Below are 206,838 nucleotides of genomic sequence, written 5' to 3' on the forward strand. Positions count from 1 at the left end.
ACTGACGGTCTACCTCTTACGCGACGAACTCAAGAGACTGTGGTTCCAGCGCAGCCCCGAGCGGACGTACCAGGCGTGGCGGCAATGGGTGCAGCAAGCGCACGAGAGTGGAATCCAGGCCCTGCAGCGCTTCGCACGCCTGCTGGAGCCCTACCTACCCGGCATCGTCTCGCGCTGCCGCCACCGGCTGAACACCAGCGTCGTCGAGGGCATTAACAACACGATCAAGGTCATCAAGCGTCGGGCCTATGGCTACCGCGACCAGGAATACTTCTTCCTCAAAATCCGCGCAGCCTTCCCCGGTAATGCTCGATGAACCCTTTTTTTTTGTGGTGTTGGGATCACACACCGGTAGCGCCTTGGCCGCCGGGCGCTTGTCCCGGCGGCTGATGTCAGGCGAGGCGGGGGTCGCGCTGACGGGGTTCTTCTGTGTCCGGGCGCGGGATGATGCAATGGTTGATGCGCAGGAGTTCGCGTTCGGCCCAGGTCTGCACCTGTGGGTCGGTGGCGAATCGGGCGTAATCGAGCAGGGCCTGGCGTTCGATATTGGGATTGCCCTGTTCGTGGGCGATGCTGCGCGCGCTTTCCAGGTCCTGCCAGCCGTCGTCGGCTTTCCCTTTGCTGCGGGCGAGCAGGGCGACGGCGCGCAACCGGCGGATGGCCGGTTCGAAGGCGAGATCGCCGCGCTTGCGGCAGCCTGTCAACGCCTCGTCGGCGATTGCCAGGCGCTGTTCGGCCGCGATGTCGCTGGCCTCCAGGGCGTCCAGCAGGATGAGCTGGAAGATGGTGTTGACGCCATCCATGATGTGGCGCATCGCCTCGACCTGCTGTTCGATGGCCTGGTAGGCATCGGCCTGGCCCTTCCGGGCCAGGGCCCAACTCTCGAGGGTGATGCCGGCGGCGCGCCACAGTGGGTAGTCGTACTCGCGGGCGATGGAGAGCGCGTGGCGCGCTGCAGGCAGCGCGGATTCCGGGTCGCTGGAGAAAAAGCCGAGTACCGAGCGGAAGGCATATACGAAGGCCTCGGTAGGCCGATGGCCGAGTTGGTCTGCCTGTTGGCACGCGGCATCCATTTCGGTCCAGGCGCGCGCGTGATTTCCCAGATGGAGCAACGTCCAGGCCATGAAGCCCCGGGCGCTGATGGCCGGGTTTTCGGTATGGCGCGCCACCAGGGTTGCGTGGTCGGCGTCGCGATAGAGCTTGACCGCCCGCGTCTGGTGTTCCAGCGCCTCGCCGAAGCGGCCGGTCCAGAAATGGGTGTTGCCCTGGACATAATGGGCCGCGATGCGCAGCAGGCGGTCGCCGGAGCGCTCGGCCAGTTGCTCCATCTCCGCGGCGAGGCGATGAGCCTCCTGGAATCCATGCCAGGAGCCGGCGCCGTGCCACAGGCCCCAGAGGACGCGGAAGTACTGTACCGGGTCCTGTTCCGGGGCGGTGAGGCGCATGGCGCGTTCGAAGATATCGTTGACCGTGCGCGACCCGTAGCCCAGCAGGGCCAGGTTGGAGGCCCCCAGGCCACCCAGGGCGCGCAGGGTGTCACGTTCGTGGGTCGCCAGATCGCCGCTCGCGTGGGCCTCTGGGTGACGCTCCAGGCAGTCCAGGGCGTCTTCGAAGTAGTGCGAGGCCTCGGGCAGGATGCCGCGGGCGAAGGCGGCTTCACCGGCCTGCAGCCAGGCGTTTACGGCCTCCGGATAGCGACCGGCGTGGTAAAGGTGGTTGGCGATGCGACCCCAGTCGGCGGTCTGCATGCCATGCTCGCCGTCTTCCTGCATCAAATCGGCCAGCTGGCCGTGCAGACGGGTGCGGTCGCTCAGCAGCATCGATTCGTAGGCCGCCTGGCGGAACAGGACGTGGCGGAAGCGATAGCGCACACCATCCACCATGCCGGCGGGTTCGATGAAGCCCTTCCCGGTCAGGCGCGTCAGCTGGCGGCGGATGGTATCGGCGGGCTGGCCGCGCAGGCGGCTGAGGATCCGGGTGTCGAAGTCGCGCCCGATGACTGCGGCGGAATGCGCCAGTTCGCGGGCACTGCCGAGCTGTTCCAGACGCGCGACCAGGAGATTGGAGAGTCCTGGCGGCAGGGTTTCGGGCAGCTGGCCGGTGCGGGCGGCTTCGAGGGCATAGCGCGTGAGCTCCTCGAGAAACAGCGGGACGCCCTCGCCACGCTCGACCAGTTGGTTGCGCAGGCCGCTGGAAAGGCGGCCATTCGGGTCCAGACGGTCCACCAGGCCGTGTGCGGCGGCATCGTCCAGGCCGTGGAGGCGGATGTGCTCCAGCGACAGGTCGCGCCAGGAGGAGCGAAAGCTCATGCGGGCCGTCAGGATGGCCATGATCGGTCGGTGATGCAGGCGCTGGTACAGGCGTCGCAGGAACTCCGAGGTACCGGAGTCCATCCAGTGCAGGTCGTCGCAGATGAGCAGGGTCGGTCCATGGGCCGACCGTCGGTGGACCAGTTCGACCAGGGTGTCGATGATGCGGTCACGGTCCAGCCCCTCGTGAGCCAGGCTCTCGGGGCCGTCGGCCTCCGGGTGGGTCAGCCAATGGGCGAGGCGTGGTGCGAGTTTGGGAGGTGTGCCCGCCATCTTGAGGGCGCCTTCGAGGCGCCGCTGGCGGGCTTCGCGCAGGCTATCCTGACCCATCCAGGTGGCAAAGGCCTGACGTACAGGCGCCAGGAGCTGCCGAGTGCGGTCCTCGCGGCACTTGAGCAGGTAGCGTGAGCGAGCCTGCCCGCGGACTTGCTGGTCGAGCCCCCGGGCAAGCCGGCTCTTGCCCAGCCCGGCCTCACCCTGGACCAGCACGAAGCGGACCTCGCTACTTTCCAGGACCTGATCCCAGTGCCCCCGAAGCTGTTGCAGTTCCTTGCTGCGCCCGGTAAGGGGCGTGAGGTCGCGCAGGCTCTGCGCATCCACCCGGTCCAGCGGGCCGGGGTCGCCGGTGACACGGTAGGTACCGGTACCGTCCTCGGTCGCGCGGAAGCTGAAGTACCCCGAGACACGGGCGTAGGTCGGTGCGCTGACGCGCAGGGTGCCGGGATCGGCGTGCTGCGCGCAGTCGTGGACACGGGCGGTGAGCTGGCCGGTCGGATCGGGCAGGTCGGGGTCGGCACCGGTGACGATCAGATCGCTATCCACGGCCAGACGCAGCTTGCAGTCGGCGGGGGCGGTCTCCAGCGCTTGCCAGGCGGCGTGTACGGCGTCGACGGTGGCCTCTTCGCGACCGGCCGGGTAGCCGAAATAAGCCAGCAGGCCGTGTCCCGGGGAGGGAACCACATGGCCGTGATGGCTCAGCAGGACGAAGTCGACGTGCTCCAGGGCGCGGTTCACCTGCTGCTGCTGGATCTCGATGTCGGCTTCCGCGTCGGGCTGGACATGGCAGGCCACGACGGTGACCCGCCGACGTTCCGGGCGCAGGATGGCCGGTTCGGCCTCCTCGGTCTTGACACGCTGGCTAGTGGCCTCGGCACGCTCGGCGCCAAGGATTTCCTCGCGCGTGCGCGCCAGCAGTTCGCCGGGCGCCTTGCCGGCCTCTGCCTCGAGATGGGCATAGTGATCGAGCGCGCGCTTCGGGTGGCCGCTGGCTGCGAGGGCCTTCATCAGGAGGTGGTGCAGGGTCTCGTCGTGTGGCTCCATCGCCAGCAGGCGGTGGAGCTCGGCGAGCAGGGGTTCGCCCTCGTTGGGCTTGGCCAGTGCGACGAGGTTGTGGGTGATGAAGACGAGCAGATTTTGCCAGTGATGGTCACGCTGGGCCTGGGCCCAGGCGGACAGCTCCGGAAGATCCTGCAGGGCGCGCAGTCCCTCGAGGAAGTGCCCGCGGTAGTCGCAGACGATTGCGAGGTTCGGATGTGTGGCTGTGGCTGCGCGGCTTTCGGCAGTGCGGCGCTCGGCGCGGGCACGCTCGGCAGACGCGGCGGTCGTCTCGCGGCTCTCGGCAGTGCGGCGCTCGGCGCGCGCGCGATTCAGGGTGAGGAAGTCGATGCGCGATTCCGGTTGGGGCTGGAAACGCACGTAGCGGGGTGTAGTGTCGAGCAGGGTGGGGTCGCCGGCAGGGAGTTGGCGCCGTAGCTGAAACAGCCCCTGACGCAGGTTGACCCGGGCGCTGTCGGCGTCCAGATCCGGCCAGAACAGGCGGGCCAGTTCCTCGCGCGGGATGCGCCGAGGGCTCTCGGCTGCCACATAGGTGAGGAGCAGCCCGAGCTTCGTCCCGGACAGAGCGGGTATGTCACGGTCCTCCACGCGTACACCAACGGTGCCGAAGGTCGTGATTTCCATATGCGCCAAAGAGGCCTCCCCTTGTCTTTCTCGGCAGTCTTTCGCTGCCATTTGTGACCCGGTCAAATGACCCGGTGACCGTGCCTTTGGCGCGGTCCCGGGGCCGACCGAATGTCCGCCCGACTCGATTGTAGCGGCATTCCGCGGTCGGGGTTAGTCGATGCGTATGGTTGCGTAGCCCTGGTGCTCGTAGCCCATGATCGACAGGAAGGTATTGCCCACCATCTGGATGCCGGGCAATAGATCGTCTTGTTCGAGTTCGAAGCGCCGCGTGGCGATGTTGCAGGCTTCCATGTGGATGCCGTCCAGCTCCAGCAGACCCTCCAGGCGCTCATGGATATGGCGCACTGCGGAGACGTCCTCGAGATCCAGGTGATCGGTGGAGCGGGCGATCAGGCCGGCCGCCCCGCCACGGAAGGCGAAGACCATCTCCGGCTCCAGGCCCTGGCGCTGCATGTCGTCATAGGTCTCGCGGATCACGCTGAGGCGGGCAATCAGGCGTTCCGGTTCGGCAATGGTGATGTCCCAGAGGATGCGTCCGGTGTCCATGCCGGCGATGGCACGCTGGTCGCCGGGCTTGTCAGCAAGTGCCAGGCCGGGGACCAGCAGGGTGCACATCAGGAAGGAGGCGAGAAGGCGTTGCATGGCGTTCGTCCCTTTTACGGATGTCCTGTCTCAAGGGTAGCAGGCCAGGGGAGCACTGATGAATGACACGCAGATGAATGACATGCATCGGTGTTTGCCCCGGTTCTGCGATGCAGGGTTCCGGGTGCGAACGTCAGGGGGGTAATGGAAGGCCGGATCGGGAAAGCGGTCCGGCCTTTACATGCTGCTCAGTGGCCGTGGTGGCCCTTGTGCAGGTATTCCACGCCGTCGAGGCTCTGGATCTCGATTTCGCGGACCGGGGTAAAGCGCGAGGCGCCCGGGCCCGTGATTTCCTCGGTGACACGGATGCGGAAGGGGGCCACGCAGTTCAGCAACTGGCCAACAAAGCGCTTGCCGTCGTGGGTTACACGCACGGGACTGGTCTCGTCGTAGCGGCTGAAGTTGTAGCTGACATTCTTCGGGTAGTACAGATTCTGTTCGGAAAAGGTCATGGTTGGGCCTGTCTGGGTCAGTGGTTTTTTACGGCCTCGAAGGCCTCGAGTGCGGCCTGGCGGCTGGCTTTCAGGTCCACGATCGGGGCCGGATAGCCGCGCGCACCGCCGGCGCCTGGCGCGTGAATATACCGCATTTCGACATCCTTGAGCACGGGCACGAAGCGGCGCACGAAGGTGCCGTCGGGATCGTGCCGTTCCCCCTGGGTTTGCGGGTTGAAGATGCGGAAGTAGGGTGCGGCATCGGCACCGCAGCCGCCGGCCCATTGCCAGCCCAGGGTGTTCGCGGCGAGATCGGCATCCACCAGGGTGTCCCAGAACCAGTGTGCCCCGTGCTGCCAGTGCAGGCGCAGGTTCTTGGTCAGGAAGGACGCGACCACCATGCGCAGGCGGTTGTGCATCCAGCCGGTCTCCCACAACTGCTGCATCGCGGCGTCGATGATCGGAATCCCGGTCTCGCCGCGCTGCCAGGCCCGCAGATCGCGATCGGCTTGGCGCCAGGGGAAGGCCTCGAAGCGTGGGTTGAGCGGTCGCTCCGGGGTGTGCGGGAAGTGGTAGAGCACGTGATGGGCGAAGTCGCGCCAGCCGAGTTCGCGCACGAAGGCCTCGGGGCCGCCGCTGTCCGGGTGCAGGCCGGCCTGGCGCAAGGCGCGCAGGATCTGGCGCGGCGAGATCTCGCCGAAGTGCAGATGCGCCGACAGGCGCGAGGTGCCGTCCTGATCCGGGCGGTCGCGGCCCTCGGCGTAGGCGCGCACGGCGTTGTCGAGGAATGCTTCCAGGCGCTCCCGGGCCGTGGCCTCGCCCGGGGTCCAGGTGGCGCGCAGGCCGCCGGCCCAGTCGATCGCGGGCAGGAGCCCCAGCTGTTCGGGATTGAGCGAGTCGGGCCAGGCCTCGGGTCGCGGGAGCTCGGCGGGTGCGGGCAGCGGGTCGCGGTCGATACCGCGTTGCAGGCAGGCCTTCCAGAACGGGCTGAAGACCTTGTAGGGGCGGCCCTGGCCGGTCGCGACCTCCCAGGGCTCGATCAGCAGGTGGGCATTGAAGCTGTGTACTTCGATGCCGTCGGCGCGCAGCCCGGCCTTGATGTCCGGATCGCGCAGGACGGTGGCGGGATCGTACAGCCGGTTCCAGTAGACGGCGGTGGCGCCGGTCTCGCGCACCAGGGCCCGCAGGGTGTCGAGGCTGGGACCGGCGCGCAGGATCAGGCGCGAGCCCTGCGCACGCAGGTCGTGGTCCAGCGCGTTGATGCTGTGGTGCAGCCACCAGTTGGATGCGGCCCCCGGTTGCCAAGGGGCCTCTTCCTCCGGGGCATGGATGAACACCGGGATCACCGGGCCGCCGCGTTCGCAGGCGGCCTGCAGTGCGGGCTGGTCGGCCAGGCGCAGGTCGCGGCGCAGCCAGACGAGGGTGGGGCCGGGGCTTTGCATCAGATGCGGTCTCCCTGGGCGAGCGTCTTGCGGAGTTCTCCGGCCCGGTCGCGGATGGCTTGCAGGCGGTCGGGGTCCATCTTTTCGACGTGTTTCCACTGCAGCGCGGTGCGCGGGTGGCGGGCGAAGCGGTCGCGGTGGCGATCGAGGAAATCCCAGTACAGCGTGGTGAACGGACAGGCCTTGTCGCCCAAGGCCTCGGACGGGTCGAACGGGCAGTGCGCGCAGTAGTTGCTCATGCGCTGGATGTAGCGCCCGGTTGCCACGTAGGGCTTGGAGGCCATGCGGCCATCGTCTGCATATTGCGACATGCCGATCACGTTGGGGAGCTCCACCCATTCCACGGCATCGACGTAGACGCCCAGGTACCAGGCATGGATCGCGGCAGGCCGCACGCCAAGCAGCTGGGCGAACAAGCCGGTGACCATCAGTCGCTGGATGTGGTGGGCGTAGCCCAGTTGCAGGGTCTGGCCGACGGCCTGGTGCAGGCACTGCATGGAGGTGTCGGCGTCCCAGTAGAGGGCGGGGAGCGGCTGGTCGGCCTCCAGCGCGTTCCACTCGTGCCAGGCCTCGCCAAAATGGAAGTACAGCCCGCGCACGTACTCGCGCCAGCCGAGAATCTGGCGGATGAAGCCCTCGACCGCGGCCAGCGGGGCATGGCCATCGCGCCAGGCCTGTTCCGCGGCGTCGATCACGGTGCGCGGATGGATCAGGTGCAGGTTGAGGGCGGTGGACAGGCGGGCGTGGTAGAGCCAGGGCTGGTCAGTCCACATCGCGTCCTGATAGGTGCCGAAGGCGGGCAGGCGGTGCTGGATGAAGTCGTCCAGCGCCTGTTGTGCCTGCTGCGCGGTGACTGGCCAGTCGAAGCCGTCGGCCTGTCCTGGCAGGTCCGGGAGATGCCGGGCGATGTCGTTCAGGCACTCGCGGGTGAGCGCGTCCGGCGGAAAGGACCGGGGTGGTGGCAGCAGGCCGGGGCCGTCACGCCCGAAATGCCCGCGGTTGTCGGCGTCGAAATTCCACTGTCCACCGGCGGGCTCGTCGCCGTTCATCAGCACGCCCAGGGCTGTGCGCTGCTCGCGGTAGAAGTACTCCATGCGCAATTGCTTGCGGCCCTTGGCCCATTGGTGAAAAGCGTCCAGCGGGACCAGGAAGTGCGGATCGTCCAGGACCTCGAGCGGGATTGCCTGGTCGGCGCAGGCGGCTTGCAGCTGGCGCAGCACGCGGTGTTCGCCCGGCTGCAACACGCGCACGTTTTGCGGTTGGAGGTGTTCGAGGTCGGCGCGCAGGGCGTCGTTCAGGGCCTGCTCGGGGCGTTCCCCGAGGTGGCGGTAGTGGACGGAAAAGCCGTCATCCCGGCGTTCCTTGGCGAAGTGGCGCATCGCCGACAGGAACAGCGCGGTCCGCGCGATATGCGACAGGGCATGTCGGGATTCTTCGGCCACCTCGGCCATCCAGAGCCGGTCCTGCGTCGGGTCCAGTCCCTGCAGACCCGGGTGGTCCGGGGCCAGCTGGTCGCCGAGCACGACCAGAAGGCTGCGCACGGCCACAGGCGAGGCGGAATCGGGCACGGGGCCGGCGCGGGTGGAGCGGGGTTATTCGGGCAGGTGGCGCGAGAGGCGAGCGGCGGCCTCCAGCGGAGGTCCGGGCAGGACCTCGATCTCGCGACCGTGTTCCATCTGCGATAGCTCGAGGGCGGCCGAGCCGGCGAGATAGCAGGGCGGGCCGGCCTGATTGAGGATCGCCTCCACCCGCGGAAGTTCGGGGCTGCGCATCAGCTGCGAGGAGCCATGGATGATCATTGCCGGCGCGCGCAGGCGACGGATCAGCGTATCGAGGCCCTCGGGGCTGGTGGCATCGAACAGGGGCAGGGTCTTCATGCCGCGGCGTGCGCAGGCGAGCTGCAGCAGCATGCCGCCAACCTGCTGGTGGCCGCCGCCCAGCACCAGGCAGGGGTAGGACGGCTCGTCGCAGGCCCGTGTGGCCGAGCGCAACTGATCGGCGAAGGCTGCGGTGGCCCAGGCGGCGAAGATGGCCAGGCGAACCTCGCCCTCGGGACTGTGGCGGGATTCCTCGCGCAGGCGGCGATAAACCTCGAGAAAGGCGCTTTCATGTACGCCGTCCCAGCCGTGCCGCATGACCAGCCGGGTGTAGATTCGATCCAGCTCGTCGGCATCCAGGTTGGCCACCGAGGCATACAGAGCCTCGGCGATCGGATCCATGGTGTGGGGGGCGATCCCGGGGCCGGGGCTGGCGCGGCGTTCACCGGCGGCCTGGGGCCGGGTGCCATCGGCTTCGGGTGATTCGGTCCTGGCGGCGCCATGTGCGGACTCGTCATTCAGCACGCGATGGACTTGCGAGACCGGGATGCCCTGTTCGAGCAGTTCCATGATCCGTTTGATGCGGGCGATGTCACTCAAGCTGTAGAGCCTGTGACCCTTGGGGGTGCGCATCGGCCGGATCAGCCCGTAGCGGCGCTCCCAGGCTCTCAGGGTGACGTCGTTGATCCCCGTCTCCGCGCACACGTGGCGGATCGGGTACAACCCTTCTTCGTCTTGAAGTTCGATGTGCGTCGCGCTCGCCATGGAATAATTGTACGACATTTGTACATCGCATGTACAAGGGGTGTTGCACGATGCGATCCGCGTAATTCCGGGAAAGGGAATGAACCTTCCCTGTCTGCGCGTCCCAAAAGGGTAGCAACCTTTTCTAGATGCTGCTGGAGACTCGCATGTATGCAACCGTCGGAAACCGCTGGATCGGGATGCATGTCCCGTTGTTGCTTGTGGCACTGGCTGCACCCGGTGCGGTTCAAGCCAACCCGGAGATGGCCGACAGTGTGTCACCGTACCTGCGTCTGCATGTGGACGACCCGGTTCAGTGGCGCGCCTGGGATCCGGCGTTGCTGGAAAAGGCCCGGGAAGAACAACGCCCGCTGTTGATCTCCAGTGGCTACTACTCCTGCTTCTACTGTCACGTGATGCAGGAGGAGAGCTTCAAGGACGACGGTATTGCCGAACGGATGAATGCGAACTTTATTCCGGTGAAGGTGGATCGCGAGGTCAATGGGGCGCTGGACAGCTATCTGCTCGAGTTCCAGCGTGCAACGGCCGGTAGTGCAGGTTGGCCGCTCAATGTGGTGGTGACCCCCGACGGTCATGCCCTGACGGGCGTGGTGTATGCCCCGCGTGACCAGTTCGCCGAGTTCCTCGATGGCATCACCCAGCGCCTGGAGTCGGATTACGACCGGCTGGTGGATCTCGCCCGGCGTGGGAGCGAGGAGCTCACCCAGCAACTGCGCAAGGGCGAGGAACCGCTTTCCGAGGGCCGCGCGGGCCGACTGCCGCAGGTCCTGTGGAGCCGCCTGGAGCGTGAGGCCGACGATCTTCAGGGTGGTTTCGGTAGTTCCACCAAGTTCCCCCATTCGCCCTATCTGCACGCGATGCTGGAGGCCGAGCAGGCCGGCACGGCCCCAGGCTGGGTTGCGGAGTTTCTCGAGATCACTCTGGACGAGATGGCCCACTCCGGTCTGCGTGACGTGCTGGGGGGCGGCTTCTTCCGCTACTCCGAATCACCGGACTGGAACGAGCCTCACTTCGAGGTAATGCTGGAGGATCAGGCACAGCTCGCGCTGGTTTATCTGCGTGCCGGTGAGCATTTCGGCCGCGAGGACTGGGTGGATCTGGGGCTCGAGAACCTCGATTTCGTCAAGCGGGACATGGCCCTGCGCGAGGACGAGACGGGTGCGCAGGCGGAGGCTGCGGAGGGCGGTTTCCGCGGGTTCGCCTCCAGCCTGTCGGCCGTGGACGATCAGGGCCGCGAGGGCGGGGCCTACCTGTGGCCGGAAGAAGATATGGAAGCGGCACTCGCGGACCACGACCACCCGGAGCTGGTGCGCGCCTGGTTCGGCATGGAGGGCAGCTCGGTCTTTGATCTTGGCTACCTGCCGCGCAGTGGCGCGGGGATCGAGCAGCTTGCGGAGCGTTTCGACCTGGCAGGGGACGAGGTTCGCGAGCAGGTGGAGTCCGGCCGCGAGGCGCTCATCCAGGCGCGCGAGGCGCGCGGCCTGCCGCGTGACGAGAAGGTGCTGACCGGGGCGCACGGGCTGTTGCTGTCCGCCCTGGCGGAGGCGTCGGTGCACGATGCGCGCTTCCTTGACGCGGGCGCGGCGGTTCAAGCCTGGCTGCTGGAGGTCGCCGCCGCCCCGGCGGAGCTGCCGGCCCTGATGGGTCTGCCCGCCGAGCAGGCGGGCACCGCTACGCTCAACGATTACGCCTACGTCGCGCGCGGCCTGCGCGACTGGGAAGCGGCAACCGGCGAGGGTGAGCATGGCCCGGCCCTGGCACTGCTGGAGGCGGCCTGGGAGCGCTTCCGCGATGGTGATGGCTTCCGTTCGGAGCCGGAGCCGCCGCTGCCGGGGATGATCTCCCAGCGTTTCCACCCGGCGGTGCACCGGCCGTCCCCGACGACCCTGATCTTCCGTCTCAGCGAGGAATGGGCCGAGGACAGCGAGACGGTGGATGCCGCCTTCGCCGACTACGACCTGCGTCCGGGCCGCGCCATCGATGCCGACCCGGAGCAGCACGCCCGCCTGATCCTTTGGCTGCAGGAGCGCGACTAACGGGTGCCGTCTGAATCGGGGTTGTTCGCGTTGCCGCCGCCGGTGTGCGCGAACTACGCTGGGCTCCCCAGGGCCATCCTGGTCGTGCAGGCCGACAGGCTGCGGGCGGCTCGCCCGGCGAGAGGAGTGCTCCGCCCTTCGTGGTGACTGCAATCGAGGTGTCCACCAACATTAGACCAGCACATCGGGCGCTCTAAAGTGAAGTGGATCGGTGCGGCGTCTGGGCCAGCACGCTGTCCTTGCCGTCCATATCCACTTCCGTCAGCGTGGCCTGCCCGGGCTTCTGGAAGCCGTCTTCAGGTTGAATCCGCGATGAAAGAGAGTCCGTCCCTGCCCCCGAGTCACCCCTTGCGGGAGTCGATTCACGACGAAGTCCATGCGCGTTTCTACGAACCGCTGGACGCCCCAGCGACTGCCTCGTGGCTGGCGCTTTTGTCGCCGCGCGACTCTACCGAGCGCGAACGCGAACTGGTGGCGGAGCTCTGCCGTCGTTTCGGCGTGAACGAGCCGGTCCCGCAGAAGAACTTCGTCGCCTGCGATCTGGGGCCGTTTCGCTTGCGCTGGGAACGCCACAACGAGTTCTCCACCTGGTCATTCTTCGTGACCGGAGAAGCCTTCAGCGACCCGTTCGCCAACCCGGCGATCAACCGCGTGCCGGCCGACTGGCTGAGCGAGCTGCCAGGGAGCACCATCGCCGCGATCCATCTGGCGCTGGAGTCGCGTGACATGCCGGAGCGGTCCTTCGAGCAGCTGGAAGCCGTATTTGCTCCGCACCCCATCGTCGGCAACGGCGTTGCTGGCGGGGATGGCCTGGTGTGGACCGATTTTCGGGTCCACGACGACGGTTTCTCCCGCTTCCTGGTGCGCGATGTCGATCTCACCCGGCGTGAGGCCGGGCGTATCGTCCAACGCCTGTTCGAGCTGGAGACCTACCGGTTGCTGGCCCTGCTGGCGCTCCCTCTGGTCCGCGAGTTGATGCCGGAACTGGACGAACTCGAGGGCCGGCTGAACGACATTAACGGCGAGATGGCGGGGATCACCGAGCAGTTCGCCGCATCCGACCGCGAGCAGCAGTTGCTGGCGGTGCTCTCCGACCTTGCCTCCGACGTCGAGCGCCTGAGCAGCTATGCCGGCAGCCGTTTCCACGCATCCCGCGCCTATGCTTCGCTGGTGAGCCGAGGCGCTGAGGAACTGAGAACCAAGCGCATGCCGGGGCTGCAGACCCTGTGCGAATACCTGGGCTGGCGCATGGATCCGGCCATGGGTACCTGCGCGTCGCAGGCGGAGCGGCTGGAGGTGCTGTCCACACGCATCCACCGCACCGGATCGCTGTTGCGCACCCGGGTGGACGTGGCGCTGGAACGGCAGAACCGTGACCTGCTGAGTTCGATGAACCGGCGCGCCGACCTGCAGTTGCGCCTGCAGCGGACAGTGGAGGGGCTTTCGGTGGTGGTGATCAGCTACTACCTGACCAGCCTGGTGGCCTACCTGTTACGTGGGCTGGACGAGGTCGTTGCGTTGCAGTTACCGGTGAATATGGCCATCGGGATGGCGGTGCCGGTCGTGGTCGCGGGGGTGTGGTTCTCGCTGCGGTTGATGCGCACGCGCATCGAGCGCAAGGTCAGGCGCGGCGGGGGCTGACACTCGGTGCCCGGGGTGGGCGCGAGGCCTGCATTAGTCGGTGCGGGAGGTGGCTTCCTTTTCGGCCTTGTGCAGGCGCTGGAGCATGGCCTTGAGGACCTTCGGGTTGCCCGCGACGACGTCGCCGCGGCGCATCACGTCCGGGTTGCCCTGCCAGTCGCTGACCACGCCGCCGGCTTCCTGCACGAGGAGCAGGCCGGCGGCCATGTCCCACGGCTGCAGGCCCATCTCCCAGAAGCCGTCGAAACGACCGCAGGCGACCCAGGCCAGATCCAGTGCGGCGGACCCGGGCCGGCGCACGCCGGCAGTGCCCGGGACCAGGTGGCGCAGGCTGCTCAGGTAGCGCTCCAGGTCCTGGCCCTCGCGGAACGGGATGCCGGTGCCCAGCAATGCGCCGTTGAGGTCCTTGCGTTCGGAGACGCGGATACGGCGGCTGTTGAGGAAGGCCCCGGCGCCGCGCGTGGCGGTGAACAGCTCTTCCTTCAGCGGGTCGTAGACCACCGCCTGTTCCAGTCGGCCCTTGTGCTTCAGGGCGATGGAGATGCCGTACTGCGGGATCTCGCGCAGGTAGTTGGTGGTGCCATCCAGCGGATCGATGATCCACACGAAGTCAGCGTCGCTGCCGCTTTGCTCGCCGCCTTCCTCGGCCATGATCGAGTGGTCGGGATAGGCACGGCGCAGGGTGCTTACGATGGCCTGTTCGGCGGACAGGTCGACATCCGACACCCAGTCGTTACGGGCCTTTTCGCGGGTGTTCATGCGATCCGGCCGGCCCCAGGCGCGGGTGGTGATGCGTCCGGCCTCGCGGGCCGCCGATACCGCCGTGTTCAGCATGGGGTGCATGGGGTGTCTCCTGGTGTTCTTCGGGGTGTCCGGCGGACGCGCGCACGCGCCGCGGGAAGGCCGCGAACAATACACAAGCCGCTCTTTTTTGGGAAGTCGAGAGCCCCCCTGTGTACAATCCGCGGGCTTTGCAACGGAGACTCCACGAATGGAAGAACGCCTGGACCGGGTGCGGGTTGTGCTGGTCGGTACGACCCATCCGGGCAACATTGGCTCCGCCGCACGCGCGATGAAGGCCATGGGGGTAACGGATCTGGTGCTGGTGGCGCCGGAGCGGTTTCCCCATGCCGATGCCACGGCGCTGGCGTCCGGGGCCGATGACCTGCTGGCGCGGGCGCGCGTGGTGGATGACGTGGCCGCCGCGGTCTCCGACTGCGTGTGGGTGGTGGGCACCAGTGCCCGGCTGCGCACCCACTCGGTACCGGTACTGGGCCCGGACGTGGCGGCCGGGCAGGCGCTGGCGAACGCCGCCGAGGGACCCGTGGCGCTCGTCTTCGGACGTGAACACAGTGGTCTGACGAACACCGAGCTGGATTACTGCAACGCGTTTGTGCAGATCCCGACCGTGCCGGATTTCAGCTCCCTGAACCTGGCCGGCAGCGTGCAGGTAATGACCTACGCGCTCCGCATGGCGGCCCTGACCGGAATGGATCCCGGGCAGGCGGGTACGGCTGGGGAGGCACGCGACCCGCTCGCGACCCAGGCGGAGATGGAGGGTTTGTTCCGTCATTTCGAGCAGGCCCTGACGACCATCGAGGTGCTCGACCCGGACAATCCGCGCAATCTGATGCGGCGCTTGCGGCACCTCTATATGCGCGCCGGACTGACCGGCAGCGAGGTGCGCATGCTGCGCGGTATATTGACGCACACGGAAAAGGGCCGCTGAGGGCGCCGGAAACCGGCGTGATAACCTAGCGGATGACTCGGGATTTGAGGCCGGCCCATGTTTGACAGGATGCGCGAGGACATTCGCTGCGTGTTTGACCGCGATCCGGCGGCACGCAACGCCTTCGAGGTGCTGACCGCATACCCCGGCCTGCATGCGCTGTGGTATCACCGCCTCGCGCACTGGCTGTGGAACCATCGGATGCGCTGGCTGGGGCGCGTGATCGCGAACTTCAGCCGCTGGGTGACCGGCATCGAGATCCATCCGGGGGCGACCCTCGGCCGACGGTTCTTTATCGACCATGGCATGGGGGTGGTGATCGGCGAGACCGCCGAGGTCGGCGACGACTGCACGATCTACCACCAGGTGACCCTGGGCGGCACCACCTGGGAAGGCGGCAAGCGCCACCCGACGCTCGGCAACGAGGTGGTGATCGGTGCGGGTGCCAAATTGCTGGGCCCGATCCACGTGGGCGACCACGCGCGCATTGGCTCCAACGCAGTGGTGCTGAAGGATGTTCCGGCGGAGGCGACCGCGGTCGGCATCCCCGCCCGGGTGCTGGGCCCGCGGCCCGAGCCCGATCCGCGCTTCCAGCAGATGGCGGACCGCATGGGCTTCGATGCCTACGGCCTGTCGCGGGACATGCCGGATCCGGTGGCCAACGCGATCCATCGCATCGTGCAGCGCGTACACGACCTGGACGAGCGCATGGAACGGGCCTGCCAGGCGCTCAAGCGCGCCGGTATCGATCCGGGCGAGGCCCTGGGCGAGGACGATTCGGGCCCGCTGGAGGCCTGTGATCTGGAAGGTCTGGAGCCGGACGAGTGCGAGGTTCCGCCGAACTTGGCGACCCAACAAGAACGTAAACAGCAAGGGAATACTTGATCGTTTTGCTCGGGTATTGCTAAGCTTGCCGGCAAATGACTGACAAGTGCACTCAACCATGAAACTGACGACCAAAGGCCGGTACGCCGTCACCGCCATGCTCGATGTGGCGATGCACACCCGCAACGGGCCGGTATCCCTGGCCGAAGTGGCGCGGCGGCAGAAGCTTTCGTTGTCCTATCTGGAGCAGCTTTTTTCCAGGCTGCGTCGCAAGGGGCTGGTGAACAGCAGTCGCGGGCCGGGCGGGGGCTATGCCCTCAGCCGTGAACCGGAAGGGATCAGCGTGGCCGACATCGTGGTCGCCGTGGACGAGCCGGTCGATATGACCCGCTGCGGTGGCAAGGCCAACTGCAACAAGGATTCGCGCTGCCTGACGCACGATCTGTGGACCGATTTGAGTCAGCAGGTCTACGACTTCCTCAGCACCCGTTCGCTGGGCGACGTACTGCAGCGCCATCGAGAACAAATGGAAAAAGACGGTGTGCAGGAGGTCGTGATGCACGGCGCCTCTCTGCAAGCCTCGACCGGAAAAAGCCATGCGACCGCCAAAGCGGCCGCGGAAAGGAGCTAACGCGCAATGAGTGACCTGAAACTGCCGATCTACCTCGATTATTCCTCGACCACGCCGGTTGACGAGCGCGTGGCCGAAAAGATGGCCGGCTGCCTGACCAAGGACGGCCTGTTCGGCAATCCCGCTTCGCGCAGTCACAGCTTTGGCTGGAGCGCGGAGAAGGCCGTGGAGAACGCTCGCGGCCAGGTCGCCGAGCTGGTGGGCGCCGATCCCAAGGAAATCATCTGGACCTCCGGTGCGACCGAGGCCGATAACCTGGCGATCAAGGGTGCCGCGCACTTCTACCAGCGCAAGGGCAAGCACATCATCACCGTGAAGACCGAGCATAAGGCTGTGCTCGACACCACGCGTCAGCTGGAGCGCGAGGGCTTCGAGGTCACTTATCTGGGTGTGAAGGAAAACGGCCTGATCGACCTCCAGGAGCTGCAAGACGCGATGCGTGACGACACCATCGTAGTCTCGGTGATGCACGTGAACAACGAGATCGGCGTCATCCAGGACATCGAGGCGATCGGCAACCTTTGCCGTGAGCGCGGGATCGTGTTCCATGTGGATGCGGCCCAGTCGACCGGGAAGGTCGCAGTCGACCTGTCCAGCCTGCCGGTGGACCTGATGAGCTTCTCTGCGCACAAGACCTACGGCCCGAAGGGCATCGGCGCGCTGTTCGTGCGCCGCAAGCCGCGTGTGCGGATCGAGGCGCAGATGCACGGCGGCGGCCACGAGCGTGGCATGCGCTCCGGCACGCTGGCACCGCACCAGATTGTCGGCATGGGTGAGGCCTTTGCGCTCGCCGGTGCCGAGATGGGCCCCGAGCTGGAGCGCATCCGCATGCTGCGCGACCGTCTGTGGACGGGTCTCGACGGCATGGAAGAGGTCTATCTGAACGGCGATCAGGAACAGCGCGTGGCGCACAACCTGAACGTGTCCTTCAACTTCGTCGAGGGCGAGAGCCTGATCATGGCGCTGCGCGACATCGCCGTGTCCTCCGGCTCGGCCTGTACCTCGGCGAGTCTGGAACCGTCCTACGTCCTGCGTGCCCTGGGCCGCAACGACGAGCTGGCCCACAGCTCCATCCGCTTCTCCATCGGTCGCTATACGACGGTGGAAGAGGTCGACCACACGGTCAAGATTGTGCGCGCCGCGGTCGCCAAGCTGCGCGAACTCTCGCCACTGTGGGAGATGTACCAGGACGGCGTCGATCTGAGCACCGTCGAGTGGGCGGCCCACTAGGGGTCCGCTCGACACCACTAACGCAACGCGTACACACGCAACAGGAGAACGGTCATGGCTTACAGTGACAAGGTTCTGGACCACTACGAAAATCCGCGCAATGTCGGCAGCTTCGACAAGAACGACGACACGGTCGGCACCGGCATGGTCGGTGCCCCGGCCTGCGGCGACGTGATGAAGCTGCAGATCAAGGTCAACGACGACGGCATCATCGAGGACGCCAAGTTCAAGACCTACGGTTGCGGTTCGGCGATCGCTTCCAGCTCGCTGCTCACCGAGTGGGTGCGGGGCAAGACCCTGGAAGAAGCGAGCCAGATCAAGAACACCCAGATCGCCGAGGAACTGGCGCTGCCGCCGGTGAAGATCCACTGCTCGGTGCTGGCCGAGGACGCAATCAAGGCGGCCGTGTCCAACTACCAGGAGCGCCACGGCGAGGCCGCGGAAGCCGAGAAGAAGTCTGCCTGAGGGTGCTATGTCGATTACAGTGACCGAACCCGCAGCCGAAAGGATCCACAACTTCCTCGACAAGAGAGGCAAGGGCGTGGGCGTGCGGCTGGCTGTCAGGACGACCGGCTGCTCCGGCATGGCCTACGTGGTGGAGTTTGCCGACGATATCGAGGACACCGATACGGTGTTCGAGGATCGCGGCGTGAAGCTGGTGGTGAATCCGAAGTCCCTCGTGTACCTCGATGGCACCGAGCTGGATTTCGGCAAGGAAGGCCTGAACGAAGGGTTCAAGTTCAATAATCCGAACGAGAAGGCCCGATGTGGCTGTGGTGAAAGCTTCAGTATCTGACTGACGATCGCATCCGGGGTGGTGCATGGCGGCCGATTGCTGGTCGTCGTCCCACCCCTTTTCTTTTGTCAGTGCGTCACCAGTGCTTCTTGAGGCCGAGGTTTGATGAACGACCCATTCGAGCAGTTTGATCTGCCGGTCGCCTTCGAGGTGGACCGGCAACAGCTGGACGAGCGCTTTCGCCGCCTGCAGGCAGAGTTGCATCCGGATCGCTTTGTGCGCCAGGGCGACCAGGCCCGGCGCATGGCGGCGGCGGTGGCGGCCGACGTGAACGAGGCCTACGCGATCCTCGGGGATGACTACCGCCGTGCGCTGCACCTGCTGGAGCGCACCGGCGTGGCGTTCGACCCGGAACGCGATACCAGCCAGAACATCGAGTTCATCGAGGCGCAGATCGAGTGGCGCGAACGCATGGAAGAGGCCGCGGCGGCCAGGGATGGTGCCGCGCTGGAGGCCGCCGGCAAAGAGCTGGAGCAGGCCCGCGCCGAGGCACGGGCAAAGGTCGCGGATGCCCTGGAGGATCCAGTGGCCCCGGCGCCCGAGGCCAAGGACCGAGTGCTGGAATTGCGCTTTTTCGACCGCTTGCTGGACGAATTGAAACGAACCCGACAGAACCTGGCGCGCGGTTGATCCGTGGCCATGTGAAGGAGCCGAACACCCGATGGCGTTATTGCAGATCACCGAACCCGGAGCCGAGTCCGCGCCGCATCAGCGCCACCTCGCGGCCGGGATCGACCTCGGCACGACCCATTCGCTGGTCGCCACGGTGCGTAGTGGCGAGGCGGATACCCTGCCGGACGAGCAGGGCCGGCATATCCTGCCGTCGGTGGTCCACTACGCCGCGGATGCGGTGAGCGTGGGGTATGCGGCCGCGGAGCACGCGGCGGATGATCCGCACAACACCATCGCCTCGGTTAAGCGCCTGATCGGGCGCGGCGCGGCGGATGTCGCGCGCCTGTCCGGCGAGCTGCCGTTCCGCCTCAAGACCGGCGAGTCCAGCGTGCCGCGGATCGAGACGGCCGCTGGTGACAAGACCGCCGTCGAGGTGTCCGCCGATATCCTTCACACCCTGCGCCAGCGGGCCGAGGCGACCCTGGGCGACGAACTCGAGGGCGTGGTGATTACCGTGCCCGCGTACTTTGATGATGCCCAGCGCCAGGCCACGCGCGATGCCGCGCAATTGGCGGGGCTGAACGTTTTTCGCCTGATCAGCGAACCGACGGCCGCAGCGGTGGCTTACGGGCTGGATCAGGGCGAGGAGAGCACCATCGCGGTTTACGACCTGGGCGGTGGGACCTTCGATATCTCCATACTGCAGTTGCGCCGCGGGGTGTTCGAGGTGCTGGCGACCGGCGGCGACTCGGCCCTGGGCGGCGATGACATCGACCGCACCATCGCCGACTGGCTACTGAACCAGGCCGGGATGGGCGGCGAGAACGACCCGCAGCGCCTGCGTCGGGTGTTGCTGGCCGCGCGCCAGGCGAAGGAGGCCCTGACCGATGCCGCGAGTACTGTCGTCGAGGTTGTACGCGCGGACGGCTCCATCTGGTCCGGCCAGCTGGATCGGGAAACCCTCGTGGGGCTGGCGCGTCCATTGCTGGATCGCACCATGAAGGCCTGCCAGCAGGTCCTCGCGGATGCCGGCCTGGAGACGGGTGCGATTGGCGAGGTCGTGCTGGTGGGTGGCTCCACCCGTATGCCTGCGGTGCGCGAGGCGGTGGAAGGGTTTTTCGGTCGGGTACCGCATGCCGGGATCGATCCGGACCGCGTGGTGGCGATTGGCGCCGCGCAGCAGGCCGACATCCTGGCCGGCAACAAGCCGGATACGGAACTGCTGCTGCTGGACGTGATCCCGCTGTCCCTGGGCCTGGAAACGATGGGTGGCCTGGTCGAGTTCATTGTCCCGCGCAACACCACCATCCCGGTCTCGCGGGCCCAGGAGTTCACCACCTTTAAGGATGGTCAGACGGCGATGTCCCTGCATGTGGTACAGGGCGAGCGCGACGTGGTGGACGCCAACCGCTCGCTGGCCCAGTTCACCCTGTCCGGCATTCCGCCGATGGTCGCCGGCGCGGCGCGCATCCGGGTGACCTTCCAGGTCGATGCCGATGGGTTGTTGAACGTGACCGCGCGCGAACAGACCCAGGGCGTGGAGGCGCATATCGAGGTCAAGCCGAGCTATGGGCTGACCGATTCCGAGATCGAGCAGATGCTGCGCGACTCGGCATCGTCGGCGCGCGAGGATATGGAGGCCCGCCGCCTGCGCGAAGAACAGGTGGAGGCCGACCGCGTGCTGGAGGCGATCGACGCCGCGCTGCAGACCGATGGTGATCGCTACCTGGAGCCGGAGGAGCGCCAGACGATCGAACAGGCGCGCGATGCCCTGCGCGCCGAACGCGAGAAGGGCGACGACCCGGACACGATCGAGGCCGCGCGCAAGCGCGTCGAGCAGGCCTCCGAGGCCTTCGTCGCGCGGCGCATGAATGACAGCATCCGGCGGGCACTCGCCGGTCACAACGTTAGCGAATACGACGCAGGGAACTGAGAACATGCCCCAGGTAATCTTTCTACCCCACGAGGAAATCTGCCCTGAAGGCGCCTCCCTCGAGGCCCCTTCGGGCATCAGCATCTGTGATCTTGCACTGCAAAACGGTATCGAGATCGAGCACGCCTGCGAGAAGTCCTGCGCCTGCACGACCTGTCATGTCTATGTGCGTGAAGGCCTCGACAGCCTGGGTGAGGCCACCGAGGACGAAGAAGACATGCTCGACAAGGCCTGGGGGCTGGAGCCGGACTCGCGCCTTTCCTGTCAGGCCATTGTGGCCGACAGTGATCTCGTGGTGGAACTGCCGAAGTACACCATTAACCAGGTCTCCGAGAACCACTGATCAAGGACCAAGCGATGAAGTGGACCGATACCCAGGAAATTGCGATGCAGCTGACCGACGAACACCCGGACGTCGATCCGCGCCATATCAACTTCGTGGATCTGCGCCAGTGGGTGATGAACCTGCCGGAGTTCGACGACGACCCCGAGCGCTCGGGAGAGCGCGTCCTCGAGGCGATCCAGCTTGCCTGGATGGACGAGGCCGACGTCGACGACTGACGGGTTTTTGGATCGACCACGAAGCACACGAAGAAGGGCAAGACCCTTTTTAACAACAGATGGCACAGCGTTCGCGGAGAAGACCCAACGAAGAAGGGTAGGATGTGATGAGCGCAGCGAATCGCATCATGTCGCGGTCCGGAGCTTCCCGGTTCCCGAGTTGATGCGTTTCGCTACGCTCAACTGCATCCTAATTGCTTAATTTCCTTGGTTGCCTCTGTGTCCTCCCTGCTCTCTGTGGTGAAAAGCCCTTGACCTTCTTCGTGCCTTCGTGAGCTTCGTGGTGAAATCGGGTCTTTGGCCGTCGATTGCTGTGAAGGCGTCAGGTCGCTAGACTACGCGCCGCACGTTGCGTCCGCGTCTTTCTTGCGTTGGGAACCCGCCGTTCGGCGGGTTCTCGCGTTTGCAGCCGGGCCCAGCGACCGATATTCAATCCAAGTACCAGGAGAGCCGCCCCATGGCCGTTGAACGCACCCTTTCCATCATCAAGCCTGACGCCGTTGCCAAGAATGCCATCGGCGACATCATCAGCCGTTTCGAAAAGGCCGGCCTGAAGGTCGTTGGCGCGCGCATGATGCACCTGAGCCGCGAGCAGGCCGAAGGCTTCTACGACGTGCACAAGGAACGCCCGTTCTTCAACGATCTGGTCGAGTTCATGATCTCCGGCCCGGCGCTGGTGCAGGTCCTGGAAGGCGAGGACGCCATTGCCAAGAACCGCGACATCATGGGTGCGACCAACCCGAAGGAAGCGGCCCCGGGCACCATCCGTGCCGACTTCGCCGTGTCCATCGACGAGAACGCCGTACACGGCTCTGACGCCCCGGAGACCGCCGAGCGGGAGATCGCTTTCTTCTTTGGCGACGACGGCGTCTGCCCGCGTACCCGATAAACGGGCCCGCATGCGCTACGGGGCCCGGTTGTACCGCATACCGGGCCCCGTAGGCAGGCATCCCTTCGGCACAGTACACTAGGGGACTTGAGCCAACCGGTCCCTGTTATGGCACACGCATCCTCCACCCCCCTGAATCTCCTGGGCTACAGCCACCAACAGCTCGTCGAGCTGCTGGCGCAGTGGGGTGAACCGCGTTTTCGTGCCACCCAGCTGATCAAGTGGATCCATCAGCGCGGGGTCACCGACTTCGGACAGATGACCGACGTGTCGCGCAAGCTGCGCGATCGCCTGGTACGCGAGACCGAGATCCGCGTGCCCGAGATCGGTCTGGAAAAGGCTTCCTCCGACGGCACCGTCAAGTGGGTGCTGCGGCTCCCCGACGGCAATGCCATCGAGACCGTCTTCATCCCCGAGGGCGGGCGCGGGACGCTGTGCATCTCCTCCCAAGTCGGCTGTGCGCTCGACTGCACCTTCTGCTCCACGGCCCAGCAGGGCTTCAACCGCAATCTCACCAGTGCCGAGATCATCGGCCAGGTGTGGCTGGCCATGCAGCGGCTCCCGGCGCCGGACGGCCGCAAGCGCGCGGTCAGCAATGTGGTCCTGATGGGTATGGGCGAACCGTTGGCCAATTTCGATGCGGTGGTCCCGTCCTGTCAGTTGATGACCGACGACAATGCCTACGGTCTCAGCCGCCGCCGCGTGACCCTTTCGACCTCCGGCCTGGTTCCAGCCCTCGATCGCCTGAGCGCACATACCGATGTCGCTTTGGCCGTCAGCCTGCATGCGCCCAATGACGCGTTGCGCGACCGTCTGGTGCCGATCAACCGCAAGTACCCGCTCGCCGAGCTACTGGACAGTTGCCGCCGCTACGTGGAGGCAACCGACGCCCACAGTGGCGTGACGTTCGAATACGTCCTGCTGGCCGGCGTCAACGACCAGCCCGAACACGCCAACGAGCTCGCCGGGCTGTTGCGGGGTATTCCCGGCAAGATCAACCTGATCCCGTTCAACCCGTTCCCGGGGGCTCCGTTCGAACGTCCGTCGGAGGCCACCGTTCTGGCCTTTGAGCGACGCCTGCAGAAGGCCGGCTACGTAACCACCGTCCGGCGCACCCGGGGCGACGACATCGATGCCGCCTGCGGGCAGTTGGTGGGGCAGGTCGAGGATCGAACCAATCGTGGCATGCGCATGTTCCGCCTGCATGCCGAGTTGCCACAGACGGATCGGAGGGCTTCATGACTGGACGCGCGGGTTTGCGCATCGCCGGGGTTCTGACCCTGGCGCTGCTGCTGGGTGGCTGTGCCGCCACGGCCGACCGACCGGTCTCCGGCGAACGCGAGGATGCCGCCGAGGTGCATGCCGAACTGGGTATCGGCTATCTGCGCGAGGGCGAGTTCGAGCAGGCCGAGCGCAACCTGCGGCGGGCGCTGGACTATGACCCCGGCTATGTCCTCGCCAATATCGGTATGGCAGCGATCTACGAGCGCAAGGACCAGCTGGACCGTGCCGAGGAACACTATCGCCGGGCCCTGCGGCGCGACGAGGACAACCCCTTTGCGCAGACCAACCTGGGCGCGTTGCTTTGCGCCCGCGAGGACTTCGACGAGGCTCAGGCGTTGTTCGCCAAGGCGATTAAGAATCCGGATTACGATCGCCGCGACATCGCCCACATGAACTCCGGCGTCTGTCACGCGGACGCGGGTGATGCCGAGGAGGCCGAGCGGCAGTTGCGCCGGGCGCTGGAACTCAATCCGCAGTATCCCCGCGCGCTTCTGGAAATGGCGCGGCTGACTTATCAGGACGGCCGGCCGATGCAGACGCGGGCCTTCCTGCAGCGATTGGACAGCCAGGGGGTCGAGAATGCCGAGACTCTGCTGCTGTGCTATCAGGCCGAAAGCGCGCTGGGCAACAGCCGCGCGGCCAACGCGTGTGCCGAGCGCCTGAGTCGCCATCACCCGGACAGCGACGAGATGGCCGAGCTGCGCCGGCTGGAGCGTGAAGGGTGAGCGATCCACGCGACAAGGAACCGGGCCTCGGGCGAGTCGAGGATGTCGATGATTCAACGAACAACGTCGCCTCCCTGCGCACCGAGGGTTCGGACCCCGATCCGGAACCGTCCTTCTCCGCCGCGCATGGTCTGACCACCCGGGACCACCCCGAGGCATCCGGACCGGAGGCGCCCCGGGGTGAGGACGAGCCCGGCGCCAGTCTGCGGCGGGCGCGTGAGGCGGCCGGTATGGACACCGCGACCCTGGCCAGCCGCATCCACCTCGGGCGCGGCACCCTGGAAGACCTGGAGGCCAATCGCTTTCATCACATGCCACCGGCGTACGTGCGCGGCTATCTGCGCTCCTGCGCACGCGAGCTGGGCGTGGCCGCGGATCCGTGGATTCAGTCCTTCGAGAGCCACGGGATGGTCGACCCCGAACTCCGGGCCGTCGCAACTCCTTCCGCGCGCGGCCGTCAGCGTCGGCGTGGCCGCGGTATCTACTGGTTCGCCTTGCTGCTGGCCGTGATCCTGCTTGGACTTGGGGTCTATGCCTGGAGCGAGCGCACGGATACGCCCGGGTGGCCGTCACTGAACCTGGGCGAGGCGCGGGATGCCGTCCCGAGCCTCGCCGATTTCCAGACCCCGGACGCCGAAAGGCCCAGCCCGTCGACTGCCGGGAGCACCGATCCGGAGCCCGCTACGCCCGCGCCGGAGGCCCTCCCGGAGGGCACCCAGCCGGAGCCGGTGGGTGCCGAGGGATCGGCCGGTGCCCCGGAAGCATCCTCGGAATCCACTGTGCTGGCTGAGGCCCTGACCGAACGCCTGGCCGTGCCGGAAGAGCCGGTCACGCCAGAGCCCCCCGTGCGGGCCGAAAGCGCAGCCCCACTGGATGCTTCCCCCGTAATCGAGACTTCCGGTGAAGGTCCGGTGGCGGGTGAGGGCGCGCAACTGGTGCTGGAATTCGGCGAGACCTCCTGGGTGGAGATCCGCGATGCCGCCGACGAGGTGGTTTTGACCGGCGTGCTCAGCTCGGGTGACCGCGAGGAAATTCGCCTGGATCTGCCTGGCCGGGTGATCCTGGGCAACGCGTCCGGGGTCTCGCTGACGCTGGATGGCGAGCCGGTGGACGTCGAGACGCATATCCGGAGCGACCGCACCGCGCGCTTCGATCTGGAAGGCTGAACCCGGGTCTTTCCGGCAGGCCATCACGTACAAACAAAAAGACACCATGAAAGCGATCAAGTCGATCCGCGGGATGCATGACATCCTGCCCGAGTCCATTCATGTCTGGCAGCATCTGGAAGCCACCCTGCGCGAGGTTGTGGAGGGCTACGGCTACCACGAGATCCGCATGCCGATCGTGGAGGCGACCGAGCTGTTCAAGCGCTCCATCGGCGACGTCACGGATATCGTCGAGAAGGAGATGTACACCTTCGAGGACCGCAATGGCGACAGCCTGAGCCTGCGCCCGGAAGGCACCGCGAGTTGCGTGCGCGCGGGGATCCAGCACGGGCTGCTGCACAACCAGGTGCAGCGACTGTGGTACCTGGGGCCGATGTTCCGCCACGAGCGCCCGCAGAAGGGGCGCTATCGCCAGTTCCACCAGGTTGGGGTCGAGGTGTTCGGGCTGTCGGGGCCGGATGTCGACGCCGAGATGCTGGCGATGACCGCGCGGCTGTGGCGCATGCTCGGGCTCTCGAATGTGCGCCTGGAGCTGAACACGCTGGGGACCCCGGAAAGCCGGCAGCGTTATCGCGACCACCTGATCGCCTATTTCGAGCAGCATCGTGACGCCCTGGACGAGGAGGCGCAGCGCCGGCTCTATGACAACCCGATGCGCATCCTCGACAGCAAGCATCCCGATACCCGCGAGGTGGTCGCGCAGGCCCCCAGCCTGATGGACGATCTGGACGCCGAGTCGCGCGCCCATTTCGACGCCCTGTGCGCGCATCTGGACGCGCTGGGCATTGCGTACGAGCACAACCCGCGCCTGGTGCGTGGGCTCGATTACTATACGCATACGGTATTCGAGTGGATCACCGAGGATCTCGGTGCCCAGGGTACGGTCTGCGCCGGCGGGCGCTATGACGGCCTGGTCGAACAGCTCGGTGGCCGTGGCACCCCGGCGATCGGGATGGCGATGGGCCTGGAGCGGCTGGTTGCGCTGCTGGAGGCGCGCGAAGACGCCCCGGCAGCGCCGGGTCCGGATGCCTACCTGATCGTCGGCGGCGATGAACTGGTCGGCCCGGCACTGCAACTGGCGGACCAGCTGCGTGGCGAATTGCCGGGGCTGCGACTGGTCCAGCACTGTGGTGGCGGCAGCTTCAAGTCGCAGATGAAACGTGCCGATCGTCTGGGGGCGCATTATGCCCTGGTGCTCGGTAGCGACGAGCATGCCGCAGGCACCGTCACGGTGAAGCCGTTAAGATCGCAGGGCGGCGAGCAGGTGGCCGTCGACCGTGCAGCCCTCGCCGACCATCTGCGCACGGCTCTGCAAGAGCGCTCGTAGTCAACGCAAGGATAGAGAACACGATGAGTTATCTCACCGACGAAGAAAAAGCCGAACGCATCAAGCAGTGGTGGGCGAACAACGGCATGGCGATTGTGGCAGGCCTGGTTCTCGGGGTCGGCGGCCTGTTCGGCTGGAACTGGTGGAGCGATCGCGAGGAATCGCGCGCCCAGGTGTCCTCCGAGATGTATCAGGCCCTGCAGGTCGCCGGTCAGACCGGCCAGACCGATCGCGCGCTGGAACTGGCCGACGCGGTGATCGAACAGGGACGGGGTACGCCCTACCGCGCGCTTGCCTGGGTCTACCGGGCCGATGTGGCGATCGCTCAGGATGACACCGACACCGCGATCGACGCGCTGCAGGCTGCGCGCGACGCGGCCCCCGATCGCGGCTATCGCGAGGTGCTGACGCTGCGCCTTGCGCGTCAGATGATCCTGGCCGAGCGCCTGGATGACGCCGAGGCGACCCTGGCGGACGTTCGCAGTGATGCCTTCACGGGGCTGAAGCGCGAGCTCGAAGGGGATCTGGCCCGCGCCCGTGGCGATCGCGAGCGGGCCCGCGAGCATTACGAGGCTGCACTGGACGCGGGGCACAGCCCCGAGTACCTGCGTCTGAAATACGAAGAACTTTCCGTCTAGAGGACCCGTCGCCTGATGTCTGTGCCTTCCCTTGCGAGTCCGGTCGTGCGCCTGCTGATTGCCAGCGCGCTGATCCTGTCCCTGAGCGCCTGCGGTCTGTGGTCGCGCGATACCACCGAGCCGCCGGCGGACCTGCCGGAGTTCGAGGCCGAAGCGCAGCCGGAGCGGCTGTGGTCGCGCTCGGTGGGCAGTGGTGGAGAGCGTTTCCTGTGGCAGGTCTATCCTGGAATCACCGACGACCTGGTCGTGATGAGCGACGCCGCCGGGCGGGTCTCCGGTCTGAATCCCGACGGTGGCGGCCAGCGCTGGCAGGTGCGCCTGGATGATGCCCGGGTCTCCGCGGGGGTCGGCGTCGGTGACGGCCTTGCCGTGGTCGGCACGCTGGACGGCTACGCCATCGGCGTCGATCTGGACGGCGATGGCGAACGCTGGCGTGCGGCGCTCTCCAGCGAGGTGCTGGCAGTCTCGGACGTGTCCGGCGGGCTGGTCATCGTGCGTACCAACGACGGCCGTATCCATGCCCTGGACGCCGACTCCGGCGCCACCCAGTGGACCGCGCTGCGCACCACGCCCTCGCTGAGCCTGCGCGGGGCCCAGCGCCCGCAGATCACCTCCGGCCGTGTGCTGGCCGGGTTCGACAACGGCCGCCTGCTGATGCTGGGGCTCAACCGCGGCAACGTGCTGTGGGAGACCACCCTGGGGGTCCCCACCGGGCGCACGGAGGTCGAGCGCATGGTCGATCTGGACGGGCATATCCCGATGTATCGCGGCGCTGCCATTGCGGCCACCTACCAGGGCAGGCTCGCGGCGCTGGATCTCAACTCCGGCGAGATCTTCTGGGTCCGTGATTTTTCTTCCTATCAAGGCGGGGATGTGGATACGCGTTCCGATGTCCTGGTCGTGACCGATGCCGAGAGCCACCTGTGGGGCCTGGAACCCCGCAGTGGTGGTGATCTGTGGCAGATGGATGGCCTGCGCCTGCGCGGTGTGACCGCGCCGGTGGTGGTGGGCCAGCACGCCATCGTCGGTGACTATGAGGGCTACCTGCACTGGATCGACGTCGAGGACGGGCGCATTGTCGCCCGGCTGCGCGCCAGTTCCGGTTCCGTGGTTACGCGTCCCACCCTGGTGAACGGCACGCTGTATGTCGTCACCGACAACGGGCAGCTGACGGCCGTGAATCCCTCAATCCGGGGTGACGAGTGAGCCACAAGGTTCCAGGGCACCGGGTTCTCCGCGCAGGGCGCAGCCGCAGATGATTCCGGTTATCGCCCTGATCGGTCGGCCGAATGTCGGCAAGTCCACATTGTTCAATCAGCTCACGCGCTCGCGCGATGCCCTGGTGGCGGACGTCGCCGGACTGACGCGTGATCGCCAGTACGGCATTGGCAAGGTCGGCGACTTTCCCTATCTGGTCGTGGACACCGGCGGGCTTTCGGGCGAGGGCGCGCAGATGGACCGGGCCATGGCCGAGCAGACCCAGCGCGCGGTGGCCGAAGCCGATCATGTGTTGTTCCTGGTGGATGCCCGTGACGGCCTGACGCCGCAGGACCAGGCGATTGCCGATCAGCTGCGCGGCGCCGGTGTAAAGGCGCGTGTAGTGGTGAACAAGACCGATGGTCTGGATGCTGATTCCGTCAGTGCGGAGTTCTATGCGCTCGGGCTGGGGCAGGTGACGTCCATTGCCGCGGCACACGGGCGTGGCGTGCAGGGCCTGATGCAGGCGGTGCGCAAGGACGTGGCGGCCGCACGCCGTGCAGCCAGTGAAGATGCCGAAGACGACGACGCAGCCAGTGACGGTCTCGACGAGGCGTCACAACAGGCGGCGCTGGATGACTGGCCGGGCATTCGCGTGGCGATCGTCGGGCGCCCCAACGTTGGCAAGTCGACTCTGGTGAATCGTATCCTGGGCGACGAGCGCGTGGTGGCCACGGAAGTGGCCGGTACGACCCGCGACAGCATCTTTGTCCCGTTCGAGCGCGACGGTCAGGAGTACACCCTGATCGATACCGCCGGGGTACGCCGCCGTGGCCGGGTCCACGAGGTGATCGAGAAATTCAGCGTCATCAAGACGCTGCAGGCGATCGAGTCCGCCCACGTGGTGGTCCTGGTGGTGGACGCCCATGCCGGGCTGTCGGATCAGGATTCCCACCTGCTGGGGATGGTGATCGAGGCCGGGCGCTCGCTGGTGCTGGCCGTGAACAAGTGGGACGGCCTGGACGACCACGCGCGCGAGCGTATCCGCGACGAACTGGACCGGCGCCTGGGGTTTGTCGATTTTGCCCGCATGCGCCTGATCTCGGCCTTGCACGGCACCAATGTCGGGCATCTGCTGGACGACGTCTGCGAGGCCCACGCCAGTGCCTTCCGCAAGATCTCCACGCCGGAGCTCACGCGCCTGCTGGAGGCCGCGGTGGCGGAACACGCGCCACCGATGATCAGCGGACGGCGCATCAAGCTGCGCTACGCGCACCAGGGTGGTCAGAACCCGCCGGTGATCGTGATCCATGGCAATCAGACCGATGCGCTGGCCGGGAGCTACAAGCGTTACCTGGAAAACTTCTTCCGCAAGCAGCTCAAGCTGGTCGGGACACCGTTGCGGCTCGAATTCCGTTCCGGGCGCAACCCCTACGCGGGCCGGCGCAACAAGCTCACGCCGAGACAGCAGTACAAGCGCAAGCGCCTGATGCGGCACGTGCGCCGCTGATCATCGGCGTGTCCTCGCAGTCCCCCGCCAATTCGACCGGTGCCCCGGCGCTGTCGGCGTTCGCGGAGGTCGTCGAACCGTTTCGCGTGATGGATATCCTGGCCCGGGCCCAGGCGGCCGAGCGCTCCGGGCGCGATATTATTCACCTGGAAGTGGGGGAGCCGGACTTTCCGACACCGCCCCCGGTGATCGCGGCTGGGCGCGCCGCGCTGGCAGACGGGGATACCCGCTACACCCCCGCACACGGGACCCAGGCCCTGCGGGAGGCGCTGTCCGCAGACTACCGGCGACGCCATGGCGCCGAGGTGGATCCTGAACGGATCGTGATTACCGCCGGGGCCTCCGCGGCCATCCTGCTGGCGCTGGCGGCGGGCGTGAATCCGGGCGAGGAGGTCCTGCTGCCGGACCCGGGCTATGCCTGCAACCGCCAGTTCGTCACCGCGCGCGGGGCGACGCCGGTGGGGCTGCCGGTGCAGGCCGAACATGCGTTCCAGCCGACCGCCGAGTCCATCGCCGCTGCCTGGGGTGCGAATACTCGGGCGGTCCTGCTGGGCTCGCCGGCGAATCCGACCGGGACCTGCCTGTCGCGCGATCGGCTGGCCGCGATCGTCGAGGTGGTGCGTGAGCGCGGCGGGCTGGTGATCATGGACGAGATCTATGCCCAGATCGTGTTCGAGTCGCCGGAGCCCAGTGCGGCCGCGGGCTTTCCCGATGTGGTGGTGATCAACTCGTTCTCCAAGTACTTCGCGATGACCGGGTGGCGCCTGGGCTGGATGGTGGTACCCGAACCCTGGGTGGACCCGGTGCGGCGTCTGGCACAGAACCTCTTCGTGGCGCCGGGTAGTGTCGCCCAGACCGCCGCGCATGCGGCGTTTACGCCGGAAACCGAGGCCCTGCTGCAGTCCCAGGTCCAGGAACTGAAGGCGCGCCGGGATGTGTTGCTCGCGGCGTTGCCCGGTCTCGGCCTGGAAGTGCAGGCACGGCCGGAAGGTGCGTTCTATATCTGGACCGACTGCCGCGCGCATGGGGCCGACTCCGAGGCCCTCTGTGCCCGCATCCTGGACGAGACGGGGGTGGCCCTGACCCCGGGCACGGACTTCAGCCCGACCCGGGGGCGCGATTACCTGCGGATCGCCTACACCCAGTCCGAGCCCCGCCTGCGCGAGGCGATCCAGCGCCTGAGCAGCTTCCTGGGCTGATACGCGTTTCGCGTCGTCACGGGCGTTCCCCGAACGAACGTCGTCGCCTGGGTCGACGGGGCATTGCCTATCGGTGCGTTTCCGTTGCCGCCGGGTATTCCCCCGCGAGGCCGCTGCCCACCCAAAGAGCATCGTTTCTACCCAGGGCGTCGAGCGCGATGACCGCTCGGGCGCGGGTGGTTCGAGCATGAATGGGCACGTGGTGATCTACGCGCTGGCGGCGGCGGTCCCGGCGGCCTCGTAGCGCGTGCCCTCCGGAGAGGCCAGCAGCAGGGAATAGCGGCGCAGCAGCCAGACCCCGCGCTCGAACAAGCTGGTGGCGCCGAACACCGCGTCGCGGGTGCTGCCGACCAGCTCGCCGCTGCTCAGCAGGCGGCGCCGGATCGAGTCCATCAGCTCCGAGCGGTCGTGGGTCAGCGATTGCAGCAGTTGGATGTCGTCGGCATCCCCGGTGCGTGCTGCATCGTTCAGGGTCAGCAGCATCATGTGGAGGGTCTCGACCAGGCCATGGGTCAGCGCGCGCGCCTCGGCAGAGTCCTCGCCGGTGCGCGCGCGTTCGACTTCGATGACCAGGTCGTTGAGGGTCTCCTGCAGCGACGCGATCAATTCGTTCCGGCTCTTCAATACGATCGCATGGTCCAGGGTGTCACCGCTAAGGGCGCCGGACAGGATCTCGTCCAGGAATTGGGCGGTCGCGTCCGCGACCTGGGTCCCGCCGCGCTGCAGGCTCACGCGGTCGTGGTGGGGCTGCGTGATCTCGTCGCGCACGCCGTCGAGATATTCCGGCAGATGACGCAGCAGGCGCAGTTGCTCCTGTTCGGCCAGCACCAGGGCGCTGCCCGCGTCGTTCTGGGCTCCGGCGTAGAGAAACTTCGGCTTGCCCAGGGCTTCCTCCGCAGTGGGTGGCGCCTTGCGTTCCAGATAGTCGGCGACGCGGTGGTGGAACGGGTGCATGACCGCGTCGCAGGCAATCTGGTAGAGCACATAGGACAACGCGATCTGGAAGCCGACCCCGACCGGGAGTGCAGCCAGCAGGGCCGCGACCAGCGGGATGCCGCCGTAGAACTCGATCCAGAACAGGGGCAGCAGCAAGGCCAACCCCATGGCCTTGAGGATGAACTGGTAGAGCGCCAGCTGACGCCCGAGCCCTTTGTGCGAGGCGGCCAGCACCAGGGTGCTGATGCCGGTACCGAAGCCGGCGCCGTAGACCACCATCAACCCGTACTCCAGATCGATCACACCACTGGCGGCGAGCGCCATGGTCACGATGGTGATGCTGGAGGCGGAGTGGGCAATGACCGCGAACACCAGGCCGGTTACGAATGCGATCAGCAGGGATTGCGCCGACAGGGACATCAGCTCGGTCATCCAGGGGAGGTCGGCCAGTGGCTTGGCGCCCTCCTTGATGAAGATCAGACCCAGAAACAGCAGCCCGATGCCGAGCAGGGCGCGGATCAGATGGCGCAGGCGGGCAGACTGGTCGCGGTCGAAATAGAACAACAGGCCGGTTACGCCGACCAGCATGAACACCATCAGGGTCAGGTCCAGCGCGGCGATCAGTACCAGCAGCGACGTCCCGAGATTGGCGAAGTTGATGACCGGCTGGGCGCGGCGTGCATCCAGCACACCGGCCTTCACCAGCGAGATCAGCACGAAGATTACGGCATGGATGCTCTGGCTGATGGCCCCGCCCACCAGCCCCAGCGCGGCAGCCGAACGATCGCTTCCGGTCGCCCGTCCGACCAGGGTGCGCAGGCGCCGATCCGCCAGCTGACGCAGATGTTCGCTGATCAGGCGGATGCCGACGAAGAAGAGTCCGAGTCCCGCGAACAGGGTGGCGGCGATCTCCAGGGTGATGATCCATTCATCATTCATTGGCGTATTCTAACGATGCCTGGAGCCGCAACGTGCAGCGGAGATCAGGCTAGCGGTAGATGACCTCCCAGATCCGACAGCTGCCAGAACAGTCCGAGCAGGGCCACGGGCGCGAGATAACGCATGATGACGCGCCACAGGGGGTAGGCGGTTCGGTTCGGTCCCATCTCCATCGTGGCGATGTGGCGGGGGATCACCCAGCCCGCGAACAGGGCGATCAGCAAGCCGCTCAGGGGCAGCAGGATATTGATGGAGGCATGCTCCATCAGGTGGTAGAGCGTGGGCAGTTCACGGCCCAGGAGAGTCAGTTCGATCTGCGCCCACTCGGCACCGGTAAACGAGGCAATGGTGACCAGGCTCAGCCCCCAGATCGCGAGCCCGGAGACCATCGCCGCCCCCGCCGGATGCATCCCGAACCGCTCCCGTAGCAGGTGCACGAAGACCTGCACATTGGCCAGCATGGTGCTGAAGACCCCGATGCTCAGGACCGCGAAGAACACGGTGGCGAGCAGCACGCCGGCCGGGATCGCCGACAGTGCCAGGGGCAGCGCCTCGAACATCAGGCCTGGGCCGGCAGCGGGATCCAGGCCGTAGGCGAACACAATCGGAAAGATTGCGAGCCCCGCGAACAGCGCGATCGCGGTATCGGCGATTGCGACGCCGATGGCGGTGCCCGCGATGGAGGTCTCCTGCGGCAGATAGGCGCCGAACATCATCAGGACCCCGGAGGCGAGGGTCATGGTGAAGAACGCGTGACCGACCGCGATCAGGATGCTGTGACTGTCCAGGGCCGCGAAGTCCGGGAAAAACATGAACTCCAGGGCCCGCGACACATCGCCGATCAGCATCGCGCTGCCCATCGCAACCAGGAGCAGCACGAACAGGAGCGGCATTAGCCAGCCGGCCCAGCGTTCCAGCCCGTTCCGCAGTCCCAGTGCCACCACCGCGCAGGTGCCGAGGATGACGAGCGTGGTCCAGAACAGCATTCCCGGACCCGATGTGGTGATCGCCTGGAAGGTGACGCTGACCTCGCCCGGGCTGGCACCTGCGAAGGCTCCGCTGGCGGCCTGAGGTACATAGGCGAAGACCCATCCGGCGACCACGACGTAAAAGGTCATGATGAGGAACAAGGCCAGGATGCCGATCCAGCCGACGATGGCCCAGGTATCGTGGGCACGGCTTTCGCGGGCCACGGCCAGGGCGGCATATCCAGGCGAGCGGCGGCCGCGGCGGCCGATCATGACTTCGGCCATCATCACCGGTATCCCGATCAGGGCGATGCAGCCGAGATAGATCAGCAGGAATGCGCCGCCGCCGTTCTGGCCGAGGATGTAGGGAAACTTCCAGATATTGCCGAGCCCCACCGCCGAGGCGGTGGCGGCGAGCACGAACGCATAGCCGTGCGTCCAGCGTTGCCGGGTGGCAATGACGTCCATGGGACCGGCACGCGCAACCGATCAGGTTACGACGTCGGGTCCTTGGCGTCTCGTCAGGCCGGGGATGTCGCCCAGGCGCGATGCGGCGGCAATAAGCGGTCCCAGCAGTTCCTGGGGGTCGGCATCGAGGTGTTCGGGATGGGTCTCGTGCTGCTCGATATACAGGCGCAGGGTGGCGCCCTCGGTGCCGGTGCCGGACAGGCGGAAGACGATGCGGGCACCGCTCTCGAACAGTACCCGCAGGCCCTGGTGCTCGGTCAGGCTGTTGTCCACCGGATCGCGATAGGCGAAGTCGTCCGCCTGGGCGACGCGCATGCCGGCCAGGGACTGGCCCGGCAGCACGGATAGCTGCTCGCGGATGCGCGCCATCACCTGTTCGGCCCGCACGCTCTCCACCGCTTCGTAGTCGTGGCGCGTGTAGTAGTGGCGGCCGTACTGGCGCCAGTGATCACGCACGATTTCCTCGACCGACTGGCGGCGTACGGCCAGCAGGTTCAGCCAGAACAGCACGGCCCACAGGCCGTCTTTCTCGCGTACGTGATCGGAACTGGTGCCAAAGCTCTCTTCACCGCACAGGCGGATGCGCCCGTCGTCCAGCAGGTTGCCGAAGAATTTCCAGCCGGTGGGGGTCTCGAAGCAGGGGAGGGCCAGCTTCTCGGCGACCACGTCCACCGCCTGGCTGGTGGGCATGCTGCGGGCCACGCCCTTCAGGCCGTCGGCGAACGCCGGGATGTGATGGGCGTTGGCGGCCATGATGGCGAGGCTGTCCGACGGCGTGACGAAAAACCGGCGCCCGAGGATCATGTTGCGGTCGCCGTCGCCGTCCGACGCGGCCCCGAAATCCGGGGCGTCCCGGCCGAACAGGGCCTCGCTCAGCTCACGCGCATGGGACAGATTCGGGTCCGGGTGACGGCCACCAAAGTCGGCCAGCGGTTCCGCGCGCAGGATGGTGTCGGCCGGGGCGCCGAGGCGGTTGACCAGGATCTCTTCGGCGTACGGGCCGGTAACTGCGTGCATGGAATCGAAGCGCATGCGGAAATGGTCGGATCGCAGCAGTTCGCCGATGCGGTCAAAGTCGAACAGCGTGGCCATGTAGTCGGCGTAGGTGCCCACGGGGTCGACGACCTCGATGTCCATGTCGCCCATCTGTACTGCGTGTAGATGATCGATGTCGACATGCTCTGCGCCGTTGGCGATGCGGTAATGGCTGATGCGGGTGCTCTGTTCGAAGATCGCGTCGGTCACCGCGTGCGGGGCCGGGCCACCGTTGGCGGTGTTGAGCTTGATGCCGAAATCCCCCTCCGGCCCGCCCGGGTTGTGGGAGGCGGACAGGATCAGGGCGCCGGTGGCCCCACGAGACCGGATCAGGTGCGAAGCGGCCGGTGTGGACAGCAGTCCGCCATGCCCGATGGCGACCTTCTGCACCCCGTTGGCTGCGGCCATGCGCAGGATGACCTGGATCGCCTCGCGATTGTGGAAGCGCCCGTCGCCGCCGACCAGCAGTTCCCCGTTCTTCAGATCCGGGCAGGCATCGAAGACGCTTTGGATGTAATTCTCCAGATAGTGCGGCTGGCGGAATTGCCGGACGCGCTTGCGCAGACCGGAGGTGCCGGGTTTCTGATCGGGAAAGGGCTGGGTCGTGACGACACTTATGTCCATGGGGCGCTCATCCTTGTTGTCCAGGGAGACGCTGAGCAATGCGGACGCTCGCGCTCGAGTCGATTCTGTGGCCTGACAGGGCGTGGTGACTGGCGTGCAGTCGCTCGGCACAAGGGAGCCGTCTTGCGGGCAACGGGTCCGTGTTCATCCAGCACGGGCGGCCGAGCCCCGTTTTTCGATGGCCTGTGAGGTTGCGGCCCCGTGTTCCGCAGTCCTGTGTTGCGCCTTGATGAGGACAAGAACGGGCCGGTAGCACCTGCGTGCTGGGTCGGGTCTCGGAGAACATAGACACCAACGCGTGCGAGTACAACATTGCTCGGCACCTCCCCTGCCGACGTTACCAAAAAGCCCTGGGGGTGTCCTGCTCTGGATGCAGACAATCGGTGTCCCGCGCAACGGTGCTGTTAGACTGCGCGACATGTTGCTGGAGCGTAAGACCCCGTCCCATCTGGAGCCCAGGCCCGAGAGCTTTGCGGCGCTGATGGAGATGTACGAGGAGAACTACCTCGCACTGCGGCGTTTGTGCCCCGAGCTCGAGCGCCAGCCGTTGCGGTCAGTCTCGCGGGTGGAGGGTGCGCTGGATCTGTACCTGGAGGTGCTGGAGCGCACCCGCTACACGACCACGCTGCACCTGACCTACCAGTTCGACCACCAGGGCGAGCGGCGGCAACAGCCGGACATGCGCGTACGCATGTTCCATGATGCGCGGCAGGCGGAGGTGCTGGAACTGCACTGCCGCACGATGGGCGACGGCCGCGCGCCGGAGATGCTGACCGGGCACCCGGGCCTGGTCTGCCGCTGGAGGCATAACCGGTTCCTGTACAAGTGGCTGCGCTACTGCCTGCGCCAGGGACACCGCTTCCTGGCCGATGCGGCGCCTGAGGTGGTCGCGGCCGATTCCTAGGGAAACACTGATCAATGAACGCGTTCGCGCTCGAGTCGCTTTTGCGTGCGAACAAGGCGCGGTGACTGCCGTGCAGTCATTCTGCACAAGGGAGCCGCAAGGCTGTGCGCGCGCCCGTTTTCGTCAACAACGGGCGGCCGATCCCCTGCTTTCAATAACGTGCGGGGTTGGCACCCCAGGTTCCCCGATCCTGCGTTGCGCCGCTTACAGGTAGAACCACTACCTGTTGCACGACGCGCCTTGTCTCGGAAAACCTGGGGTACCAACGCGAACGCGTTCATTGATCAGTGTTTCCCTAGGGACACGCAATGGAGTCGCAGCGTCTCCCGGGTTGCCGGAGAGGCTACTGGCAGGTAGTGGGTGCGGCGAAAAGTGCCTCGTTTTCCAGCAGGGTATGCAGTGGTGCCGGCTGGCCGAACAGGAAGCCCTGAACCATCGGGCATTCCAGGTCGCGCAGATAGTCGCGGTGGGCCTCGGTCTCAACCCCCTCGGCCACGATGTTCATGTGCAACCCGCGGGCCATGGAGATGATCGCGTTGACGATGCAGGCCTCGTCCTCGCGGCAGATCGTATGGGTAAAGCTGCGGTCGATCTTGAGCGTGTGAATCGGCAGCTTCTGCAGGTAGCTTAGTGACGAATAGCCGGTGCCGAAGTCATCCACCGCGATCTGCACGCCGGCGGCCCCGAGACGGTTCAGCTTGTGCACCGTGTCCGGGGTGTCGCTCATCAGCAGGTTCTCGGTGATCTCGACCTCCAGAAGGTCGGGCGGGAAGCCCGTCTCGCCCAGGATGCCGAGGAAGTCCTCGACGAAGTCGTCACGCTCGACCAGCACGGGCGACAGGTTCACCGCCAGGCGCAGTTCCGGGTAGCCGGCGCGGCTGTGGCGCTGCATTTCGCGGATGGCGGTGCGCAGGGTCAGACGGTCGAGATCCACAATCAGGCGGGTCTCCTCGGCGACCGGGATGAACTCGGCCGGGCCCAGCAGGCCGAGCGTGGGGTGATCCCAGCGGATCAGGGCCTCGACGCCCACCATATGCCCGGTTTCCGTATCCACCTGCGGCTGGTAGAGGATATGAAACTCGTCGCGCTCGAGTGCGCGGCGCATGTCCTGTTCCAGTTGCAGTCGCCGCGGCGGATGGCCGCCCATGTCCGGGCTGTACACGCGCACACCCGTCTTGCCGCTGCTCTTCTCGCGATACATTGCGATATCCGCATTCTTGATCAGGGCCTCGAGGTTGTCGCCGGCATCCGGGTAGATCGCGATGCCGATGCTGGCCCCGACGAACAGCTCCTGGTCGCCGATCTTGAAAGGGGCCTGCAGGCTTTCCAGGATCTTGTCGGCTACCTGAATGGCGGCCTCGTTGCTGGCCAGTCCCGGGATCAGCAGCGTGAACTCGTCGCCACCGAAGCGTGACAGCGTGTCGACCTTGCGGATGCAGGCTTGCAGCCGTTGGGCGACCTCCTGCAGCAGGCGGTCGCCCACGGTGTGACCGAGGGAATCGTTGATCACCTTGAAGCGGTTCAGGTCGATGAACAGCACCGCCAGTTGGGTGCCCGAGCGGTGCGCATGCGAGATGGCTACATCCACCCGGTCGCGGAACAGGGCCCGGTTGGGCAGTCGGGTCAGGAGGTCGTGATAGGCCTGGAAGTTGATGAAGGCCTCGGATTCCTTGCGGTCGGTGATATCCCGTGCCGTGCCGTAGATCAGCGTTTCGCCGTTGTCCGCGTCGTCGCTGTTGCTGGACGGCCACACCGCGAGCTCGAAGAAGCGGCGGCTGCGCGAAGGCGTGCCGGGCTTCAGGGCCAGTTCCACCGAGCGGATGTGGGGGTGCGGGCTGGCGGCCTGTTCGAAGAAGTATTCCGCCTTGTCGCGGTCGTCGGGTTCGACGAGGTCGAACACCGAGCTGTCGATCAGATCGCGGCGGGCATAGCCCAGTAGCTCGTGTACACGTGAATTGACGAAACGGAAGCGATGGTCGGCGCCGAGAACGAAGACAATATCCGGGGAGTTATTGACGATCACCCGGTGCAGGCGCTCGGACTTCTCCAGGCGGGTCCGCATGGTCCGATTGGCGTCCTCCAGCGCCTTGTGGTGCAGGGCATTGCGGACGGTGGCCAGTAACTCGGCGGGTTCGTAGGGCTTTTTCAGGTAGTCGTGGGCGCCCTCGCGCAGCGCGCCGGCGACATCCTCCACCGTGCTGTTGCCACTGACGACCACGGTGAGGGTCTCGAGCCCGGCGGCTTGCATGAAGCGCAGCACGTCCAGTCCGTTGAGTTCCGGCATGGTGAGGTCGAGCAGCAGCAGGTCGTAGTGCTTTTCGCGCAGGGCCTCGATGGCCGCGCCACCCCCCGCGGCCGTCCGCACGGGGTAGCCCTGAATGGTCAGGAGTCCGCGCAGGCTCTCGAGCAGGCCGGGATCATCATCGGCAATGAGGATTCTGACGGATTGCGGGTCGATCGGCGCGTCGCGTTCGGGCATCGGGGTCTCGTGGTCAGTAGCGAATCATTGTCGCGTCGTCCCTGATGCGCTCGCTAACCCCCGTGATGCGTGGGGCAGTGCGATTTCGAAGCGCGTCCCTGCGCTCCCGCTGGTGAATGAGAGTCCCGCACCGATCTCCTCGGTCAGGCGTTTGACGATGCTGAGTCCAAGCCCGGCATGGCCTGTACCCTTGGTCGATGTCACAGGCGCGAATGCCGCGGCCTGGACCTCGGCAGGGAGCCCGGGCCCCTTGTCCTCTACCGACAGGGGCACAACCCTGCGGCCGTTTACGGTGGTTGGGGCACGGGTGGCGATGTTGATCTCCCCGCCGGATGCCTGGGCCTCGGCCGCGTTCTTCAGAAGATTGATGAGGATCTGCCGCAGGTGATCCGCGGGGGCCGACAGCGGTGGATCGGCGGGAGTCAGATCCAGGTGCAGGCGGACGCCGCGTGTGCGACAGAGTGAGCCGTCCACGATATCGGCGACCTGGCGGACCAGTGCATTCAGCGAGGCCGGTCCGGTCTCCTCGTTCCCGGCAGCCTGCGGATCGCGCAGGCGCAGCAGGATGCGCCCGACCCGGTCGATTTCCTCCTTGATCAGGCCCAGCTCGTGGTGCGCTTCGTGTTCTTCGCCGAGCTTGTGGTTCAGCACGCTCAGGTAGTTCTGGATGATGCTGAGCGGGTTTCCGGCCTCGTGCACGGTGTCGCGGATGCGCTGCTCGGTGGCGCCGTCCGGGGCATCCGCCGGCTCGGGTGTGGCGACCAGCGCCCGGGCGATCTCGCGTGCGAGGGAGCCGATAAAGTCCGAGCGGGCCTCCAGGGCCTGCGCCTGACTGCGGGCAAGGCCCAGGATCAGCACCCCCGCGGGTTCCTGGTCGTCGGCGAGCAGCGGAAAGCTCCACAGGATTTCGGCTTCGCAGAGCCGGAACAGTTGCTGGTCGATCACGGGCAAGCCGGCGGCGTTCTCTTCCTCGTGGAGCTGAATCTCGCGATCCAGCAGCGTATCGGTCACCAGGCTGCGCCCGGGTAACAGCGGCAGGGTGAAATCGGGGGTCTCGTCGTCCTCCACCCAGGCGGCGATGGACTGGTGATCCGGGTCGATCAGAAACAGCAGGCTGTGGTCTATGCCCAGCGTCAGGTACAGGGTGCGGCGTGCCGCGGTGCAACGCTCCTGCAGGTCGGCCGCCCTGGCCAGTTCGCCATTCATGCGTTCCAGCTCGGTCAGATCACGGACCCGGGCGGCCAGAGCGCGCTCCGCCGCGTGATCGGTCTCCTCCGGCTTTTGATCCGCCGTGGTCCGGGTCGCGCCCAGATCGATTTCCAGTGATCCAGCAATTCGCCGCACGTCCTCGGCCACGCGCCCGCGCAATTCGCGGGTCAATCCCTCGTTGAGGCCGAAAAGGGTATCCGCCGCGGCCAGGGCGGTCTCGTTGCACCCGGCCGCGGAATCCTGTGTGCCGGAGCCTGGCAGACAGCCCATTGCATGCGACAGGTTGACCAGCTTGACCAGGTGATGGGCGTCGCGCACGCGCTCGGCCGGTTCCAGGTGGTAGCGCACGGCGTCGGCCAAGAACGGGCCCAGCCCCCAGGCCTCGAGGCATGCCCCGCCCAGTTCCCCGTAGTGTTCACTGTAGGTTGTGCGCTCGGTCTCGATCAGGTGGGGGTCGTCTTCGGCGGACTGGAGGATGGGCCAGTAATGACCCTCGTCACCGACCAGACGGACCAGGCGCCCGATGTCGATCAGCAATCCGGCGAGGTAGGCCTCCTCGGGCCGCGGGTAGCGGGTGAGGGTTGCGAGGACCTGTGCCAGGTTGGCGGTGGTCAGCGCCCGTTGCCAGATGGTGCGCAGGTAGCCGCGATGGCGGGGTCCGAACTCGCCGAACAACTGCTGGATCGACGCGGTCAGGGCCAGGCTGCGCACGGTATCCAGGCCCAGGCTGAACAGGGCGCGGTCGATAGTGCGGCAGGTGGAGCCGCGATAGTAGAAGGGCGAGTTGGCGGCCTGCAGCAGGCGGCTGGACATGCCCGCGTCCTGCATGATCGCCCGGGCCAGGGACTGGAAATCGGCCTCATGGGCCTGGGTGGCGTCCAGCACCGGGATGAGCGCCTGGGGCAGGCTCGGTAGACCGTCCGTTGCCGTATTGACGCTCGTCATGCTGCTCCCCGGTCGCGTGCAGTCGGCCTGCCGCGCCTTTTGCCCTGTGTGCGTGTCCGGAACCGAACCTTTGGTGCAGTCTGTCGGATCACCGCTGGTTCCTGACTATACTGAGTGGTATTGCCCCGCGCCACCGAATGGGGTAGACCGACCGTAAGTTCGCCATCATTCTTTCCCAATGCCGATGAGTGCCATGCAGGAAGCCGCGATGTCCCGTCACAGCGCCTTGACGGATACCCGTTCCGGGGTCGCCGCGCGCCCGCGGGTTCTTGTCGTGGCCAGCGGCAAGGGCGGGGTGGGCAAGTCCAGCATCGCGGTGAACCTGGGGATCACGCTGGCGCGGCGCGGGCGGCGGGTCGGCATTCTGGATGGCGATACCGGCCTCGCCAATGTGAACATACTGCTGGGGTTGCGCCCGGAACAGGGCCTGGCGGAGGTCCTGGCGGGCGAATGTGGAATCCGCGATATCCTGCTGGAAGGGCCGCACGGCCTGAAGATCATCCCCGGCGCCAGTGGCATCCGCGAATACGCGGAGCTCTCCGGGGCGCATCAGCAGCGGCTGGTGGAGGAACTGGCGAACATCGAGGCGGATTTCGACGACCTCCTGCTGGATACCGCCGCGGGCATCGGGGATACCACGCTCGATTTCCTCGCGGCCGGCCACCAGGTCCTGCTGGTGCTGACGCCGGAACCGACCTCGCTGACCGATGCGTTCTCCCTGCTCAAGCTGGCGTTGCGGCGTCAGGCCCTGGATGTCCGCGTGATCGTGAACATGGTGGCGGATGTCGCCGAGGCCCGCAGCGTCTTCCAGCGGTTCGCCAATGCCGTCGAGAAATACCTGCATACCCGAGTCGAATTTCTCGGCTTCGTCCAGCGCGACGAAAGCCTCCGCTCGGCCGTCACACTGCAGCACCCGGTCGCCCTGTTCGCCGAGAATGACCCCTCGGCGCGTCCGTTCCAGCGTCTGGCGAATGCCCTGGAGGACAGCCTTCCGCATGAAGACGCGCCCGCATTCAGCTTTTTCTGGCGGCGTCGTCTGCAGCAGGATGATCCGGCTGCGCATACGTCGTTGGGGGACCCCCGTCCACAAGCCCAGGCGCTCGCTGCGGAGCCGCCCCCGGTCGACCATGCCTCGGAAGCCTCGGACGGCTCGGACGGCTCGGACGGCTCGGAAGCCTCGGACGGCTTGGGCAGCGAAGAGGGTGTGCTCGGGCGCTTGCGCGCGGCGTTCGACGCGGCTCTGGAGGCTTCCGAGCCCGAGGCGCTGGCGGTGGAATTGGACGCCATGCACGAGCAGTACCGGTCGCGAACAGGCCGCCCTGCGATCGATCTGATGGCACTGGTGGACGCGCTACAGGCGGATCCGGAGGGCCATGCCGGGTTGCTGGGCCGTTTGCGTGCGCGGCTTGCGCCCGCGAGGGACGCACCCCAAGACGTAGCGGCGCCGGCGACCATGCAAGCCGAGGAGGGTCGACGCCCCGGGGCTGACCGTCCACCGCCCGATTTCGGCTGGAAGGGTCGGGACGAGTCGGCCGCCAGGCCCGCTCGGGCGGGCTCCGCGTCTCGTGTGCAGGCAACCGCCTATGACGTAGCCCGTTTTGGTCCCCAGGAGGCGCTACTCGAGCGACTGCGTCAGGGGGGCGAAGACGCGCCGACCCTTGCGGAGTTCCTGCGCCGGATGTGAGCGCCCGGTGCCTGGGTTGGGCCTACTTGGGTCCGAGCAACAGCCAGGCGATCAGACCGACCAGGGGTAGAAACAGCAGGATCAGGATCCACAGTACTTTCACTACGGGGGTCGCGGGGCTTTGTGCGGTCCGCACGATCGCCCAGATCACGATCAGCAGCCAGATCAGGCCCAGAATGCCGGTGACTTCAATGCCCATGTAATGCTCCTTGCGAGGCTTGGCCGGAAGGGCCAAGCATGTTGGTTGACGTCTCCCAAGCAGATAGCACGTGTACCGCCCCGGCGCCAATCCGAACGGTGGGGAAATGTGCCGGGCGCCGCAAACGACTACCCTGCACCCCGATCATCAGCGAGCTTTCGGGAAGGAGCACCATGAAGATCTGGGTCGACGCGGATGCCTGCCCCGCGGTCATCAAGGAGATTCTGTTTCGTGCGGCGAAGCGGACGGGGGTTCCGGTCACGCTGGTGGCCAATCAGCCGATGCGCACGCCGCCGTCGAAGCTGATCGACTCGATCCAGGTCGGCGCCGGGTTCGACGTGGCCGACAACGAGATTGTCCGGCGTCTTGGCACCGGGGACCTGGTCATCACCGCGGACATCCCGCTCGCCGCGGATGTGATCGAGAACGGCGGGCAGGCGTTGAATCCCCGGGGCGAGCTCTATACTCCCGACAACATCCGCGAGCGCCTCAGCATGCGCGACTTCATGGACACGCTGCGCTCCAGTGGGGTCGAGACCGGCGGCCCGGCGGCGCTGGGCCCGCGCGACCGCCAGGCCTTCGGCAATGCCCTGGATCGCTGGCTTGCTCAGAACGTGAAATAGCGTCCTCGGTCTCCCTAGGGAAACACTGATCAATGTACGCACTCGCGCTCGAGTCGCTTTTGCGCGCGAACAAGGCGCGGCGACTGCCGCGCAGTCACTCTGCACAAGGGAGCAGCAACGCAGTGCGCGCGCCCGTTTTCGTCAACAACGGGCGGTCGAGCCCCTGTGGGGTTGGTGCCCCCTGTTCCCCGATCCGGCGTTGCGCCGCTTGGCCGTAGAATGGCTACGGCGCTGCGCGACGCGCCTTGTCTCGGAAAACAGGGGGCACCAACGCGAGTGCGTACATTGATCAGTGTTTCCCTAGATGCGTAGCTGGCGGATCAGTTTCAGGGTTTCGTTGGCGAGCTGTACCCAGTCATCATCCTGCGCGGTACTCCGGGATTCCTGCGCAACGGTGATGGAATGGTCCCGGCCGGGGCTGACTGTCCCTTGTCGGTATTCCTTCGGCGAGGAGGGGGTGTTGTTCCAGGTCTGCGGGGCCTGGTGATGGTGGCGTGAAGAGTTCACTGGTGGGGCCGTCCTTGATCGCGGGTGCGTGTGCGATTGACCTGTCCAGGGTAACGGCGGTGATGCCGTCAGCTTGAGCCTGCACCTCCGAGCGATAGCGCTCGTGAAGTTCGACGGGGCCGACGTCGCGCGAATGGATCCGGGTTTTCTTAGGCCCGTCATTCAGGGGTGAATGGGCGTGACATGGCGCAGCTTCGGTAGGCTGGAGCCGGATAAGCGTCGGCAGTCGCCGCGAGTACAACTGGGAGAGAAAATAGTGCTGAAAGGAATCAATGCCATGTGGCTGGGGCTGGCGATGACCGCCCTGCTGGTGGCTTGCGGGGGCGAGCGCGTATCGCCGGTGACCCTGGAACAGCTGGCTGCATCCGCGCCGGCCTTCAATGGCGAACTGGTGGAAACCGAGGGTGTCGTGAATCGTTTTGATGATCCGGAGCACTACTGGCTGGAAGACGACGCCATCAACCGCGTGGCGGTCAAGCCTGGGTCGGCGGTGCGCGATCACCTGGGCGAGAACCTGCGGGTGGTGGGGCGCTTCTCCTACCACCCGGAAGAGGGCCGGCGGATCGAGATCGATGCGGCCGCGACCGCGGCCCTGCGGGCGTCTCCCTGAGCTGCCAACGCAGGGGGGGCGATACCGGGAGTTTTCAGAAGCAAAGGAGTCGTGATGACGGAATGGATTGACGTGGCCCCGGTGGGGACCATCCAGGATGGCGATCATCGTCTGGTGGAGACAGCGGATACCGAGGTGGCGATCTTTAACCTGGGTGGTGAATATTTTGCCGTGGAGAACCTCTGTACTCACGAGGATGTGCCCATCGCGGATGGTGAGATCGGCGCCGATGACTGCATCACGTGTCCGATGCACGAAGCCCAGTTCTGCCTGCGAACCGGCGAGGTGATGGCCGCGCCTGCCGAGGAACCACTGACCCGGTTCCCCGTGCGTGTCGAGGGCGAAATGGTTCAGGTGGGAACGCAGCCGCTGGACCTTTAGGGAACGTCTCAGCGAGGGGCTCCCTGTCCGGTGCGAAACTTGCGCTGGATGCCCCGCTTTGATCGCGCCTGTACACTGTGGACGGGCTCACGCTGAACTAACGCGAGCCACCACGCAGCAATACGAGGACACCTCATCGATGGCAGGCAGGGAGCATACAGACAGGGAAGCACGGGCCGCGGACCCGGCCGCGGTCTGGTCGGGTCTGTCCGGTTTGTCGGATGCCCAGCGCCAGCAACTGGTGCGCGGGATCGTCCCGCGGGTGACCGATCACCTTGAGCACTGCCTGGAATCCGTCGCGCAGGAGTGGTGCGCTGGCGGTGACGAGGCCGACAGCGCGGAGTGGGCGAACCAGCTCCAAGGTTATCAATATGTGCTGCGTCGCCAGTTCGAGGAGGCCCTGGAGCGTGACTTTGTCGCCACAACCTACCCACCCGAGTATGAATTTTCCGGTTCCAGCTACGCCGATGACAACTCCGGCCTGCAAATCCTGGACGATTACCAGTCCACCCGCCGTTCCCTGCGTCACAAGCTCGAAGGGCTGGTCCGCGAGCAGAATCGTTACTCCTGGTTCGTGTTCCTCCAGGCCGCGCGCGAGGATCACCGCTTCGAGCACCCCGGCTGGGCGCCGTGGTCGCCGCTGAACTGGTACGAGCGCCTGATCGAGTCGGCCGAGGAACAGTTCGGCCGGACGGATATGACGCTGGGCCTGATGCGAGCCTACGTGCGTTGTCTGGGCCGGACGGCCGCACCGACCCTGGCCTTCGTGGTCGAGACAGTCGAGGCCTGCGGGCTGGTCAGAGAGCCGGTGTCCGAGGTCCCGGAGGGCGACTTGCCCGGAGCGTTACCGCGTGCGAGCTGGACCCATGCCACCCGGGAAGGGGGCCCCGCCACGGCGTCGGAATCGGCTGCGCTGGAGAGCGCCGCACCTGCGGTTGGCGGAGCAGGGAGCCTTGCGGTCGCTGGTGCTGTGATGCCCGGCCCGGATGCTGGTGCGGCTGACTGGCTGCAGTGGGCCGCGGCGGCTGGCTGGCTGCCATCCGGCCATGGAGTTGCGGCAGGCGGCGACGGTGGCCCCGCGACCGCCGCCGTGGCGGGCGAAGCCACGGCGGAACCACGGATCGAGAGCGTCATCGAAAGTGTTCTGGCCGGTGTGTTCGCCGAGGTATCGCGTCACCTCGATTGCCATGCAGCGTTTCGCGCGATGATGCTGGAGCTGCAGCCGCTACTGGTGCGTGCGGTTAGCCATGATCTCGAATTTTTCCACGACCCCGGGCACCCCTTGCGCGAATGGGTTGGTAGCCTGATCAATACGGGCGTACGGATCAGCCCCGAGGTCAGCGCGGAGGACTCGGAGACGGTCCGCCGTTACCTGGAAGCCATGCGCCGGAGTATCGAACACCTGGGGCGTGCGATCGATGATCTGGATCGACCTGCGGCGCAGGCGCTGGCAGACGACTGGGCCGCCGCCGTGGCCGCGGAACACGAACACTGGCAGGCGCAGGCGGCCGAGTTCACGGGGCCGATGTGTCAGAGGGAACGCGCGGCCCGCGCCCGGCGCACCCTGACGGTCTGCGTACTGGAGACCGGGGCCGAGCTCCCGGAGTGTTCCGCCGAGCAGATCGTCGAGGCCTGGGAGGACCTGCTGGCAGTGGACGAGGCGGCTGTGCAGGTGCTGGATGGCCAGGTGCAGGAGCTCGTGCGGGCCATCTGCAACCAGGCGACCCCACAGGAAGCGAATCCGCTGGTGCAGCGCATCGTGGCCACCGCACGTGAGCATGGCGCCGACGAGGCGCGCGTCAAGGCGGTCGTGCAGCACCTGGGGCAGGCCCATCTGCAACGGATCCGGGCCTCCGCCGACGAGCCGCGCTTCGATCCGCAGGCGCGCATCGAAGCGCGGCGGGCCGTGCGCCTTGAGGATGACGACCCCGACTTGTTGACCGATCTTGACGATCCCTGGGTTTTCGATGCCAGCCGGATCCGCACCGGCGAATGGTTCGAGGTGGTCGACAAGGCAACCGGGCAGTTTCACCGCATGGGCCTGGTCTGGCGCGGTGAGGCGACCCGCGGCTACCTGTTCCTGTCGCTGGATCTGGGCGCCAGCCGGCGCCACTCCCTGCAGGGTGTGGCCCAGGAACTGCGCGAGGGCCGCATGCGCCCGCTCCCCGACGACAACCCACTGGACGCGCTACTGGGCTAATCAGCGCCTGTGTCCTGAAGGTCGAGGGCATATTCACCACGAAGCTCACGAAGGCACGAAGAAGGTCCAGGGCGGTTACACCACAGAGGGCACAGAGGACGCGGAGTAGATACGGCTAATAGCGGTAGGATGTGACGAGCGCAGCGAATCGCATCGTGTCGCGGCCCAGGAGCCAGAGATTCCGGATTGATGCGTTTCGCCGCACCCAACGCATCCTGGTCGCTCGTCACCTTCCCCCACCAATGTCACCCCGGAACCGCGCCAACACCTCATGTCATCCCGGAAACGGCGAAGCCGTTATCCGGGATCTCCTCGGGCTGGCATCGCGTCCGGGGCGAGCCCCGGAGATCCCGGCTCTCCGCTCCGCTGCGGCCGGGATGACGAGGGGGTGCTTGCGGCCGGGATGACTGAGTCGCGGCCCAGAGCCTCCGTGTTGTTGGATTGATGCGTTTCGCTGTGCTCAAGGCATCCTACGTGGCGTTCTTGGGTCGTCAGGCCAGAGGGTTGGATTGGCATTTCATGTCACCATCCAGGCGACCCCACATCGCGTTCTTCCCTTCGTCGATTCTTCCTGTTGAAGGCTTTTGATCTTCTCCGTGCACTCTGTGTGCGCTGTGGTTAGACGGGACCTCAGGCGCTGTCCCGGCGTTCGCGAGCGAGTGAATGCTGGGGCAGGCGCACGCGCAGGTGGGTCGCGCCGATCACGGCGGCTGGTACCAGGAGCAGGTTCACCACGGGCACCATGGCCAGCAGCGTGGTGCCGGCGCCGAAGCTCAGGGCTTGCAGGCGGTGGGCGCGCAGCGTCTGCCGGACTTCGGAGAAGGTCAGGCCGTCGTTGGCCAGTGGCGCCTCCATGAATTCCACGGCCAGCACCCAACTGCCGAAGATGAACCAGGCGAGGGCGGCGAGCAGGTTTAGGCCCGGAATGACGATGATCAGCAGGACCGGTATGAACAGCAGGGCGTAGTAGCCGGTTTTGCGCAATGCGGTCCCTGTGGCATGTCCCATCTCGCCGAGAAAGGAGCGCGCCGGCTGGCGGGGCTCGTGGCCCAGCCCACGCGCGGTGCGGTAGGCCAGTGGTCCGGAGAATGGGCTGGCGATGATCGCCGCCAGTGCGACGGCGGTGACCCCAAAGGCCACCAGCAGTGCCAGTGCGAAAAGGGGCCACAGTAGCCAGGCGAGCCAGTCCCAGCCGCCGGGCAGCCAGGCCGCGAGAAGGGCCTCGAAGCCGAGCCCGGCGGCCGTCGCAAGCCCGATCACGACCAGGATGTTGATGATCAACGGGCCGATCACCAGACCGCGCAGGCCCGGCTCGAATACGCGCGCGAGCCCGCGAAACGGCGCGAGGAAGGCGAGCAGCGGCGTCAGGCGGAGGGTGCCGGCGGGCACGGATGTGCCCTTAGCGGCGCACCCCAAAGATCGCGAGTACGAGGCCCACGACGGACATGATCCCGCCGGCGATCAGGTACATGCGCGTGTCGTCCGTATAGCGCCCCATGAACTCCTGGTGCAGTTCCTCGCCCAGGCTTTCCGTGGCGTTATAGCCCATCACCAGCAGGATGATGCCGCCCACCAGCAGTGCAATGCCGAGAATTCGCGTCCAGTGCATGTCGTATCCCCTTGTTGTTGGGTGCCTCCCCCGAATGTAGCACCGATCCGCACCCTCGGCGTCATAGCAGTGCACATCGTGGGACGGGTTTCGTGGGAACGGCCTTGGCCGCGAAGCCCACGGCAAAGCCGGACTCGTACAACAAGCGTAGGATGCGATGAGCGCAGCGAATCGCATCATTGCTCAGCCCCCCCCCCGGTGATTAATGCGATTCGCTGCGCTCGTCGCATCCTACGGCGCTGTTAGCCAGAACAAGGCGCGGGCAGGGGCTTCGCCGACAAGGCCGTTCCCACAAGATCCCCCTCATGGAAATGGTGGCCCCCACCCGGCATCGCGGTCGGCTTGCAGGCGAAGCCCCGGCCAAAGCGGACGATTGCCGAGCCTCTCGGCCTGGCCGGTTAACCCGTGAAACCCGGCTCCAGCCCCACGCCGATGCGCGCGAGCCGCGCGGCGCCGCTGGCGGCATCGTCGTCCTCGGCCGTGGTCACCGGCAATCCCAGGATCCGGCTGCGGATGCGCGTCCAGACGGGGTTCTGGGCGCCGCCACCCAGGGACACGACACGCTCAACGCGCGGGGCGCCCAGCGCGGACAGGCGCTCATAGCCGTCGCGCTCCACTCGGGCAATCCCCTCGAACAGTCCCTGTAGGAAACGCGCGTCGTCCTCGGGTCGGGGGGTGAGGCGGGGTTGCAGCTCGGGGTCGTTGAGCGGGAAGCGTTCGCCGCGGCGGGGCAGGGGGAGATAGTCGAGCCCGCTGTCGGTCTCGGGGTCGATCGCGGCACTCAGCCGCTCCAGAGCCGCATCATCGAAGTGCTGGCGCAGCACCGCGCCGCCGCTGTTGGAGGCCCCGCCCACCAGCCAGCGCCCCAGCAGCCGGTGGCTGTAGATCCCGAGTTCCGGGGCGTAGATCGGTTCCGGGGCCAGTTGCTTGATCACCAGCGTCGAGCCCAGGCTGGTCACGCCGGTGGTGTCGTCGTCCACACCGGAGGCGAGGAACCCGGCGATGCTGTCGGTGGTGCCGGCGACCACCCGGCAGGCCGGGTTCAGATGCAGCGATTCCGCCATTTCCGGGTCCAGCGGGCCCAGCACGGTGCCGGCCGGGACCACCTCCGGCAGTAGCGATGCGTCACTGCCCAGGGTCTCCTGCAGCCAGTTCGGCCAGCCGCCCCACAGCGCGTCGTAGCCGAGCTTGAGCGCGTTGTTCTCGTCCATGCGGTCGAAGCGCCCGCGCAGGCGCCCGGTAACCCAGTCGGCCTGGTGCAGGACGCGGCGCACGCCGGAGAGCCCCTCGTGGCGACGCAGCCACAACAGTTTGGCCGCCGACGAGCTGGGGCTGTGCACGGCGGAGTCCGCCGGCGCGACCCCGGCCAGCACCGACAGCATGTCGGTGGCCCGGGCATCGTTGTACATCAACGCCGGATGGGTCGGGCGTCCGTCGGCATCCAGGCGCAGCAGGGTGGCCGAGGTGCCGTCCACCGCGATGGCGGCGGGCTCGCCGTGCAGGTGCGAGGCCGCTTCACGCAGCAGCTCGCGCACGATGGCCCACCACAGCGCGGGGTTCTGTTCCGCCCGCTGTTCGTCACCCCCGACGGACGCGGGTAGGGCCCGGTGTGCGGTGTGAATGCGCGTACCTTCCGGATCCAGCAAGGCGAGCCGGATGCCGGAGGTGCCAAGGTCGATGCCGATGGCGTGCATCGCGCGTTCGGTCAGCCGTTCATGTCCAGCGGGCTGCGGGTCGGCGCTGGCAGTTGCACCGGCTCCGGCGGGGTCCAGCCGGGCTTGCGGTGCTCGGCGACCACGGTGGTGTAGACCCCGCCACGTACGTTGAAATACGAGGTCAGGCGCATGTAGCGCGGGTTGGTCGCCGCCACCAGATCCGCCAGGATGCGGTTGGTGACCGCCTCGTGGAATGCGCCCTCATCGCGGTAGGACCACATGTAGTTCTTCAGCGACTTCAGCTCCACGCACTTGCCGTCGGCAACGTACTGGATATGGATCTCGGCGAAGTCCGGCTGCCCGGTGGCGGGGCACAGGCAGGTGAACTCCGGGACGCGGATATAGATCGCGAAATCGTTCTCCGGGGCCGGGTTGTCGAAGGTTTCCAGGGTCTTGCTCGGCTGGCTGGGCATGGTTCGGGTTCTCGTGCTGAAAATGGATCGACTGCTCAACCCCGGCCCTGTAGGAGCCTGCTTGCAGGCGAACCCTCGCTACGATCAGGCGTGGGCAGGAGCTTCGCCTGCAAGCAGGCTCCTACAGGCTTGGGGATCGCGCAGCGCGAGTGTTGGCGGGATAGGGTCACGTTACAGTTTTTAGCGTGTACCATTCTAACCCCGAGTTTCCTGACCGCGGATAGCGCCGAACGTGCGACTCGCCCGAATCAAACTGGCCGGCTTCAAGTCGTTCGTGGACCCGACCACCCTCGTCCTCCCGGGCAACCGGGTGGGCGTGGTCGGGCCGAACGGCTGTGGCAAGTCCAACACCATCGATGCGGTGCGCTGGGTAATGGGCGAGTCTTCCGCCAAACACCTGCGTGGGGATTCCAGCGAGGACGTGATCTTCAACGGCTCGTCCACCCGCAAGCCGGTCGGCCAGGCCTCCATCGAGCTGGTCTTCGACAACTCCGACGGCCGCCTGGGCGGCGAGTACAGCGGCTACGGCGAGATCGCGGTCAAGCGCGCGCTGACCCGCGACGGCCAGTCCAAGTACTTCCTGAATGGCCAGCGCGCGCGCAAGCGCGACGTGGTCGACCTGTTCCTTGGCACCGGTCTGGGCCCGCGCAGCTACGCGATCATCGAGCAGGGCATGATTGCGCGGCTGATCGAGGCGCGCCCCGAAGAGCTGCGCGTCTATCTGGAAGAGGCGGCCGGCATCTCCAAGTACAAGGAGCGCCGGCGCGAGACCGAGAACCGCGTGCGTCATACCCGCGAGAATCTCGAACGCCTGGACGACGTCCGCGACGAGGTGTCCAAGCAGGCCGAGCGCCTCAACCGCCAGGCCGCCACCGCCGAGCGCTACCAGGCGCTGGCGGCCGAGCGCCGGCGCAAGCGCGCCGAGGCCATCCTGCTGCGCCTGCAGGCCCAGGAGCAGGAGACGGAGGCCAGCCGCGCCCGCCTGAACGACGCCGAGACGGCGTTGGCTGCGAGCCAGGCCGAGGCCCAAAAGGCGCAGACCGGCACCGAGCAGGCACGCCAAGAGCGGGTCGAGCTGGAGGCGGCCACCACCCAGGCGCAAAGCGCCTATTACGACCGCGCCGCCGAGGTCTCGCGCCTGGAGCAGTCCATCCGCCATGCCGAGGACGAACTGGCGCGCGAACAGGCCGAACTGCGCCAGCTGGAAAGCCGCATCGAGGCCGCTGCCAGCGAACACCAGGCGGTGGAGGCGCGCATTGCCCAGGCGGAACAGGAGAGCACGCAGCGCCAGGAGGCCGCCACGACCGCCGAGGCCGAGCGCGAACGCCTGGAGGCCGCCGCCGAAGGTGCCGAAACCGAATACCAGACCGCCCGCGAGGCGCTCACCGAATGGGAGCGCTCGCTCGCCGAGCCGCGCCAGAACGCCCAGCTCGCGCGCTCGCGCATGGACAATGCCGAGCATCTGCTCAAGCGCGTCGCCCAGCGCCGGGAACGTGTGGAGGCCGAACGCGCGGCGCTGCCGCAGACCCACCCGGGCACCGAGGCGGATCGCCTGGACGCGGAACTCACCGGACTGCGCGAGCGCTTGCAGGGGCTGCAGGGCGAACGCGACCAGCAGCAGGCCGCGCTGGCCGATCTCGAACAGGCCCAGCGCGAGGAGCAGGACACCCTGCATGCCACCGAACGCGAGGCGCGCGAGGTCGCCGGGCGCCTGGCGGGACTGGAGCACTTCGCCGGCGAGGACGACCCGCAGGAGACCCGCGCCCGCCGCGAGGCCTGGGCGCGCGAGCACGGGCTGGACCTGTCGCGCCCGCTGGTGCAGCAGTTGGAGGTGGCCGAGGGCTGGGATACCGCGGTGGAGATGGTGCTGGGCAGCTGGCTGGAGGCCGCCGTCACCGATCTACCGGAGACCGCGTCGGATCTCCCCGAGGCGATGCTGCGCCTGGTCGGCACGGGCCTGTCGCACACGCCGCAGGTGCCGACGGGGCGTCTGGCCGGGCAGGTGCAGGGCTCCCCGGTCGTCACCGCCTGGCTCGCCTTGGTGCATTGCGCGGAGGACGCCGACGCGGCGCGGGCGCGGGTGCCCACGCTGGGGCCGGGCGAGAGCGTCATCACCCCGGATGGCACCTGGCTGGGGCCGGGTTGGGTCGCCCATCGCACGCTGGAGGGTGGCGCCAGCGGCGCGGTGGCGCGGGTCCGCCTCGCGCGTGAGCTGCAGGAACGCCAGGAGGAACTGAACACCCAGGTGAGCCGGCTGCAGGCCGGGCTGGAAGAGCGTAACGAGACCATCGCGGCCACCCGCGCACGGCGCGAGGCACTGGACGGGCAGATCCGCGAACAGAAGGCGCAGATCGACGACCGCGAGCGCCGTGTGCAGCGCCTGCGCGACCAGGCGCGGCAGCTGGAACAGCAGCAGGAACGCATCGACCGCGAGGCGGGCGAGTTGGACGAGGAGGCCGCCCGTGCTCGCGAGCAGTTCGCCGCCGCGGAGGCCGAGCGCAACGAGGCGCTGACCCGCATCGAGACCCTGGAGGCCGACCGCGCCGATCTGGAGGCACGGCTCGAGGCCGCGCGCACGGCCCAGACCGGAGCCCGCGACGCGGTGCGCGCGGCGCGCGACGCGGCCAACCAGGCGCGCATGGCCGAACAGGAGGCGCGCCATCGCCTGGAACGCGAACAGAACGAACGCGGGCGCCTGGAGCGCCAGCGCGAGGACGACGCACAGCGCCGCGAGCGTCTGGCGCAGGGGCTCAGCGACCGTCAGGGCCCGCTGGAGCAATGGCGCGCGGACCTGCAAACTGCTGCAGAACAGCGCCAGGCCGCCGAGGTCCGCCTGACCCAGGCGCGGGCGGACCTGGAGGCCTGCGACGCGCGGCTGCGCGAGCTGGCGAGCACCAGCACCGAACTGGGCAACCGGGTCGAGGCGCAGCGTTCCACCTGCGAGGAGCTGCGCCTGGACCTGCGCGAACGCTCGGTGCAGATCGAACAGCTCAAGGCCCAGTTCCAGGAATCCGGCTTTGCCGCGGAGGCCCTCGCACCCGAACTACCGGAGGACGCGACCGTCCCGGCCTGGGAACAGGCAATCGGTGAACTGGATCGCAAGATCGAGAAGCTCGGGCCGATCAACCTGGCGGCGATCGACGAGGCGCGCAGCCTGGAAGAGCGCTCGCGCTACCTGGAGGAGCAGCACGCCGACCTGATCGAGGCGCTGGAAACCCTGGAACAGGCGATGCACCGCATCGATCGCGAGACCCGTGCCCTGTTCAAGCAGACCTTCGATCAGGTGAATGCCGGGCTCGGACACAAGTTCCAGCGCCTGTTCGGCGGCGGCGAGGCGCGCCTGGAGATGACCGGCGATGATCTCCTGGATACCGGCGTCACCATCATGGCGCGCCCGCCCGGCAAGCGCCTGTCGACCATCCATTTGATGTCCGGCGGTGAGAAGGCGCTCACGGCTTCGGCGCTGGTGTTCGCGATCTTCGAGCTAAATCCGGCGCCCTTCTGCATGCTGGACGAGGTGGACGCACCGCTGGACGAGGCCAACGTTGGGCGGTTCTGTGACCTGCTGCGCGAGATGTCGGAGCAGATCCAGTTCATCTTCATCACTCACAACAAGGCAACGATGGCCATGGCGGAACAGCTGATCGGCGTTACCATGCACGAGCCAGGCGTGTCGCGCCTGGTTAGCGTGGATATCGACGAGGCTGTGGAACTGGCCGAGGCCTGACCGTCGGTACCGGGATCAACGAGGTTTTTTGTGGATTGGATGCGTATCAGCCTGGTCATTTTGGGGATTGTCCTGATCGCGGGGATCTGGGCCGCCCATCGTCTGCGCGCGCGGGCGCAGCAGCGCGATATGGACGACGATGCCGCGGACTGGGGCGACGAGGCCGTACATATCCGTGCCAGTGACGAGGCGGGCGACAAGCGCTGGTACGAGCCGGCCGACCCCGGGGACTCCGCTGAACCGGAGGCCGGTTGGGGCGATCCGCTGGATACCGGCCGCAGCGTCCGCACCGGCGGCGCGCGCGAACCCGCGTTCGACGAGCCGCGTATCCCCGGTGCGGCGCGCGAGGAGCGCCACGAGCCGCACCTCGGCGTGACCGCCAACGACGACGAGCCGGTCCTGGAACCCGACTACGGCCGGCGGGGCGAGCGCGCCCAGGACATCTACGGCGTGCTGGACAGCGACGACGAGCCCACGCCGCCCCCGCCGCACGGGGCGTTCGAACCGTCGCCCGAGGATCGCCCGGCCCGTGCCCGGCGCAAGGGTTCGGGCAGCGCCCCGGTCGAGCGGGCCCGCGAGGCGTTCGGGGGGCTGGGTGCACGTCTGCGCTCCGGTATGGATCGCCTGCGTCCGGGCAAGCTCAAGCCAACGCGCGCCGATGACACGCTAGGTGCGCATCTGGATCCGGACCACGAGATGAACCCGGATCTGATCGAGCAACCGGCGCCGGATATGGAGACGCTGGGTGAATACGTGTCCGAGCCGCGCGTGGTGGGGCGTAATCCGAGGGCCGACCGCCACCCGGCGGAGGAGAAGATCCTGGTGCTGCATGTGGTCGCGCCGCGCAACAAGCCGTTTACCGGCGTCGCCCTGGGTGCGGCGATGCAGCGCGCCGGCATGACCCCGGGCGAGATGGATATCTACCATTTTCATGAGCCGGAGACGGATGCCCGCGTGCCGCTGTTCTCGGCCGCCAACATGGTCCCGCCCGGCACCCTGCGCGAGGAAGACCTGGCGGACATGATGACGCCGGGCGTCACGCTGTTTACCCAGGTGCATCGCAGCGCCGAGCCGCAGCGTGCCTTCGAGGCGCTGCTGGAGCATGCCCACGTACTGGCGCGCGATCTCGGTGGCAGCATTCTGGATGCCCAGCAGTCCACCGCGACCAATCAGACGCTGGCCTACATGCGCGAGGACCTGAGCGACTGGCTGCGCCGTCACCGCCCCGACGTGCTGCGCCGGCAGAGTACGCGGTGAGCCGTTCGGGTTCGCCTGCCTCGCAGGCTGGCTCGACGGATTCTCCGAAGGCGCGCATCGACGCGCTGCGTCGCCAGATCGAGCATCACAACTACCGCTACTACGTGCTCGACGACCCCGAGGTATCGGACGCCGAGTTCGATGCCCTGATGCGCGAGCTGGAGCAACTGGAGGTGGACCACCCGGAGCTTGTCACCCCCGATTCGCCGACCCAGCGCGTGGGCGCCACCCCGGCCGAGGGCTTTGCCACGGTTCGGCATCGCCTGCCCATGCTGTCGCTGGCCAACGGCTTCGAGGCGGACGCGATCCGCGACTTCGACCGTCGCGTGCGCGAACGCCTGGCGAAACAGACTGGTGACCCGGCGCGCGGCGAGGGCGCCGTCACCTACATGGCCGAGCCCAAGCTGGACGGCCTGGCCATCAGCCTGATCTACGAGGACGGGCGCCTGGTACAGGCCGCCACTCGCGGCGACGGCGAGACCGGCGAGGACGTGACCGCGAACGTGCGCACCGTGCGTCCGATCCCGCTGCATTTGGGCGACCGCTTCACCGACGATGCCCCGCGGGTGCTGGAGGTGCGTGGCGAGGTCTTCATGCGCCGCGCCGATTTCGAGCGCCTGAACGCCGGGCTGGAGGCCGAAGGCCTGCGTGGCTTCATGAACCCGCGCAATGCCGCTGCCGGCAGCCTGCGCCAGCTGGACTCGAAGGTGACCGCGCGCCGCCCACTCAGCTTCTTTGCCTACTCGGTGGGCTTCGTCGAAGGCGGGACCCTGCCGGACACCCAGTCCGGCACGCTGGACTGGCTGCAGCGCCTGGGCTTCCCGGCCTGCCCGGAGCGCGAGGTGCTGGAGGGCGTCGAGGCCTGCCTCGACTACTACGAGCGCCTGGCCGCCCGCCGCGCGGGGCTGGACTACGAGATCGACGGCATCGTCTACAAGGTGGATGCCCTGGCCGATCAGCAGCAGCTGGGCTTCGTGTCGCGCGCACCGCGCTGGGCCATAGCGCACAAGTTCCCGGCGGAGGAGCGCACCACCACCCTGCGCAATGTCGAGTTCCGCGTCGGCCGCACCGGCGCGCTCACCCCGGTGGCGCGCCTGGAGCCGGTGCTGGTCGGGGGCGTGATGGTCAGCAATGCCACGCTGCACAACATGGACGAGATCGCGCGCAAGGACGTGCGCATCGGCGATCGCGTGATCGTGCGCCGCGCCGGCGACGTGATCCCCGAGGTGGTCGGCCGTGCCGGGGGCGAGCGCCCCGCGGACACGCGCGCCATCGAGATGCCCGCGGCCTGCCCCGAGTGCGACTCGCATATCGAGCGCACCGAGGGCGAGGTCGTGGCCCGCTGCACCGGCGGGCTGGTATGCCCGGCGCAGCGGCGCGAGGCCCTCAAGCACTTCGTCTCGCGCCGCGCGATGGATATCGAGGGCTTCGGCGAGAAGATCATCGAGCAACTGGCCGACGGCGGCATCGTGCAAAGCCCGGCCGACCTCTTCGCGCTGGACGCCGAGCGCCTGGAGGCGCTGGAACGGGTCGGGCCCAAGCTCGCCGAGAACCTGGTCAACGCCCTGGAACAGGCGCGCGAGACCACGCTGGCGCGCTTCATCTTCGCCCTGGGCATCCGCGAGGTGGGGGAGGTGACTGCCCGCAACCTGGCCGAATACTACGGCGACCTCGACACGCTGATGCAGGCCGATGCCGAGGCCCTGCAGGAAGTCCCCGATGTCGGCCCCATCGTCGCCGAGCACATCGCCAACTTCTTCGCCGAACCACACAACCTCGACGTCATCCGCGCCCTGCGCGAGGCCGGCGTGCACTGGCCGGATCCGCCCCGGCGAGAGGCCGCGGAAACCGGCGACGACGCCCCGCTGGCGGGACGCACCTACGTCCTCACCGGCAGCTTCGACGCCATGACCCGCGAAGAAGCCAAGGCCGAACTCGAGGCCCGCGGCGCCAAGATCACCGGCTCCGTCTCCAAAAAGACCACAGCCGTCATCGCCGGCGCCGACCCGGGCTCCAAGGTCACCAAGGCTGAATCCCTCGACATCCCCATCCTCGGCCCCGACGACCTCGCCGAACTCCTAGCCTGATGAACCCCGCCCCTGTAGGAGCCGCCTCGGCGGCGAAGCCCCCGCCAGAGCCGGTCCCGGGCAGGGGCGTTCGCCTGCAAGCAGGCTCCTACCGGGGGTGTTCGTGCACGGGGCTGCCCCTGTAGGAGCCGCCTTGGCGGCGAAGCCCCTGCCAGCCTCAACGTTGCCACCAGCGCCTGATATCCTCGAACACGAAACGGGATAGCGAAGGAGGTCCCATGCCACGGAAGGCACGAGGGCATCGCCTGCGAAGCGGCCGGTTCAGCGAGCCGGGGCGCATCTACCTCGTCACAACGGTGTGTGCGCGCCGGCGGCGATGGTTCGCAGATTTTGCCCGGGCCCGTTGCTGTGTACAGTCTTTGCGAGAGGTTGACGATCTCGTCACGACTTTATGCTTCGTGGTCATGCCGGACCACCTGCACTGGCTGTTGCAACTGGACCACGGCGAACTTCCGGTGGCGGTACAAAAGGTCAAGGCAAACACCACCCGCCGCATTGGACGCCTCGAGGGCACGCGATGCCACATCTGGCAGAAGGGCTTCCACGATCGCGCATTGCGCCGGGAAGAGGATCTCCCGGCAGTCGCCCGCTATGTGGTCGCCAACCCGCTAAGAGCGGGACTGGTTCACAACCTGGGTGATTATCCGCTGTGGGATGCCATCTGGCTGGAATGAGTGGTTGAATCAGCCCTGGCAGGGGCTTCGCCGCCAAGGCGGCTCCTACGGGCCACCCCTGTGCACGAACACCGCCCCTGTAGGAGCCTGCTCGCAGGCGAACGCCCTTGCCAGCGTGGAATGATGGCAACACCCTCGGCCGTGAGTGCATTTTTATGACGGCTTGCTTATGCTCCGCACGCCGCGATGGAGAGCGGCAGCGCCCGGCACGTACACTTGCTGTAGTGTAATCCGGGTAGTTTTTGTGGACGGGAGAGTCGGGCGAGACATGCCGGGGCGGTGTTGCAGATCATGCTGAGGAAGGGCCTGGAAAGCCTGTTCAAGCTGCCGCGCTCGACAAAGCGCTGGCTGATGGTGCTGGCGGATGTGGTCATGCTGCCGTTGGCGCTGTGGTCGGGCTTCGCCATCCGCCTCGCGGAGCCGTTCCCGACAATCATGCAGGAGACCTGGTGGCTGTTCCCTCTGGTGGTGCTGGTGGGCATACCAGTTTTCGCAAAGTTGGGTTTGTACCGGGCGGTAATCCGCTTCATGGGGTCCCGCACGATCTGGGCGGTGGGGTCCGGTGTGGCGGTCCTCGCTCTTGTTTTGTGGGCCGCCGTTGCGATCGGTCGCGTGGACAGTTTTCCGCGTTCCGTGCCGATCAACTTCGCGATCGTGGCCTTTATCTATGTTGGCGGCAGCCGGTTCCTGGTGCGCACGTGGTATCGCTCGATCATCGAGGCGGCCTCGGGTGCCGAGCCGGTGGTGGTATTCGGGGCGGGCGAGGCCGGGGTGCAGCTCCTGTCGGGCCTTAAGGCGGGCGGCCGCTTCCGCGTGGTCGCCTTCGTGGACGAGGATCGGAGCCTGCAGGGCAGTTCCATCGACGGGATCCCGGTTCACCGGCCCGACCAGCTCGCGCGCCTGGTGGACCGGTTCCGAATCGGGCGCGTGCTGCTGGCCATCCCATCCGCGACGCGCCAGCAGCGCCGGCGCATCCTGGAACAGCTGGAACCGCTCCCGGTGTACGTCCAGACGGTCCCGTCGATGGAGTCGGTGGTCTCCGGGCATGCGAGTTTGGAGCAGCTGGAGGACGTCGACATCGCCGATCTCCTCGGGCGTGATGCCGTACCGCCGGACCCGGAGCTACTCACCTGCAGTGTGCGCGACCGCATCGTGATGGTTACCGGGGCGGGCGGCTCCATCGGTTCGGAATTGTGTCGGCGCATCATTCGTCTCGAACCGGCGACGCTGATCCTGTTCGAGCGCAACGAGTTTGCGTTGTACAGCATCGAACGCGAGTTGCAGGAAACCGCGGCGCAATTGGACCGGTGCCCAGCCATTCACGCGGTACTGGGCTCCGTCACCAATGCGCGGCGCGTGGCTGCCGTGCTGGCGGAACACGGCGTACAAACGCTGTACCACGCCGCGGCCTACAAGCATGTGCCGATCGTCGAGGCCAACTTGATCGAGGGCGTGCGCAACAATGTCTTTGGTACCGCCGTGCTCGCGGAGGCGGCGCTCAATGCCGGCGTGGACCGCTTTATCCTGATCTCCACCGACAAGGCTGTGCGCCCCACCAACGTGATGGGGGCCACCAAGCGCCTGGCCGAGATGGTCCTGCAGGATCGCGCCCGCGAGCAGCGCGGGACCATTTTCAGCATGGTGCGCTTCGGCAACGTGCTGGGTTCGTCCGGCTCCGTGGTGCCGCTATTCCACCAGCAGATCCGCGATGGCGGCCCGGTGACGGTGACCCATCCGGAGATCACGCGCTACTTCATGTCCATCCCCGAGGCGGCGGAGCTGGTCATCCAGGCCGGCGCCATGGCCGAGGGCGGCGAGGTCTACGTGCTCGACATGGGCGAGCCGGTCCGCATCGTGGATCTGGCGCGGCGCATGATCCACCTGCATGGGCGCCAGGTGAAGGAAGACGGCGTGCCCGAAGATGGCGTGGAGATCGTGTTCACCGGCCTGCGTCCGGGCGAGAAGCTCTACGAGGAGCTACTGATCGGCGACAACGTCCAGGCCACAGGCCATCCGCGGATCATGCGCGCACGCGAGGACTGCGTATCGGCGCAGGACCTGCACGCAGCCCTCAACCAGCTGGACCAAGCCGACCGCGACATGGACACCGAGCGGGCCTGCCGCACTATCCGCGCTGTAGTACACGAGTACGCCCCGGCCAACCACCCACCGCAGGAACGCGTGGCTGGGTAAGGCGGGCGTTAACCTTTCGTGCCCCTGATCGCATCATTGTTCATGGCGCCCCAGTATCCTCGGGCGCTGGGCAAACGTGCCAGCGCCCCTGTAGGAGCCTGCTCGCAGGCGAAGCCCCTGCCCGGGCCGGACCTTTGGCAGGGGCTTCGCCGCCAAGGCGGCTCCTGCGGGTCTCGGACGCACGGCCGACGAACTTGGCTACACAGATTGCAACAGGAAGGAAACCAGGAATGAAAATCGCAGTCGCCGGAACCGGCTACGTCGGGCTCTCCAACGCCGTCTTGCTCGCGCAGCACCATGAGGTCGTCGCGCTCGACGTGGTGCCGGAGAAGGTCGAGCAGATCAACCGCAGGCACTCCCCGGTCATCGACGCCGAGATCCAGGACTTCCTGGAGAACCGCGCGCTGAACCTCAAGGCCACGCTGGACAAGCAGGAGGCCTACGCGGACGCGGACTTCGTGATCATCGCCACGCCCACGGACTACGACCCGCAGACCAATTACTTCAACACCGCCACCGTGGAATCGGTCATCCGCGATGTGCTGGCGATCAATCCGCATGCGGTGATGGTCATTAAGTCCACCGTGCCGGTCGGCTACACCCGTGAGACCAAGGCGCAGCTGGAGACCGACAACATCCTGTTCTCGCCGGAGTTCCTGCGCGAGGGCCGGGCTCTGTACGACAACCTGCACCCCTCCCGGATCATTGTGGGCGAACAGTCCGAACGGGCCGAGACCTTCGCCAATCTCCTGGCCGAAGGCGCGATGGACGACAACATCCCGATGGTGTTTACGAACTCCACCGAGGCCGAGGCGATCAAGCTGTTCGCCAATACCTACCTCGCCATGCGTGTGGCCTACTTCAACGAGCTGGATAGTTATGCCGAAGCCAACGGCCTGGATACGCGCCAGATTATCGACGGTGTCTGCCTGGATCCGCGCATCGGCAGCCACTACAACAACCCCTCGTTCGGCTTTGGCGGCTACTGTCTTCCGAAGGACACCAAACAGCTCCTGGCGAACTACGACGAAGTCCCCAACAACATCATCAAGGCCATTGTCGACGCCAACCGCACGCGCAAGGATTTTGTGGCGGACGCGATCATTAAGCGCCAGCCGAAAGTGGTCGGCGTCTACCGCTTGGTCATGAAGAGTGGCTCCGACAACTTTCGTGCCTCCGCCATCCAAGGCGTGATGAAGCGCATCAAGGCCAAGGGCATCGAGGTCGTCGTCTACGAACCCGAACTGCCGGAGGACGACTTCTACCGCTCCCGCGTCATCCGAGACCTGGACGAGTTCAAGCGCGTATCCGACGTCATCGTCGCCAACCGCCTCCACGAAGACATCCGCGACCAGGCCGACAAGATCTACACCCGCGACCTCTTCAACAACGACTGACCAGAACCACCCCGTTCCTGTAGGAGCCGGGAAGAAACATCCAAGCCCAGCCTCTGGCCGACGGGGCGCAACCAACGCCCCAATCGCCGAGAGGGCTCGGCTCCTACAGTTAAAGGCTAGTTGCGCCGACCCTTCGATACGGCCTTCCGGTCGAAGTGCACCCACCATGCCCGTCATCCCGGCCGCAGCGAAGCGTAGAGCCGGGATCTCCAGCGTCGGGGGCGCCCGAACGTGCGAGATCCCGGATAACCGCTGCGCGGTTTCCGGGATGACGGTGGGGGTGGGGCGCCTTCCAGCATGACGGTCGGTTGGTACGGTTCCCGGGATGGCGAGGGGGGCGAAATATATCGCGCGTGCCGGCGTGTGTTTTTGGTCTGGAGGTGATCGTGCCGTACAATTCTTTGATCTCTGCCATACAGTCCTGGGAGGCAGGTCGCATGGAACACGAAACGACCAAGGTCACCGTCCGCTTGCCTAAGCAGGACGTCGAGTTCGCGAAGGCCTATGCCAAAGCGCATGGGATCACCATGACCGAAGTGATCGACCGTCACCTGCGCCGTCTTCGGGCGCTCGAGCGCCATGCACCCAGTGCAGAGTTGGACGCGATTACCGGGCTTCTCCCTCCTGACCTGGACGCGGAACAGGCGTACCGCGACCATCTGCTGGAAAAGCACCGCTCGTGATCATGCTCGACCTCAATGTCCTGCTGGACGTGCTGCAAAAGCGGGAGCCGCACTACCGAGTATCGGCAGCGGTACTGGAGCAGGCGATTCACGGTGAAGGGCCAGGAGCCCTGAGTGCTCATGCGGCCACCACCATCTATTACCTAGTGGGGAGGTATGTCGGCCGCGACGCCGCCGAACAGGCACTAGGGTGGCTTCTTAAGAATCTTCACGTGTGTTCGGTGGGGCGCGACGAGCTTGAACGGGCGCGTTCTCTCGGTTGGTCGGATTTCGAAGACGCGGTGGTGGCAGCTGCCGCTGAACGTGCCGCCTGCTCCTGCATCGTCACGCGCAACGTTAAAGATTTCGCAGCCTCGCCCGTGCCTGCTCTCACGCCACAGGAGTTCCTCCTACGCTAAACATCGTCCCGGCCGTACGCTGCCCCGGCCCGTCATGCCGACCGTAGCTCACCCACCACTCCCGTCATCCCGGCCGTAGCTCACCCACCACTCCCGTCATCCCGGCCGAAGCGAAGCGTAGAGCCGGGATCTCCAGCGGCGGGGGCGCCCGAACGTGGGAGATCCCGGATAACCGCTGCGCGGTTTCCGGGATGACGGTGGGGTGGGGCGGCTTCCGGAATGACGACCGTAGTTCACCCACCACTCCCGTCATCCCGGCCGAAGCGAAGCGTAGAGCCGGGATCTCCAGCGGCGGGGGCGCCCGAACGTGGGAGATCCCGGATAACCGCTGCGCGGTTTCCGGGATGACGGTGGGGTGGGGCGGCTTCCGGGATGACGACCGTAGTTCACGCACCACTCCCGTCATCCCGACCGTAGTTCACCCACCACTCCCGTCATCCCGGCCGAAGCGAAGCGTAGAGCCGGGATCTCCAGCGGCGGGGGCGCCCGAACGTGCGAGATCCCGGATAACCGTTGCGCGGTTTCCGGGATGACGATGGTTGGAGCGGTTTTCCGGGATGACGGAACTCGGGGAAGTGCGGAGCTCGGAGTGACGAGGCCGGGCACGGTTGCGGGGTCGACCAGGGCCAGGGCCAGGGCGCAAGTACAACCCGGAACACCCTGTGAGAGCGAGCTGGCTCGCGAAGCCCCCGCCAAAGTGCCCCCGCCCAAGCGCCTCTATCCTGCCCCCGAGCGGATCGTTCGCCAGGCTGTCCAAAGGCAGCCACGCTCCATGCCTTGAGTGGCGTAGCCAGCACGAGATCGGGTTGACCGGGTGCTATAATAAGTACCGAAAACAGTACTGGGAGCGCCCATGCACAACGTTATTTCGGCACAGGAGATCAAGCGTCGCGGTATAAGCGCGGTCGATCGGGCATTGGAGAAGGGGCCGGTGCACGTCATCCAGCGCAATCGTCCCCGGTACGTCATTTTGAGCGAGGAGGCCTACCAGCGTCTGTCCGCGGGGGCGGGCGCCCAGGCCCACTTGTGGAGCCGATTGATGGAAGAGGATCTCCCGGTCGACGCGCCCCGGAGTCGTGGCGAACTCGATCAGGAACTGCACTCGGAACGCGAAGCCTGGTCCGATTGATGCTGGTTTTTCTAGATGCCAGCGCCGTCATCTACCTGCTGGAGGGGGATGAGCCGACCCGGCAAGCAGTCAGGGGCACGCTCAAGGGTCTCCAGGGCGAGGGAAACCCGCCGGCGCTGGCGGTGTCCGCCTTGAGTCGGCTGGAATGCCGCGTGCGCCCCATGCGCGCCTCGAACGCCGGCGCCCTGGAGCAGATTGACCGATTCCTGGACGATCCGGGTCTGATGGTCATCCCGTTGGATACGCCAGTACTGGATCTGGCAACCGAGCTCCGTGCCCGGCATGGCCTGCGTACACCCGACGCCATTCAAGCCGCTTCCCTGCTCGTAACCGAGCCGGAAGGTGCATTCGTGACCGGCGATGCAGACTTTCATAAAGTCCCGGGCCTGCGTGTCCACCTCGTTCCATCCTGACTGGAAAGCGCCGCCGCATCGGATGGGCAGGCGTAGCTCCGTGTAACCGCTACGCATTTACCTGGTGACGGCCGTATGCACCGAACGAAAACCATGGTTTGGGGATTTCGCCCAGGCCCGGTGTTGCGTGCACGCTCTGCGAGAGGTGGAGGACATGGCCTCGACGTTGTGCTTTGTGATCATGCCTGACCACATGCACTGGTTACTGCAATTAAACGACGGTGACCTTTCCACGGTCATGCAGAAGGTCAAGGCCTCCACCACCCGCCGGATCGGATGCCTGCGCGGCAGTTCCTGCCGCATCTGGCAACGGGGTTTCCACGATCGCGCATTGCGGCGAGAAGAGGACCTCCAGAGCGTCGCCCGTTACATCGCCGCCAACCCGCTGCGCGCGGGCCTGGTGCGCAACCTGGGCGACTACCCCCACTGGGACGCCATATGGCTGTAGGAGGCCAGCCTCTGGCCGATGCGGTGCTGGGACCGGCCCAATCGGCCAGGGGCTGGCCTCCTGCATCAAGGATTCCCGGACCTGTGGGAGCTCAGCCCCTGAGCGATCCAGTGCCAGCCGAGCCACCATCGGCCAGAGGGCTGGCCTCCCACATGGTCAGGCCCCAATCGGCCAGGGGCTGGCCTGCTACATCAAGGATTCCAGGACCTGTAGGAGTTCAGCCCCCTGAGCACGCCGGCTTGCCGGCGAAGCTCCTGCCGGAGTCGGGCGCCGGCAGGGGCGTTCGCCCGTGAGCAGGCTTCGACAGGAATGTGGAGGTTCTTTGTCGAATAATCTAGTCTAGTCCGTTAAACTAGGTTGCATATTGGCGCGGGAACACAAATGAACGAGACCGTTAACATCCACGAGGCCAAGACCCACCTGTCCCGCCTGCTGGACAGGGTCAGCCGCGGGGAACCGGTAGTGATCGCCCGGGCCGGCAAGCCGATTGCGCGTCTTACGCGTGTCGAGGCGCCGGTACCCGCAGCGGCGAATCGTATCGGCTTCCTCAAAGGGCAAATGAACGTCCCGGACGACTTCGACCGGATGGGCGAGGACGCCATCCTCGACGCGTTCGAGGGTGACGATGCATCTTCTTCTTGATACGCACTTACTCCTGTGGGCGGCGGCCGATTCCCCACGGCTGCCTTCCGAGGCGCGCGAGCTGATCCTCAACCCCGAGCACCAGCTGGCTTACAGTGCCGCCAGCCTGTGGGAAGTCGCTATCAAGCGTGGGTTGGGCCGTAGTGACTTCGTCGTCGAACCAACGGTCCTGCGCCGGGAGTTGCGCGAACACGGCTACACGGAACTGCCCATCGACGGAGCCCATGCCCTGGCCCTGAGCCACTTGCCGGTCATCCACAAGGATCCGTTCGACCGGATCTTGATTGCCCAGGCCGAATCGGAAGGCTACCTCCTTCTCACCAGCGACACGCGCATTGCCCAATACCCGGGCCCCATCCGCCTGGTGTAGCCGAATCTCGCGCCTGTAGGAGCCGCCTTGGCGGCGAAGCCCCTGCCAAAGTCCGCCAAAGGCAAGAGCTTCGCCTGCAAGCAGTCTCCTACATGCACCCCGCCCACATCAGCCTGCCCATACCTCACCCACCCTCGTCATCCCGGCCGTAGCGTCCCCCATACCCGGTCATCCCGGCCGCAGCGAAGCGAAGAGCCGGGATCTCCAGAAGCTGGCGCGGACTCAGTGCAAGATCCGACGCATTACCAGCCCCGGGCAGATCCCGGATAACCGCTGCGCGGTTTCCGGGATGACGGGGTCGGGGCGCGGTTTCCGGGATGACGGGGTCGGGGCGCGGTTTCCGGGATGACGGGGTCGGGGCGCGGTCTCCGGGATGACGAGGGCGGGGTGTGGTTTCCGGGATGACATCAGCTGGGGTTGCGGGTCCGGGATTGTCTGTTGAGGACGTGGGAGAACCAACGAGGGTGGGTGTGAGCATGGGATGCGCTGTGCACTGGATGGAGGCATTATGCTGGTGTGTGATACCCGCGAACGAGTAGGACTGTGCATCCTCTAGTCGAGCAAAATCGAGAAGCGATTAAAGCCGTTTGTCGACGTTACGGTGTAAAACGCCTGGAGGTCTTTGGGTCCGCTGCACGGGCTGTTGATTTCGATCCCGCCCGATCCGATGTCGACTTTCTGGTCGAGTTTTCCGAAGACAGCGAGACAGGCAAATCACTGGGACCGTTTCTGGAGTTTCGTGGTGATTTAATGCGTATTCTGGGGCGTCCGGTCGATTTGGTCTCTCGTGAGAATCTAGCCAACCCCTACGTCAAGGCAGAAGTCGAAAGAAACCGGGAGCCGGTGCATGCGGCGTGATCCTCGCGCGTGCATTTGGGACGCCCACGAGGCGGCCAACCGCGTTGCCGAGTTCATAGCCGATGCAACCGAGCACGAATACCAGAGAAACGCCTTACTGCGTTCGGCGGTGGAAAGGCAGCTGGAAATCCTTGGAGAAGCGCTGGGGCCGACGGAAAAGCTGGATCCGGCGCTTGCGCGAGAGATACCGCAATTGCGGTCGGCGGTGGACCTGCGCAATATGCTGATCCACGGATACGCCAAGGTGGATAATCGCATCGTGTGGAACACCGCTTGCCGTGATATCCCCATCATGGCGAAGGACCTTGAGCACTTATTGTCGCGTTTAGGAAAGCCCTGATCAGCCACCCCGTAGGAGCCTGCTCGCAGGCGAAGCCCGTGCCAAAGCCAGCCACACACGCGAACGTTCGCCTGCCAGCAGCCCCCTACAGGCGCTCCGATCACCACACCCACGCCAATGATGCGGCACCGCACACACCCAAACCTTGAGCCCAACCCCCAAACATGCTCCAATCCGCGTTCAGTGCGTGAACGATGCACCGAACGGGCCGAGTTTCTCGGTATCACCACCCCGGCGATCTCGCGCCCAACGGCCGAACCCGGAAATCGCAAGCCCTTGATCCAAGAAGACCTCTACCTCGACATGCTCCGCCTGCTGGAGCAGGACCCGGAGATGAGCCAGCGCCAGCTCGCGCAGGCGCTGGGCCTGTCCGTGGGCAAGACGCACTACGCCCTCAAGGCCGTGCTGGACCGGGGCTGGGTCAAGGCACAGAACTTCCGCCGCTCGGACAACCGCAGCGCCTACCTGTACAAGCTCACGCCCAGCGGCCTGCAGCAAAAGGCGCGCCTGGCTTACGGCCTGCTCCAGCGCAAACGCGCCGAACATGAAGCCCTGATGACCGAGATCGAACAACTGCGCAGCGAGCTCCAGCACCTGCCCGCCGACGCCACCACATCATGCGATTCAGCGTCGAGTGCGGTCACATGAGCGCCCCCGTATGCTGGATCATCGCCGGGCCCAACGGAGCCGGGAAAACAACGTTTGCACTCGAATATCTCCCCTCGTTGGCTGGGTTCCATCAGTTCATCAACGCGGACCTCATCGCGGCGGGCTTGTCTCCGCTCTCCCCGGAGCGGGAACGTGTCGCGGCGGCCCGACTCTTCCTGCGAGAGATGGGCCGCTCGATTGCGAAACGTGAGAGCTTTGCCTTTGAAACAACCCTTTCTGGCAGGAGCTATCTGAGGATGCTGCGGGACATGAAACTCGATGGCTGGAGAACAGAGCTGATCTATCTTGCCCTCCCAAGCGTTTCGTTTGCCCAGGATCGAGTTCGGGAGCGTGTCGCCCATGGCGGGCACGATATCCCCGATGATGACATCGAAAGGCGGTATTTCCGAGGGCTGCGGAACCTGTTCGACGAATACGCGGAAATCGCCGACCGAACTCGTTGCTTTTACAATGCTGAGCTCAGCCCGCGAATGGTTTTCGCACAACAGCGGGGCCAGCGGCGTATTCTGGAGCCTGAACTCTACCAACACATGCAGGAGCAGGCAGCGCCATGACGGAACGCGAATACGACCGGTACGACCGGACCAGTACGGCATCCGTCCAGCACGCGCTGGAAAGTGCCGTCGCCAAGACACTCGAACGCAAACGCCGGCTTGGGCAGTACGCAGTCGTTATCCGCGATGGGCGAACCGTCCGTCTGGGGATCGATGTCCCCTGGGACCAGGAAAGCGATCAGCGAACAGAGCACAGCGCCCAGCCGTAAATTGTGCATCCGCGCAATGGGTCCAGGCGACCAGAGGGCTAGCATCCCACACGGCCCACCACCGCGCGTTGATATCGCCGTCATCCCGGCCATTGCTTTCCCAAAACCCCGTCTCCCGCCCGTACCACCCACCCCCGTCATCCCGGCCGCAGCGAAGCGAAGAGCCGGGATCTCCAGAAGCTGGCGCGGACTCAGTGCAACCACCAACGCATTCCCAGCCCCGGGCAGATCCCGGATAGCGGCTTCGCCGTTTCCGGGATGACGACGGTGGTTGGGGGGCGGTTTCCCAAATGACGGCAGGGCATGGTCCTATGGGAGGCCAGCCCCCTGGCCGATGCGACGCCGGACAGGCCCCAATCGGCCAGAGGCTGGCCTCCCACATCAGGATTCTCCCGGGCCTTGCAGGAGCTCAGCCCCCTGAGCGATCCGGCGCCAGCCGAGCTCCATCGGCCAGAGGGCTGGGCTCCCAGAGGCCAAACCTTGAGCCCAAACCCCAATCATGCTCCAATTCGCGTTCAATCTATGAACGCACACCCTGTAGGAGCTCAGCCCCCTGAGCGATCGGAAGTCAGCCAGGCCCCATCGGCCAGAGGGCTGGCCTCCCACATGCTGGCTCCTAAGAGGTAATAGGCCGAGTCCACATCGGGCTCGCCTGATCATGACCCAGCCTCTCAGGCACCGAATGCAGCCAACCCCCTCCAATTCGCGCCGACCTTGCCTTGCAAAGGGCACTGTCCAGCTTGCAGCCGTGTTGTCGCGTGGAGCCGAGGGTGACGCTGAGCCGCACCAAGGCAACGGGCTGGGGCCGCTGCCTTGGTGCCCGTGACCCATCCATGATCCGCCAACTCTGGAGCGGCCTTCACTGGAACGCCCGCCTGGGCGCCAAGTTCTTCTGGGCAGTGCCGGGAGCCACCAGCGGCGTCGTGTTCGCCACACTGGTCTCGCAGCTCTCCATGCTGCTGGCCTTCTTCCTGCCACTGAAGGTCATCATCCTGCTCGGGTCGGACGGCATTCCCCGTTACTTCCCGCCCGCTTTCGAGCAGATCGACCGCGACGCCCTGATCGTCTGGCTCAGCGCCGCTACGGTCGCGTTCTACGGTCTGTACCTGCTGGCCGAGCGGGTTATCGCGTTTGGGGCGGAGCGTGGCGCCCGGACTCTCCTCGCCCGCGGCCGCAAGATGGTCCTGTTCGAAAACCAGGACGAAGTTGCCGCCCGCGCCTACACGCGACACGCCGAAGTAATGGCGGGAGCGGTCTTCCTCCTGCTCGCCATCGGCGTCCTGTTCTGGCTGTATCCCGGCGTGGCCTGGCTGATCAGTGGCTACGTGGTGCTGTTCGCCGTGGCCCTGCTGGCCGGCCAGGCCATGAGACCCCGTCTGCGCACCTGGTTGGAAGAAAACCTCACCGCCTGGCTGGGCGTGGCCGGCGGCGTAGGCTTCATGCTCGCGTTCGCCTACCTTGTGATCGACTTCCTGTACGGCAACCCCCCGGGCCTGATCCCGGCGATCATCGCGCTGCTGCTGTCCCGCCAGGGGTTCAACCGGCTCACCAGCATGGTCTCGGGCCTGGTCAAACAGCGCGAACAGCGCCCCAAACTCGATGCCCTGTTCTTCCACGCCAGTGCCTTCATCCCCGAACGGGACAGCAAGAAGGAAACCATCTGGCACCTCTTGGAACCCGAGCAGCGGGCTCAGTGGGCCCCGGAAGTCCTCGCCGAAGCCTGCGGAGAAGGCATCCCGGAACAAGTGAAAACCCATTGGTGGCAAACTGACGTCCCCAATGTCGCCGTGCTGCGCTGCGACGTGCCCGAGCGTCCGGGCCTGATCATCAAACTCTATGAACGCAACCGGGCCTCCCTGGCTGTGCACGAGGCGACATTGCTGGCCGAGCCGCCCGACGGGCTGCCGGCCCCCCGGTGGCTGGGGGGTAGCGACATTCGCGGCTTCACCTGCCACGTGTTGGAACTGCCCGAGGGTGTGCCGGACCACCAGGGCGACATGTCCCGTTCCGTTCAGGATCTTCGTGGCCGGCTGCTGGAGGTGTCACCCTCAAAGGCCCTGGTCACGCGTTACACCCGCTCCCGCTCTCTCCTCTGGCAGCGCCTGGACGAGATGATGCTGGCCCGGGCACGGATTGCGGCTATCGACCCGGCCACCGACAAGGCCCTTGCGGTCCTGCAGGAACGGCTGGAAGACTGGCGAATGAAGCTTGCGCAAATGCCACTCGCTTTCACGAGCCGGGATATCCTGCCCATGAACGTGGTACTGACCGACCAGGACGAGCCGCGCCTGCTCCAGTGGGGCCGCTGGGCGCTCGAGCCCGCCGGAGCCGGCTGGCCGATCGGCAGTAAACAGCTGAAGGAGCTTGAGAACGCCGGCGAGCGTTGGCAAGGATCAAGAAAAGGCGAGCGCAACGCCACCTTCGAGCAGCTGAAACTGGCGGCTTTGAGCGCCGAATTCGAGCGCTACTGCATCCGCGAGCGCTACAAACAGGCCCTCAAGCTGGTGCCGCGGATCACGGGTACACTCGATCAGCTGGAGATGCACACCCAGCCTTCGGCGAGCCAGGCATAAGAAGCACTTGTTGATTCACGGATGATTGTTTCTCGCGAGAACCAAAGTCTCTGGACGGACATTGCCGAAACCTGAGTGACCGTCACAGTGACTTTCAGTACCATACCCAGCGGCTAGCCCGGAGCGTTCAGAGCCGGAAGCTCTCCTACCCCCTGATGCCACGGCGTCGCATCGCTTAAAAATACATCCTCATTAACTTGACCACGGAAAAGAGATCGTGAAGAGCATCGGATATACAACCGGCGTATACGATATGTTCCACGTCGGGCACCTAAACCTGCTGAAACGCGCAAAACTCGAATGCGATTATCTCATTGTTGGTGTCACCACTGATGAACTCTGCGAAGCGAGAAAAGGCAAGACGCCGATCATTCCATTCGCAGAGCGTATGGAGATAGTCGAACACATCGAGTTCGTCGATGAAGTGGTCCCACAAGTGAATATGGACAAAATTGAGGCCTGGAACAACCTCAAGTTCGACAAAATGTTTGTGGGCGACGACTGGCGTGGTAGTGAGCAATGGGCTCGCCTCGAAAATGAGTTTTCGGACCGGGGTGTCGAGATCATATACTTTCCCTATACTCGCCACACCTCGAGTAGCAAATTGCGTGAGGTTATCGACACCGTAACGCGTTCACAGGCCGGCGAAAGGTTCGATTAAATTGGATAGTGAACCAACAATCTCCGAATTCCGCACTTCATTTCGACTGGATGACCTCACGATCTTGGAACGGAGACATTGGGTCCTATCTGTGCGGCCAGAACAGCCCACATTGGGATCCATGGTCGTCAGCTCTAGAAAAGGAGCTACAACATTCTCTGAGCTAGGAGAAACAGAGGGGGGTGAGTTGAGTTCCATGCTCGGCATCGCTGAACATCTTGCAAAGGAGCAATTCGCGGCAGTTCGAATCAATGTGATCTGCTTGATGATGAAGGATCCGGTGGTCCACTTCCATGTCCTGCCGCGTTTCGACAGAGAAATGGAGCTCTACGGCGAGAGATGGCGAGACGAGGACTGGCCTGGCCCTCCGGTTCTCAGACGTGTAGAGACCTCCGAAGATGTGTTATTAAAAATGGTGCAGCACCTTCGGTTGGCGGTTGGGGTGAAGCAGTGAAAGGGATTGTTCTTGCGGGAGGAGCGGGAACACGGCTGCATCCCGTCACCATGGGTGTGTCGAAGCAGTTGCTGCCCATTTATGACAAGCCGATGATTTACTACCCGTTGAGTGTGCTGATGCTGGCGGGGATACGTGAAATACTCGTCATCACTACACCGGAGGAAAAAGAACTCTTTAAAAGGCTATTAGGCGACGGTGATCAGTTCGGTGTTCGGCTGAACTATGCAGTGCAGCCACGTCCAGAGGGGTTGGCTCAGGCATTTCTTATTGGTCAGGAGTTTATTGCCAATGATTCGGTCTGCCTGGTGCTGGGTGATAATGTGTTTTCGGGGCAAGGTTTCACTTCTCTGCTGAGGAATGCAGCATCTAGACAGAGCGGTGCGACGCTTTTCGCATACCAAGTCAAGGATGCGTCGCAGTTTGGAGTAGTAGAGTTCGATGAGCAGAATCGTGCCATTTCACTGGAAGAAAAACCAAATAGCCCACGAAGCCATTTCGCCGTCACGGGGTTGTATTTTTACGATAACGACGTCGTTGATATAGCTCGAAATGTTGAACCCTCACACCGGGGTGAGCTAGAGATTACGTGTGTCAATCGTGCGTACTTGGACCGTAATAAATTGCATGTGGAACAGTTGGGTCGCGGGTTCGCATGGTTGGATACCGGAACCCATGAAAGCCTTCTGGAAGCAGCCCAGTTTGTCGAGACGATTGAAAATCGACAAGGGTATAAGATTGCATGCTTGGAAGAGATAGCTTGGAGAAATGGTTGGATATCCACCGAAGAACTGTCGGCAGCCGGGAAGAGTTTCAGTAAGAACAGTTATGGTAAATATCTTCTTGACTTGGTGAGAGAATCGAGCGGGTGAAGGTTACAGTCCGCTTTCCATCTAGCTTGGGATCGAGCTATAGATCGGCGGCAATGTTGGTTGAATAGAAGCGGAACTTGGAATAGGCAAGGATAGATGGGTATAGCTAAGGTCGTTGTTACTGGTGGTGCCGGTTTTATTGGTTCCGCCGTAGTTCGGTATCTAATACGAAAGACCGACGTTGAGGTGGTCAATGTAGATAAGTTAACTTACGCAGCCAGTCTGGCGTCGATTGAGCCGGTTGCCGCGGATGCTCGCTATAAGTTTGTGCGTGCCGACATTTGTGACCTAACAGCAATGGAGCATGTATTTGATGAGCATCGGCCTGACGCGATAATGCATTTGGCGGCCGAAAGCCATGTCGACCGCTCGATTGATGGGCCGTCAGAGTTTATCGAAACTAACATTGTCGGGACCTATACCTTGCTGGAGGTAAGTCGGCTGTACGCGCAGACGAATCCACAGTTTCGGTTCCACCACGTTTCCACCGACGAAGTCTACGGTGACCTTTCCCCTGGCGATGCAGCGTTCACTGAACTTCATCCATATAAACCCAGCAGTCCTTATGCGGCTAGCAAAGCGAGCTCCGACCATCTAGTTCGGGCTTGGCAGCGAACCTATGGCCTGAACTGCGTCTTGAGTAATTGCTCAAATAATTACGGGCCATGCCAGTTTCCCGAGAAGTTAATTCCACTCATAACTATCAATGCTCTTGAAGGTAAGCGGTTACCTATTTATGGCGAAGGCGATCAAATCCGCGACTGGCTCTATGTAGACGATCACGCTCGAGCTCTCTTTCAGGTGCTCTCGCATGGGAAAACCGGAGCGACTTACAACGTCGGTGGCTATAATGAGCTGCGCAATGTTGAGCTGGTGAAGAAGCTGTGCGGTTTTCTTGATGAGCTGCGTCCAGATTCGCCTTATGTTCCTCATGAACAGTTAATTACCCATGTACCAGACCGTCCTGGGCATGACAGGCGGTATGCCATTGACGCCAATCGTATTGCTCACGAACTTGGTTGGGTTCCGGAAGAGTCGGTGGATAGTGGTCTTCGGAAGACAGTTGAATGGTACCTCAATAATCCGGGCTGGTGGCAGCCATTGCGCGAAAAGTATGCCGGTGGGCGGCTTGGAGAGAAACGATGAAACCTATCGCCATCGGCGGTCGATTGGAGGAGCAAAGCCCTGTCGTCGCAGGAATTGAAATACTGGCAGAACAACCGGCGTTGGCACGGAGCGGGCGGGGTGAATCCCTTTACTATCCGGGCAGGAAAGCATGAAAACTACTATTCCATTGACGCAGCCCTGTATGCCCGACCGAGAGAAGCTGGACGCCTATCTTGACGGCATATACGAGCGCAAGTGGCTGACCAACAATGGCCCGCTCGTGCAGGAGCTCACTCGGCGCCTGGAGGATTATCTGGGTGTTGAGAATATCCTCCTGGTGGCCAACGGAACCCTGGCCCTGCAGGTGGCATACGCAGCGTTGGGAATCAGCCAGGAGGCTGTGACTAGCCCTTTTACATTTGCAGCCACACCAGGATCGTTGGCGCGGCAGGGAATCACCCCTCGCTTTGCCGATATCGATGAGTCGACATTCAATCTGGATCCCAATGCAGTCGAGGAATCGCTCACAGATAGAACTCAGGCAATTGTCCCTGTCCATGTCTACGGCAATCCCTGTGAAGACGAGGCGCTACAGAAGGTAGCCATCGAGCACGGGTTGAAACTGGTCTATGATGCCGCCCACGCCTTTGGCATAACCTACCGAGGTGAGAGTGTCCTGAAGTGTGGGGATGCGGCGACCCTCAGCTTTCACGCCACCAAGCTGTTCCACACCGTGGAGGGTGGCGCCATGGTCTTCCGCCGCAAGGAAGACTTGGAAAGGGCACGTTCCTTGATCAACTTCGGTCTGGGTGACGGGCACTTTGGTGGGCTCCAGGAGCCGGGCATCAACGCTAAGATGAGCGAGGTGCATGCAGCGTTTGGTCTGGCTCAGCTCGACATCATCGATGACATCATTGAGCACCGGGTTCAGATTACCGAGCACTACAGACAACTTCTGGGAGGGTATGTGACCTTCCAGCAACGGGCCGGCAGTGAGAACGGGGCCTATATGCCGATTGTCCTGCCGACCGAGATAGAGGTCGAAACAGTGGAAAAGGAACTTTCCACTGAAGGCATCCATACCCGCCGCTACTTCTCTCCCGCCTTGCACGAGACAGAGGCCTATGGAACCGAGGAAGAGTGTCCTGTAGCATCCGATATATCGCGTAGGGTGCTGTGTTTGCCCATACATGCGGGTTTGTCTTACCAGCAGGTTGAGCGTGTTTCGCAACGACTCATCCAGGCCATTGAATGAAACACAATCAGCACAATCCCGACTTTGTCTTCCAGCACGCGCCGGAGCCTTTCAACAAGTGGACTGACAAGGCGCAACTGCAGTACTGCTTGGGCGGCACCCTGTACATGCCCGGCACGCGAAACATCATCGACAAGATCCTGACGCGCTCCTTGCCCGCAATGAAGTCGATGGTGATGTGTTTCGAGGATGCCATCGGTGCCGAGGAGGTTGAACAGGCTGAGTCCAACGTGCTTGAGCACCTCACGCGCATGGCCGAAGCCCAGCAGAGCCATGCCATCGAAGCCGATGACGTGCCGCTGATCTTCCTGCGGGTCCGTACCCTTGACCAGTTTTCACGGTTCGCCCGCCGACTCGTTCGGGAGCAGGCCGACGTACTCTCCGGCTTTGTCTTCCCGAAATTCTACAGTGACAATGCCGGCGACTACCTTTCGGTCCTGGCCGACCTCAATCAGCGGCTCGACGTTGGCCTCTTCGGCATGCCCATCCTCGAAGGCAAAACGATCGCGTACAGTGAATCCAGGAAAGATGAACTGGCTCGGCTCAGTGAAATCCTGCGCCCCTATCACGATCTGATACTCAATATCCGCGTCGGCGGCACCGACTTTTCCTCCTTGTTCGGTGTTCGACGCAGCATCACCTCGTCCATATACGACATCCTCCCGGTGCGCGATGCCCTCTCCGACGTTCTCAACTTCTTCAATCGGGCCGAGGAGGACTACGTCGTCTCCGGTCCGGTGTGGGAGTACTTCCTCGCCTACAAGGAGGATGACCTGGGTTCGTTACTCCATCAGGACCTGCATCGTTCCCTGCTGGTCAAGGAGCCTGTGGTGGATGAGGCCATTGACGGCCTCCTGCGTGAGGTTCTGCTCGACAAGACCAATGGCTTCGTCGGCAAGACCGTGATCCACCCCTCGCACCTGCGCTACGTCAATGCGATGCAGGCCGTGACACTCGAGGAGTATGACGACGCGTGTCAGATCCTCGGCCATGCCGGGGGTGTCTGCAAAAGCGCCCGCTCCAACAAGATGAACGAGATCAACCCACATCGAAACTGGGCGGAACGGGTGGTCCGGCGTGCTGCGGCCTACGGCGTGATCGAAAGTGAAAACGACTACATCCAGCTCTTTGTCGGCGACTGAGATTGGTCATGAACAGCGCAACCGATCAGCTCGTCGACCACCTGTACCACCTCTCCACGGAACGTTTGGATGAGGCCACCATCAGACAGTGCCGCCTGCGCCTGCTCGATTATTTCGGAGTGGCCTATGCCGGTGCGAGACTGCTTGAAGAGCCCCTTGGCATCGCCCTGGCGCAGGCAACTCCCGGTTCAGCCTCGGTACTGGGGCGCAGTGAAAGGACAAGCCCGGAAACCGCCGCCTGGCTCAATGGCATGAGCGCCCACGCCGCCGAGCTTGATGACGGCGAACGATTCGGCATGGTCCACCCAGGGGCGCCTGTTATTTCGGCGCTGCTGGCCACGGTGCAGTTTCACCCGTTAACGATGGAGGACCTGCTGCGCGGACTTCATACCGGTTACGAAGCCGCCGTGACCCTGGCCCGATTGCTTCAGCCCGCGATGAAGGACTGCGGGTATCACGCCACCGGGACCTGTGGCACCGTGGGTGCAGCGCTGGGAGTGGCCGCCGCCCGTCAGTTCGATCGTGAGGCAACGAAGGCCGCCTTCTCCGCCGCGATCACCAGCGCCTCGGGCATTCTGAAGGTGATTCGTGGGGCGTCAGAGCTGAAGCCCTACAATGCCGGCCAGGCCGCAATGAGCGGGATGATGGCGGCTCAGGCTGCCGCCATGGGTCTGCACGGGCCGGAAGATGTGCTGGAAGGCGAGCAGGGCTTCTTCCAGATGATGACAGGGCAGGCGGACCTCCCCGATCTGACCAGCCTGGAGCCAATTGGCGCGGTCCACAGGGTCTATACCAAGCCATACGCCGCGTGTCGCCATTGCCACGCACCGATCGAGGCGGCCCTGAAGATTCGGGAACAGATCGAGGGGCAACCCATTGCCCGGGTCCGGGTGCGCACCCACCGCTATGCCGTCCACCTGCACGATCATGTCGAGATTGAAGGCAGCCACTCGGCCAAGATGAGCGTCCCCTACAGTGTGGCCGTGGCCCTGCTGACCGGGGGGGGCGGGATGGGCGAGTTCTCCACAGAGATGGTGAGGGACAGTAGCGTCCTGGCTTTGACGAAGAAGGTTCACACGCAAGCGGAAGAAGCCCTTACGGCCCTGGTCCCTGCCCAGCGGGCCGCCATTGTGGAAGTGACCACTGAAACCGGAGCCACGTACTCCGAACGGGTCGACCTGCCCAAGGGCGAACCGGAGAACCCGGTACGGGAAGATGAGTTGATCCAGAAGTTCATAGATCTGGCGAACTACGCTGGCTTCGCCGATGAAGAAGCCGCTCATCAGGCCGAATCATTACTGGAGGCCGAACGGCCAACCCCGATATTCACAGGACAGCCATCATGAAAGAGACGCGCGAATTCCTCAGTCGAATCGGCCTCCCGGGTGGAGACTGCTACGACCTACCTACTTCGGATAAACGCTTTGCCGATGGCGGCCAGTACCGCTTTGAGGTGCCGGGGATTCAGGGGCCCGCAGCCATGAAGGCGCTGCTGGCCGAGCTGGACAAACAAGCGATCCACATCCACCGAGTGACCCAGACCAAGGGCATCATGTCCCTGACCGATGGAGAGATCGAGGCCATGGTGACCCTGGCCGAGGAATACCGGGTCGAGCTGATCCTGGCCATTGGTCCCCGAGCCACAACCGACACCAGCGCATCGGTGAACACCCCGGAAGGGCAGCGCATGGGTTATCGCCTGCGCGGGCAGGAGCAGATCGTGCGGGCCATCGAGGACGTCAAGCGGGCCGCCAGGCAGGGATGCCGCGCCTTCCTGGTCTATGACGAAGGCTGTCTCTGGGTCCTGAACGAAGCGAGGAAAGCGGGAGAGATCCCCGGCGATTGCCAGTTCAAGGTCTCCGCCCACTCTGGTCATGGCAACCCCTGCTCGGGCAAGTTACTGGAGCAGAATGGCGCCGATTCGATCAATCCGATCCGCGATATCCAGCTTCCCATGTTGGCCGCCATGCGCCAGGCAATGGATGTTCCGTTGGACATCCATACCGAAAACCCGGCCTCCACCGGCGGTTTCATCCGCCATTACGAGGTGCCGGAGATGATCCGGACTGCGGCCCCCATCTACCTGAAAACGGGAGGATCGGTGGCTAAGACCCATAGCTGGGATACATCCGACGCCGAAGCGCGGGGGCGGGCCAAGCAGGTTGCACTGGTCAAGCGGGTTATTGATCAGTACTACCCGGAAGCCATTTGGTCTGAAAAGAAAAAATAATGCCGAAGATATTGCTCACCAACTACTATGGCTCGAAGCCGTTGGCATTCGTGCAAAAACTGGTGCCTGAAGGATTTGAATTGATCCCTCTTGAGCAGCCAGGACAGGATGAAGTGATTCGTAGGGCTGCAGACGCAGACTATATGCTGGTTGGAGGACGTACGCGGATTGATGCGAAAGTGCTTGATTCAGCGCCTAAGTTGAAAATGATCCAGCGCTCCGGCGTCGGGCTTGATTCCCTGGACCTCGAGGCCATCCGGGCACGTGGATTGCCGCTGTATGTCAACGAAGGTATCAACGCACGCAGCGTGGCCGAGCATACGTTGATGTTAATTCTGGGAACTTTGCGAAGGATCGGCGAAGTCAATACCGTGACCCATGAGGGACAATGGCTCAAGCATGAGATGGGAATAGACTGCCATGACCTGTTTGGCAAACAGATTGGCCTGATTGGTCTGGGAAGCATTGGTACACATGTGGCCGAGATTCTCAAAGCTTTTGGCGTGAATACGGTTTATTTTAAGCGTAATCGATTGGAATCTGACCGAGAAAACCAACTGAATGTACGTTATGTTTCCCTGCAGGAACTGTTGGAAGGCTCTGATATTATCAGTCTGCATACAGCTTTGAATGATGAAACATTTAACTTGATCGGTCGCGATGAGCTGGCCTCTATGAAAGACGGTGCTGTGTTGATTAATACTGCACGAGGTGGGCTCATTGATGAAGCAGCTATGCTGGACTCGTTGAAATCCGGGCAACTCGGCGGCGCCGGGCTGGATGCGTTCTCTGAGGAACCTATGCTGTCGAATCATCCGTTGATGGAAATGAATAATGTATTGGCCACACCACACATCGGAAGTATCACCGCAGAGACGTTCGCAGGAATGATTGGTGGTGCGCTCGAAAACATTGCATTGTTTGAAGGCGGTAAAAGTGAACAGATCAGTGCAAGGAGAGTGGTGTGAATAAAAATCCGGTTGCAGTCGTACTGGGTGGTACTGTTCCACACAAGTTTCTTATTCAAAACCTAAAGGGACGGGGGTACCATACGGTACTGGTAGATTACTATGATAATCCGCCTGCAGCAGAGATGGCTGATCGCCATATAAAGGAAAGTACGCTGGATCTGCAGGCCGTACTTGATATTGCCAATGAAGAAAAGGCTTCATTGGTCATATCAGGGTGCGTCGATCAGGCGAATGTAACTGCGTGCTATGTAGCCGAGAAGATAGGGCTTCCTGCCCCATACTCGTACGAGACAGCACTGCGAGTAACTGACAAGGAGTTGATGAAAGAAGGGATGGTACGTGCCGGTGTGCCGACAGCAAAGTACAGGGTGGTTGACGGATCAGAAGCGCCGGAATTCAATAACACTGAATTCCCGAAGGTTGTAAAGCCCTGTGATTGTAATGGGTCAAAGGGGGTCAGGAAGGTGAAAAACCAAAGTGAGCTAACTCAGGCGTTAGGTGAAGCTTGTGAGTTATCCAGAACCTCCCGAGCCATCTTTGAAGATTATAATGCGGGGACCGAGCTGAACGGCTATTTTTTCGTTGGAAATGGAAATGCTGTCGAGCTTTATATGAAGGGTAAGGAGCTCCCTGGGGGAGACGGTCATGAATCACTTCAATCGTATGTCTCGATAGGTCCTGCTGAAATATCAGATAAAGCAAGGTCCAAGTTGGCTGCTGCGGCGGTTGATATATCCAGGGAGTTTGGTGTTCATAACACGCCATTGCTGGTTCAGGCAAATATTGATGGTGATGATGTGAAGGTGATTGAGTTCGCTCCTCGTGTTGGCGGAGGGCTTGCTTTTAGAGAAATCTTAATGGGGACCGGATTTGATGTCATAGATGCTGTTGTTGCATCGTACCTCGGTGAAGAAGTGGGTCTTCCCAACCTCAGAAAAATCAATGATAGTTTTTCGATTGTTCATCTTTATGGCGAGTCCGGATTGCTTGATCGCGTCGAAGGTAATGAGAAGCTTGTTGCTGACCGTGTTGTGGAAGAGTTCCATATGCACAAGAGTAAAGGTATGAGAATGTCAAGTGAAGACTTGGCAAGTCGTAATCGTGTTGCGGGTGTAATTATAAGGTTTAGCAGCATTCCAGAGTATACTCGAAAAATTAATGACATTGTCTCAGAGTTTAAGATTTATTCCGATGGTGGTTCGGATGTTTTTGAACGTAGTTTGCTCTCTGAGTTGTTGGAATCAATGCCTTGTGTTTGATGCGAACGGTATAGAGCATAACAGTGTTGAGTTGATGACCACTGAAGTCGAGTGGTGCATATCAAGAGAGATTTTGCATGATAAGCAAAGAAAAATATGATTCGTTAACTAAAAAAATTAACTACCTGACGTGGTTTATGCATCATAATGTGAGCCGTCAGCAACATGAAAGATGGCTTTCCGGTGTGTTCTACAATCTGGTGGGGTACTATCCGAATTTTCGTGATCCTAAAACCTTTAATGAGAAAATTTGCTGGCTTAGGTTAAATTGCTGCACGGAAGGGGTAATTCGGGCCGTTGATAAAGTCGATTTTAAGGGTTACGTGGAAGAAAAGATAGGGAAGGACTTCGCTGTCAAGACTTATGGTGTTTATGACGATCCTTTAGATGTCGAGTTCGATGATTTGCCGGAGCGTTTTGTGCTCAAATCCTCTTTGTCTTCTGGTTCGAATAATATATTGTTGGTTGACTGTAAAAATGATTTAGACATCAATGATGCGCGTTACCAAATGTCCGAGTGGCTTCAGCCTTGGAATAGTTGTTCGCGGTCTTTCTCTGTTTGGTACAAAGATTTAAAGCCTAGAATTATTGCAGAGGAGATGCTTGCAGAATCTGGTGATGATCTTCTCGATTATAAATTCCTATGTTTCAATGGCGAGCCCAAGTTGCTTTTTGTTGTTTCTGATCGTTTTGGGGGTAAGTTTTTTAACTTTTACGATTTGGAATGGAACTTTCTTCCTTTTGAAAGGCTGTTCAAGAATGCTCCTTATTTGCATGACAAGCCAAGCCGTTTCGATGAAATGTTAGCGATCGCCAGGGAGATATCTAAAGAGTTTTTGTTTGTTAGAGTCGATTTTTATCAGGTCGGTGAGGAGATAAAATTGGGTGAGTTAACATTTAGTCCGGGCGGGGGGCTTGAGCCTTTTTCACCAGTTGAATGGGATTATAGGCTTGGTGAAATGCTAAATCTACCTTAGCTCTCAAGGATTGATTGATTATATCCCGCTGGGCGTTATTCGGGTGCTCATAGACGGTTCTCTGTGGGTGTTTTTTTGTATGCAATGTAAGGGTGGAATATTGTACCGCCTTTAAAGTTAGCCGGAGTGCATTTTTGTCAATTACCTCACTAGTTGATTCGTTTTACTTTAGAAATATGTTTGCTTCACCTGCGATGGGTCTCGTGTTTTCTGATGAGAGTCGTATTAATGCTTGGTTGAATGCTGAGGTGGCCCTGGCAAGAGCAGAGGCACGGGCTGGTGTGGTACCTCAGCAGGTTGCCGACTCCATTGCCGAGGCCGCCAAGCTTGAGAATCTCGACCTGCAGGCCATGAAAGCTGAGTTTGATCGGGTGGGCTTTCCAATTATGCCGCTGGTCCATCAGCTGGCCAAAGCATGCGATCCTGAGTCAGGCCGGTATGTGCACTGGGGCTCCACCACTCAGGACATCGTAGACACCGGTCTAGTTCTGCAGATGCGAGATGGCATTGAGCTGCTGGAACAGGATCTGGACGCCTTGATTGAGACATTGTCTGAGCTTTCCCACACTCATCGCGATACCGTGATGGCTGGGCGAACCTTCCAACAGCAGGCCGCCCCCATCACCTTTGGGTATAAGACGGCGGTGTGGTTCGACGAGGTCTTGCGCCACAAGGAACGGTTGGCTGAATTGAAAAAGCGTGTCCTTGTCGGTCAATGTGGGGGGGCTGTGGGCACGTTGGCGACGCTCGGTCACGATGGCCTGGCTGTCCAGAAGGCCATGATGGACGAACTCGGCCTTGGGACACCGGATATCACTTGGCACACCTCCCGAGACAGTTGGGCCGAGATGGTCAACTGGTTGGTGTTGGTGACCAGTACGCTTGGCAAGGTGGCCACGGAGATTGCCACCTTGATGCGTACCGAGGTCAATGAGGTCCGAGAGCCCTACCAGACGGGGCGCGGCTCCAGCAGTACCCTGCCGCAAAAGCGCAACCCGATTGCCTGCCCACGCATCATTGCCATCGCCCATCGCATGCGGGAGTTCTCCGGTTCTCAATTGTCCGCCATGATCCAGGAGCACGAGCGGGCCGTCGGTGCCATGCCCATCGAGTGGATGGTGATCCCCGAGGCGTTCATGCTGACATCGGGAAGCCTCGCCCAGAGCCTGGAGATCCTGCGCGACCTCGATGTCGATGCCGAGCAGATGCGCGCCAACCTGGATCTGGGCGGTGGTCTTCTGATGGCCGAAGCAGTGATGATGGGTATCGCTCCCATAATCGGGCGTAACCAGGCACACGAGCTGGTGTTCGCCGCCGCAGGGCGTGCCAACGATGCCGGCCGAACACTGCGTGAAGAGCTGATCGAGGATGAGGCCATTATGCAACACGTGAGCGTTGAGCAGCTGGACCAGCTTCTCGACCCTTCGAACTACACAGGGAGTGCAGGCGCTATGGTGGACCAAGTCCTTGACAAGGCCCGGTCGATGGGGGCCATCCAATGAGTCAGCGTTGGCGCAAACGACCTGAAGGCTCGAACTGGGGCGATTTCGGCCCCGATGATCAGCGAGGTCGCTTGAACCTTATTGATGAAAAGAAGGTTCTACAGGCCGCCGACGAGATTCGCACCGGCCAGACCTTCTGCCTGAGCCTGCCCCTCGACTATCCGGGTGGCAACGTCCTCAGCCCCGTGCGCTTCCCCCCGCGTCTGCAGCCCGTGATCCGCAATGATGAGCCCTACTACAACTACGAGTGGCGAAAGAAGGAAGAACGCCTGACCGACATCGCCTCCGATGATGCGGTGCTTCTCTACACCCAGTACTCCACCCAATGGGATGCCTTGGCCCACCGGGGATCGCTCTTCGACGTCGGGGATGATGGTAACCCCGTGCCCGTCTACTACAACGGCTACCGCGCCGGAGAGGACGTGGTGATGGGCGAGGCGGGAGATGTCGCTGCCCACGCACTGGGCATCGAAAACATGGCGACCCACGGCGTACAAGGCCGCGGCGTGCTGGTGGACCTCTACAGCCATTGCGGTGAGTTCCCCCGCCGTGAAGTCGGCTACGATCAGCTCATGCGCATCATGGAAGCCGACAATGTGGAGGTGGAGCAGGGCGATATCCTCTGCCTCTGGACCGGCCTGGACCGGATGATCCTGCGCATGAACAAGCAGCCCGACGCCTCCCTGAAAGAGGCCTGCGCCGTACTGGATGGTCATGACAAGCGCCTCCTGCAATGGATCACCGACAGCGGTATTGCCGCGATCGCATCGGATAACCTTGCTGTAGAAAATGTGCGTAAATCAGGACCCGATTGCTGTACGACAACACTGCCGCTGCATGAGCATTGTTTGTTTAAGCTGGGCATTCACCTTGGGGAGCTATGGCATTTGGCGGAGCTAGCGGAATGGCTCCACGCACATGGTCGTCATCGATTTATGCTAACTGCTCCGCCGCTGCACCTTCCTGGCGCAGTGGGGTCGCCCGTGATGCCTACTGCGACTGTCTGATGAGTTGATTTGCCCCGATTCACACCTGAAGGCTCAGAATAAGTGCATCGCCTGTACCTGGAGGAAGTGGGGCAGCTGCTGCCAAAGACAGGGGAGCGCTTAACCCATACCAATTCAGGCGTACCGGTGACGCAGGACGGACAGCTGACCCATGAAGAACGAAATCAGATGAGTGCACAGCGCTCGGGTGGCCAGTCACCCGGCGGTAAGCCATGAGTGGATTGACCGTTTGGTAGCGCGCGGGCAGTTCGCCGGTGAATCATCTGCGACACCCCGGCCGCGGTCTTGCAAGGGCTACGGCTTGGTCGATTACCGGTGCCCGATCGTGAACCGGGTAAGAATCGTAGAACGTTCCCCGATCGTCGATGAGCGTAGCCGCTTTGGCTACTGGCAAGACGACACGTTCCTCTCGGCAGCGGTATGGCCGCGTTTGTGGCGCTGGTGGAAGCAGGAGGGTACAGGGTCGCCAACCATAAGGTTCCCTGGCAGGCCGCCGAGGAGAGCCGGCAGGCGACGGTCCAGGCCCGGAGCACAGGCATCCGGCGGGAATCAGCCTCTCCGTCGATAACCGCAAGGAGTTTGGCTCCAACGCGCAGGTACGCGCGCAGCGTGCGTGCCTGGTCAACCTCCCCTGGGCCTGGCCCTGCCGTAGCTGGGAGTGTCGCCTTCCCGTAAATTCGGTCCATTGAAAACTGGAGGTCTCCGGGCACACTAGGGCCAAAGGAGGCCGAGATGCGCAAGAGCCGGTTTACGGAGAGTCAGATTGTCCAGACCCTGAAGCAGGTGGAGGGCGGACGGAAGGTGAAGGATGTGTGCCGGGAGATTGGGATTTCCGAGGCGACCTACTACCAGTGGAAGTCGAAGTACGGTGGCATGGAGGCTGCGGACGTCCGACGGCTGAAGGAGCTGGAGGACGAAAACAACCGCCTCAAGCGGATGTACGCCGAGCTGGCTCTGGAGAACACGGCCCTGAAGGACGTAATCACAAAAAAGCTCTGAGCCCGGACGAGAAGCGCCGTGTGGTCACCGCGTTGACGCAGGACCACGGGATGAGTCAGCGCCGGGCTTGCCAGGCGGCCGGGGTGGCCCGGTCGGTGGTTCGATATCGCAAGCAACCCGATCGAGATGATGCGGTGATCGCGCTACTGCAGGAGCTGGTGGAGCGCTACCCGGAGCGGGGCTTTGGCAAGCTGTTCAAACTGATCCGACGACGGGGCCTGCCCTGGAACCACAAGCGAGTCTGGCGTGTGTACTGCGCGCTGAAGCTGAACCTGCGGCGCAAAGGCAAACGCCGCTTGCCGCCAAGGCATCCGCAGCCACTTGCTGCGACCGAGGCCCCGAACGCGTGCTGGTCGGCGGACTTCATGTCCGATGCTCTCTGGGATGGTCGTCGCTTCCGCACCTTCAACGTCGTCGACGACTTCAACCGCGAGGCCCTCGCCGTGGAGATCGATCTCAATCTACCGGCACCGCGTGTCATCCGGGTGCTGGAACGTATCGCGGCCTGGCGCGGCTATCCGGGGCAGCTCCGGCTCGACAACGGTCCGGAGTTCGTCTCGGCGGCCATCGCCGACTGGGCCGAGCAACGCGGTGTGGAACTGAGCTTCATCCAGCCGGGAAAACCGATGCAGAACGGCTTTATCGAACGGTTCAACGGCAGCTACCGCCGCAGGGTGCTCGATCTGTATGTCTTCCGCTCGTTGACGGAGGTCCGCGAGCACACGGAACGCTGGCTGCAGGATTACAACGAAACCGTCCCTCACGACTCGCTGGGGGACCTGACGCCTGTCGAATATCGACAGCTACACCACCCGGAAACCTCTAGTTATGCGTGGACCTAATCCGGGGAAGTCGACACTTCGCTTCTGCGAAACGTAGTCGGAAAGCGCCCTCAGCGTTCCCGGTGCGTACCCCGCCCACCCACCACCATCCCCCTCTCCCCAATTGTTTTATAGGGAAGCAAATGGAAAATAGAATCCTAGATAGCTACAAGAATCTAAGGGCTGTCATTAAAAAACACGGTTACGTTGCCACGCTGTGGCGAGTTAAGGATAAATCGCTATCGTATTTGTCTGGCGTAGATCGTTTGGTCAATCAGGCCAAGGTGGAGGAGGCTAGCGGGAGAACCGATGCGGCTGTGGAAATATTTTTGGATCTGATTTGGGAAAAAGCGGGTAACCGTAAATTGGCCAAGCAGGTTATTTCATTTGTCAGGAGGTTAAACGATCGGGGATATGATCGCTTGGCATCTCGCTTGGCACGAGCGGTGGTTGAAGGGTTGCGCCTGAGTGGCGCCCAGAAGATCGACGTTTCGGTTGAAATGGTTTTGTGCTCAAAAGGTGATCAGGTCTATCAAGACCAACTAATTGAGTCAGTGCATGATTATTGTCTTAGCAGACGCTCGTGGTCCTTAAGTGATAGGCTCAGAAAAAACGTCTGCCGTCTGGTGAGGAATCGATACGTTAATCTTGCAGACGAGATCTTGATCTATTCGGTCGATTCGAATAAGCAATACAACCGGTTTTGGTGTGAGGCAGAAAAATGCGAAATTCATCAGTGTTGGTGTGAGGCAGAAAAGAACTGGCAAATAGCCTTGGCTCATTTCACACCATGGGAAAGCAAACGGGGGGTTTTTGATAAAAGAAACAAGTCGTTGTCTGGGGCGAAGAGAAGAGCCCTAAAAAAACGCTTAAACAAATCTCGTCTGCTATGTGCCGAGGTCTGCGCCGACAACGAAAACCGAGTCGGTTTCGAGGAAAGGCTTTTTCGCGCACTTGAGACGTTGGGAGATCAGAGGTCGCTCAAAAACAATGATTTGCTTATCAGCGGAATAAAGAGTCATTTCAGGTTGGCCGAAGAGTTTGATGGCTTATTCCGTAACAGAAACCAAGAGTCAACGGGGGCGGTGAGCGGCATTCGGGTTGGTATATGTGTGGATGTGTTGAAAGTGTCAGAGGTTCATGTTCACGCTAGGTTCATTAATTCAATCTGCCGAAATCTGTTGCAGCATTATTCTGATATAGAAATCGATATAATTGCTACACATGAGCGTTTCGTGGCGACAATGCCGGTATTAGATAAGTCGTTCAATATCGGCCATCCGGAGGTTCTGAGAGAGGCTGTAACAAAGGACCTATGTGAAGAATATCCAAGTCGGTTCAGGTTTCATTGCTTTATGAGTCACGGTGTTGCTGGGTTGCTAAACACATGTAAAAGTATCATGAGCATGGATCTCGATCTGATTCTGTATGGGGGGGGTGCGAAGGGCTTGTTTTCCAATGAAAGTAAAGTTGTCAGGCGCGTGCTTTATGATTACGTTCCGACGGCGTTTTTCTTTATTCAGGCGAGCAATACGGTAGACAGATTCAATGACATGATCATTGCAAGGGGGGCATACGATATAAAAGGGGATTATGATGATGTCGAGGTTCGCGTTCAGCCGTACCCGACCTTCGGGAAGACTGCTTCGTCTACCGAGACGTGTGAGCGTGCGCATGACGAAGAGAAAAAGATAATTACGGCAAATGTGGGGTTCAGGATGGATCGTTTGTTGATTGATATGCCGGCTGAGGAAATGCAGTCCATATTAAGTATTCTGGATTCTGTAAAAGGGGCTAAATGGTATATTGTCGGTCTAAGCAAACCATGGAGTACGGTCATGCATCGGGCTCCATTATTGATGCGAGTTCTCCGTGGGCAGGTGGTGGTGCAGAAAACCCTGCCATTGAGTGAGTTTACCGGGCTGGTGTCCAGGGCGTCATTGTTTTTGCATTTGCGAGGGCAAACAGGCGGTGCCGGGGGCGCGTCTTTGGCCCGAAGGGCGAATGTTCCGGTGCTGACAACGGCCGATTCAGATGTTGCATGTGTTCAGCCTGAAGAGACAGTCTTTGCCGCCCATGAGACCGGGGAAATGGTTGAGAAGGCGAAGGCAATAATGAATGATGAGAATGTAAAGCGGAGGATCGTAAAGGGGCAGTGTGAATCTATGGAATATCATAGGGAAAATTCAACACGCGGTTTTTATACATGCATTTCGGATGCGATTGAAATAGGTCGTAAACGGCTGCAATGTTCTGGAGGTTCCGTCTCCAACGCGGCGCAGGGTATTGTGTGGCCAAGGGGAGGGCATTGTGAACGACGAAGCACCGGCGAAGCGGTGGACGGCGAAGCGGAAAACGGCGGTGGTGATGGATGTCCTGAACGGGAAGACCACGGTGGCCGAAGTCGGCCGCGCGAGTGACTTGACGGTCTCCGGCGTGAAGGGTTGGCTGGATCAGGTTGAGAAGAGCGAGTAGAACGCCTTTCTCGTCGCGCCCGCGGGACCTTCGGGGGGGCAGGACGAGACGGAGGTGCGAGCCCGAACTCCAGGAGGATGCCCCGGAGGCGGTTGGCCAGGGCGGTGCGCTCACTGATCCAGCCGCTGCGCTGGCGATGCAGCAATTGGAGGGCCTGGCGGTCGGCGGATTTGACGGGCACGTCCCGCATCGTCGGCCGTGTGGCGGCTTCGGCGATGGTCTCTGCATTGGTGTAGTTGTTCTTTTGGGATTTGACGTTCGGTTTGACGTATTGTGCTGGCAACAGAGACTCGATGTGACCGAACTCCTGGGCCTTGGGGCCGACATGTGGCGCACCGGCTCAGGCCTTCATCGCGATACGCGCCGCGGAGGTCTTGCCGAGGAATCGGAACAGCGCGGTGCGCGAGAAGGCGGGCCGCAGCAGCACCACGCTGTGCTTGGCCAGGGCGCAGACACGGAAGCGGGTCTTGGCAATTTCGATGGCAATGGCAATGGCAATGGCAATGGTTGCAGTGGTCAGGGTCCGTTCCTGCTGGTTGCCCGAAGGTTCGTTCTGCGCCCCTCAGGGTAGATAAGGAAGGGCGGACCATTCCATTAGTACAAACGCCTGCTCGACGACGAGGAGAACTCGTAAGGTGGGTGCAGGCGGAGATGGTGGCCGAAGGCCATGCGGTGTCGCTGTTGCAGCTGTGCCGCTGGCTCGGGATCCCGCGGCGCAGTGTGTACTACCGGCCCGTGAAGCAAAGCAAGCCGCTCAACGAGCTGCCGGTAGCCCGCATCAAGGCCAAGCTGGAACAGTTCCCGACCTACAGATATCGCCGCCTGGCGGCGATCCTGGGGCCCGACCGCAAGGCGGTCCAGCGGATCCTGCAGCGCAAGGGGTGGCAGGTCCGCAAGCGGCCCCAGGGGCACCGACCGCGGGCGAAAAGCCTGCCCTTGGTGGCCAGCTGGCCGGACGAACGCTGTGCCACGGATCTGACCCAGGTCTGGTGCGGCAAGGATTGTCGCGCCGCCCTGGCGGTGGTGATCGACTGCTATACCCGCGAGGTGCTCGGTTGGCGCCTGTCGAGCCGCGGCAGCAGCGCGACCGCCGAGGCGGCGCTTGAGGAAGCGCTCATCGAGCGCCTCGTAGTACTGCAGCGTGTGGCCCGTCCACTGGCCCTGCGCTCTGACAACGGCCTGGTGTTCAGCTCCCGGCATTACACGGCGACGGTGCGCGCCTATGGCTTGAAACAGGAGTTCACGACGCCGTATACGCCGGAACAGAACGGCCTGATGGAGCGCTTCTTCCGATCTCTGAAGGAAGAGTGCATCTGGCAACAGCGGTTCGAATCGCTGGGCCATGCCCAAGAAGCCATCGGCCAATGGATCCGGTACTACAACGAGCAACGGCCGCATCAGGCACTGGACTATGCGGCACCCAGGGCGCACCCGGCATTAAGCGCGTGAGGTGTGCAGAAAACAGGGGGTCATTACAACCTATGAGCTGCCCATGTCTGATGATCATAGAGAAAACGAACACGCGTTGGGAGAGTTGATCTGTCGTGTGATTGAGGATTGCGCTGAAATCAATTCCACGTCTGAATTGCGGAGGCGAGTGTGACTTCTTCGCCGAAAGTAAGTGTGATCATCCCTGTTTACAATGTGTCGAGCTTTCTTGCTCGGTTGTGGGATCGCATCTGCGATCAAACCTTGGGCGGTGTGGAATGGATCTTTGTCGATGATGGATCCACGGACGACAGCTTGACGGTTCTTGAGCAGTTCCGTAGCAAGGCGTCTGATGTAAAAGTCATCTCTCAACCAAATTGCGGTCAGGGTGTCTCCAGGAATGCCGGAATCCATGTGGCTAGCGGTGAATACATTGGGTTCCTGGACCCCGACGACATGTTTTCCGGATCTATGTTCTCGGAGCTGTACGCCGAGGCTCAGCGCCTGGATCTCGATGTCTGTGTGTGTTCCTACAATTATATCGATTCTGCAACCGGGAAGACCTTGAGTCGTCGCACTCACTGGGAGTCCGGTACATACAAGGGTCTTGTTGGTCGCGCCTTCGATTGGCGAGACATCTCCGACGAGCTCTTCTTTAATCAGAGAACCTGTTGGAACAAGATCTATCGTCGCCAGTGGCTGCTCGACCACGACATCACCTTCTCCGAAGACCGGATGTATGAAGACAGCCTTTTCTATTTCCTTGCGATGTACCACGCTCGGCGCATCGGCTTCATCGACAAACGGCTTTATAACTACCAGGTTGCTCGTGCGGGTGCTTGCAGCGCTCGGCCTGAACTGGCCCTCTCTTTCGGTAATGTGAGCGAGAAGGTATGGAGGGAGTTCAACAAGCGAGGCGTCGATGGCGCCTACCAGGGCCGTTTTCTGAGGTACGTATTAGTGAGAGCCGTGAATCTGCGCGAAAGGCTCACTTCTCGTAACGCCCGGGAGTTCGACCGTTCCATTCGAGCCTTTTTCAGAACGGTGGAAGAGGGTGGTTTGCCCGTCCGTTCTGCGTTGATCTCACCTACCTTGCGAACCCTGGGCCTGTTCGGTCGCCTGTATCGCCTCCAACGTCGCTTGGTGCGGCGAACCAGGTATCTTGTCTCGAAACTTTCTCGGTTGCCCTACTGGGTGAAGCGGCTATCGGGTCGTACTCCCTTGTTACCCAAGCCGGAAGAGGGCCAGCGCATCCAGGAACGATATGAGCAGGTCAAGGTGCGTTTGGCTTACCGGCAGTCCATCTGCCCATCACCGATTCGTGTTGGTTTTCTCGTCCGTGAGAGTGACAAGTGGACATCCAGCCGTCTGTTTGAAGTGATGGAGCAGGATCCTTGCTTTGAGCCGCTGATTGTGCTGAGCGTACACCGTTCGGTGACCAACACGGCACAGGCGTTTCACCGGACGACGATGGATGACAATGCGGCCTTCTTCGAGGCTCGGGGATTCACTTGTGTCGAGGCCTTTGACGCGGAGTCGAACGGATTCCATGATCTCAGAAGCTTTTCTCTGGATCTGCTCTTCTACGATCAACCCTACGGACTACCTGCCATGCACCGTCCGGAAAATGTCGCCTCGAGTATGTTGACGGCCTACATTCCCTATGGCTATGGCATTTACCTGTTCGACGAGACCATGCAGTTGACCCCTTCGTTTCTTTCATGCCTGTGGGCTGTCTATCTCGAGACAGACGAGTTCCTGGCCGATTGGGACCGTTCCGGGCTTCCTGCGGGTCCGCAGTATGAATTCACTGGGTATCCGAAGATGGATGACTTCCGAGGCGGGCCCTTCCCGAGCCACGGGGCGGATGAGCACCGGATGACGGTGATCTATGCCCCGCACCACTCGGTGGACAAGGGTCACCCCTATCCGCTGGCCACCTTCCAGTGGAGTGGCCGCTGGATGCTGGAGTACGCTCGCCGCCGCCCCGATGTCGACTGGGTCTTCAAGCCACACCCCAAGCTTCGCCACGCCCTGATCACCTCGGGCCTGATGACACCCGATGAGGTGGACCGCTACTTCGCGTCATGGGAGGAGCTGCCGGGCTCGAAGGTCCTCTCCGGTGGCGACTATTTCGATGAGTTCCGCCATTCAGACGTGATGGTGACGGATTGTGGCTCCTTCCTTGTGGAGTATCTGTTCACTGGCAAGCCGCTGGTCCGGCTCGTGAACGGGGGAGCGGGTCACCTGTCCGGTTTTGCTCAACGATTCATGGAGTACCACTATGAGGCGGAGTCCATCGCCCAGGCGCAGTCATGCCTTGATTCCTTGCTCTGCGGCGATGATCGTTTCGGTCGGGAGGAGCGCTTGAAACTGGTCGGTTCGGGCGCGGTCTCCGCCTCCGAGAGGGTCCGGGAGTCATTGGCTCGCACCTTTTCACCGGCGGGGAGCGATGCATGAGACGGTTGAAATCATGGCTTCGGGCGGTGCGCTCCAGGCGCACTCGTTGGGCGATGGCGGAGCAGCTTTGTTACGGCACTGCACGCCTTTTCGAGACGCTTTCGTTCTCCGCGCCGGCTGCTGTGGCCTTTTATCTGGCCCGCCAGTCACTGTTGCTGCGTGACGACAGTACGGTCTTTGTGCGGCACCTCCATTATGAGTTCTGGGAGCAGCGCGCGCGGCATCAGTCGTGGTTGCTCTCCACTCGGTTCGAGGATCCGCTGTTTGATTGCCGTGCCCGACAAGCGGGGGGCGGTGAGTTCAATGGTTCCGTGGAACCGTCGGCCACTGTCGGGGCCATGTTCACGGCTCTGGGCTTGAAGATCCACGGTACGTTCGCGTCAGGGGGCGATGAGCTGTCGGTTCTGGTTGATGGCCGTTTTCTGCGCCAGGTCGGGGTTCAGCGGCGCGGGGGTGGTCGGGGTCGATTTCAGTTCCATGTCCGCCGCGAGGTCCTCGCGGTTTTGCCATCTTCCTGTTCCCTGACTCTGGCGTTGCCCGATGGGCGGGTTCTCCCGTTTGGCAGGGCACCGGCGCTTGAGCTCGTCTGCCCCCATGGTACGGGCGCCCTGCCAGCGCTTCTGGATGCGGGGCATTTTGTCGACAAGAAGGGCTATCTGGTGGCACCGGATGCTCGGGTTGAGGTCGACCATGACCGCTACCTAGCCATCTATGAGCAGGCGCGGGCCTGTTTCGAGAACCAGCTTGGGCGGCCCCTGTTCCTGTTGTACGGCACGCTGCTTGGTTATGTGCGTGAAGGCGACTTCATCCCGGGGGATGATGATTTCGATGTCGGGTATTATTCGAGCGGCTCCACGGTGGATGACGTGCGAGAAGAGGCGAAACGACTGGTTGTGGAGCTGGTCCTTGCAGGTTTTGTTTGCAGCTTCAATCGAGCCGGGCGGTTGTTCCGCCTACGACGGATGTGCGATGGGCCCGGTGTCCACCTCGATGTTCGCCCCGTCTGGTTTGAGCAGGGGCATGTGTGGGCCCACAAGCAGGCATGCCTGCCCTTGACCGCTGAGGACTTTCTCCCCGCCGAAGAGGGGGGCTTGCGTGGCACGACAGTTCATCTGCCCCGGCATCCGGAGGGCTTTCTTGCGGCGTATTACGGTGAGGGGTGGCGTGTGCCTGATCCGGGCTATTCCAATTCGAGCACGCGGGTGCCGCGCTCGGTTAAAAGGCATCTGGAGCGTCTGTGCATTCGCCCGTCCGACTATTTTGCGATGCAGCGTGAGATCGAGCGCCGGCGCCCCGACCATCCCAATGCTGGCAGGCTAATTGCTGTTGGGCTTCACCGCCTCTACCCCCTAGACGAGTATACTGCGGCATGTGAATGGTAAGTAGGCGGCTGATGCGTGTCTTAGATCCGTTGGGTTGCAGCGTCGTAAATATCAAGCGAGAGGCCTTGTACACCATTGATTACAAACCGGATGCGGAATCGGCTGAATTTGAGACTTGCGTGGTGTTGGGTAGCCCTCAATACACTCGGATTTGTTAGGCGTTTGCTTTTGGGAGCCGATTCCCGGGGTTTGTTTGCGTACTCTCAGCAGTATGATTTTATAAGGGAACGTGTTGAAAGGTGTGCGCGGCGTCGCCTGTCGGAGGTGAGGGATCCGCTCTTCGTGTGTCATGCCCGCCCCAATGGCTCGTCGCGGGAAGGGGGATGGATTCTAACTGTTTTTACCGGCGGTTTTTTCGTGGAGTGGACGGCGTTTGGTATGCGCGTGTACGGGTTTCTACCCTGGCGGCGTCGTGGTTATGTGGATCTGAGGATTGATTCTCGTGATTTTCGTCGTGTGCCGATACGTAGGCTGAAGGGGATCTTGGGTTATTTCCACTACCACGTGCGGCGTGAGGTGGTAGAGCTTCTTCCAGACCAATTCGAGCTCTCAGTGATGATGGACAATGGACCTGTGGTTCCATTTCGTGGAGCGTCATCAGCGCATGTGGAAATCCCTCATGGCAATGGCACGCTCTTTGAAGTCCTCGATGCAGGTGGCTCGGTTAACAAGAAGGGGTTTCTTGCACCAACAGAGCAGGAACTGCGCGACCGGCAACAGCAGTATTTGGAGATCTACGATGAGGCCCGGAAGGTGTTTGACGAGGTCGTGGGTACGCCGTTGTTCCTGATGTACGGGACGCTCTTGGGATGCGAGCGCGAGGGTGACTTTATCCCCGGGGACGATGACTTTGACGTTGGGTACGTGTCCTATCGGACCGATGCGGATGCGGTTAGGGAAGAGACCCAGCAGCTGGTGGTTAAGCTGGTGCTAGCCGGATTCACCTGCAGCTTCAACCGCTCGGGTCGGTTGTTTCGGCTAAGGCGTGCCGGGGACGAACCGGGCGTGCATCTGGATGTGCGCCCTGTGTGGTATGAGGGTGGGCATGTCTGGGCGCACAAGCACGCTCATCTGCCGTTAACGCTGGAGGATTTTCTGCCGGTGGAGGAAGGGCGCCTTCGCGGTACGCCTGTGTACGTGCCAGCGCAGACGGTGCGTTTTCTGGAGGCGTATTACGGGGAGGGCTGGAAGGTGCCGGACCCTGGGTACTCCAATGCGGGCAAAGGCATACCGAAATTCGTGAATAGGAACCTGAACAGGGTCTGTATCCGGCCTTCGGAGTACTACGAGATGGCAGAGGAGATTGAAGCGAAGAGGGCCGATCATCCGAATGCGGGACGGTTGATCGCGACTGGGCTCCATCCCTTGTATCCGCTCGACGAGTACAACGCGAACTGCGAGTGGTAGAGGGATTGTTGAAACGCTGGTTGGCGATGGCGCGCGGGAGGCTTGCCGATTCGATTTGGGTGGATCGGTTGCTCCGCTTGGGAACGAAGGGTTTTCGGCGCTGGGTCCTTGGGCCGAAGTACCGGGCGACCAGGAGGCGGGTAGGTCATCGACTCAAGGAGTGTCCGGATCAGCCCGTTCGTGTGTTGTTTCTGGTGCGGGACAACGCCAAGTGGGGGGCGCAATCGGTCTACGAGGCACTTGAGGCGGATCCGAGGTTTGAGCCGGTCGTGGCCGCAAGTGCGTTGCGTCAGGCTGTCGGTGCACCGCCGGGACGCTATACCAGTGCGGGCGAGAACTTCGAGTTCTTCAGGCAACGGGGCATGCGAGCCGTGCAGGTGTTCGATGATGCATCGGGTGCGTACACGGATCTTCGGGTACTGGAACCGGATGTCGTGTTCTACGACCAGCCCTATGGTTTACCGCGCATGCACCGGGCCGAGACCGTGGCGAGGTTCGCTCTCACCTGTTACATACCCTATGGCTACGGGATCTATCTGGCGAAGCGCTCGGCCCAGTTGGGGGGCGCTTTCCTGCCACTGGTGTGGGCGGTGTTTCTGGAGCGTCCTTCGTTTTTTAAGGGACAGGAAGATGCATTCCCTCGCCTGGCGAACGCCCGATATTGCGGTTACCCAAAAATGGATGGGTTGTTGAAGCACGACACCGCGCCAATGGGGATATGGCCGAACGGGGAAGTGGAAAATCGTAAGCGGGTGATCTTCGCTCCACATCATTCTTTGGCGGAGGACCATCGCGGTCGCTACGCGACATTCGGGTGGAGTGGTGAGTGGTTGCTGGCCTACGCACGAGAACATTCCGAAGTCGACTGGGTGTTCAAGCCACATCCGCTTCTGCGGAAGGCCCTCGTCGAGAATGGACTGATGTCGGATGAGGAAGCGGACGAGTATTACCGAAGCTGGGCAGCCTTACCCAATGCGGCCGTGTACACAGAGGGTGATTATCTCGGCATTTTCGCGAGCTCGGATGCCTTGGTGACAGATTGTGGCTCCTTCCTTCTTGAGTATTTATACACAGGACAGCCCTTGATTCACTTGGTTAATCCGAACGCTAGCGGCTACAGCCTGTTTGGGGAGCGGGTCGTAGAAGGATTCTACAAGGCGGCGGATGTGGTGCAGCTTGAGCGACATCTGGAGGAAGTGGTGTTGGCCGGAAACGATTGGATGGGGGAAAGGCGATTACGAATCGGTTCTGATGACATACAACCGGCGGGTGAATGCGTGGGAGATGTTCTAAGGCGTGAACTCTTGCCACGGAATGACCGAAGGGATGTAGCAGCTGGTGGCTGAGTTGAATGAATGAAGCCTGAAGTGTCCATCGTAATGCCTGTTCATGACGCCGAGGCGTTTTTGGAGGAGGCCGTGGCTTCGGTGCAGGCGCAGACCCTGGAGGCCTGGGAGCTTCTGGTGGTGGACGATGCGTCGATGGATGCGTCGGCGGAGCGGGTGGCGCGGATGGCAGGCGAGGATGAGCGCATCTGGCTGATTCGGCTGGCGGAGAATGGCGGCGCGGCGATTGCCCGGAACACGGGGATTCGCGAGGCGCGGGGGCGCTACATTGCGTTTCTGGACAGTGACGATCGGTGGTTGCTCGGCAAGCTGGAGCGGCAGCTCGCGTTCATGCAGGCGCGTGGGGCCGCGTTCTCGTTTACGGCGATGGAGCGGGTGGACGAGGCCGGTGCGCACCTTGCCTGGGCCGGGGTGCCGGAACGAGTGGGTCACTCGGATCTGCTGAAGACGAACTACGTAGGGTGTTCCACGGCCATGTACGACACCGCCCTGGTGGGCAAGGTGGAGATGCCGTTGATCCGCCGGCGGCAGGACTACGGGCTGTGGCTGAAGCTGCTGCGGCAGGTGGATTACGCCTTCGGGCTGAACGAGGCGTTGACGCAGTACCGCGTGCGCGCGGGCTCGGTGTCTTCGAACAAGCTGGATACGTCGCGGTACACGTGGCGGGTGTACCGGGACGTGGTGGGTCTTTCGCTGCCCGAAAGCGCCTATTGCTACGCGCACCAGACGGGCCGGGCGCTGCTGCGCAACCGCTTTCCCTCCGTCGCCCGCCGGCTCGGACTGCTGCACCCGGTCGGGAGTGCCTGAGGAATTCGTGTGGGGGTGTGTTGTGGGTGAGGCGTTCGCGGCCGAGGCCGCTCCTACAGGACCCGGGGTGGGCTCGGGTTCGGTGGGAGCGTGCTTGCACGCGAATGCTGCTCGGTGCGGGAGGGAAGCGTGACGCGGCGTGTGCTGGTTACGGGAGCGAATGGCTTTGTCGGTTCGGCGGTGATGGGTGCGCTCTGCTCGCGGGGCGACATCGAGCCGGTGGGGCTGGTGCGACGGCTCGAGGGCGCGGCGGGAGACCTGCAGGCCTGCGGCGACCTGGAGGTGGTGTCGGACTGGCGGCCGTTTCTCGAGGGTGTGGATGCGGTGGTGCACTGTGCGGCACGGGCGCATGTGCTGCGGGATGAGGTTGAGGATCCGCTGGCGGTGTTCCGGTGGGTGAATGTAGATGCGACGTTGTTCCTGGCACGGCAGGCGGCAGAGGCGGGCGTGCGGCGGTTTGTGTTTGTGAGTTCGATTGGTGTGCTGGGGCGCTCGCAGGAGCGCCCCTTTTTGTTTTCCGATCCGCCAAACCCGCAGGAGCCGTATGCGGTGTCCAAGTGGGAGGCGGAACAGGGGCTTCGGGGCCTCGCTCGAGAGACCGGAATGGAGGTGGTCGTGGTGCGTCCTCCTTTGGTGTACGGGCCAGGGGCGCCGGGGAATTTCGGACAGTTGTTGAAGTGGGTGGCCAGGGGGGTGCCGTTGCCGTTGGGTGCGGTGTCTAATCGACGGTCACTGGTGGGGCTGGATAACCTGGTGGATCTGCTGGTGCGTTGTGTGGAGCATTCGGCGGCTGCGGGGCAGACGTTCCTGGCCGGGGATGGCGAGGATGTCTCCACCACGGAGTTGCTGCGCCGGGTGGCGCGGGCGATGGATCGGCGGGCGCGGTTGGTGCCAGTTCCGCCCGGGGTGCTGCGGACCGGGGCGCGACTGGCCGGCAAGGGCGAGATGGCGCGGCGGTTGCTGGATTCGCTGCAGGTGGATATTGCGCATACGCGGGAGACGCTGGGGTGGGAGCCGCCGGTGTCGTTGGATGAAGGGTTGCGTAGGGCGGTGGCGCCGTTGGTTCGCTAGGGGTTGGTGGTTTTCGGGGTTTGGCGGGGGCTTCGCGTGCGAGCACGCTCCTACAGGTCTCGGGCTGCTTGTAGGAGCCTGCTTGCAGGCGAAGGTTTTGCTGGATCGGGCGCGGGCAGGGGCTTCGCCGGCGAGCCGGCTCCTACAGGGGCGGAGGCTTCCTCTGGCGGAGTGTCCTATTTGGCGTGATAATGAAGTCATAGTGTGTAATTAATCATACTATTGATGCTTTTATGGAGGTCGCCATGGGTACTGTGCGCAAAACGATCACTCTGACGGATAACCAGGACAGTTGGGTCAAGGCGCAGATCGAAGCGGGGCGCTACACCAATGACAGCGAGTACATTCGGGACCTGATTCGGCGTGAACAGGAGCGGAGTGCGGAGGTTGAGGCATTACGTGCTGCACTGGTCGAAGGTGAAGCTAGTGGTGAGCCAAGGGCTTTCGACGCTGACGCGTTCAAGAAAAAAATGATGGAGGCGCATGGGTGAATATCGCCTAACCCCGGCCGCTGAGCGCGACCTTGAGGCGATCTGGACGCATACCGCGCAGCAATGGGGTGTGGTGCAAGCAAACCGCTACACCGATTTCTTGTCGGCGGCCTTTGGCGATTTGGCGAAGGCGCCGGAAACTGCTCCTGCATGCGACCCCATACGCCGGGGTTACCGCCGGCGCCATGTCGAGCGGCACATGATCTACTTTCGCGTCACTGATTACGGGGTGGCGGTCGTCCGCATTCTGCATGACCGTATGGATGCTCCACGCCACCTGTAGGGCGCCCCGAGGTGGGAGCCGCCGGACTCGTGGGATGAAGGCCCGCGGTGGGTGGTGGTTTCGCAGGCTCGGTAGGTTTGGTGGTTTTCGGGCTTTGGCGGGGGCTTCGCGTGCGAGCACGCTCCTACAGGTCTATCGCTGCTTGTAGAGCCTGCTTGCAGGCGACGGTTTTGCTGGATCGGGCGCGGGCAGGGGCTTCGCCGGGTAGCCGGCTCCTAAGGGGGAGGTGGCTTCCGTGGGTGTGGGAGGCCAGCCTTCTGGCCGATGGGGGTTTGGCATGCGCTGGATCGGCGAGGGGGCTCGCCTGCTACAGGGTCGCGGCGGATTATGTGGGTTGGTAATCAGATTTACAAATTGCATGGATTGGGTGTAGCGTGAGGGTATGATTCCTCGCGCTTCAGAGCCTTTGGTCCGCGAACTGTTACGGGGTTTCCCCATTGTGACCGTGACGGGGCCGCGACAGTCGGGCAAGACGACGCTGGCGCGCCAGGTGATGGCGGAGCGTCCGTATTGGTCATTGGAGGATCCGGATGTTCGTGCCTTGGCGGTGGATGACCCGCGGGGCTTCTTGGCGCGGTGCCCGGAGGGCGCAGTGCTGGACGAGGTGCAGCGTGCCCCGGAGTTGTTTTCCTACCTGCAGACGCATGTGGATGCGGACGGCGGTATGGGGCGTTTCTTGCTGACGGGATCTCAGCAGTTCGGTCTGATGTCTGGAGTCTCGCAGTCTCTGGCTGGGCGCTCGGCGTTCGTGGAACTGTTGCCGCTAAGCCACGCGGAATTGTGCGAGGCGGGTCAGGCGCCGGAAGAACTGGACTCGATGCTTTTTTCGGGCGGCTACCCCGCGCTTTATGATCGGCCGGTGTCGGCGCGCCATTGGTTTCCGGCGTATGTGACGGCCTATGTCGAGCGGGATGTGCGCCAGTTGCTCAAGGTCCAGGATCTGGACGCCTTTCAGCGGTTCGTGCGTTTGTGTGCCGGGCGTAGCGGTCAGTTATTGAATCTCTCGTCCCTCGCGGCGGATTGCGGCATTACGCATAACACGGCCAAGGCGTGGATCTCGGTGCTGGAGGCCAGCTATGTGCTGTTCCAGTTGCGTCCGCATCACGCGAATTTCAACAAGCGACTGATTCGGTCGCCCAAGCTCTATTTTCACGATACGGGACTCATGTGCTGGTTGCTGGGCATACAGGAGCCGGCACAGCTGGCGGCCCATCCGCTGCGGGGGCAGATCTTCGAGACGTTCGTGGTGAGCGAACTGCGCAAGGGGTTCTTGAATCGTGGTGAACTGCCGCTGTTCTACTTCTGGCGCGACAGTAATGGCAACGAGGTGGATTTGCTGATCGAGGCTGGTGGAGCCCTGATTCCGGTGGAGATCAAGGCGGGCCAGACGTTGAACCGGGATTTCTTTACCGGGTTGGAACGCTGGATGAGCCTGGCGGGCGATCGTGCCCGCGCCCCGACACTGATTTACGGGGGTGAAATGGAACAGGAACGTCGCGGTATCCGCGTGTTGGGGTGGTCACAATTAGGGCGCTTTGAAGTCTAGGGAAACACTGATCAATGAACGCGTTCGCGCTCGAGTCGCTTTTGCGTGCGAACAAGGCGCGGTGACTGCCGTGCAGTCATTCTGCACAAGGGAGCCGCAACGCTGTGCGCGCGCCCGTTTTCGTCAACAACGGGCGGCCGACCCCCTCCTTTCAATAACGTGCGGGGTTGGCACCCCAGGTTCCCCGATCCTGCGTTGCGCCGCTTACAGGTAGAACCACTACCTGTTGCACGACGCGCCTTGTCTCGGAAAACCTGGGGTACCAACGCGAACGCGTTCATTGATCAGTGTTTCCCTAGGTTCGACGGCTGAGGTGCCGTTGTCTGTGGAAGGCCAGCCCTCTGGCCGATAGGGTTTTGGCTTGCCGCCGCATCGGCGAGAGGGCTCGCCTCCCACAGGTCTATTCCGTCTTGTAGGAGCCTGCTTGCAGGCGAAGGTTTTGCTGGATCGGGCGCGGGCAGGGGCTTCGCCGGCGAGCCGGCTCCTACATGTGTTGATCGGATGATGGGTTTGAAGGGCGAGGGGGATTCTTGATTCGGGTTCTGGATGTGGTGTTATCAACGGTGGGGCTGGTGCTGGGTGCGCCGGTTCTGGCTGTGTTGTGGGTGATCGGCTGGTTTAGCACCGGGTCGCCGCTGTTTCGGCAGGAGCGGGTGGGGCGGTATCAGCGGGTATTTACGCTGGTGAAGTTCCGGACGATGCGGCCGGATACGGCGTCGGTGGCGACGCATTTGGCCGATGCGTCGGCGGTGACGCGTTTCGGGCGCTTCCTGCGTGGGACCAAGCTGGATGAGCTGCCGCAGCTGTGGAACGTGCTGAAGGGGGAGATGAGCCTGGTGGGGCCGCGACCCTGCCTGCCGAGTCAGGTTGAGCTGGTCGCGGCGCGCGAGGCGCGCGGGGTGTTTGCGGTGCGCCCAGGGATTACGGGGCTGGCCCAGGTGAACGGGGTGGATATGTCGGACCCGGAGCGTCTGGCGGAGATGGATGCCGAGATGATCGGTTCGCTGACGCTTCGGGACTATTTCCGGTATCTGGTGCTGACCGTTACAGGGAAGGGTTCCGGGGATCGGATTCGACCGTCGTAGTGGCGGATACCGGACTGTTCGATCGCTTGCTGTGGGAGCTCACCCTGTGAGCGATGGTGCTGGGGAGGCTGCATCGGACAGCCTCTGGCCGATTTTTTTCATGTGCTGGATCGTCCAGGGGGCTGGCCCTACAACGACGGTTTTATGGTGGTTAGGTGAACCAGTCGGTGAGGGGCAGATCCGCAACGCGCTGGAACTCGCTGGTGTTGTGCGTGACCAGGGTGGCGTTATGGGCGAGGGCCGTGGCGGCGATCAGGGTGTCCATGGGCCCGATGGGTATGCCTTGTTGTTCGAGCCGGGCGCGTATGCCGGCGGCTTGGCGGGCGGCCTCGCGGTCCAACGGGACTACGGTGATGACGTCGAGTAGCTCGCTGAGCTGCTGTTCGCGCTTCTGAGGCTCGCTGGACTTGGCGATACCGGTTTCGAGCTCGTAGACGACGATGGTGGGGATCAGGATGTCGCTGGGTGCCGTGGCCAACAGGTTTTCGGGGACTCGGCCCTGACCCTTGAAGAAATAGATCAGGGTGTTGGTGTCCAGGGCATATTTCACAGCGTTTCGCGGGGGCTGTCAGGCTGGGCGGCCCGTAGCTCTTCGGCGCTCGGAAAGTCGCTCCACTGGCCTGCTAGCGAGCGAATGTTGTCGGGCCATTGCGTGCGTGTGTTTTGTTCCACCAGCCGCGCGACGTACCGGCTGACGGGGATGCCGGCCGACTCGGCTGCGCGTTTGAGGCGTTTCTCGTGCTCGGCGTCGAGATAGATGGTGACCTGGCCCATGCGTTTATCCTTGAGGCGTATAAGTGAAAGTATAGGTTTTGATGCATTGTCTGGCCAATGGTTCTGCGAAACCGCAGATTCTCGTCACTTTCGGAGCGATAGAGTGAAGGTTGGGCCGCCTGCAAACGGTGGATGCGAATGTGGCGGCTGGCTCGGCTGTGGGAGGCCAGACTTCCGGGCGATAGGGGGTTGGCATGCGCCGCATCGGCCAGAGGGCTGGCCTCCCACAACGGGCGCGTCGGGGCGAGCCGTGTGTTTGGCCGCGTTCGGGGCGTGATGCCGGTCGTAGCGAAGTGGCAAGCCGGGATCTTTGGGCTGGGTGCTCGTTGTGGGAGATCCCGGATAACCGCTTCGCGGTTTCCGGGATGACGATGATGGGTTTGGTGCGGTTTCCGGGATGTCGCGAGCGGTGGTCGGCCGGAGCTTTCGGGGTGTCGCGGGGCGGTGGTCGGCTGTTGTGGGAGCCCACCCTGTGAGCGATGGTTTCGGGGTGGCGGCGTCGGCCAGAGGGCGGGCCTCCTACGGGTCGCGTTGCGAGTGTGTAGATTGATCCGGGTTGCTGTAGCGTTTGGGGTGTGGGCACTCCGGGAGGGCGATCAAGATGGACGATTGGACTGAGCGATTGGAACAAGTGGGGACTGCGGACCGCGTTCGGCTGGTGCAAGGATTGCTGCGCGCTATGGGGTATGTCGAGGTCGCGGTGCCGGAGGAGGATGCCCGCCAGTGGCTGGAGCGGGTGATGGTGCCTGCGGCGGGTGGCGAAGACCTGCCGCGGCTGGTGGTGGGTGTGGCGCGTGATCCGTCGACGGAAACGGATTTGGACCAGCTGGAGGCCTTTGCCAGCGGTCGGCGTGCCGGGGACCGTGGGATGTACGTGAGCCCCGGCGGATTTTCGGGCGAGGCGCGGGATCGTGCGGCGGACTTGTCCGTTCCGGTCATGCTGCTGGAGCCGGCGGACTTGGCCGAGCGGTTGCGCCAGCACTGGGGGGCGCTGGATCCGGATACGCAGGCGCTGTTGCAGGGCTGAGCGCCTATCGGGGGGCGGATCTTGTGCCGTAGGATTCAGTGTTGTTGGGCGCTCGCCGGTGGGTGCCTTGCCCCGGTGGCGGTTCAGACCCTGGACAACTAGAGGGTGCCCTGGCCCCGGGATTTCGGGGGAGCTTCACCCCCGCCGGAAAGCCACATTCCCATCCGTCGAGCTCCCGGCAAGCGCGGCCCAGGTAGCCGGCCGGGATCTCGTGCGTTGGGGGTGGCTCACACGGTGGAGATCCCGGCTCTTCGCTGCGCTGCGGCCGCGATGACGGGGTAGCGCTGCGGCTGGAGTGGACGGGCGAGGGGAGGTGGCAGCTTGAGTGCGTTGCGGGGGTTCGTTCCCAGTCAGGTTTGCGTGTTCTTCAGGGCCGGGGCTTGGCGTCTGCGATTCCGGGATGCCGGACCGGAGAAACTGCTAGGGTCAGTCGTGTGTGGGACCCTGACATGATGAGAATCTACCGCTGACCGGCCGATATCGACCGTTGACGGGTTTTTCTGCTGCGGGGCTGGAATCCTCTACTTGATGTGCTAGTTTTTGTCGCGGGGACACGGACGTTCCCGAAAGAGCCGCCCGGGCAAGGATGCTGGGGTGGCTCTTTCTCTTTCTGGGTGTGGTGAAGGTAGATCGGTTTTCGGACAGGTTGGCCTGCGACGGTTGGTTCTTCGGCAGCGCTTCGAGATCGTTGGGCATTGGGTGGATCCTGCGTTGGAGATCCCGGCTCTTCGCTGCGCTGCGGCCGGGATGACGGGGGAAGAAGGGTAGCGCTGCGGCCAGGGTGACGGGGTGGGGGCTGCGGCCGGGGCGACATTCTAGTGGCGGGGTTGCAGCCGGGTTGTCGGGTGGGGCGCTACGGTCGCAGGTAAAGGGCGGGTGCTTGGGGCGCCCGAGGAGATCGCCACGTCGCTTTGCTCCTCGCGATGGCGAGAGAGGCCCGCGCCGGAGTGACGCGGTGGAGATGCGACTTCGGGATGCCGGGTTCAGGCCTGGCGCTTTGGTGGGCTGACTGCGGGGGTTCGGGTGCCGCGGTGGGGCAGTACGGGCGGAAGAAGTGCGTTGGGTCGCGAATCACGGGCTGCGACGGGAGGCGAAATGACCGCTCAGAGGGGAAAATCGACCGCTGACGTATTTTCCTGGTGTGTGGATGGAATAATTTTGTCGCTGTGTTAATTTTCGGCGCGGGGGCAAGGATGCCTCCGAAAGAGCCGCCTGGGCATGGACGCCGAGACGGCTCTTTCTCTTTGTGGGGCTGGTAAAGAGCGAGGCTCTCTGGCTGGTGATCGGAGGGTGTGGTTCGGCGGCCCGTTGTTCTGTTTCCTCGCCGGGCACGCAGGCTCCGCGCGCACTTAGAGGCGGGCGGACGGGCACCGAGGGAGGGTGCGCGCGTGATACTTGCGGTGATGCCCGGAATGCGGGCCGCGGGCGGGTCCTCAGTGCGAAACCGGCCGTCGTTGGGTGGCAGGTGGGGATGGCTGGGGCCTTGGCGGGCGCGCATGTCTGCGTGTAATCGGCAATGCGCGGGCTTGTGACGCTTGCCGGGTTGATTGTTTGCTGGCGGGCCCCATAGGGAGCCACGGGCATGGGGGATGTGGTCTGGCGCGGGCGGGGCTTCGCGGCCAGGGCCGCTCCCACAGGGTCTGATCCTACAAGGGCCGTATCCGTTGGGGCGATGCAACGATGCGGTTGCCAGAGGGGGGGGCTCCGGCGAGAGGCCGCCCCACGGGGTTGTGGGGCGGCGCTTGGTTTAGTGGTCGGCGGGGGGCATGTATTCGTGGCGGATGTGGTCCGGTTGCTCCGGCAGTTGGATGCCGGCGTTTTCCAGGGCTTCGGTTAGCTCCTCGCATTCGTCGAGGTCGTCGGCGCGCTTCTTGAGCGTGGCCAGGGCGTCGGCGGCTTCCGCCTGGGGCATGGTGATGACGAGTTCCCCGTTTTCCGCTTTTTCCAGGTGCATGTGCTGCTCCTTCGTGTCTTGTGGTGAGTCGATGATGCCTTTGCGGCGGCGAGCTCAGTCCTCGATGGAGGGCTGCTTGGGGGCCTGCTCGTCGAAGGCATGCGGCGGCTGGCGGAATTCGTTTTCCAGCTCGTAGATGCCGTCTTGCAGTACGGAGCCCAGTGCCCGCGCCCCGTTGCTGATCTCGCCTTCGAGCTCGGTGATGTTTTCGGCGATGCCCTTCGCGGTCTTTTTGTCGATCTTCAGGGTGACCGTTCCGTCCTTCAGTGTGGCTTCCATGTCGATCTCCTGGTTGCGATGTTGGTGACGTCGGTTGTACCCGTGTAGAACGGGTCTGATTCGTGTCCGGTTGACCTGCATCAAGATAGCCGGGCCCGTTGGGCGCTATCCTTTCTAACCGTTGTGGCCTCCAACGTACCGAAGAGGCTGCCGATCACGAGCATTCCCGCTTCCCGGGAAAGGAGAAACCATGATGCATTCTAAAGTGATGACCATGCGCCACGGCCCGCGGTTCCTCGCACTGGTGGCGATGCTGCTGGCGCTGGCGTTTGTTGGTACGGCGCAGGCCGATAACCATGGCCACCAGCAGCCGCAGATGGTGAAGGTGACGCAGAGCCCGCATTCGTTCCCGGCGACCCTGGCCGCGTTCGAACGCGAGGCGTCCGAGGCCGGCTGGAGCATCCTGAACCGCAACAACATGGCCGGGACGCTGTCCGAGCGCGGTTTCACCATTGATCCGGTGGTGATCCTGGACGTGTGCAGCGGGCGCTACAGCGCGCAGATCCTGGAAAAGGATGCGTATCGGCCGGTTTCCGCCTTCATGCCCTGCCGGGTAAGCATTTATCAGGACAGCCAGGGCGACGTGTTCATCTCGCGGATGAACGTGCCGGATTTCCTGCCGATGATGCCGGAAGGCGTGGCCGAAGTGATGGAGAAGTCTTCCGACGAGATCGAGGCAATTATCGAGCGGGCCATCGCCGAGTAACGCAATCCGGTACAGTCCAGTATTGCAGACCGGGCGACAGGCTGGATTGGATCGGATGTTCCCGGTGCAGTGGGGCCCGCTTCGGCGGGTCCCTTGTCGTTGGGGCCGCGGCGATGACAGCCCGCCGGTTCCCCTGGAATGTGAAATGAACGCTTGAGTGGAGACGGGGTGCCCCCCGATGCAGATGCCGTTGGCATTGACGAGAAACGACGCGACTAGCAGTGATTCGGCCCGATGGGGCGCCGCGCCGGCCGGAAACGGGGCGCGGCGCTTTTTTGCGTCCGCGTCGAGCGCGTGCGGGCACCGCCGATGACGACCCGGCGTCCAGTGTCGCGGCGCTTCGCGGCCGGGTGGATTGCGGGCGCCTATGTCGTGCTGGGGCTGTTGTGGATTGCCCTGTCCGATGTGGCGCTGGCCTGGTGGGCGGGGGCGGATATCACGACCGCCCTGACACGGGTGAACCTGGGCAAGGGCTTTGGGTTCGTACTGGTCTCCGGGGGGCTGCTTTATCTCGCGATGCGCTGGTTGCCAGCCTTGCGCGACGAGGCGTCGGGTACGGGTGCGCGCGAGGAGCTGGCGCGGTTCGGCTACTGGCCCTGGCTGGTGCTGGCCGTGGCGGTGGCCGCCTCCACCACGGGCGTAGGGCTGGGCGCGTGGCACTTGCAGGGGGCTGCCGCCGAATCGCAGGCACGTGAGGATCTGCAACGCTCGGTTTTTTTGAAGGGCGGCGTGATCGACCAATGGCTGGCGGAGCGTACCGGCGACGCGATGGTTCTGGGCGAGGCGCGGGGCTTCAACCTGTTCGCGGTAACGGCCCTCGAACGGCGTTCGACGCTGGCGCTGGAGCAGGTGCTTGATCGTCTGGAGCTGATGCGCACGGCTTATGGTTACGACAGCGTGGCCCTGCTGGATGCGGATCGTCAGCCGGTGATCGAACTGGGCCGCAGTGCCCTCGACGAGGCCGCGATGGACGCGGTGCTGCGCGAGGTGCGCCGCAGTGGCGAGACCAGTGAGCCGATCCTGCACGCGGACCCGGACCGGCGCCCGCGGATCAGCTGGGCGGTGCCGGTGCGCGACCGAGCGGCGCCGCAGGATCCGGTGGTGGGACTGGTGCTGCTGTCATCGACGCTCGAGAACCTGCATCCGTTGCTGACCCTGACCGAGAATCGCAACGGCATGGATGCCCAGGCGCATATCGTGGTGCGCGAGGGTGACCAGCGCGCCATGATTGCCCGGATCACCGAGTCCGGAGGCCTGATTATCCCGGCGCCTGCGGCCTTCCCCCGGCTGCGCGAACGGGTCCTGGATCATCCCCGTACCGAGGTTGTGATCGAGCGCTTTGAGGATGGGGACAGTCCGTTCCTTGCCGGTGTACAGGGGCTGGCACCCGCGGGTTGGGACCTGGTGCTGAAGCGCGATCTCGACGCGCTTCAGGCGCTGCCAAGGCAGCAGGGGGCGTGGGCGGCCGGGGCCACGCTGTTCGTCTGGCTGGTCGTGCTCGGGGCGGGGGCGTTGCTGTGGCGGCAGCAGTGGTTGCGGCGCAACCTGGCCCTGGTGCGGGCTCACGCCGATCAAGATCGGCTGCTCGGGATCTTTTGCGATATGCCGTTTGTTGGCATGGCGATCTCCGGGCCGCGGGGGCAGGGCTGGGAGCGCGTGAATGCGTGCCTGGCCGACATGCTGGGTTATGCGCCGGACGAGCTGGCGGCGATGGACTGGGACCGCCTGGCCATACCCGAGGATCGTGGCTGCGAGGCGGCGCTGGACGCCGAGATGCGCCGCGGCGACCGTTCGGGTTATAGCGTGGTGAAGCGTCTGCTGCGCCGCGACGGGCGGGTGATGGTCGCGGATATCGACGTGAAGTGCAGCCGGACGCCGCAGGGCGAGCTGGACCGGGTGGTGGCGACGGTCGAGGACATCTCCGAACAGCGCGAACAGGAAGAGCGCCAGCGCCTGGCCTCGGTGGTGTTCGAAAACACCCGAGAAGGGGTGGTGATTACGGATGCCACCGCCCACATCCTGTCGGTGAACCGGGCCTTTACTCAGTTGATGGGATACACCCAGGACGAGGTGGTGGGGCACACGCCGAAGATGTTCCAGTCCGGGCGCCACGATCAGGCGTTCTACACCAACCTGTATCACGAGCTGCAGGTGAACGGTCACTGGCAGGGCGAGATCTGGAACCGACGCAAGAACGGCGAGATCTTCCCGGAGTTGCAGAGCATTACCGCGGTGCGCGACGAGCAGGGCCACCTTACACATTACGTATCGGTGTTCGCGGATATCTCGCGGCTCAAGGCGTCGGAGGCGGAGCTCGACTTCCTCGCGCATCACGATCCGCTGACCGAGCTGCCGAATCGCCGTTTGCTGCGCGCACGCCTGACACACGGCATCTCGTTGATGCGTCGGCGCCAGGGGCATCTGGCGCTGCTGTTCGTGGATATCGACCGCTTCAAGGACATCAACGACAGCCAGGGCCACGCTGCGGGCGACCGCTTGCTGAAGATCGTCGGTGAGCGCTTGCAGGTGGGGCGGCGCGGGACCGATACCGTTGCCCGCCTGGCGAGCGACGAGTTCGCGGTGCTGGTGGAGAACCTGGGGCATGTGGACGACGCCGCGCTGGTGGCGGAGAACATTATCCGCGAGGTGGGCTACCCCTGCGATCTCGGCAACGGCGTGGAGATGGAGATTGCCGCGACGGTTGGCATCGCGGTCTTCCCCGACCATGGGGTGGATGCCGACACGCTGCTGCAGCAGGCGAGTACCGCGCTGTCGCAGGCCAAGATGGACGGGCGCGGCAGCTATCGGTATTACTCCGACGAGTTCACCCGTGCGGCACGCGAGCGCATTGACCTGTCGGCGCGCCTGCGCCGCGCCATCGAGGCGGATGCGCTGGAGGTCCACTACCAGCCGCAGTACAACGTCGAGGACGGGCGTCTGCTGGGGGCGGAGGCGCTGTTGCGCTGGACCGATCCCGAGCTGGGTCCGATCTCGCCGGGGCGCTTTATCCCGCTGGCCGAGCAAACCGGCCTGATCGTGGAGCTGGGGGGCTGGGTGCTGCGCCGGGTGATCGAGCAGGGCCATCGCTGGCGCGCGGCGGGCTATCCGCCGATCCGCCTGGCGGTGAACGTCTCGGCGCTGCAGTTCCAGCGGGTGCCGATCGACCAGCAGGTGGGCCAGCTGCTGGAGGACTTCGAGTTCCCGGCGGATCAGCTGGAGCTGGAGATCACCGAGTCCGCGCTGATGGCGGACCCAAGCCGTGCCCGGCGCATCCTGATGCGCCTGCGTGAGCGCGGGGTGCACTTTGCGATCGACGACTTCGGCACCGGGTACTCCTCCATGGCGCAGCTCAAGCGTTTCCCGGTGGACACGCTCAAGATCGACAAGAGCTTCGTCGACGGCCTGGCCGAGGACGAAGCGGCCGGCAGCGCGGACGATCGCTCCATTGCTCGCTCCATCGTTGGCCTGGGCCATGGCCTTGGACTGACCGTGCTGGCGGAAGGCGTGGAGACCGCAGCCCAGCTCGCGGTTCTGCGCGAGCTGGGCTGTGACCACTATCAGGGGTTCTACGCCAGCCGCCCGGTGCCGGCGCTTGAGTTCGAGGCCTTGCTGACCAGCGCTCCGGGCACGCCTTCACCCTAGGGAGACGCTGATTTAATCGCGCGTTCGCGTTGGTGCCCCCTGTTTCCCGAGCCAAGGCGCGTCGCGCAGCGGGTAGTGGTTCTACCCGCAAGTGGCGCAACGCAGGATCGGGGAACAGGGGGCACCAACCCGACAAGTGATTGAAAGAGCGGGCTCGGCCGCTTTTGCGCGCGAACAGCGTTGCGGTTCCCTTGTGCAGAGTGACTGCACGGCAGTCACCACGCCTTGTTCGCACGCAAAAGCGACTCGAGCGCGAACGCGCGATTAAATCAGCGTCTCCCTAGGGAAACACTGATGAATGTACACGCTCGCGTTGGTGCCCCAGGTGTTCCGAGACCCGGCGCGTCGTGCGGCGGGTAGTGGTTCTACCCGCCCGTTGTTGATGGAAACGGGCGCGCGCACAGCGTTGCGGCTCCCTTGTGCAGAATGACTGCACGGCAGTCACCGCGCCTTGTTCGCACGCAAAAGCGACTCGAGCGCGAACGCGTTCATTGATCAGTGTTTCCCTAGGCGGTTCACCGCGGCATCCGGAGGATGTTGCAGCGGCCCGTCTGGCGAGCTCGTTGCGGGCCGAGGGTCGGGCTAGACCCCGGGCAGGTGCAGGATGCCGACCACGGCGCCGGTCATCAGCGTGGCCAGGGTGCCGGCCACGATGGCGCGGATGCCGAGGGCAACGATCTCGCTGCGTCGCTCCGGGACCAGTGCGCCCAGCCCGCCGATCAGGATGCCGAGACTGCCGAGGTTGGCGAACCCGCTGAGGGCGTAGATCAGGATCAGCTCGCTGCGCGCGGACAGGGCGTCGCGCGGCAGTTCGGCCAGATGCAGGAAGGCCACCATCTCGTTGAGGATGGTCTTCACCCCGAGCAGGGAGCCGGCGGTGACCGCCTCGTTCCAGGGGATGCCCATCAGCCAGGCCAGCGGCGCGAAGACCCACCCCAGCATGCGCTCCAGGCTGAGGGCCGCCCCGGCCACCTCCGGCAACGCGCCGAGCATGACGTTGACCAGCGCGACCAGCGCAATCACCACGATCAGCAGCGCGACGATCTGCAGCAGCAGTTCCAGCCCGCGCAGGGTGCCGCGGGTGATGGCATCCATCGAACTGCTGGCGGGCTCGGGTTCGGGCAGTAATTCGCCCGCGGTCGAGGGGGCGGTGGGCGGGATCATCACCGTGGCAACCAGCAGGGCGGCCGGGAGGCTGATCAGGGAGGCGACGATCAGGTGGCCCAGGGCATCGTCCAGCGCCGTGTTGATGATGGTGGCGTAGAGCACCAGCATGGTGCCGGCCAGGGTGGCCATGCCGACGGCCATCAGCGCGAACAGCTCGCTGCGGGTCATCTCCCGCAGATAGGGGCGGATCACCAGCGGGGATTCGACCATGCCAAGGAACACGTTGGACGCGGTGCCCACGCCCAGGGCGCCGCCGATCCCGAAGGCCCGCTGCAGTACTCGCGAGGCTCCGCGGATCAGCAGCGGCAGGATGCGCCAGTGAAACAGCAGCGCCGAGAGTGCGCTCAGGACCAGGATCAGCGGCAGGGCCTGAAAGGCGAGCACGAAGGTGCTGCCGTGGTCCTCGGTCGCAAATGGGGGTTCGTCCCCGCCGATGTAGCCGAAGACGAAGGTGGTCCCGGCCCGCGTCGCGTCGGTCAGGGCGATCACCGCCTCGTTGGCCCACAGGAACAAGTGCTGCATGCCCGGCACGTTCAGCAGCAGCGCGGCAATCCCGAATTGCAGGGCCAGGCCGGCCAGTACCGGCCGCCAGGGGAAAGACCGCCGGTGCTCGCTCAGCAGCCACGCGATCGCAATGAAGACCAGAAGGCCCAGGCCGGCTTGCAACTCGGTCACGAACAGTCTCCGACAAAAATGGCGGGCATAGCATACCCGGGGGCTGGGTTCGATGCGCGCGGCGGGTCGGCGGCGGACCGGGCGGGCCATGCCGGGTTGCGTGTCGGGCGCGACGTGGATCGTCGCCTGGGGATGGTAGGGTAGGCGCATCTGGACCACGCGGGCCTTGAGGCCTTGCGCGGCATTTCCTGAATGGATCAAGGAGCCGGGTTGGTGGAGTCGCGCGAGTTGCAGCCAGGGATGGTGGTGCTGCATGGCAATCACCTGGAATCGCTGCGCACGCTGGCGGTGGAGTGGATGCGCCGTGCGCCGCTCGGTCCGCTGGAGAACGAGACCATCCTGGTGCAGAGCAACGGCATGGCGCAGTGGCTGCGGCATGCCCTGGCCGCGCCGCTGGATGCCGACCCGCCGGGCTGCGGGATCGCGGCGGCGCTGGACATGCAACTGCCGTCGCGTTTCGTATGGTCCGCCTATCGCGCGGTCCTGGGGGCCGAGGCGGTTCCGCTGGAGTCCCCCTACGCCAAGCGCCCGCTGACCTGGCGCCTGATGCGCCTGCTGCCGGAGTGCCTGGCGCAGGAGGCCTTTGCGCCACTGCGTCAATTCCTGCAGGACGACGATCCGGGGCAGGGGGGCGACCTGCGCAAGCGTTTCCAGCTGGCCGAGCGCCTGGCGGACCTGTTCGATCAGTATCAGGTGTACCGCGCCGACTGGCTGACCGATTGGGCGGCCGGGCGCGACATCCTGCGCGACGCCCGCGGGCAGGAGCGCGAGCTGGCCCCAGGGCAGCGCTGGCAGGCCGAGCTGTGGCGCCTGCTGCAGGCGGATATCGGCGCGGCCCGCGAGGCGGTCAGTCGCTCGGCCGTGCATGCCCGCTACATGGATGCGGTGCGCGCGCTGGAGCAGCGCCCGGCGCGCCTGCCCCGGCGGATCATCGTGTTCGGCATCTCTTCGCTGCCGGGGCAGATTTTGGAGGCGCTGGAGGGCCTGGCGCGGTTCTGCCAGGTGCTGGTCTGCGTGCACAACCCCTGCGAGTACTACTGGGCCGACATCGTCGCCGACAAGGACCTGCTGCGCGCCACGCGCCGGCGCCAGGCGCGCAAGGCAGGCATGCCCGAGGTCCTCGACGAGGCGGAGTTGCACAACCATGCCCACCCGCTGCTGGCGGCCTGGGGCAAGCAGGGACGTGACTACATCGGGCTGCTGGACGAGCACGACGACCCCGAACACTACGGCCGGGTGCTGCGCACGCTGGACTGGGAGCGCGTGGACGTCTTCGAGCCGCACGGCACGCGCGGGCCGGAGGACTGCCTGTTGCACCAGCTGCAGGAGGACATCCGCGAGCTGCGCCCGCTCGCGGAGACCCGGGAGACCTGGCCTGCGGTGGCTGCGGAGGATCACTCCATCCAGTTCCACGTGGCGCACAGCCCGCTGCGCGAGGTGGAGCTGCTGCACGACCGGCTGCTGGATCATTTCGAGCGCGACTCGTCACTTCGCCCGCGCGACGTGATCGTGATGGTCCCGGACATCGACCAGTACGCCCCGCATATCGAGGCGGTGTTCGGTCAACCGGAGACCGACGACCCGCGGTTTATCCCATACACCCTGTCCGATCAGGGCCCGCGCGGACGGGATCCGGTGCTGATCGCACTGGAGCAGTTGTTGTCGCTGCCGGAGAGCCGGATGGGCGTCAGCGAGTTGCTGGACCTGCTGGATGTTCCGGCGGTGCGGCGGCGCTTTGGCATCGAGGAGGACGACCTGGGACAGCTCCACCGCTGGGCCGAAGGGTCCGGTGTGCGCTGGGGGCTGGATGCCGCGCAGCGTGCGGGTCTTGGCCTTCCGGAGGGGCTGGAGCAGAACACCTGGCGCTTCGGCCTGCGGCGGATGCTGCTCGGCTACGCGATGGGCGACCAGGGCCCGTGGCAGGGCCTGGAGCCCTTTGATGAGATCGGTGGGCTGAGTGCCGCGCTGCTGGGGCCGATGGACGCGTTGATCACCGCCCTGGAGGATGCCTGGGCATGGCTGCGCCAGGCGCATGCGCCGGCAGACTGGGCCACGCATCTGGGTGGGCTGCTGGAGCAGTTCCTTGCGGCCGAGACCGATGCCGAACTGTTCACCCTGGAGCAGCTGGGCGAGGCCCTGGATCAATGGCGCGAGGACTGCGCGGCGGCCGGCCTGGAAGAGGCGTTGCCGCTGGCGGTGGTGCGCGAGCAGTGGCTGGCCAGCCAGGACGATTCCGGGGTGGGCCAGCGCTTCCTGGCCGGACAGGTGAATTTCTGCACCCTGATGCCGATGCGCGCGATCCCGTTCCAGGTGGTCTGCCTGCTGGGCATGAACGACGGCGACTACCCGCGCAGCCCGACCCCGGTGGACTTTGACCTGATGGCGAACGACTACCGCCCGGGCGATCGTTCGCGGCGCGAGGACGACCGCTACCTGTTTCTGGAGGCGCTGCTCTCCGCCCGGCGCCAGCTGCATGTGAGCTGGGTGGGGCGGCATGTGCGCGACAACGAGCCGCGCCCGCCGTCGGTGCTGGTGGGCCAGCTGCGTGATCACCTGGCGGCGGGCTGGGGGCTTGTCGAGGCCGACGGGCCGGAGGCCGGCCTGGCCCTGGTGGAGCACCTGACCACCTGGCATCCGTTGCAGCCGTTCTCGCCGGTGAACTTCCCGGCAACGGACGCCGCCGGCGATCGGCACTTTACCTACGCGCGGGAGTGGGAGGCGGTGCACGACACGGCGCCGGCCGCTGTGGCAGATGCCGCTGCTGGCGCCCCCGCGGCGGTTCCGTTGCTGGAGGCCGAGCGCGAGCCGCGCGCCCTGGGGCCGGAGGCACTGACGCGCTTTCTGCGCTTCCCGGTGGAGGCCTTCTTCCGCCATCGTCTGGGGGTGTTCTTCGACGAGGAGGAAGAGGCCGGCGACGACCTGGAACCCTTTGGCCTGGCCGGGCTGGAGCAGTGGCAGGTGCGTCAGCAGCTGGTCGCGGCGGCACTCGAGACCACCGACGAGGCGGAGGCCTGGCCGAGCATCCTGGAGGCGGAGTCGGCCCGGCTGCAGCGCGCGGGTCGCCTGCCGCTGGGGGCGGCGGGCGAGCTGGAGCGCGGCGCGATGGTGGAGGAGGCCGCGCGGCTACTGGAGCGGATCGGCGAGCGCTATGCGCTGTACCCCGAGTCGTTGCCGGCCGCGCGGCCCCTGCGTCTGGAACACAAGCACTGGGGCCTGGAGGCCGTGCCACCCGCCCTGCGCAGCGATGGGCAGGCGCGAATGTGCCTCGACTACACCGCAAGCCGCATCGGCGATGGCAAGAAGTGGCGCTTCGACAAGCTGATGGCGCCCTGGGTAATGCATCTGCTGGCGAACGCCGGGGCGGGCGGTGTGGGCTCCGAACTGGTTGGACTGGACAAGCGCCTGGAGCTCCCGGGGCTGGAGCCGGGGCTGGCCGAGGAATTGCTGGGGACGCTGCTGGAGGCCTGGGCGGCCGGCCAGGAGCGGCCGCTGCCGCTGGCCTGTGGTGCGGCCTTTGCCTGGCTCGCGGCGGAGGAGGGATCGAGGGATCCGTATGACGAGGCGCTGAAGACCCTGCGCGGGAATGACTTCGCCGCCGGCGAATGGTCGCGCAGCCCGGCGCTGGCGCGTGCCTGGCCCGACCCCGAGACCCTGCTGGACGACCCGGACTTTGCCTTTTGGCGCGACCGGATCTACCGGCCGGTGTTTTTCGTGGTGAATCAGGCGGAGGATCCGGCATGAGCGCGACCGCCCACAAGCTGGATCTGCTGGGGCTGCCCCTGCACGGCAGCCGCCTGATCGAGGCGAGTGCCGGCACCGGCAAGACCTACACCATCGCCGCGCTGTATCTGCGCCTGGTGCTGGGGCACGGCGAGCTGCCCGAGGGCACTGATGCCCTGACGCCGCCGCAGATCCTGGTGATGACCTTTACCGACGCGGCGACCCAGGAGCTGCGCGAGCGCATCCGCGACGCGCTAGCGATCGCCGCGCGCGTGTTCCGCGCGCAGGACCCGGACGCGGTGCCGGGCGTCCAGGACATCCACAAGCAGTTGCGCAGCGAATACGCCGAGGCGGAGCGCCCGGGTGCCGCGCGCCGGCTGGAGCTGGCGGCGGAGTGGATGGACGAGGCCGCGGTCTCCACCATCCACGGCTGGTGCTATCGCATGCTGCGCGAGCATGCCTTCGACAGCGGGAGCCTGTTCACCCAGGACCTGGCGAGTGACCAGCAGGAGTTGCTGGCGGACGCGGCGCGCGACTACTGGCGCCGCTTTGTCTACCCACAGCCGCCGGCGCCGCTCGCGCTGCTGCGCAACGCCTTCGGTGCCGATCCCGACACGCTGTTGCAGAAGATCCGGCCGCTGGTTGGGCATCTCCCGCCCAGCGCGGCGGATGCCGAACTGGAAACGCCGGAAGGGTTGACGGCCGCCCTGGGCCAGCGGCTGGCGCGGCTGGAGGCGATGAAGCGGCCCTGGCGCGAGGCGTTCGCGGCGGTGGCCGAGCAGTTCGAGACGCTGCGCAACTCGGTTCTGAACAAGCAGAAGTACAGCAACCCGGAGAAGTTGCTGGGGGCGATGCGCGACTGGGCGGCGGACCCCGGCGCACTGCGACCCGTCGGGGTCTCCGGCGACTCGCCCCTGGAGCGTTTCAGCGCGGCCGGGATGCAGGCGCGGCTGAAGGCGGGGCAGGCGCTGCCGGACGATCTGCATCCGGCCTTCGCGGCGCTGGACGATCATGCCGAGGTCTGTGTGGACGACCGCGAGCGCCTGTTGCAGGCGGCCGCGCGGCAGGTGGACGCGCGGTTTCGCCAGGCACAGCGTCAACGCGCGCAGATGGGTTTCAACGACCTGCTGACCCGGCTGCGCGACGCCCTGGACGGACCCGGTGGCGAACACCTGGCCGCGACCCTGCGCGCCCAGTTCCCGGTGGCGCTGGTCGACGAGTTCCAGGATACCGATCCGGTGCAGTATCGGATCTTCCACCGCGTCTACCGCATCGACGAGAACCCGCGCGATCTGGGCGTGCTGCTGATCGGCGACCCCAAGCAGTCGATCTATCGCTTTCGCGGAGCGGATATCCACACCTATCTCGCCGCGCGCGCGGCGACCGCCGGGCGGCATTACACGCTGGAGCGAAACTTCCGGTCGACCGATGCCCTGGTGCAGGGCGTGAACCGGCTGTTTCAGCATGCCGAGGGCTGGCAGGACGGGGCCTTCCTGTTCCGCTCGGGCATGGAGAACCCCTTGCCGTTTCTGCCGGTGGACGCGAACGGCCGCTCGGAGGCCTTCGAGAACGATGGACAGGCGATGCCGGCCGTCACGCTGTGGTGCTTTGATCCGGGCGAGCCGGTGCCCAAGGGCGCCTATCGCGAGCGCATGGCGCAGGCCTGCGCCAGCCATATGGTGGAATTGCTCAACGGTGGTATGGCCGGTCGCTGTGGCTTCCGCAAAGGTGAGGAATTGACCGGGGTACGCCCGCGCGACATGGCGGTGCTGGTGCGCGGGCGTGGCGAGGCGGATGCGATCCGTGCCGAGCTGCGCCGGCGCGGGGTGCGCAGTGTGTACCTGTCCGATCGCGAGTCGGTGTATGTGACCGCCGAGGCGGGCGACCTGCTGCGCTGGTTGCGAGCCTGCGCAGAGCCGACCAGTGAACGCCTGCTGCGCGCGGCGCTGGCGACCGCGACCCTGGGGCAGTCGCTGGCCGAACTGCATCGGCTGACGCTGGACGAGCTGGCGTGGGAGGTACGCGTCGAGCAGTTCCGCGACTATCGGCGGCTGTGGCAGTCGCGCGGGGTGCTGCCGATGCTGCGCCGCCTGCTGCATGACTTCGAAGTCCCGCGCCGGCTGCGTGCCACGGCCGAGGGCGAGCGTGCCCTGACCAACCTGCTGCATCTGAGCGAGCTGTTGCAGCAGGCGGCCGCCGAGCTGGATGGCGAGCAGGCGCTGATCCGGCACTTGACGGAGCATCGCGGCGGCGAAGGCGAGACCGGGGAGGAGCAGGTCCTGCGTCTGGAGAGCGACGAGGACCTGGTCAAGGTGGTTACGCTGCACAAGTCCAAGGGGCTGGAGTATCCGCTGGTGTTCCTGCCGTTCGTCTGTAATTTCCGTCAGACGGATACGGCCAAGGACGTGCCCTACCGCGACCACCCGCCGCAGGGTGGGGCGCGCTGGGTATTCCGCATGGACGGCGAGGTGTTCGAGCGCGCCGAGCGCGAGCGCCTGGCCGAGGATCTCCGCCTGCTGTATGTCGGCATCACCCGCGCGCGGCATGCCTGCTGGCTGGGGATTGCGCCGATCGTCTCCGGAAACAGCAAGACCAATCACTTCGACCGCACCGCGGCCGGGTATCTGCTGGCCGGACCCGCGGGGGTGCAGGACGGCGGGTTGGAGGCCGCGCTGCGGGATGCAGCCGGCGACGCATCGGCGATTCATGTGGGCCCCCTGCCGGAGGCGAGCGCGGTGGCCGCGCAGATGGGCCGTGCCACGACCGCGACGGGGCCGGCCCGGGTGCCGCCGAGGCGCCGCTTCGAGCGCTGGTGGGTGGCCAGCTACAGTGCGATTGCCGCGCATGACGAGGGGGTCGCGCCGGTGGCCCCCGACTCGGCGCGCGAGGATGTGCTGCGCGAGGGGGTGGCGGATGCGAGTCGGCCGCCGCTGGAGGCGCCGGAGCCCGAGTCGCGCGCGGCCAGTGGGCTGCATGCCTTCCCGCGCGGGCCTGGGCCCGGCACCTTCCTCCACGGGCTGCTGGAGTGGGCGGCGGAGCAGGGCCTCGCTGCGCAGGAGGCAGATCCCGAACGGATGGCGCAGGAGATCGCGACACGCTGCGAGCGGCGGGGCTGGAGCGAGTGGTCGGAGACGGTCGCGGACTGGATGCAGCAGTTGCTTGCGGTCGCCTTCCCGCTGGAGGACGGCGAACATTTCAGTCTGGGCGGCCTCGCCACCTATCAGCCCGAGCTGGAGTTCCTGTACCCGACGCACAACCTGCAGGCGGGCGAGCTGGATCAGGGGGTCCGTGCGCAGATCCTACCCGGACAACCGCGCCCGCCGCTGGGGAACGTGACCCTGAACGGGATGCTGAAGGGATTCGTCGATCTGGTCTTCGAGCACGGCGGGCGCTATTACGTGGCGGACTACAAGTCCAACTGGCTGGGGGCCTCGGCCCAGGCGTACACACCGGAGCGCCTGCAGGCGGCGGTGCTGGAACACCGCTACGACCTGCAGCTGGTGCTCTATACCCTGGCGCTGCATCGCCAGCTGGCCGCACGCCTGCCGGGCTACGACTATGACCGGCACATGGGCGGCGGGGTGTACCTGTTCCTGCGTGGCGTGGATGCGCCGGGGCACGGAGTGTTCCATCACTGCCCGCCGCGTGCACTGATTGAATGGCTGGATCACCGGATGGCGGCCGGTCCGGACCGGGAGGCGACGGTATGAGCACGGTGATGCCCACGGGACCCCTGGCCTCGGCGGAGGCCGTGCTCGACCTATTGCGCGGGTGGGAGGAGGCCGGCTGGCTGCGCGGCGTCGACCGGGCGCTGGTGCGCTTCCTGCACGAGCAGGCCCCGGCGGCGTCGCCGCTGGCCCTGCTGCTGGCGGCGCTGGCCAGCCATCAGGTCGGACGCGGCCATGTCTGTCTGGAATTGGACGCATTGCTGCAGGCCCCCGACGCCACGCTGGCCCTGCCGCCGGAGGGCGAGCCGGCTTCGCGGCCGCCGCCGCGACCCTCGTCGGTACTGCAGGGGGTATCCGTTGCGCAGGTGGCGGAGGCCCTCCAGGACGGTGGCCTGGCCGGACCGGGCGAATTGGGTGGAACGCCGCTGGTGTACACCGGGGAGCAGGTCTATCTGCGCCGCTACTGGGAGAGCGAGCGCCGCATCGGCCAAGCCATCCGTGCGCGCCTGGCGGACCGCGAGGCCTGGCAAGGTGCGCTGGACGAGCAGGCGGCGCGGGACTGGCTGGATCATCTGTTCGGACCGCCGGCGGAGGCTGCCACCGATCCGGACTGGCAACGCCTGGCCTGTGCCCTGGCGGCCGGTTCGGGCTTCAGTGTGATTACTGGCGGGCCGGGGACCGGCAAGACCACCACCGTGCTGCGACTGCTCGCGTTGTTGCAGGGGTTGCAGGGTCCGGACGACCCGCTGCGCATCCGCCTGGCGGCGCCGACTGGCAAGGCGGCGGCGCGCCTGAATGCCTCGGTCAGCGGGGCGCTGGATCGCCTGGGGCTGGACCAGCTGCCCGATGGAGATGCGCTGCGCCGGGACCTGCCGGCCGAGGTGGTGACGGTGCACCGCCTGCTCGGGGCGCGCCCGGATACCCGACACTTCCGCCACGGGGCGCGCAACCCGCTGGCGGTGGATGTGCTGGTGGTGGACGAGGCCTCGATGATCGATCTGGAGCTGATGGCGAGCCTGGTCGAGGCCGTGCCCCGCACGGCGCGCCTGATCCTTCTGGGGGATCGCGATCAGCTCGCCTCGGTGGAGGCCGGCGCGGTGCTGGGCGAGCTGTGCCATCGCGCCGGGGGCGGGCACTACACGCCGTCGACCGCGCAGTGGCTGGAGGCCGTGACCGGGATGGCCGTACCGGCGGCCATGCAGGATGCGGCCGGTCAGGCGCTGGACCAGCACATCGTGATGCTGCGCGAGAGTCATCGCTTCGGCGCGGACAGCGGGATCGGGCGGCTGGCCGCGGCAGTGAACACGGGAGCGGCATGGAATGGGCCGGACGGGGACGATGCCGTCCGGCAAATGGTACTCGCGGGGCCCGAGGACCCGGCACTGGTGGATCTCGCGGTGGACGGGCGCGCGGACACGCCGGAGGGCGAGGCGGTGGGTTATGCGGGCTATCTCGAGGGCCTGCGCGCGGCGCGGCCGGCCCCGGCGGCCCCGCGCGCGGCCTGGGAGGACTGGGCGCGCGACGTGCTGGCGGCCCACGGGCGGTTCCAGCTCCTGTGCGCGGTGCGCCGCGGCCCGTGGGGGCTGGAGACGCTGAACCGGCGCGTCGCCGCGGCCTTGCAGGCGCGCGGAATGATCGAGGGGGACGCGGGACGGATGGACGCGCACGGGCCCGGCGGACAATGGGTCGAGGGGCGCCCGGTGATCGTCACGCGCAATGACTACGCGCTGGGGCTGATCAACGGCGATATCGGCATTGCCCTGGCCGTCCCGGCCTGGCTGGCGCGGGGCGAGCCGGAGGCGGACTCGGATGCCACCAAGGGCGAAGACTCGGTGCTGCGGGTGGCGTTCCTGGCCGCCGGGGACGGCGGGCGCGTGCGCTGGGTGCTGCCCAACCGCCTGGAGGCCATCGAGACCGCGTTTGCCCTGACGGTGCACAAGGCCCAGGGCTCGGAGTTCGAGCACGTGGCCCTGGTGCTGCCGGACGCGGACAGCCCGATCCTGACCCGCGAGTTGGCTTACACGGCGATCACCCGCGCCAGCCGCTGGTTCAGCCTGCTGGAGCCGCGCGCGGGCACGCTGGTCGCGGCCAGCCAGCGCCAGATCCGCCGCAGCGGCGGCCTGCGCCGGTGGCTGGGGAACGCGTCGTAGAGCGTCGTAGGGTGCGTTGAGCATCGCGAAACGCACCGTTCACAGGGCAGTGCGAGCCCCTTGATGCGATTCGCTGCGCTCATCGCATCCTACGTCCTCTGTCGGGACTTGTTGCATCTGTAGGATGCGATGAGCCTTGCGAATTGCATCACCTCGCCAATCGTCCGCTGTCCAGGTCCGGCTTTGGCGGGGGCTTCGCGGGCGAGCCCGCTCCTACAGGGGTTTGGTTCCTGCGATGTCCAGCTTTGCCCCAGGATCGTCATCCCGGCTCTTCGCTGCGCTGCGGCCGGGATGACGGGGTGGCCGGGCCGCATTGCAGGGTTGGAGGGGGCGTCCGGCGGTCGGGGTGATCGCCCAAAGGGCTGGGTTCCTACAGTGTCAGGTGGTGCGGCTGCCGTAGGTGACGACGGATTCGATGCGTTGGGCGCGTTCTGCGTCGAGGCCGTCGGTCTGGGCGAGGGTGGCCGCATCGGCGTTGATGATGTCGCGCACGCTGCCGATGTCGCGCAGCAGATCGCGGGCCTGGTCGGCCTCGACGCCGGGCAGGCCGCTGACGATGAATTCGGCGGCCTTGCGCCGGGTGTCGGGTTTGGTTGGGCGGTCGGACGGGTCCGGCTCGATCTGTGCGTTCAGCCCCAGAAGGTAGATCAGCATGCCGCTGTTGTCGGCATCGGAGCTGGGCAGGACGCTGATCCCGAGGGCGATCGTCAGGTGGGCCAGGGCGCGGTGGATGTCCAGCGCCTGCTGGTGAAAACGAGGCTCGTAGAGGTCCCCCTCCACGATGTAGACGACCTGCTGGTAGTTGGCCTTCAGCTTGGCGGCGTTTTCCCACAGACTCTTGTCGACGACGCTGAGAACCATATCGGTGGCGGACTTGCGCTCGACTACGACGCCGTTGGGTAGCAGGTAGTCGCCGACGTCGAGGTCGGTGAATTCCAGCTCCACTCCCTCCAGGCGTTCGATACGCTGGATGATCTTGCCCTGTTCGCGGCGGTCTGCACGGATCGGCAGGTGAACGTTTTCCATGGGGGCTCCGGTTGGTTAACTGCGTGCGGATGTATTCGTGTCACCTTAGGCCGACCCGCGAGGTGCTCCAAATGGCCGGATGCCGGGCGGGGCGAGCGCGGTGTGTGCGGGCGGGCGTGCGCGCGTGTCGCACATGGCCTACAGTCGGGGGGCGTGTTCGGCGGATGGCAATCGCGGGCATGCATGGAGAAAACAAAAAAATAGAAAAGGATGGAGTGCATATGTCGATTCAGATAGCAGTGGTGGGACTGGGCCGGGTGGGCGGCCGCTTCCTCGAGATGTTGCTGGAGTCCGGGCTGCCCGGGATGACGATCTGCGCGGCCTCGGAGCAGGGCGAGACCGAGGGGCGCCGGCTGGCCGAGGCGAAGGGGATCCCGCTGGAGTCGGTTGCGGATCTCGTGGCGCGCGGGGATCAGGTCGATGTGATCTTTGATCTGACCGGGGAACCGCAGGTCCGCCAGGAGCTGCGCGAGGGGATGCAGAACAGCGGGAATCGCCATACCGTGGTGGCGCCCGAGGTGATGGCGCACCTGACGTGGTCGATGCTGACCCGCGAGGCCCCGCCGGACGTGCACGGCAGTACGGGGTACTGATCCAACGCCGCGCCGCCGGGTTCGATGGCGGCGCGAACGTCTGGATTCGGTGACGAAAGGCCGCCTTCGGGCGGCCTTTCGTGTCTGGCTGGCGTGCAGGCGTTGGAGGCCAGGCGGAGCGATACACAAAATGATCGCCTGTTGGCTCGAGCGGATGGGGGTGCCCTTCCCCCTGGTGTCATGTCGGCCGTAGCGCAGCGCCGGGGTCTTGGGTGTTGGGGTGGCTGCCCGGGAGATCCCGGATCACCGCTGCGCGGTGTCCGGGATGACGGTGTGGGTTGCGCGGTGTCCGGGATGACGGTGTGGGTTGCGCGGTGTCCGGGATGACGAGGTGGGTTGCGCGGTGTCCGGGATGACGAGGTGGGTTGCGCGGTGTTCGGGCTGGTGGGCGGTGTTCGTGATGACCGGGTAGGTTGCGCGGCGTCGTGGGGGGCGGAAGGTGCCCTCAGGGCCGGTCGCTGGAGGGGTGTCAGCTGGTTCCGGTGGCGCGTACTCCGGTCTGGACGGGGCAGGGCTCGAGCGGTTCAGGGAGGTGCAGGCCAAACCCCTGCGCGTAGTCGATGCCGATTTCGCGCAGGGGTACGAGCAGGTCCTGGTGGGAGACGCATTCGGCAACGGTACGGATACCCATGACCTGGCCGATCCGGTGGATGCTCTCCACCATGGCGCGGCAGACCGGGTCGTCGTTCAGGTCGCGGACGAAGCTGCCGTCGATCTTGAGGTAATCGACGCGCAGGGTCTTGAGATAGCCGAACGAGGCCATGCCAGTGCCGAAGTCGTCCAGGGAGAAGCAGCAGCCCATCGCGCTGAGGGTGCTGATGAACCGGCTGGCCTGGTTGAGATTGGCGATGGCGGCGGTCTCGGTGATCTCGAAACAGAGCCGGTTTGGGGCCACGCCGCTGGATTCGATGCGTTCCACGATGTAGTCCAGCATGCCGCGTTCGCAGAGCGACTGTCCGGAGAGGTTGATCGCGAAGTGTCCTTGGTCTCTGGAGCTGCGGGCGACGATCTGAAGCACCCGGTCGATCACCCAGCGGTCGATGGTCCCCATCAGCCCGTAGCGCTCAGCCGCCGGGATAAAGGTGTTGGGCGGCACGATCGTGCCGTCGGGATCCACCATGCGCAGTAGCACTTCGGTGTGGCGCGGTCCGCTGCTGGAGACCGGCTCGATGTGTTGCCCGTAGAGCCAGAGGTGCCCGTGCTGCAGTGCCTGGTTGATGCGTTGCAGGCAGTCCATCTGACCCTGGTGCCGGCACAGGGCCGCATCGTCGGGGCGCGAGACATGGATCCGGTTGCGTCCGCGCTCCTTGGCCAGGTAGCAGGCGGCATCGGCCTCGCTCATGAACTGGGCCGGGTCGCTGTGATGACCGCTTACGGGGACGACACCGATGCTGATGCCGATCCGGAAGAGCCGGCCCTGCCAGTCGAAGCGGAACTGCTCGATGGCTCGACGCAGGTTCTCCGCGATCTTCTCCGCCCGTTCCAATGGGCAGCTTTCGAGCAGCACCCCGAACTCGTCCCCGCCGAGACGGGCCAGGGTGTCACTTTCCCGCAGCTGCGCCTGCATGTGAGAGGTCAGCTGGCACAGCAGTTCATCCCCGGCGCCATGACCGCAGGTGTCGTTGACCAGTTTGAACTGGTCGAGATCCATGTACAGCAACGCGTGTTCGCGACCGTCATTGCGCGCGGTGGTGACCAGCTGGCGCAGGCGGCGTTCGAACTCGAGGCGGTTGGCCAGCGACGTCAGGTTGTCGTGGGTGGCCGCCCACGAAAGATCGCGGGCCATTTCACGTGCCTGGGAGACATCCCGGAAGACCAGGGCTGCACCCATGATTGCACCGGCGCGGTCGCGGATCGGGGCGGAGACTTCCTCGATGGCGTATTCGTGGCCGTTACGGGAGACGAGGATTGCGCCCTGGTTCAGGCTGCAGGCGGTACCGTCGGGAAGGGACTCGGTCAGTGGGTGCGGGAGTGGCTGCCCGTCGTCTTCCCGGACCGTCCGGAATACGCGGTCCAGTCGCTCGCGATGGGCATCGGCATGCGTCCAGCCGGTGAGATGTTCCGCCACTGGATTGAGGTAGTCGATGCGCCCGTCGGTGTCGACAGTGATAACGGCGTCACCGATCGCGTGCAGGGTGACCTGCGCGCGTTCCTTCTCGCGGAACAAGTCGGCCTCGGTATCCCGGCTCCGGCGCAGTACGGCGACCGCGACGACGATCCCGATAAGCAGCGCGGTTCCACCGAGCAGGAACATGATCTGGACGGCCTGCTGGTGCTCTTTTGCGGTTTCCTGCGCTGCGGTCTCGGCGGCCTGCTGCTGCAGATCGAGCAGGGCGGCGAGATTGTCGAGCACCAGGTTCTGCATCGGGATGGCCTGCTTCAGCAGCCATTCCGTGGCGGCGGCGATGTCGTCGTCGAGGATCTGGTCGAGCACCCGCTCCTGTACTTCTACCGCATTGGATGACAGGCCGCGGGATCTTTCCAGGAGGGCCAGCTCGCGCCCGGTTAGCGGCATCGCCTCGAGTTCGTTGCGGGCGACCATGAAGTCCGAGGCATGGCCGCGGAACTCGATGATGCCTTCGTCGATATCGAAGGGGTCGGTGGTGATCGACAGGCGCAGCAGGGTCACCGAGCGCTCGCGCGCGGCGGTGCGCATGCGGTTCAGTAATTCGGTCTTGATGTTGTGCTCGTGGACGATCACGTCGAGACGTTCGTGGATCTGACCGAGGCGGTTCAGTCCGAGGGCGATCATGACAATCATCAGCAACAGGACGACCGCGAAGCCGCCGGTGATGGCGACGGCGGAGCGGTGGTCGCGCGGATCCTGTGCGGACGGTGGTGCTGTCGAATCGGTGGATCCCCTGTCGGCCATGTCACCTCCCTGCGATGGCTTTGGGCGATCTGTTGCCGCCTTATTCGAAGCTAGACGCCCGTGTTATCAAACTTAATCCCTGATCGTCGTTAGGGCTACCACAAGAGCGGGGCCGCTTTACGCGCGCGCTACCTGAAGGTGGTCCCTTACCGCGCTGCCCGCCATCGCGCTTGAATGGACCCATCCCTGGTAGAGGTCGCAGCCGATCGTCCGGAGGAAGTCACGCTGCGCCGTGGTCTCCACGCCCTCGGCCACCAGGGTCAGGCCCAGGCTGTGGCCGAGGTGGACGATGGAGCGCAGGATCATCTCGGATTCCGGGTCCTGGCCGATGTCGGCGATGAACGAGCGGTCGATCTTCAGCTTGTCGATCGGCAGCGACTTCAGGTAAGCGAGCGAGGAGTAGCCGGTGCCGAAGTCGTCCAGTGCGACCCGGATGCCCAGGGCCTTCAGTCCGCGCAGCTGATCGCGGGTCAGTGCGACGTCTGCCATGGCCACGGTCTCGGTGACCTCGATCTCGAGGTGCTCGGGCGGGGCGCCCGTGGCTTCGAGGATCGCGCCGAGGCGCTGGACGAGGTCGTGTTGGCGGAACTGCATCGCGGAGACGTTGATGGCGACCCGGAGCTCGAGACCCGCACGGGACCACTGGGCGAGCTGCTCGCAGGCCTCGGAGATGACCCACTCGCCCAGCGGCAGGATCAGGCCGGTGGCCTCGGCGCTGGTGATAAAACGGGTCGGGGCAACCGGACCAAGCTCGCTGTCGGTCCAGCGGGCCAGTGCCTCGACGCCGATGACGCGGTTCGACGCCACGTCCACCAGCGGCTGATAGTGCAACGCGAGGCCGTCGTTCCCGAGCGCCTGCTGGAGGCGTTGTTGCAGGCGTTGCTCTTCGTGCACCTGGGCATCCAGGTGTTGCGAGAAGAAGGCATAGGTGTTGCGTCCGGAGTGCTTGGCCTCGTACATCGCCATGTCGGCGTAGCGGACCAGGCTGCGTTCGTCGCGGGCATCGCGCGGAAACAGGGCTATGCCCAGGCTTCCGGTGGAGGTCAGTCTGCGGGCCTGTTCGGTCTGGAACGGGCTGGTGAAGATGTCGAGGATGCGCTCGGCGATCACGCCGATGGCCTGTTCGTCTTCGACGTTGGTCAGCAGGATCATGAACTCGTCGCCGCCGAAACGCCCGATGGTCGCCTCCTGGTCCAGGGCGCCCTGAAGTCGGGCGCCCACGGCCTTCAGCAGCTGGTCGCCCTCGTGATGGCCGAAGGTGTCATTGACCATCTTGAAGTTGTCGAGATCCAGCAGCATCACAGCGATCGGGTGGCCGTGACGTTCGGCCTGGGCGATCCCCTGCGTCAGGCGGTCTTGCAGGAGCCAGCGGTTAGGTAGTTCGGTCAGGCTGTCGTGGGTGGCCTGGTGTTGGATCCGCGCCTCGCGGCGCTGACGGTCGGTGATGTCGCGGATAAACGCGGTGATGCGGCGGCCTTCGTCACCCTCGAATGCATTCAGGCTGATGTCCAGCGGGAACTCGGAGCCGTCGCTACGCCGACCGCGCAGGTCGGATACCTGGCCCATGGTACGGCGGTTGATGGTGTGGGCCTGGGCTTCGCGATGGGTCCGGTGGCGCGCGCGCAGGCGTTCCGGAACCAGGCGCTCCACCGGTTCGCCGATTAGTTGCTGGCGCGGGTACCCGAACAGGCGTTCGATGTTGCGGTTTACCATCACGATGCGGCCGTGCATGTCAGTGACTAGTACGCCGTCGGGGGCCGTCTCCAGCAGTTGTTGGTAACGTTGTTCGCGCCGCTCAATATCGCGGTGGGCCTCATGCAGGTGTTTCAATGGGGCGCGGACGCTCTCCCGGAAAAGTCCCTGGTAGATCAGGACAAATGCCGCGATCTTGTACAGCTGCGCCAATACGGATGGGGCGTCGGTCAAGGGAGCGTAGAACATGAAAAACATCCCGCTGCCCATGCTGAGGATCAGGGCGGCGGCAACCAGGGGTATGCCCGGTCGTTGCAGCAGTTCGCGGCGCAGGGTGAACAGGGCCAGGGTGACCAGGTGCAGGGCGATCATTAGGGCTTCGATCCCCATTCTGATGGGCGTGAGCCCACCCAGCGAGCCGAATAAGGGCGGAACGATCTCCGCATGCCACAGGCCGACCCAGGCCAGCGCGGCGACCAGCAGCAGGCTCCCGATCAGGTAGACAACACGTGGCGGTCCGTTGCTCTGCGTGACCATGGGCAACGCCACGTAGGCGAGCAATGCCACCGCCCCGACCAGACGCGCGGCGAGCCAGAAGAACAACGTCTGCTGGGTCGAGTTGGGGGTGATGAAGTCCGGCATGGCCGGATAGGTCATCAGGTGAAGGAAGTTGAGCAACGCGACAGCGAGAAAGGCGCAGGCCAGCAGCAGAGAAGCGGCCATGCGGCGGCGGTCGATCACGTGGTAGCCCACGGCAAATACCAGTACCGCGACGACGACCACGAACAACTCCGTGGCGATATGGAAGGCGGCTAGATGTTCACGCGGGACGATGTCCGGGAGCTGCAGTCCAAGCACCCAAATCACTACGGGTGCCAGCAGCAACGCCAGCAACACGCCGATGGCAGGGGTCGCAGGCCGGCGAAAAAGCTTGTCGGAGGTGGAGGACATGACCAGCCCCGTCAGCGATGCTGCGCCCAGAATTGCTGCGCGAGGCTTTGCAGGCTGCCCGCCAGGCGTGCGACATCGCGCGCCGCGGCCTCGCTCTGATCGGACCGGTTTGCAGTGGTATCAGCTGCGCTGCGTATGGAGTCGACGCCGCGGCGAATCTCGTCGCCGGCCGCCCCCTGTTGTTCCACGGCTGCGGCGATCCGTGTGCTCATGTCGCGGATCTGACCCACGCTCGAGGTAATGTTCTCCAGCGTCGAGGCGGCTTGGTGCGCCTGGTTGACGCTGGTTTCGGCCTGATTTCGGCTTTGTTCCATGGTGTCGACTGCAGCCTGCGCTCGGTTCTGCAGGCGTTCGATCATCTGCTGGATCTCGGCAGTGGAGTCTTGAGTACGACTGGCGAGTGTGCGCACCTCGTCCGCGACCACCGCGAAGCCGCGCCCCTGTTCGCCGGCGCGTGCCGCTTCGATCGCCGCATTAAGCGCGAGCAGATTGGTCTGCTCGGCGATCCCGCGGATGACGTCCAGTACGCTGCTGATGTCCTGGCTGTGCCGGTCCAGTTCGGTCATGACGCCGGACCCATGACGAATGCGCTCTCCTAGTTCCTCGATCGCCTGTGTGCTGTCTCGGACGACATCGCTCCCTGAGCGTGCCTCGCGGTCGGTGCGGTCTGCTGCATCGGCGGCGCTCTGGGCGCTCTGAGCGACTTCCTGCACGCTGTTCACCATCTGCTGGGTGGCCCCTGCCACCTGCTCGGTCTCGTTCCGTTGATGATTACAGGCGTTGCGGCTTTCGCCGACCGCCGTGACGAGTGCGTCGGCGGTTCCGGTGAGGTGGCCGGCCGCATCCCCCATACGGCCCACGACCGCCCCAGCTTCTGCCTCCAGCATCAACATCGCAAAGGCGATCTCGCCAGCCTCGTCGGTGCGTCCGGTATAGATGTACTGGCCAACCGGATTGGTCGCGATACGACGAGCATGGGCGACCGCTCGGCACAGTGGTGTGAGGCTGGTCCAGATGAGCAGACCGCCAACCAGCAGGGTGGTCACGACGAATACCAGAGCGCTGCTCCAGGCGATGGTCGTCAACGCCGCACTGGCGATCAGACCAACCAGGACGCCGCCGGCGATCGAGGCAATGGCCTTGGTCTTGATGCCAATAGGTGGCAGGCGCAGGGCCAGGGGTTTGCGGCCCTGGAGAAGGGTGGCGTAGGCCGCTTCGGCCTTTTTCACGTGTTCGCGACGCGGTTTGGTGCGAACGGATTGATACTCGACCGTTTCGCCGCCTTCGGTGACCGGCGTTACGTAGGCGCTGACCCAGTAGTGGTCCCCGTTCTTGCAGCGGTTCTTGACCATGCCCATCCAGGATCGCCCTCCCTGGACGGTCTGCCACAGGTCCTCGAATGCGGCGGGTGGCATCTCCGGGTGGCGGACGATGTTGTGATTCTTGCCCAGAAGCTCCTCTTCCTCGAATCCGCTGATTTCGACGAAGTCCGGGTTGACGTAGGTAATGGCTCCCTTGAGGTTGGTGGTGGAGAGGATATTGGCGCTCTCCGGGTACTCCGCCTCATTCCCGGTGATGGGCAGGTTGTGTTTCATGTTTTTCCCCTGTTTAGCCGACCTTGTTTGTCCTTGGTCGCGTCGGCCTGACCAGTGCTACGTGGGCGCTGGCTCGTCTTGTATGTGTGAAGCTAGTCCATATTCCCACATAAAACAAATATATATCCGATGGGGGATGGAGCGGTGTCTTTTCATTGACAAAAGGCGTATAGTGCCCGGATCGAACGCCCCGCCCGTCAGCGTCCGTTCATTTGATCCAGAGCCTTCCGGCTCGCAGTGATCCCCCTGATTTCGTTTCCCCCGATGGGTGCTCTGTGTTGAACGAGTGGCGGGTGGCGTTGGAGCATTCCATGACTGATACGACCTTTGCCGACCTCGGGTTGGCCGATACCCTTTTGCGTGCGCTGGAAACCTCCGGGTACCAGCACCCGACCCCGATCCAGGCCCAGGCCATCCCGGAAGTCCTGAAGGGAGGCGACCTGCTGGCCGCCGCCCAGACCGGCACCGGCAAGACGGCCGGCTTCACCCTGCCGATTCTGCAGCGCCTGTCCACCTCGGACGCGCCGCAGGCCGGCAATGGCCGCCCGCGCTGCCTGGTGCTGACCCCGACCCGCGAGCTGGCTGCGCAGGTTCACGAATCCGTGAAGACCTACGGGCGCAATCTCAAGATGCGCTCGATGACGATCTTCGGCGGTGTCAACATGAACCCGCAGATCAAGGCCCTGCGTGATCGCATGGACATCGTGGTGGCGACGCCGGGGCGTCTGCTGGATCACGCCAATCAGAAGACCATCGACCTGTCCGGTGTGGAGATCCTGGTCCTCGACGAGGCCGATCGCATGCTCGACATGGGCTTCATCCGTGACATCAAGAAGCTGATTGCGATGATGCCGAAGAACCGCCAGAACCTGATGTTCTCGGCGACCTTCTCCGACGAGATCCGCAAGCTGGCCAACGGCCTGCTGAACAACCCGGCGGAGATCGACATCGCGCCGCGCAACACGACCGCTGCGGGCGTGAAGCAAAGTGTGCACCTGGTCGAGACCAGCCAGAAGCGCGAGCTGCTGAGCCACCTGATCCGCACCAACAAATGGGAACAGGTGCTGGTGTTTACCCGCACCAAGCATGGTGCCAATCGCCTGGCCGAGAAGCTGTCGAAGGATGGCGTGCGCTCCGAGGCGATTCACGGTAACAAGAGCCAGGCGGCGCGCACCAAGGCGCTGAAGCAGTTCAAGTCCGGCCAGGTGCCGGTCCTGGTAGCCACCGATATCGCCGCGCGCGGGCTGGACATTGACCAGCTGCCGCAGGTTGTCAACTTCGAGCTGCCGAACGTGCCGGAGGACTACGTGCATCGCATCGGTCGCACCGGGCGTGCCGGCTCCGACGGCGCCGCGCTGTCGCTGGTGGACGGTGAGGAGATCAAGCTGCTGAAGGGCATCGAACGCCTGATTCAGCGCCCGATCGACCGCATCGAAACCGAGGGCTTCGCCACGCCGAAGCCGGCTGCCAATGACGGCAACGGCAATCGCCGTGGTGGTCCGGGAGGCAAGCCGGGCGGAGGCGCCCGCAGTGGCGCCCCGCGCAACGGTCGCGGTGGCAAGCCCGGTGGGGGTCGTGGCGGCAACGGTCGCCCGTCCGCCAACGGCAACCGTGCGGCTCGCAGCCGGTAAGCGGATCCGCTAACGCAGTACCGCGAACCCGCGGTCCCGAGTCTCGGGACCGCGGGTTTTTTGTGTCTGGGTATCGGGGTTGCGGCGAGCGCCCGCTCAAGGGCTTTATTTACCACGAAGCGCACGAAGGCATGAAGAAGGTCAAGGCCAAGGGCCTATGAACTCAGAGGACACAGCGAGAGGACGAATGTTGTCTGGAACGTATGTTAGCCATTGCCGCTGGCCCGACCGCTGAAACCAAGCGAGACACCTCCTTCAAGTTGAAAGCCTTTCCATTTTCTTCGTGAACTCCGTGTCCTCTGTGGCGCAATCGCCCTTGATCTTCTTCGCGTCTTCATGCGCTTCGTGGTGAAACGATTTCCTGATTAGCGATAAGAGTCAGCCAGTGCCGGGGCTCCTTTGGGGGGCGTGCATGGCCCGCCCCGGGGCACTTGGATCCAAGCCTTGTTGGGGATGTCACCATCCCGGAGCGCCTTACCCCTGCCTGGTCATCCCGGCCTGAGCGAAGCGAAGAGCCGGGATCTCCCCCGTCGGGGCAACCCCCAACCGCAGAGATCCCGGATAATCGCTACGCGGTTTCCGGGATGACGAAGCAGGGGGCGGCTGGAAACCCGGGCCGGCACGGTCATTGGGCCTGGCTGATGAGTGTTGCTAATCAGGAGCGATTTTTGGCTTGTTTTGGGACCTGGGGTTGACCCGGATCAAGACGATAGGGGCGGGGCGGATGAATACTGTGTCGGGCTCAAGACCGGGATCGGCTGGTCGTTAAGGAAACACTGATCAATGAACGCGTTCGCGTTGGTACCCCAGGTTTTCCGAGACCAGGCGCGTCGTGCAACAGGTAGTGGTTCTACCTGTAAGCGGCGCAACGCAGGATCGGGGAACCTGGGGTGCCAACCCCGCACGTTATTGAAAGCAGGGGCTCGGCAGCTTTTGCGCGCGCACAGCGTTGCGGCTCCCTTGTGCAGAATGACTGCACGGCAGTCACCGCGCCTTGTTCGCACGCAAAAGCGACTCGAGCGCGAACGCGTTCATTGATCAGTGTTTCCTTAAGGGACGGAAAGGAGGGCGTCGATGAAGATTGGACCGTTGGGTGGGCTGCGACTGAAGCTGATTATCCTGGTGATCGTGGTGAGCACCGTGCCGCTGTCCATCATGGGCGGGGTGACCTTCCACACCATGAAGGGCGATCTCGCCGCGGGTGTGGACGCGGCGCTGGTGACCCAGTTGTGGTGGCTGCTGTGGGCGTTGTGGGTCATCGCGTTCGTGGTGGCGCTGGGTATTGGCTGGTTCTACGCCAATGTGCTGACGCGCCCCATGGAGCGCCTGGCCGAGGGGCTGGAGGCGATCGGTGAGGGCCGCGCGGATCTCGGGCACCGGGTGGAGGTGACGACCGACGACGAGATCGGGCGCACCGGCGCGGCCTTCAACACGGTGATGGGGCGGCTTTCGGGGCTTATCCGCCAGGTTGCCGACGCGGCGGACGGGATTGCCGCCTCGGCGCGGCAGCTGGATGGGCGCAGCAGTGAAATGACGCGTGCCACCCACGAACAGCGTGGCGATGTGGAGCAGGTGGTCACAGCGATGAACCAGATGTCTGCCACGGTGCAGGAGGTCGCTAACAACACGCAGAGCACGGCCGAGAGCGCGGGGCAGGCGACGCGTGCGGCGGAAGGCGGGCGCACCGTGGTGCAGGCGACCCAGGGTGCGATCAACACGCTGGCCGGCGAGATTCGTCAGGCGAACAATGTGATCGTGGAGCTGAAGGGTGACAGCGACAACATCGGCACGATCCTGCAAGTGATCGAGGAGATCGCCGAGAAGACCAACCTGCTGGCGCTCAACGCGGCCATCGAGGCGGCGCGGGCCGGTGAGGCCGGACGGGGCTTTGCGGTGGTGGCGGACGAAGTACGTCACCTGGCGCAGCGCACCAACGACTCGACCGGGGAGATCCGCGAGATCATTCAGCGCCTGCAGGGCGGGGCCACCCGTGCGGTGCACGCGATGGAGGTCAGCCAGCAGCATGCGGAAACCTCCGTGGCGAAGGCGGGCGAGGCCGGCGAGACCCTGGAGTACATCCACGACTCGGTGACCGCTATCGACGACATGACCCGCCAGGTGGCCAGCGCGACCGAGGAGCAAAGCCAGGTGGCGGAAGAGATCAACCGCAACATCCACCACATCAACGATATTGCCGTGCGCAACGCCGACGGGGCGAACGAGATGCAGCAGGCGGTGGAGGCCCTGGAGGCCCTGGCGCAGCAGCTACAGGGCGAGGTTGCGGGCTTCCGTCAACAGGCGTAGCGGCCGAGCCAGGGGCGCATCGCAGGTTCGGCTCGCCATCCTGGGAAACCGGGGGTGGTGTGACGCCGGATAAGCGACCGCAAGGCCTTGCAACGGGGCTTCAGAGGCCCCGGCGCAGGGCGTCGAAGCCCAGAGCGACGTCGTCGGGGTCGGCACCGGGCTCGATGCGCAGGCGTTCGCGCACCATGTTGCGATCGATGTGGGATTCCTCGATGGCGGCGTCCGGTAGGCGGTAGAGCCACCAGGCCAGCGCCGCCTGGGTGCGGGTCTCCGACCAGGGTTCCAGATCGGTGCCGATCCGCTCGGCGTGGCCGCCCAGCTCCTCGTTGAAGAACGGTTCCAGCCGGTCCAGTGCCGCGAGCGGGTCGGGCATCTCCGGTCGCTCGCCGTCCAGTGCCTCTGTGGCGCGCGCCAGCTCCTGGCGGGCGATCTCCGGCCAGATCTGCGAGGGCAGGTAGCCCTCCATCGCCGGGCGACCCGCCGCGGTGATGCCGTGCAGGTAGCCCTGTTCGGTCTGCAGGTAGCGATCCAGCGCCGCCAGGGCCTCGCGCGCCCAGGCAAGCGTTTCCCCGTCTTCCATTACCCGCGCCATGTTCGCCAGGGCGGCGATCGCCTGGCCCGAGGTGTCGGCGTAGGTGTTGCGGTCGACCTGGGGCGGGTCGGTTTGCGTGCGCGTCTCCGGGTCCAGCTGGTAGTAGTCGCGGTCGGCGTACTGGCTGTTGCCGAAGCGCAGCTGGCGGCTGTCCCACAGGTGGTCTTGCAGGTAGTCGCGGATGCCGCGGGCGATCTCGGCGTAGCGCTCGTCGCCGATGGTGTCATGGGCCTCGGAGAACAGCCACAGGAACGCCGCGTTCTGGTCCAGGCGCTTGGAGGTCTCCAGTGCCAGGACGGGGTCGCGCTGGTCCGGATCGTGAAAGAAGAAGAAGCCGCCTTCGACCTCGTCGTAGAGGTCCTCCGCGATCTGGTCGAGTAGCCCGGGCATGCGATCCCGCCACTCTTCGGCGGTGAGCAGGAAGCGATAGGTCCACGGCTGCGGGCGCTTGCTGAGGGTGCCGAAGGTGGCGCTGCCGCTCAGGCGGTCGGCGCGGGCATCATAGACCTCGTCGAGCATCTCCATGAAGGCATCAAGATCGTCGATCGCGGCATCGTCCGGCGTGATCTCGCGACCGGTGACCGAGAACATGTCCCGCTGGGCCACCAGGATGCTCTGCAGGTCGCGGGCATTCACGTGACCGGTAAAGCGGGTCAGCATTTCGTCCTCGTGATTCACGATGACCACGAAGGGCAGGCCGCGGCCACCGTAGCGCCGGAACAGATCCGCACGTTCGTCGAGATCGACCAGCACCGGGATGTAGTGCTGGTCGACGGTGTCCACCACATCGGGGTTCTCAAGGGACTCGTCCTGGAAGTCGCGGCACCAGGTGCACCACTGGCCGTGAAAATAAAAGAAGATGGGCCGCTCGCGTGCCTCGGACTCCTCGAAAAGCTGGCTGTCCCAGTCCTGCCACGCGATTGCGGAATCGGCGGGGTAGTCCTCCGCGGCGGACGGCAGAGCGAGCAACAGCAGGGCGAGTACCGCGACGAAACCGCGTGCGACGGACCACTGGATGCGGTGCGTAGCGGGCGGACTTTTGATGTGGAGAGGTTTGGTCATCGCGGGTGCTTCAGATCGTTGTGTCTATTGGTATAGACCAATGGGAGAATTGAGCGTTCGGGCCCGGGGCGGGTGGTAGGATGCCCGGACTTATTGGGGCAATTGTGGTGAATGCATGAACGTCGAACGCCCCGGGCGCCGCGCCCTGCATCATGTCGAAGTGGCCGTGCTGGTGGTGATCGCCGTCGCCACTGTGATCGCGATCCTGCAGGAAATCGCCACCATGGTCTCGGCGATGTGGGTGGGCTTGGCCGACTTGCTGTTGCTGTTCATCTTTCTTGAGGTGCTGGCGATGGTCGGGATCTACTTGCGTTCCGGGCGTCTCCCGGTGCGCCTGCCGATCTACATCGCGATCGTCGCGTTGGCGCGCTACGTGATCATCGACATGAAGGACATGGACGTATGGGAGCTGATCGCGGTGACTGCCGGGGTCCTGATTCTGGCGGGCGCAGTGCTGGTGCTTCGCTACGGTCATGTCCGGCTCCCGTATGACGACGAAGGTCGCATCACGCCGGGGATCGAGGACGATCCGGCGAAGGAGCGCGACGTGCCGAAGGGGCGCTACGGGTCCGATCAATGACACGGCTGGATGCAAGCCGGCGGGTGATTCACCTGCTGCCCGGCCTGTGGGCAGCGCCCGAGGGCGCGGTGGCCGGGGCGCCTCCGCTCTCTGTGCGACGTCTGGCGCGCTGGCTCGGACGGGCGCGGAGCGGGGTCACCGGCACGGAAGCACCAGGGTGGGAGGCCGCATTGGCCGAGCGGCTCGGATACCGGCCAACCGATTCCGGATGGCGAACCTGGCTGGTCCAGCCGGTGCAGCTGACTGCGGGGATGAAGGACTTGGTGGCCTATCCGGTGGAGCCGGTGTCGGAGGCCGAGCGCGAGGCCTTGTGGTCGGCTGCACAGCCGGAACTGGACGCGGCCGGGGCGACCTTGGTCCTGAATGAAGACGGCTTGTGGGAGTTGCGGATGGACGCCGAGGGCGATGCGTCGGGCCCGCCACCGTCGATCGGCATGGGGCGCGCCATGGTGGCGCCGTCGATGCAGGCCGATGGAGCTCGGCGCCTGCAGGTACTGGCCAACGCCTTGCAGATGGCCTGGTTCCAGCACCCGGTGAATCTGGCGCGCGAGCGGGAGGGGCGTGGGGCCGTGCATGGCCTCTGGCCCTGGTCGCCCGGACATCCCGGTGGCCCAACGAGTGTGGGCCGTGTGTGTGGTGGCGGTGTGGTCGCGCACTGGCTGGCGCGGGGCGCCGGCATCGACTGGGCAGCCGACCCGGCGGCCGACCCTGCGGAATCCGGCGACACCGTGGTCGTCGTCGAGGCACTGGAGGCGGCCCCGTCGCTCGAGCGCCGGCTCGAGCTTCTGGAGTCGGTTGCCGACGATGTGGTGGCGCCGAAGCTGCGGGCTCTACTCCGTGGCGGCCTGGGCGCGCTCGAATTTGTTGATCCGCAATCCACGGCCGGGTCGGGCGCCGGCGCCCTGGTGCTGGAACGCCGCGACGCGCTGGCGTTCTGGCGCCGTCCCCGCCGGCCCTGAAGCCGCTGTCGGGTGTTATACTGCGCGGCTTTTCTCGCCACGTGATCGAACCTGCCGTGTGCGCCACGGCACCCGACGGAAACTGCCATGGAACTGAACGCGCTGTATTCCCTGATCGATGACCTGAAAGGCCGCCTGGAAGGCCTTAGGGGGTATCTTTGACTACCCTGCCAAGGAAGAACGGCTAGAGGAAGTCCAGCGCGAGCTGGAGCAGAACCCGGATATCTGGAACGACCCGGAGCAGGCCCAGGCGCTGAACAAGGAGCGGGCCCAGCTTGAGGGCGTGGTGGTCAACATCCGCGAGATCGGCACCCAGCTGGACGAAAGCCGGGACCTGCTGGAGATGGCCGAGGCGGATGGCGACGAGGAGACGGCGGCGTCGGTCGAGGCCGATGTGGAGGCGCTGACCGCGCGTATCGAGGGCCTGGAGTTTCGCCGCATGTTCTCCGGCGATATGGACGAGGCCAACGCCTATCTCGATATCCAGGCCGGTTCCGGGGGCACCGAGGCCCAGGACTGGGCCAACATCCTGCTGCGCATGTACCTGCGCTGGGCCGAGCACAAGGGCTTCAAGGCGGAGGTCACCGAGCTCTCCGAGGGCGAGACCGCCGGGATCAAGAGTGCGACCGTGCACATCCAGGGCGAGTACGCCTTCGGCTGGCTGCGCACCGAGACCGGCGTGCATCGACTGGTGCGCAAGTCGCCGTTCGATTCCGGCAACCGCCGGCATACCTCGTTCGCGTCGGTGTTCGCCTCCCCGGAGATCGACGAGAACTTCGAGATCGAGATCAATCCGGCCGATCTTCGGGTGGACACCTATCGCTCCTCCGGCGCCGGTGGTCAGCACGTGAACACCACCGACTCGGCGGTGCGCATTACCCACGTCCCGACCGGAGTGGTGGCGGCGTGTCAGGCCGGGCGCTCGCAGCACAAGAACCGCGAGATGGCAATGAACCAGCTGCGCGCCAAGCTGTACGAGCGCGAGTTGCAGGAGCGCAATGCCGAGAAGCAGGCGGTGGAGGACACCAAGTCCGACATCGGCTGGGGCAGCCAGATCCGCTCCTACGTGCTGGATCAGTCGCGGATCAAGGATCTGCGCACCGGCGTGGAGGTCGGGAACACCCAGGGTGTGCTCGACGGCGACCTCGACCCCTTTATTGAAGCCAGTCTCAAGAGTGGCTTGTAAGTCTATCTATTGCATGGATTTCTGATGACCGAAACCACTGACGAGAACAAGCTGATCGCACAGCGCCGCAGCAAGCTGAACGCGCTGCGCGCGGCCGGTCCAGCGTTCCCCAACGATTTCCGTCGCGATGCGCTGGCGGCGGCGCTGCACGCCGCGCACGACGAGACCGAAGGCGAGGCGCTGGAGGCCCAGGGGATTCGCGTGACGGTCGCCGGGCGCATGGTCGGCAAACGCGTGATGGGCAAGGCAAGCTTCATCCGCCTGCGCGATCAGTCGGGCGACATCCAGTTGTTCGCGCAGCGCGACAGCCTGCCGGAGGGCGTGTACCCGGCGTTCAAGCAGTGGGATCTGGGCGATATCGTGGGTGGCCAGGGCACGCTGTTCAAGACCAAGACCGGGGAATTGACGGTCCAGCTCGACGAGCTGCGTCTGCTGACCAAGAGCCTGCGTCCGCTGCCGGAAAAGTTCCACGGCCTGACCGATCAGGAACAGCGGTATCGCCAGCGCTACGTGGACTTGATCACCAGCCTGGACAGCCGCGAGCTGTTCCGCACCCGTACCCGGATCGTGCGCTACATCCGCGAGTACTTCGAGGATCAGGATTTCATCGAGGTGGAGACCCCGATGATGCAGGTGATCCCGGGCGGGGCGACCGCGCGGCCGTTCACCACCCATCACAACGCGCTGGATATGCCGCTGTACCTGCGCGTCGCGCCAGAGCTGTATCTCAAGCGCCTGGTCGTCGGCGGCTTCGAGAAGGTCTTCGAGATCAACCGCAATTTCCGCAACGAGGGACTGTCCACGCGGCACAACCCCGAGTTCACCATGCTCGAGTTCTACGAGGCGTTCGTGGACTACCGCGCGCTGATGGATCGCACCGAGACCTTGCTGCGCGGGCTGTGCGAGGACGTGCTGGGCACGACCACCATTGAGTACCAGGGCGAGAGCTACGATTTTGGCAAGCCGTTCACCCGCATGAGCGTGCGCGAGGCGATCCTGGCTCACAATGCCGAGATCGCGGAAGCCGACCTCGACGACATCGAGAAGGTGCGCGCGCACTGCGAGCGCCTGGAGATCCCGATCAAGCCGAGCTTCGGTCTGGGCAAGCTGTGGACCGAGATCTTCGAGTACACCGCCGAGAACCAGCTGCGTCACCCGACCTTTATTACCGCCTACCCGACCGAGGTCTCGCCACTGGCGCGGCGCAACGACGACGACCCGTTCGTCACCGATCGCTTCGAACTGTTTGTCGGGGGGCGCGAGATCGCGAACGGCTTCTCCGAGTTGAACGATCCGGAAGACCAGGCCGAGCGCTTCCGCGCCCAGGTCGCGGAGAAGGACGCCGGTGACGACGAGGCGATGCACTTTGACGCCGACTACATCCGCGCGCTGGAGTACGGCCTGCCGCCGACCGCCGGGGAAGGCATTGGCATCGACCGCCTGGTGATGCTGCTGACCGACAGCGCTTCGATCCGCGACGTGCTCCTGTTTCCGCACCTGCGCCCGGAGGCCTGAGCCCTCGCGCGTCGGTTATGCCGACCGGGGTCGGTTCGAGGGCGGCGAAGGGGGCAGCGTTTCGTCAGTCGCGTTCGAGGGACAGCAGCGTAAAATCTTCGCCATCGAGTCGGATGTTCAGCTCGTCGCCGTCTTCGGTGATGCCCTCGAGTTCGATGACGCGGTCGTCTTCGAACTCGATCTCCTTGAAGCGGAGCATGCCGTGATCCCGCGCGACGGCCGCTGAGCGGAGAATCATCTGGGCGGTCATGCCCGCCGCGTGATCGGGGTCGCGTACGCGTTCTTCGCGAAGCAGGTCACCATCCAGATTAAACCGGGTCTCCATGCGCAGTTGTGCGTCGTCCCAGCCCTTGAGGACGAATTCCCGGTCACTTTCTGCCTCCAGTTCTTCGAAGGTCTCGAAACCGTGTTCCTGGCCGATGTCGACGATGGCCTGTATCGACTCGAGCGGGATGGTGTCGGACTGACCGGGGCTGCATGCTGCCAGAAGGACGATGAGCGGGGCGACGGCAAGGGAGAGAAGGCGCAGATTCATGAGTTCGAGACCTGATGGTGGGTTCTGGGGGAGTGGCAAGGACCGGCTGCGCGTCAGTATCGCATTGCGCCCCGGCCGCGTCAGGAAAGGTTCTGATCAGGCGGCCCCCACGCAAAGGCCCAATCGCGTGTGCGCCGTCCAGCTGGATCTCCTCGAAACGCGTCAATTCGGGTTCGTCACGGTTTGCATGCTCGCTTTCTGCCGAGTATAGACGGGAAGGCAGGCCTTGCATGGGCGAGTCCCGGCCTCCCTTCACGATGGATTATCGTCGCCTCGAGTGCCGGGTGGTGCCGGGTTGGCGGTTTCCACTCGGTCCGGGGTGCCGAGGGCGCGCTGCTGCAGTTCGGCGAGGGCGACGCGCTTGTTGGGGAAGATGTTTCCGCGGCCGATCTCGTCCAGCAGGCCGGCACGTTCCATGGCCTCGCGGACGGGTTTCTTGAGACCACTGAACATCAGCTTGCAGTCGGCGGCCGCAAGATCGCCGATCAGGGCGCGCACCTTGTCCACGCCCGAGGCGTCGATGCGGTTGATACTGTTGCCGAGCACCAGCACCGCCCGGGCATTCGGGTTGCGCGCGACGGCGTCCATGACCGCGTCCTCGAAGTGGGCGACGTTCATGAACACCAACGAGGCATCGAAGCGCAGTACGGTGAAATGTGGGCCGGCCGGACGCAGGTCGTTGCTGATCGCCCCGGCCAGGGAGCCGTCGGGGCGCAGGCCCTGGATCTCGGAACGCGGGCGCACGGTGCCGACCAGGAACAGCAGCGATGACAGGATTACGCCGACGATCACGCCATTCGCGAGATCCGGGGCCATGTACAGCGTGACGAAAAAGGTCAGGAACCCGGCCAGGCCATCGGCGCGGTTGATGGTCCACGACCGCGCCAGGGCCCGGAAGTCGAGCAAGCCAAACACCGCCGATATCACGATGGCCGCCAGCACTGCCTGGGGCAAATGGTAGAGATAGGGGGTCAGGAACAGCATGGTGATCAGCACGCCGATCGCGCTGACCACCGCGAACAGCCCGCTTTGTGCGCCGGAGCGCGCCGCGACCGCCGAGCGCGAGAACGAGCCGCTGACGGAGTAGGACTGGAAGAAGCTCCCGACGATGTTGGCCAGACCCTGGCCGATCAGTTCCTGATTCGGGTTCAGCTTCTCGCGCCGCTGGGCGGCGAGCGCGCGCGCGATGGAGGTCGCCTCCATGAAGCCGATCAGGGCCATCACGAACGCGGCGGGCAGCAGGGCCGGGATGACCTCCCAGTCCAGTACCGGCAGCTGCAGGCTGGGCAGTCCCTGGGGGATCGTGCCGACGACCTGGCCGCCGGAAGCGACAATGATGCGCTCCTCGTCGAAGCCGGACAGCCGCCATGGGCGGCCCTCGGCCTCGGCATGCCAGGCGCGGTAGCGCGCCTGACCGTCTGCGGTCTCGGTGCGCTCCAGGCGCACCTGGTGGGCTGTGATGCGCAGGTCGCTCAGTTCGCGCTTGAGTTGCGACTCGCGGACCTCCAGGCGGGCCACGCGCACCGCCAGGTCGGGTGATTCCTCGCCCGCCTTCTCGGCCTCCTTGAGTGCGCTGTTGGCCTCGCTCAACTCTTCCGACGTGGTACCCATCTGCGTGCGGGTTGCGGCGAGCTCCTGGTACAGGTTGCGCACGTCGGTGGCCTGGATCTGCCCATGCGTGATGCGTTCGTTGTTCTCGAAGCCGGTCAGGGCGCTGAGTAGCGTACCCAGCACGACGACCACCAGCACGCCCGGCAGGCGGGGCATGATCCGTCGCATCACCATGAGGATCACCAGGGTGCCGGCGCCGAAGGCGATGGTCGGCCAGTGGGCCTCCCCCAGCTGGGCAATGACGCCGGCGAAGTCGGTCAGGAAGGCGCCGGTATCGGGCTTCGGGACATTGAAGAAGGTGTTGATCAGGGAGAGTCCGATGATCAGCGCCGCCGCGTTGGTGAAACCGACGATGACCGGCTGGGAGACGAAGTTCATCAGGATCCCGAGGCGGAATACGCCCAGCAGAAGGCGCATGATGCCGACCATCAGCGCGAGCAGGATCGAGAGCTGGATAAAGTATTCGGTGCCGGCCACTGCGAACGGCGCGAGCGACGCAGCCGACAGCAGCGACAGCATCGCGACCGGACCGGTATGCAGAAAGCGCGAGGAGCCCCACAGCGAGCCGACGATCGCCGGGATCGCCGAGGCGTACAGCCCGTACACCACAGGGAGGCCCGCGAGTGTGGCGTAGGCCATGCCCTGGGGCACCAGGATCATGGCGACGCTGAGGCCCGCCATGACGTCGGCGCGGACGGATTTCTCGGACATGGGAAACCAGGCGAGAAAGGGAAACAGGCGGTAGATCCGGTCGGTATTCATGTAGGCGGGGTGTTCCTTGTTTCGGATTCGGGCCAACGTGTTCGGCCCGGCCGCGATGCGCTGCGGCCGGGTCTGCAACTCGACGGTGGTGACTAGCCCGCGGAGGGGAGCGCGGCGCCGGACGGCGCGGTCCGGGTGCCGCCCGGCCGCGGTTTGCGGGGTGCGGCGACCATGACCACCGGCAATTCCGCGGCCGTCTCGGTGGCAAGGATCTGGTGGCCGAGGTAGCCCTGTTCGTCGCAGACCAGGAAGTCCAGACGCAGACCGCGACCGAGGACCCGGCGCAGGGCCCGTTCCGGGTCGCCGGTCAGGGCCTCGATGTGAACGCCGTGCGGCAGGGGGCCGGTGTCACGAATGAAGCCGTCGATCAGCGCGCCTGCCTCGGCCTTGCCCAGAAAGGTCAGGACAACCAGCTCGGCATCCAGGCGCTCGCAGCTGTCGGCGGCATAGTCGAACACGGGGCGCGGGGCGAATGGCCCGACGAACAGGCCAATCCGCCGGCGCGGTGCGGGTTGCGCAGCGGCTTGAGGTGCGCCGACCGATGGCGGATTCGCGGTCGGGGTATCGTTTGCGAGCGCACGATACTTGTCGCCCATCGGTTGCATCTCGGCGAGGTCGGCATAGGCCAGGCCTTCGAGGATCTGTTTCATGGTGCGGCTCAGGGCAGGCATCGATGTCTCCGTTGTGGTTCGTCCACGAAGCCTCTATGCAGATCGCGTGCCACTCCATGAAAACAATGACTTATCCGGTTTGTGATGGGGTGTTGAGGAGGCGTGTGTTGCACCATGTAACGTTTGACGGGGTGAAAGGCCGCGAATAGCGTTGCGGGCGACTATCCGGGCGTTGCAGAATGTAGCGGCAACTATTGCAACGAGTAACGTTATGGGGCGCAGTCTGCGCAGCAAGGTCCGCTGGGTGTATGCCGGAGTGGTTGTGTTGGTGCTGGGTCTGGTGCTCGCGCAGTACATCGCGCTTTCGACCATCGAGACGCGGCTGCAACAGGGGGACGTGGTAGCCGAGCTGTTGCAGGACAGTCTCGAGATGCGCCGCTTCGAGAAGAAGTTCTATGGCTCCGGGGAGCATGGGGACCTGGCTGCGGCGCGGGACCATGCCGAGGCGGCGCTGGAACGGGTGCGCGAGAACGAGGCGGCGCTGGCGCAGCATGCACGCCCCGGCGAGCTCGACGAGTTGCAGGCCGTTCTGGAGCGGTATCGCACGGGGCTGGGCCGGTATCCCGGGCTGGCGGGTGAGCGGCGCGAGCAGCTGGTCGAGTCCATTCGCAACGCCGGCGGCGAGGCCTCGGCGTTGACCAAGGTGCTGAGTCAGCGCGAGCGCGAGAACCTGCGCACCGGGGTTCAGGAATCACGTACGGAATTGCTGCTGGCGACGAGTATCGTGCTGATGCTGGTCCTTCTGGGCGGCTGGTGGCTGGCGCGGCGGATCCTCGCCCCGCTGCGCTCGGTAGAGGACCAGCTGCGGGCGATCGGGGCGGGGTCGCGCAGGCGTCTGACCGCGCCCAACGAGGATCGTGAACTGGTGTCCTTTACCCACGCCTTCAATGCGATGCTGGACGAGCTGGATGCGCGGAGCCAGGATCTGCGCCGTTCCGAGCGGCTGGCGGCCCTGGGGGTGCTGGTATCGGGTGTGGCCCACGAGTTGAACAACCCCTTGGGCAATATCTCCACGGCACTGCAGCTGGTCGCGGAGGAAGGGCGGGGCGGTGATCCGGCCTTGCTGGAAGAGTGGCTGCAGCAGGCCGAGGGCGAGACGGCGCGGGCGCAGAACATCGTGCGCGGACTGCTCATGTATTCGCGCCAGCAGCCTCGGAGCCCCAAACGGGAGGAGTGCCGCTCGCTGAAGACCATCCTGGACGGGGCACTCGATCTGATCCGTGCCACGCTCCCTGTGGATCAGGTGAGCATGCGAGTGGATGATGCCCTCCAGGTGACCGTGGACCCCGAGCGGTTGCAGCAGGTGTTCGTGAACCTGTTACGCAATGCCTTCGAGGCAGGGGGCGACGAAGTAGAAGTCCGCATTGAGGCCCAGCGGGGCCGCCTGGCGGACCTGAGGCCGGGTCCCGGCGGGCATGTGGTCGGCGATCTTGTGGTGCAGGGCCAGGGTTTGAACCCAGTCGTGCGGATTTCGATCGACGACGACGGCCCGGGGATCCCGGATGCGGCGCTGGATCACGTATTCGAGCCGTTTTACCGCGGACGGGACGAGGGGAGCGGTTCGGGCCTGGGCCTGTTCGTGGCCCAGGAAATCGTCCAGGACCATGGAGGGGCAATCGGCGTCAGTCGCTGCCCGATGGGCGGGACACGGTTCCAGGTCTGGCTGCCCTGCGAATGCGGGGACCGCGCATGAGTCGTGAGGACAAGGCGAATCGGGAACGCCCGGCTGGAGCCTCGCGGGAGGCGCGCCTGCTGGTGATTGACGACGAGCCGATTGCCTGCCGCCAGCTGGAGCAGGTCTTCCGGCACTCCCCGTATTCTGTGACGACCCGCGAGGAGGGAGCGACGGGTTTGCGCGCACTGGAGCAGGAGCGCTTTGACGCGGTCCTGACCGACCTGCGCATGGCCGGGGTGGACGGCATGGAGATCCTGCGCCGGGCGCGCGAGCTGGATCCGGACCTGGCGGTGATCATGATCACCGGGCACGCCACCCTGGACTCCGCGGTGGAGGCGATGAAGGCCGGGGCCTTCCACTACATTGCCAAGCCGTTTCGTATCGACGAGGTGCGCGAGGTCGTGGCCAAGGCGGTGGAATTCACCCGCTTGCGGCGCGACAACCGCACCCTGCGCGATCAAGTGGAGCAGGGCGGGCGCAAGGCGACCCTGGTGGCACAGGACACGGCCATGCAGCGGTTGCTGGAGACCGCGCGCCAGATTGCGCCCACCGACTGCAATGTGGTCCTGACGGGCGAGAGCGGGACCGGCAAGGAATTGCTGGCGCGCTACATCCATAACCACAGCGCGCGGGCCGAGGGGCCGTTTCTCGCGGTGAACTGCGGGGCACTGCAGGACGAACTGTTGAGCAGCGAGCTGTTCGGCCACGAGAAGGGTGCGTTCACCGGGGCCACCCAGCAGAAGAAGGGCCTGTTCGAGACCGCTGCGGGGGGCACACTGTTCCTCGACGAGGTCGCGGAAACCAGTCCGGCGATGCAGGTGAACCTGCTGCGGGTCCTGCAGGAACGCGAAGTGCTGCGGGTCGGCGGGCGGACGCCGATCCCGGTGGATGTGCGAGTGATCGCCGCCAGCAACCGGCGCCTGGATCGTGCGGTGGATCGTGGCGAGATGCGCGAGGACCTGTATTTCCGTCTGAACGTGGTGAACCTGCTGCTGCCACCGCTACGCGATCGGCGCGACGATATCCCGCTGCTGGCCTACTACTTCCTCAAGCGCCACGCCCTGTCGATGGGCAAGCGCATCGACGACATCGACCCGGAGGCGCTGGAGCGCCTGGTCGAGCATGACTACCCCGGCAACGTGCGCGAGTTGTCCAACATTATCGAACGCGGGGTGGCACTGGCACGTACGGCGAACCTGACCCTGGCCGATCTGCCGCGCGCCCTGCGCGAGACCAGCGCCCGCGTAGTGCACGAGGACGCGGCCCCGCTGCGGACGCTGGAGGAGCAGGAGGTGTTGCAGATCCGTCAGGCACTGGAGCAGACCGGAGGCAACCGCACCCGGGCGGCGCGGCTGCTGGGCATTGACCGCGTGTCGCTGTGGCGCAAGATCAAGCGGCTGGGCATCGAGTAGCCGAGGCGGCGTGACGTCAGTCTGCGACCGGTTCCAGCAGCAGCGCCGCGAGTGGCGGGAGGTGCAGGTAGAGCGTGGCCGGATGGCCGTGACGTTCGATCGGCTCGGCGTAGGCCTCTGCCGGGCCACGTGAGCCTCCGCCGTAGACTTCCGCATCCGTGTTCAGGCTGACCCGCCAGCGCCCGGCATGCGGTGCGGGTACCGGATAGGCCGCACGTTCCATGGGCGTCAGGTTCAGCACCACGACCACCTGGCGTCCCTGATGGTCACGGCGGACGAAGCTGATCGTGGAGTGCTCGGCGTCGTCGCAGTCCAGCCAGCCAAAGCCGTCGGGTTCGAACTCGCGGGCGTGCAGGGCCGGGTCTTTGCGGTACACCCGGTTCAGGTCGCGCACCAGATTCTGCAGGCCCTGGTGCAGGGGGTACTGCAGCACGTACCAGTCCAGCTCGCGATCCTCGGACCATTCGGGGCCCTGGCCGAACTCCTGGCCCATGAACAGCAGCTTTTTGCCGGGGTAAAGCCACTGCCAGCTGTAGAGCAGGCGCAGGTTGGCGTGCTGCTCCCACTCGTTGCCGGGCATGCGCCCGCGCAGGCTGCGTTTTCCGTGCACCACCTCGTCGTGCGAGAACGGCAGGACGAAGTTCTCGCTGTAGGCGTAGAGCTGGCCGAAGGTGAGCTGGCCGTGATGGTGAGTGCGGTAGATCGGGTCCATGCCGAAGTAGGTCAGGGTGTCGTGCATCCAGCCCATGTTCCACTTCATGGTGAAGCCCAGCCCGCCCATGGACGGTGGGCGGCTGACGCCCGGCCAGGCGGTCGATTCCTCGGCGATCATGGCGACGCCGGGGTGGCTGGTCTGGACGGTCTCGTTCAGGTGACGCAGGAAGTCGATCGCCTCGAGGTTCTCGTTGCCGCCGTGGATGTTGGGAAGCCAGTCCTCGCCCTCGCGGTCATAGTCGCGGTAGAGCATGGAGGCGACGGCGTCCACGCGCAGGCCGTCGAGGTGGAAGTCCTCGATCCAGCACAGGGCGCTGGAGAGCAGGAAGTTGCGGACCTCGGGGCGCGAGTAGTTGAAGATCAGCGTGCCCCAGCCACGATGCTCGCCGATGCGCGGATCGGCGTGTTCGTACAGCGCGGTGCCGTCGAAGCGCGCCAGCGCGAACTCGTCGCGCGGGAAGTGGCCGGGGACCCAGTCGAGCAGCACGCCCAGCCCGGCCTGGTGGGCCTGGTCAACCAGATAGCGAAAGTCGTCGGCGTTGCCGAAGCGCGAGGTGGGGGCGAAAAAGCCCGTGCTCTGGTAACCCCAGGAGCCGTCGAACGGGTGTTCGGTGATCGGCAGCAGTTCGAGGTGGGTGAAGCCCATGTCGCGCGCATAGGGCACCAGGCGCTCGGCCAGTTCGCGGTAGTTGGGCCATGCGCCCTCGGGGCTGCGCTGCCAGGAGCCCAGGTGCACCTCGTAGATGCTCATGGGCCGGTGCTTCCAGGCCTCGGGGTCGCGATTGCGCATCCACTGGTCGTCATGCCAGGTGTAGTCGCTGGCCGGCTGAATGCGCGCGGCGGTCTCGGGCCGCATCTGGTAGGCGCGGGCGTACGGGTCGGTCTTCAGGTGGAGGCTGCCATGTTCGCGGTTGCGGATTTCGAACTTGTACAGCGTCTCCGTGGCCAGGCCTGGGATAAAGAGCTCCCATATGCCGCTGCCGGGGTGGACGGTCATCGGGTGGCAGCGGCCGTCCCAGCGGTTGAAGTCGCCGACCACTGCGACGCGCTCGGCGCTGGGCGCCCAGACAGCGAAACGCACGCCCTCGATGCCGTCACGCGTGAGCGGATGGGCACCCAGCATGCGGTGGGCATGCCAGTGGCGCCCCTCGGCGAACAGGTGGCGGTCGAAGTCCGGAAGGTCGGGGGCGAAAGACCAGGGGTCAACGTGGTGTAATGTCTCCGTGCCACCCTCGGGGATCCAGTGCAGTGTCGGGTGCTCGGGGAGCTCGTCACCCGCGCCCTGCCACAGGAACAAGCCCGGAAAGCCGGGTGCCGCCATCAGGGGTTGTACCCGGTCGTCAGAAAGCGTGATGGAGGCCTCATTTGCGTGCGGCAGCCAGGCACGGTAGCAGACCGTTTGTTGATCCAGCGCATGGTGTCCCAGGACGCTATGGGGATCATGGAGCCGAGCCTCGGTCAGGCGTGCTAACGGGTCATCGACGGAACGGGTGCATTTGTCGGGTGCTGTTGCCATACTCGGATCCAACTCGCGTTTCAGATGTGGGATGTGGAACGACGGGGTTCGGGTTCAGTGTTTCCCCTAGTACAACACGACTAAGCAAGGAAGGGTGCATGACTCCGCAACCGCAACGCTACGTTAGCCGCCTGACCCGGGAGACCCTGGCCCTGATCCTGGCCGGCGGGCGCGGCTCGCGACTGAAACAACTGACGCTGTGGCGGGCCAAGCCGGCTGTGCCTTTTGGCGGCAAGTTCCGAATTATCGATTTCCCCCTGTCCAACTGCATCAACTCGGGCATCCGTCAGGTGGCGGTGGTGACCCAGTACAAGGCGCACTCGCTGATCCAGCACATGCAGCGCGGCTGGTGGAGCTTCCTGCGCGGGGAATTCGGCGAGTTCATCGAGCTGCTGCCGGCACAACAGCGCATCGAGACCTCCTGGTATGCGGGAACAGCCGATGCGGTCTACCAGAACATCGACATAATCCGGCAGCACAATCCGAGCTACGTACTGATCCTGGCCGGGGACCACATCTACAAGATGGACTACGGCCAGATGATCGCCTTCCATGTGGAGAGCGGCGCGGACATGACCGTGGGCTGCCTGGAGGTCGAGCAAGAACGCGCCAAGGCCTTCGGGGTGATGGGCGTGGATGCCGCCAGCCGCATTACCTCGTTTGCCGAGAAGCCGGAGGATCCGGCGCTGATCCCCGGTAGCAAGACCCACTCGCTGGCCTCCATGGGGATCTACGTGATCAATACCGAATTCCTGTTCGAGCAGTTGGTCAAGGATGCCGACGACACCTTCTCCAGCCATGATTTCGGCAAGGACATCATTCCCGGCATCATCGAGCGAAACCAGGTGATGGCCTACCCGTTCCGCGACGAGCAGGGCGTACGTCAGGGCTACTGGCGCGATGTGGGGACCATCGACTCGTACTGGCAGGCCAACCTGGAGCTGATCGGCGTGACCCCGGAACTCAACCTGTACGATTCGGAATGGCCGATCTGGACCTACCAGGAGCAGCTGCCGCCGGCCAAGTTCGTGTTCGACGACGAGGACCGGCGCGGCATGGCGATCGACTCCATGGTCTCCGGCGGCTGCATCATCTCCGGGAGTACTGTCCGTCACTCCGTGCTGTTCTCCAGTGTTCAGGTCAATGCCTGTGCGACGGTGGAGGACTCGGTGGTCTTGCCCAATGTCACGATCGGCGAGGATTGCGTGATCCGCAACGCAGTGATCGACAAGGGCTGCAAGATCCCCGATGGCACGCAGATCGGGGTCGATGACGAGGCCGATGCCCGCGACTACTTTGTCTCCCCGGGCGGTGTCCGGGTGGTGACGCCGGAGATGCTCGGACAGGCAACTCACCATGTCCGCTGAGTCTGGCAGTACCACCGCGCTCGCCACCCAGCCGCCACTGCTCGATGTGGTGCTGTGCTGGCACATGCACCAACCGCAGTACTACGACTCGGGCAGTGGCGAATACGTGCTGCCGTGGACCTATCTGCACGCACTGAAGGACTACACCGACATGGCCGCGCACCTGGAGGCCTGTCCCCAGGCACGTGCGGTGGTGAATTTTGCCCCTATCCTGCTGGAGCAGATCGCTGACTATGGCGAGCGGCTGGAGAGTGGCATCGGCGACCACTCAAGCTTCGGCGATCCGGTGCTGGACCTGCTGCAGATGGACATCGTGCCGGTGGACCCGGTGCAGCGCCGCGAGATCTTGCGCGTGTGCCTGCGGGCGCATGCGCCGCGGATGATCGAGCCGTTCCCGTTGTTCGAGCGTCTGGCGGTCCTGGCGCGCCAGGCACTAGAGGATCCGGTGCTGTTGTCGCACCTGGATAACCGCTATTTTCAGGATCTGGCTACCTGTTACCACCTGGCCTGGCTGGGTGAGACGGTGCGCCGGGCGTATCCCGAGGTGCAGGGCTGGCTGAAGGTGACGACCGCCTTTAATCGCGATGTCCGGGGGCGGTTGCTGAAACTGATCCGCGACGAGGTTAAGGCGATCCTGCCACGCTATCGCGAGCTGGCGCAGCAGGGGCGGGTGGAGCTGTCGTTTACCCCATATGCCCACCCGATCATGCCGTTGCTGCTGGATCTGGATTCCGCTCGCGATGCGATGCCGGATATCGCCCTGCCGCAGGCCCCGGTCTACCCGGATGGCGAGGCCCGCGTGCGCTGGCACATCGAACGTGGGCTGGAGGTGTTCGAGCAGTATTTCGGCTTTCGCCCGCGTGGCTGCTGGCCGTCGGAGGGGGGTATCAGCGAGGCGACCGTGCGCCTGCTGGATGACTACGATATCTGCTGGACGGCCAGTGGCCAGACCGTGCTGGGTAACAGCCTGGCCGCAGCCGGTCAGACGGCCGAATCCAACACCGGATCGGCGGAGCAGGAGGGCTGGCTGCATCGACCTTATCGGTTGGCGGACGCCAAAACCGAGATGTTTTTCCGTGATGACGGGCTGTCCGACGCCATCGGTTTTCGTTATGCCGACTGGCATGCCGACGACGCAGTCGGCGATTTCGTCCATCACCTGGAGAACATTGCCGCGGTCTCGCCCGAGGGTGGCGTGGTGGCGGTGATCCTGGATGGCGAGAACGCCTGGGAATACTACCCGGACAACGGCTTCCATTTCCTGCGGGCGTTGTATGAGCGCCTGGCGGAAAACCCGCGGCTGAACCTGTGCACCTTCTCCGACGTGTGCCAGCGCAGCGGGCCGCGCTCGGATCGCGGTGAGCTGCCGGGCATGGTGGCCGGGTCCTGGGTCTACGGGACCTTCTCCACCTGGATCGGTGATCCCGACAAGAACCTCGGCTGGGACCGCCTGATCGAGGCCTGGACGGCGGTGGATCAGGCGCTCGCGCGGCGCCCTGCGCTGGATACGCCGCAATTGCGCAAGCAGTTGGCGGTGTGCGAGGGCTCGGACTGGTGCTGGTGGTTCGGGGAATACAACCCGGCCGGGTCGGTCAGCGACTTCGAACAGCTCTACCGCCGTCACCTGGCACGGCTGTACCAGCTGGCGGACCTTGAAGTGCCCGAGTCACTGGGCGAGGTGCTGTCGGTCGGGGGTGGTGACCCCGCCGCTGGCGGCACCATGCGCAAGGGACAGTAGTCCATGGAGGCGGGTGAAGAACACTGTAATCCGCTGATGCAGCGCCGCCGGGCCGGTGTCCTGCTGCATCCGGTCTCACTGCCGGGCCCGGGCCCGGTGGGGACGCTCGGGCAGGAGGCCTTCCGGTTTCTGGACTGGGCGCGGGATGCCGGATTCAGCCTGTGGCAGATCCTGCCGTTGCATCCGCCGCAGGAGGACGGTTCGCCCTACGCCAGTATCTCGGCCTTCGCCGGCGATGTGCGCCTGATCGACCCGCAACGGTTGGCTGAACGGGCGGGCCTGGATGCCGACAACGAGCCGGTCGGAACCTTGCTGGAACAGGCGCGGGAGCGGCTGGAGCAGGCGGGCGAGGGCTGGGCGCAGGCCTACCAGGCCTTCCGCGATGCCCAGGGTCCGGTCTGGCTGGATGATTTTGCCCGTTTCGTGGTCATCTGCGGCCGCGAGGACGGCCGCCCCTGGTGGGAATGGCCGGCCCCATTGCGCGACCGCGATCCGGACGCCCTGGCGTCCGTGGAGGCTGAAGCGGCCCAGGCCCTGGAGGCCGTTCGCTTCGCCCAGTTCGTGCTGTTCGACCAGTGGCAGGATGTGCGCGAGCATGCACGCAAGCAGGATATCCTGATCCTCGGTGACATGCCGATCTTCGTGGCCCACGACTCCGCCGAGGTCTGGGCCCACCGCGACCTGTTCGACCTCGACGCCACGGGGCATCCGCAGACCGTGGCCGGGGTGCCGCCGGATTATTTCTCCGAGACCGGGCAGCGCTGGGGCAACCCGCATTACCGCTGGGATCGTCTTGCCGAGCGCGGATACGACTGGTGGGTGGAGCGCATGCGCTGGACGCTGGAGACGGTGGATGCCGTGCGCATCGACCATTTCCGCGGCTTCGAGGCGAGCTGGGCGGTGCCGGCAAGCGAGCCGGATGCGACTCAGGGCCACTGGGTGCCGGGGCCGGGTGCCGACTTCTTCGAGCAATTGCAGGCTCGTTTGGGTGTGTTGCCGCTGCTGGCGGAGGACCTGGGCGTGATCACGCCGGAGGTCACCGAACTGCGCCTGCGTTTCGATCTGCCGGGCATGCGCATCCTGCAGTTCGCCTTCGAAGGGGGGGATGACAACCCCTACCTGCCGGCGAATCACGATGAACTGAGTGCGGTGTATACCGGGACCCATGACAACGACACCACGCTGGGCTGGTTTCGCTCCCTGGAGCCGGCCATGCAGGAGCATGTGATCGGGACACTGGATGAGGGCCCGGCCGAGGAGATGCCTTGGCCACTGATTCGTGCGGCCTGTCGTTCACCGGCCCAGCTTGCGATCCTGCCGATGCAGGACGCCCTGCACCTGGGATCGGAGGCGCGCATGAACACCCCCGGCACAGTCGGTAACGGCAACTGGAGCTGGCGCTTTGGCTGGAACCAGCTGCCCGATGGGCAGACCGAGGCGCTGCGTGCGCTGGCGCAGGAGACGGGTCGCCTCGACTGACGGTCCGGCCCGGACATGAAAAAAGCCCGGTCCCTTTGCGGGGGCCGGGCTTTCTTTGTTAGCGGGCTGGTTGCGCGATTAGCGCATCATGCCGCCCTGACCACCCTGTTGCTGCTGCATCTGTTGCTGCATTTGCTGCATGCGCTCGATCACGTCGTCGATATCGGCGTTTTCCTGGCGCATGGCGGCCATCAGGTCTTCACGCAGGGATTCCTGCGCCTGACGAATTTCCTGGTCTTCCGCGACGGCCTGCTGTGCTTCCTGCAGGTTCATCTGCGCCTGCTGCACGTCTTCGGACTGAATGACTTCCTGACGTTGTTCCGCGCTCAGATCGGGGTCGCGCAGCTGCTCTTCGGCGGATTCCAGAGTCTCCAGATCCCGGCGCGGCTGGTAGCCGGCGGCCTCCATCTTGTCCAGCACCAGGTTCTCCAGTTCTTCACCCTTCTGTTCCAGCTGGGGGTTGTTCTCGATGGCCTGCTGCTGGGTCTCGGCGAGGGTCTGCTGGAGCTGCTGCATCTCCATCTGCGGGTTGCCGCCCTGGCCACCCTGCATGCCCATGCCGCCCTGACCTTGCCCCTGGCCCATGCCCTGGGCGATGGCGAGTGGGCTGGCTAGCGCGAGCGCGGCGGCGGCAATCAGTCCGGCGAGGGACTGGGAACGAATCTTCATAAAGTTTCTCCTCGTGAATACACGTATATCGTAGTCAATAGCACTTAACCCCAGCTTAACAAGCGTGGCCGAATCATGCGGGCCCGCCCGGGTGCCAGCTCACCCGGGCGCCGACGCGAAGGATCCCGGAATGCGCGACTTCAAGGCAAATCCCGCTGTCGAGACCGAGGGCTCGTGCGAGGTTGTCACCCACTAGCTGGTTGAGATACCCACAGGGCGGGCGTGGCCGTCCGATCTTCAGGACCGCCTCTCCGATCCGAAGAAAGCCACTCTGGCGGGGTATGCGGTACCAGTCGGAGACCACAAGGTTGCGGCGATGTTCCCCGGGGGCGATTGGGCGGCCGCGGCGCTGTGACGCCCGTTGCAGTTCCGGGGCCGTGATCAGTGTGACCGGGCAGCTCTCGACCGCATGCCAGTGCCCGCGATGGGTGGCGTAGCGATCGCCCCGGAGTCCGCTGCCGGCGATGGCTTCGATGGACTCGATCGAAGCCATCGGGTCGCCAGCCGCGGCACAGACGTGGATTGCCTGCAGCCGCGCGACGGGCAGACCGAACCACTCCGGGCGCCAGGCACGCAGTCGGTGGATCATTGCGGGAGGTCTCCTGTACGGCTGAGCAGGGCTATATCGGGGGCAGGCAGGTCCAGTGTGCATCCCAGGCGGGTGGCAATCCACTGGAGTGTGGCCGGGCCGTAGAAGGCGACATGGGTGGGGTCGCGGCGATAGTGCCAGTGACGAAAGCCGGCCGCCGCAGGGGGCCATTCGGTCATCACGGCCAGGACCCCGCCGGGGCGCAGTCCCGCGACCATGGTTCCCAGCGTGTTCAGGGGCGTGTGCAGGTGTTCCAGGACCTCGGTGCAGGTAAGGATGTCCCAGCCGTCGTCGGGCGGATCGGGTTGTGTGGGGGCAAAGGCCGGGTCCCAGAACGCCATGGTGTAGCCCCGGTCTTGCAGCAACCCGGCGAGCACGGGTTGCGGACCGCAACCCCAGTCGAGTCCGTGGGCCGGGGGTGGCCGCGCCTTGACCAATGGTTCGATCAGTCGCTGCAGATGGGCGCGGTAGCCGGGATCATCCGGCCGGTTCTCGTGGGTCTGGTAGTACGCCCGCTCCACCTCGCGGCGGGGCCAGGCGTCGCGTTCCAGCGCGATCACGCCGCAGTGCTGACAGCGTCGATAGTCTCCGGGCGAGGCGTCGCCGATGCCGCGGTGGTGAAACGGCCGGGTGGGCTGCCCGCACAACGGACAGGCGTCCGGGGCGGGAACGGTCATCGGCGCAGGTACCGGAACCACGAGGCGATGTTCAGCAGGCTCATCAGCGACTGCGACAGGTAGGTGTAGGCTGCGGCCTTCAGGATGCGTTCGGCATGCGGGTAGTCGGGCGGGTGCAGGTAGTTGCCCTCGCGCAGCATCGGCATGGCACGACGGAAGCTGGCGTCGAACTCGGTGGGCAGGGTGATGAAGTGGACCAGTGCGGCCAGGCCCATGGACAGCACCCCGGCCAGGAAGAACAGGATCCCGGGTGCCGGATGCCGCGCCAGCAGCGTAATGAACGGAATGGCGATCAGCAGCCAGGCGCCGATCTGCTGGCCGTAGCGCGTTATTCCGACCAGCGTGCTGCGCATGCGCAGTGGCGCATAGCCCTGGGCGTGTTGCACCGCGTGGCCGACCTCGTGGGCGGCCACGGTAATCGCCGTCAGCGAGTGGCCGTCGTGGTTCTCCGGTGACAGGCGCACGGTGCGCGAGGCAGGGTCGTAGTGATCGCCGTCCTTTGTGGTTTCCACCTGGACCTTGTGCAGTCCGTGGCGGTCCAGCAGCTCGCGCGCCAGCTCCGCACCGGTGCCATCGTAGCGGTCCGCCGGGCGGTGGTATTTCTTCATGGTGTGGCGGACCCACCAGCCCGGTGCCCAGGCAACGAGCAGGAGCAGAGGCACAAGCAGGATCAGTAGACGCATACGCTCATGATCTCCCGAAGCCCGAGCCGTCGGAAAGAGCCAGCGTGTCCCTGGGGCCTTGGGAGTGGGGTCGCCCGCGAAGCCCCTGCCCGGGAGCTGCCGCGGCAGGGGGGATTCGAGTGCGCGCCCCGCTCACGGGCAAGCGCTTCAGTCGTCGGCCTCGTCGTAGTCGCCCTTGTGCTTCGGATTCGGGCGCGCCCGCCGGTCATCCGAGTAGTCGTCCCCATCCTGCTCGTTGGCCGGTTTGTCCTGCAGAAGCCGTAGATTGGCTGCCGGGGCGCCGCCGTCCTTCTCCTGACCGAAGTAGATGGTCTGGTGCGGGAACGGGATCTCGATGCCGGCGGCGTCGAAGTGACGCTTGACCAGGCGGTTGAACGCGCGGCCCAGGCCGAACTGGGTGCCGGGCAGGGCCTTGATGCGGACGCGCACGTTGACCGAGCTGTCCGCCAGCGCGGTGACACCGTGCACCTCCATCTCGTCGAGGATGTTCGGCCCCTGAACCGGATCGGCCTTGAGTTCCTCGAAGGCCTCGCGCAGGCGCACGATGACCTCGTCGATGTCCTCGCGATAGGCGACGCCGTATTCGCCGACGTGATAGCCGTATTCGCGCATGTAATTGGCCACCGCATCCACCGACGAGAACGGGATCAGGTGGTAGGTCCCGGAGAGGTCGCGGACGCCTAGCGAGCGGATGGTCAGGCGCTCGACGGTACCAGTGGTGCCGGCCACGGTCACCACATCGCCCACGTTAATGGCGTTCTCCAGCTGAATGAAGACGCCGGTGATTACATCCTGCACCAGTTTCTGTGCGCCGAAGCCGACCGCCAGGCCGAGGACACCGGCACCGGCCAGTAGCGGGCCGATGTTCACGCCGATTTCGGCGAGCACGATCATGGTGGTCATCACAATCAGCACGATGGCCATCGCATTGCGGAAAATCGTCAGCAACGTGGCCTCGCGGGCGGTCGGCTGACCACCCCCGGTATTCGGATTCATGCGGTGCTCGATCCAGCTGGCGAAGACCAGCCAGATCGCCAGAACGCCGAGCAGGATCAATGCTACAGAGATCGCGGTACCCAGCACCGCCATGCCCATATCCGAGGCCAGCCATGTGGTCAGGCTGAACGCACCCCAGGCATCCGCGACCACGGCCAGTACGATCAGCAGGATCACCAGGCGCATCACCTTCAGCGCATTGGGGATGTAGGAGTTCAGGCGCAGCTCCAGCGACGGAAACTTTTCCCGCGTCTCTTCGGGGACCCGAATCCGGCGGCCGATCAACTGGGTCAGGAGGTTCGCGACGAAGATGCCCGCGAAGATGGCGAGCAGGGTCTGTCCGGTCGCCTTGGCCATGAAGGGGAGCGCATCTTCCGGCCGGGTGATGCTGACCACGGCAAGGGCCAGGAAATAGATCAGGGCGATCCAGTGCCAGAAGTTCGCCAGCATCGAGACTAGGATGCGGGTGAAGGTGAACTGGGTTCTGTTCGCCAACGCCATCAGGCGGTTATGCACCCGCGTCCGGTTTTGCAGGATGATCACGGCGGCGTAGAGGAAAGCCGTCAGCATCACGATCAGGCCCAGGGAGCGCCCGGCCTCGGAAGAGATCTGGTTGTTGGCGATCGGCACCAGTAGCAACAGGCCGTAGCCGATATACCCCACGATGCGGGCCAGCCAGGCGTTCCAGTAGGCCGCTTCGTCCCCGGCCATCGGCAGCAGACGCAGGCCGTGGTAGCGCGTGGCGAAGATCAGGCGCAGGGCCGCCTTGGTCACCTCGATCAGCAGGAATGCGTTCAGGAACAGCGAATGACGCGTGTTCATCTCGCCGGTATCGCCCAGCACGAACAGCGCCAGGGCATAGCCGGCCAGCCAGGCGAGGATGACGACGAGGAAGTCGATGGCGGCGGCCAGGACCACGGCCGGCAGCGCCCGCATCAGGCGCATGTGCTCCGCGGCATTCAGCGCCCAGCGGTCGAGCGCCGTGAACAGCGGCGCGCCCATCCGGCGCAGCACCAGGAACACCGCCACGGTGAACACGATGATGATGGCGAGATCGAGCACGGCCACCCCGAACACGGTTGGCTCGATCGCGCGGACGCGCTCGGCGATGTCCGTGGCGATATCGCTCAGGGCCCGGACCTCGGCCACGGTGCCCTCGGCCAGCGACTGGGTGAGCTGGGCAATCTGGCGCGCGACGGAGTCGCTGTCGCCGGTTTCGACCGGGAGATCATCCGTGGCGGCGTCCTCCGCGCTGGAGCCGTCGCCGGAGCGCAGGGCCTCGAGCAAGTCTTCGCGGGCCTCCTCGTTCTCCAGCGCGTCGATGAGCATCTGACGCAGATCGCTGCCGGAGTCCGCCTGACCGGTGTCCTGTGCGGACACGGCTCCAAGGGGCAGGAGCAGCAGCAGAGCGACGAGGACGAGCAGGCGGGAGAAGAAAATATGCGGCGCGCGCAGATGGCTCACGGCAAACCTCAATGTCTGGGAGGGGCGTCCTTGCATGCCCCCGGTGCAGGTCAGTCGGAGGCAGTCTAAAGGCTGGAAGTTCCCGGCCACAATTTCGGTGGCCTGTGCGCAGGCTTTATTCCAGCAGCATCGGATCCAGCCATGCGATGCCCAATTGGGCCATCTGCTGCTCGACCCAGACGATCCGTCGGTCAAGGTTGGGCCCCGGGCGGACCGGGTTCATGCGCCCGGGGCTGGGCAGGATGGCGGCCAGGCGCGCGGACTGGTGGCGATCGAGCTCGGTGGCGGAGATCCCGAAGTAGTGTTGGGCGGCGTTCTCGATGCCGTAAATGCCGGGACCCCATTCGGCCAGATTGAGGTAGATCTCGAGGATGCGCCGCTTCGGCCAGAGGGTCTCCATGCCGAAGGTGAACCCGGCCTCCAGCGTCTTGCGCGCCCAGGAGCGGCCGTGCCACAGGAAGAGGTTTTTCGCGGTTTGCTGGCTGATGGTGCTGGCTCCGCGCAGGCGCCCGCCGCGTGCGTGATCGCTGAGCGCCTGGCGCACCGAGCTCCAGTCGAAGCCGCGGTGGTTGGGGAAGTGCTGGTCCTCGGCCGCGATTACCGCCAGCATCAGATGGCGGGGCAGATCGTCCAGGCGTTGCCAGTCCGGGCGCCGGTTGGAGGCGGTTTGCCAGTCGGTTGCCACCACCATGGCCATGCCGTAGGGCGGGTCGACCCGGGCGAAGAGCACCACCAGGGCGAGCATTGCCCCGATTCCCAGCGCCAGGACGAATGCGGCCAGTCCGCCCGTCCAGTAGAGCAACCGGCGGAGCGGACGGCGCTTGCTGCGCGTGGCCACTAGGGTCTCGCCTCTTGCCGGTGGGCGTGCGGATGGATGACTGTCCGGAGCCGGGGATTCATGGGCTGAAAGGATAACCCCTGCGCTCGCCGGGCGGGATGGGTCGTGCCCTTTCTTCTCTTCTGGAAGCACGCGCGGCGAACTGTTTTGCCGTTTTGTGGCCCAATGGCGAAGGGGTGAGGAGGATGACCCCGGAATTCACCTTAACAAGCCAACCGTTCGCGAAGGAGAGAGCCATGGACGTATTGCCCTATCGCTATGTCACCCCGAGCGGCGAGGCCGTGTCCTTCGACTTCCGTCTGCACCCCGAGACCGGTTCCGCGGTGCGGGTACAACAGTTGCTGGATCGCCTGACCGACACGCTGGACAGCGAGATCGGCGTGCTGGGCGATACCTGCAATGGCGACGTGCTGCAAGCGCTGGCAATGGCCCTGGCCGTGCGCACGGAGATGATCCCGGCTAACCCCGAGATGACCCAGGATCTGGCGCGTGATGTAGTCGAGCGGGCGCTCAGATCCCTCGATGGTGCCCGGCACCTGCAGACCGGGCCGGTGGGGCATGCCTGAAAACCACCAGCACCAATACCCCGAGGCCCCGGGACGACCGCTGGTGTTTTTTGACGGTGGCTGTCCGCTTTGCCGGCGCGAGATCGGCCACTACCAGCGGCTCGACACTGCGGGCGCGATCGATTGGCGTGATATTCATGCCGATGCCACACCGCTCGACGCCTGGGGAATCACCTGGGATCGTGCGATGCAGCGCATGCATGCCGTAAGCGCCGACGGGCGTATTCGCAGTGGCGCCTGGGCCTTCGTGCTGGTCTGGCGGCACCTGCCGTATTACCGCTGGCTCGGCGGGGTGCTGCATCGCCTGCCGCCGGTCGTCTGGCTGATGGATCGCGTCTACAACGTGATTGCGCGTTATCGCTGGCGCTCGCGCTGTGACGATGGGGTCTGTCACCCGGACCGCTGACATGGCGCACGTCAAACCGCATCTGCCGGAGAAGACCTGTGTGGTATGCGGTCGCCCGTTCGCCTGGCGGCGCAAATGGGCTCGGTGCTGGGAAGAGGTTCGCTACTGTTCGGACGCCTGCCGGCGTCGCCGTTCGGGGAAGATCGCGTGACGAAGCGCTTTGTCGTTCTGGTGTTCTGGATCGCGGTGCTTGCGGTTCCTCTGCCGCTGGTGGCGGGCGACCTGGCGGCTGAACGCGCGATCGTCGCGCAATTACAGGAACCCCACCGCATCCTGCTGATGCGCCATGCCCTGGCGCCCGGCATCGGTGACCCGTCGGGCTTCGATGTCGATGACTGCGCCACGCAGCGCAACCTGTCGTCCGAAGGACGCGATCAGGCGCGCGCGAGTGGGGAGCGCCTGCGCGCGGCGGGCCTGGAGTCGATTCGGGTATTCGCGGGCCCGTGGTGCCGCAATGTCGATACCGCGGCGCTCCTGGGCTTTGGTGAGCCCGTGGTGCTGGAGGCGTTGGGCTCGGTGTTTCGCACCAATGCCCCGCATCGCGAGCGGCGCATGCGGGCATGGCGCGAGCACCTGGCGGAAGAATACCGGCAGACGGCGGGGCCGGCGGTCTACGTGACCCACCGGGCGAATATCATGGAGCTGAGCGGCCGCAGTCTTGGCGCCGGGGCGATGCTGGTCGCCGAGATCGACGCGCAGGGCAATGCCCGGCCGGTGGATCAATAGCCGCGCGACCCGAAGGCGCCGACTCGTGGGCAAGCCGGCCTACAGACGGATCTCCACGCGTTCGGCGCCGGGGGCGTCGATGCCGCGATGGAGCAGCAGGGTGCCGCTGGCGTTCAGCAGTTCGGTGGTGAGCTGGCGGAAGCGCACGACCGTCTCGGTCAGATTCAGGCGGCTCTCCAGCAGGTCGCGCTGGGCCTGGGAGATGGCCAGCGCGGTCCCGGCGCCGACGCGGAAGCGCGTCTGTTCCACCCGCAGGAGTTCTTCCTGCAACTCGACGGTTTCCTTCTGCGCCTGGATCTGTTCGCGGATGCGGGCCGCGTCGAACCAGGTGCCGCGCACGTCCTCGATGGCGAGTTGTTCCAGGTTGGCCAGGGTTTCCTGGATCTGCTGGCGGGTGAGCCGGGCCCGGGTGTGTTCGGCCTCGGCCGAACGGTTGCCGATTGGCATCTCGAAGCGCAGGCCGGCCGCCAGGTCGTAGCCGTCGCCCTGGCGGTCGCGCCAGGTGCGGCTGAAGCTGTCGGCGTAGCCCGACTGGCCCAGGGTCACGAAGAAGTCCAGGCGCGGCAACAGGCCGTTGCGGGTGCGCACGACCTCCAGCTGGTCGCGCTGGACCCGCAGTCTCGTTTCGTTGAGATCGGCGCGATGGTCGCGGGCCAGCGCCACGTAGGCATTCAGGGGTTCCAGCGTGTAGCGTTCCAGGCCCGGCTCGGAGCTCGCCTCGAGCCGGGTATCCCACAGGCCGCCGTCGCCCTGGAGCAGTCGCGCGAGGCCGTCCTGCGCGCGGGCGCGTTCGGCGCGGGCGTCGATCAGGCCCTGACGGCGCAGCGCCACCTCGGCACGGGCCGACACGGCCTCGGTCTCGGGGCGGTCGCCGGCGGCGATGCGTCGCTCGGTCTGGTCGAGCTGCTCGCCGGCCACGGCCAGGGCCTCCTCGAAGATGGCGATCCGTTCATCGGCCAGCACTAGATCCCAGTAGCGTCCCTCGACGTCAGTGATCAGCTGTTCGACGAAGCCGCGGACCTCGTACTCCGAGGCCTCCACGTCCAGGGTGGCCTGGCGTAGGCGTACCAGGTTGGACTCGATACGCCCGCCCCGGAGCAGGGCCTGGGTCAGGCTCAGGCCCGCGCGAGTGGTGAACTGGGGTGCCTCCACGCGCGAGCTGGAACTGCGCGAGCTGCGTACGGAGACCGTCAGGTCCGTGCCGGTTGGCAGCGACTGGCTCAGGCCCGCCTCGCCAAAGCGCCGGGTAGCGGCCACTTCATCGGTTTCGCCGATCTGTTCCAGCTGGCGCACGCTCTGGTCGCGGCGGATCTCCAGCTCTGCGAACAGCTCGGGGTCGAACACCGCACGTTCCTGCGCCTCGAACGTGCCCTGGATCGCGGTTTGCAGGCGCTCGGCGCGCAGGCCGCGATTGTTTTCCAGCGCGCGCGCGACGGCTTCCTCCAGGGACAGGGTCTCTTCCGCCAGCGCTTCGCGTTCGAACGGCCGGGCGTCGGTCAGTGCATCCGCGGGCAGTGACAGGCGCAGCCCGTCGGAGGCATCCGGGGGCTCGGAGGCGTGGGCCGGGAGGGCCAGCGCGAGCGCGACGAGGAAGGGCAGGGGATTTCTAGGCATGATCCGTGGCGACTCGGTAGACGGGTTGCGGGTGCTCGCCCCGGCGGTGGAACAGCAGGTAGAGCGTCGGGATCAGCACCAGGGTGATCAGGGTAGACGAGAGCAGCCCGCCGATCACGACCCGGGCCATCGGGGCCTGGGCCTCGCCGCCGTCCCCCATACCGATGGCCAGCGGCGACAGCGCCAGGATGGTGGTCAGCGTGGTCATCAGGATCGGGCGCAGGCGCTCGCCCGCGGCGGCCACGATGGCCGCTTGCAGTTCCATGCCGTCTTCGCGGTGGCGCCGCGCCATGCGGTCCACCAGCAGGATCGCGTTGTTCACCACGATCCCGACCAGCAGCAGGATGCCGATCAGCGACTGCACGTTGAGCGTGGTGTCGGTGATCAGCAGTGCGCCGGTTACACCAATGATCGCCAGCGGGATGGAGAACATCACGATCAGCGGGTCGCGCAGGGACTCGTACAGGCTGGCCATGACCATGTAGACCAGCAACGTCGCGAGCAGGGTGCCCAGCAGCAGTTCGGAGAACGCCGCTTCCTGCTCCTCGATGTCGCCGGTGACCGAGAAGTCGATCTCCTCCGGCAGCGGGATATCGGCCAGCGCCGCACGCACGTCGGCGGCGACCTCGCCCAGCGAGCGGTCGCCGATGTTCACGAACAGCGTGCTGATGCGAGCCTGTTCGCGGCGCTGGATGCTGTCCGGGCCGATCGCCGTATCGAACGTGATAAGGCTGCGCAACGCCACGCGTTCGCCGTCCTCGCTGCGGACGGTCAGGTTGAGGAGGTCGTCCAGCGAGCTCCGGTCGGCGTCGCGCAACTGGACCCAGATGCGCGTCTCGTCGCCGCCCGCGCGCAGCTGGCCGGCGCCGGAGCCGCCCAGGGCGGTTTCCAGGGTCTGGGCGATGGTGCGCACGTCCACGCCGAGGTCGGCGGCGCGGTCGCGGTGGATGCGGGTGGCGAATTCCGGCTGTCCGCCGTCGGAGCCAACGCGGGTGTCGGTCACGCCGGGGACGTCTGCCAGCGCGGTCTCGAAACGCTCGATGACGGCGTTCATCGTGGGCAGCTCGAAGCCGCGGACCTCGATGGACAGGCTTTCTTCGTCGGCGCCGCGTCCGAATCCGCGGAAGAAGATCCCGCTGGAGGCGCGCACGCGGATCTCGACTCCCGGCGGGCTGCCCAGCGCGTCGCGCAGGGCCGCGGCGATGTCGTCGGAGGAACGGCTGCGGCTGTCGCGCGAGCCGACCATCACGCGCATGTTGCCGGAGGCGGGCGAGGAGGCCCGGAACGCCGAGGCGCCGGAGCTGGAGACCAGGTTTTGTAGTTCCGGGACCTCGTTGTGGATGATCGCCTCGAGGCCGGACATGGTGGCGTAGAGCTCTTCCAGGGGCGTGCCGGGCTCCATGGCGACATGCACGCGCAATTCGCCTTCGTCGGTGGCGGGCAGGAACTCCGTGCCCACGCCGCGCAGCCCCGCCAGGGCGATCATCAGCAGCAGGAGGCTGATGCCGATGACCATCCATGGCTGGGTCAGGGTGCGCCGCAGCAGCCCCTGGTAGCGCTGTTCCATGCGCGCGAGGGCACTGGTGTCGCGCTTCGGCATCGGGGCGCGGGCCATCAGCATCGGGACCAGGGTAAGCGCGACGATCAGTGAGCCCGCGAGGGCAAAGGCGACCACCGCCGCCAGCGGCTTGAACAGCTGGCCGGCCAGTTCCTCGGCGAAGAACAGCGGCAGGAAGATCGCCACGGTGGTCAGGGTGCTGGCGACGATGGCAGGTGCGACGCGCCCGGTGCCGCTGATGGCGGCCTCCGCGGCGGTCTGCTCCGCATGTTCCTCGCGCCGTCGGGCGATGCTCTCGATCACCACGATGGCGTTGTCCACCATCAGCCCCACGCCCAGCGCGATCCCGCCGAGTGTCATCAGGTTCAGCGAGTAGCCGCCGAAGTAGACCAGGCCGAAGGTGGCGATCACCGCCAGTGGGATCGCGGTGGCCGCCACCAGCGTGTAGCGGATATTGCGCAGGAACACGAGCAGCACCAGCACGGCCAGTGCACTGCCGTAGAGGATCGAACGACCGACGTTGGTGATGGAGTTGCGGATGAAACCGGCCTCGTCGGTGACGGCGCGGATGTCGATCTGGGGGAAGTCGCGGTTCAGGCGCACCAGTTCGGCGTGGACCGCCTCGGAGACCTCGACGGTGTTGGCGTCGGCCAGCTTGCGCACGGCGAGCTGCACCCCTTCCTCCTGGTTGACCCGAAACCGGCGGGTGACGCGCTGGTGGGTGTCGCGCACGTCGGCCACCTGGTGCAGGTAGGTCACACCGTCTTCGCTGCGCTGCACGATGGTGTCGCGGACCTCGTCCACCGAACGGAACTCGGCCGGCGTGCGCAGGCGGTATTCGCGGCGCCCATCCATGATCGGGCCGCCGGGGGTGATCACGTTGGCGTCGCGGATGCGGTTGCGCAGGTCGTCCAGGCCGAGGTCGATGGCCTCGATGCGTTCCGGGTCCACCTCCACGCGGACCTCGCGCTCCAGGCCGCCGAAGGTATCCACAGCTGCCACGCCGGGGATGCGTTCCAGACGCGGGGCGATACGGTTGTCGATCAGGGTGCGCAGGTGGATGGCGTCCAGTTGCGAGCCGATGCCCAGACGCATGATGGGCGAGTCCTGGGTGTCGAACTGGCGCACCAACGGGCGATCGGCGTCATCGGGCAGGCGGTCCTCGATACGCGCCAGGCGATCGCGCAGGTCGTCCACCGCCTGGCGGATGTCCGTGCCCCAGGCAAAGTTGATGCGGACGTTGCTGTTGCCCTCGGCGGAGGTGGAGCGGATCTCCTGGGCACCGGTAATGGCGGCCGCGGCCTGTTCCACCTGGCGCGTGACGAGTTGTTCGACTTCCTCGGCCCCGGCATTGGGGTAGGACGTCATCACCGTGACCACCGGGTAGGTGATATTCGGTAGCAGATCCACCGGCAGGCGGGTCAGCGCGGTCAGGCCGAGGATCACCACGATCAGGGCCACCATGCTGGTCAGCACGGGGCGGTGGACCGTTACGCGGGCCGGATTCACGGGGTGTCCGACTCAGGTGCGTCGTCGCCACCCGGCACGTTGCGCGGGTCGGTCAGGCGCAGCGGGGTGCCGTCCGCGAGCAGGTGCTGGCCGAGCACGACGACCTCGGTGTCTTCCGGCAGCTCGGGTTCGAGCAGTTCGACCCAGTCGCCGTCACGCACGCCGGTAACCGCCTGATGGCGGCGGGCCTGCGGGCGTTCGCCGCTGCGGTCCACGCTGAACAGGGTCGGCCCGGTCTCGCGCTGGATGATCGCGTCGCGCGGGATCGCCAGGACGGCGTTGCGTTCCCCGAGGGTAATGGCGGCCTCCACGAACATGCCCGGGCGCAGTTGGTCGCGCTCGTTGGGGATCTCCACCTCGACCCGCGCCTGACGTGAACCGGGCCGGAATTCCGGGGCGATGCGGGCGATGGTGCCGGCAAAACCGGCGTCCGGGTAGGCGGCGGTGTAGACGCGTGCCCCCTGGCCCGGCGACAGCCGGCCGTAGTCGGCCTCGGTCACGGCCAGGATGGCGCGCACCGGCTGCAGCCGGACCAGGGCCAGTGCGGTGTCGTTGGCGCTGATGACCGTGCCGGGATCCACGTGGCGTTCGGCGACCCAGCGGGTGCTGTCGGCCGTACCCGCCTCGATGCGGGTGTAGCTCAACTGGATCTCGCGGGTGCGCAGTGCGGAGCGCCGCTGGCGGATCTGCGATTCGGCCAGGGCGACGCGAGTCTGGGCCAGGGCGAGTTCGGTTTCCGCGGCCTCCAGCTCCGAGCGCGAGGCGATGCCCTGGTCGCGCAGCTCGCGAGTGCGCTGCAGTTCGCGTCGGGTCGCATCGCGGCTGGCCAGGGCCTCGGCCAGGCTGGCCTCGGCGACTTCCAGCTCCGCCGCGGCCTGGGCGACGTCCTGCTCGAATTCCTCGGTATCCAGCTGCAGCAGCGGGTCACCGGGCTCCACGCGGTCGCCCAGATTGACGAACACCTCGGCAACCCGCCCGCCCACGCGGGGGGTGATCTCGATCCGGTCGGCACCCTCGATGCTGCCGGTGAAACGCCGCCGTTCGACCAGGTCGCGGGTCTCGATGCCGGCGATGGCGACCGCGACCGGGCGGGTCTCGCCACCGCCCGGACGACCGGAAGAGACCGCGTCGTCTTCCGGGCCCAGCAGCATCCAGGCGAGGATGCCAGCGGCCAGGAGAAACAGGAGCGCGGTGATCAGTGTGGCGGGGCGGGGCATTGCAACTCGCTTGTTTGCGGGGTGGTCAGGTTAGAGTGTCGCGTGGTTGACTGAATCGTGCATGAATTCCGTTCGGAATCCGGCGGCGATTCGATGAAGCCCGGACTAGGACCCCCGAGTACAAGGAGAATTCCGTGACGACACCCGATTCGGCCCGTTCCCCGCGCCCGCAGCGGCGCTCCTTTGCCACGGACATGCTCGGGCTCCTGGGCTGGATGGTGCTGGTGTTTGCCGTGGCCGGGCTGGGTGGCTGGGCAACCAGTCTCTCGGTGGGCGACTGGTATCCGACACTGGCGCGTCCACCACTGAATCCGCCGGATGCGATATTCGGCCCGGTCTGGAGTGTGCTGTTCGGCCTGATGGGTCTCGCCGCCTGGCATGTCTGGCGGCGCGTCGGCCTGACCGGTGCCCCGATTACGCTGGGGCTGTTCCTAGCCCAACTTGCCCTGAATCTTGGCTGGTCGGTGCTGTTCTTCGGCATGCAACGCCCGGATCTGGCGCTCGCCGAGATCCTGATCCTGTGGCCGCTGATCCTGGCCACCTTGATTGCCTTCTGGCGGATCGACCGTATCGCCGGCGCGCTGCTGGCGCCGTACCTGCTGTGGGTCGCCTTCGCCATCTACCTCAACGCCGGGATCGTCTGGCTCAACTGACGAGCCGAGTTTCAGCGCTCGGGCGTCATGCGTTTGTCATTTGGGCGGGGTATGCTGACGCGATTTTTGGCGGGAGGGACTCCATGGCGGTGCGCGTAGGGATCAACGGGATGGGGCGGATTGGTCGCTTGGCGCTGCGCGCGGCCTGGGACCGGGACGACATCGAGATCGTGCATCTAAACGAGGTCGCGGCCGACGGGACGGTCACTGGCCACCTGCTGGAGTTCGACTCGGTGCACGGGCGCTGGGGCCGAGAGCCGGTGGCCGAGGCGGAACGCATTCGTATCGATGGGCGCGAGCTGCGCCACACGAGCCTGGCCGAGCCGGGGCAGGTGCCGTGGGGCGAGTCGGACGTCGACATCGTGATCGACGCCACTGGCGCCTTCCGCACCATGGATACGCTGGAGCCGCATTTCACCCGGGGTGCGAAGCGCGTGGTGGTCGCGGCGCCGGTGAAGGACGCGCGCGCGCTGAACGTGGTGGTGGGCGTGAACGACGCTGCTTACGATCCCGCAAAGCACCGCGTCGTGACGGCTGCCTCCTGCACCACGAACTGCCTGGCGCCGCTGGTCAAGGTACTGCACCCGGCGCTGTCGATCCGCCACGGGACCATCCTGACCGTGCACGACATGACCGCCACGCAGTCGCCGGTGGACCTGCCGCGCGACAATTTGCGCCGGGCCCGTGCAGCCGGGCTGAACCTGATCCCGACCACCACCGGCTCGGCGAAGGCGATCGGCGACATCTTCCCCGAGTTGAACGGCCGCCTGAACGGCCATGCGGTGCGCGTGCCGTTGATGAACGCCTCGCTGACCGATTTCACCTTCGAGGCCGCGCGCGAGACCACGGCGGAGGAGGTCAACGGCCTGCTGCGCGAGGCCGCGAACGGCGATCTGAGCGGCATCCTGGGCTACGAGGAGCGCCCGCTGGTCTCCAGCGATTTCCGCACCGACCCGCGCTCGTCCATCGTGGATGCCCAGTCCACTATGGTGGTCGACGGCACGCAGGTGAAGGTGCTGGCCTGGTACGACAACGAGTGGGGCTACGCGAACCGGCTGGTGGAACTGGTCGCGCGCGTCGCCAAGCTGGGGGCTTGAGGCCGTCGTGAGCGGCGCGGCCGACCAGCCGGACCCGGGCGGGCCGCCGACACTGGGGCTGGGCGCCTACGCGCGGATCACCGCGAACTACTGGGCGTTCACCGTCACCGACGGCGCGATCCGCATGCTGGTCGTGCTGTTCTTCCACCAGCTGGGCTACAGCCCGCTGGAGATCGCCTTCCTGTTCCTGTTCTACGAGCTGTTTGGGGTCATCACCAACCTGACCGGCGGCTGGCTGGCCGCGCGGCTGGGGGTGAACACGACCATGATCGGCGGAACGCTGCTGCAGGTGGCCGCGCTGCTGATGCTCACGGTGCCGGAGGCCTGGCTGGGCGTGGCCTACGTGATGTTCGCCCAGGCCCTGTCCGGGATCGCCAAGGATCTCAACAAGATGAGTGCGAAGTCCGGCGTAAAGCTGGTGGCCGGGACCGGCGAGGGGCGGCTGTTCCGCTGGGTCGCGGTGCTGACCGGTTCCAAGAACGCGCTGAAGGGTGTCGGCTTCTTCGCCGGTGGTGCGCTGCTCTACACCGTGGGCTTCCAGATGGCGCTGGTGATCCTCGCCGGGATGCTCGCCGTAGTGATGCTGTTCTCGGTGGTGGGTCTGCCGCGTGGTCTCGGAAAGGTCGGCGGCAAGCCGAAGTTCACCCAGATGTTCTCCAATTCCGCCGCGATCAACGTGCTCTCGGCCGCACGCTTCTTCCTGTTCGGCGCGCGCGATGTCTGGTTCGTGGTCGCGCTGCCGGTGTTCCTCAGCGCCACGCTCGACTGGAACCACATGCAGGTGGGCGCGTTCCTCGCGCTGTGGGTGATCGGCTACGGCATCGTGCAGGCCTCCGTACCGCGCCTGCTGGGCAAGGGCGGGGTGCATCCGACCGGCCTCACCGCGCGCCTGTGGGCTTTCATCCTGATGCTGCTGCCGATCGCCATCGTGATCGGTCTGGAGGTGGGTCTGGACCCGGCCTGGGTGCTGATGGTGGGGCTGGGCGTGTTCGGCGTGGTGTTCGCAATCAACTCCGCCGTCCACTCCTTCCTGATCCTCGACTACGCCGAGGCTGACCGCGTTGCGATGAAGGTTGGCTTCTACTACATGGCCAACGCCGGCGGCCGTCTGGTCGGTACCGTCGCTTCCGGCGCCATCTTCATGGTCTGGGGCCTGGAAGGCGCCCTGATCGCTTCCACCTTCTTCATCTTCGCCACCTGGATGATCTCGTCCCTCCTCCCCCGCGAAGCCGCCCGCGCCTGACCGCGCGGCTCTGCCGGGCCCCGGAAGGGGGCGGCGCCATCCGGTTACTGCGGTCGCTGTAACGCCTCGATGACAGCCTCCAGCGTGCGGGAGCGGTAGCGCTCGGCGTGGCGGACCCAGCCGAGCTGGCGGGTAACGGGCGCGCCGGGCCAGTCGAGTACGGCGAGGTCGTCGGTGGCCATGGTGCGGGGGAGGAAGCCGATGCCGAGGCCGGCCGCGATCATCATGCGGATGACTTCCAGGTAGGGGCTTTCCTGGGCGGCCGTGGGGTGCAGGCCCTGTGCGGCGAGGGCCTGGTCGATCTGACGGCGGGTAGTGGAATCCGCGGGCGGCAGGATGGCCGGCCAGTCGAGCAGGCGCCGCAGGGTATCCAGCGGGGTATCTTGAGCGCGGTTGCGGGCGACCATGGGGGCGAGGTCGTCGGTCCATACGGTGTGCGCCTCGGCGTCCTTCGGCAGATCCTCGGGCAGGGTGGCCAGAGCCAGGTCGGCGTCGCCGTGCATGACGGCCTCGATGCCGGCCTCGGAATCCATGAATGCCAGTTCCAGCTCCAGCTCCGGGTAACGCTCGCGCAGGGCCGACAGTGGTGCGGGCAGGCGGTGCAGGGCGATGTGGTGTGAGGTGGCCAGGCGGATGCGGCCGCGCACCACCTGGTCGAGGTCGGCGACCTGTTGTTCGATGGCGCGCAGGCGGGCGAGGATTTCGCGGGCCTCGGGCAGCAGGCGTTCCGCAACCTCCGTCGGGCGCACGCGGCGGCCCTGGCGCTCGAACAGCGGGCGTTCCAGCGTGGCCTCCAGGGTCTGGATGCGTTTGCTGATCGCGGGCTGGGTCAGGTGCAGCCGTTCGGCCGCGGCGGAGAAGGCGCCGGTGTCGACGACCGCGACGAAGGCTTGCAGGGATTCCACACTCAGTTGTTCTGGGCGCATCCGTGTCTCTCCAGTCCCTGCGTGAGATAATGATTTGTTCAATGGTCGGGCTCCGCATGACCCGGCACTTGTATAGCTGTATGGAATGATACGGATAAGAAATCGGATTTGAAAGAATACCGAGGTGGCCGCAGACTCCGTTAAACGGTCGTCCTGAAATGACGTCATTGCGAGGAGCCGAAGGCGACGCGGCACAAAAGCGCTAAGCGCGTTGAACGGCCGCAGGCCGGCCCGAAGGGCGAGCGCAGCGAGTAACCTCCTGAAGCTGGCAGAGCGCCAGTACCGGTATCGGGTGGTTTCGGACGGAGGTTGCTTCGTCGCTACGCTCCTCGCAATGACGGTGCCAGTGGCGACGCTGTGCAAGGGCGGGCCTGTATAGCGCCGGCGGATTGCTGGCGGTGGGACGCAAGAACGATAGAACGCGGCGCGGCCGCGGGAGTAGGTAATGGCAGGCAAGACCCTGTACGACAAGTTGTGGGCGGCGCATGTGGTACGCGAGGAGCCGGATGGCTCGACGCTGCTCTACATTGATCGCCACCTGGTGCACGAGGTGACCAGCCCGCAGGCCTTCGAGGGGCTGCGGCTGGCCGGGCGAAAGCCGTGGCGCGGCGATTCCGTGCTGGCGGTGCCGGATCACAACGTGCCCACGGAGAACCGCGACCAGGGGATTGCGGATCCGGTGTCGCGCATCCAGGTGGAGACGCTGGAGAGCAATGTCACCGGCCTGGGGCTGAAGTTCTTCCCGATGGCGGATGTGCGCCAGGGGATCGTGCACGTGATCGGTCCGGAGCAGGGCGCGACCCTGCCGGGCATGACCGTGGTGTGCGGCGATTCGCATACCTCCACGCACGGCGCGTTAGGCGCGCTGGCCTTTGGTATCGGCACCTCCGAGGTGGAGCATGTGCTGGCCACGCAGTGCCTGTGGCAAAAGAAGACCAAGGCCATGCAGATCCGTGTGGAAGGCGAGCTGCGCCCGGGCGTCACCGCGAAGGACGTGGTGCTGGCGATTATTGGCCGCATCGGGACTGCCGGTGGTACCGGCTACGCGATCGAGTTTGCCGGCTCGGCGATCCGCAGCCTGTCGATCGAGGGGCGGATGAGCGTTTGCAACATGTCGATCGAGGCGGGCGCCCGCGCGGGCATGGTCGCGGTGGACGAGAAGACCATCGAGTACGTGCGCAACAAGCCGTCGGCGCCCACCGGCGAGATGTTCGAGCGTGCGGCTGAATACTGGCGCACGCTGGTCTCCGACCCGGATGCCGAGTTCGACGCGGTGGTCGAGATGGACGCCGCCCAGATCGCCCCGCAGGTGAGCTGGGGCACCTCGCCGGAGATGGTCGCGTCGATCGACGGACATGTGCCGGACCCGGCGGCCGAGAGCGATCCAGTGCGCGCCGAAGGCATGCAGCGGGCACTGGACTACATGGGTCTGAAGGCGAACACTCCGATAACGGAGATCCGGCCGGACAAGGTGTTCATCGGCTCCTGCACCAACTCGCGCATTGAGGACCTGCGCGCGGCCGCCGAGGTGGTAAAGGGCCGCAAGAAGGCCGACAACATCACGCTGGCGATGGTGGTGCCGGGCTCCGGGCTGGTGAAGCAGCAGGCGGAGCAGGAAGGGCTGGATCGGATCTTCCTGGACGCCGGCTTCGAGTGGCGCGAGCCGGGCTGTTCGATGTGCCTGGCCATGAACGCCGACCGCCTGGAGCCGGGCGAGCGTTGCGCCTCGACCTCGAACCGTAATTTCGAGGGCCGCCAGGGGCAGGGTGGGCGTACGCATCTGGTCAGCCCGTCCCTGGCCGCTGCGGCGGCCGTCGCCGGGCACTTCATTGAACCGTCCGCGTTGAAGGAGGCATAAGCGATGCAGGCCTTTACCGTACACAAGGGGATCGTGGCGCCGCTGGACCGCTCCAACGTGGATACCGACGCGATTATCCCCAAGCAGTACCTGAAATCCGTGAAGCGCACGGGTTTTGGCCCGAATGCCTTCGACGACTGGCGTTACCTGGACCCGGGCGAGCCGGGCGTGGACGGTTCGCAACGTCGCCCGAACCCGGACTTCGTGCTGAATCAGGCGCCGTATGACCAGGCGACGATCCTGCTGGCGCGCAAGAATTTCGGCTGCGGCTCCTCCCGCGAGCACGCGGTCTGGGCGTTGACGGACTTTGGATTTCGCGCGGTGATCGCGCCGTCGTTCGCGGACATCTTCTTCTCCAACAGCTGCAAGAACGGCCTGTTGCCGGTGGTGCTGGCCGAGGACGAGGGGCAGCGCCTGTTCGATCAGGTGGAGGCGAACCCGGGCGCGCAGGTGGCGGTGAACCTGGAGGACATGACGGTGACCGCGCCGGACGGCGCCGTGTTCAGCTTTACGCTGGACGAGGATCGGCGTCACCGCCTGCTGAACGGCCTGGACGACATCGCGCTGACGCTCCAGTACGGTGACGATATCCGTGCCTTCGAGGATCGCCAGCGCCGCGAATGGCCGTGGATGGCCGAGCGTTCGTAGCCGCGGGCTGTGGCCCCCTGTGGGAGGCCAGCCCCCTGGCCGATTGGGTCTGCCCCGGCGCCCGATCGCCGAGAGGGCTCTGCTCCTACCGGTCCGGGGCCACCGACTCGTAGGAGGCCAGCCCTCTGGCCGATGGTGCGTTGGTTAGGCCGCGATCGCCGGGAAGGCTCGACTCCCACGGGGGTAGAGATGAATTTTACGATTAATCCGATGGTTGGGAGAGGTTTGTGAGCCGAATTCTGGTATTGCCCGGGGACGGGATCGGGCCCGAGATCGTGGCCGAGGCGCTGAAGGTGCTGGAACGTGTGGGCGAGATCGGCGGTCTGGATCTGGAGATCGAGCAAGGCCTGATCGGTGGCGCGGCGCATGACGCGGCCGGGCACCCCTATCCGGAGGCGACCCGCGAGGCGGCACGCCGCGCGGATGCGATCCTGCTGGGCGCGGTGGGTGGCCCGCAGTACGAGTCGCTGGAGCGCGACCTGCGCCCCGAGCGTGGGCTGCTGGGCATCCGCTCGGATCTCGGCCTGTTCGCGAACCTGAGGCCGGCGATCCTGTATCCGCAGCTGGCTTCGGCCTCCACGCTGAAGCCCGAGGTGGTCAGCGGGCTGGACATCCTGATCGTGCGCGAGCTGACCGGGGGGATCTACTTCGGCCAGCCACGCGGGATCGAGGAACGCAATGGCGAGCGGGTCGGGTTCAATACGCTGGTCTACAGCGAATCGGAGATTGAGCGGATCGCCCGGGTGGGTTTCGAGGCGGCGATGAAACGGGGCAAGCGCCTGTGCTCGGTGGACAAGGCCAACGTGCTGGAGGTCTCCGAGCTGTGGCGCGAGGTGGTCGAGCGTGTCGGGAAGGAATTCCCCGAGGTCGAGCTGTCTCACATGTATGTGGACAATGCCGCGATGCAGCTGGTGCGTGACCCGAAGCAGTTCGACGTAATGGTGACCGGCAACATGTTCGGCGACATCCTGTCCGATGCAGCGGCGATGCTGACCGGCTCCATCGGCATGCTGCCGTCCGCCTCGCTGAACAGCGAGGGCGTGGGCCTGTACGAGCCGATCCACGGTTCGGCGCCGGATATCGCGGGGCAGGGCAAGGCCAACCCGATGGCGACGGTGCTGTCGGTCGCGATGCTGCTCCGTCATAGTCTGAACCGCAACGACCTGGCCGAACGCATCGAGGCGGCTGTGGGTCGGGTACTGGATCAGGCCTTGCGTACCCCAGACATCTTCGGTGAAGGCATGAAGCTGGTGGGTACGCAGGCCATGGGGGATGCCCTGGTGGCTGCGTTGGACGATTGAGGCGGCCTCACGAACGGGGCTTGTATCACGCGCAAGTGTAGGATGCGTTGAGCGCAGCGAAACGCATCATTGCCTCCGCTGGGGAAGAGATTGATGCGATTCGCTGCGCTCGTCGCATCCTACGGTTCAATAGAGCTATCAATAGCTTGAAGATCAAAATTAAACCTGGAATTAACAATGAGTGACCGCAAATTTGACGTGGCCGTGGTCGGCGCAACGGGCGCCGTTGGCGAGGCCCTGCTGTCCATCCTGGCCGAGCGCGACCTGCCGATCGGGCGTGTGCATGCCCTGGCCAGCTCGCGGTCGGTGGGCAAGACGGTGGACTACGGCCGGCGCGAGTTGGAGGTCGAGGACCTGGCGACTTTTGATTTTTCCACGGTGCAGATCGGGCTGTTCTCGCCGGGCGCCTCGGTGTCCGCGGAATATGCGCCCAAGGCGGCGGCGGCCGGCTGCGTCGTGATCGACAATACCTCGCAGTTCCGCTACGACCCGGAGATCCCGCTAGTGATTCCGGAGGTAAACCCGGACGCGGTGGGCGATTACACGAAACACGGGATTATCGCGAACCCGAATTGCTCCACCATTCAGATGCTGGTGGCGCTGAAGCCGTTGCACGATGCGGTCGGCATCGAACGGATCAACGTGGCGACCTACCAGGCCGTATCCGGTACCGGCAAGGAAGCGATCGATGAACTGGCGCACCAGACGGCGGCGTTGCTGAACGGCCGTCCGGTGGAGTGCAACGTGTATCCCAAGCAGATCGCGTTCAATGCCCTGCCGCACATCGACGTCTTCCAGGACAATGGCTACACCAAGGAAGAGATGAAGATGGTCTGGGAGACCCGGAAGATCATGGGCGACGAGTCCATCCAGGTGAACCCGACCGCAGTGCGCATTCCGGTGTTCTACGGGCATTCCGAGGCCTTGCATATCGAGACGCGCGAGAAAATCAGTGCGGAGAAGGCGCGCGAAATCCTCTCCCGCGCACCGGGGATCACGGTGCTGGACAAGCACGAGGACGGGGGCTATCCGACTGCGGTGACCGAGGGTTCCGGCAAGGATGCGGTGTTCGTCGGCCGCATCCGCGAGGATATTTCCCACCCCCGCGGACTGAACCTTTGGGTCGTCTCGGACAACGTGCGCAAGGGGGCCGCGCTGAACACGATTCAGATCGCGGAGGTTTTGATCCGCGATTACCTGTGATTTAATCCGGGAAAACGCCGGGGACACTACCCGGTACATCCGTGGCCAGGGGGTCATCGGCCGTGTCGGCCGAGGCAGTACGGCCAGGTGGCATTTTCAGGGGGAATTCGTGCGCAAGTTTTTGGTTGGGTTTTTGTTCTTGCTGCTGGTGGCCCCGGCGTCCTCGAGTTCCGTGGGCTTCGGCGAAATCAATCTTCAATCCTTCCTGAATCAGCCCTTGCGGGCGGAGATTCCCTTGCGGGGAGCGGCAGCTGCCGGCGATTCCCTGCGAATTCGCCAGGCTTCCGAGGACGCATACCGCCGCGCCGGTCTGAACCGTGGCGGTGTTCCGGGGGACCTGAACATCCAGGTCGAGGGTGACCGCATCATCCTGACCACACGCCGGCCGGTGCGCGAGCCCTATGTGGGCATGCTGCTGGAGGCGCGCTGGGATGGCGGGCGCGCCATGCGCGAGGTCTCGTTGTTGCTGGATCCGCCCGGCACGATGCCTTCCGGAACTTCTGCCCCGGCCGTAAGCGGGGACCCCGGCGCGGCGCCGCGTGCGACCCGCGAAGGCGAAACCATCCGGGTGCGTAGTGGCGACACCCTCTACGCGGTCGTGCGCCGCAGCGGTGTCTCGGGATACAGCGACGAGCAAGCCATGCTCGCGTTCCTCGACGCCAATCCGCAGGCCTTCATGGGTAACAACATCAATTCGCTGCGCGCGGACGCGGAATTGCGTACGCCGTCCCGCGAACAGTTGGACGCGCGCAGTACCGCCGAGGCGCGGGCCGAGGTTGCCGACCAGACGCGCGCATGGCAGGAATCCACTCGCGTCGCCCGCGAAGAACCGGAGCCGGCTCCGACCGCGGCTGAGGAGGGTGTCGAGGGCGAGGCGCTGGCCGAGGACGAAGAAGCGGCTGTTACAGAGGACGCTGCCGCGGCGGTTGAGGACGACGAATCCGCGGTGGCCGAATCGGACTCGGCCGTGACCGAGGACGAAACGGCGGTGGGCGACGAGGCCGCGACCGAGGAGGTGGCGGCCGAGGATCGCCTGGAGATCGTCGCCGATCTGCTGCCGGAAGATGCCGAAGCCGGGGCAACCCAGGGGGGGTCCGAAGAGCTGCTGCAGGAAGCCCTGCTGTCCCAGCGTGCCGAAATGGACGGAATGCGCGACGAGCTCTCCGAATTGCGCGAGGAGCTTGGCGAGCGTGGGCGTCTGGCCGAGATCTCCAGCGAGAACATGGCCGGGCTCGAGGAGCAGCTGAGCCAGCTGCGCGCCGAGCGCGAACAGCTGCGCACCCGTCTGGATCGTGCGGATGCCGAACGCAATGCTCCGCTGCACGAACGCATCATGAACGATCCGTTGCTGCTGATGATGGCGATTGCGCTGGTCATTCTGCTGCTGCTGGTGTTGCTGGCTTTTGCCCGCGGCGGTCGCCGCGAGGTGATGGTCGACGAACACGGTTCCGGCCTGAAGCCTCGGGCCGACAATAGCGGGGTGCAGGCGTCGACCGTGGGCGCCACGGGGTACGAGGCGCGTGAAGTCCAGGGCGGCGAGCGAGGCGCGGGTTCCGGGGTGTCCGGGGCCGCGACCGCGGCTGCGGCCGGAACCATTGTGGGAACGGCCGCTTCGCGCTCCGACGAATCTGCAGAGACCAGGCAGGAAGAATCCGCGCATCCACCGGCCCAACCCGAAGAAGAGGTAGGCGAAGTGGTGGTCTCCAGCACCAGCGAGGGTGCGGCGGGCATGGACGACGTGCTGGCCGAGGTGGATGTCTGCCTGGCCTATGGCATGAATGACCAGGCGGTCGAGACGCTGAACGCCGCCCTGAAGGAGAATCCGGACAACAATCAGTACCGGCTCAAGCTGGTCGAGGCCCATGTGGCGCTTGAGGACGAAGCGGGCGCACGCGAGGCGGCGACGGCCCTGCGCGATCGCCTGGGTGCGGACGACGATGCCCTGCGCGATCGCCTCTCGGAGCTGGAGTCGAAGTTGGGCGGTGCCACCGGGGCGGCCGGCCTGGCCAGCGCCGATTCCCTTGACGAGCCGGCTTCGGTGGACCCCGGGGCTGCGGGGGGCGACGCTGACAGCAACGAGATCGATTTCTCCGATCTGGAGCTGCCGGAATCCGACGATGCGGAGCCGCGTGCCGATGCGCAAGAGCCGGGCACGGCAGAGGATCAGGGGCTTTCGTTCGATATCGACGACAACCTGGAACAGGACCTCGCCAGTGCGGCAGAAGCGACTGCGGAAGAAGGCCAGACAGGCGATGACCTGAACGACCTGTCCTTCGACCTCGAGGAAAACGAGCTTCCGGACCTCGATGCGCCCGCCAGTGGCGGTGACAGTGGTGAAGGCCAGGAGACCGGGCTGGAGATGGACGAGGATCTGCCGGCCTCGGGCGAGGCATTCGCCGCGCCGGAATCGGCCGATGCCGGGGAAGGTACGGATGGAGCCGGCGATGACGAGAACGTGACGCGGCTGAGTCTGGCCCAGGCCTACGCGGACATGGGTGATGCGGAGGGTGCCCAGGAGCTCATCGACGAGGTTCTGGCCGCTGGTACCGACGAACAGAAGCGCGAGGCCGAGGCGATCCGGGATCAGATTCAGGGAAGCTGATTGCTGGAGCCGGGTCGTGTCGGGCTGGTGATGCCGGCGCCGTGAACCGATCATGGCTACGATGTGCGGCCCCGCCCGGGGGGGATCTCTCGGGCGGGGCCTTTTGGTTTCGAGGATGGGGATGGGCGCTGAGTGGCGATGAGCGCGGAAGAGCCGATGAGGTCGGCCCCCGCTGAGGGCGATGCCGGAGCCGCGGCCGCGGCTCTGCTGGGTGTGCTGGGCGTTTCTGCGGCGCTAGTGCCGGCCGAGCCGCAGGTGGTGGCTGTCGCGGCTGTGGTGGCCGGAGGGCTGGCCTTGACCGGTCTGGACTGGGGCCGTGCGGGCCGGCTGGTCCTGCGTTTGAAATGGTTTTATCTCTCGCTCGTGGTGTTCTACGGGGTGTGGCCGACGGGGGGCGGAGACTGGGGCACGGGACTGCAGGTGGCCGGATGGCGTATTGCTGCACTGGTGCTCGTGGTGGTGCTGGTGGTCTGGATGACCGGACGCTTCCCGCGGTCGGCCCTGGTGCGTGCCCTTGGGGGCATTCTGGGCGGCCCACGCCAGGTGCTGGGGGGCTGGGGCGAGCGCTTCGCGCGACGTCTGTTTCTGGCACTGGCCATGTTCGAGGGTGAACGGGCGGTACTGGAGCAGCGCCGGGCGGGCCTGCGCGGAGTGCGCCGAGCACGCTTGGCACAGGTCCGGGAATGGCTTGTCCTGCGCCTGGATCAGGCACTCGCAGGGGGTGGCGATGTCGCGGCAGAGCTGCCGGCGGAATCCGCGATGATCTCGGGCTGGCGAATCCCCAAGGCTGCGCTGGCCTGGCTGTGGGCGGGGGTGGCGGCGGTCTGGTGGATGGTACTGGGGGCAGGGTTTTGAATAGCGACCAGATGTCGGTGTCATCCGGGGGTGGAACGGGGCCGGCCACGCGCCAACGCTGGGCGCTGGGTGTCGAATACGATGGCCGCGGGCTGCTGGGCTGGCAACGGCAAAAGGATGGTCCGAGCGTCCAGGGCCACCTGGAGGCGGCGCTGGGCTTCGTGGCGAATCACCCGGTGGAGCTGAGCTGTGCCGGGCGTACCGATGCGGGCGTCCATGCCACCGCCCAGGTGGTGCACTTTGACACCCCGGCACAACGCGAACCACGGGCCTGGATCCTGGGAAGCAACAGTCGTCTGCCGGATGCGATTGCGCTGACCTGGGCGCAGCCGGTACCCGATACCTTCCACGCCCGGTTCGGCGCGTTCGGGAGGCGCTACCGCTATGTGATCGCGAATCGCGAGATCCGTCCGGCGCTGGAGGCGGGGCGGGTATCATGGTGGCGACGGCCGCTGGATGCCCGGCGCATGCATCGGGCCGGTCAGACCTTCGTGGGGGAGCACGATTTCAGCAGCCTGCGAGCGGCGGCGTGCCAGGCCAAGTCCCCCGTGCGGCGGGTGCATTCGCTGTCGGTGAGCCGGCGCGGCTCCTACGTCATTCTGGATATCCACGCGAATGCCTTTCTGCACCACATGGTGCGCAACATCGCCGGCGTCCTGCTGGCGGTGGGGGATGGTCGGGCCGAAATGGGCTGGCCGATGGATGTTCTGGCGGCGCGGGATCGGCGCGCGTCGGGGATCACCGCGCCGGCCGGCGGGCTCTATTTCGTGCATGTGGATTATCCGGTGGAGTTCGAGCTGCCGATCACCGCGGGGCCGGCTCTCGATGGCGTCCCGGGGAATGCGCCGGGGTGATTGCGGGAAAGCCGGATCGCGTGCCGGGTTCTGGTAGGCTTTGCGGCGGGACAGAGGAGGCCGGCGGCGCATGCGTTATCGGGTGAAGATCTGCGGAGTGACGAGCCCGGAACAGGCACGTGCCGCGGCGGCGGCTGGGGCCGATGCCATCGGGCTGGTGTTTCATGCAGCGAGTCGGCGGGCGGTAGAACCGGCGCAGGCCGCGGCCATTGCGGCCGCGCTGCCCCCGTTCGTGACCACGGTGGGATTGTTTGTGGACCCGGATCTGTCACGCGTCGAAACGGTATTGCAGACGGTAGGGTTGGATTGCCTGCAGTTTCACGGGCACGAGACGGCGCCGTTTTGCGCGCGCTTCGGGCGGCCTTATCTAAAGGCTATCGCCATGGGCGAAGGGCAGGATCCACGCCCGGTGATGGAGCAACATCCGGATGCCCAGGGGTTTCTCCTGGACAGTCATGGTGGGGGGCGCAGTGGCGGGTCGGGGCATCGCTTCGACTGGCAGCGTGTCCCCGACGCACTGGAACGACCCTGGCTGCTGGCCGGGGGGCTGGATTCGGACTCGGTGCGCGCTGCTCTGGAACACCTGCGTCCGTACGGGGTCGATGTGAGTTCCGGGGTGGAATCCGCGCCCGGAATCAAGGATGCACGACGCATGCGGGCCTTCGTACAGGCGGTGCGTCAATGCGAGGTAGAGACTGATGAACAAGATTGACTGGGCGGCTTTCCCGGATGCCCGTGGGCATTTCGGGCCGTATGGCGGGCGCTTTGTGTCCGAGACCCTGATGGGGGCGCTGGACGAACTGCAGGCGGTATACGAGCAGTACATGCAGGATCCCGACTTCCTGGCGGAGCTGGATCATGATCTGAAGCAGTTCGTTGGGCGGCCGAACCCGCTCTACCATGCCGAGCGCATGTCGCGGGAACTGGGTGGGGCGCAGGTCTACCTCAAGCGCGAGGACCTGAATCACACCGGAGCGCACAAGGTAAACAACACGATCGGCCAGGCCCTGCTGGCCAAGCGCCTGGGCAAGAAGCGAATCATCGCCGAGACCGGTGCCGGACAGCACGGCGTCGCGACGGCCACCGTGGCCGCGCGGCTGGGACTGGAATGCGTGGTCTACATGGGCGAAGAGGACACCCGACGCCAGACACAGAACGTCTATCGCATGCGCCTTCTGGGCGCCGAGGTGGTGGCGGTGAAATCCGGGACCCGCACGCTGAAGGATGCGTTGAACGAGGCGATGCGCGACTGGGTGACCAACGTCGACGACACCTTCTACATCATTGGCACCGTGGCAGGGCCGCACCCGTATCCGGCGATGGTCCGTGACTTCCAGGCGGTGATCGGCCGCGAGGCGCGCGAGCAGCACCTGGAGATGACCGGACGCCTGCCGGATACCCTGGTCGCTTGTGTCGGTGGCGGGTCCAATGCCATCGGGCTGTTCCATCCGTTCCTTGGCGACGAGTCGGTGGAAATGATCGGGGTCGAGGCCGGGGGCGACGGGGTCGAGACCGGGCGCCACTCCGCGCCGCTGTGCGCCGGGCAGCCGGGCGTTCTGCACGGCAACCGGACGTACCTGATGGAAGACGAGAATGGCCAGATCATCGGCACGCACTCGGTCTCGGCGGGCCTGGATTACCCGGGCGTCGGGCCGGAGCATGCGTGGCTGAAGGACATCGGCCGGGTGAACTACGTGTCGGTAACGGATGACCAGGCGCTGGCCGGCTTCCACCGCATGACCCGCACCGAGGGCATCATCCCGGCGCTGGAGACCAGTCATGCGATTGCCCATGTGCTGGACCTGGCCCCGCAGATGCGTCCCGATCAAAGCATCATCATCAATTTGTCCGGGCGCGGCGACAAGGACCTGAACACCGTGGCCGAACGCGAGGGGATTACGCTATGAGCCGCATCGAGCAGCGTTTTGCCGAACTGCGCGAACAGAATCGCGCGGCGTTGATCCCGTACGTGACGGCGGGCGACCCGGAGCCGGGGGCCACCGTACCCCTGATGCATGCATTGGTGGAGGCCGGGGCCGACCTGATCGAGCTGGGCGTCCCGTTTTCCGACCCGATGGCCGATGGCCCGGTGATCCAGAAGGCCTGCGAGCGGGCCCTGCGTTTTGGCACCGGGTTGCGCGACGTGCTGGCGATGGTGGCGGAGTTCCGCAAGCAGGACACCACCACGCCGGTGGTCCTGATGGGCTACCTGAATCCGGTGGAGCGCATGGGGTACGAGACCTTTGCCCAGACCGCGAAGGCGGCCGGGCTGGATGGGTTGCTGACGGTGGATCTGCCGCCGGAGGAGAGCGAGGACGTGGTGGGGCTGCTGGAGCAGGCCGGCATCGATCCCATCTTCTTGATCGCGCCCACGACCTCGGAAGCGCGTATCGATCATGTGGCCCGGGCGGCGCGCGGCTTTGTTTACTACGTATCGCTGAAGGGCGTAACCGGTTCGCAGACCCTGGATACCTCGGCACTGGCCGCGCGCCTGGAAGGTCTGCGTCGCCACACCGGGCTGCCGTTGGGCGTGGGCTTCGGCATTCGCGATGCCGAGACCGCGGGGAGCGTCGCGCAGGTGGCCGATGCCGTGGTGGTGGGGAGCGCGATCGTGCGCCTGGCCGAGGAGCACGACGGCGATGCCGACGGCTTCGCCCGTGCGGCGGCGGCGGTGGTCAGTGAGATGCGTCATGCCATGGATGTGGCGCGCTCCCCGGGCGCGGCAGCCACGGTGTAGAATGCGCGGCGCCGATTCGAATTACGGGGAGACGGCATGAGCTGGTTCGAGAAGTTGATGCCTTCGCGCATCCGCACCGACAATGCGACCAAGCGGGGGGTCCCGGAGGGCCTGTGGGTCCGTTGCGAGGGCTGTGACGCGACGCTTTATCGCCCCGAGGTGGAACGCAACCTCGATGTCTGCCCGAAATGCAGTCATCACCGCCGCATGAGCGCACGCCGGCGCCTGGAGACCTTCCTGGACGCCGAGGGCCGTGAGGAGATCGCGGCGGATATCGAATCCTCCGATGTCCTGAAATTCCGCGATTCCAAGAAGTACAAGGATCGCCTGGTGGCTGCCCAGCGGGCCACCGGCGAGCGCGATGCCCTGGTCGTGATGCAGGGCCAGCTTCTGGGGCGCCCCTTGGTGGCGACTGCCTTCGACTTCCGCTTCATGGGCGGTTCCATGGGCTCCGCGGTGGGCGAGCGCTTCGTGCGCGGGGCCAACCGCTCGCTGGAACAGGGCATCCCGCTGGTGTGCTTCAGTGCCTCTGGTGGTGCGCGCATGCAGGAGGCGTTGTTCTCCCTGTTGCAGATGGCCAAGACCAGCGCGGTGCTGGCGCGCATGCAGGAAGAACGCATCCCGTTCATCTCGGTGATGACCGACCCGACCATGGGGGGTGTGTCCGCGAGCCTGGCCATGCTGGGTGATCTGAACGTGGCCGAGCCGAATGCCCTGATTGGCTTTGCCGGGCCCCGCGTGATCCAGCAGACGGTGCGCGAGACCCTTCCCGAGGGCTTCCAGCGTTCGGAGTTTCTGCTCGAGCATGGCGCGATCGACATGATCGTCGATCGCCGTGACATGCGCAGCCGTCTGGCTGCGGTACTGGGCATGTTGACCCACGCCCCGGCGCCGGGCGCCGACCCAACCGGAGATGAGGCGGAGGGCGAGGGGGCCGTCGAGGTTATCAGTCCCGAAAACGGGGCGGACGGCGAGCGCGTCGACGCGCCGCGCCCCGCCTGAGGCAGCCAGTGCGCTTCACGACCCTGGCGCAGTGGCTCGCCTTCCAGGAGCAACTGCATCCCGTGGGAATGGATCTGACCCTGGAGCGCATTGCCCTGGTGGCCGATCGCCTGGGGCTGCGTGGGGCCGGCACACCGCCCACCGTGATCGTGGCCGGGACCAACGGCAAGGGGACGGTGGCGACGCGCACCGCGGCCCTGCTGCAGGCGCAGGGGTTGAAGGTCGGGCTGTTCACCTCGCCACACCTGCTGCGCTACAACGAACGCATCCGCATCGACGGCGAGCCCGTCTCCGATGCCGCCCTGTGCCGCGCCTTCGAGGCGATCGACCAGGCCCGCGGCGAGGATTCCCTGACCTACTTCGAATTCGGTGCACTGGCCGCGGTCTGGCTGTTCCGTGAGCAGGGCGTCGCGGTACAGGTGCTGGAGGTGGGGCTGGGCGGGCGCCTGGACGCCGTCAACATCTGGGATGCCGACGTCGCTGCGATCACCGCGGTGGACCTCGATCATCAGACCTGGCTGGGCGACAGTCGCGAGGCGATCGGCCGCGAGAAGGCCGGTATCATGCGCCCCAATCGCCCGGTAGTGCTGGGCGAGCCCGAACCGCCGGCCAGCGTGCTGGAGCATGCCGCACAACTGGGGGCGCAGGTCCTGCGCAGTGAACGTGATTTCGCCCTGACGCGCGACGCGACGACGCTACGGTGGCAGTGGCAGGGGACGGCGCGCGAATGGCGGGTCGAGGGCGCAGCCAGCCGGATTGATGGTGCGGCGCTCCTGAACACGGCTACGGCCCTCGCTGTGGTCGAATCACTGGGACTGGCCCGAGGGCTCGACGATGGTGTCGTCAGTCGGGCCCTGGCAATCTCGGCGCCGGGGCGTCTTCAGAGGGTGCACGGTGAGCCGGAATGGCTGCTGGATGTTGCCCACAACGTGCATGCGGTCAACGAACTCGCGCGCTGGCTGGAGGCGCATCCGGTCCCGGGCGCGGTGGTGGCCCTGGTCGCCGTCATGGCGGACAAGGAGCGGGCCGCCATGTGGAGCCGTCTGGATGGCCTCGTCGATGCCTGGGTGCCGGTCCCGCTGGACCTGCCTCGGGCATTGCCCGCCGCGGCGCTGGCCACCGAGTTGGAGGCGAGCGGACAACGCCGGGTGTCCCGCGTGGATGCCGTCGCGGCGGCCATCGCAGAAGCAACGCGTTGCGCCGGACCTTGCGGCCGGGTGGTGGTGTTCGGTTCGTTCTACACCGTGGCGGCGGTACTGGAGCAGTCGGAGGAGCTGGCCGACCTGGCACTGTCCGGGCAGGCCGAGGCGCTTGGTGGCGCGGGCGAGGTTGTGCATGCCCTTTGAGCGTCAGGAGCGTCGCGCCCGACGGCTTGCGGCGCCGGCGCGAGCGAGCGTACTGTCACAGGCGTGTAGTGTTCCCTTAACTGGCCCTGGCGCCGCCCCCGGATGACCGCATGACCAGCAGCGACAATCCCATCCGCTTTCGCCTGGTTGGCGCGGTCATCCTGATCGTGCTGGCGGTCATCTTTCTGCCCTGGTTGTTCGACGGGGCAGGTTACGAGTACATGAGCGGGATCGATGACCCGGTGCCCGCGGCGCCCACCTTTGCCGAGCCCGATATCGCCCTGCCATCGGAGCGCCCGGCTGCACGTCGAGACACGGTACCCGCCGCGCCGGCGGCGGAACGCGACAGGCCGGTTGCCGAGTTGCACAGCCTGGAGAATGGCGAGGGTGCGCGGGCGGCCGCGGGGGAGCAGGGGGGGGCCGCGGCCCCCCAGGAAGCGCCGGTGCGCTCGGTCGAGCCAGACGAGCCGGTGCAGGCCGGGTGGGCGGTGCAGGTCGGGAGCTTCCGCGGCGAGGACAACGCGCGCGAGCAGGCAGCCCGCCTGCGCGACGCGGGCTGGCCCGCCTTCATCGATGACTCCATGGCCGATGGCCGCCCGATTTACCGGGTGAAGGTCGGTCCGCTGGCGCAGCGCGCGGAGGCCGTGAAGCTGGGCGAACGCCTGCAGGACGAGCTGGAACTTTCCGGTATCGTGGTGGCACACCCCTGATGGCCATGACCGGGGCACCCTGCGAGGAACCGATGGCTGGGGTAAACTACGCGCCCTTTCAGCACGCGATACCGGCCCCGTGAACTGGATCGACCTCATTATCATCGCCCTGATCGTTGTGTCGGGGCTGATCAGCCTTTTCCGTGGCTTCGTGCGCGAGTCCTTTTCGCTCGCCACGTGGATCGTGGGCGTGTGGCTGGGTATCCGCTATGCGGCCGAGGTGGCGGAACAAATCCCCCAGGCGGTGTCGGATGCCACCCTGCGCCTGGGCATTGGCTTCGCCCTGATCTTTATTGGCGTCCTGATTGTGGGCGGCATCCTCGGAGTAGTGGCCAACCGCCTGGTGAAGGGGACCGGGCTGACCGGTACCGACCGCTCGCTGGGCGTGATTTTCGGACTGCTGCGCGGCGTGCTGCTGGTGGCGGTATTGATCTTCCTTGCCTCGCTGACCTTGATGCCGGACGAGTCCTGGTGGGAAAACAGCCGCCTGATCCCGGAGTTCGAGCGCCTGGTGGATTGGCTGATTGCCCAGTTGCCGGAAGGCTGGCAGGAACAGATCCATGATCTGCTGGCGAGTGACGAGCCGGTCGAAGAAGTAATCCCCGACGCCGACGAGCCGGCGACGCCCTAGAAGCGAGCTGCAAACGGCATTTGCAGCGCAACGTGTGCTGACAGGCCGTGAACGGCTTTGGTCAGCGTTTGCAAAACCCTGGAGCCTGAAACCGTATGTGTGGAGTTGTCGGAATCGTCGGGCGCAGCCCGGTGAACCAGCCCCTTTATGACGCCTTGCTGGTCTTGCAGCACCGGGGCCAGGATGCCGCAGGCATTGTGACCTGTGACGATGACGGGCGGCTGCATCTGCGCAAGGACAACGGTCTGGTGCGCGATGTGTTCAACAACCAGCACATGCAGAGCCTGACGGGCCATATGGGGATCGGCCACGTGCGCTACCCGACGGCCGGTTCGTCCAGCTCGGCCGAGGCGCAGCCGTTCTACGTGAACTCGCCATTCGGGATTACGCTGGGGCACAACGGCAACCTGACCAACGCGCGCGAGCTCAAGCAGGCGCTGTACGCCACGGATCGCCGGCACATCAATACCGACTCGGACTCCGAGATCCTCCTGAACGTCTTCGCCCAGGAGCTGCTGCGCTTCCTCGACAACGGCCTGACGCCGGATTCCGTGTTCGATGCGGTGGAGCGGGTGCATCAGCGGGCCGAAGGCGCCTACGCGGTGGTCGCGATGATCGCCGGGGGCGGTTTGCTGGCGTTCCGCGATCCGCACGGCATTCGACCCATTGTTTATGGCTCGCGCGAGGCCGAAGAGGGCGGGCGCGAATGGATGGTCGCCTCCGAAAGTGCCGCGCTGGAGTCCCAGGGCTTCGATCTGGAGCGGGACCTGGCACCGGGCGAGGCGGTGTTTATCACGCCGGACGGCGAGGTCAGCACGCGCGTGTGTGCCGAGGGGACCCGCCTGAACCCGTGCATCTTCGAGCACGTCTACTTCGCGCGCCCGGACTCGGTGATCGACAATGTGTTCGTGCACCGCGCGCGCATGCGCATGGGGACCGCACTGGGTGAAAAGATCCGGCGCATCTGGCCGGACCATGACATCGACGTGATCGTGCCGATCCCCGACACCGGCCGTACCGTGGCGCTGGAGATGGCGCACGAGCTGAACATCAAGTACCGCGAGGGGTTCATCAAGAACCGCTACATCGGGCGTACGTTCATCATGCCGGGCCAGACCAAGCGGCGGAAATCCGTGCGCCAGAAGCTCAACGCGATCTCGCTGGAGTTCCGTGGCAAGAACGTGATGCTGGTGGACGATTCCATCGTGCGCGGAACGACCTCGCGCGAGATCGTGATGATGGCGCGCGAGGCCGGGGCAAAGAAGGTCTATTTCGCCTCGGCCGCGCCGCCGGTGCGCTATCCCAACGTGTACGGGATCGACATGCCGGCCGCCGACGAGCTGATTGCCCACGGTCGGGACGAGGCCCAGGTGTGCGAGGCGATTGCCGCCGACCGCCTGATCTACCAGGACCTCGATGACCTGCAAAAGGCCGTGCGCCGCGGCAACCGGAACATTCAGGAGTTCGACTGCTCGGTCTTCACCGGGGAGTACGTGACTGGACTGCCCCCGGACTACCTGGAACACCTCGCGGCGCTGCGCGGTGACGGGCTGGTGAACACGCCGGTCGCCGGCGAGGTGCTGGATCTGGCCAACAAGAAGTAGACGCGAGGTGCTCTTGCCGAGTCTCCAATGGATCGAACCCGTCGTCCGGGATGCCCGCGAACGAGCCCCCAATGCGGATGATGTCCCGGTGGTGGTGGTCCGGGTGGACCAGCAGCGGCTGTACGTCTGGGAGGCCGGGCGGGTGACCGATATCTTCGATGTATCGACCTCGGCGCGCGGGGTGGGTTTCGAGGAGGGCACCTTCAAGACGCCGCTGGGCCTGCATCGGATTGCCGAGCGCTTCGGTGACAGCGCGCCGCGTGGCACGATCTTCCGGGCCCGCGGCAACACCGGCCAGGTCGCGGAAATCCTGACCGAGCCGGGCGCGCAAAGCCCGCGCGACAACATCACCTCGCGGATCCTCTGGCTGGAAGGGCTGGAGCCGGGGATCAATCGGGGCGGCAATGTGGATTCGCTGCGCCGGTACATCTACATCCACGGGACCGACGAGGAGGGGCGCATTGGCGAACCGGCCTCGGAGGGCTGTGTGCGCATGCGCAACGATGAAGTGATCGAGCTGTTCCCGCGCCTGCCGGTCGGGACGTTGGTGATGATTCTCGATGGCCCGGCCGTGCCGGACCTCAGTCGCCCGCCTGGCTGACAAGCCAAGTGCCCGGACGGGCACGTCCGTCATCTCCGGTACCGACCTGAAAGGCGCGTCTCCGCTTGGGGATATCGACTCTTCGTTCGGCCCTCCCCAGTCCCTCCTGCCAGCGCGGATCCCTCGCCGATGCGGCTTTGTGCCGGGGAACTCCTCTGCATGGAACGGTTCTGAATACCTACGTTAGCATTCCGTGATCTTTCTTCATTCGCCTGCTAGAATGAGGGAATTATTCCCGACTACCATTGTCAGGTAAGTAGGGAATTATTCTTGACAGGTGTTGTCAGGAATTAAGAATGGATGCCAGCCTGCGAACGGATGTCGAGCAGGACACATACTCAAGGTTATTCGGAGGCAACAAGCATGAAACTCTCAACCAAGGGCCGCTATGCAGTGACGGCCATGATGGATCTGGCGATTCACGACCGGATCGGTCCCGTGACGCTTGCCGACATCTCGCAGTGCCAGGGCATTTCGCTGTCCTACCTCGAGCAGCTGTTTGCCAAGCTGCGCAAGGCCGATCTGGTGGAAGGCGTGCGGGGCCCGGGTGGCGGTTATCGCCTGGCCAAGCGTGCGGACCAGATCAGCATTGCCAACATCATTACGGCGGTGGATGAATCCGTCGACGTGACGCGCTGCAAGGGCCACAAGGACTGCCAGGACGGCGATCGCTGCCTGACCCACGAGCTGTGGGACGACCTGAGCCAGCAGCTCTACGACTTCCTCGACGGGATTACCCTGGCGCAGTTTGCCAACCGTCCCGAGGTGCAGAAGGTCGCGCGGCGTCAGGACGAGCGGCGCGGTGCGCGGCACCACTTCATCTTCCGTAACGACGCGGCATAAGGCGTCACGCGGGACGATTCGCGCACGCGGATCGTGGACAGAAAACGGGGCCGTCCGGGTCAGAAAGACCGGACGGCCCCGAGTCGTTTGGGGCGCCGGAAACACGGGCACGCACTACACCTGGACGGCGTCCGGTCTGGGCGCGGGCGGCTTCCCGCGCGGTACCGAATACAGCAGGCTGCGCAGCTGACGCAAATCCTCCCGGCGTTGTTCGGGCGTCAACGGGGCGAAACGCTGGCGGTTGTAGGTCTCTGCGAAGGCCTTCAAGGATTCCCTCAGATCCGGGCGCGCGCGTGCGACGCGGCGGGACCAGGCATCCACAGGCTCGTGGGCCTGGCGCGCCAGGCGGCGGTGGTGGCGCGCGATGCGGCGCGATAGTTGTTGCAGCACGCGATCGGCGGGCGCGTGCCGCTGGCGCGGCCGGCGCAGCCCTACCCAGGTCAGGGCGATCAGCGCCAGGCTGCCGAACCCAACCCCCAGCGCGATCAGGACCGAGCGCCAGTCCTGCGAATCCAGCCCGAGGCGAGCGAACAGCTCGCGCTGGCGTTCGGGGTCGAAGGCCAGCACCCAGCTCTCCCAGCGAAAGCGTACGAAGTCTCCCCAGTCGTCCATCCCGAAGCGCGCCCGCTGCAGCCAGGAGAGCCCCTCCCCGCGGCGGAGAAAGCCGGGTATCTCCTCGCCGGTGTCGCTGGCCAGCCCGGGCAGCCCCTGTTCGATGCGTTCGGGTGCGATGGCGGCGGTGGGGTCGACCCGGATCCAGCCTTCGCCATCCAGCCAGACCTCGTTCCAGGCGTGGGCATCGGCGTTGCGCAGGCGCAAGTATTCGCCACGGGCCTGCCAGGCCCCCCCCTGGTAGCCGGTGACGACGCGGGTCGGGATGTCGGCCGCGCGCATCAGGACTGCAAATGCGGAGGCATAGTGCTCGCAGTAGCCGGCCTGGGTCTCGAACAGGAAGGTATCGGTGGTGTCGTCTTCGAGTCGTGGCGGCTGGAGAGTGTAGCGGTATGGCTCGGCGCTGAAGCGTTGCAGGGCCGCCTGGATGATGGCCCGATCGTCGTCTCCGTGGGTGGCGCGCCACAGGGCGACCTCGGCCCGCGACCGGGGCGCGGCGGAAGGCGGCAGCTGCAGTGCGCGGGTGCGCTCCTGTGGGTCCAGTGTGGGTTCGCCTGCTCCGGGTGGGGTGGTCAGGGCGGCCTCGGCGCTGTACTGGATGCGGCTGGTCACGGGGCGATCGCGCAGGACCTGGTAGTTCGCGCGCAGCTCGGCATCCTCGGGCAGGGCACTTGGGTAATCCAGCATCGGCAGATAGCGCGCCCGCGTGGGCTCCAGGGTGGCGGTGTAGCGGAAGACGTTGTCGGCGTCGGCGTCGGCGGCCGTGGGCTGGATTACCGCGCGATTTTCGTCCGCGGACCAGCGCCGGCCATCGAAGTCTGTCATGACCAGGGCGCGCCAGTATTGCGCTCGCAGGGGCGGCACCTCGCGGTCGAACTCGACCCGCAGGGCGGTCGATTCGTCCTGCAGCAGGTTGGCGATATCGCCGGGATTGAGCTCGCCGGACAACCCGGTGCGCGCGGTCTGCTCGCGTTGTGGGTCGCCCCACAGCGGACCCTCGACGCGCGGGAAGACGAAGAACAGGATCAGCATGAAGGGCAGGGCATGCAGCAGCATGGCGCCCGCCTGCCGCGCGAGGCGCGGGCGGGGGATCACGCGTCCGGCATGCACCTGGATCAGCGCGGCGGTGAGCAGCCAGGTGGCCAGGAGCGAATAGGCCGCGATCAGGATGGATTGGTCGAAGAAATAGGTGGTGACCACCACGAAGTAGCCGAGGAACAGTGCGATCACGATGTCGCGGCGGTTGCGGGTCTCCAGCAGCTTGAAGGCGATCATCACCAGCAGCAGCGCGGTGCCGGCCTCCTGGCCGAATACGGTGCCAAACTGCGCGAAGGTCAAGCCACCGGCGATCACGGCCAGCACGCTCATCACGCCGAGCGAAGGCGCGGGGCGGCCCGTGCCCAGCAGCCACGCCCGCACGGCGATCGCGAGCACGACCAGCGCGGTGATCCACGGTGGCTGATGCCAGACGTGTGGCAGGGCGGCGACCGGCAGGGCGACCAGGGCCAGCTCCAATCCGCGCAGATTCGTGTGGTTTGCAGGCCTGGCGGGCTTGTCTCTCATGGGCCCGGCTCCGGGTTCATTTCGACCGGGGTGCTGCGGAACCGCGCAAGGGCATGCAGGCAGTGATCGCGGTGAATCACTCCCTGGGCCGGCTCCAGGGCCTGGTCGGGCAGGCGCAGGCCGAACACGTGTCCCTCGGCATGGGCTGCGAGTACCTGATGGCACAGCATGGACAGGCGGGTCTCGGTATCGGAGGCGGGCATGGCCCCCCATTCCAGCCACAGGTGATCACCCTGGCCGCTGGCGAATTCACGGACATGCAGCTTGCCGCTGCGGGCGAAGGCCTTCCAGACGATGCGACCGGGTGGATCGCCCGCGCGGTAGGGGCGGATCTGGTCGGGCGCATCGCCCTCGCGCCGGTCGTACGCCCCTGCGGCTTCTTCGCCATCGGTGCCCGCGGTGTGACCCGGATTGATCGGCGCCGGGTAGACCACGATCTCCGGCGCCAGGGTCAGCCAGCTCCAGACCTCCAGGATGCCCAGTGGGTAGCGCGTGTCCAGCCGCTGGCGTGGCAGACGGTAAACGCCGCGCGCGAGTCCGGGGAGTTCCAGCTGTGCGGTGTGGGTCCCCTGTGCCGGGACCGGGAAAGGGTCGCTGGAGTGCGTCCCGATGCGCAGGACCAGGGCCTCGCGGCTCCGTCCAGCGGTCTCGCTCAGGCGTAGCGGGAGGGTCAGCGGTTGACCGGCAAATACCGCAGGGACGGGCAGGGTGGAGACCTGCAGACCCAGCAGGTTGCGATGGGTGTACCACATGGCGTTATGGCCGATGCCCACCAGCAGGAAGGTCAGCAGGAACGCCATGTTGTTGGAGTAGTTGATCGACCCCAGGAGCATTACCAGGATGATGCCGAACAGGGTGTACCCGGCACGCGTGGGCAGGATGTAGATGCGGTCGCGCCCGAGGTGTGCCTGGTCGCCATCGTGCGCGTGGCGCCGGGTGATCCAGCGGATGGCATCGTCGCGCAGGCGGGCCATGCGGCCGCGCGAGCGGGCGGGTCCGGTCATGGAGTCGGGACGCATTCCATCAGGCGCGCGACCGTGCGTTCGGGGACCTCCGGCTCGCGTGCGCGCACCCGATGCCCGGCAACGGCTGGCAATACGTGGGCGATATCGTCGGGTGTCGTGTAGTCACGCCCCTCCAGGAAGGCGTGGGCCCGGGCCGCACGCAGCAGCCCCAGCCCGGCACGCGGTGACAGGCCATGAGCGAAGCGCGCTCGGTCGCGGCTGGCACTGATCAGGCCCTGAAGATAGTCGAGGACCTCAGCCCCGGCATGGACCTCGGCCACCTGGTCCTGCCACTCCCGCAACTGGTGCGGGGCCACCAGGCTGGGCGGGGTGGGGTGGCTCTCCGCCACCGGTGCGGCCGCGGGAGCGGGACCGCTGCGTTCCAGCAGGGCCCGTTCGGCGCCGGCGTCCGGGTAGCCAAGCTGGATGCGCATCAGGAACCGGTCGAGCTGGGATTCCGGCAGCGGGTGGGTGCCGACCTGCTCCTCCGGATTCTGGGTGGCGATGACGAAAAACGGCACCGGCAATTCGCGGGTGGCGCCCTCCACGCTGGCCTGGCGCTCTTCCATCGCTTCCAGCAGGGCACTCTGCGTTTTCGGGGGCGCGCGGTTGATCTCGTCGGCGAGCAGGACCTGGGTGAAGATCGGCCCGGGATGGAAGCGGAACTGACCGCTGGCCTGCTCGAAGATGGAGACGCCGAGGACATCGCCGGGCAGCAGGTCACTGGTGAACTGGACGCGCTGGTACTCGAGGTTCATCGCCCGGGCCAGGGCGTGGGCCAGGGTGGTCTTGCCCACCCCGGGCACGTCCTCGATCAGCAGGTGACCATTGGCCAGCAGGCAGGCCAGCGCCAGGCGCACCGCCTCGGGTTTGCCAAGGAGGACCTCGTTCAGTGCGTGTTCTACCTGTTGCAGGGCGTCCTTGGCCGATGACATTCGAGCCTCGTTGTTGGTTGCGGCGGATGGATTGGCAGTCTGCCTTGAAGAGTTCTTCACCGGCGAATGGTTCCAGGTGCCAGGATGCGGCTACCATGAAGGCTCGTTCTCCGCGAGTCACGCGATGGATTCCACGGCCGCCAGTGCGGAACCCCCGTTCGAATATGATGCCACAGTCGATCCCGCGCCCCGGCTGCGCCTGTCGGGGCGGCTGGACGTGCATGCCGTGGAGCAACACTGGGGCCCGCTGCGGCGCTGTGCCCGCGATCTGGGGCAGCAGGCGGCCGGTACGGTGCTGGTTGACCTACGGGGCGTCGAGTACTGCGACGGGGCGGGGGCGGCGTTGCTGCATGCGCTGGAGCAAGACTTCTTGCGCGCAGATGCCGAGGTCCGGTTCGAGGGTATGGGCCGGATGGTCGAGGAGCAGCTTGCCCCGTACCGCGAGCTGGATGCGGTCGAGCCGGCTCGCGCCGCCGATGGGCGGGGCTGGTGGCAGGGCTGGATGGACGGCGTGGACCGGGTGGGGCGTGCGGCACACTCCCAGTTCAGCTTTGTCGGCGAGTTGACCCGAGCCGTCGGCAGTGCCCTGCGCCACCCGCGCCAGGTGCGGTGGGGCGATACCCTGCGGGTGGCGGAGGCGGCGGGCTTCCAGGCCTTGCCGATTGTTTCGCTGATTGCCTTCCTGCTGGGCGTGATCCTGGCCTTCCAGTCGGCGATCGCGATGCGCCAGTTCGGGGGCGAGATCTTCGTGGCCAATCTGGTGGCGGTCTCGCTGTTCCGCGAACTGGGGCCGTTGATGATGGCGATCCTGCTGGCGGGCCGCTCGGGGGCCGCCTTCGCGGCCGAGATCGGCACGATGAAGGTGAACGAAGAGGTCAACGCCCTGAAGACAATGGGGCTGGATCCGGTGCGTTTTCTTGTGTTGCCGAAGGTGCTCGCGGGGTTGCTGGTTGCGCCTCTACTGGCGCTGTACGCGAACATGATCGGGCTGATCGGTGCCGCGGTGGTGATGCAGGGCTTTGGGATCCCCTGGGTGGCGTTCTTCAATCAGGTGACGTCCGCGCTGACACTGTCCGATCTGTTCTCCGGCCTGGTCAAGGCGGTGGTATTCGGTCTGGTGGTCGCCGGGGTAGGGTGTCTGCGCGGATTGCAGACCGGCAGCGGGGCCGCCTCGGTCGGGCTTTCCACCACCAGCGCGGTGGTGACATCCATCATTCTCATTGTGGTGCTGGACGGCGTGTTCGCCGTGATGTTCTACCATCTGGGGGTCTGAGGAATGACCGACGCGGGCACGACCGTCCCCGATGGCACGCATGGCGAAGTGGTCATCCGTGTTCGCGGGCTGACCATGGGTTTCGATGACCTTGTGCTGATGCGCGATCTGAATTTCGATGTTCGCCGGGGCGAGATCTTCGTAATCCTGGGGGGCTCCGGTAGTGGCAAGAGCACGCTTCTCAAGCACATGATCGGGCTTAACCGGCCGCAGGCCGGGCATATCTGGGTAGCCGGGTCGGATATCGCCGAAGCGGAGGGCGCGCAGCGCGAGGCGATTCTGCGGCGGGTCGGCGTTATGTACCAGATGGGCGCATTATTCGGGTCGATGACCCTGCTGGAAAACGTGCGTCTGCCGCTGGAGGTGCATACGAAGTTGCCGCGCCAGGCGATGGACGCCATCGCGCGCGCCCGTCTGCAGCTGGTGGGGTTGGGTTCGTTTGCCGATTTCATGCCCTCGGAGATCAGCGGTGGCATGCAGAAACGCGCGGCCATCGCGCGCGCCATGGTGCTGGACCCGGAGGTCCTGTTCCTGGACGAACCCTCGGCCGGGCTGGATCCCATCACCTCGGCGGACCTGGATCGGCTGATCCAGCGCCTGGCGCGGACCCTGGGCATGACTATGGTGATTGTCAGCCACGAACTGGCCAGCATTTTTGCGATTGCCGACCGGGTGATTATGCTCGACAAGGAAAGCCAGGGGATTGCAGCCGAGGGCGACCCGGCGACCCTGCGTGACACATCGAATCATCCGTGGGTGCAGCGGTTCCTGCGGCGGACGGATTCCGACGAAGAGAGGCCCGCATGAGTGCCCGACATCATTTCCGGCTGGGGTTGTTCATCCTCGGCGGGCTGGCGGCCCTGGTGGCGGCATTGCTGATCCTGACGGCGGGTAACCTGCTGCGTCCGTCCATCCAGATCGAGACGTACATGGATTCCTCGGTGCAGGGCCTGGAGGTGGGCGCGCCGGTGAAGTTTCGCGGCGTGAACATCGGGGAGGTGACCGACCTGACCTTTACCTCGGTGGTCTACGAATCCGACGTGCGCCCGCGTGATCGCCGGCGCTACGTGATGGTGCGGGCGCGGCTGTATCCGGACCGTTTCGCCGCCAGTGCACAGGAAGGCGAGTTCGAGAACCGTATTCTCGAGAGCCTGATCGACGCGGGTCTGCGCGTGCGCATGGCGGCGCAGGGGATCACCGGCATGAACTACCTGGAGACGGATTTCTCCGACCCGGAAAATCATCCCCCGCTGGCGCATGACTGGGAGCCGCATTCGATCTATGTCCCGTCGGCGCCCAGTACCGCAATGCAGTTCCTCGAATATGCAGAAAGCCTGCTCAAGCGCATCGACGAGCTGGATATCGAGGGCGTCGTGGATAACCTGACCAGTCTGCTGATCACGGTGGACACCGCCCTTAGTGAACTGGATACCGGGCGCCTGGCAGAACAGGCGGATGAAATGATCGAGGAGCTGAAGACCACGACCCGCACGGCGAACCGGGTGATGGAGTCGGTGGAGCGTCTGGTCGAACACCCGGATACTCAGGCCCTGCCCAGCGAGACCCGTGCCGCGCTGCGCGAGCTGCGCGAGACCGCCGAGGCCGCCGATGTCGGACGTCTGGTGGACCGGATGGATTCGATGGTGGAGCGCCTGAATCGGGGAATGGACGTGAGCGAGGGCAAGTTGCTGGAAACCCTCGACGAACTGCAGGCCGCGATGGGTGGATTGCGCAGTCTGTCGGACGATGTCCGCCGTAATCCGGGCGGTGCACTGTTTGGTGCGCCGCCGCCGCGCAGCACGATGGACGAGGAGTAACTGATGATCCGATGGACCTTACCCGCCGTACTGCTGACGGCCTGGCTTCTGGGCGGTTGCACGTTGATTCCCGAGCGCGATGCGGTGGACCGGTCATGGTTCCTGCTGGAGTTGCCGGCCGAACCGGCCCCTCTGCAGGCCGAAACGGATCGTCCCCTGGCGGTCGAACTGGGCTCGGTACGCGTGGCGCCGGCCTACTCCGGGAAGGGTTTGGTCTACCGCCTGGGTGACCATCGCTACGAATCCGACTACTACAACGAATGGTTTCTGACCCCGGGCGAACAGATCGAGCAGCTGTTGCGCGAGCGCTGGACGCGGGAGGGTGCGGCCGTCGAACTGGTCGGTAGCGCGGCCAACGTCCGGGCCGAGGGGCGACCCGCAGTGGAGCTTCACCTGTTGGTAACGGCCCTCTACGGCGATCTCGACGCCGCGAACCTGGACGCGCTTCCGGCGGCGGATGGCGATCAACCGGTGCGGGGAATGGGCCGCGTGGGGCTGCGTACCCAGTTGCGCACGGCGGAACGTTCCCGCCTGGTCCACATGGACGCACAACACACCATCGACCGGCGTTCGGCGGCGCGCCTGGTCTCCGCGTTGTCGCAGGCGACCGCTGATGTCCTCGCGGAGCTGGAGCACGAACTGCTGCGCGAAGCCGAAGGGGAGGCCCGCGAATGAGCGACGTTTTCGACTTTTCCGCGCCGTTGCCGGAGGGAGGCGAGCAGCCGTTGGCGGACTGGCGGGGCGATGTCCTGCTCATCGTGAACGTCGCGAGCGAGTGCGGTTTTACCCCCCAGTACGAGGGCCTGCAGGCCCTGCACGATCGCTACGCCGAACAGGGGTTCCGGGTACTGGGATTTCCCTGCAACCAGTTTGGCGGGCAGGAGCCAGGTGATGCGGACCAGATTCGGGCCTGCGGGGTAAAATTCGGGGCCTCGTTTCCGGTATTCGCCAGGATCGAAGTGAACGGGGACGGTGCGCATCCGCTCTACCGGCACCTCAAGGCACAGGCGCCGGGTGCCCTGGGCACGCAGGGCATCAAGTGGAACTTCACCAAGTTCCTGGTCGGCCGCGACGGTCGCGTGATGGACCGGTTCGCCCCGCAGAAAAAGCCGGCCGACCTGGCGAACGCGATCGAGTCGGCGCTGGCCAGGCCCGGACCGCAGGCCGATGGCGGACGCTAGTCCGGCGCCCGCCGGGGCCGATGGACCTCGGCCGGAGCAACCGGAGGCCCACGACTTCTGGATGGCCCGGGCCCTGGAAGAGGCCGGACGTGCCGCCGAATTGGGCGAGGTCCCGGTCGGGGCGGTGCTGGTGGCCGCAGATGGAACCTGTTTGGCGTCCTGTCACAACGCCCCGATCGCGCAGCACGACCCGACCTCCCACGCCGAGGTCCGGGTGTTGCGTGCGGCCGGCGAAAGACTGCGGAACTACCGGCTTCCGGGTACCACGCTCTATGTGACCCTGGAGCCATGCAGTATGTGTGCCGGAGCCATGATTCACGCAAGGGTGGCGCGGCTGGTTTTCGGCGCAGTCGACCCCCGCACAGGCGCTGTTGGCGGTGCCCTGGACCTGATTCACCATCCCTCTCATAACCACCATATCGAGGTATTGCGCGGTGTTCGGGGAGACGAGGCGGGCGACCAGCTGCGTCGTTTCTTTCGCGCCCGCCGGCGCGTTAATTCGCCGTTAGTCGATGGCTAGTGACCGCCTTGTGCTGGCAGGGCCGCCCGAGGCAAAGTTGTGACGCAATCGACATTACGGGGGGCGTTGATGGATCGGGCACCCGCCCCCGCTTTGAAGCTGCCTTCTGAGGGATACCTATCAACCGCCACGATGCCGATGAGCAGGACGATACCGCGGGGTCGAAACCGGACGAGCAAAAGGCCGCAGCAGGGCCTGTAGGCGATGCGACGGCCGCCACGGAATCTCTCCCGGTTTTGGATGCAAGCGATCGTCCCGATCCCCTTCTGGTCGGGCTGATCCTCATAGCGCGTACCCATGGCCTGAACCTGACGGCGGATTCGGCCCGTGCCGGCCTTCCCCTGGAAGACGGGCGTCTCAGCCCGGGCCTGGTGGATCGTGCCGCGCGGCGCGCGGGGATGACCACGCGGACGGTGACCCGCGAGCCGCGGGCGCTGAAAGAGGAGCTCCTGCCGGCCCTGCTGCTGCTCGACAACCACGATGCCTGGGTCCTGGTGGGCTGGAACGAGGACAAGAGCGTGGCCCGCGTCGTCGACCCGGAGGTGGGTGACGCGGTGATCGACGTCCCGATCGACCGTCTGAAGGCACGCTATCTGGGCCGCGCGATTTACGTTCGCCCCGAGTTCCGCATGGACGCGCGGGCACCACGCGTGTCGAAGGAAGACAAGGGACACTGGTTCTGGCGGGTCATTCGCGAGAATCGGCCGTTGTACCGCGACGTGCTCGTGGCGGCGGTCATGATCAACCTCTTTGCTCTGGCGATGCCGCTGTTCGTGCTGAACGTGTACGACCGCGTCGTCCCCAACCACGCGACAGAAACGCTCTTCATGTTCGCGGCGGGCGTGGTGATCGTGCTGATCGCCGATCTGGTCTTGCGCACCATGCGCAGTCATTTTGTCGACAAGGCCGCGATGCGAGCGGACGTAAAGCTGTCCTCGCACATCATGGAGCGGGTGCTGGGTCTGCGCATGGAGCATCGGCCGGCCTCGGTGGGCTCGTTCGCGTCCAATATCGGGGCGTTCGAGTCGGTGCGCAGCTTCATCTCTTCGGCGACGATCATCGCCTTTGTCGATCTCCCGTTTGCGCTGTTGTTCATTGCGATCATCGCGCTGATCGCCTGGCCGCTAGCGGTACCGGTGGTGATCGGTGCGCTGGTGCTGTTGCTGTACGCGACGGCGATCCACCGCAAGCTGCATGCACTGGCGGAGGAGAGCTACCGCGTCGCAGCGCAGCGCAACTCCACGCTGGTGGAAAGCCTTGCCGGTGCGGAGACCCTGAAGGCGCTGAGCGCCGAGGGGCGAGTCCAGGCGACCTGGGAGCGTTCGACGGCGCATCTGGCCCGCACCAGTGCGCAGAATCGCCTGCTCACGGCGAGCGTTACCCATACCGCGCTATGGGCACAGCACACCGTCGGGGTGGCCATTATTGTCCTCGGCGTGTTCCTGCTGATGGAGGGCGATCTGTCGATGGGCGGTCTGATTGCCGCCTACCTGATTTCCTCCCGTGCGATGGCGCCGATCAGTCAGACCGCGGGGCTGCTGATGCAGTATCACCAGGCTTCCACCGCGCTGGGCTCCCTTAACGAGATCATGACGCTGCCGGTGGAGCGGCCTCCGGAATCCACGTTCCTCAGTCGCGATCGCTTCGAGGGAGCAATCGAGTTCCGCAATGTGGATTTCGCCTACCCCGAGCAGCCCAACCCGGCCTTGCGCAACGTCTCGTTACGCATCCAGCCGGGGGAGCATGTGGCGATCCTGGGGCGGGTGGGCTCCGGGAAGAGCACACTGGCCAAGCTGATCATGGGCCTGTACCAGCCAACCGGCGGCGCGGTGATGGTCGACGGCATCGACGTGCGTCAGCTCGACCCGGCGGAGCTGCGGCGTTCCTTGGGGTATGTGGGTCAGGAGGTGACGCTGTTCTACGGCAGCCTCCGGGAAAACCTGGTCGCCAGTGATCCGCTGGCTTCGGACGAGGCGATTCGCAAGGCGATCGGGATATCCGGTATCGAGGACCTGATCAACACCCATCCGCAGGGCATCGACATGCAGGTCGGCGAGCGCGGCGGGCGCCTGTCGGGAGGCCAGAAACAGAGTGTCGGGGTGGCGCGTGCGGTGCTGCACGAGCCGAACATGCTTCTGCTGGACGAACCCACCAGCTCCATGGACAACTCGACCGAGCAGGCGATGAAGCGTCGCCTGGCCGAATTCATGGAGGGCCGCACGGCGGTGATCGTGACCCATCGCACCTCGCTGCTGGAGCTGGTGGACCGCATCATCGTGCTGGATCAGGGCCGCGTGGTGGCAGACGGGCCGAAAGACCAGGTGGTCCAGGCCCTGCGGGAAGGCCGCGTCGGGAAGGCACAGGCGTGAGCAAGCGAAAGGAAGGACAGGGGTTCGAAGACCTCGGGCGCGGGATGGATCGCGCCGGCAAGGTCGGCGCGCCCATGGTGGACCGGATCTTTCGGCCCTGGCTGACCAAGGAGGGCGCGGACCACCGGAACTGGGCTTCGGATGCCGACTGGACCCAGATCCAGGAAAAGCCGTTGCGTGCCCGTGCACTGTTGTACGGCATTCTGGTGACGCTCGTCTTGCTCGTGTACTGGGCATCGGTGGCGGAGATCGACGAGGTCGCGCGTGGCGATGGGCGGGTGATCCCCTCGCAGAACCTTCAGGTGCTGCAATCAATGGATGGGGGCGTCGTCTCGGACATCCTCGTGCGCGAGGGTGATGTCGTTGAACGCGGCGATGTCATGGTCCGTATTGATCCCACACGCTTTCTTTCCGATCTGGGCGAGGCCCGCGCCAGCGAGTTTTCGCTGCGGGCCCGGCAGGCGCGTCTGATCGCGTTGCTTTCGGATACGCCCTTCCTGGTGACGCCGGAGTTGCAACAGGGCCCGTCCGCCATCGTCGAGCAGGAACAGCAACTGTATGAAGAAAGCCTGGCGGAACTGAACTCGCGCATCCGGATTGCCGAGGAACAGCTGAACCAGCGCCAGGAAGAGTTGAACGAGGTGCGCGCACGCCGGACTCAGGCCGTGCGGGCACTGGAACTGGCCAGCCGGGAACTGGACGTCACCGAACCGCTGGTGCAAAGCGGAGCGGTTTCGGAGGTGGAGGTGCTCCGCCTGCAGCGGGAAGTGTCCAATGCCCGGGGGGATCGCGACCAGGCGACCGCGCAGATCGCCCGCCTGAATGCCGCTATCGAGGAGGCGGAAGAGAAGATCCGCGAGGTGCGGCTCAACTTCCGCAACCAGTGGCGCGCCGAGCTGGCCGACACGCTGGGCCGCCTGCAGGAGCTGGCCGAGGGAACCGAAGGGCTCGAGGACCGTGTGCGCCTGTCCGAGGTGCGCTCCCCGATGACCGGGATTGTCCAGAGGATGTTCGTGACCACTCGGGGCGGCGTGATTTCGCCGGGGCGCGAGGTGGCGGAGGTGGTCCCGCTGGAGGACGAACTCCTGATCGAGGCCCGCATGTCGCCGCGGGACATCGCCTATCTACGGCCGGGCCTGCAGGCGCGGGTGAAGTTCACGGCGTATGACTTCGCGATCTATGGCGGGCTGGAGGCGACGGTCGAACACATCAGTCCAGACACGATCACGGACGACGATGGCAACACCTTCTACAAGGTCCGCGTGCGAACCGACGAGACCGGCTTCGACGAGGAGCATCCGATCATGACGGGGATGGTGGCCCAGGTGGATGTCATCACCGGACGTCGAACCATCCTGCAGTACCTGCTGAAGCCGATCCTCCGCGCGGGCGATCTGGCCTTTACGGAGCGCTGAGAAACATGCAGATCTTCCTGATGGATCAAGATGCGCGGCCGTCGCCGCGCTGGGAGGCGGCGTTTCCGGACGCGCAGGTGCTCCGACCGCCGTTTCCCGCGGCGCTGCCCGAGGGCGCCGAGGCGTGCTGGGTCGGAACGGATGTCGCCGATTGGGACCAGCACGTCAGGCAGCGCACGCGGGTACACCGCGTGATCGTGCACTCCCGCCACCCGAATGACGAAGAAGGCATTCGAGCCTTCGACGCCGGCGCACACGGCTACTGCCACACCCTGGCGAACGTCGCCCAGCTGCGAACGATTGCAGCCACCGTCACTGGGGGCGGTCTGTGGGTGGGCCCGGATTTGATGACCCGCATGATCCGCACGGTGCGCAGCGCGCAACCGCAGGATCCGGAAACACCGCCCGAGGGGTTCGAGGACCTGACCCCGCGCGAACGACAGGTCGCCCTTGCCGTGACCACCGGCGCGCACAACAAGGAAATTGCACGCCAGCTTGGGATGACCGAGCGCACGGTCAAGATGCACCTTGGGTCGGTCTTCAAGAAGCTCGACGTCGACGATCGCGTCCAGCTCGTCCTGCACCTTACGCGTCTGCGCGAGTCCTGGCCCACGGCCTGATCCGGTCCAGGCGCTCCTTCTGGCCGTCGTCCGGGGGTGATGGGGTTCGCGACCCACATGACCATCCTGCGGGCCGCGCCGCCTGACGGATGGCTCGCCTTCGGCGCTCGACTCGCTCGGTTCGTGGATGGGGCGAATCACCTCGCCCGAAATCCAGACCCAAATCGTTACGAGTGCATCTGGTTTTCCCGGTCGAGTCCTACGGCCGTTCCTCCTGCCCCCCCCTGTACTTCAGTACAGCTGTCGCGCCAGCGGCTGCTCCCCTAGCATCCTATCCAGCAAAAACTTTCAACTAGTACCGTATCCAAGGGGATCGTCATGTCCGAAGTCGTCGTAGCGACCGTTGAATCCATTGTCGGCACCGTCATTGCGCGGGACGAGGACGGCAACACCCGCGTCCTGCAGCCGGGCGACCCAATCTTCCATGGCGAAGAAGTGATCGCCGAAGACGGCGCCTTCATCGAAATGGCCTTCGAGGATGGTTCTACCATGACCCTCGCCGGCAACGAGTCCGCGACTATTACCTCGGACCTTGCCGAATCCGCTGAACCCGAACCCCAGGACGCCGAGGTGGCCGACGCCACCGTTGAGGAGATCATCGCCGCCCTGGATCGCGGCGAAGACATCACCGACCTGATCGAAGCCCCGGCCGCCGGTGCCGACGGTGGCGGCGCCGGAGAAGGTAGCGGCTTCGTCCGTGTCACCCGCGGTTCCGAGGAAGTAGGTCAGGTCACCTACGCCTATGAGTCGAATTCCCTGCGCGGCCCCGGTGAAGCTGGCGGTGAAGATGGAGGGACGGTCGCTGATACTGGGACCGGGACAACCACAGACGACACGGGGACAACCACCGACGAAGTGGTACCGGAACCCAGCCTCGTCATCAGCGTTACACCGCTCAGTGAGATGGTCTCGCGGGTCGTAGCGGATATTCGTCCCCAAAGTCCAGACGTCATGTCCGCTCGGGTCGAAGAGGCCGACGTGTCGCCCTCTGAACAACCCGGTACGGGTTTGGCGGTGTTCAGCCTTGATTCCACGTTGGATCTGGACGGATTGCCGGATACGGCCGCGGGCCCGATCGGATATGCAATTGTTGGGGGCGATTCGGACTATCTGGCGATTGGTACGGATTCCGAGGGCAATCCAGCCGTCGTGTTGACCGAGCAGGGCGCATGGGCCTTGCAGAATGGACAGGTACCCAATAACGAGTTTTCTGTCGAAGTTCAGGGCACCGTGGAAATCGAGGGAATCGGTCCGGTTTCGGCGACGGAAGTTTCAGCCGTTGCGGTGGAGGTCCCGCAGCCGACGTTTGATGTCGAACTTTGGCCGGGAGAAGTCTTTTATATGCCTCCGGTGGACCAGCTGCCTGGGGTGCAGGAGCCTGATCTCCAGCAACTCAGTGTCGGCGCGGATAACGTGGCCGGAGATTTTGGGTACCCCGCGTCGGCAGTTGACGCAGGCATGCCGGTATTCTGGATCAACCCTCAGGCTGACTTTGATGGCATCGACCCCTCGCTGGGCGATTTTTCGTACGAGATCGTTGGTGGCGACAGCGAATACCTTGAGCTTTCACAGAATGACTGGGGCCAGTGGTCGGTCGTACTGAGCGAGGAAGGTGCCAGAGCCATCCAGAACGGCCAGGTTTCAGGAAACGATCTTGACGTGACCATCGAAGGCTCGCTGACCATCGGTGAAGGCCTCGTCAATACCTTCATGCTCGAAGCCAGCGCCGAAGGTGGTGTGGTGGTACCGACTCCACAGCCGGAGCTGACGGTGGGTCTGGAGTTGGTGGATGGCGCGACCGACGGTTGGCCGCAGTCGGCGGCCGAGAATGATGTGGTGTTCGAAGTCACGACCGATCTGGACCTGGATGGTATCGACGGCGAACTGGCGGGCGAGATCGCCCTGTCGCTGAACGAGGACAGCGGCGGTTATCTGGCGCTGGAAGGTAGCAATGTGGTGCTGACAGCCGACGGTGCGGCGGCGATCCGTAATGGCCAGGTGGGCCTGGACGGGTTGGTGGCGTCGGTCGAGGGCACGGTGACCATCGCCGAGGACGGTGTGAACCCGTTCGTCCTGACGGATGATGCGCAGGCGAG

The 206,838-nt window shown here is 65.2% G+C and carries 170 protein-coding genes and 1 pseudogene; 125 read left to right on the plus strand and 46 right to left on the minus strand.

What is annotated here, in order from left to right; translation table 11 throughout:
• Positions 1-316 (plus strand): transposase (locus F816_RS0106035; RefSeq protein ID WP_019593952.1); only part of this gene is annotated, 316 nt, incomplete at its 5' end.
• A 76-nt stretch (positions 317-392) separates the two neighbouring features.
• Here the strand turns inward: F816_RS0106035 and F816_RS0106040 are convergent.
• The 6 genes from F816_RS0106040 to F816_RS0106065 all read right to left on the minus strand — a co-directional run bounded on the left by F816_RS0106040 (position 393) and on the right by F816_RS0106065 (position 9,389).
• Positions 393-4,268, minus strand: coding sequence for an AAA family ATPase (locus F816_RS0106040; protein ID WP_019593953.1), 3,876 nt, complete (start codon positions 4,266-4,268; stop codon positions 393-395).
• A 153-nt stretch (positions 4,269-4,421) separates the two neighbouring features.
• Positions 4,422-4,913, minus strand: a complete 492-nt coding sequence (locus F816_RS0106045) for a hypothetical protein (RefSeq protein WP_019593954.1) — start codon at positions 4,911-4,913, stop codon at positions 4,422-4,424.
• A gap of 188 nt (positions 4,914-5,101) precedes the next feature.
• Entirely contained in the window at positions 5,102-5,365 is a 264-nt protein-coding gene (locus F816_RS0106050) for a hypothetical protein (protein ID WP_018938726.1), read from the minus strand.
• A gap of 17 nt (positions 5,366-5,382) precedes the next feature.
• Entirely contained in the window at positions 5,383-6,789 is a 1,407-nt protein-coding gene (locus F816_RS0106055) for a deoxyribodipyrimidine photo-lyase (RefSeq protein ID WP_019593955.1), read from the minus strand.
• Positions 6,789-8,336 carry a cryptochrome/photolyase family protein gene (locus tag F816_RS0106060; protein WP_019593956.1) on the minus strand — a complete coding sequence of 516 codons (1,548 nt, stop codon included), beginning with the start codon at positions 8,334-8,336 and terminating at the stop codon, positions 6,789-6,791. Before F816_RS0106060 ends, F816_RS0106055 begins: the two co-directional genes overlap by 1 nt.
• A 45-nt stretch (positions 8,337-8,381) precedes the next feature.
• Positions 8,382-9,389 (minus strand): MerR family transcriptional regulator, encoded by a 1,008-nt coding sequence (locus tag F816_RS0106065; RefSeq protein ID WP_019593957.1) that lies wholly within the window; start codon positions 9,387-9,389, stop codon positions 8,382-8,384.
• A 128-nt stretch (positions 9,390-9,517) separates the two neighbouring features.
• Between F816_RS0106065 and F816_RS0106070 the strand changes: the two genes are divergently transcribed.
• Together F816_RS0106070 and F816_RS0106075 are read left to right on the plus strand one after the other, a co-directional pair.
• On the plus strand, positions 9,518-11,407 hold the full coding sequence (locus F816_RS0106070; RefSeq protein WP_019593958.1) for a thioredoxin domain-containing protein: 1,890 nt from the start codon (positions 9,518-9,520) through the stop codon (positions 11,405-11,407).
• A gap of 312 nt (positions 11,408-11,719) precedes the next feature.
• Positions 11,720-13,048, plus strand: coding sequence for a DUF3422 family protein (locus tag F816_RS0106075; RefSeq protein WP_026333153.1), 1,329 nt, complete (start codon positions 11,720-11,722; stop codon positions 13,046-13,048).
• Between the two features lie 33 nt (positions 13,049-13,081).
• Here F816_RS0106075 and F816_RS0106080 read toward each other — a convergent pair whose 3' ends face one another.
• Positions 13,082-13,891, minus strand: a complete 810-nt coding sequence (locus F816_RS0106080; protein WP_019593960.1) for an inositol monophosphatase family protein — start codon at positions 13,889-13,891, stop codon at positions 13,082-13,084.
• 148 nt (positions 13,892-14,039) lie between these two features.
• Between F816_RS0106080 and F816_RS0106085 the strand changes: the two genes are divergently transcribed.
• The 19 genes from F816_RS0106085 to F816_RS0106175 all read left to right on the plus strand — a co-directional run bounded on the left by F816_RS0106085 (position 14,040) and on the right by F816_RS0106175 (position 31,300).
• Complete coding sequence (locus F816_RS0106085; protein ID WP_019593961.1) at positions 14,040-14,777, plus strand: RNA methyltransferase; 738 nt, start codon at positions 14,040-14,042, stop codon at positions 14,775-14,777.
• A gap of 57 nt (positions 14,778-14,834) precedes the next feature.
• Positions 14,835-15,662 (plus strand): serine O-acetyltransferase, encoded by an 828-nt coding sequence (gene cysE / locus F816_RS0106090; RefSeq protein ID WP_196801671.1) that lies wholly within the window; start codon positions 14,835-14,837, stop codon positions 15,660-15,662.
• A 58-nt stretch (positions 15,663-15,720) separates the two neighbouring features.
• Positions 15,721-16,233, plus strand: a complete 513-nt coding sequence (locus tag F816_RS0106095; protein WP_019593963.1) for an Rrf2 family transcriptional regulator — start codon at positions 15,721-15,723, stop codon at positions 16,231-16,233.
• A 6-nt stretch (positions 16,234-16,239) separates the two neighbouring features.
• The gene (locus tag F816_RS0106100; protein ID WP_018145988.1) at positions 16,240-17,463 is read left to right on the plus strand and encodes an IscS subfamily cysteine desulfurase; all 1,224 of its coding nucleotides are present in this window, start codon (positions 16,240-16,242) and stop codon (positions 17,461-17,463) included.
• A gap of 54 nt (positions 17,464-17,517) precedes the next feature.
• A complete protein-coding gene (iscU, locus tag F816_RS0106105) occupies positions 17,518-17,928 on the plus strand; it encodes a Fe-S cluster assembly scaffold IscU (protein WP_018145987.1) in 411 nt (136 codons plus the stop codon).
• Positions 17,929-17,935: 7 nt separating this feature from the next.
• A complete protein-coding gene (iscA, locus tag F816_RS0106110; protein WP_018939093.1) occupies positions 17,936-18,259 on the plus strand; it encodes an iron-sulfur cluster assembly protein IscA in 324 nt (107 codons plus the stop codon).
• A gap of 105 nt (positions 18,260-18,364) precedes the next feature.
• Positions 18,365-18,889, plus strand: a complete 525-nt coding sequence (hscB, locus tag F816_RS0106115; protein WP_019593964.1) for a Fe-S protein assembly co-chaperone HscB — start codon at positions 18,365-18,367, stop codon at positions 18,887-18,889.
• Positions 18,890-18,920: 31 nt separating this feature from the next.
• On the plus strand, positions 18,921-20,804 hold the full coding sequence (gene hscA / locus F816_RS0106120; RefSeq protein WP_019593965.1) for a Fe-S protein assembly chaperone HscA: 1,884 nt from the start codon (positions 18,921-18,923) through the stop codon (positions 20,802-20,804).
• 4 nt (positions 20,805-20,808) lie between these two features.
• Positions 20,809-21,147, plus strand: coding sequence for an ISC system 2Fe-2S type ferredoxin (fdx, locus tag F816_RS0106125; protein ID WP_019593966.1), 339 nt, complete (start codon positions 20,809-20,811; stop codon positions 21,145-21,147).
• Positions 21,148-21,161: 14 nt separating this feature from the next.
• Positions 21,162-21,365 (plus strand): Fe-S cluster assembly protein IscX, encoded by a 204-nt coding sequence (gene iscX / locus F816_RS0106130; protein WP_019593967.1) that lies wholly within the window; start codon positions 21,162-21,164, stop codon positions 21,363-21,365.
• A 457-nt stretch (positions 21,366-21,822) separates the two neighbouring features.
• Entirely contained in the window at positions 21,823-22,254 is a 432-nt protein-coding gene (gene ndk / locus F816_RS0106135) for a nucleoside-diphosphate kinase (RefSeq protein ID WP_018145981.1), read from the plus strand.
• 108 nt (positions 22,255-22,362) lie between these two features.
• Entirely contained in the window at positions 22,363-23,496 is a 1,134-nt protein-coding gene (locus F816_RS0106140) for a bifunctional tRNA (adenosine(37)-C2)-methyltransferase TrmG/ribosomal RNA large subunit methyltransferase RlmN (protein WP_019593968.1), read from the plus strand.
• A complete protein-coding gene (gene pilW, locus F816_RS0106145; protein ID WP_019593969.1) occupies positions 23,493-24,263 on the plus strand; it encodes a type IV pilus biogenesis/stability protein PilW in 771 nt (256 codons plus the stop codon). Before F816_RS0106140 ends, pilW begins: the two co-directional genes overlap by 4 nt.
• Entirely contained in the window at positions 24,260-25,429 is a 1,170-nt protein-coding gene (locus F816_RS0106150) for a helix-turn-helix domain-containing protein (protein WP_019593970.1), read from the plus strand. Before pilW ends, F816_RS0106150 begins: the two co-directional genes overlap by 4 nt.
• A 46-nt stretch (positions 25,430-25,475) precedes the next feature.
• Positions 25,476-26,756 (plus strand): histidine--tRNA ligase, encoded by a 1,281-nt coding sequence (hisS, locus tag F816_RS0106155; protein ID WP_019593971.1) that lies wholly within the window; start codon positions 25,476-25,478, stop codon positions 26,754-26,756.
• A gap of 23 nt (positions 26,757-26,779) precedes the next feature.
• The gene (locus tag F816_RS0106160) at positions 26,780-27,394 is read left to right on the plus strand and encodes a tetratricopeptide repeat protein (protein ID WP_018145976.1); all 615 of its coding nucleotides are present in this window, start codon (positions 26,780-26,782) and stop codon (positions 27,392-27,394) included.
• Between the two features lie 45 nt (positions 27,395-27,439).
• On the plus strand, positions 27,440-28,600 hold the full coding sequence (bamB, locus tag F816_RS0106165) for an outer membrane protein assembly factor BamB (protein WP_019593972.1): 1,161 nt from the start codon (positions 27,440-27,442) through the stop codon (positions 28,598-28,600).
• A 49-nt stretch (positions 28,601-28,649) separates the two neighbouring features.
• Positions 28,650-30,101: a ribosome biogenesis GTPase Der gene (gene der / locus F816_RS0106170; RefSeq protein WP_019593973.1), complete on the plus strand. Its 1,452-nt coding sequence runs from the start codon at positions 28,650-28,652 to the stop codon at positions 30,099-30,101.
• Positions 30,102-30,190: 89 nt separating this feature from the next.
• Positions 30,191-31,300: an aminotransferase class I/II-fold pyridoxal phosphate-dependent enzyme gene (locus tag F816_RS0106175; RefSeq protein ID WP_038085502.1), complete on the plus strand. Its 1,110-nt coding sequence runs from the start codon at positions 30,191-30,193 to the stop codon at positions 31,298-31,300.
• 207 nt (positions 31,301-31,507) lie between these two features.
• Here the strand turns inward: F816_RS0106175 and F816_RS0106180 are convergent, their stop codons facing one another.
• The 3 genes from F816_RS0106180 to F816_RS0106190 are packed head-to-tail and all read right to left on the minus strand — an operon-like array spanning position 31,508 to position 36,270.
• On the minus strand, positions 31,508-33,175 hold the full coding sequence (locus F816_RS0106180; protein ID WP_019593975.1) for a Na/Pi symporter: 1,668 nt from the start codon (positions 33,173-33,175) through the stop codon (positions 31,508-31,510).
• 44 nt (positions 33,176-33,219) lie between these two features.
• Positions 33,220-34,611: a sodium-dependent transporter gene (locus F816_RS0106185; protein ID WP_019593976.1), complete on the minus strand. Its 1,392-nt coding sequence runs from the start codon at positions 34,609-34,611 to the stop codon at positions 33,220-33,222.
• A 21-nt stretch (positions 34,612-34,632) separates the two neighbouring features.
• Positions 34,633-36,270, minus strand: a complete 1,638-nt coding sequence (locus F816_RS0106190) for an alpha-D-glucose phosphate-specific phosphoglucomutase (RefSeq protein WP_019593977.1) — start codon at positions 36,268-36,270, stop codon at positions 34,633-34,635.
• Positions 36,271-36,688: 418 nt separating this feature from the next.
• Here F816_RS0106190 and F816_RS0106195 point away from each other — a divergent pair, with 418 nt between their 5' ends.
• On the plus strand, positions 36,689-37,174 hold the full coding sequence (locus tag F816_RS0106195; protein WP_026333154.1) for a DUF1249 domain-containing protein: 486 nt from the start codon (positions 36,689-36,691) through the stop codon (positions 37,172-37,174).
• A gap of 343 nt (positions 37,175-37,517) precedes the next feature.
• Here F816_RS0106195 and F816_RS0106200 read toward each other — a convergent pair whose 3' ends face one another.
• Positions 37,518-39,653, minus strand: a complete 2,136-nt coding sequence (locus F816_RS0106200) for an EAL domain-containing protein (protein ID WP_019593979.1) — start codon at positions 39,651-39,653, stop codon at positions 37,518-37,520.
• 24 nt (positions 39,654-39,677) lie between these two features.
• Positions 39,678-41,807: an HDOD domain-containing protein gene (locus F816_RS0106205; protein WP_019593980.1), complete on the minus strand. Its 2,130-nt coding sequence runs from the start codon at positions 41,805-41,807 to the stop codon at positions 39,678-39,680.
• 208 nt (positions 41,808-42,015) lie between these two features.
• Here F816_RS0106205 and F816_RS0106210 point away from each other — a divergent pair, with 208 nt between their 5' ends.
• Positions 42,016-43,491 (plus strand): MinD/ParA family protein, encoded by a 1,476-nt coding sequence (locus F816_RS0106210; protein WP_019593981.1) that lies wholly within the window; start codon positions 42,016-42,018, stop codon positions 43,489-43,491.
• Positions 43,492-43,513: 22 nt separating this feature from the next.
• Here F816_RS0106210 and F816_RS14425 read toward each other — a convergent pair whose 3' ends face one another.
• On the minus strand, positions 43,514-43,690 hold the full coding sequence (locus F816_RS14425; protein WP_019593982.1) for a PLDc N-terminal domain-containing protein: 177 nt from the start codon (positions 43,688-43,690) through the stop codon (positions 43,514-43,516).
• A 173-nt stretch (positions 43,691-43,863) separates the two neighbouring features.
• Here F816_RS14425 and F816_RS0106220 point away from each other — a divergent pair, with 173 nt between their 5' ends.
• Positions 43,864-44,313, plus strand: a complete 450-nt coding sequence (locus F816_RS0106220) for a YaiI/YqxD family protein (RefSeq protein ID WP_018951260.1) — start codon at positions 43,864-43,866, stop codon at positions 44,311-44,313.
• Between the two features lie 300 nt (positions 44,314-44,613).
• Here F816_RS0106220 and F816_RS0106225 read toward each other — a convergent pair whose 3' ends face one another.
• Positions 44,614-44,820, minus strand: a complete 207-nt coding sequence (locus F816_RS0106225) for a hypothetical protein (RefSeq protein WP_019593983.1) — start codon at positions 44,818-44,820, stop codon at positions 44,614-44,616.
• 277 nt (positions 44,821-45,097) lie between these two features.
• Here F816_RS0106225 and F816_RS0106230 point away from each other — a divergent pair, with 277 nt between their 5' ends.
• The 3 genes from F816_RS0106230 (at position 45,098) to F816_RS0106240 (ending at position 48,011) form a co-directional block, all read left to right on the plus strand.
• Positions 45,098-45,430 carry a hypothetical protein gene (locus F816_RS0106230; RefSeq protein ID WP_019593984.1) on the plus strand — a complete coding sequence of 111 codons (333 nt, stop codon included), beginning with the start codon at positions 45,098-45,100 and terminating at the stop codon, positions 45,428-45,430.
• A 54-nt stretch (positions 45,431-45,484) separates the two neighbouring features.
• Positions 45,485-45,811 (plus strand): non-heme iron oxygenase ferredoxin subunit, encoded by a 327-nt coding sequence (locus F816_RS0106235; protein ID WP_019593985.1) that lies wholly within the window; start codon positions 45,485-45,487, stop codon positions 45,809-45,811.
• Between the two features lie 214 nt (positions 45,812-46,025).
• Positions 46,026-48,011, plus strand: a complete 1,986-nt coding sequence (locus F816_RS0106240) for a DUF1631 family protein (protein WP_019593986.1) — start codon at positions 46,026-46,028, stop codon at positions 48,009-48,011.
• 630 nt (positions 48,012-48,641) lie between these two features.
• On the opposite strand, the gene cysZ is transcribed toward F816_RS0106240, so the two are convergent.
• From cysZ to queF, 4 genes are all read right to left on the minus strand, one after another.
• Entirely contained in the window at positions 48,642-49,400 is a 759-nt protein-coding gene (gene cysZ / locus F816_RS0106245; RefSeq protein WP_019593987.1) for a sulfate transporter CysZ, read from the minus strand.
• Between the two features lie 10 nt (positions 49,401-49,410).
• Positions 49,411-49,620: a DUF3185 family protein gene (locus tag F816_RS0106250; RefSeq protein ID WP_018145959.1), complete on the minus strand. Its 210-nt coding sequence runs from the start codon at positions 49,618-49,620 to the stop codon at positions 49,411-49,413.
• Positions 49,621-50,018: 398 nt separating this feature from the next.
• A complete protein-coding gene (locus tag F816_RS0106255) occupies positions 50,019-51,314 on the minus strand; it encodes an FGGY-family carbohydrate kinase (protein WP_019593988.1) in 1,296 nt (431 codons plus the stop codon).
• A gap of 11 nt (positions 51,315-51,325) precedes the next feature.
• On the minus strand, positions 51,326-51,748 hold the full coding sequence (gene queF, locus F816_RS0106260; RefSeq protein ID WP_019593989.1) for a preQ(1) synthase: 423 nt from the start codon (positions 51,746-51,748) through the stop codon (positions 51,326-51,328).
• 232 nt (positions 51,749-51,980) lie between these two features.
• Between queF and smc the strand changes: the two genes are divergently transcribed.
• From smc to F816_RS15120, 34 genes are all read left to right on the plus strand, one after another.
• Positions 51,981-55,475 carry a chromosome segregation protein SMC gene (gene smc, locus F816_RS0106265; protein ID WP_019593990.1) on the plus strand — a complete coding sequence of 1,165 codons (3,495 nt, stop codon included), beginning with the start codon at positions 51,981-51,983 and terminating at the stop codon, positions 55,473-55,475.
• Positions 55,476-55,514: 39 nt separating this feature from the next.
• On the plus strand, positions 55,515-56,732 hold the full coding sequence (locus F816_RS0106270; protein WP_019593991.1) for a cell division protein ZipA C-terminal FtsZ-binding domain-containing protein: 1,218 nt from the start codon (positions 55,515-55,517) through the stop codon (positions 56,730-56,732).
• A complete protein-coding gene (gene ligA / locus F816_RS0106275; protein ID WP_019593992.1) occupies positions 56,729-58,819 on the plus strand; it encodes an NAD-dependent DNA ligase LigA in 2,091 nt (696 codons plus the stop codon). The genes F816_RS0106270 and ligA overlap by 4 nt, the downstream gene beginning before the upstream one ends.
• Before the next feature lie 218 nt (positions 58,820-59,037).
• Complete coding sequence (locus F816_RS0106280; RefSeq protein WP_026333156.1) at positions 59,038-59,493, plus strand: transposase; 456 nt, start codon at positions 59,038-59,040, stop codon at positions 59,491-59,493.
• Positions 59,494-59,784: 291 nt separating this feature from the next.
• Positions 59,785-61,686: a nucleoside-diphosphate sugar epimerase/dehydratase gene (locus tag F816_RS0106285; RefSeq protein ID WP_026333157.1), complete on the plus strand. Its 1,902-nt coding sequence runs from the start codon at positions 59,785-59,787 to the stop codon at positions 61,684-61,686.
• A 230-nt stretch (positions 61,687-61,916) separates the two neighbouring features.
• Entirely contained in the window at positions 61,917-63,083 is a 1,167-nt protein-coding gene (locus F816_RS0106290; protein WP_019593995.1) for a nucleotide sugar dehydrogenase, read from the plus strand.
• A 437-nt stretch (positions 63,084-63,520) separates the two neighbouring features.
• A complete protein-coding gene (locus tag F816_RS0106295; protein ID WP_018950448.1) occupies positions 63,521-63,766 on the plus strand; it encodes a DUF6364 family protein in 246 nt (81 codons plus the stop codon).
• Positions 63,763-64,164 carry a PIN domain-containing protein gene (locus F816_RS0106300; protein WP_019593996.1) on the plus strand — a complete coding sequence of 134 codons (402 nt, stop codon included), beginning with the start codon at positions 63,763-63,765 and terminating at the stop codon, positions 64,162-64,164. Before F816_RS0106295 ends, F816_RS0106300 begins: the two co-directional genes overlap by 4 nt.
• 853 nt (positions 64,165-65,017) lie before the next feature.
• Positions 65,018-65,293, plus strand: coding sequence for a type II toxin-antitoxin system Phd/YefM family antitoxin (locus F816_RS0106305; RefSeq protein WP_019593997.1), 276 nt, complete (start codon positions 65,018-65,020; stop codon positions 65,291-65,293).
• Positions 65,293-65,706, plus strand: a complete 414-nt coding sequence (locus tag F816_RS0106310) for a type II toxin-antitoxin system VapC family toxin (protein WP_019593998.1) — start codon at positions 65,293-65,295, stop codon at positions 65,704-65,706. The genes F816_RS0106305 and F816_RS0106310 overlap by 1 nt, the downstream gene beginning before the upstream one ends.
• Positions 65,707-65,761: 55 nt before the next feature.
• Positions 65,762-66,154 (plus strand): transposase, encoded by a 393-nt coding sequence (locus tag F816_RS14030; protein ID WP_081622665.1) that lies wholly within the window; start codon positions 65,762-65,764, stop codon positions 66,152-66,154.
• Positions 66,155-66,535: 381 nt separating this feature from the next.
• The gene (locus tag F816_RS0106320) at positions 66,536-66,796 is read left to right on the plus strand and encodes a type II toxin-antitoxin system Phd/YefM family antitoxin (protein WP_019594000.1); all 261 of its coding nucleotides are present in this window, start codon (positions 66,536-66,538) and stop codon (positions 66,794-66,796) included.
• Positions 66,780-67,166: a type II toxin-antitoxin system VapC family toxin gene (locus F816_RS0106325; protein ID WP_019594001.1), complete on the plus strand. Its 387-nt coding sequence runs from the start codon at positions 66,780-66,782 to the stop codon at positions 67,164-67,166. Before F816_RS0106320 ends, F816_RS0106325 begins: the two co-directional genes overlap by 17 nt.
• A 543-nt stretch (positions 67,167-67,709) precedes the next feature.
• On the plus strand, positions 67,710-68,024 hold the full coding sequence (locus tag F816_RS14445; RefSeq protein WP_081622666.1) for a nucleotidyltransferase family protein: 315 nt from the start codon (positions 67,710-67,712) through the stop codon (positions 68,022-68,024).
• The gene (locus tag F816_RS0106330) at positions 68,014-68,364 is read left to right on the plus strand and encodes a DUF86 domain-containing protein (protein ID WP_019594002.1); all 351 of its coding nucleotides are present in this window, start codon (positions 68,014-68,016) and stop codon (positions 68,362-68,364) included. The genes F816_RS14445 and F816_RS0106330 overlap by 11 nt, the downstream gene beginning before the upstream one ends.
• Before the next feature lie 276 nt (positions 68,365-68,640).
• The gene (locus F816_RS14035) at positions 68,641-69,012 is read left to right on the plus strand and encodes a MarR family EPS-associated transcriptional regulator (protein ID WP_051080086.1); all 372 of its coding nucleotides are present in this window, start codon (positions 68,641-68,643) and stop codon (positions 69,010-69,012) included.
• A complete protein-coding gene (locus F816_RS0106340) occupies positions 69,009-69,587 on the plus strand; it encodes a hypothetical protein (protein ID WP_019594004.1) in 579 nt (192 codons plus the stop codon). The genes F816_RS14035 and F816_RS0106340 overlap by 4 nt, the downstream gene beginning before the upstream one ends.
• Positions 69,584-69,796, plus strand: a complete 213-nt coding sequence (locus F816_RS0106345; protein WP_019594005.1) for a hypothetical protein — start codon at positions 69,584-69,586, stop codon at positions 69,794-69,796. Before F816_RS0106340 ends, F816_RS0106345 begins: the two co-directional genes overlap by 4 nt.
• An 833-nt stretch (positions 69,797-70,629) precedes the next feature.
• Complete coding sequence (locus F816_RS0106350; RefSeq protein WP_019594006.1) at positions 70,630-72,369, plus strand: hypothetical protein; 1,740 nt, start codon at positions 70,630-70,632, stop codon at positions 72,367-72,369.
• 217 nt (positions 72,370-72,586) lie between these two features.
• Complete coding sequence (locus F816_RS0106355; RefSeq protein WP_019594007.1) at positions 72,587-73,030, plus strand: adenylyltransferase/cytidyltransferase family protein; 444 nt, start codon at positions 72,587-72,589, stop codon at positions 73,028-73,030.
• Between the two features lie 187 nt (positions 73,031-73,217).
• Positions 73,218-73,484 (plus strand): hypothetical protein, encoded by a 267-nt coding sequence (locus F816_RS14955; RefSeq protein WP_196801672.1) that lies wholly within the window; start codon positions 73,218-73,220, stop codon positions 73,482-73,484.
• Positions 73,481-74,356: a glucose-1-phosphate thymidylyltransferase RfbA gene (rfbA, locus tag F816_RS14045; protein ID WP_038085484.1), complete on the plus strand. Its 876-nt coding sequence runs from the start codon at positions 73,481-73,483 to the stop codon at positions 74,354-74,356. The genes F816_RS14955 and rfbA overlap by 4 nt, the downstream gene beginning before the upstream one ends.
• A 96-nt stretch (positions 74,357-74,452) precedes the next feature.
• Positions 74,453-75,502 (plus strand): dTDP-glucose 4,6-dehydratase, encoded by a 1,050-nt coding sequence (rfbB, locus tag F816_RS14450; protein WP_081622668.1) that lies wholly within the window; start codon positions 74,453-74,455, stop codon positions 75,500-75,502.
• Between the two features lie 130 nt (positions 75,503-75,632).
• Positions 75,633-76,718, plus strand: a complete 1,086-nt coding sequence (locus tag F816_RS0106370; RefSeq protein ID WP_155998514.1) for a DegT/DnrJ/EryC1/StrS aminotransferase family protein — start codon at positions 75,633-75,635, stop codon at positions 76,716-76,718.
• On the plus strand, positions 76,715-77,860 hold the full coding sequence (locus F816_RS0106375) for an HpcH/HpaI aldolase/citrate lyase family protein (RefSeq protein WP_019594012.1): 1,146 nt from the start codon (positions 76,715-76,717) through the stop codon (positions 77,858-77,860). Before F816_RS0106370 ends, F816_RS0106375 begins: the two co-directional genes overlap by 4 nt.
• A gap of 8 nt (positions 77,861-77,868) precedes the next feature.
• Positions 77,869-79,206: an MmgE/PrpD family protein gene (locus F816_RS14050; protein ID WP_019594013.1), complete on the plus strand. Its 1,338-nt coding sequence runs from the start codon at positions 77,869-77,871 to the stop codon at positions 79,204-79,206.
• A complete protein-coding gene (locus F816_RS0106385; RefSeq protein WP_019594014.1) occupies positions 79,203-80,090 on the plus strand; it encodes a hypothetical protein in 888 nt (295 codons plus the stop codon). The genes F816_RS14050 and F816_RS0106385 overlap by 4 nt, the downstream gene beginning before the upstream one ends.
• Positions 80,090-81,058 carry a 2-hydroxyacid dehydrogenase gene (locus F816_RS0106390; RefSeq protein ID WP_019594015.1) on the plus strand — a complete coding sequence of 323 codons (969 nt, stop codon included), beginning with the start codon at positions 80,090-80,092 and terminating at the stop codon, positions 81,056-81,058. Before F816_RS0106385 ends, F816_RS0106390 begins: the two co-directional genes overlap by 1 nt.
• Positions 81,055-82,320 (plus strand): acetyl-CoA carboxylase biotin carboxylase subunit family protein, encoded by a 1,266-nt coding sequence (locus F816_RS14455; protein WP_155998517.1) that lies wholly within the window; start codon positions 81,055-81,057, stop codon positions 82,318-82,320. The genes F816_RS0106390 and F816_RS14455 overlap by 4 nt, the downstream gene beginning before the upstream one ends.
• 77 nt (positions 82,321-82,397) lie before the next feature.
• Positions 82,398-83,297 (plus strand): ATP-grasp fold amidoligase family protein, encoded by a 900-nt coding sequence (locus F816_RS14460; RefSeq protein WP_081622670.1) that lies wholly within the window; start codon positions 82,398-82,400, stop codon positions 83,295-83,297.
• Positions 83,298-83,431: 134 nt separating this feature from the next.
• On the plus strand, positions 83,432-84,799 hold the full coding sequence (locus F816_RS0106400) for an adenylosuccinate lyase family protein (protein ID WP_026333158.1): 1,368 nt from the start codon (positions 83,432-83,434) through the stop codon (positions 84,797-84,799).
• Complete coding sequence (locus F816_RS0106405; RefSeq protein WP_026333159.1) at positions 84,796-85,806, plus strand: cyclase family protein; 1,011 nt, start codon at positions 84,796-84,798, stop codon at positions 85,804-85,806. Before F816_RS0106400 ends, F816_RS0106405 begins: the two co-directional genes overlap by 4 nt.
• Positions 85,807-86,538: 732 nt before the next feature.
• Positions 86,539-87,647, plus strand: a protein-coding gene (locus tag F816_RS0106415; RefSeq protein ID WP_155998520.1) for an IS3 family transposase whose coding sequence is annotated in 2 segments (ribosomal slippage) — positions 86,539-86,791 and positions 86,791-87,647 — 1,110 coding nt in all. Because the reading frame shifts where the segments join, the coding sequence is not laid out codon by codon here.
• Between the two features lie 2,289 nt (positions 87,648-89,936).
• Entirely contained in the window at positions 89,937-90,101 is a 165-nt protein-coding gene (locus F816_RS15120) for a DUF1153 domain-containing protein (RefSeq protein WP_196801673.1), read from the plus strand.
• Positions 90,102-90,180: 79 nt separating this feature from the next.
• Here F816_RS15120 and F816_RS15125 read toward each other — a convergent pair.
• Positions 90,181-90,384 (minus strand): annotated as a pseudogene (locus F816_RS15125) (transposase); the annotation flags it as partial.
• Between the two features lie 368 nt (positions 90,385-90,752).
• Here F816_RS15125 and F816_RS0106430 point away from each other — a divergent pair.
• The 11 genes from F816_RS0106430 (at position 90,753) to F816_RS0106480 (ending at position 103,407) form a co-directional block, all read left to right on the plus strand.
• On the plus strand, positions 90,753-91,550 hold the full coding sequence (locus F816_RS0106430) for an IS3 family transposase (RefSeq protein ID WP_019594023.1): 798 nt from the start codon (positions 90,753-90,755) through the stop codon (positions 91,548-91,550).
• Positions 91,551-91,700: 150 nt separating this feature from the next.
• Positions 91,701-93,989: a glycosyltransferase gene (locus F816_RS0106435; protein ID WP_196801674.1), complete on the plus strand. Its 2,289-nt coding sequence runs from the start codon at positions 91,701-91,703 to the stop codon at positions 93,987-93,989.
• On the plus strand, positions 93,986-95,371 hold the full coding sequence (locus tag F816_RS0106440) for a LicD family protein (RefSeq protein ID WP_231363387.1): 1,386 nt from the start codon (positions 93,986-93,988) through the stop codon (positions 95,369-95,371). The genes F816_RS0106435 and F816_RS0106440 overlap by 4 nt, the downstream gene beginning before the upstream one ends.
• A 282-nt stretch (positions 95,372-95,653) precedes the next feature.
• Positions 95,654-96,778, plus strand: a complete 1,125-nt coding sequence (locus F816_RS0106445; RefSeq protein ID WP_196801675.1) for a LicD family protein — start codon at positions 95,654-95,656, stop codon at positions 96,776-96,778.
• Between the two features lie 8 nt (positions 96,779-96,786).
• Positions 96,787-98,124 carry a hypothetical protein gene (locus tag F816_RS0106450; protein WP_155998525.1) on the plus strand — a complete coding sequence of 446 codons (1,338 nt, stop codon included), beginning with the start codon at positions 96,787-96,789 and terminating at the stop codon, positions 98,122-98,124.
• A gap of 9 nt (positions 98,125-98,133) precedes the next feature.
• A complete protein-coding gene (locus F816_RS0106455) occupies positions 98,134-98,931 on the plus strand; it encodes a glycosyltransferase family 2 protein (protein ID WP_081622672.1) in 798 nt (265 codons plus the stop codon).
• A 129-nt stretch (positions 98,932-99,060) separates the two neighbouring features.
• Positions 99,061-100,002, plus strand: coding sequence for an SDR family oxidoreductase (locus F816_RS0106460; protein WP_026333161.1), 942 nt, complete (start codon positions 99,061-99,063; stop codon positions 100,000-100,002).
• Positions 100,003-100,247: 245 nt separating this feature from the next.
• Positions 100,248-100,493, plus strand: a complete 246-nt coding sequence (locus F816_RS0106465; protein ID WP_026333162.1) for a type II toxin-antitoxin system ParD family antitoxin — start codon at positions 100,248-100,250, stop codon at positions 100,491-100,493.
• Positions 100,486-100,776: a type II toxin-antitoxin system RelE/ParE family toxin gene (locus F816_RS0106470; protein WP_019594031.1), complete on the plus strand. Its 291-nt coding sequence runs from the start codon at positions 100,486-100,488 to the stop codon at positions 100,774-100,776. The genes F816_RS0106465 and F816_RS0106470 overlap by 8 nt, the downstream gene beginning before the upstream one ends.
• 382 nt (positions 100,777-101,158) lie before the next feature.
• Entirely contained in the window at positions 101,159-102,322 is a 1,164-nt protein-coding gene (locus F816_RS0106475; RefSeq protein WP_026333163.1) for an ATP-binding protein, read from the plus strand.
• 530 nt (positions 102,323-102,852) lie between these two features.
• Positions 102,853-103,407: a sugar transferase gene (locus F816_RS0106480; protein ID WP_026333164.1), complete on the plus strand. Its 555-nt coding sequence runs from the start codon at positions 102,853-102,855 to the stop codon at positions 103,405-103,407.
• A gap of 151 nt (positions 103,408-103,558) precedes the next feature.
• Here the strand turns inward: F816_RS0106480 and F816_RS0106485 are convergent, their stop codons facing one another.
• Positions 103,559-103,957 carry a type II toxin-antitoxin system VapC family toxin gene (locus F816_RS0106485; protein WP_019594034.1) on the minus strand — a complete coding sequence of 133 codons (399 nt, stop codon included), beginning with the start codon at positions 103,955-103,957 and terminating at the stop codon, positions 103,559-103,561.
• Positions 103,954-104,181, minus strand: a complete 228-nt coding sequence (locus F816_RS0106490) for a hypothetical protein (RefSeq protein WP_019594035.1) — start codon at positions 104,179-104,181, stop codon at positions 103,954-103,956. Before F816_RS0106490 ends, F816_RS0106485 begins: the two co-directional genes overlap by 4 nt.
• A 601-nt stretch (positions 104,182-104,782) precedes the next feature.
• Between F816_RS0106490 and F816_RS0106495 the strand changes: the two genes are divergently transcribed.
• A complete protein-coding gene (locus tag F816_RS0106495; protein ID WP_026333165.1) occupies positions 104,783-105,208 on the plus strand; it encodes a restriction endonuclease in 426 nt (141 codons plus the stop codon).
• 1,747 nt (positions 105,209-106,955) lie between these two features.
• On the opposite strand, the gene F816_RS0106500 is transcribed toward F816_RS0106495, so the two are convergent.
• Entirely contained in the window at positions 106,956-107,162 is a 207-nt protein-coding gene (locus F816_RS0106500) for a hypothetical protein (protein ID WP_018937789.1), read from the minus strand.
• A 54-nt stretch (positions 107,163-107,216) separates the two neighbouring features.
• Positions 107,217-107,441, minus strand: coding sequence for a hypothetical protein (locus F816_RS0106505; protein WP_018169561.1), 225 nt, complete (start codon positions 107,439-107,441; stop codon positions 107,217-107,219).
• 208 nt (positions 107,442-107,649) lie between these two features.
• Between F816_RS0106505 and F816_RS0106510 the strand changes: the two genes are divergently transcribed.
• The gene (locus F816_RS0106510; protein ID WP_019594037.1) at positions 107,650-108,147 is read left to right on the plus strand and encodes a DUF302 domain-containing protein; all 498 of its coding nucleotides are present in this window, start codon (positions 107,650-107,652) and stop codon (positions 108,145-108,147) included.
• A 309-nt stretch (positions 108,148-108,456) separates the two neighbouring features.
• Positions 108,457-111,789, plus strand: coding sequence for an EAL domain-containing protein (locus tag F816_RS0106515; protein ID WP_026333166.1), 3,333 nt, complete (start codon positions 108,457-108,459; stop codon positions 111,787-111,789).
• A gap of 582 nt (positions 111,790-112,371) precedes the next feature.
• On the opposite strand, the gene F816_RS0106520 is transcribed toward F816_RS0106515, so the two are convergent.
• Entirely contained in the window at positions 112,372-113,631 is a 1,260-nt protein-coding gene (locus tag F816_RS0106520) for a NupC/NupG family nucleoside CNT transporter (RefSeq protein WP_019594039.1), read from the minus strand.
• Between the two features lie 240 nt (positions 113,632-113,871).
• Between F816_RS0106520 and recC the strand changes: the two genes are divergently transcribed.
• From recC to recD, 3 genes are read left to right on the plus strand one after another with little or no spacing between them, the layout of a single operon-like run.
• Positions 113,872-117,372: an exodeoxyribonuclease V subunit gamma gene (recC, locus tag F816_RS0106525; RefSeq protein ID WP_038085520.1), complete on the plus strand. Its 3,501-nt coding sequence runs from the start codon at positions 113,872-113,874 to the stop codon at positions 117,370-117,372.
• A complete protein-coding gene (recB, locus tag F816_RS0106530; protein WP_019594041.1) occupies positions 117,369-121,061 on the plus strand; it encodes an exodeoxyribonuclease V subunit beta in 3,693 nt (1,230 codons plus the stop codon). Before recC ends, recB begins: the two co-directional genes overlap by 4 nt.
• Positions 121,058-123,169 (plus strand): exodeoxyribonuclease V subunit alpha, encoded by a 2,112-nt coding sequence (gene recD / locus F816_RS0106535; protein WP_019594042.1) that lies wholly within the window; start codon positions 121,058-121,060, stop codon positions 123,167-123,169. The genes recB and recD overlap by 4 nt, the downstream gene beginning before the upstream one ends.
• Before the next feature lie 378 nt (positions 123,170-123,547).
• Here recD and F816_RS0106540 read toward each other — a convergent pair whose 3' ends face one another.
• Positions 123,548-124,195 carry an ERCC4 domain-containing protein gene (locus F816_RS0106540; RefSeq protein WP_019594043.1) on the minus strand — a complete coding sequence of 216 codons (648 nt, stop codon included), beginning with the start codon at positions 124,193-124,195 and terminating at the stop codon, positions 123,548-123,550.
• A 221-nt stretch (positions 124,196-124,416) separates the two neighbouring features.
• On the opposite strand from F816_RS0106540, the gene F816_RS0106545 reads away from it, so the two are divergent.
• Positions 124,417-124,788, plus strand: coding sequence for a hypothetical protein (locus F816_RS0106545; protein WP_019594044.1), 372 nt, complete (start codon positions 124,417-124,419; stop codon positions 124,786-124,788).
• A gap of 469 nt (positions 124,789-125,257) precedes the next feature.
• Here F816_RS0106545 and F816_RS0106550 read toward each other — a convergent pair whose 3' ends face one another.
• The 3 genes from F816_RS0106550 to F816_RS0106560 all read right to left on the minus strand — a co-directional run bounded on the left by F816_RS0106550 (position 125,258) and on the right by F816_RS0106560 (position 131,898).
• A complete protein-coding gene (locus tag F816_RS0106550; protein WP_019594045.1) occupies positions 125,258-127,660 on the minus strand; it encodes an EAL domain-containing protein in 2,403 nt (800 codons plus the stop codon).
• A 117-nt stretch (positions 127,661-127,777) separates the two neighbouring features.
• Complete coding sequence (locus tag F816_RS0106555; RefSeq protein ID WP_019594046.1) at positions 127,778-130,303, minus strand: EAL domain-containing protein; 2,526 nt, start codon at positions 130,301-130,303, stop codon at positions 127,778-127,780.
• 11 nt (positions 130,304-130,314) lie between these two features.
• Positions 130,315-131,898: a PAS domain-containing methyl-accepting chemotaxis protein gene (locus F816_RS0106560; protein WP_019594047.1), complete on the minus strand. Its 1,584-nt coding sequence runs from the start codon at positions 131,896-131,898 to the stop codon at positions 130,315-130,317.
• Between the two features lie 311 nt (positions 131,899-132,209).
• Here F816_RS0106560 and F816_RS0106565 point away from each other — a divergent pair, with 311 nt between their 5' ends.
• Positions 132,210-133,529 (plus strand): DEAD/DEAH box helicase, encoded by a 1,320-nt coding sequence (locus F816_RS0106565; protein ID WP_026333167.1) that lies wholly within the window; start codon positions 132,210-132,212, stop codon positions 133,527-133,529.
• Positions 133,530-134,603: 1,074 nt separating this feature from the next.
• Positions 134,604-135,833, plus strand: a complete 1,230-nt coding sequence (locus tag F816_RS0106570) for a methyl-accepting chemotaxis protein (RefSeq protein WP_019594049.1) — start codon at positions 134,604-134,606, stop codon at positions 135,831-135,833.
• Positions 135,834-135,933: 100 nt separating this feature from the next.
• Here F816_RS0106570 and F816_RS0106575 read toward each other — a convergent pair whose 3' ends face one another.
• A complete protein-coding gene (locus F816_RS0106575) occupies positions 135,934-137,487 on the minus strand; it encodes a DUF255 domain-containing protein (protein WP_019594050.1) in 1,554 nt (517 codons plus the stop codon).
• A 115-nt stretch (positions 137,488-137,602) separates the two neighbouring features.
• Here F816_RS0106575 and F816_RS0106580 point away from each other — a divergent pair, with 115 nt between their 5' ends.
• The 4 genes from F816_RS0106580 (at position 137,603) to lysS (ending at position 141,727) form a co-directional block, all read left to right on the plus strand.
• Positions 137,603-138,067, plus strand: coding sequence for a phosphate-starvation-inducible protein PsiE (locus tag F816_RS0106580; protein WP_019594051.1), 465 nt, complete (start codon positions 137,603-137,605; stop codon positions 138,065-138,067).
• A gap of 170 nt (positions 138,068-138,237) precedes the next feature.
• Positions 138,238-139,026, plus strand: coding sequence for a hypothetical protein (locus tag F816_RS0106590; protein ID WP_019594052.1), 789 nt, complete (start codon positions 138,238-138,240; stop codon positions 139,024-139,026).
• An 87-nt stretch (positions 139,027-139,113) separates the two neighbouring features.
• A protein-coding gene (prfB, locus tag F816_RS0106595; RefSeq protein ID WP_155984856.1) for a peptide chain release factor 2 occupies positions 139,114-140,212 on the plus strand; the annotation gives its coding sequence in 2 pieces (ribosomal slippage) (positions 139,114-139,185 and positions 139,187-140,212; 1,098 coding nt in all).
• Between the two features lie 24 nt (positions 140,213-140,236).
• Positions 140,237-141,727, plus strand: coding sequence for a lysine--tRNA ligase (gene lysS / locus F816_RS0106600; RefSeq protein ID WP_019594053.1), 1,491 nt, complete (start codon positions 140,237-140,239; stop codon positions 141,725-141,727).
• 64 nt (positions 141,728-141,791) lie between these two features.
• Here lysS and F816_RS0106605 read toward each other — a convergent pair whose 3' ends face one another.
• From F816_RS0106605 to F816_RS0106615, 3 genes are all read right to left on the minus strand, one after another.
• A complete protein-coding gene (locus tag F816_RS0106605) occupies positions 141,792-142,262 on the minus strand; it encodes a PepSY domain-containing protein (RefSeq protein ID WP_019594054.1) in 471 nt (156 codons plus the stop codon).
• 252 nt (positions 142,263-142,514) lie between these two features.
• A complete protein-coding gene (locus F816_RS0106610) occupies positions 142,515-144,635 on the minus strand; it encodes a SulP family inorganic anion transporter (protein WP_019594055.1) in 2,121 nt (706 codons plus the stop codon).
• 92 nt (positions 144,636-144,727) lie between these two features.
• Positions 144,728-145,306 carry a hypothetical protein gene (locus F816_RS0106615; protein ID WP_019594056.1) on the minus strand — a complete coding sequence of 193 codons (579 nt, stop codon included), beginning with the start codon at positions 145,304-145,306 and terminating at the stop codon, positions 144,728-144,730.
• Between the two features lie 211 nt (positions 145,307-145,517).
• Here F816_RS0106615 and F816_RS0106620 point away from each other — a divergent pair, with 211 nt between their 5' ends.
• Together F816_RS0106620 and F816_RS0106625 are read left to right on the plus strand one after the other, a co-directional pair.
• The gene (locus F816_RS0106620; protein WP_019594057.1) at positions 145,518-146,999 is read left to right on the plus strand and encodes a sensor histidine kinase; all 1,482 of its coding nucleotides are present in this window, start codon (positions 145,518-145,520) and stop codon (positions 146,997-146,999) included.
• Positions 146,996-148,393, plus strand: a complete 1,398-nt coding sequence (locus tag F816_RS0106625; protein ID WP_019594058.1) for a sigma-54 dependent transcriptional regulator — start codon at positions 146,996-146,998, stop codon at positions 148,391-148,393. Before F816_RS0106620 ends, F816_RS0106625 begins: the two co-directional genes overlap by 4 nt.
• A gap of 16 nt (positions 148,394-148,409) precedes the next feature.
• Here F816_RS0106625 and glgB read toward each other — a convergent pair whose 3' ends face one another.
• On the minus strand, positions 148,410-150,623 hold the full coding sequence (gene glgB, locus F816_RS0106630; RefSeq protein WP_081622673.1) for a 1,4-alpha-glucan branching protein GlgB: 2,214 nt from the start codon (positions 150,621-150,623) through the stop codon (positions 148,410-148,412).
• Between the two features lie 98 nt (positions 150,624-150,721).
• Here glgB and glgC point away from each other — a divergent pair, with 98 nt between their 5' ends.
• From glgC to malQ, 3 genes are read left to right on the plus strand one after another with little or no spacing between them, the layout of a single operon-like run.
• On the plus strand, positions 150,722-151,990 hold the full coding sequence (glgC, locus tag F816_RS0106640) for a glucose-1-phosphate adenylyltransferase (protein WP_019594061.1): 1,269 nt from the start codon (positions 150,722-150,724) through the stop codon (positions 151,988-151,990).
• Positions 151,980-153,728, plus strand: coding sequence for a glycoside hydrolase family 57 protein (locus F816_RS0106645; protein ID WP_019594062.1), 1,749 nt, complete (start codon positions 151,980-151,982; stop codon positions 153,726-153,728). The genes glgC and F816_RS0106645 overlap by 11 nt, the downstream gene beginning before the upstream one ends.
• Before the next feature lie 3 nt (positions 153,729-153,731).
• A complete protein-coding gene (gene malQ / locus F816_RS0106650; protein ID WP_019594063.1) occupies positions 153,732-155,207 on the plus strand; it encodes a 4-alpha-glucanotransferase in 1,476 nt (491 codons plus the stop codon).
• 78 nt (positions 155,208-155,285) lie between these two features.
• Here the strand turns inward: malQ and F816_RS0106655 are convergent, their stop codons facing one another.
• The 6 genes from F816_RS0106655 to mtgA form a co-directional block, all read right to left on the minus strand.
• Positions 155,286-155,876, minus strand: a complete 591-nt coding sequence (locus F816_RS0106655) for a hypothetical protein (RefSeq protein WP_018169586.1) — start codon at positions 155,874-155,876, stop codon at positions 155,286-155,288.
• A 73-nt stretch (positions 155,877-155,949) separates the two neighbouring features.
• On the minus strand, positions 155,950-156,465 hold the full coding sequence (locus tag F816_RS0106660; protein ID WP_019594064.1) for an MOSC domain-containing protein: 516 nt from the start codon (positions 156,463-156,465) through the stop codon (positions 155,950-155,952).
• Positions 156,462-157,112 carry a class I SAM-dependent methyltransferase gene (locus F816_RS0106665; protein ID WP_026333168.1) on the minus strand — a complete coding sequence of 217 codons (651 nt, stop codon included), beginning with the start codon at positions 157,110-157,112 and terminating at the stop codon, positions 156,462-156,464. The genes F816_RS0106660 and F816_RS0106665 overlap by 4 nt, the downstream gene beginning before the upstream one ends.
• Positions 157,113-157,138: 26 nt before the next feature.
• Entirely contained in the window at positions 157,139-157,825 is a 687-nt protein-coding gene (locus tag F816_RS0106670; RefSeq protein WP_019594066.1) for a zinc metallopeptidase, read from the minus strand.
• A gap of 147 nt (positions 157,826-157,972) precedes the next feature.
• Positions 157,973-160,285 (minus strand): mechanosensitive ion channel domain-containing protein, encoded by a 2,313-nt coding sequence (locus tag F816_RS0106675; protein WP_019594067.1) that lies wholly within the window; start codon positions 160,283-160,285, stop codon positions 157,973-157,975.
• A 115-nt stretch (positions 160,286-160,400) separates the two neighbouring features.
• Positions 160,401-161,123, minus strand: coding sequence for a monofunctional biosynthetic peptidoglycan transglycosylase (gene mtgA, locus F816_RS0106680; RefSeq protein ID WP_019594068.1), 723 nt, complete (start codon positions 161,121-161,123; stop codon positions 160,401-160,403).
• A 236-nt stretch (positions 161,124-161,359) separates the two neighbouring features.
• Here mtgA and F816_RS0106685 point away from each other — a divergent pair, with 236 nt between their 5' ends.
• The 4 genes from F816_RS0106685 to F816_RS0106695 are packed head-to-tail and all read left to right on the plus strand — an operon-like array spanning position 161,360 to position 162,821.
• Positions 161,360-161,689, plus strand: coding sequence for a hypothetical protein (locus tag F816_RS0106685; RefSeq protein WP_019594069.1), 330 nt, complete (start codon positions 161,360-161,362; stop codon positions 161,687-161,689).
• Positions 161,682-162,095 (plus strand): thiol-disulfide oxidoreductase DCC family protein, encoded by a 414-nt coding sequence (locus F816_RS0106690; protein WP_019594070.1) that lies wholly within the window; start codon positions 161,682-161,684, stop codon positions 162,093-162,095. The genes F816_RS0106685 and F816_RS0106690 overlap by 8 nt, the downstream gene beginning before the upstream one ends.
• 1 nt (position 162,096) lies before the next feature.
• Positions 162,097-162,246, plus strand: a complete 150-nt coding sequence (locus tag F816_RS14475) for a DUF2256 domain-containing protein (protein WP_081622674.1) — start codon at positions 162,097-162,099, stop codon at positions 162,244-162,246.
• Positions 162,243-162,821 carry a histidine phosphatase family protein gene (locus F816_RS0106695; RefSeq protein WP_026333169.1) on the plus strand — a complete coding sequence of 193 codons (579 nt, stop codon included), beginning with the start codon at positions 162,243-162,245 and terminating at the stop codon, positions 162,819-162,821. The genes F816_RS14475 and F816_RS0106695 overlap by 4 nt, the downstream gene beginning before the upstream one ends.
• Before the next feature lie 39 nt (positions 162,822-162,860).
• Here the strand turns inward: F816_RS0106695 and F816_RS0106700 are convergent, their stop codons facing one another.
• The 3 genes from F816_RS0106700 to F816_RS0106710 are packed head-to-tail and all read right to left on the minus strand — an operon-like array spanning position 162,861 to position 168,719.
• Positions 162,861-164,435 carry a TolC family protein gene (locus tag F816_RS0106700; RefSeq protein ID WP_019594072.1) on the minus strand — a complete coding sequence of 525 codons (1,575 nt, stop codon included), beginning with the start codon at positions 164,433-164,435 and terminating at the stop codon, positions 162,861-162,863.
• Positions 164,428-167,502, minus strand: coding sequence for an efflux RND transporter permease subunit (locus tag F816_RS0106705; protein ID WP_019594073.1), 3,075 nt, complete (start codon positions 167,500-167,502; stop codon positions 164,428-164,430). Before F816_RS0106705 ends, F816_RS0106700 begins: the two co-directional genes overlap by 8 nt.
• Positions 167,499-168,719 (minus strand): efflux RND transporter periplasmic adaptor subunit, encoded by a 1,221-nt coding sequence (locus F816_RS0106710; RefSeq protein ID WP_019594074.1) that lies wholly within the window; start codon positions 168,717-168,719, stop codon positions 167,499-167,501. The genes F816_RS0106705 and F816_RS0106710 overlap by 4 nt, the downstream gene beginning before the upstream one ends.
• A 194-nt stretch (positions 168,720-168,913) precedes the next feature.
• Here F816_RS0106710 and F816_RS0106715 point away from each other — a divergent pair, with 194 nt between their 5' ends.
• From F816_RS0106715 to arsJ, 3 genes are all read left to right on the plus strand, one after another.
• Positions 168,914-169,372 (plus strand): TspO/MBR family protein, encoded by a 459-nt coding sequence (locus F816_RS0106715; protein ID WP_038085534.1) that lies wholly within the window; start codon positions 168,914-168,916, stop codon positions 169,370-169,372.
• An 83-nt stretch (positions 169,373-169,455) separates the two neighbouring features.
• Positions 169,456-170,469: an ArsJ-associated glyceraldehyde-3-phosphate dehydrogenase gene (locus F816_RS0106720; RefSeq protein ID WP_019594076.1), complete on the plus strand. Its 1,014-nt coding sequence runs from the start codon at positions 169,456-169,458 to the stop codon at positions 170,467-170,469.
• A 7-nt stretch (positions 170,470-170,476) separates the two neighbouring features.
• Positions 170,477-171,712 carry an organoarsenical effux MFS transporter ArsJ gene (gene arsJ, locus F816_RS0106725; protein ID WP_019594077.1) on the plus strand — a complete coding sequence of 412 codons (1,236 nt, stop codon included), beginning with the start codon at positions 170,477-170,479 and terminating at the stop codon, positions 171,710-171,712.
• 44 nt (positions 171,713-171,756) lie between these two features.
• Here arsJ and F816_RS0106730 read toward each other — a convergent pair whose 3' ends face one another.
• Complete coding sequence (locus F816_RS0106730; RefSeq protein ID WP_019594078.1) at positions 171,757-172,638, minus strand: LysR family transcriptional regulator; 882 nt, start codon at positions 172,636-172,638, stop codon at positions 171,757-171,759.
• A 445-nt stretch (positions 172,639-173,083) separates the two neighbouring features.
• On the opposite strand from F816_RS0106730, the gene leuC reads away from it, so the two are divergent.
• From leuC to iscR, 17 genes are all read left to right on the plus strand, one after another.
• Positions 173,084-174,496 (plus strand): 3-isopropylmalate dehydratase large subunit, encoded by a 1,413-nt coding sequence (gene leuC / locus F816_RS0106735; protein WP_019594079.1) that lies wholly within the window; start codon positions 173,084-173,086, stop codon positions 174,494-174,496.
• 3 nt (positions 174,497-174,499) lie between these two features.
• On the plus strand, positions 174,500-175,144 hold the full coding sequence (gene leuD, locus F816_RS0106740; RefSeq protein ID WP_019594080.1) for a 3-isopropylmalate dehydratase small subunit: 645 nt from the start codon (positions 174,500-174,502) through the stop codon (positions 175,142-175,144).
• A gap of 227 nt (positions 175,145-175,371) precedes the next feature.
• A complete protein-coding gene (gene leuB, locus F816_RS0106745) occupies positions 175,372-176,445 on the plus strand; it encodes a 3-isopropylmalate dehydrogenase (RefSeq protein WP_196801676.1) in 1,074 nt (357 codons plus the stop codon).
• A gap of 177 nt (positions 176,446-176,622) precedes the next feature.
• The gene (locus F816_RS0106750; RefSeq protein ID WP_019594082.1) at positions 176,623-177,648 is read left to right on the plus strand and encodes an aspartate-semialdehyde dehydrogenase; all 1,026 of its coding nucleotides are present in this window, start codon (positions 176,623-176,625) and stop codon (positions 177,646-177,648) included.
• 109 nt (positions 177,649-177,757) lie between these two features.
• Complete coding sequence (locus tag F816_RS0106755) at positions 177,758-180,250, plus strand: FimV/HubP family polar landmark protein (protein WP_019594083.1); 2,493 nt, start codon at positions 177,758-177,760, stop codon at positions 180,248-180,250.
• Between the two features lie 138 nt (positions 180,251-180,388).
• On the plus strand, positions 180,389-181,105 hold the full coding sequence (locus F816_RS0106760) for a hypothetical protein (RefSeq protein WP_019594084.1): 717 nt from the start codon (positions 180,389-180,391) through the stop codon (positions 181,103-181,105).
• 11 nt (positions 181,106-181,116) lie between these two features.
• Complete coding sequence (truA, locus tag F816_RS0106765; protein ID WP_019594085.1) at positions 181,117-181,959, plus strand: tRNA pseudouridine(38-40) synthase TruA; 843 nt, start codon at positions 181,117-181,119, stop codon at positions 181,957-181,959.
• A gap of 70 nt (positions 181,960-182,029) precedes the next feature.
• The gene (locus F816_RS0106770; protein ID WP_019594086.1) at positions 182,030-182,671 is read left to right on the plus strand and encodes a phosphoribosylanthranilate isomerase; all 642 of its coding nucleotides are present in this window, start codon (positions 182,030-182,032) and stop codon (positions 182,669-182,671) included.
• Positions 182,658-183,866 (plus strand): tryptophan synthase subunit beta, encoded by a 1,209-nt coding sequence (trpB, locus tag F816_RS0106775; RefSeq protein ID WP_018951751.1) that lies wholly within the window; start codon positions 182,658-182,660, stop codon positions 183,864-183,866. The genes F816_RS0106770 and trpB overlap by 14 nt, the downstream gene beginning before the upstream one ends.
• Positions 183,863-184,696, plus strand: a complete 834-nt coding sequence (gene trpA, locus F816_RS0106780) for a tryptophan synthase subunit alpha (protein ID WP_019594087.1) — start codon at positions 183,863-183,865, stop codon at positions 184,694-184,696. Before trpB ends, trpA begins: the two co-directional genes overlap by 4 nt.
• Positions 184,697-184,732: 36 nt before the next feature.
• On the plus strand, positions 184,733-185,698 hold the full coding sequence (gene accD / locus F816_RS0106785) for an acetyl-CoA carboxylase, carboxyltransferase subunit beta (protein ID WP_019594088.1): 966 nt from the start codon (positions 184,733-184,735) through the stop codon (positions 185,696-185,698).
• 8 nt (positions 185,699-185,706) lie between these two features.
• Positions 185,707-187,044 (plus strand): bifunctional tetrahydrofolate synthase/dihydrofolate synthase, encoded by a 1,338-nt coding sequence (gene folC, locus F816_RS0106790; RefSeq protein WP_019594089.1) that lies wholly within the window; start codon positions 185,707-185,709, stop codon positions 187,042-187,044.
• A gap of 110 nt (positions 187,045-187,154) precedes the next feature.
• On the plus strand, positions 187,155-187,754 hold the full coding sequence (locus F816_RS0106795) for an SPOR domain-containing protein (protein ID WP_019594090.1): 600 nt from the start codon (positions 187,155-187,157) through the stop codon (positions 187,752-187,754).
• 79 nt (positions 187,755-187,833) lie between these two features.
• The gene (locus F816_RS0106800) at positions 187,834-188,385 is read left to right on the plus strand and encodes a CvpA family protein (RefSeq protein WP_018169615.1); all 552 of its coding nucleotides are present in this window, start codon (positions 187,834-187,836) and stop codon (positions 188,383-188,385) included.
• 95 nt (positions 188,386-188,480) lie between these two features.
• Entirely contained in the window at positions 188,481-189,989 is a 1,509-nt protein-coding gene (purF, locus tag F816_RS0106805) for an amidophosphoribosyltransferase (protein WP_019594091.1), read from the plus strand.
• Positions 189,990-190,002: 13 nt separating this feature from the next.
• The gene (locus tag F816_RS0106810; protein ID WP_019594092.1) at positions 190,003-190,590 is read left to right on the plus strand and encodes a L,D-transpeptidase; all 588 of its coding nucleotides are present in this window, start codon (positions 190,003-190,005) and stop codon (positions 190,588-190,590) included.
• 363 nt (positions 190,591-190,953) lie between these two features.
• Positions 190,954-191,433: a Fe-S cluster assembly transcriptional regulator IscR gene (iscR, locus tag F816_RS0106815; protein WP_018145846.1), complete on the plus strand. Its 480-nt coding sequence runs from the start codon at positions 190,954-190,956 to the stop codon at positions 191,431-191,433.
• Between the two features lie 114 nt (positions 191,434-191,547).
• Here iscR and F816_RS0106820 read toward each other — a convergent pair whose 3' ends face one another.
• The 3 genes from F816_RS0106820 to F816_RS0106830 are packed head-to-tail and all read right to left on the minus strand — an operon-like array spanning position 191,548 to position 195,547.
• Positions 191,548-193,608 carry a DUF3488 and transglutaminase-like domain-containing protein gene (locus tag F816_RS0106820; protein ID WP_051080085.1) on the minus strand — a complete coding sequence of 687 codons (2,061 nt, stop codon included), beginning with the start codon at positions 193,606-193,608 and terminating at the stop codon, positions 191,548-191,550.
• Entirely contained in the window at positions 193,605-194,627 is a 1,023-nt protein-coding gene (locus F816_RS0106825; RefSeq protein WP_026333170.1) for a DUF58 domain-containing protein, read from the minus strand. Before F816_RS0106825 ends, F816_RS0106820 begins: the two co-directional genes overlap by 4 nt.
• Positions 194,609-195,547 (minus strand): MoxR family ATPase, encoded by a 939-nt coding sequence (locus F816_RS0106830; protein WP_019594095.1) that lies wholly within the window; start codon positions 195,545-195,547, stop codon positions 194,609-194,611. The genes F816_RS0106825 and F816_RS0106830 overlap by 19 nt, the downstream gene beginning before the upstream one ends.
• 124 nt (positions 195,548-195,671) lie before the next feature.
• Between F816_RS0106830 and F816_RS0106835 the strand changes: the two genes are divergently transcribed.
• The 10 genes from F816_RS0106835 to F816_RS0106880 form a co-directional block, all read left to right on the plus strand.
• A complete protein-coding gene (locus tag F816_RS0106835; protein WP_019594096.1) occupies positions 195,672-196,820 on the plus strand; it encodes an MlaE family lipid ABC transporter permease subunit in 1,149 nt (382 codons plus the stop codon).
• Between the two features lie 3 nt (positions 196,821-196,823).
• Complete coding sequence (locus F816_RS0106840; RefSeq protein ID WP_019594097.1) at positions 196,824-197,627, plus strand: ABC transporter ATP-binding protein; 804 nt, start codon at positions 196,824-196,826, stop codon at positions 197,625-197,627.
• The gene (locus F816_RS0106845) at positions 197,624-198,637 is read left to right on the plus strand and encodes an MlaD family protein (RefSeq protein WP_019594098.1); all 1,014 of its coding nucleotides are present in this window, start codon (positions 197,624-197,626) and stop codon (positions 198,635-198,637) included. The genes F816_RS0106840 and F816_RS0106845 overlap by 4 nt, the downstream gene beginning before the upstream one ends.
• A 3-nt stretch (positions 198,638-198,640) precedes the next feature.
• On the plus strand, positions 198,641-199,312 hold the full coding sequence (locus tag F816_RS0106850; protein WP_019594099.1) for a membrane integrity-associated transporter subunit PqiC: 672 nt from the start codon (positions 198,641-198,643) through the stop codon (positions 199,310-199,312).
• The gene (locus F816_RS0106855) at positions 199,309-199,818 is read left to right on the plus strand and encodes a glutathione peroxidase (RefSeq protein ID WP_019594100.1); all 510 of its coding nucleotides are present in this window, start codon (positions 199,309-199,311) and stop codon (positions 199,816-199,818) included. The genes F816_RS0106850 and F816_RS0106855 overlap by 4 nt, the downstream gene beginning before the upstream one ends.
• On the plus strand, positions 199,805-200,338 hold the full coding sequence (gene tadA / locus F816_RS0106860) for a tRNA adenosine(34) deaminase TadA (protein ID WP_019594101.1): 534 nt from the start codon (positions 199,805-199,807) through the stop codon (positions 200,336-200,338). Before F816_RS0106855 ends, tadA begins: the two co-directional genes overlap by 14 nt.
• A 236-nt stretch (positions 200,339-200,574) precedes the next feature.
• Positions 200,575-202,707 carry a type I secretion system permease/ATPase gene (locus F816_RS0106865; RefSeq protein ID WP_019594102.1) on the plus strand — a complete coding sequence of 711 codons (2,133 nt, stop codon included), beginning with the start codon at positions 200,575-200,577 and terminating at the stop codon, positions 202,705-202,707.
• Positions 202,704-204,122: an HlyD family type I secretion periplasmic adaptor subunit gene (locus F816_RS0106870; protein WP_026333171.1), complete on the plus strand. Its 1,419-nt coding sequence runs from the start codon at positions 202,704-202,706 to the stop codon at positions 204,120-204,122. Before F816_RS0106865 ends, F816_RS0106870 begins: the two co-directional genes overlap by 4 nt.
• Before the next feature lie 5 nt (positions 204,123-204,127).
• A complete protein-coding gene (locus tag F816_RS0106875) occupies positions 204,128-204,742 on the plus strand; it encodes a response regulator transcription factor (RefSeq protein ID WP_019594104.1) in 615 nt (204 codons plus the stop codon).
• 318 nt (positions 204,743-205,060) lie between these two features.
• On the plus strand, positions 205,061-206,838 hold a 1,778-nt coding region (locus tag F816_RS0106880), incomplete at its 3' end, for a retention module-containing protein (protein WP_026333172.1).

Origin of the sequence: Thioalkalivibrio sp. ALM2T (assembly GCF_000381505.1) — a bacterium.
Classification (GTDB): Bacteria; Pseudomonadota; Gammaproteobacteria; order Ectothiorhodospirales; family Ectothiorhodospiraceae; genus Thioalkalivibrio; species Thioalkalivibrio versutus.

Coding starts and splice junctions, on each gene's coding strand:
- F816_RS0106040 (WP_019593953.1), bottom strand. CDS start 4,268: ATGGAAATCACGACCTTCGGCACCGTTGGTGTACGCGTGGAGGACCGT.
- F816_RS0106045 (WP_019593954.1), bottom strand. CDS start 4,913: ATGCAACGCCTTCTCGCCTCCTTCCTGATGTGCACCCTGCTGGTCCCC.
- F816_RS0106050 (WP_018938726.1), bottom strand. CDS start 5,365: ATGACCTTTTCCGAACAGAATCTGTACTACCCGAAGAATGTCAGCTAC.
- F816_RS0106055 (WP_019593955.1), bottom strand. CDS start 6,789: ATGCAAAGCCCCGGCCCCACCCTCGTCTGGCTGCGCCGCGACCTGCGC.
- F816_RS0106065 (WP_019593957.1), bottom strand. CDS start 9,389: ATGTCGTACAATTATTCCATGGCGAGCGCGACGCACATCGAACTTCAA.
- F816_RS0106070 (WP_019593958.1), top strand. CDS start 9,518: ATGTATGCAACCGTCGGAAACCGCTGGATCGGGATGCATGTCCCGTTG.
- F816_RS0106075 (WP_026333153.1), top strand. CDS start 11,720: ATGAAAGAGAGTCCGTCCCTGCCCCCGAGTCACCCCTTGCGGGAGTCG.
- F816_RS0106080 (WP_019593960.1), bottom strand. CDS start 13,891: ATGCACCCCATGCTGAACACGGCGGTATCGGCGGCCCGCGAGGCCGGA.
- F816_RS0106085 (WP_019593961.1), top strand. CDS start 14,040: ATGGAAGAACGCCTGGACCGGGTGCGGGTTGTGCTGGTCGGTACGACC.
- cysE (WP_196801671.1), top strand. CDS start 14,835: ATGTTTGACAGGATGCGCGAGGACATTCGCTGCGTGTTTGACCGCGAT.
- F816_RS0106095 (WP_019593963.1), top strand. CDS start 15,721: ATGAAACTGACGACCAAAGGCCGGTACGCCGTCACCGCCATGCTCGAT.
- F816_RS0106100 (WP_018145988.1), top strand. CDS start 16,240: ATGAGTGACCTGAAACTGCCGATCTACCTCGATTATTCCTCGACCACG.
- iscU (WP_018145987.1), top strand. CDS start 17,518: ATGGCTTACAGTGACAAGGTTCTGGACCACTACGAAAATCCGCGCAAT.
- iscA (WP_018939093.1), top strand. CDS start 17,936: ATGTCGATTACAGTGACCGAACCCGCAGCCGAAAGGATCCACAACTTC.
- hscB (WP_019593964.1), top strand. CDS start 18,365: ATGAACGACCCATTCGAGCAGTTTGATCTGCCGGTCGCCTTCGAGGTG.
- hscA (WP_019593965.1), top strand. CDS start 18,921: ATGGCGTTATTGCAGATCACCGAACCCGGAGCCGAGTCCGCGCCGCAT.
- fdx (WP_019593966.1), top strand. CDS start 20,809: ATGCCCCAGGTAATCTTTCTACCCCACGAGGAAATCTGCCCTGAAGGC.
- iscX (WP_019593967.1), top strand. CDS start 21,162: ATGAAGTGGACCGATACCCAGGAAATTGCGATGCAGCTGACCGACGAA.
- ndk (WP_018145981.1), top strand. CDS start 21,823: ATGGCCGTTGAACGCACCCTTTCCATCATCAAGCCTGACGCCGTTGCC.
- F816_RS0106140 (WP_019593968.1), top strand. CDS start 22,363: ATGGCACACGCATCCTCCACCCCCCTGAATCTCCTGGGCTACAGCCAC.
- pilW (WP_019593969.1), top strand. CDS start 23,493: ATGACTGGACGCGCGGGTTTGCGCATCGCCGGGGTTCTGACCCTGGCG.
- hisS (WP_019593971.1), top strand. CDS start 25,476: ATGAAAGCGATCAAGTCGATCCGCGGGATGCATGACATCCTGCCCGAG.
- F816_RS0106160 (WP_018145976.1), top strand. CDS start 26,780: ATGAGTTATCTCACCGACGAAGAAAAAGCCGAACGCATCAAGCAGTGG.
- der (WP_019593973.1), top strand. CDS start 28,650: ATGATTCCGGTTATCGCCCTGATCGGTCGGCCGAATGTCGGCAAGTCC.
- F816_RS0106175 (WP_038085502.1), top strand. CDS start 30,191: ATGGATATCCTGGCCCGGGCCCAGGCGGCCGAGCGCTCCGGGCGCGAT.
- F816_RS0106180 (WP_019593975.1), bottom strand. CDS start 33,175: ATGAATGATGAATGGATCATCACCCTGGAGATCGCCGCCACCCTGTTC.
- F816_RS0106185 (WP_019593976.1), bottom strand. CDS start 34,611: ATGGACGTCATTGCCACCCGGCAACGCTGGACGCACGGCTATGCGTTC.
- F816_RS0106190 (WP_019593977.1), bottom strand. CDS start 36,270: ATGGACATAAGTGTCGTCACGACCCAGCCCTTTCCCGATCAGAAACCC.
- F816_RS0106195 (WP_026333154.1), top strand. CDS start 36,689: ATGTTGCTGGAGCGTAAGACCCCGTCCCATCTGGAGCCCAGGCCCGAG.
- F816_RS0106200 (WP_019593979.1), bottom strand. CDS start 39,653: ATGCCCGAACGCGACGCGCCGATCGACCCGCAATCCGTCAGAATCCTC.
- F816_RS0106205 (WP_019593980.1), bottom strand. CDS start 41,807: ATGACGAGCGTCAATACGGCAACGGACGGTCTACCGAGCCTGCCCCAG.
- F816_RS0106210 (WP_019593981.1), top strand. CDS start 42,016: ATGTCCCGTCACAGCGCCTTGACGGATACCCGTTCCGGGGTCGCCGCG.
- F816_RS14425 (WP_019593982.1), bottom strand. CDS start 43,690: ATGGGCATTGAAGTCACCGGCATTCTGGGCCTGATCTGGCTGCTGATC.
- F816_RS0106220 (WP_018951260.1), top strand. CDS start 43,864: ATGAAGATCTGGGTCGACGCGGATGCCTGCCCCGCGGTCATCAAGGAG.
- F816_RS0106230 (WP_019593984.1), top strand. CDS start 45,098: ATGTGGCTGGGGCTGGCGATGACCGCCCTGCTGGTGGCTTGCGGGGGC.
- F816_RS0106235 (WP_019593985.1), top strand. CDS start 45,485: ATGACGGAATGGATTGACGTGGCCCCGGTGGGGACCATCCAGGATGGC.
- F816_RS0106250 (WP_018145959.1), bottom strand. CDS start 49,620: ATGCACTGGACGCGAATTCTCGGCATTGCACTGCTGGTGGGCGGCATC.
- F816_RS0106255 (WP_019593988.1), bottom strand. CDS start 51,314: ATGCACGCCATCGGCATCGACCTTGGCACCTCCGGCATCCGGCTCGCC.
- queF (WP_019593989.1), bottom strand. CDS start 51,748: ATGCCCAGCCAGCCGAGCAAGACCCTGGAAACCTTCGACAACCCGGCC.
- F816_RS0106270 (WP_019593991.1), top strand. CDS start 55,515: ATGCGTATCAGCCTGGTCATTTTGGGGATTGTCCTGATCGCGGGGATC.
- F816_RS0106280 (WP_026333156.1), top strand. CDS start 59,038: ATGCCACGGAAGGCACGAGGGCATCGCCTGCGAAGCGGCCGGTTCAGC.
- F816_RS0106285 (WP_026333157.1), top strand. CDS start 59,785: ATGCTGAGGAAGGGCCTGGAAAGCCTGTTCAAGCTGCCGCGCTCGACA.
- F816_RS0106290 (WP_019593995.1), top strand. CDS start 61,917: ATGAAAATCGCAGTCGCCGGAACCGGCTACGTCGGGCTCTCCAACGCC.
- F816_RS0106295 (WP_018950448.1), top strand. CDS start 63,521: ATGGAACACGAAACGACCAAGGTCACCGTCCGCTTGCCTAAGCAGGAC.
- F816_RS0106305 (WP_019593997.1), top strand. CDS start 65,018: ATGCACAACGTTATTTCGGCACAGGAGATCAAGCGTCGCGGTATAAGC.
- F816_RS0106310 (WP_019593998.1), top strand. CDS start 65,293: ATGCTGGTTTTTCTAGATGCCAGCGCCGTCATCTACCTGCTGGAGGGG.
- F816_RS0106320 (WP_019594000.1), top strand. CDS start 66,536: ATGAACGAGACCGTTAACATCCACGAGGCCAAGACCCACCTGTCCCGC.
- F816_RS0106325 (WP_019594001.1), top strand. CDS start 66,780: ATGCATCTTCTTCTTGATACGCACTTACTCCTGTGGGCGGCGGCCGAT.
- F816_RS0106330 (WP_019594002.1), top strand. CDS start 68,014: ATGCGGCGTGATCCTCGCGCGTGCATTTGGGACGCCCACGAGGCGGCC.
- F816_RS0106340 (WP_019594004.1), top strand. CDS start 69,009: ATGAGCGCCCCCGTATGCTGGATCATCGCCGGGCCCAACGGAGCCGGG.
- F816_RS0106345 (WP_019594005.1), top strand. CDS start 69,584: ATGACGGAACGCGAATACGACCGGTACGACCGGACCAGTACGGCATCC.
- F816_RS0106350 (WP_019594006.1), top strand. CDS start 70,630: ATGATCCGCCAACTCTGGAGCGGCCTTCACTGGAACGCCCGCCTGGGC.
- rfbB (WP_081622668.1), top strand. CDS start 74,453: ATGGGTATAGCTAAGGTCGTTGTTACTGGTGGTGCCGGTTTTATTGGT.
- F816_RS0106370 (WP_155998514.1), top strand. CDS start 75,633: ATGAAAACTACTATTCCATTGACGCAGCCCTGTATGCCCGACCGAGAG.
- F816_RS0106375 (WP_019594012.1), top strand. CDS start 76,715: ATGAAACACAATCAGCACAATCCCGACTTTGTCTTCCAGCACGCGCCG.
- F816_RS14050 (WP_019594013.1), top strand. CDS start 77,869: ATGAACAGCGCAACCGATCAGCTCGTCGACCACCTGTACCACCTCTCC.
- F816_RS0106385 (WP_019594014.1), top strand. CDS start 79,203: ATGAAAGAGACGCGCGAATTCCTCAGTCGAATCGGCCTCCCGGGTGGA.
- F816_RS0106390 (WP_019594015.1), top strand. CDS start 80,090: ATGCCGAAGATATTGCTCACCAACTACTATGGCTCGAAGCCGTTGGCA.
- F816_RS14460 (WP_081622670.1), top strand. CDS start 82,398: ATGATAAGCAAAGAAAAATATGATTCGTTAACTAAAAAAATTAACTAC.
- F816_RS0106405 (WP_026333159.1), top strand. CDS start 84,796: ATGAGTCAGCGTTGGCGCAAACGACCTGAAGGCTCGAACTGGGGCGAT.
- F816_RS0106430 (WP_019594023.1), top strand. CDS start 90,753: ATGGTGGCCGAAGGCCATGCGGTGTCGCTGTTGCAGCTGTGCCGCTGG.
- F816_RS0106440 (WP_231363387.1), top strand. CDS start 93,986: ATGAGACGGTTGAAATCATGGCTTCGGGCGGTGCGCTCCAGGCGCACT.
- F816_RS0106455 (WP_081622672.1), top strand. CDS start 98,134: ATGAAGCCTGAAGTGTCCATCGTAATGCCTGTTCATGACGCCGAGGCG.
- F816_RS0106465 (WP_026333162.1), top strand. CDS start 100,248: ATGGGTACTGTGCGCAAAACGATCACTCTGACGGATAACCAGGACAGT.
- F816_RS0106470 (WP_019594031.1), top strand. CDS start 100,486: ATGGGTGAATATCGCCTAACCCCGGCCGCTGAGCGCGACCTTGAGGCG.
- F816_RS0106475 (WP_026333163.1), top strand. CDS start 101,159: ATGATTCCTCGCGCTTCAGAGCCTTTGGTCCGCGAACTGTTACGGGGT.
- F816_RS0106490 (WP_019594035.1), bottom strand. CDS start 104,181: ATGGGCCAGGTCACCATCTATCTCGACGCCGAGCACGAGAAACGCCTC.
- F816_RS0106495 (WP_026333165.1), top strand. CDS start 104,783: ATGGACGATTGGACTGAGCGATTGGAACAAGTGGGGACTGCGGACCGC.
- F816_RS0106500 (WP_018937789.1), bottom strand. CDS start 107,162: ATGCACCTGGAAAAAGCGGAAAACGGGGAACTCGTCATCACCATGCCC.
- F816_RS0106505 (WP_018169561.1), bottom strand. CDS start 107,441: ATGGAAGCCACACTGAAGGACGGAACGGTCACCCTGAAGATCGACAAA.
- F816_RS0106510 (WP_019594037.1), top strand. CDS start 107,650: ATGACCATGCGCCACGGCCCGCGGTTCCTCGCACTGGTGGCGATGCTG.
- F816_RS0106515 (WP_026333166.1), top strand. CDS start 108,457: ATGACGACCCGGCGTCCAGTGTCGCGGCGCTTCGCGGCCGGGTGGATT.
- recC (WP_038085520.1), top strand. CDS start 113,872: ATGGTGGTGCTGCATGGCAATCACCTGGAATCGCTGCGCACGCTGGCG.
- recB (WP_019594041.1), top strand. CDS start 117,369: ATGAGCGCGACCGCCCACAAGCTGGATCTGCTGGGGCTGCCCCTGCAC.
- recD (WP_019594042.1), top strand. CDS start 121,058: ATGAGCACGGTGATGCCCACGGGACCCCTGGCCTCGGCGGAGGCCGTG.
- F816_RS0106540 (WP_019594043.1), bottom strand. CDS start 124,195: ATGGAAAACGTTCACCTGCCGATCCGTGCAGACCGCCGCGAACAGGGC.
- F816_RS0106545 (WP_019594044.1), top strand. CDS start 124,417: ATGTCGATTCAGATAGCAGTGGTGGGACTGGGCCGGGTGGGCGGCCGC.
- F816_RS0106550 (WP_019594045.1), bottom strand. CDS start 127,660: ATGGCCGACAGGGGATCCACCGATTCGACAGCACCACCGTCCGCACAG.
- F816_RS0106555 (WP_019594046.1), bottom strand. CDS start 130,303: ATGTCCTCCACCTCCGACAAGCTTTTTCGCCGGCCTGCGACCCCTGCC.
- F816_RS0106560 (WP_019594047.1), bottom strand. CDS start 131,898: ATGAAACACAACCTGCCCATCACCGGGAATGAGGCGGAGTACCCGGAG.
- F816_RS0106565 (WP_026333167.1), top strand. CDS start 132,210: ATGACTGATACGACCTTTGCCGACCTCGGGTTGGCCGATACCCTTTTG.
- F816_RS0106570 (WP_019594049.1), top strand. CDS start 134,604: ATGAAGATTGGACCGTTGGGTGGGCTGCGACTGAAGCTGATTATCCTG.
- F816_RS0106575 (WP_019594050.1), bottom strand. CDS start 137,487: ATGACCAAACCTCTCCACATCAAAAGTCCGCCCGCTACGCACCGCATC.
- F816_RS0106580 (WP_019594051.1), top strand. CDS start 137,603: ATGAACGTCGAACGCCCCGGGCGCCGCGCCCTGCATCATGTCGAAGTG.
- lysS (WP_019594053.1), top strand. CDS start 140,237: ATGACCGAAACCACTGACGAGAACAAGCTGATCGCACAGCGCCGCAGC.
- F816_RS0106605 (WP_019594054.1), bottom strand. CDS start 142,262: ATGAATCTGCGCCTTCTCTCCCTTGCCGTCGCCCCGCTCATCGTCCTT.
- F816_RS0106610 (WP_019594055.1), bottom strand. CDS start 144,635: ATGAATACCGACCGGATCTACCGCCTGTTTCCCTTTCTCGCCTGGTTT.
- F816_RS0106615 (WP_019594056.1), bottom strand. CDS start 145,306: ATGCCTGCCCTGAGCCGCACCATGAAACAGATCCTCGAAGGCCTGGCC.
- F816_RS0106620 (WP_019594057.1), top strand. CDS start 145,518: ATGGGGCGCAGTCTGCGCAGCAAGGTCCGCTGGGTGTATGCCGGAGTG.
- F816_RS0106625 (WP_019594058.1), top strand. CDS start 146,996: ATGAGTCGTGAGGACAAGGCGAATCGGGAACGCCCGGCTGGAGCCTCG.
- glgB (WP_081622673.1), bottom strand. CDS start 150,623: ATGGCAACAGCACCCGACAAATGCACCCGTTCCGTCGATGACCCGTTA.
- glgC (WP_019594061.1), top strand. CDS start 150,722: ATGACTCCGCAACCGCAACGCTACGTTAGCCGCCTGACCCGGGAGACC.
- F816_RS0106645 (WP_019594062.1), top strand. CDS start 151,980: ATGTCCGCTGAGTCTGGCAGTACCACCGCGCTCGCCACCCAGCCGCCA.
- malQ (WP_019594063.1), top strand. CDS start 153,732: ATGGAGGCGGGTGAAGAACACTGTAATCCGCTGATGCAGCGCCGCCGG.
- F816_RS0106655 (WP_018169586.1), bottom strand. CDS start 155,876: ATGAAGATTCGTTCCCAGTCCCTCGCCGGACTGATTGCCGCCGCCGCG.
- F816_RS0106660 (WP_019594064.1), bottom strand. CDS start 156,465: ATGATCCACCGACTGCGTGCCTGGCGCCCGGAGTGGTTCGGTCTGCCC.
- F816_RS0106670 (WP_019594066.1), bottom strand. CDS start 157,825: ATGCGTCTACTGATCCTGCTTGTGCCTCTGCTCCTGCTCGTTGCCTGG.
- F816_RS0106685 (WP_019594069.1), top strand. CDS start 161,360: ATGGACGTATTGCCCTATCGCTATGTCACCCCGAGCGGCGAGGCCGTG.
- F816_RS0106690 (WP_019594070.1), top strand. CDS start 161,682: ATGCCTGAAAACCACCAGCACCAATACCCCGAGGCCCCGGGACGACCG.
- F816_RS14475 (WP_081622674.1), top strand. CDS start 162,097: ATGGCGCACGTCAAACCGCATCTGCCGGAGAAGACCTGTGTGGTATGC.
- F816_RS0106700 (WP_019594072.1), bottom strand. CDS start 164,435: ATGCCTAGAAATCCCCTGCCCTTCCTCGTCGCGCTCGCGCTGGCCCTC.
- F816_RS0106710 (WP_019594074.1), bottom strand. CDS start 168,719: ATGCCCCGCCCCGCCACACTGATCACCGCGCTCCTGTTTCTCCTGGCC.
- F816_RS0106715 (WP_038085534.1), top strand. CDS start 168,914: ATGCTCGGGCTCCTGGGCTGGATGGTGCTGGTGTTTGCCGTGGCCGGG.
- F816_RS0106720 (WP_019594076.1), top strand. CDS start 169,456: ATGGCGGTGCGCGTAGGGATCAACGGGATGGGGCGGATTGGTCGCTTG.
- F816_RS0106730 (WP_019594078.1), bottom strand. CDS start 172,638: ATGCGCCCAGAACAACTGAGTGTGGAATCCCTGCAAGCCTTCGTCGCG.
- leuC (WP_019594079.1), top strand. CDS start 173,084: ATGGCAGGCAAGACCCTGTACGACAAGTTGTGGGCGGCGCATGTGGTA.
- leuD (WP_019594080.1), top strand. CDS start 174,500: ATGCAGGCCTTTACCGTACACAAGGGGATCGTGGCGCCGCTGGACCGC.
- F816_RS0106750 (WP_019594082.1), top strand. CDS start 176,623: ATGAGTGACCGCAAATTTGACGTGGCCGTGGTCGGCGCAACGGGCGCC.
- F816_RS0106760 (WP_019594084.1), top strand. CDS start 180,389: ATGAGCGCGGAAGAGCCGATGAGGTCGGCCCCCGCTGAGGGCGATGCC.
- truA (WP_019594085.1), top strand. CDS start 181,117: ATGTCGGTGTCATCCGGGGGTGGAACGGGGCCGGCCACGCGCCAACGC.
- F816_RS0106770 (WP_019594086.1), top strand. CDS start 182,030: ATGCGTTATCGGGTGAAGATCTGCGGAGTGACGAGCCCGGAACAGGCA.
- trpB (WP_018951751.1), top strand. CDS start 182,658: ATGAACAAGATTGACTGGGCGGCTTTCCCGGATGCCCGTGGGCATTTC.
- trpA (WP_019594087.1), top strand. CDS start 183,863: ATGAGCCGCATCGAGCAGCGTTTTGCCGAACTGCGCGAACAGAATCGC.
- accD (WP_019594088.1), top strand. CDS start 184,733: ATGAGCTGGTTCGAGAAGTTGATGCCTTCGCGCATCCGCACCGACAAT.
- F816_RS0106795 (WP_019594090.1), top strand. CDS start 187,155: ATGACCAGCAGCGACAATCCCATCCGCTTTCGCCTGGTTGGCGCGGTC.
- purF (WP_019594091.1), top strand. CDS start 188,481: ATGTGTGGAGTTGTCGGAATCGTCGGGCGCAGCCCGGTGAACCAGCCC.
- iscR (WP_018145846.1), top strand. CDS start 190,954: ATGAAACTCTCAACCAAGGGCCGCTATGCAGTGACGGCCATGATGGAT.
- F816_RS0106820 (WP_051080085.1), bottom strand. CDS start 193,608: ATGAGAGACAAGCCCGCCAGGCCTGCAAACCACACGAATCTGCGCGGA.
- F816_RS0106825 (WP_026333170.1), bottom strand. CDS start 194,627: ATGCGTCCCGACTCCATGACCGGACCCGCCCGCTCGCGCGGCCGCATG.
- F816_RS0106830 (WP_019594095.1), bottom strand. CDS start 195,547: ATGTCATCGGCCAAGGACGCCCTGCAACAGGTAGAACACGCACTGAAC.
- F816_RS0106835 (WP_019594096.1), top strand. CDS start 195,672: ATGGATTCCACGGCCGCCAGTGCGGAACCCCCGTTCGAATATGATGCC.
- F816_RS0106840 (WP_019594097.1), top strand. CDS start 196,824: ATGACCGACGCGGGCACGACCGTCCCCGATGGCACGCATGGCGAAGTG.
- F816_RS0106845 (WP_019594098.1), top strand. CDS start 197,624: ATGAGTGCCCGACATCATTTCCGGCTGGGGTTGTTCATCCTCGGCGGG.
- F816_RS0106850 (WP_019594099.1), top strand. CDS start 198,641: ATGATCCGATGGACCTTACCCGCCGTACTGCTGACGGCCTGGCTTCTG.
- F816_RS0106855 (WP_019594100.1), top strand. CDS start 199,309: ATGAGCGACGTTTTCGACTTTTCCGCGCCGTTGCCGGAGGGAGGCGAG.
- tadA (WP_019594101.1), top strand. CDS start 199,805: ATGGCGGACGCTAGTCCGGCGCCCGCCGGGGCCGATGGACCTCGGCCG.
- F816_RS0106875 (WP_019594104.1), top strand. CDS start 204,128: ATGCAGATCTTCCTGATGGATCAAGATGCGCGGCCGTCGCCGCGCTGG.